We start from the raw sequence: 222885 nt of genomic DNA, 5'->3' as shown, positions 1-222885 counted from the left end.
TCCCCCGAAGGATCCCCGCGGCGACGCTAGTGCCCGCCCGGGTCGCAGAGGTGGTCGATCAACAGGCGCACGTGCCGCGGCACGGCGCTGGCGTCGCGCAATCCGATCAGGAGGCGACGCCTGGCCCATGAATCCTGCAAGGTGATCTGCTTCAGGTTCATCGAGCGCAGATGGGGCTGGACCGCTTCGCGCGGCAGCACCGCGACGCCCAGGCCGGCCGCCACCATCTGGCACATCGCATCGAAGCTGCGGACCTGCAGGCGCATCTTCAGGCTGCGGCCGAGCGCCTTGGTCTCGGCTTGCAGGCGCTTGGCCAGCGAGGTGCCCTTGGGAAGGCTGACGAAGTCGTAGTCGATGGCCTCGGCGAAGTGCACGGAGCGGCGGCGCGCGAGGGGATGGCCCTGCGGCACCACGAGGACCAGGCGGTCTTCGCGGTAGTTCATCTGGTGCAGGCCCAGGGCGGGCGTGCGGTCGGCGAAGATGCCGATATCGGCGCGGCCGTCGAGCACTGCCAGCACCACTTCGCCGCTGTCCTCTTCCTCGAGTTCGATGCGAATGCCGGCGTTCGCACGGACGAAGGACGAGATGTCCGCCGGCAGGAATTGCGTCACTGCCGACGTGTTGGCCCACAGGCGCACGACGCCCACCAGGCCAGTCGCGTAGTCCGACAGATCCGCGGCCAGTTGGTCGACGTCGCTGAGGATGCGTTGTGCGTGCACCTGCAGCGCGTGGCCGGCCACGGTCAGGGTGATGCCGCGCGAATGGCGCTCCAGCAAGGTGGCGCCCACGGCCGCCTCGAGGTCCGTGATGCGCTTGCTGGCGGCGCCCACGGCGAGGTGCGCCAGTTCGGCGCCCTTGCTGATGCTGCCGCTGCGCGCCACCAGGCTGAACAGCGAGAGCGAAAAAAGATCGAGCCGATGGAGATTCACGGCAATTCGAGCAGGCGCTTCAACGCTGCGAGGTCGCGGCGAACATGCGCCACGTCCGCGTCGAAGTTTTCCTGGCTGACGCCTGCCAGCCGGAGCACGACGAAGGTCAGCAGGCTTCCGTCGCCGCAGGGCGTGACGCGGAACGCGTTGTGGACGCTGAGCCCGTTCGGGAGCGTGACGTCGTGGTCGAGCACGCCGAACGAATTGACCGGCGCCATCTCCACCTTGACCTGGCCCATCGGCGAGTCGGCGAACCATGCGCCATCGCGGTGCTCGATGCCTGCCGCCAGGCCGGACGCCCACGACGGCAGGTTTTCCATCTGCCGGGTGAAGTCATAGACAACCTTCGCCGGTACGTCGAGTGTCTCGCTCACGACCCATGCCTCTTGTATTGCGGCCACGCCTTGCCTTTCCCGTCTTGAATGGCCCGCATGCTGCCACAGCCCGGCAGCGGGAGTGCCCCTTGGTGCAATAGACCCGCTGGCGCCCTGCCACTACCCTGCGTGTCCGGATTTCCCTTGAGGGCAGGGGAGAGTTGCAGGTCCTTCTGGAGTGTGCAAACGATGAATCGAACTGCGGAATGGGCGCTTCGTGCATTGTCGGCCGTGGGCCTTTCCGCTTTCCTGCTTTGCGAGCAGGCCCACGCCTTTCTGGAAGGCTTCATCGACTCGCAGGACCATCACCTCGACATTTCGGACTGGCTCATCGATCGCAAGGGCTTCCTACCGGTTCCGATCGTGATCACCGAACCCGCCGTGGGCTATGGCGGCGGCGTGGCCTTGATGTTCGTACGCAACTCGTTGCGCGACAGCGGCGAGAGAGCCAGGGAGACCGGCCACATGACGCCGCCCGACATCTTCGTCCTGGGCGGGGCTGCCACCGAGAACGGCACCAAGGCCGCCTTCGCAGGCGGCATGGTGAGCTTCGACGAGGACCGTTGGCGCTACCGTGGCGGCGTCGGCCGCGCCGACGTCAACCTGTCGTTCTACGGCATCGGCGGCACCGGCCTGGGCGGCGGCGCACACAGCCTCGCCTATTCGCTGGACGGATGGATGTCGAGCCAGCAGGTGCTGCGCCGCCTCGGCGAGAGCGACAACTGGCTGGGCCTTCGCTGGATCTACCTGGACCTCAACAGCAAGCTGGACCTGAGCCAGGACCCGCGTTCCGGCCTCGGTCCCGACCAGACCACGCGGCGCACTTCGGGCCTGGGCCTGACCCTGGAGCACGACACGCGCGACAACATCTTCACGCCGTCGAAGGGCTGGACAGGCGCGCTCGATGCGACCTTCTACAGCCCGGACCTCGGCAGCGACACGCGTTTCGAGAGCTATCGCGGCCACGTGTTCGCCTACTGGCCCATCACCGAAAGCCTGGTGCTCGGCGGCCGGCTGGACGGCCGCGCCGTGAGCGGGCGGACACCGTTCTACATGCTGCCCTTCATCGACATGCGCGGCATACCCGCGGCGCGCTACCAGGACGAGCGAACGGCGGTGGCCGAGACCGAACTGCGCTGGAATTTCACGCCGCGCTGGGCGGTGGTCGGCTTCGTCGGCGCCGGCCGCGCCTGGGGCCAGAACACGAGCTTCAGCGAGGCAGAGAATGTCATCAGCCGGGGCGCGGGCTTTCGCTACCAGATTGCCCGGCGGCTCGGGATGTGGGTCGGACTGGACTATGCCAAGGGCCCGGAGGGCGGGACCTGGTACATCCAGGTGGGCAACGCCTGGCGCTAGTTCAGGGTGATTTCTTCTTCGCCGCGCTTTCGGCTTCGGCACGCAGGCGCTCGTCCTGGGCCCGCAGCTCGGGCGTGAGCTGGGCGCCGAAATCGTCGATCTCGAACAGCGGTCGAATCTCGATCTCGGAGTCGCCGTGCATGGGGTTAGGGCAGCGTCTGACCCATTCGACGGCTTCCTCCACGGACTTGACCTGCCACAGCCAGAACCCGGCGACGAGTTCCTTGGTCTCTGCGAAGGGGCCGTCGATCACCGTCCGATCGTTGCCCGAGAAGCGCACCCGTTTGCCCCGTGCGCTCGGGTGCAGGCCTTCGCCGGCGAGGAGCACGCCTGCCCTGAAGAGTTCCTCGTTGAACTTGCCCATGGCTGCCAGCAGCTCCGTGTCGGGCATCTCGCCGGCTTCCGATTCCCGGGTCGCCTTGACCATCACCATCACACGCATGGGATTCTCCTTAAGACACGCACACTACCCGCCACGCCGGCACCTTGCGCTGGAACCCCTTGAGCTCCAGTTCGCCCGCCTCCTGGATCGACCATCCGCTGTCCGGTGACCCATCCTGCAATGCACCGTGAACGCGCTGCGAGATCAGGATTTCGCCCCCCGCGGCTTCCCCGCACAGCCGGGCGGCCAGGTTGGTGACCGTGCCGATGGCGCCATAGTCGATGCGCGCGTCGAAGCCGATGCCGCCGAGCGTCGCGAAGCCCTGGGCGATGCCGATGCCCATGTGCAGGTCGTAGCCGCGCCGGCGCCATTGCCCGCTGAGCGCCGCCATCTCTCCTTGCATCTGGACGGCCATGCGCAGTGCGCGAGCCGGTGCGTCGGGAACGGGCTGCGGGTCGTTGAAGAAGATCATCATGCCGTCCCCGGAGAAGCGCTCCAGCGTGCCCTCGTGGGCCAGCACCAGCCGCCCCATCGCGGCGTGGTACTGCGCCAGCACGGCCATCACCTCTTCGGGCTCCGCGGTTTCGGTGAAGGCGGTGAAGCCGCGAAGGTCGAGAAAGACGACGGTGATTTCACGACGATGGCTGCGCAGGGGATCGTCGGCGCCGCCCGCAAGAATCGCCTCGGCCAGCTGGGGCGAGAAGAAGCGCTTGAGCTGGCCGATGCGTTCGAGCTGCTGCACGCTCTCCTGCACGCGCTGCTCCAGCGTGGCGTTCCACGCCTGCAGTTCGGCGCGCTGGCGCTGCACTTCGTCGTACAGCGTCTTCACGCGCAGCAGCGAACGCACGCGCGCCATCAGCTCGGCCTGGTTGATGGGCTTGCTCAGGAAGTCGTCCGCGCCGGCGTTCAGGCCCTTCACGCGTTCCTGCTCGGGGTCGAGCGCGGTCACCAGCACCACCGGCAGCACCGCGCAGGCCGGGTCGGCGCGGATGGCGCGGCACACGTCGTAGCCGTTCATGCCCGGCATCATCACGTCGAGCAGCACCAGGTCGGGCGGGTCGGCGGCGATGCTCGTCAGCGCGTCCTCGCCGGACGCCGCGGTGCTCGTGCGGTAGCCGCGCGCACTCAGCAGGTCCGACAGCAGCCGGAGGTTCTGCGCGACGTCGTCGACGACCAGGATGTGGGCGCTCATTTCGAACGCCCCTCTGTGAGCAGCCGATCCACGACTTCGAGAAAGGGCTTGAGCGAAACGGGCTTGGTCAGGAATGCGTCGAAGCCCGAGTTGACGATGTGGTGCTGGGCGTCCGGCATGACGGAGGCCGAGATCGCGATGACGGGCGTGGCATCCAGAGCGGGCTGCTCGCGGATCTGGCCGAGGGCGGCGATGCCGTCGATACCGGGCAGCAGGATGTCCATGAGGATCAGGTCCGGCTGGTGCAGGATCGCGAGGCGCACGCCCTGTTCCCCGGTCTTGGCTTCCAGCGTGACGTGACCCTTGTGCTGGAGGATGTCGCGCGCCAGCTTCATGTTCTTCTCGTTGTCCTCGACGATCAGGATAGTGCTCATACAACAGCCTCCAGGGTCAGCAGCGGCAGCAGGAAGGTGAAGGTCGCGCCTTCGCCGAGGCGGCTGTCGACGCCCAGTGTCCCGCCATGCAGCTCCACGAATCGCTTGGCGAGCGACAGGCCCAGCCCGGTGCCTTCGGCCTTGCGCAGATAGTCGCCGCCGGCCTGGCGGAATTCGTCGAACACCAGCGCCTGGTCCTCCGGTGCGATGCCGACGCCGGTGTCGGCCACGCTCACCTCGGCCATCGGCTTGCCGGCCTTCTCGACGCGCTGCGCACTCAGCCGCACGCGCCCGCCGGCCGGTGTGAACTTCACCGCGTTGGACAGCAGGTTCACCACCACCTGCTTGACCTTGCGCGCGTCCGCCACCCACTCGTTCAACCCTTCGCCGACCTCCAGCGACATCGACAGGCCGTTGCGCTGCGCACGCTCGCGCACGAGGGTGAGGGCGTTGTCGAGCAACAGGCCGAGGTCGAAGCAGCTCAGGTCCAGCTCCATCCGGCCGGCCTCGATCTTCGAGAGGTCCAGTACGTCGTTGATGAGCGTCAGCAGATGCTGGCCGGAGGAGTGGATGTCCTGCAGATATTCCATCTGCTTGGCGTTGACCTCGCCGAACATCCGCTCGGTCAGCACCTCGGAGAAGCCGATGATGGCGTTCAGCGGCGTGCGCAACTCATGCGACATGTTCGCCAGGAACTCCGACTTGTGGTGGTTGGCGACTTCCAGCTGCCGGCTCTTGTCCTCGATTTCCTGGAAGAGCCGCGCATTCTGGATCGCGATCACGGCCTGGTCGGCAAAGGTCTCGACGAGGCGGACTTCGGCGTTCGAGAAGGGCTGAACCTCCGTGCGGAGCACGGCGATGATGCCGACCGACGCGCCCTCACGGACCATGGGCACGGCCAGCACCGTCCGGAATCCCAGACGCGTCTGCGCCTCGCGCGAATCGGGGTAGCGCGAATTGATGAGCTTCGCGATGTCCTCGACGTGCACTGTTCGCCGTTCGACGAAGGCGCGGCCGATCACCGTTGCGCTGTTCAGCGGCAGCTCGTCGCGGCCCAATTCGGCACCGGTCTCCACCTGGTAGCCGGTCATGGCCCGCAGGTGGTCGCCTTCCGGCAGCCAGACACGGCTGCCATGCGCGCGGCACAGGCGCACCGAGCGCTCGGCGACCGCCTGCAGCACGGGTTGCAGATCGGTCGGCGAACGGCTGAGCACCCGAAGAATCTCCGCCGTCGCAGTCTGGAATTCGAGCGCCGCCGTCAGCTCGGCGGTGCGCAGTTCCACCTTGCGCTCCAGACCGCCGTATAGCTCTCGAAGCTGGGCCGACATGCGGTTGAACTGGTTGGCCAGCCCTTCCAGCTCGTCGCCCGTGTTGACGACGATCTGCTGGTTGAGATCGCCTTCGCCGATGCGACGCGCTCCCCGGGCCAGCGTGCGGATCGGCTGCACCATGTTGCGCGCCAGCACCGATGCCGCCAGTGCCGAGATCAGCAGGCCGGCCAGCAGCAGCACCGCGGCGCGCAGGAAGGACGCGTTGAGCTTTGCGTACACCTCGGCAATCGGCTGTTCGACGAAGACCTTCCAGCCCAGCGACTTGATCGGCGCCATCGACGTCAGCACAGTGGCGCCGTGGAGGTCGCGCGACACCATCGCCTGGTCCTCGACGGCGCCATCGGCCGCCGCGGCCTGCACATGCGGCAGCGCGGCCACGCTGGTCTTGCGCAGGACCAGGCCGATGTCCGGGTCCGCCACCAGCAAGCCGTTGCTGTCGACGACATAGGCCTTGCCCTTCTGGCCGATCTGGATGCGCGACACGACCTCCCAGATGAACTTGAGGTTCAGCTCGGCGATGGTGACGGGGCCTTTCTCGCCGCCGGAGCGGATCGCCACCGTCATGTAGGGCTCCGTGTCGCGGTTGAAGTAGACCGGGCCGAACCACGCTGCATCGGGCACGGCGTTGCGGAAGGCTTCTTCAGCCGACCGGTCCTTGCCGGAGCCCATGACATCCATGCCCAGCCGCGACACCGCGATCTGCTCGCGGCCCTTGCGATCGAGCTGTGCGATGTCGGTCACCTCCGGAGCCTGGCGCAGCAGGCGCCAGAACTCCGTGCGCCGCGATTCCAGATCGGAGGCGTCCAGCTGGGCCAGCGACGCATAGGTCAATTGCTGGGACACCTGCTGGACGTACTGCTCGATGCGCAAGGCCGCGCCGACCGCTTTTTCATGCTGGAAGCTGGCGAGCGACGTCTTGTTCTCCTGGTAGGAGAAGTAGAGGCCGATCGCGCTGGAGGCCAGCAACACGGTCGTCACCAGGGAGAGGATGAGCAGCAGGTACTTGCGAAACAGGCGCCCGCGGTGAACCTCCCGCGTCGCCTGCGACAACACCGCGAAGCGTCGGCCACCGGCCGGCGGCGCGAGATCGCCCGAGAGCGAAGCGGGAGACGAGTCCGGGGGCGTCATGAACCATCCATTGGACATCGCCATACGCCGGATGGGAAGACCGGCCGCTTAGGCCTATTGGCCGACCCGATACCGCGCATGCACACGGGCGCCGCACCGGAAGCGGCGCAAAATCCGCTGGTGCGGCTGCTGGCGACAAGGAGGACTTCGATGCGCAGCAAGATCCTGGGCCTTCTATTGGGCGCCTTGCTGGTGGCCGGCTCCCCGGCGCTTGCCCAGCAGGCGAAGAAGGTCCCGCGCCTGGGTTACCTGGCTGCCGTCTCGGCGGCCGCCGATGCACCTCGCCTCGAAGCGTTCAGGAAAGGCCTCCGCGATCTTGGCTATGTCGAAGGACAGAACATCCTCATCGACTACCGCCATGAAAGCCAGGATCTGCAGCGACTCCCCATGCTCGCCGAGGAACTGGTCCGCATGGACATCGACGTGCTCGTTGCGGTGACGACCAACGCGGCGCAGGCGGCCAAGAAGACGACCTCGACGGTGCCCATCGTCTTCATGGGCGTCACCGACCCGATCACCACCGGGTTGGCCGAAAGCCTTGCGCGGCCCGGCGGGAACAGCACGGGCGTCACCAACGTCGCGGCCATCCTCACGGGCAAGCGGCTCGAACTCCTGAAGGAGACGGACCCCAAGGCGGTCCGTGTGGCCGTGCTGTGGGACCCGCATGCGCCCGGCTCCATCCCGCAGTGGGAAGCCAGCCAGGTGCCGGCGGGGAAACTGGGACTCCAGCTTTATTCGATGGAGGCCAGCAGCGCCGAGAGCTATGCGCAAGCATTCAAGGATGCCGTCAAGGCGCGCGCCACGGCGGTGTGGGTGACCTTGAATCCGGTTGCGAATTCCAACCAGAAGCTGATTGCGGACCTGGCCGTCCAGAACGGTTTGCCGACCATCTGCGCCCGGAGCGACTACGCGGAAAACGGGTGCCTGATGGCTTATGGACCCGGCTACGGCAACGAGGGCAAGGATGGCGCACGCTACGTCGACCGGATCCTGAAAGGCGCGAAGCCCGCCGACCTCCCGATCGAACAGCCCACCAAGTTCGAGCTGCTGATCAATCTCAACACCGCCAAGCGGCTCGGCTTCACGATCCCGCGCTCGGTGATGAATCGCGCGGACAAGGTGATCCAGTGATCGGGCATTGAGCGGCCGATAGAATCACGCGATGTCCCGCGTTCGCGTGTTCCTGCTGTGGCTGATGATGCTTGCCGTACCCTTCCAGGGGTATGCAGCGGCGTCGATGGCGCTCTGCGGAACGCCCGAGCCCGTGATGGAGGTGGCGATGGCGGCATCGCATGCCGGTCCTTCCGCGCATGCCGGGTCGCATGAGCACGCCGTCCACCATCACGATGCTGCCTCGCATGCCGATGAAGGCAGCAGCGCGAAAACTTCCCACGCGCATTCCGACACCTCGCACAAGTGCTCCACCTGTGTCTCGTGCCATGCCGTTGCGCTGACGACCGACGCGCAGGTCGCACCGGCCCACGTCTTGCCGCAAGCCGACCTGGCCGAACCGGCCAGCGCGAAGGCAAGGTTCGCGTCCCGCGTTCCCGACAAACCACCTCGCGCCTAGTCGCGTCGTACCACCGGCCGCTTCGGCTGCCGGTGTGCTTCGACGCGCCATGCATCGCTCGCCGTCCGAACCCTTGCGGGTCCGCTGACGTCGCTCCGTTCATGAACATCGCGAGGATTCCATGTTTCCTTCTTTGCCGGCCCGATGGCTGGCTGCATTGCCCGCATTGGCGGTGGGCGCCGCCGTGGCGCAGTCGCCTTCGACTCCCGCTTCGACGGGAGTGGGCGGCACGCCGCCTGCATTGACATATCGCTCGGCGCTGGATGGCTATCGGCCGTTCGCCGACGAGAAACCCATCCCCTGGAAAGTGGCCAACGACACGGCCTACAACCGAGGCGGCTGGCGCGCCTATGCCAGGGAAGCGCAGGGTCCCGGCGACATGGCAGCGCCATCGCACGACGCTGATCCGCACGCAGGGCACGCCATGCCGACGCACGAGGAGCATCGGTGATGCGAGCGACCGGCATGAGCGCGTTGGCCGTGGCGCTGCTGCTCTCCGGCTGTGCCTCCGTCGGCATCGACGAGGTGCTCGACGAGACGAACGCCAGCACATCGCAGTTCACCGCTGGCAAGCTGGAACTCAGCCGCAGCGACGAACAGCGCGAGGCCCGCGCGGCACTGACGGACGATTTGCTGTCGCGGCCTCTTTCTGAAAGCGATGCGGTCCGGGTCGCACTTGCCAACAGTCCGGCCGTTCAGGCGCTGCTGGCGCAGAGCTGGGCCGACGTCGCGGCAGCCAACCAGGGTGGACGGCTCCCGAACCCGATCTTCAGATTCGAGCGCATGCGGCTCGGCGACGAGCTTGAACTGGGGCGCCTGTTGTCCTTCGGACTGGTGGACCTCATCCTGCTGCCGCAACGGATGGCACTGTCGAAGAGCCAGTCGGCGCAGGTCAAGGTGCAGCTCGCCTCCACGGTCGTCGACCAGGTGACGCAGGTGCGCCGGGCCTGGGTTCGCGCGGTGGCGGCGCAGCAATCGCTTCGCTACGCCGTGCAGGTCAACGAGGCCGCGCAGGCCAGTGCGGAATTGGCCCGCCGCATGCAACAGGTCGGAAACTTCAGCAAGCTCCAGCGCGCACGGCAGCAGGTGTTCTATGCGGATGCGACCACGCAACTGGCGTCCGCGCAGCACGCGACGGGGGCTGCCCGCGAAGAGCTTGTCCGCTTGCTCGGCCTGGACGACGCGCAGGCGGCGAAGCTGAAGCTGCCGGAGCGCCTGCCCGACCTGCCGAAGGCACCACGCGATGCCAGCGACGTGGCGGCGGCGGCGAACGACCAGCGGCTCGATGTAAGGCTCGCGCGCGCGCAACTCGACGTGGCCGGAAAGTCGCAGGGCTTGAACCTGCTGCCGACCGTCATCGACATCGAGGCCGGCGCGCGGCACGACACGCTCTTCGCAAACGGCGGCAAGGCCAATCGCAACGGGTACGAACTCGACATCCGCCTGCCGCTCTTCGACTGGGGGTCAGCGCAGCGCGATGCGATGAATGCGCAGGCGCTCGCCGCCGCCCACCGTTACGACGCGACCGTGCGCGGCGCCAGCTCGCAACTGCGCGAAGGCTACTCCGCCTACCGCACCGCCTATGACATTGCGCGGCACTACCGCGACGAGATCGTGCCGCTGCGCCAGACCATGGCCGAGGAAAACATGCTTCGCTACAACGGCATGCTGATCGGCGTGTTCGAACTCCTCGCCGAGACACGCGAGCAGATCACGAGCGTCATGGCTGCCATCGACGCCCAGCAACAGTTCTGGCTTGCCGATGCCGCGTTGGCCGCATCGGTCATCGGCAAGCCCACCGCCCATTGAAGACCATGACGCACAGACGCAATTTCCTGGGCGCTGCCGGCGCCATCACCGGCGCGATCGCAGCCGCGACGGTTTCCAGGGTGGCGATGGCCGCCTTGCCCGAGCCCGTGCTGCAAACCAGGCCCGACACCATGCCCCCGCTGCCGCCATCGAGCGGCCGGCCGTACAACCCCGTCGTCACCTTGAACGGCTGGACGCTGCCGTGCCGCATGAACGGCGGCGTCAAGGAATTCCACCTCGTGGCCGAGCCGGTCGTCCGCGAGATGGCGCCGGGCTTCAAGGCGCACTTGTGGGGCTACAACGGCCAGTCGCCCGGACCGACGATCGAGGTGGTGGAGGGCGACCGCGTGCGCATCTTCGTCACCAACAAGCTGCCCGAGCACACCAGCATCCACTGGCATGGCCAGCGGCTGCCCAACGGCATGGATGGCGTCTCGGGCCTCACGCAGCCGGCCATCGCGCCCGGCAAGACCTTCGTCTATGAATTCAAGGCGCGCCGGCCGGGCACCTTCATGTACCACCCGCACGCGGACGAGATGGCGCAGATGGCGATGGGCATGATGGGCTTCTGGGTGACGCACCCGAAGGTTGCGCATCCGCTGATCGACGAGGTCGACCGCGACTTCGTCTTCCTGCTCAATGCCTACGACATCGAGCCGGGCAGCGCGACGCCGAAGATCATGACGATGCTGGACTTCAACCTCTGGTCGTGGAACAGCCGCATCTTCCCGGGCATCGATTCGCTCAACGTGCGGCACAACGACAAGGTCCGCATCCGTTTCGGCAACCTCACGATGACGAACCATCCGATGCATCTGCACGGCCACGAGTTCGTCGTCACCGGCACCGACGGCGGCCCGAAGCCGAAGGGCGCGCGCTGGCCCGAGGTGACGACCGACGTCGGCGTCGGCCAGATGCGGCAGGTCGAGTTCGTCGCGGACGAGGAGGGCGACTGGGCGTTCCATTGCCACAAGAGCCACCACACGATGAATGCCATGGGCCATGACGTGCCCACCATGATCGGCGTGGACCACCGCGACGTGGTTGGCAAGATCACCCGACTCATCCCCGACTACATGGTGATGGGCGAGCGCGGCATGGGCGACATGAGCGAGATGTCGATGCCCCTGCCCGACAACACCGTGCCGATGATGAGCGGCGAAGGCCCGTTCGGGTCGGTCGAGATGGGCGGCATGTTCAGTGTCGTCAAGGTGCGCAAGGGGCAGAAGGCCGGCGACTACTCGAACCCCGGCTGGTTCAGGCACCCGCCGGGCACGGTCGCTCACGAACTGGCCGAACCCCTTGCCAGGGCGCCGCATGCGCGAGGTGCGGGGCCATCGGCGATGCCGCCGCAGAACATGCCGGACTCCAACGTCGAGGTACAGGTCCGCAAGCCGCGCGGGCATTCAGGTCATTGATCCATTAAAAAAAGGAAATTCAGATGCTCGGTTTTCGAAATGCACTTCTCGCGGGCGTCGTCGCGCTGGCCGGCCTGGCCCATGCGCAGTCCGTCACCGACGAACTCAGCAATGGCGAGGTGCGCAAGGTCGACAAGGAGAACGCCAGGATCACGCTGAAGCATGGGCCCTTGAACAACCTCGACATGCCTGGCATGACCATGGTGTTCAAGGTCGGCGACGACGCGATGCTCGACGCGGTGCAGGCGGGCGACAAGGTCCGGTTCAGGGCCGAGATGGTGGACGGAAAAATCGTCGTGACGAAGATGGAGGCGGTGCGGTGAGCTCACGCGACTAGGAAGCGGTGGCGGCGCCGAGACGGGTAGCGCACCTCACGCCAATGCGTTCGTCTGATGCTGATGTCCGCCAACGCCCAGGCAGCCTAGCGTCGTGGCGCGGCGCAGCAGGGCGAGGCTCTGCCGAAAGGCTGGCCCATCATCAAGACCGCATTGCAGTCCAATCCTCAGGCACTCTCGAACCAGACTCATCTTGTGAACGGACGCGGCACGACGCAGTGCAAGCGTGAGCGCGAAGCTGGACAGTGCTTCGCGTTGCGTGGAATCCAGCCTCGAGAACGCAGCGACCCAGCGAGGCTCTCGAGTTCGAGCGTCAAGCAAGGGAGTGATGCGATCAATCACGCCGCTCACCGCAGCCAGCGGGGCGACCGAGGCCGGCGGACTCCTGCCCAGTTGGAGTGCGGTCGCGCAGAGGAATCCCATGACGATGTTTGCGTGATAGGACGTGCGAAGCATGTATTCCTCATGCAGGAGCGGCGGCAAAAGTTTGCAGTTGGGCACCGAGTATTCCGGTCCCGGAACGAATCCCAGTTCATCCTGCGCCGAAGCCAGGACCCCAAAGCCAAAAGTCGCGACCGGACTCCATGGAAGACCGAGCATGGGCCAAGTCCACAGCAACTCGGCAGTCAGGTCGAGGTTGTCGGCGTCAACGGCCGCGGCAACGGCGGCATCTGCGTCCTCCTCGATCTCCGCTATCGGGCGCGGCAACTGGACGGGATGCCGTCCCATATCACTCGCATGAAGCACAACGTGGGTGAAGGCATAGAGATCAAAGCTTGAGGCCCCCAGGGAATCGATGCGACGGGCCATGCACGTGCGCGCGACGAGATCACGATGTGTTTCGGCGTTCATGCGCCCGCCGGACCAAACCTCCTTGAGCCATTCATGCTCCAGATCCTGTCCGGGCAGGCGCTCCGGCCTTCCTGTGTCTTCTCCGTTGAGAATCTCCTTGAGCAGGCGGTCGATCGCTTCGTTTGAGTAGCCGAGATCGACGAGGTGAATGTGGGCCGCCGCATGGTCGAGCGCGAAAGCCGGCTCTCGGCACAGCGCTACCATGACCGACTCGCTGCGAGCGTAGGGAGCGATCCTGTGAGCCAACTTGTCGACGGCTTGCGCGACGGCCGTGTCGGACTCACGCAAGCAGACAACAGTTCGCAGAAGCATGGATGCCTCGGTAAGCACCTTTTCCGCGATCAAGGGCCTCGACTGGAGCTCCAGATCCTCCCTCGGAATGAGGTTCGGCGATGCTCGTTCTCCAGCTTGCGTTCGCGACTGGCGATTGGTGACAACCTCCACGGCACGCCCCGCGATGTCCAACGCCTGGTAGATTCGTCGAATGAGATCTCGTCGGTCCCAGAACTGTCCCATGGCGTCTCCAGGTTCGCCCTGTCCTGGGATGAATCCCTCTACGGGTGAGGGCGGCTACTGCCCAATATCGCGCGGAACTTGAGCACCAATCCGGCCAATGCCGATCTCGGGGCCAGGCCAACCGCAGCACCAAAAGCAGTTGCGATTGATCAGGGTCACCAGTGGCTCACCACTAACGAGCGCGCGTTCTCCTAGCTTGCTTACCGTTGCACCCACAGCATCCAGATTGATGGCCTTGCTTTCTAAGAGTGTCTCGACGACTTGCTGTTGAAATGCACTTCTTTTGGGCATGAGGGACCTCCGAAGATTGGTTGACTTCGATCACGCAGGACAAGGACGCGTGTTGCTCGCCTAGCAGCACATTCTGTTGTCAGCTTGTACTTCGCGAGTACGACACCCCTTGTTTCACTGCGGAATCGATGGTGTGCGGTTCGCTGCAATCGGTCATCACTAGCTTTGAGGACGAGAGTGAATCCCGCATGACTAGGTCGTTGAGCGATCACCACTGCCCGGTAGCCTGTGCCATCGGAAGTCAACGCCTGCAATTGCTGCTCGAAAAGCGCAATGCGACCCCGCCCGGTCATTGTTGTGGCGAGAAGGGTTCAAGGCAATTGCCGACGACGAACTCAAGGCGTGGCGCCATGGCGAGACCTACTGTGAGTTGCTCAAGTGTGGTGAGCGTCGAATAAGACGTTTCTTATGGTTTGCCGAGTTTTCCCCTCATAGAGTGAGCGCGGCCGCGCAATCCTGCGTTGTTGCCGAAGGGAAGGAATACTCATGGCACCCGGAATCATGGTCGACCGCGCGAACACGGACGACGCCGCAATCAGCATCCAGTCCGCCATCGCGATGACGGGACGCAGCCAGCGCACCTGGTGGCGTCGCATCGAGGAGGGCGTGGTGCGGAAGTCCGACCCCGACGCGCGCGGACGAGCCAGGGTGTCTCTGGAAGACGTTGTGGGACTGCTCGGCATTTCCCTGTCGGCCGAAGACAGGTCCTTGCTTGTTCTTGCCGACGCTGGCGATGCCGATGCCCAGGACGACGTCGGCCAGATGTTCCTTGCGATCGGCAAGCACGAGATCGGTCGCTATTGGCTGGAGCTTGCCGCGGAACAGAACCATCCCAACGCCATGCAGCGCCTCGCTTGCTGCCATCTCTCGGGCGAAGGCGTTGCGAAGGACGAGAACATGGCGATCCGGTGGCTGGCCGAGGCTGCGGCACACGGCCATGTCATTGCGCAGGAGCAGATGCGCGCGCTGCGCACAGGCCTTCTGGCGCGTCGGATGGCCTAGGTCGGGTTGGCACCGCTACCCCGTGCCATGACACACACACCGTGTGCCAGAAGCCACGGCGGCACGGGCGGATGACGACTTTGACACGGTGCTGCGCCCGGCACATTTGCTGCGGACGAGTCCGCACTCAGGGAGGTGCCTGAGTTCTTCAATCAACTGAGGTATGCAAATGAAAAATGCTGTTCGTCGGGCCCAAAGGGGCTTCACGCTGATCGAACTGATGATCGTTGTCGCGATCATCGGCATCCTGGCGGCGGTCGCCTTGCCCGCCTATCAAGACTATGCGATTCGCGCAAAGGTGTCCGAGGTTCTTCTTGCCGCATCGGCGTGTCGGACCGCCGTCTCGGAAGCCGTATCGACGTCTCCGGACAAGGACATGGGGGCCCGTCTCAATGGCTCATGCTCGGTCGGAGGCGAGAGCGCGACCAAATACGTCACGAAGGTCGATACCGATGCCAACGGCGTCATCACCGTGATTGCGAACCACGTCAACCTGGGTGGCGATTCGACCGGCTTGAGGAACGCGGTGTCGATGGTTCCGTTTGTCGGCGCCAGGGCGTTCAAACCGTCGGAGGATGGCGGCAAGGTCATCACGGAGTGGCGGTGCGGCCCGGCGGTAGCGAGCCCCCTGCCGCCAAAGTACCTGCCGGGCTCATGCAAGTCGATTGCAGCACCGGAAGCGACTTCGGAGGCCAGGGATATCTGAAGCCGGCGTCTGACGCCCGTTCCGACGGCCGCCTTTCCTCCGGGGAGGCGGCCGTTTTCCTTGCGGCCCTCCGGGTACAGTGCGTGATCCACTCCCGCAATCGAAGGCCGTTCGCATGCGTCGTGTCGCGTCATTGATCACCGTCGTCGTCCTGATCGCCGCCTGCACCACGATCGCCACTCAGCGCTTTGACGACCTGTTCGGCCCGGCCGACCCGCAGCGCTTCGATCATCCCGTTGCACCGCCAGCGGGGCAGTCGTATGCGCAGACCATCCAGCCCATCCTCGACCGTCGTTGCGTGGTGTGCCACGCCTGCTACGACGGGCCTTGCCAGCTCAAGACCACCAGTTGGGAAGGCCTGGCGCGCGGCGCGAGCAAGACGCCTGTGTACGACGCCAGCCGTCTCATCGCCGCGACGCCGTCCCGTCTTTTCGTCGATGCCGACAAGCCGTCGGAGTGGCGGGCTCGCGACTTCTTCCCGGTGTTCAACGAGCATGCGCCCACCCTGGAGGCGAACCGGACCGCCGGGCTGATGCACCGCTTGCTGGTGCTCAAGCAGCAGCATCCGTTGCCGACGGAAGGCGTCGTGGGCGGTGGGCTGGATTTCTCCATCGGCCGCTCGGCGATGTGCCCGGCCGGCGCGGAGATCGACCACTACGAGCGCGCATCGCCCCAGGGCGGCATGCCCTTCGGATTGCCGGGGCTGAGCGCCGCCGAGCATGGCGTGCTCACGCGATGGCTGGAGCAGGGCTCCCCCTATGAAGGCCCGGTCGCGCCGACGCCGCTGGCGACGCAGCGCATCGCGCAGTGGGAGCGCTTCTTCAATGGCGATTCGCTCAAGGAGCGTCTCTTCAGCCGCTACGCCTACGAGCACCTGTTTCTGGCCCACCTGTACTTCGACGACGATCCGCAGCGCCAGTACTTCAAGCTGGTGCGCTCGTCCACGCCGCCCGGGCTACCGCTGCAGCTGATCGCGACCCGTCGGCCCGTCGACGATCCCGGCGTGGAGCGCGTGTACTACCGGCTCGTGCCGGAGCGCGAGACCATCGTCGCCAAGACGCACATGCCCTATGTGCTGGGCGCGCAGCGGATGGCGCGCTGGCGGGCGCTGTTCCTCGATGCGCCGTATGCGGTGGAGCGCTTGCCCGGCTACAGCGCGGACACGACGGCCAATCCTTTCTCGACCTTTGCGGCCTTGCCGGTCGGCGCGCGCTACCGCTTCATGCTCGACGAGGCCGAGTTCACGATCATGGGCTTCATCAAGGGGCCGGTGTGCCGCGGCCAGATGGCGCTCGATGTCATCGAGGACCGCTTCTGGGTCGTCTTCCTGGCGCCGACCAACGATTTCGACGCGATGCAGTCGAAGCTGCTGGCGAGCGATGCCAACCTGCTGCGCCTGCCGACGGGCAGCAGCAACACCGAAGTCCTGATCCCCTGGCTGCACTACGCGAAGCTCGAGAACGAATACCTGAAGGCCAAGACCGATTTCCTCGCGCAGGCGCTGCAGGGCTCGCGGAGCCTGGACCTGCGCCTGATCTGGGACGGCGAAGGCCGCAACCCCAACGCTGCGCTCACGGTCTTCCGGCATTTCGACAGCGCCAGCGTGGTGAAGGGCATGGTGGGCGACTCGCCCAAGACAGCATGGGTGATCGGCTATCCGCTGCTGGAGCGTATTCACTACCTGCTGGTTGCCAACTACGACGTCTACGGCAACGTCGGGCATCAGCTCAATTCGCGGCTCTACATGGATTTCCTGCGCATGGAGGGCGAGTTCAACTTCATCGCGCTGTTGCCCCAGTCGCAGCGAGTCGCCACGCGGGACCAGTGGTATCGCGGCGACAGCGTCGCCACGCGCGAGCAGGTCTATGGTGGCCCGGCGACGACGCTGGCTGTGGAGAGCGGCATACGCTTCGCAACGGCCGACCCCAAGCGTGAGTTGCTCGGCTTGATGAAGACCAGGCTCGAACCGGTGCTCGCCACGCGCTTCGACATCGATCGTCACGTCACACCGTCGCTCAGCGCACCCCTGCACGAACTGGAGCGTGTCGATGGCGCAGCACTGCAATGGCTGCCAGAAAGTTCGCTCCTGGTGGTCGAGACACCGAAGGGCGACAACTCCACCTTCAGCCTGCTGCGCAATACCGCGCATGCCAGCGTGTCGCACCTGCTCGGAGAACGTCGTGAATTGCGGCCTGACGAGGACACGCTGACCCTGGTGCCCGGCGTGATCGGCAGCTATCCCAATGCCTTCTACCGCGCGACGGTCGCCGAGCTGCCGGAAATGACTGCGGCGCTCCGCCAGCTTCGTTCCGAAGCCGACTACTCGGCCTTCGCCAGGCGTTGGGCCGTGCGCCGCACCAACCCCGACTTCTGGGCTTTCAGCGACGCATTGATCGACCGCTACCTGAAAGATCAGGCGCTCGACGCCGGCATCCTCGACTACAACCGCTTCGAGAACAGATAGCGGTGGAGCTACCTTTCGAGTTCGTCCAGGATGGGGCAATCGGGCCGGTGGTCGCCGTGGCAGCAATGCGCGAGCTGTTCCAGCGTGCGCTTCATTGCGGTCATTTCCTCGATGCGTCGGTGCAAGTCTTCAGCATGCGCCAGGGCAATTCGCTTCACGTCCCCGCTCTCGCGGCGCTTGTTCTGCCACAGCTTCAGCAGCTCGGCGATCTCCGCCATGCTGAAGCCCAGGTCACGCGCACGGCGGATGAAGCGCAGCGTATGCACGTTGCTCTCGGTGTACTGGCGGTAGCCCGCCTCGGTGCGGGCTACGTCCGGCAGCAGGCCGAGGGACTCGTAATGCCGCACCATCTTGGCGGATACGCCGGACCGTGCCGCCGCTTCGCCGATATTGAATGGCTCCATGGCCGACCTGACTTCGCTCATTGCGCGTTTCCCTTCCAGCGCCGCAGCAGCAGCGCATTGCTCACCACGCTCACACTGCTGAACGCCATTGCCGCGCCGGCGATCACCGGACTCAGTAGGCCGAAGGCCGCGAGCGGAATGCCGACCACGTTGTAGGCAAAGGCCCAGAACAGGTTCTGCCGGATCTTCGCGTAGGTACGGCGCGAGATGTCGATGGCGTCGCTCACCAGCGCCGGATCGCCGCGCATGAGCGTGATGCCGGCCGCATGCATTGCGACGTCGGTGCCGGTGGACATCGCGATGCCGACGTCGGCCGCGGCCAGTGCCGGCGCGTCGTTGATGCCGTCACCGACCATGGCGACACGCCCGCCCTCTGACTTGAGCTGGGTGATGATCGTTGCCTTGTCCTCGGGCAGCACCTCGGCGCGGACCGTGTCGATCTTCAAGGCCCGCGCCACCGCCTCGGCGCTACCGCGGTTGTCGCCGGAGATGAGCGCCGTCCGGATGCCTTGCGCGTGCAACTGGCGTATGGCCGCCGCCGCGCTGGTCTTGGGCGTGTCGCCGAATGCCAGCAGGCCGACGAGGGTGGGGCGATCGGTCACGTCCGCCAGCCACGAGACGGTGCGGCCTTCCGACTGCAATTGCGCGGCGAGTGCATCCAGCTTGCCGAGCGGGACCTGGACTTCGCGCATGAAGCGTGAACTGCCCAGCCGCAGCTCGCGGCCGTCGACGACTGCCGACACGCCCCGACCGGCCACGGCGCGCACCGCGCTCGCGCGGGGAATTCCGACGCCAGCCTTCTTCGCCGCCGCGAGGACGGCGCGAGCCAGCGGATGTTCGCTGCCCGCCTGGATCGCGGCGCTGGCGCGCAGCAGCGCGGCGGTGTCGCCGTCCACCGCCTCGAAGGCCACCAGCTCCGGGCGGCCCTCGGTCAGCGTGCCTGTCTTGTCGAACGCCACGATCTTCACGCTGTGCGCCACTTCGAGCGCTTCCGCATCCTTGATCAGCACGCCGTGGCGCGCGGCGACGCCCGTGCCGGCCATGATCGCGGTCGGCGTCGCCAGGCCCAGGGCGCAGGGACAGGCGATCACGAGCACGGCGACGGCGTTCAGGATCGCCGCCTCCCAATGGCCCGTGATGAGGCCCCACGCTAGGAACGTGAGCAGTGCAATGCCGATGACCACCGGCACGAACACGTTGCTCACCTGATCGACCAGGCGCTGGATCGGCGCCTTCCTGGCCTGCGCGGATTCCACCAGCCGCACGATGCGCGCCAGCGTCGATTCCGCGCCCACGGCGATCGTGCGAACCACCAGCAGGCCCTGGCCATTGACCGATCCGCCGGTGACCGCATCAGTCACCTGCTTCGCGACGGGCAGGCTCTCGCCGGTGATGAGCGATTCGTCGACTTCGCTGGCACCCTCGACCACGACGCCGTCGACGGGCAGCCGTTCGCCGGGCCGGACGACGACCAGATCGTCGATCCTGACCTGCGCCAGCGCGACATCCTGGTCGACACCGTTGCGGCGGACGCGCGCGCGCTCGGGCCGCAGCGCGTTCAATGCGCGGATGGCTTCGGTGGTCTGCCGCTTGGCCCGGGTTTCGAGCCACTTGCCCAGCAACACCAGCGTGATGACCACGGCGGAGGCTTCGAAGTACAGGTGCGGCGTGCCGCCGTGATTGCCGTGCGTGAGGAGCAGGTAGACGCTGAGGCCATAGGCGGCGGTCGTTCCGAGGGCGACGAGCAGGTCCATGTTGCCGGCGCGGGCCTTCAGCGCCTTCCAGCCCGAGCGGTAGAAACGCGCACCCAGCCAGAACTGCACGGGCGTGGCCAGTGCGAGTTGCAGCCAGCCGTCGAGCATCCATTCCTGGCCGATGAGAAGGCCCAGCATGGGCAGCACGAGCGGGGCCGAGAGAATCGCAGCCGCGATCACGGGCCAGGCGTCGTTTCGGCTGCGCGGTCGTGCTGCCGCCGATCCGGCCGATGACGCCGCTTCTTCTGCCGGAGCCTCGTCGCCCACGCTGTAGCCAGCCTTCTCGATGGCGGCGCGCAATGTGCCGAGCGAGACCGAGCCGTCGGTTTGCACGCTGGCCGCCTCGGTGGCGAGATTGACGCTGGCTTCCATCACGCCAGGGATGCCGGCCAACGACCGTTCGACCCGCGCCACACACGACGCGCAAGTCATGCCTTCGATCGGAAGCGACCATTCCTTCAGGCCGCTCGCACCGGGCGAGAGCGCCAGGCTGCTGTTCATTCGAAATCTCCTGTCCTTCACGCCGAATCTGCGGCGGATGCAGGAAGTATCAACCTTGACATCATGGGAGGGTCAAGGGCGCTGGCAGTCTCTGACTTTCGACCTATTGCGATTGCAAATAGTAATTTGGTGTTACTTCCGGTATGCTTTTTGCACAACTTCTCTAAAAGCCATAGGAGGAACTATGGGCGCTAGCGAGATCGAGAGAATGGCCATGTTGACGCCGGACTGCCGCCTGTGGGTGGATGATCCGGCGGGCTTCACCACGCACAAGGTGGGCCGGCTTCACCACAACTACCACGAGCACCCGCTGTTCCAGTTGCCGGAGCTCGAGGCCCTGGCCAAGGAACTCGCGCCCATGAAGCAGTGCCGCTTCGTCCGGCCCGGCATCACGCAGGCCTCGGGCTTCGCGCACGACAGCCAGCACCCGGACGGGCGCAGCATCGAGGAGGTGTTCCGGCGCATCGAAGAGCCCGGCTCCTGGCTTGCGCTTTACAACGTCGAAGCCATCCCGCGCTACAGGGACCTGCTCGACAACATCCTGGACAACGTGCGCACGACCATCGAGCGCGAGCAACCCGACATCTTCATGGTGACGGGCTTCATCTTCATTTCCGCGCCACCCTCGGTGACGCCGTTTCACATCGACCGCGAGAACAATTTCTGGCTGCAGTTGCGCGGGCGCAAGGTGATGAACGTCTGGGACCACACCGACCGGGTGGTGGTGCCTGCCGACGCAGTGGAGGACTTCATCGTCACGCACTCGCTGCGCAAGGTGCGCCTGAAGGAGGAGTTCAAGGCGCGCAGCCACGAGTTCGAGACGCAGGCAGGCGACGGCGTGTACTTCCCGAGCACCTCGCCGCACATGACACGGTGCGACCCCGACTGGACGGAGCCCGGGGATCGCGTGGCGATCTCGATCGGCGTGAACTTCTACACCTCCGTCACGCGCAGGGTGGCGCGCGTGTACCAGCTCAACCGGGTGCTGCGGCGCTGCGGCCTGTCTCCGGCGGCCCCGGGCGAATCCCTTTCGGCGGACAGCTTCAAGGCGCCGATCGGCGAATTCATTGGCGCGGCGCGCTCGTCGCTGGCCCGGATGATCGGGCCGATGCGGCGCATGCGGCGCGCCGGAAAGGCGCCTCCGGGGTCTTACTGAAGCTCGCCCCCAGGCTTCGCGCACTTCGTGTCGCTTCGCCTACCCCCTGCCGGGGGCAATACCTCCGGCCCGGCGAAGCCGGTTCCGGGGTATTTCTGGGGTTGGGTGGTTCTTGGATGCGGTCAGCGGCGCAGCATGTCGCGCGGCGTGACCGGCGGCGCGTCGTTGCCCCAGGAGCCCCGCACATAGGTCAGGACGGCGGCGACGTCGCTGTCGTCCAGCACATAGCGGAAGGGCGGCATGCCATAGGGGCGGGGATTGCCTCCGGTGGAAGGGAGGAAGCCGCCGTGCCGCACGATCTGGATCAGATTGACCGCCGAGTCCATGAGCACGGCGCGATTGCCGGCGAGCGGCGGGTAGGCGCCCTCGGCGCCCTGGCCCTTGTCGCCATGGCAATAGGCGCAGCGCTGGTCGAAGATCTTCTCGCCGCGTTCCATCACGCGCGCATCGCGGCGTGACGTCGTGGACGTCGCAGCGGGCGCCGTGGATGCGGTGTTCGGCAAGCTCTTCAGATACACGCCCATCGCGCGCAAGTCGGCTTCGTCGAGGTGCTGCGTGCTGCCGAACACCACGTCCGCCATCGGGCCCATGACCGAGCCGCGCGCGGACCGGCCGTTCTTGAGCAGCTCGGCCACGTCCTTCGGATCCCAGTCGGCGACACCGGCCTCGCGCTTCGAGGTCAGCGAAGGCGCATACCAGTTCTCGACCGCGATGAGCCCGCCCGAAAGCCCCAGTTTTTCCTGCGTGGCGCCGAGCACGTTGCGCGTGCCGTGGCAGGCGATGCAATGGCCGAGGCCGTCGATGAGATAGGCGCCGCGGTTCCACTCGGCGGGCTTGGCTGGATCGGCGACGAAGGTGCCCGGCTTGAACGAGAGCGCCCGCCAGACGGCCAGCGCCGGCTGCGTGTCGTACGGAAAGCGCAGGTTGTGCGCGAGGTTCGGCGTCGGTGCGGGCGGGATGCTTTGCAGGTAGGCAAAGATCGCGTCCGAGTCCTCGCGCGTCACGCGCGTGAAGTTTGGATACGGAAAGGCGGGGTAGAGCAGCCGCCCGTCCTTCGATCGCCCGTTGTGCATCGCGCGCCAGAAATGCGCCGAGGTCCAGCCTCCGATGCCGGCATTCGGGTCCGGCGTGAGGTTGCTGGCGAAGATCGTGCCGAAGGGGGTCTCGATGCCCACGCCGCCCGCGTAGGGCGCGCCACCGCGCGCCGTGTGGCAGCCTGCGCAATTGCCCGCCAGCGCCAGGTAACGGCCGCGTTCGACCTGCGCCGGCGTGGGGTTGAACGCCACGGGCGGGTCGGGCAGTTTGTCTTCGCCGCGCAGATTGAGCGCAACGATGGCCAGGCCCGCCAGAACCGCGAGCGTGGCGAGAAAGGTCAGCAGATAGAGCAGGCGTCGCATGGCGGGATCAACGGGTGTTCAGCGCGCTGCACGCCATCGGCACGGGACTGGGTGCGTTGGCTGCGGGCTTGGGATTCGCGGGCACGGGTTGCATCACCAGCCAGCTCGTCACGGCGTTGATGTCGGCCGTCGTGAGCTTGCGGCCGACCTGCGCCATGCAGTCGGGTTCGAGCGCATGGCGGTCGTTGGTGACCCACGCGCCGAGTTGCGACGAAAGATAGAGGCGAGGCAGGCCGACCAGTCCCGGTATGCCGGGCAACACCCCGGTCAGCGCCTGGCCATGGCACTGCGCGCAGGCGGGTATGCCGCGCGCCGCATCGCCCTCGAACACCAGCGCCTTGCCGTGCGCGAGCATCTGGGGCGTGGCGTCGGTGGTGGTGGCTACGGGCGGGTAGGGCAGGTCGATGCTGGCGAAGTAGTCCGCGATCTCGCGCAGGTAGGCATCCGACAGGTGCTGCACCATGTGCGTCATGTCGGAGTTGAAGCGGCGGCCATCGCGATAGCTCTGCAACTGGTTGAATAGGTAGGCCGCGGGCTTGCCCGACAGCCGCGGAAAGTACGCAGCCTCCGTGCTCGATCCTTCACGGCCGTGGCATGCGATGCAGGCGGCCGCGCGCTGCTCGATGGTGTCGGGGACGCGCGTGGGTTTGGGTGGCGCGGCATAGGCAGGCAGTGCCATGGCGGCGGCCATCAGAAGCGCTGCGACGCCGTGGCGCCCGTTCGCGCGGCGGGCCCGGATGACGCTATGCAGCAGCGGCCGCAGGAAGCGTTGGATGTTCATTCGTGTCTCGTGGTTGGCACGCGGGCTCGACGAAACCTGACGCGCATGCGTAAAGCTGCGACTGTCCACGAATTCGAGGGGAATGAACAGACTCAGTGCGGGAGGAAATCAACGGATCAGATCGCGTTCACGTGGGCAGCCGGTGCCACGGGCAGCCAGCGCCACCACTCGCTGCGATACGCGTCGCGTTGCTCTTCGATCCATCCCAGCAAGAGACCTTCCGGCCCCGCGCCCTGCAATGCCACGCGCGTGAGCAGAGGCAGGTCGCGGCACACCATGAAGCTGGCATCGCCTCGCCACGCCAGCCCCTTGGCAAGCGCTGCGAGCATCAGGGCAGGCTGGCTCTGCATGAAGTCGAAGGGCAGCGGTAGCCCGGCGCGCAGTTGTTCCAGACTGGCACGGGTGGCGGCAGCGGGGCCGCTCAGGCTTGCCACTCGCAGGCGGGCATCTGCCGGCAGCGAAGTTTCGCCCGCGGCGTCCAGGCATTGCCATGCACCGTGCAGCGCCAGTTCGGCCCACACGCCGATCCGCCGCGGTCGCGCGCCGAGCCGCTCAGCGAGTGCGTGGCGCCAATCGGGGGGCGGAGGGTCCGCCACCACGTGCGCCGCAAGTCGCCAGCCCGGAAGGCTCTCAGGACGAGATGGAACGACTCCGCTCATGCCAGGCAGTCTTTCAGCAGCAATGCTGCATGGCCACCGCCAAAGCCGATGGCGTTGAACAGGATGTGCCGCAAGCGCGCCGGAGCCTGCGTGGCGAGTGTCATGCCCAGTTCGGAGTCCAGGGCGTGATTCGCGACGGGCCACACGCCTGACTCGACGCATGCCGTGAGCAGCACCAGTTCCGCGGCGCCCGACGCGCCGAGCGTATGACCGATCAGCGACTTGAGCGAAACCATGGGTGGCAGGCTCGCAGCAAAGATCTCCGTCAGCGCGGCGGCTTCGATGGCGTCGTTGCCGGGGCTGCCGGCCGCTTGCGGCTTGACGAGGTCGATGTCCTGCGGCCGCAGGCCGGCCTGCCGCAACGCAGCCTTGCAGGCCGCGCCGATGGCGTTTGCATCGGCTCCTGTCGACGTGGCGCCTGCCACCACGCTGGCACCGCCCATCAGGCGCCAGCGCGCCGGCGCGGTGCTCAGGTGGATCGCCGCCACCGCTTCGCCAAGGACCAGCCCGTTGCGTTTGGCGCCGAAAGGCAGGGCACGGTCCGGCGACAGCAACTGCATGCCGCCGAAACCCGCCAATGTGAGGCGATTGCTGAACTCGATGCTCAACACCAATGCCTGCGGCACGACGCCGCCTCGAATCAGGTCCGCGGCGGCGAGCATTGCATTGACGGCTGACGTACAGGCTGTCGACACGGTGAACACCGGCCCGCGCCAGCCGATGGCCTCGGCCACTGCATCGGCAAAGGTCTGCACATCGCCGGCCAGACTGGCGGCTTCTTCCTCGTGGCCTACGTCGAGCGAGGAAGAGGCTACGAAGAGAGGCATCTCCACGTCCTGCTCGCCGCATTGCGCGACCACATCGCGCGCAATGCGGCGCAGGCGATCCCACCACTCGCCTTCCTCGGAAGGAAGCTTGTGGACGGGCCACGTGAAGCCCTCCGCGACGGTGGTGGGCGTGAGGGAAGTGCCTCCGCGCTGCACTGCAGCCAGCGCCTCCCGCAAGTCACGGCCCAGCGCGCAGGCCAGCCCGCTGCCCGCCACATGGACCGGAAGCTCGCTCATGCCCGATGGGCGCCGAGGTACTCCGCCAGGTGCGCGATCGATGTGAAGGCACGGCGCGTTTCCTTGCTGTCGGGCATGCGCACGCCATAGTGCTGTTGGATCGTCATCGACAACTGCAGCGCGTCGAGCGAATCGAGGTCGAGCCGGGCATCAGGGCCGAACAAGGGCTCGTCAGGGCTCAGGCCGCCTTCGGGTGCGGGCCGTTCGACGGCTTCGAGCACCAGTGTGGTCAACACGGTGATCAGCTCGGGCTGCAAGGTGCATTGATCCATCAGGCACGTCTTCTGAACAGGAGCGCGGCCAGCGCGAGCATGGCCGCTGAAAAAGCAACGAGGCGCAGGGCTTCGGCCAGAACGCCCGTCACGTCGCCGCCGCGAAGCAGCACCGTGAGCAGCGCTTCGAGCGCCCAGTTCATCGGAGACCACGCGGCCACATGCTGCATGAACAGGGGCATGACGAAGGTCGGCACCATGATGCCGCCGACCGCCGCCATCAATACGTTGGCGACGGGACCGACCGTCGCGGCCTGCGCGTGGGTGCGTACCGCACATGCCAGGGCCAGCGACAGGCTCACCGCGGCGAGGCTGATGGCTGCCAGCGCAACACCCAGCGCTCCCCAGTGAACGCCTGCGAGCGACAAGGCTTCGCCGCCGAGCAATGGCATGAGCCACACGCCTGCGGCCAGCATCAGAGCAGCCTGCACGGCGTTCACGCCAAGGTAGGGCAGCCCCTTGGAGGCCAACAGCATGCCGGTCGAGACACCCAGGCTTTGCAGGCGCCCCAGCGTGCCGGACGCGCGCTCCTGGATGAAGAGGCTGGACATCGATGCGACGACGAAGAACATGCCGAACACCAGCCACGCCGGCACGCTCTGCTGCACGGCGGTTGGCCGGGCTCTTCCTGGAGCAAAGCGCTCGGCGTGCACCAGCGCGGCCATCGAGGCATTGGGCGGAGGAGGGGGCGCGCCTGCCATCGTCAACCCCAGTCGGCCCTTGACCTCACCGGCCGTGCTCATCAACTCGGCCCGCAGCGCATTGAACAGATTGCCGTCGATGCCCGGCTCGCTCAGCAATTGCATGCGCGAGGCAGTGGGAAACGACGGCATGTCCAGCGCATCCGACAGGCCGGGCTGCAGCACGATCACGTACTTGAGCTTGCCGGAGAGCAATTGCGCCTGCCAGTCGCCCGGCAACGACTGCGGTTCCCCGTGGGTGCGTTTCCAGTCGGCGAGAAGCAGTTGCGCGGGCGCACCGCCATCGCGCGCGTCCACAGAGTAATGCAGTGCGGCCAGCGACGGGCTGTAGTAGTCCTTGAGCGCCAGCGACATCAGCACGATGAAGATCAGGGGCATCAGGAACAGCGCAGCCAGCCCGTGCAGGTCGCGGCCGAGGGCGATGAGTTCCTTCTTGATGAGTGCGCAGAGCATCGCGGGTTCTCAGCTGTCTCGCAGGGAGTGATGCGTCAGCGCCATGAAGAGCTGTTCGAGGTTCTGGCGACCGAAATCGGCATGGCGCACCGTCACGCCGGCGGCGTCGAGCGCAGCCAGAACCTCGGCCGGCCGCACGCCGGCGGCCAGTTGCACGCGCCAGAGTCCGGCGTCCTGCTCGACCACGCCGAAGCGTTCGAGCATGCTCGGGCCGACGCCATCGGCGCGCACCGAAAGCACCGTGGCGTCTTCGGACAGCAGCGCCTCCAGCGTGTCCTCCCGCAGCACCCGGCCGTGATCGAGGATGACGACGCGGTCCGCGATGGCCTCGATCTCTTCCATGTAGTGCGATGCATAGATCACTGCCGCTCCCTCGTTCGCCAGCGTCTTGATGGCTTCGAGAACGAAGGCGCGCGACTGGGGATCGACCCCCACGGTCGGCTCATCGAACAAAAGCAGTTCGGGCTCCGCCAGCAAGGCGATGGCCAGGTTCAGCCGTCGTTTGAGTCCGCCCGACAGTCGCTCTGCCCGTGTCCCGGCGAAGGCGCCGAGCTGCGCGAACTCCATGCAGGCCGACACCCGAGCCTGCTTGCGCGAACCGGAAAGCAGGCCCGCGGAAGCAAAGCAGGCCAGGTTCTCGGCAACGGTCAGCATGGGGTAGAACGCGTGCTCCTGCGGCGCCACTGCAATGCGTGTCGGCATGCGTGCCCGCACCGCCTGCAAGGGTTCGCCATCGATCAGCACGCGGCCACTTTGCACGGCCAGCGCGCCCGACAGATGCGAGATCAGCGTGGTCTTGCCCGCACCGTTCGGACCAAGCAGCCCGACCACGCTGCCGCGATGCGCGGACAGCGAGACACCGTCCAGGGCGGCTTGCACCGTGCCCGGGTAGCGATAGCTCACCTGTTCGAGCGCCAGCATGTGCGCTCTACGCCACGGCGCGCTTCAGGTCGCGAAAGAAGGCTTCCTCGTGATCGGCCTGAACGCGCAGCATGTCTGCCAATGCCGCCGGATTGACGGCCTCGCGCCCCTTGACCATGCGCGCAGCCTTGAGTGCGAATCCGCGCCAGCCGTCGCCGATCGCCGTCAGACGGTCGGAAAATCCGACCAGTTGCGGCAGCGCGGCCAGTTGCGCGGCTTCCTCGAGGAAGGCTGCGTAGATGAAGCGGAATCCTGCGCCACCGGTGCCGATCTCTTCCTGCATGCGGACCACGTGGCCGATGTAGTCGAGCGTGCGCGCCTCCCCGGCGGGCAGACGCGCCAGACTGTTCGCCAGCATGCGCATGCCACGAACGCCAACGATGGGCACGGGTGCCAGCATGGCGCGAGCACTCTTTCGAATCGCCTTGCGGATCGCCTGCGGCTCGATGCTTTTGCGGTCGATCGCTTCGATGTGGTACAGGAGGCCTTTGGGCGCCAGCAGGCCTTTCGCGAAGCGCGCACGCGAAAGATCGGCGCTGGCGCAACGCATCGGTGTCTCGAACACCGGGTCGCTGATCAGGTAATCGTCACCTTCCTTGCCGTATACCAACAGGTTGTGCGCGTTGAAGTGAAAGCGCATGTTCGGCGGAAAGTACGGCAGCCAGTAGACCGACGTCTGCAAGCCGACGAGCCGGCCCTTCGCAAGCAGGGCATCGAGCCGCGCCTGACCCGCTTCCGGGCTGCGGAATGTCTCGAAGCGGAAGCGCGCGGCCATCGGGGCCAGCAAGCCCTTGATGATGCTCCTGGGTGGCGTCCGGTACGAGACCAGCGGCATTCCCGAGATCTTGATGAAGGGCAGGTATGCGAACGACAGCGCGGCCGAGAGCCCGAACGCCAGGCTCTCCGTCATGGGCACGCCGTGCTGGCGCAGCATGCTGGAGATGACGCCGCTCTCGCAGTGCGCCGCGTGCTGGTGTTCGAAATTCATGGAAGGCGCTGGAGCTGTGGAATCGAGAGGCCCAACGCATCCGCATAGCGCGCCAGTTGCCCGGAAGAAAGCGCCGCAAAGCCGCGCGGCTTCAGGTGGCGCCGCACGCGCCATTGCCAGAAACCGCTGGTTTGCGATAGCAATGCGACGTCCATGCGGCGTTCATACATCCAGTACTCGAGCGGCGATGCCTGGCCCCCCAGCACACGTGCGCGCGCGCCTTCGGCCTGTGCGACGAGCGCATCCACCGCATGGGCGGTGACGATCTCCTCGACCTCCCAGCCGCGCGAGCCGACCGTGACGGTATGGCCGGAGGCGTCCCGTGCGTACATGAGCTTTCGATGCCCGCCGAGCGTTGCGTTGCCCTCTTGAGGGACCGCGTCGACGTTCATTGCGAGACGGCTTCCAGGTGCACGAAGCCACTGGAGAAGCGGCCGCTCTCGGGGATGAACATCAGGAGCTTCTGCCCCTCGCGGATGCGGCCGGAGCGAAGCAGCTCGTCGAGCATGATGTAGGGAGAAGCCGCGCCGGTATTGCCCTTCTGCGCGAGATTGGTGAACCAGCGTTCGCGGGGGATGGGCAGGCCGACCGCCTCCAGGCATTCATGCATCGGCTGCTCGAAGTAGAACGAAGACAGGTGCGGCAGGAACCAGTCGATCTCGCTCGCCTTCAGGTTGCGCTTCGCAATGAGCTCGCGCAGCGGGTCGCCGAGCGTGGCGCGCGCGATGTTCTCGTTGAGCAGACGCACGTCCTGCTTGATGGCGAAGGTGGAATCCGTGTGCCACTTCGCTGGCGACGATTGCATCCAGCCCTGCAGCGCTCCGTCGGCGTCGCGATCCGTGCCGGCGTACATGCAGGCGGGCAGTTCGTGCGCAGCGGACGACAGGTCGATCCAGTCGACCCGCAGGGACAACGGCCCGCGCGGCGCACGCTCCAGCAACACCGCGCCTGCGCCGTCGGAAAGCATCCAGCGCAGGAAGTCCTTCTCGAAGGCGATTTCCGGACGCCCTTCGAGCGCCTGCACCTTGTGCGCGAACTCGGCCTCGAAGTTCGATGCCATGAGCAAGGGCGAAACCAGTTCGGAGCCGGTGGCCACCGCACGTTGCGCGTCGCCCGCGCGGACCGAGAGCCACGCGTGCTTCAAGGCCGCCGTTCCCGAAAGGCAGATGCCGGCGCACGACACCGCCTCGAGCCGCGGCCAGCCCAGCTCGCCATGCACCATGACGGCGTGATTGGGCAGGAGCTGATCGGGCAGCGAGGTGCCGGTGGCGAGGCAATCCACGGTGCCGATGTCGTCCCCGAGCGCCCGGATGGCCTGCACCGTGAGTTGTGCATTGGTCATTCCCGGCCTGCCGGTGGCGCGGTCGATGGCGTAGTGCCGCGACTGGATGCCGTTGCTTCGCAGGATCAGTCGGCGCGCCCGCGATGCCTGGCCGCCGATGGTGCCAAGGACCTCTTCGATTTCTTCGTTGGTGACGGGGGAATAGGGCAGGAACGCGGCCGAGCGGGTCAGGAAAACATCAACTGTCATAGCGATGGCGTCGGTCGTTGGCCGAGCCGGATGGCAACTCAAAGCGGGCCTTGATTTTAGTCAGCCGTCCCCTGAACAATGGCCGGAGCAGAGCCTGTAATCCCAAGCTGATCGGCAGGACCGTCACGATCAAAGTGGCCAGGAATAGCACGTATGTCACCAGCAAGGGCTTGCGCTGCGCGCTGCCCGGCCGCCCCACGGCCATGATCAACTTGCCCCAGAGGAAGAAGCTGCGGGTGCCCACCTTCTCGCCAAAGTAGAGACGCGGTTCCGCCACCACCGCACCCAGGCCGGCGAGCAGGGGTTGCGTGCCGCGCTCCGCATCGCTGTGCAGGCCGTCGCGCAACGCCCGCCCGAAGCGACGCGCACCTGCGATCTGCGCCGGGTCCAGCCCCGCATCGGGCATACCCCAGAAGCCTCGCTTGCGTCCGAACAGGAGCCACGTCGGCGTCGTGATGAACGTGGCGAACGTGGGTCCGGGGTCAGTGAGCACGACGTTGTCGAGCAGCCGGGCGCCGACGGAATCGAGCATCGACGTGAGCTTTTCGTGCGCCTTCAGCCACATGTTCCGGCAGCCGATCACCGTCACCACCGGCTTGCCTTTCAGCAGCCGCGCCGCCACGGGGTGTTGCAGGAATGCAGTGATGGGCTGCGACGGCGCCAGGTACCAGACCTGATACGGCAGGATGACGAGGTCGAAGTCCTCGTCGCCCGTGAGAGACAGCGGCGCGAGCGGCGGCGGGCGCATGTGGGCGGTTTCGGGGAAGGCGTCGAGGAAGTCCAGGAACGGCCAGGGAAACGGAAATGGCTGCGCCGGCCGCAGCGTTTCGACATGGACGTGGATGGCCGGGTCTGCAAGAAGCGGCTCCAGAATCTGGTCCGACACTGCGTCGAGCTGTCCTGTCTGGGAGAACCGGATGATGAGCACCCGCTTGGGCAGCGAGCTTGCGCCCGAGGAAATTGATGTCACGGCGGGCAAGGAACGGGGGCAAAGTTTTTGAGTATAGAGGGCGTTCCGGGCGGGTCCATCCCCGTGTAGATTCCACGCCATGTCCTATGCCGTCGCCAGTACCGTCGCCTTCATCGTGATCTCCACCGCGCTGCTCATGGTTTCGCGCCGCGCCTTGAGGGATTCGGACTCCCACGGCTTCTATCGCTTCTTTGCGTGGGAATGCATCCTCGGACTGGTATTGCTCAATCTGCCTGTGTGGGGCGACGACCCGCTCGCGCCGCATCAGCTGGCCTCGTGGCTCCTTCTCGTTGCATCCGCGTTGCTGCCGCTGCACGCCGTACGGCTGCTGAAGCGGATGGGCAAGCCCTCCGACGCCCGCAATGACGAAGCCCTGTTCGATTTCGAGAAGACAAGCACGTTGGTGACCGGCGGCGCGTTCCGCTACATCCGCCACCCGATGTATGCGGCGCTGATCTTCCTGGCCTGGGGCGCCTTTCTGAAGCAGTTCTCGTGGTTGGGGCTTGCGCTGGTGCTGGCAGCCACGGTGCTGCTGTTCATGACCGCACTGCGTGACGAGCAGGAGTGCCTGAAGCACTTCGGCGAGGCCTACCGAAGCTACATGCGCGGCACGCGGCGCTTTGTTCCGTTCGTGCTGTAGCCGCTGGAGTCCGCGCATGCACGGTCGGTACTTCATGATGAGCGGTTGGCAACGGCTGCTGTGCGCCGCCGCGATCGGGCTTGCCGCAGGATTCGGCAGCTACTTCCTGCCGTGGCATCTCACCGGCGCTTCGTGTGGACTTCTGGGCTGGTGCATCGGCGCGTCGGCCTATCTCCTGCCCGCATGGTGGCTGGCCGAGACCTCGGATGCCGACCACACGCGCTTGCGGGCCCAGTCGATGGACCCGCCCAGGGCGTGGCTTCTCGTCGTCATGCTGGTCGCGGTCTTCGTGAGCATGGCGGTGATCCTGACGCTGCTCAGAAAGGTGCCGACCTTGCACGGCATGGAGCGCATCGGCCTCATCACGCTCGGGCTGGCTGCGCTGGCGAGCTCGTGGCTGCTCATCCACACGATCTACGCCTTTCACTACGCGCACCGCTACTACCAGGCAGAGCTCGATCCGGCGGAGCAGAGCCCCGGGCTGGACTTCCCCGGCAAGCTGGACCCGGACTATTTCGATTTCCTCTATTACTCCTTCGTGGTCGGCATGACCTCGCAGGTATCGGACGTGCAGGTCACCTCGCGCGACATGCGTCGCATCACGCTCGTGCACGGCGTGGTGTCGTTCACCTTCAACATGCTGGTGCTGGCCCTGTCGATCAACGTGGTGGCCACGCTGATCCAGGATTCGGCCAAGGAAGGCGCGGCCCCTTCAGGCGCTGCGACGGCCCAGCTTGACAAGGCCGGTTGACAGCGCGACGCCGCAGACGATCACCACGGCGCAGATCAGCATCCATTGCGTGATTTCCTCGCCGAGGAACACGACGCCGTAGAACAGCGCGAACACCGGCACCAGGAAGGTCACCGTCAGCGCGCGCGCCGGCCCCGCGGCCTCGATCAGGCGGAAGAACAGGATGTAGGCCAACCCCGTGCAGGCGGTGCCGACGGCGATGAGCGCGAGCCAGGCATGCAGGCTGGGCATCTGCGCTGGCCAGAGCCAGAAGGCCGGTACGGCGAGTGCGAGCGTGGCGCCGATCTGGCTGCCCGTCGCAGTCGCCAATGCGGGAACGCCCACGAGGTGCTTGCGCGTCAGGCTCGCCGAAAACGCATAGCAGATGCACGCGGCGAGGCAGGAGGCGATGGCCCAGCGTGCCGCGCCTTCGTCCGCGCCCGAATGAAAACCCGCGCTGCGCCCGGCGAGCATCGCAACGCCGGCAAAGCCGATCACCAGGCCGAGGGTGCGCGAGCGGTCGGGGCGGTCGCCGAACCACGCCCATGCGACCAGCGCGCCGAACATCGGCACCGTGGCATTGAGCACCGCTGCGAGACCGCTGTTGATGGTCAGCAACGCGAACGCGAAGAAGGCAAAGGGCAGGCCGGAATTGAGCACGCCGATGCCGAGCGCGGGCTTCCAGTGCTGCTTGAAGCTGGACCATTGCCCCCGCAGCAACAGCAAGGGGAACAGGAACAGCATCGCGATCCCCACGCGGACCGCCGCCGTCGGCAGCGCGCCGAATTCCGCGGCGCCGATGCGCATGAACAGGAAGGATGCGCCCCACAGCGCGCCGAGCAGCACGAGGTCGACCAGCCATCGGCGGCTCGTGGGCTGGGCGGTCTTTGCCTTCGGGAGCGGTGCCGCGGGCTTGGGCGCACCGACGCCCACGGTGCATTCGCCTTCGCTCACAGCGCGCCTTCCAGTTCGAGCAGCGCGGTCTTGCGATCGAGCCCGCCCGCGTAGCCGGTGAGGGAACCGTCAGAGCCGAGCACGCGGTGGCAAGGCACGATCACGCTGATCGGATTGCGGCCGACGGCCGCACCGACGGCGCGCACGGCGGCCGGATTGCCGACGCCCGCGCTGAGTGCGCCATAGCTGGTGGTCTGTCCCACGGGGATGGCGAGCAGCGCCTTCCACACCGACTGCTGGAAGGCCGTGCCATGGGAGAGGTCCAGCGGCAGATCGAATTGCTTCCTGCGGCCGGCGAAGTAGTCGACGAGTTGCGCGGCTGCTTCAAGCAGTACGGGATGGTTGGCATCGGCCTGCCACCCGGTCATGTCGGGCCAGTGGCGCTGCTGGTCGAACCACATGCCGGCCAGGCCCTTGTCGGTCGCGGCCAGCGTGACGCCGCCGAGCGGGCTGTCGATGTGGGTGCTGTAGATGGTGGTGTTCTTGAATTTCATGGTCGTCAGGCAGTGACGCTGGAAGATGTCGTGGGGGAAGCAGTCGTTGGATCGACCGAGGGTGCGTTCGGCGGTGCAGGGCTGTGCCAGGCGCGCAGCACGGCGTAGCCGCGCCATGGCCGCCACGCGAGCGAGGCCTCCGCGGCAGCGCGGGCCGTCGTCACGCCGAGCGCTTTTTGCAGCGCGACGTCGCCGGCGGGAAAGGCATCGGGCCATCGGAGGGCGCGCATCGCGATGTATTGCGCGGTCCAGTCGCCGATGCCTGGCAGCGCCTGCAGCGCGGCGAGGGTGGCGGGCACATCCGCACCGGCATGCAGCGTGAGACGGCCGTCGATCACCTCGCGTGCCACCGCGAGCAGGGCGGCCTGCCGCTGGCGCACGATGCCGAGCTGGCCGAGCGCATCACCGCTCGCGCCGGCGATGGCGGCGGGCGTCGGGAACAGCCGATCGAGTCCTTCGATCGGCGTGGCGATCGGCTCGCCGAAGGCCTGCACCAACCGCGTGCCCAGCGTGCGCGCGGCCGCCACGGTGATCTGCTGGCCGAGCACGGCGCGCACCGCAAGCTCGAAGCCGTCGACCGTGCCCGGCACCCGCAGGCCGTCGCCCAGCGGGAAGCTGGCATGCAGCGCGCTGTTGATCGCCATGGGCTCGGCGTCGAGATCGAGCATGGCGCGCACACGGCTGATGACGGTCGGCAGCACGGCGGCGAGCGAATCGCCGACACGCAGGAGGAGCTGTTCGCGTTGTGGATCGAAGCGGAGTTGGAGCCAGCCTTCGAGCGTGCGTCCGGCCTGCGTCACGCGCAGCGTGCGTGCGAACTGCCTTGCACCGCCCGGTCCGCTGTCGCTCAGCACCTCGACGCCGCGCAAGGCGCGCCGGGCGAAGAAGTCCAGCATGGCGTCGCTGTCGTAGGGCGGACGGAAGCCCAGCCGCACGGCCACCGACGCATCTTCGCGATCGCCGGCTGTTGCACCGGCACGGCGCAGTGCGCTGGGGTTGAGGCCGTAGTGCGTGAGGAAGGCGGCGTTGAAACGCCGGACGCTCGCGAATCCGCTGGCCAGCGCCACCTGCGTCATCGGCAGGCGCGTGTCGGCGATGAGTTGCTTGGCGGCCAGCAGGCGGCGCGTCTGCAGGTATTGCAGGGGCGACACGCCGAACTGCGTCTCGAAGATGCGGCGCAGATGCCGGTCGCTGACGCCGAGCCGCGCAGCGATGCGCGCCGCGCCGGGGCCGTCTTCCGCCCAGGCGTCGGGTTCGTCGATCAGGCGCGCGGCTTGCAAGGCAAGGATGCGGGAAGCGTCTTCGGTCGACCAACTGGCTGCGCGGGGCGCCAGTTCGGGGCGGCAGCGCAGGCAAGGGCGAAATCCGGCGGCCTCGGCCTGGGCCGCGTGGCGGAAAAAGCAGCAGTTCTCGCGCCGAGGCAGCTTGACACGGCAGACCGGACGACAGTAGACGCCGGTCGAGGTCACGCCGGTGAAGAACGAGCCGTCGAAGCGTGCGTCATGGGCCTTCATGGCCAGGTAGCAGGCGTCGCTCTCGAGTCCGGCGGAGGAGGCAGGGGCGGGGGACATGGAAAGAATGATACGGCGGCCCACGAGCAAAAGTAGCCATTTCCGGACATCTGGCCCAGGAAGGCCATGCCTACAATGGTCCTCATTTTCTTGAACTTCCAGGGGTAGATTTCATGCAACTCAGCGCATCGATCTTCAAGGCCTACGACATCCGCGGCGTGGTTCCCACCACGCTCGACGCGGAAGTCGCCGAGGCGCTCGGCAAGGCCTTCGGCAGCGCCGCGCGCGCAGCCGGGGAGAAGTCGGTGGCCGTGGGGCGTGACGGACGGCTTTCGGGCCCGGCACTGGTCGAGGCGCTGATCAAGGGGCTGGTTGCGACCGGCATCGAGGTGATCGACGTCGGCGCGGTCACGACGCCGATGCTCTACTTCGCGGCGCACACCCTGGCCACGAGCGGCATCCAGGTCACCGGCAGCCACAACCCGAAGGACTACAACGGCTTCAAGATGGTGCTGGCCGGCCGCGCGATCTACGGCGACGAGATCCAGGGCCTGCGCAAGGTGATGGAAGCCGACAGCGCCAAACTGGCCCCCGGCGGCAGCGTGCGCAAGGTCGACGTGACCGAGGCCTACACGCAGCGCATCGTGGGCGACATCAAGCTGGCGCGCCCGCTCAAGATCGTGGTCGACTCGGGCAACGGCATCGCGGGCGCATCGGCCCCGGCCATCCTGCGCGCCATCGGCTGCGAAGTGACCGAACTCTTCAGCGAGGTGGATGGCGACTTTCCCAACCACCATCCCGACCCGAGCAAGCCCGAGAACCTCAAGGACCTCATCGCCGCACTTCAGGCGGGCGACGCCGAACTGGGCCTGGCCTTTGACGGCGACGGCGACCGGCTCGGCATCGTGACCAAGAACGGCAACAACATCTACCCGGACCGCCAGATGATGCTGTTCGCGCAGGACGTGCTGTCGCGCGCGCCCGGCGGCACCATCGTCTACGACGTGAAATGCTCGCAACGCCTGGGCCCCGCCATCGAGGCGGCCGGCGGCAAGCCGTTGATCTTCAAGACCGGCCATTCGCTGATCAAGGCCAAGATGAAGGAAATCGATTCGCCTTTGGGCGGCGAGATGAGCGGCCACATCTTCTTCAAGGAGCGTTGGTTCGGTTTCGACGACGGCACCTATGCCGGCTGCCGCCTGCTCGAGATCCTGAGCAAGAGCCCGAATGCGAGCGACGTGCTCAACGCCTTGCCGACCAGCTTCTCGACACCCGAACTCAACGTGAAGTGCGTCGAAGGCGAGCCGCATACCGTCGTCGACCAACTCATCAAGACCGCGAAGTTCGAGGCGCCGGCCAAGGTGTCGACCATCGACGGCGTGCGCGTCGACTGGCCCGATGGCTTCGGGCTGATTCGCGCATCGAACACCACGCCGGTGCTGGTGTTGCGTTTCGAGGGCCAGACCGAGGCCGCGCTCCATCGCATCGAAGGCGAGATGCTCGCGCTGCTCAAGAGCGCCAAGCCGGACGCGACCCTCGCCGAAGCCGCCCACTGAATCCCTGAGCGTGCGTTCGTTGCTGCTGCGCCTGTACGGCGCTTTCACCACCCTGGCCCAGCCGCTGGTCCGCCGCAAGCTCCGGCGGCGCGCCGAGGCCGAGCCTGGCTATGCCCATGCGGTCGAGGAGCGCTTCGGCCACTATGACGAAGCGGCCAACGGCACCGGCTGGTGCTGGATCCACGCCGTTTCGCTGGGCGAGGCGCGTGCCGCCGGCATCCTGATCGAAGAGCTGCGCCGCCAATACCCCGACATCCCGATCCTGCTCACGAACGGAACCGCCACGGGCCGCGAAGAGGGCGCCAAGCTGCTCAAGCCCGGCGACCTGCAGGTGTGGCAACCGTGGGATGCGCCTGAACCCGTGGCGCGCTTTCTCGATCGCTTCCGCCCGCGCATCGGCGTGTTGATGGAGACCGAGGTCTGGCCCGAGATGACGGCCGCCTGCGCCGAGCGCGGCATTCCGCTGGTGCTCGCCAACGCGCGGCTCAACGAGAACTCGCTGGCCGGCGCCGAGCGCCTCGCCTGGCTCGCCCGGCCTGCCTACTCGTCGCTCGCTGCAGTGTGGGCGCAAACCGAGGCCGATTCGCACCGGCTGGTCTCTCTCGGCGCCAAGGTCGCCGGTGTCTTCGGCAACCTCAAGTTCGATGCCACGCCCGATGCCCGCCAGCTTGCGACCGCGGCGAAGCTGCGCGCACAGTTGCCACGCCCGGTCGTTGTCTTCGCCAGTTCGCGCGACGGCGAAGAGCAGCAATTGCTCGACGTCCTCAAGCGCTTCGGCGCGCTGGCGCCCGTGCCCCCCGCGCAGGACGCGATCCAGTCGATCGCCAAGCGCGTGCACGACGTGCAATGGATGATCGTCCCCCGTCATCCCCAGCGCTTCGACGAGGTCGCCGCGCTGGTCGAGTCCAACGGCTTCGCCGTCGCGCGCCGCAGCGCCGCCGGCGCGCCGACCGAGGCCGAGATCTGGCTCGGCGATTCGCTGGGCGAGATGGCCCTCTACTACGGCCTGGCCGATGCGGCATTGCTGGGCGGCAGCTTCGAACCCCTGGGCGGCCAGAACCTGATCGAAGCAGCAGCCTGCGGCTGCCCCGTGATCATGGGCCCGTCGACCTTCAACTTCGCCGAAGCCGCAGAACTGTCGCTCGCCGCCGGCGCATCGCTGCGCGTCGCCGACATGGAGCACGCCGTCACCGCCGCCCTCAAGCTCGTCGAAAAGCCCGAACGCCGCGAGGCCATGGCCCAGGCCGCACTCGCCTTTGCGTCCACGAACCGCGGAGCCGCCGAGCGCACAGCCACAGCCTTGCTAGCCATCGCCGAACAGGCCTCGCCCGCGCCCGAAGAACGCCCCGAACCCCACCTCGATTGACACAGAAACAAGCCCCGGGGGGGCGAGTTCAGAAACACCGCGGATCCGGCTCTGCCGGTCCGCCGGTGTTGCCCCCGGTAGGGGGAAGGCGAAGCGACACGCAGTGCGCGCAGCCTGGGGGCGAGCCCCTTCACCACGCGTATTTCATGCCCCCCCGAACTGTCCACGCCTGGTAGGACTGGCTGCCCCATTGCCACCCCAGGTCACCATAGCCCGCCCAGCCCTGCCTGAAATCGACGTTGACGCCGGCTTTCAGCTCATACCGGTTGCTCGGGTACATGTCACGCACGGAAAACTGGTTGATTACAAGTTCTTCGCCCGTGTTGTCGTACCACCAGTTGACCGCCGCATAGGGGCGGATGCGCCAGCCTGAATCGGGCGTGCTCGCACTGCGCAGGCGCAATCCCAGCCTCGACGTGTAGCTGCCCCGATGCGAACCTTCGACGATGAGGCCGCTAGGCTCGATGGCGACATATGAATGGTTGTGCAGATAGATGACCTGGCCCTGGGGCTCGAGCACCCAGTTGCTCGCCTCGCCGAGCCGCAGGGCATACCCGCCTTCGACCGAAAACATGCCGACGTGCGAGTTGTAGCTGGTCCGATCGAAGATCAGCGGCGTATCGACCGTGTTGTTGAACCGCGCGTACTGCCCCCACACATCCGCGTACCAGCCGAGCCGGGTCCGGTCGTTCTGGTACCAGGTGCCGTACACACCGAAGCCGCCGCCGGACGTGTCGCCCCGAGCCTGGATCGGATTGCCCAAGGCATTGGAGTCCGTCCTCCCACTGGCATAGCCCGCCATGGCGCCCAGGTGCAGGCGATCGGCGCCGCCGAAGAGCGACCATTTCGCGACATCGCCACCGCCTTGCAGCATCCACGTCCTGCTGTCCGTATCGATGCGGCCGCCGGCGCTGGTCGAACTCATGCCCTGTCCACCTCCGCGGAGCCAGACATTGCCCGAGCCTTCCTGCAGCAAATCGCCGCGATCCTGGAGGCTGTGCACGAAGGCGAAGCTCGACAGGCGCTGGTTGCCCATGTAGGCACCGGTTTGCGGCCTCGCGAGGGCGGCGATGCTGGCTTCGGAGGAACAGAGGCTCGTCGTGCCGACCGGAGAAGGCGTGCATTGCGCGAAGGCGCCGAAACTGCTTGCGCAGAGGGCAACGACGGCCATCGAGCGCGCATGTGTTCGCCAAACGGGTGCGCCCGGCTTCCTGGCAAGCCGGTGGAGTGATACGCCGGGCGTTTGACGAGACGCACATCGCATGGCCGAACTCTCCTTCGGACAAGCCCGGCGCCCTGAGACACCGGACAACCCGAGCCCATTGTGCTCGGGTCTGCGGAAGTCGTCACTTACCGAAAGGTGGATTGCGGCGATCCGTGAATTGCTTCATGGTTCCACGATGTTGAACATGGGTTCGAACTCGTCCAGCATCGAAAGCAAGGCACGAACCTGTGAAACGTCGCCACCAACGGCCACGTCGCCCGCCTCGATGCCGCTCGCGATGGCCGCGGCAATGCCGTCCTCGTGCGCCAGCAGGCTTGCCAGCCGGTTGCGGCTGACCGCGATGGTGGCGTCTGCCTTGGAGTCCAAGCTCGACCGGCGATAGGTCAGGGCAGCATTGCCGAGCGTCAGGGTCCAGTGCTCGCCAGCGTCGACGATGTGCCAGGCGAGACTCAGCGCGTGTCCGCTGGCGCGCTCGGCCACGAGCCGGATTGCCAGGCAGTCGAGGAACATCTCCATCGGCACCGCCTTGAGAAGGTCGTAGCTCATGCTGCGGCGTTTGGCGGCCGGGACGCCCGAACGCAACTCCCGCGCCGCCAGCAGATAGGCATTGCGCCAGGTGGCCGATTCGGCAGCGAAACCGAGCTGTTCCAGCGCCGCGGCGCACAGCGCACGTGCGGCCAGGTTGCCAGGCTCCGCGAACACGAGGTGGCTCGTGACTTCGGCCACCCAGCGGTGTTCGCCGCGCTCGAAATCCGCCTGCGCCCGTTCGAGCATGGCCGCGGCGCCGCCCATGTAGGCCACGTAGCGCGTCCCGGCCTCCACCGGCGGCAGCGCATGCAGCCGCGAGGGATTGCCGTCGTACCAGCCCAGGTAGTGCTGCACCACGGCCTTCACGTTGTGCACCAGCGTCCCGTAGTAGCCCTGGGCATGCGTGACGTCGACCAGCTCGGGCGGCAGGCGCAGTTCTTCCGCGATCTCCACGGCCGTCTGGCCCTTGTTCATGAGGCGCACGGTCTGGTCATGCACATACTTGTAGAGATCGCGCTGCTGCGCAATGAAGCGCGTGAGCGTCTCCTGGCCCCAAGTGGGCCAGTTGTGCTGCGCGAACACCACGTCCGAATGCGGCGCGAACTCGTGAAGGGCCTCGTCAAGGTAGCGCGACCACAGCCGCGCATCGCGCACCTGCGCGCCGCGCAGTGGACACAGGTTGTGCATCGTGTGCTGGCCGAGCTCGGCCAGGTTCAGAGCCCGCAACTGCGGAAAGAAGAAAAACATCTCCGACGGCGCTTCGCTTTCCGGTGCCAGCGCGAAGACGATCTCGATGCCGTCGATCACGTGGCTCTCGCGCTCCTTCTCGATCGTGCGCGTCGGAGGGATGAGCGTCACGGTGCCGTGCGGGAGGTTCTTGCCCAGTCCGCAATCGACCTGCGCGCACACGCCGCGCTTGAGCGTCTGGCCGAACTGGAATTGCGAGCGGCGCGACATCGCGTTGCCCGCGATCATGTTCTCCGCCACCGTGTGCCAGAGAAAGCCCGCCGGCGCGATGATCGGCACGCCCCGGCGAATCGCCTCCTGCTCGTCGATCACGCCGCGCACACCGCCGAAGTGGTCGACGTGGCTGTGGCTGTAGATGACCGCCGTGACGGGCCTGTCGCCGCGCTGCTCGCGGTACAGCTTGAGCGCTGCCGCCGCAGTTTCCGCACAGGTCAGCGGGTCGATGATGATCACGCCGCGATCGCCTTCGACCAGCGTCATGTTGGCGAGGTCGAAGCCGCGCACCTGATAGATGCGCTGCGTCACCTCGAACAGGCCGTGCGTCATGTTGCGTCGCGCCTGTGCCCACAGGCCGGCGTGGACGGTCGGCGCCGGTCGCTCGTCTTCAAGGAACTCGTAGCCGGCCATGGTCCAGACCATGCGGCCGGTCTCGTCACGGATCTCGGCATTCGGCCAGGTGGCGATGAAGCCGCGGGTCGTGGGGTCGTCGTTCCCGGCTTCGAAGTCGGAAGCCATCAGTGTGTTGCGCATGGTCATGACTCAGTCCAGCTTGGCTCCGGATACCTTGACGAGTTTTTCCCAGACGGGCCAGTCCGCGTTGTAGTTCTGGCGGAACTGATCGGCGGTCGTGCCCATCGGCACCATGCCCAGCACCTCGAATCGCTTGACGACCTCCGGCGAAGCGACCGCCTGTTGCGCCGCTTGCTGCAGACGCGCGACGACAGCCTTCGGCGTGCCCTGCGGCACAGCCAGCGCCAGCCAGCCCGACATCCTGTATTCGGGGTCGGCAAAGCCGGCCTCGGCGAAGGTAGACACGTTGGGCAAGAGCGGCATGCGCTGTTCGCCCGTGATCGCGATGGCGCGCAGCTTGCCGCCGTCGAGGTAGGCCTTGGCGGAAACGACGCTGCCGAAGGTGAAGCTCAACTGTCCACCGACGAGGTCCTGCAGCATCGGCGCCTCGCCCTTGTAGGCAACGTGCGTGATGCTGGCTTTCCACGACTGCGCCATGTGCGCACACGCCAGGTGCGGATACGAGCCCGCGCCCCACGAACCGCAGTTGCCGCCGGCACCCGAGGTGCGCATCTCGCGCTGCAGGTCGGCCACGCTCTGGATGCGCGACGTGGCGGGCACGAGCAGCATCAGCGGCGCGGTGGCGATCTGCGTGACCAGGCCCAGTTCCTTGCGCGGGTCGTAGGGGAGCTTGTCGTAGAGGAACTGGTTGGTCAGCAGCGATTGCGTGAGGCCGATCATGACCGTGTAGCCGTCCGGCGCGGCCTTGGCGACCGCATTCGTGCCGAGGATGCCGCCGGCGCCTGGCTTGTTGTCGATGATGACCGGCTGGCCAAGCTGCCGCGTCATCTGCTCCGCCAGCGACCGTGCGACCACATCGGTGCCGCCGCCGGCCGCGTAGGGCACGACCACGGTCACGGCCTTGCGCGGATAGTCGTCCGCCTGCGCTGGCGCCTGCAAGGCAAGGCCCGCCAGCAGAACGCCGGCCACCTGCCACTGGATTGCCGTCTTCATCGGCCGTCTCCTTCGTTGTTGAATGCTCCGATTCTGGAGAACACCCAAACTGATAGCCAATGCAAAATAGAGCGTTGATTTTTAACTGGAGCGCAAAATTCAACTCCGCCAGCTTCAGCATTTGATTGCGCTGTCCGAGCAGGGCAGCTTCGGGCGGGCCGCGGAGGCTGCACACCTCTCGCAGCCGGCCTTGTCGCGCAGCATCGAGAACCTTGAGGATGATCTGAAGGCGCGCCTGGTCGACCGGGCCTACGGCCAGGTTCGCTTCACCGCAGCCGGCGAGCTGGTGCTGGCGCGGGCGCGCGAACTCATCGCCGATGCGGCGCAGGTGCAGCGCGATGTGCTGCTGCTCCAGGGGCTGTCCACCGGCAGCCTCCAGGTCGGGCTTGGTCCTTTCGCTGCGGGCATGCTGGGTCGGCCGGCCCTGTCGCTGCTGACTCAGCGCTATCCGCAGCTTGCGGTCCGCATCGAGGTGGCCGACCCCAATACGCTGAGCGAACGGTTGCATCGGCGGCAGCTCGATCTGTTCGTGGCGGACACCCGGGACCTCAAGAAGCAGCCGGGGCTGCAGGTCAAGCGCCTCCCCAACGTGTCGGTGTCGTTCTTCGTGAGTGCGGATCACCCGCTGCTGCAACGGAAGGAGGTGACGCTGGACCAGGCCATGGACTACCCGGTCGCCAGCCCGAACCTGCCCGTCGGCGTCGCCGCGCACTTCGACAAGCAGGTGAAGCGCACGGACCGTCCCGTCTTCAACGTCGTCTGCGACGACCTGGGAACGCTGAGGCACCTGGCGCTGACGGCCAATGCGGTGATCCTCGCGCCCGACACCGTGGGCCTGAACCACGGGACTGAATCGCTGCTGCGCCTGCCGATCAAGCGGCTGATGCGCATGCAGACGCACTACAGCATCGTGATGCTCGCGAACCGGACCATGTCGCCGGCCGCGTTGGCCTTTTCAGGCCTTGTCCACGAAATGATGGATCCGGCTAGCGCGAAGGCGGAACGACGATCACCGGCGGAGGGGGCGGCACCGGCATCGTCGGTGGCTGGGGATTGAAAGGCGGCGTCACCACGGGCGGCACCACCGGAATCGTGTTCTGCGGAACCGGCACCGGGCTTTGCGTTGCGGCCGAAGGCTGGTAAGGCGAGGCCTCGCTGGCAACGCTGGCGCGGCCGTTGGTGGCCAGCGTGTTGTTGATGTTCGTGAGGTCGTCAGAAGTCAGCGTGCCGTTGGCCTGGCGCAGCTTGAGGTTGCCCACCAGCACGTTGTAGCGCGCCACCGCGAGATCGCGCTTGGTCTGGAAGAGCTGGCTTTGCGAGTTCAGCACGTCGATGTTGATGCGCACCCCCACCTGGTAGCCCAGCCGGTTGGCATCGAGTGCGCTCTGGCTGGAGGCCTCGGCGGCTTCGAGCGCCTTTACTTGACCCGCGCCCGAGATCAGTCCCAGGTAGGCCGTGCGTGTGGCCTGCGTGACGCTGCGGCGTGTCGATTCGAGGATCTGGCGCTGCTGCTCTTCGAGCGCCAGCGTTTCCTTGATGCGGTTTTCGGTCGCGAAGCCAGCGAAGAGCGGCAGGTTGAACACCACGCCGATGCTCGCGGCCCGAACGTTCACGCGGCCGGTACTGGTGCTCGTGCTGGTGCCCTGCGGGTTGTTCGTGGCGTTGTAGCCGAGTTGCGCGTCGAGCGTCGGCTTGTGGCCTGCCTTGGCCTTGTCCACTTCGAGCTTCGCCACATCGAGCCCCAATTGGGCCTGCTGGATGGCGGGGTGCACGGCCTCGGCTTGCGTCACCCAGGCATTCATGTCGTCGGGAACGACGGCCGGCAGCACCACCGGTGCGGCCAACGGCGTCGGATTGGTGCCCGGGCGGCCGACGAGCTGGTCGAGAGCGATCCTCTTGACCTGCAGGTCGTTCTCGGCCGTGATCTCCTGCGCGACCACGAGGTCGTAGCGGGCCTGTGCTTCGCGCGAATCGGTGATCGTGGAGGTGCCGACCTCGAAATTGCGCTTGGCCGAGGCGAGCTGCTCGGCGACCGCGATCTTCTGGGCGCGGACCAGCGCCAGGCTGTCCTGCGCGGAGAGCACGTCGAAGTAGGCCTGGCTCACGCGCACGACCAGATCCTGCTCGGCGATGGTGAGCGTCGCCTGGGCGATGTCGACCTGCCGCTTGCTTTGCTCGTAGACGGCCCAGTTGGCGGGGCGGTAGAGAGGTTGCGTCGCGTTGATGCCGGCGGACTGCGTCGGAAAGCCGCGGCTGGCGGAGAGGTTGTCGGTCGACAGTTCCTGCTGGGTGGCCGACGCATTGGCCGTCAGCCCCACTGACGGCAGGATGCCCGCCTTGGCCTGCGCCGCCCGCGCCAGGCTCGCGTCGTACTGTGCCCGTGCGCCCTGGTAGGTGGCGTCGTAGCCGCGCGCCGAGTCATAGAGTTCGATCAGGCTCTGGCCGTGAGCCGGCAGTGCGAATGCCGCTGCGAACACGGTCGCGAGCGCTGCCGAAAGAGGAAGAGGCCTGGGAACGGGCATGAAACGTCCTTGAAGAATTCAGTAGCTGGTTGCGAGCGTTGGTCGCGATTCACGCGAGGCGCGGAACACCCCGGAACCGGCTCCGCCGGGGCCGCAGGTGCTGCCCCCTGCAAAAGGGGTTGGCGCTGCGACACGAAGTGCGCGAAGCCTGGGGTGTCATCAATACCGGGGGATCGAAGGATCGTGCTGGGCGGACCAGGCATCGATGCCGCCGGCGATGTTCGCCACCTCGGCGAACCCGTTCTGCGACAGGAAGGCGGCCACGCGCTGGCTGCGTGCGCCGTGATGGCACAGGCAGGCGATGCGCTGATGGGCGTCGAGCTCGGCGACGCGGGCAGGAATCTCGTTCATCGGGATGGTTGCCAGCGTGAAGCCCTGAGGCACCACGCATGCGGTCTGCAGTTCCCAGGGCTCGCGCACGTCCAGGACCACCGGCGCGGCGCCCGGGTTGCGGGCGAACCAGTCGGCAAGCTCGGCTGGACGGATTTGATCGATCATGAAAGGGTCTGGATCAGAAGTTGAAGCGCGAAGGCGCCGGGAAGTTGAGCAAGCGCGGTGCCACGATGTCCCAGGGCTGCACGGTGTCCCACTTGCCCTCGCTGGTGCGGGTGACGAAGTGGGCGCGCATCATCGGTTCGTCGCCGACGATGGCCGCCAGCCGGCCGCCCAGCTTGAGCGAGCCCAGCAGGCCCTGCGGAATGCGCGCGACCGAGCCGCTCAGCACGATGACGTCGAAGGTCGGGCCGCTGGGCAGTGGCTGGGAGCCGTCGGCGTGGCGTACCTCGACGTTCATCACGCCGTTGCGGCGCAGGGTGTCGGCGGCGCCTGCGGCCAGCGCGGGGTCGATTTCCAGCGTCAGCACCTGGGCGGCGCGGTGCGCGAGCAGTGCGGCCATGAAGCCCGAGCCCGTGCCGATCTCGAGCACGGATTCATGCTTCTGGATGTGCAGGTCCTGCAGCATGCGTGCCTCGACCTTGGGCGAGAGCATGCATTGGCCGGGTTCCTTCGGGGTGGACGCGCCTTCCAGCGGGATCTCCATGTCGAAGAAGGCCAGCGCGCGGTGCGCCTGGGGCACGTATTCCTCGCGGCGGATGTTGGAGAGGAGGTCGAGGATCTCGAGGTCGAGCACATCCCAGGGGCGGATCTGCTGTTCGATCATGTTGAAGCGCAGGCGCTCCAGGGTGGGAGTGGGGTTCATGTGATTCTTCCTAGTGGGACTCAGGACAAACCTTCAATTTTAGGCGCGGGCTCCGGATGCTCCCCGCCCGGCACCTGTGCCGGCGCGCGGCTCCAGCGGCGGCGGGCCCAGTTCGCGAGGTCGTCCATGTAGCAATAGACGACCGGCACCACCACCAGCGTCAGCAGCGACGAGGTGATCACGCCGCCGATCACGGCCTGGCCCATGGGCGCGCGCTGCTCCGATCCCTCGGTGATCGCGAAGGCCAGCGGCACCATGCCGAAGATCATCGCCAGCGTCGTCATCAGGATGGGCCGCAGCCGCACCCTTGCGGCCAGCAGGAGCGCCTCGGCGCGCGGCAGGCCCGGCACCGGGGTGCCGTCGGGCGCCACGCCGGGCTCGCGCGAGCGGATGGCGAAATCCACCAGCAGGATGGCGTTCTTGGTGACCAGCCCCATCAGCATGACCACGCCGATGATCGAGAACATCGACAGCGTCGAGCCGAACACCAGCAGCGCCAGCACCACGCCGATCAGCGTCAGCGGCAGCGCCGTCATCAGCGCCAGCGGCTGCAGGAAGCTCTTGAACTGGCTGGCCAGGATCATGTAGATGAAGATGATCGCCAGCGCCAATGCGGACACGGCATAGCCGAAGGACTCCTGCATGTTCTTGGTCGAGCCGCTGAACTGCCAGCCATAGCCCGGCGGAAACGCGATGCCGGCCAGCGCCTTGCGGATGTCGGCCGAGACTTCGCCCGCCGAGCGGCCGTCGACGTTGGCGTTGATGCTGACCTCGCGGGCGAGGGCCCGGCGATTGATCTGGTTGGGCCCCGTCGATTCGCGCACTTCGGCCACCTGCGACAGGCGCACGATGCGGCTCGATCCGTCGGCATTGGCACCCACCGCCGTGCTGACGAAGGGGAGGCGGGCGAGGTCGGCCGGCGAATTGCGCACTTCGGGCGCCAGTCGCACGTTGACGTCGTAGGTCTGGTCGTCGGGCGCGCGCCAGTTGCCGACCGTGGTGCCGGCCACCAGCGTGCGCAGGGCCGTCGCGATGGGCGTCACGCCCAGGCCGAGGTCCGATGCCGCATCGCGCCGCACGACGATGCTCACGGTGGGCTTGTTCGGCTTCTGGCTGGAATCGAGATCGACGAGGCCGGGGATCGGGCGGATCGCCTCCATCACCTTCGATGTGAGCCGTTCGAGTTCCTTCAGGTCAGGGCCTTGCAGCGAGAACTCGATGGGCTTGTTGCCGCCTACGGAGTCGCGCAGGCCCACGTGCGTGACGGTGATGCCCGGCACCGAGCGCAGCCGCTCGCGCAGCACCGTCGACATCTGGTCGACGCTGCGGGCGCGCGCCTTGCGGTCGACCAGCCGCACGTAGATGCTTGCGTAGATCTTGCCCTGTGCATCGCCGGTGTTGATGGTGGTGAGCGTGTAGCGCACCTCCGGCATTTCGCGCAGCACCGCTTCGACCTGGCGGGCCTTGGCTTCGGTGACTTCGAGCGACGAGCCCACCGGCGTGTAGAAGCTGATGGCCGTTTCGGAATAGTCCGCCTTGGGCACGAATTCCGTGCCGAGCAGCGGCACCATGAAGATGCTCCCGACAAAGATGCCCAGAGCCGCGCCCAGCGTCGCGAGCTTGTGCACCAGCGCCCAGCGCAGGATGGACTGGTAGCCCTCGGCCAGCCGCTCCGTCGCGTCATCGAACCAGCCGGTCACGCGGCCGATGGTCTTGTCGTAGAAGGTGACGGGCGCCTCGCGCTTGCCGTGCTTGTCGATGGCAGGGTCGTGCCAGATGCTGGAGAGCATCGGGTCGAGCGTGAAGCTCACGAACATCGAGATCAGCACGGCGGCCACGATCGTGATGCCGAACTCGTGGAAAAACTTGCCGATGATGCCTTCCATGAAGCCGATCGGCAGGAACACCGCCACGATCGACAGGGTGGTCGCCAGCACTGCGAGACCGATCTCCTGCGTGCCGTCGAGCGACGCCTGATAGGGGCCCTTGCCCATCTGCACGTGGCGCACGATGTTCTCCCGCACCACGATCGCGTCGTCGATCAGCAGGCCCACGCACAGCGACAGCGCCATCAGCGTGATCATGTTGATCGTGAAGCCGAACATCGCCATGAACCAGAACGTGCCGATCAGCGCGATCGGCAAGGTGAGGCCGGTGATGACCGTGGAGCGCCAGGAGTTCAGGAACAGGAACACGATCAGCACCGTGAGCACGGCACCTTCGATGAGCGTCCGGCGCACGTTCTCGACCGCGACGCGGATCGGCCGCGAGGCGTCGGCGATGGGTTCGAGCCGCACGCCGGGCGGCAGTTGCGGCTTGATCTCGGCAATGGCCTTCGTGAGGCCGTCGACCACCTGGATGGTGTTTTCGTCCTGCGCCTTCTGCACCGACAGCAGCAGCGTGCGCTGGCCGTTGTAGAGCGCAAGGCTGTCGAGTTCCTGCGCGCCGTCGCTCACGGTCGCGACCTGGTCGATGCGGATCGGGGCGCCGCCCTTGCGGGTGACGATGATCCGGCCGAAGTCCTCGGGCCGCTCCATGCGGGCGTCGATCTGCACCACCCGGTCCTGTTCGAGCGAGCGCACCGAGCCGACCGGCAACGCCTGGTTCTCGCTGCGCACCGCCTCGACCACCTGGCTCGCGCTCACGCCGAAGGCCTCCATGGCCTGCGGATTCAGGTAGATGTTGATCTCGCGCTTGGTGCCGCCGACCAGCGTGACGGAGCCGACGCCGCGCACGTTTTCGAGGCGCTTCTTCAGCACCTGGTCGGCCCAGTTGGTGAGCTCGACGGCGCTGGGCTGCCGGTCCTTCTCGCCATCTGGCAGGACGGCGACCGACCAGACGGCGCGCGAGGCGGGGTCGAAGCGCAGCACGCGTGGCTCTTTCACCTCGTCGCGGAACAGCGGCCGCACGGCCGCGACCTTCTCGCGCACGTCGTCGGCGGCCTTCCGGCCGTCCACGTAGAGCTGGAACTCGATGATGACGACCGACTGCCCCTCGTAGCTGCGCGAGGTGAGGGCGTTGATGCCGGCGATCGAGTTGACGCCTTCCTCGATCTTCTTGGTCACCTCGCTCTCGACGATCTCGGGCGAGGCGCCGGGGTATTCGGTGATGACCACCACGACCGGGAAGTCGATGTTCGGGAACTGGTCGACCTGCAGCCGCTGGTACGAGAACATGCCGAGCACGACCAGCGCGAGCATCAGCATCGTCGCGAAGACGGGATTCTTGAGACTGACGCGCGTGAACCACATGGCGGTGCGTCGCTCAGGGCGCGGTGCGAGCGGCAGTGGCCGCGACCGGCGCCAGGCGCACGGCCGTGCCGTCACGCAGCGGACCGACCGTGCCGGCCACGGCGACGGCACCCTCGTCGAGGCCGCGCACCGCGATCATCGTCTGGCCATCGGCTTGCCCGCGCAGGCCGGTCTCGACCTGGCGGTGGGCGATGCGCCCCTCGATCACCAGCTGGACGTAGGGCAAGGGCTTGTCGGTGCGCACCGCGGACAAGGGCAGCGCGAGGGTCTCGGTGCGGCCCACGTCGATGGTCCCCTGCGCGAACAGGCCCTGGCGGAAGCCCGTGCTGCGATCGAGCTTCAGATAGACGAGCACGCTGCGGCTGCCTGCCTGCGCGCTGGGATTCACGCGAACCACGCTGGCGCCGACGCTTCGCTCGCCGCTTTTCGGGTCGACCGCGCTGCTGCCTTCGATCTGCAGGGTCGCGCGCTGGCCCACGCGAACGGCCACCGAATCGGCCGCGGCGACCGTGGCCTCGACCTCGATGCGGCTCAGGTCGACGACTTCGATCACCTTGGTGTCGATGCCCACGCGCTCTCCGGATTGCGCGAGACGCTGCGACACCTGCCCGGTGATGGGGCTCCTGAGCACCGTGTCGTCGAGCGACTTGCGCGCCATCTCCACTGCGGCCAGTGCGGCGCGGTGGGTGGAGAGGGCCGAGTTGAGGTTCGACTGCGAGGTTTCCAGCGCGGTCCTGGAGATGAAGCCCTGGTCGACCAGCGCCTTGTTGTTGTCGAAGGTGCGCTGCGCCACTTCGGCCTGCGCCCGGGCGGAATCGGCCTGTTCCTGTGCCTGGCGTACGCGCGACTGGTATTCGACCGGATCGATGCGTGCGATGACCTGGCCGGCGGTGACGTTGTCGCCTTCGCGTACCGTGAGGCCGATCAGCTCCCCTGCGACACGGGCCTTGACCTGCGCCGAGTCGACCGCCTTGAGCGTGCCCGATACCGACAGCGTCTCCGCCAGTTCCCGGCGCTTGACGCGCACCACGTCGGCGGGCGAAAGCTCCACCACCGTCTCGGCGACCGTGCCGCCGGCGGCGACTGCGGCCTGCTGCGCCTTCCGCGCACCCACGGCGCGAAGCACCCCGCCGACGACGAGGATCAGGATCAGGGCCGCGATGACCCACTTCAACGTTCTTTTCATTCTGGCGCTCTCGGCGGCACGCAGAGTCCGTGAAGCACGGTCTCAGTCTGGATCGCCAGGTATTTCTCAGGGTCGATGTCGGTTTCGCCATCGACGCAGATGGCCGCCGCATGCTTCGTGAGCATGAGGAAGATCATCGGCGCGATGACGGTGTAGATCGCGTGGTCGACGTCGATCGGCGCGAATTCGCCGCGGTCGACACCGCGTTGCAGGATGCGCCGCAGCAGTTCGTGCCCCGGCCGCACCACCTCGCGCCGATAGAACTCGGCCAGCTCGGGGAAGTTCCGCCCCTCGCTCATCATCAGTTTGGTCAGGCCCGAGGCCTTGGTCGAGCCGACGCGCTCCCACCACACGCGCATGCAATAGCGCAGCATGTCGGCGGTGGTGCCTTCGTACTCGTCGAATTCCTTGTTCCACTCGGTGAAGCGGCCCGCCAGGTTCTCGATGACCACGGCCTTGAACAGCTCTTCCTTGCTCGGAAAATAGAGGAAGAGGGTGCCCTTGGACACGCCGGCCCGCGCGGCCACTTCCTCCGAACGGGTGGCCGCGAAACCCTTGTCGACGAAGAGATCCAGCGCCGCCTCCAGCAATTCGCCGGGACGGGCTTCCTTGCGACGCTCCCGCTTGGTTCGCACGGAGCAAAGCTTGTCGCTGAGGAATCGGGGGGCGGGCATGGGGGTTAATGACTGGCGGGTTAGTAATGTAGTGAGCCGCCCCGGTTGCGTCAAGCCGCGACAATGCGAGCTTCGCCCATTTCAATGACGGAGTTCACATGTCGACGCCATCACCGCAAACCGAAACCATCGTGCTGGGCGGCGGCTGCTTCTGGTGCACCGAGGCGGTGTTCGACCGGGTGCAGGGCGTGGTGGACGTGGAATCCGGCTACAGCAACGGGCAGGTGATGCATCCGAGCTACGAACAGGTCTGCACCGGGCGCACCGGGCATGCCGAAGTCGTCAAGGTGGCTTTCGACCCGTCGCAGATCACGCTGCGCGAGATCCTGGAAATCTTCTTCGTCGTGCATGACCCGACCACGCTCAACCGCCAGGGCAATGACGTCGGCAGCCAGTACCGCAGCGGCATCTACTACTCGAACGACGAGCAGAAAAAGGTCGCCGAAGACGTGATCCGCGAGATCGGCGACAGCAAGACCTACCGCTCGCCGATCGTCACGGAGGTCAAGCCGCTGGACAACTACTCGACGGCCGAGGCCTACCACCAGGACTATTTCCTGAACAACCCCAACCAGGGCTACTGCGCCTTCGTGGTCGGGCCGAAGGTCGAGAAGTTCCAGAAGACCTTCGCGGCACGCGTCAAGTCCTGAGCGGTCCAAGCCCTGGGATCACCGGGTATCCTTCCTCCCCCATGCGTTTCGCCACCTGCCGTACCCGAACCCGCGCCATTGTGTGTGCGCTTGCGTTCGCGTTATGGCTCGCGACGACACTCGGGTTCATGCACCGCACGGTGCATGGTCCGCTGGCTTCGCAGACGCCTGCCGCGTCCGCGAATGCCGGCGACACGGTGAAGCCGGCGGGCTCCGGCCATTCGCAAGGCGGTCTCTTCGAACTGTTCGGCGCCCACACCGACGCCGATTGCCGCCTGTACGACCAGCTGTCCCATGGCTCGGCCGCGCTCTGCGTGCCGCCCATCGTGCTGCCGGTCATGCTGCCGGCCGCCACCTTCGCCTGGCTCGAGGGCGAGGCACTCGCCCGATGGGTCGCGCTCTTCGACGCGCGCGGCCCGCCTTCCACTCGCTGAATCCCCTTGCCTGCCGAGCAGCACCCGCCTTTGCGGGTGGCTGCCGGCTATCCATCGATTCAACGAGTGTTCCCAGATGCCAACCTTTTTCCGTCGCAACGCCGTGGGCGTTGCCGTGCTTTCCCTTGCCTCCTGTGCCGCCTGGGCCCAATCCGATGCGGATGCTTCCGCCGCAACGCTGCGTGAAGTCACCGTCACCGGCAATCCGCTTGGCGCCACCGACCTGATCGCGCCGACCACGTCGCTGTCGAACGACGCGCTGCTCCTGAAATCCCAGTCCACGCTCGGCGAGACCTTGAATGGCGTGCCGGGCGTGAGCAGCACCTACTTCGGGCCGAACGCCAGCCGGCCGACCATCCGCGGCCAGGACGGGGACCGCATCCGCATCCTGCAGAACGGTGGCTCGGCGCCCGACGCCTCGGCGCTGAGCTACGACCACGCCGTGCCGGTCGATGCCCTCGTCACCGATCGCCTCGAAGTGCTGCGCGGGCCATCGGCTCTCCAGTACGGCGGCAGCGCGGTGGGCGGCGTGGTCAATGTGATCGACAACCGGATTCCGACCGAGCCCATCGAAGGCTTCGGCGGTCGGGCCGATCTCGGCTACGCGACCGGCAATCGCGAGAAGGCCGGCGGCGTGGTGCTCGAAGGCGGCAACAGCCGCTATGCGCTGCACGTCGATGCGTTCAGCCGCGATTCGGACGACGTCTCGGTGCCCATCGCCATCCCCTGCGCCAATCCGCAGCGACCCGGCATCGCCTACAGGATGTGCAACTCGGCCAACCAGGCAGACGGCGGCGCGCTCGGCGGCACCATGTTCTTCGACAGGGGCTGGCTGGGCGCATCGGTTAGCACGTACCGGAGCACCTACGGCACCGTGGCCGAGGACGACGTCACCATCCGCATGAAGTCCGACCGCTACGCCCTCGAAGGCGAGTGGCGGCCGGATGGCTTCTTCACCAACCTCCACGCCAAGCTGAGCCGCACCGAATACGGCCACACCGAGTACGAAGGGTTCGAGCCCGGAACGGTCTTCACCAACGACAGCAACGACTTTCGCCTCGAAGCGCGCCATCGCCCTGTCGGGGGCTTCGAAGGTCTGGTTGGCTTCACCAGCGAAAGCGGGCGCTTCTCGGCGGCGGGCGAGGAAGCCTTTGCGCCGAACAGCCGCACGCGCTCGAACGCGCTGTTCCTCCATGAAGAGCTGGGCACCTCGTGGGGCCGGCTGAACTTCGGTGCACGGACCGAACAGGTCAAGGTGCAGTCGCTGGGCTACCCGAGCGATCCGACGGTCACCCGGTTCTTCGTCGGCGAGCGCGACTTCAGTCCGCACAGCGCGGCTTTCGGCGCATTGGTCAACCTGACGCCGCAATGGCAGCTGACTTCGAACCTCGCCTACACCGAGCGCGCGCCCAAGGACTACGAGTTGTTCGCCAACGGCCCGCACGTCGCGACGGCAGCCTGGGAGATCGGCAATCCCGACCTGCAGAAGGAAAAGTCCACCGGCCTCGACCTCGGCGCCCAATGGAAGGACGGCCCCAACACAGCCCGCGTGAATGCCTATGTCACGCGCTTCAGCAACTACATCGGGCTCACGGCAACCGGCCGCGAGCGCAGCGCGGATGGCGAAGTCAACCCGCCGCCTGTCGACACGCCGGAGGGATTGCTGTTCCCGGAGACCTTTGCGGAATACGCCTATCAGGGCGTGCGCGCCCGCTTCACCGGCATCGAAGCGAACGGCAATCTGCGATTGCTCGGCACCGACGGCTTTTCGCGCCTGGACGACGCCGCCACGCTGGATCTCGAATGGCGCGGCGACCTCGTGCGCGCCACGAACACGGACACCAACCAGCCGCTGCCACGCATCTCGCCGGCACGCGTCGGCGCCACGCTGGCCTACGGCAACGGACCCTGGACGGCGCGCTTCGGCTTCGACTACTACGCGGCGCAGAACCGCGTGCCGCCGACCGGCGATCGTGCCACCGACGCGTACACGCTGTGGAATGCCGCGCTCACCTACAAGATGCGGGTGCAGCGCGCCAATCTCACCTGGTATGCGCGCATCGACAACATCACCAACCAGTTGGCCTACAGCGCAACTTCGATCCTGACGACGACCGTGTACCCCAACGCGCCGTTGCCGGGGCGGACGTTGAAGATGGGATTGCGCGCGACCTTCTAGCCGCCGGCCACGATGCGTCCCGCGCGCCGGCCCGAGACGAAGGCCCAGGCCAGGTGGTGTCCGTGGCCCTTCAGCAGCAGGCCGCCCTGGCCCGTGGACCCGGCCGCGTAGAGCCCGGGCACGGGGCGGTTGCCCTGGCCGAGCACGCGGTGCTGCGTGTCGACGCGCAGCCCGCCTTCGCTGTGCACGAAGACCGGACGCACCGGGCCAAGCGCGATGTAGCGAGCCGCCGTGCCGGCCCCTGGCGGCCGCAGGGAAAGACTCTGGCGCAGCGTGCCCGCATCCATTCCCAGCGCCGCCGCGAGGCCTTCGATGGTGGGGTGCTCGGTGTAGATGTCCTTCCGGTTCTGCCGGTAGTCCGGCACATAGGCGTACGCCACGCCGGGTGCGGTCGAGACGAAGTGCGGCCACTTCGAGAACTGCTCGGCCAGCGCGCCATCGAAGACGATCCAGCCTTCCTTGCCCGGTTGGTCCGGCAGGGCGTAGGCCGGCCGCTCGCCCTCGTTGCAGAAGCGCGCACCCTCCCGGTTCACCAGCACGGCGCCCGCCTCGAACAAGGCGGGTGACGGCGCGAGTGCCGTGGTGAGGAACTTCATGACGAACGGGCGGAGGATGGCCGGCGGCATGTGGTCCATCGCCCATTGCATGAAGACGGCCAGCGCCCGCCACGGCGGCAGCCTGCGCACGAAGGTTTCCTTCGCCGGCGCGATGAAGCGCAATTCGGGGCCAAGCGCGAGATCGCCATTGACGATCGTCGCGCCGAGGCGCTCGGCCATGCGCTGGCCGTCGCCGGTCGCGGTCGGGTTCACGGCGTCGACCTTGGCCTCCTGCTCGCCCATGAAGCGGGCCTTGAACTCCGGGCTGTTGGTGAAATCGCCCGCGGCCAGCACCACACCGCGCCTGGCCTCGAAGACACGCGACCGGCCGTCGACCTCGGCACGGACGCCCGACACGCGGTCATCCCGCTTCAGGAGTTCGCGGACGTCGATCCCGGTGCGGATCTGGACGCCCGCCCGGCGCGCCCGCCGGCTCAGGTGGTAGATGAAGGAGCGCGAATTGGGCAACACGTTGTGCATGCGCGGCTGCCGGTGCGGTGGCTCCGGCATCGGACCCATGAAGCGCACGCCCGAATCGAGCAGCCACTGGAAGGTGTCCGGCATCCCTTCGCAGAGGATGCGACGCAACTCGTCGTTGTCGCGGCTGGCGAGATCGCCGGCGAAACCCGGCATGTCGGCCCAATGGTCTGCGGGACTGTCGACGATGCCCTTGGCCCGCTGATGCGGCGTTTGCGTCGCACTGACGGAGCCGATCGACCAGGCGGTCGTTCCGCCGGGTTTTGCGTTCTTCTCCAGCAGCACCACGCTGGCGCCGGTCCCGCGCGCTTCGATGGCGGCCGCGAGCCCGGCGCCGCCCGCGCCGACGATGACGACGTCGAAGGTCTCGGTGGATACGGGCGTGTTCATTCGACCTGCAACCTTGCGCTGTCGATCACAGCCTCCCAGCGGCGCGTCTCGACCTGGTTGCGGCGCACGGCTTCGTCGACGCTGCCACCCAGCGGCAGGACGCCCAGTGCATCCCAGCGCGGCGCGGCCTCGGGCGAGCGCACGACTGTCGTGATGTCGGCATTGAGCTGCGCGAGCACAGCCGGCGGCAGCCCCTTGGGCGCAGAGATCGTGTACCAGGGCACGGCCGCATAGCCCGGCACGAATTCGGCGACTGCCGGCAGGCCCGGGAATTTGGGCGAGCGCGCGGGCGAGGTCACCGCCAGCGCCCGTACGCGGCCACTGTCGATGGCCTGCTGCGCGGTGCTGCCGGTCTCGAAGGTCAGGTCGATCTGGCCGCCGAGCAGCGCCGCCATCGCTGGCGCACCGCCGCTGAAGGGGATCGCGACGATGTCGACGTGGGCAAGGTGCTTGAAGAGTTCGGCCGCCATGTGCGTGGCTGATCCGGTGCCGGCCGAGCCGTAGTTGAGCTTGCCCGGATTCGCCCGCGCATAGTCCAGCAGTTCCGGCACGGTCTTGACCGGGAGCGAATTGCGCACCATCAGCACATTGGGGCTCTCGGCGACCAGCGCCACCGGCACCAGGTCGATGGCGGGGTTGTAGCGCAGCTGCTTGTAGAGCTTGTAGGCGCCGTTGTGCGCGATGGTGGCGAGCACCAGCGTGTAGCCATCGGCCGGCTGGCGAAGCGCGAACTCCGCGCCGCTGTGACCACCGGCGCCGGGGCGGTTGTCCACGGTCATTGGCTGGCCGTAGCGTGCGGCCAGTCCTTCGGCCACGATGCGGCCAATGAGGTCGCCGGAGCCGCCGGCCGGATAGGGCACGACCAGCTTGATGGCCTTCGTGGGAAAGCCTGCAGTCTGCGCCCACGCTGTATTGGCAAGGAACGGGACCATGCCCGCTGCCGCAGCGCGGCGCAAGAAACGACGTCGATGCATGCGATCTCCTGATTCCTGGGGATGAAGCCGGCTCAGTCGAGCTGGAGGCGGGTGGCCTGGATCACGCGGTTCCACTTCGCGGTCTCGGTCCGGAAGAATTGCTGCGCCTGCTCGGGAGAACCCAGCACCAGCGTCGCCCCGAGCTTGTCGAGTTGCGCGACCACCTCGGGGCCGGCCATCACCTGCTTCAGGTCGCGCGCGAGTTTGTCGATCAGCGGCTGCGGCGTGCCGCGCGGCGCGGCCACCGTGAACCAGGAGAAGGCGGCGTAGTCGGGCAAGCCGGACTCGGCGATAGTCGGCACGGCGGGCAGGCGCGGATCGCGCCGGTCGCCGGTCACTGCGAGCGCGCGCACGCGACCCGACTGGATGTGCGGGATGGCGCTCGGCAGGTTCTCGAACATCACCTGCACCTGGCCGCCGATCAGATCGACCATGGCCGGGCCGCTGCCCTTGTAGGGCACGTAGTTGACCTTCGCGCCGCTGGTGGTTTCGAACAGCGCGGTCACCATGTGCACCGACGAACCGGGGCCGGCGGTCGCGTAGTTCAGGCTGGCGGGGTCGGTCCTGGCGCGGGCCAGCAAATCGGCGAAGCTGCGCAGCGGCGACGCTTCGGGCACAAGCACCACGTTCGGCGATTGCGCGAGGATGGTCACCGGCACGAGTTCGGCAGCCGGGTCATAGCCCAGTTTTCGGTAGCTCGCGTGAGCCGCGTGGATACCGATCGTGCCGAGCAGGAGCGTGTAGCCGTCTGCTGGCGACTTCGCGACCTGCTGCGCGCCGAGGTGGCCGCTGGCCCCGGCGCGGTTGTCGACCACCACCGGCTGTCCATAGAGTGCGGCCAGCCGCTCGGAGACGATGCGCCCGAGCAGGTCGGTCACGCCGCCGGGCGGATTGGGGACGATCAGCTTGATGGGCTTCGACGGATAGTCGAGCGTCTGCGCCTGAGTGGGCAGAGCAAGAGCCGCGCAGCACGCGGCCAGCAGGCAGGCGCGGCGGCGCAGGCCAGCGTGAAGGCGTGAAGAGGTCATGCGAGGATCTCGGAAAGTGTCTTGACGGGACGGGCCTCGTAGGGCCGGTCCCAGTGCTGGAAGTTGGTCGCGTCCACCAGATCCACCGGCAACTCCACGTGCGCCGGGACGGTTTCGCCGCGCAGGTGCCGGGCGGCGCACTCTGTGACCGTGAACGCCATCTGCATCGCATTGAAGTCCGCGGTGGCGAGCATGCGGCCCTCGCGTATGGCCGCGATGGCTTCGGGGATCGCGTTGACGCCGACCACCAGTGCGCGCAGTCCTGCGGCCTGCAGCGCCTCGATCACGCCGACGGCCATGATGTCGTTGGCAACGAGAAAAGCATCGGGAGCCTCGCAGTGCTCGGCGAGCCAGCGCGACACCGCCTCGCGAGCGACGCCGCGCTGGTAGTCGCCGACGCAATGGCCCACGACCCGAATGTCCGGCCGCTCGCGCGCGACCCGCTCGAAGGCCGAGACGCGCGCCATGCTGGTGACCGACTCGACGTGCCCGCCGACGATCAGCACGCGGCCCTGGCCGTTCATGCGCCCGAACAGGTAGCGCGCGACATCGGCCGCGAGCCGCGCATCGTCCGCGCCCACGTAGCCGACCGTCGGCACTGCCTCGACCGGGTTGACGAAGGCAAACAGCGGGATGCCCATCGCTCGAATGCGCAGGATCGCCGGATCGACCCGGCTCGCGTGCACCGGCGAGAGCACGATCGCATCCGGCGCCGTGGCCAGCGCCTGGTCGATCAGCGCGATCTGCTGGTCGGGATCGTCCGGCCTGTCGGGCACGTAGTGGACGACCTCGTCACCGAAGAGGGCGGCCGCGCGGTCGGCACCGAGGCGCGCCGCCATGTAGGCCGGATTGCTCCGGTTCTTGGTGAAGACGGCGATCCTCATGGCGATCGGCTCTTGCGGGCCCGTGCCGTCAATCCGCGTACTCGGCCGCTGCCTTGATGATCGGCGCCCAGCGCGCGGCCTCGGCTTGTTGCAGGTTCATCAGCGGCGCGGGCTGGCCTTCCTCGGGCGCTGCGATCACGGCGCCGATCTCCGCGTAGCGCTTCTGCACGGCGGGATCGCGCAGTGCTTCGCCCAGCGCCGCCGACAGGCGATCGACCACTTCCTTCGACGTGCCCTTGGGTGCATAGACGCCGTGCCAGACGCCGATGTCCAGCGCCGCCAGGCCGCTCTCCGCCGTGGTGGGCACGTCGGGCAATTGCGCGAGCCGCTTCTTCGACGTGACGGCCATGGCCTTGACCTTGCCGCTCTCGACGAAAGGCACGGTACTGGAGGTCTGCTCGCACATGAAGTCGAACTGGCCGCTCATGATGTCGGTCATCGCCGGTGCGGCGCCCTTGTAGGCGATGGTGGTCACGCGCGTCTTGATCGCCGACTGGTACAGCAGCCCGCAGAGATGCGCCGCGGAGCCGATGCCCGAGTGGCCATAGTTGACCTTGGTCGGGTCCTTCTTGATGTAGGCCAGCAGTTCATCGAGGTTGTTGGCCGGCAGGTCCTTGCGCGCGATGATCACCGTGGGCATGGTCGCCACCAGGCCGATCGGCGTGAAGTCGTCCGGCTTGTAGGGCAGCGAGCGGTACAGCGACGGTGTGGTCGCCATGCCGATGTTGTTGAGCAGCAGCCAGTAGCCGTCGTTCGGAGAGCGCGCCACCTTGGCGCTGCCGACGGTGCCGCCCGCGCCGCTGGTGTTGTCGACCACCACCGGCTGTTTGAGCGTCCGCTCCATCGAATTGGCAAGCGTGCGCGCCACGATATCGGTTGGCCCCCCGGGCGGGTAGGGCACGACGATCGTGATCGTCTTGGTCGGATAGTCCGCCGCATGCAGCGACGCGGACAGGGTGGCGCACAGGGCTACGCCTGCCATGACGGCAATGGCTTTCAACCTCATGGTTTGTCTCCGGTTTTTTTCTGACTAGCGTTCTGCGAAGGTCGGTCTCAGACCAGGCCGCCGTTGGGTTGCACGATCTGCCCGTGCACCCATGAGGCCTTGTCGGACACCAGGAACCGCACGACCTCGGCAATCTCCGCAGGCTTGCCGACGCGGTTGAAGGGACTCATTGCCGCCGAGCGTTGCTTGGCTTCCTCGGTCTTGCCGGCATTGAAGAGGTCGGTGTCGACCGGGCCGGGCGCTACCGCATTGACGCGCACCTTGCGGCCGGCGAGTTCCTTGGCCAGCGAGCGCACCAGGCTTTCGACCGCAGCCTTGCTCGCGCTGTAGGCGCCGACACCGGGCACCGCGTGACGCACCAGCGAGGTGGTGAGCGCCACGATGGCGCCGCCGTCCTGCACCTGGCGAGCCGCTTCGGCGAGGATGTTGAAGGCCCCGACGATGTTGACTTCGACGAGCTTGCGGAAGTCCTCGGGGTTGAACTGCGCGAGCGGTCCCGGCGGCACGTTGATGCCCGCATTGGCGACGACCACCTTCGGCTTCGCGCCGAAGTCGCGCTCTGCGTCGGCGAAGACCCGGGCGACCGACGCCGGATCCTGGATGTCCGCGGCATAGGCCCTGCCCGCCGATGACTCGGGCGCCTTCGAGATGTAGGTGAACGCGACGTCGTACCCGTCGGCTGCCAGTGCCTCGACGCAGGCCGCGCCGATGCCGCGCGAGCCGCCGAAGACGATGGCGAGGGGTTTGTTGCTCATGGTTTTCCTTGTGTTGAATCGGGGGGCGTTCATGCAATCCACGGCTTGCCGAACAGCGGTTCCTTGTAGGGAATCGGTGGCAGTTGCCAGGTGCCCGTGGAGGGTGGGCGGACTTCGGAATCGACGTGCACGTCGATGACGCAGGGCCGGCGATTGCGCACGGCCTGCTCGACGGCGCCGCGCAGGTCTTCGCTGCGTGTCACGGTCACGCCGTCCGCGCCGCAGGCGCGCGCCCAGGCTGCGAAGTCGGGGTTGTAGCGTTCGCCGCCCGGGCCCTGCTTGCCCTTGTAGAAGGCAGTGCCGAGTTCGCGGCCTTCGAAGAGCCCGTACTGCAGGTCGCGGATCGCGCCCCAGGCGAAGTTGTTCCACACGATCCACACGCAAGGCAGGTCGTACTCGACCGCAGTGGCGACGACGTAGGGCGCCATCATGAAGCCGCCGTCGCCGACCACGGCCACGCACGGCCGGTCGGGTGCGGCCAGCTGCGCGCCGAGGACGCCGCAGACGCCGAAGCCCATCGACGAGTAGCCCCAGCTGTTCAGCATGCTCTGCGTGCGCTTCGGCTTCCAGAACTGCATGAACCAGTTGTGGTGCACGCCGGAATCGAGCGAGAGGATCACGTCGTCGGGCAGCACGTCCTGCAGCGAATCGACCACGTACTCGGGCCGGATGGGCGTCGTGATGGCGCTGAAGTTCGGCCGCACGAAGGCTTCCCACTCGGCCTGCCATTCGGCGACCTGCGCGCGCCAGCCGCCGTAGCGCGTGGCCTCGATCTCGCGGCGCTGGCCCAGCCCGGCCAGCAGTTGCGCGCTGAAGACCTTGGCGTCGGCAATCACGCCGAGCGTGGGCGGATAGTTGCGGCCCAGTTCCAAGGGGTCAATGTCGACGTGCAGCAGCTTCGTGCTCGGGAAGTTCCACGAATAGCCCGGGTGCCAGCTCGATGACGAGCGGTCGTCGAAGCGCGTGCCGATGCACAGGACCAGGTCCGCATGGCGCCCCGCCTGGTTGGCGGGATAGGCGCCGTTGCGGCCGATGAAGCCGAGCGTCAGCGGGTCGTCCGCCGGCACGCAACCCATGCCGTTCGGCGACGTGATGACGGGAATGCCGAGCTGCTTCGACAGCGCCGTGATCTCCGGTCCCGCCTCCGCGAGCGTCGCACCGTGGCCGATGAAGAACACGGGCTTCTTCGAAGTGGCCAGCAGGTCGAGAGCGGATGAGATGTCGGCATCGCTCGCGCCTGGCCGGTGCGAGCCGTGCCGATGCGACACCGGCGGCACTTCGACCTCGGCTTCCTCCTGGAAGACGTTGTACGGAATATCCATGTTCACTGGCCCCGGCCGGCCCGTGACCATGGTGTCGAAGGACTGGCGCAGCGCGAGCGGCAGCATGTCGACGCGCGTCGGCTGGAAGGTGCGCTTGACCACCGGGCGCAGCACCTGCGCGAAGTCGGCCTGGTTGTGCGCGTACAGCTCCTGGAAGGGCGCGCGGTTGGCCTGCGAAGTGGGCACGTTGGCGGTGATCGCCAGGAAGGCCGACGAGTCCGACAGGGCCGTCGCGAGCGACATCACCATGTTGGCCGAACCGGGCCCGGTGGAAGTCAGCGTGGCGACCGGCTCGTGCTTGACGCGGAAGTAGGCGTCGGCCATGTGGCCCGCGCACTGTTCGTGGCGCGGCGACACCATCTTCACCTTGTCGCGCACCTGGTGCAGCGCATCGAGGATGCCGACGTTGCCGTGCCCGCAGATGCCGAACACGTACGGCACCTTCTGCTTGACGAGGTATTCGGCGATGAGTTCGCCGCCCTTCATGGTTGCCATGGGAATGTCTCTTTCTTTCTGTGATCAGGCCAGCAGGGTGACCATGCGTTCTTCGCTCATCTCGCGGATTGCGTAGTGCGGGCCTTCGCGGCCGAAGCCGCTGTCCTTGGAGCCGCCATAGGGCATGAGGTCCACGCGCGAGCTGGAGGTCTCGTTGATGTGCACGCCGCCGACTTCGAGCCGCCGTGCGGCGCGGATCGCGTCGTCGAGGCGGTTGGTGAACACGCCGGTGGCCAGGCCGTAGGGCGTGGAATTGACACGATCGATCGCGTCCTCGAGCTTGTCGAAGGGCACGATGCACATGACGGGGCCGAACACCTCCTGGCAGCCCAGGGGCGTGGCCGGGTCGATGTTCGCGAGCAAGGTGGGCGGCACGACGGCGCCGCGGCGTTCGCCGCCCGCGAGCCTGCGCGCGCCGGATGCCATGGCCTGTCCGATCCAGCTCTCGATGCGCTGGGCCGACGCTTCGGTGATGACGGGACCGACGACCGTGCTCGCATCCGTCGGGTCGCCGTAGGGCAGCGAGGCGACCATCGTGCTCAGCCGCGTTTCCACTTCGTGCGCGATGGCGCTGTGCACCAGCAGCACCTGGACCGAGGTGCACACCTGGCCTGCCTTGCGGTAGCCCGCGTTGACGATCTTCGGCAGCGCTGCGTCGAGGTCGGCATCGTCGCAGACCACGCAGTGCGCGATCGAGCCCAGTTCCATCTGCGTGCGGCGCAGTCCCGCGCGCTGCTGGATCGCACGGCCTGCCTCGGTGCTGCCCGTGAATGCGTAGAAGCGGACCTCCGGCTCGTCCAGCAGCCACTGCGCGACTTCGGGTCCGCCATGCAGCACCGACACCAGTCCGGCAGGAAGTCCGGCAGCCTGCAGCACTTCGGCCATGACGCACGCCGTCATCGGCGTGTGCAGTGAAGGCTTCAGCACCACGGCGTTGCCCGCGGCGAGGGCCGGCGCCACCTTGTGCGCAACCGTGTTGAGCGGCGCGTTGAAAGGCGTGATGGCGCACACGACGCCGAGCGGCACGCGCAAGGTGAACCCGATGCGACCCGCCTGGCCGGGTGCGCCTTCCATCGGCACGAGCTCGCCGCTGAAGCGCCGCGCCTCCTCGGCCGACAGGCGGAAGGTGATGACGCAACGCCGCAGCTCGCCGGCAGCGTCGTGGCGCGTGAAGCCGGCCTCGGCCTGCATGATCGCGATGAGTTCGTCGCCGCGTTGCTCCAGCAACGTTGCGGCGCGCTCGAGGATGGCGCCACGCGTGTTGCCATCGAGCGTACTGCCCTTGAATGCCGCTTGCGCCGCTGCGACGCATTCGGCGACCTGCGTGCGCGACGGCACGTGCGCCGCCCCCCAAGGCTGCATGCGGTACTTGTCCAGCACCGGCGCCGTGTCCGTGCCCTCGACCCATCGGCCGCCAATGAACAGGCGGCACTGGCGCAGGGCTGCTTCATCTGCCGCGCCGAGCGCGGCTCTGGCCGTCGCGCTCACAGTGGCGCCTCGTTGTCTTCGACCGGCGTGGTGACCACGAGGAAGACCAGAGGGGTGAGACCCGTGTTGGTGAAGCTGTGGCGCACGCCGGGCGGCACGAACACATAGTCGTGCCGCCGCATCACGCGACGCTCGTCATCGAGCGTGAGAAGGCCTTCACCTTCGAGCACGTGATAGACCTGCTCCTGCACCTTGTGCACGTGCTCGGCCACATGGGCCATCGGCTGATAGCAGGAGATGCGGTGATCGATGTGGCGCGAACCGCAGGTCTCGGGGCGGACCAGCGCCTTGGACAGCGCACCACCGAAATGGCCGGGAAATTCTTGCCAGGGAATGTCCGCGATGTTGCGAACGAAGGAGGTCGTCATGCTTGTCTCTCGTAGGTGTGCGGCGGATTCTAGGAACGACGCCTCCAGAGGGAAAATACCGTTTTCGGAGAGGAGCTATATGCGGAACATATAGCCCTTTCACCGCCTTTCGGCCTCTGCATGGACCTTCGTCAACTCCGCTACTTCGCCTGCATCGTCGAGAGCGGCAGCTTCGCCAAGGCGTCGCGGCAACTCTTCATCGCGCAGCCCGCGCTCAGCCAGCAGCTCGCCAAGCTCGAGGACGAGGTGGGCAAGCCGCTGCTGAATCGTTCATCCAAGGGCGTCACGCCGACCGACAACGGGCTGGCGCTGTACCACCATGCGCGATTCATGCTGCGGCAGCTCGACCAGGCGCTGTCGATCGCGCGGCAGGAGTCCGGTGAAGTGCGCGGCATGGTCTCGGTCGGTCTGCCGGCGACGACCGTCTCGGCCATCGGCCTTCCGCTGGTGCGCCGCATCCGCGAGCGCTACCCGAGCATCCTGCTCAACGTGGTGGAGGGCATGAGCGGCCACCTCGGCCAGATGATGCGGCTCGGCCAGCTCGATCTGGCCGTGCTCTTCAGCAGCGACGTGGTGCCGGACCTCAGCGCCATCGCCTTGCTGGAGGAGGAACTCTTCGTCATGCTGCCGCGCGAAAGTCCGCTCGTGCCAAAGCGACGCACGAGCCTCACGATCGCCGAGACAGCGCGGCTGCCGATGATTCTTCCCACTGGCACGCATGGTTTGCGGCGGCGCATTGCCGCAGAGTTCGAACAGCGGAATCTCATCGCGCAGGTGGTCGCGGAGATCGATTCGCTGTCCCTGCTGATGAGCTGCGTGCATGACGGAATGGGTGCGACGATCAAGCCGATGTCGGCGTTGCAGCTCGAAGGCGAGCGGGGGAGGGACTGGCGTGCGCTGTCGATTTCCGATGCCCGCATCACGCGCCGCAACTACCTCTACTCGATCGAGCCCGGCATGCTGTCGCCCGCAGCCGCCGCCGTGGCAGGCGAACTGCGCGACACGGCACGACGGCTGGTCGAATCCGGCGAATGGCGGGGTGTGGAGCTCCTGGAGGTCGCCCATGCGTCCTGATGAGAACGACGGGTCGATGGAAAGCCGCCTGGCGCGGCTCCGCGGCATCGTGCAAGGGGTCGGTTTCCGGGAAGCCTGCGTTCGCCAGGCGCGTGCGCTGGGGATCACGGGCTGGGTTCGCAACCGGTCGGACGGTTCGGTCGAAGTGATGGTGCAGGGGTCGCCGGAGCAACTCGCGGAAATGTGTGCCTGGCTGCGCAACGGTGTGCCGTCGGCGGTGGTCGACAGCCTCGAGGTGAACTCGCTGCGGTCGCCGGTCGATCGCCTCGACCAGTTCGAACGCCTGCCCACCGTGTAGGCGTGGCGGCGCCGCGGTCGAGGGGCGCGCCATGTATCCTCGCCGCGGTGAATTCATCCGTACTTTCTTCGCTCCTGCCTGTCGTCCTGCTCATTGCCGCGGGTTATGTTGCAGGGCGGCGCGGATGGGTCGGCGGCAAGGCGGTAAGGGACCTGTCGAACCTGATCTTCCTGCTGCTCGCACCTGCTCTCCTGTTCCGGTCGATGAGCACGGTGCATGTCGAGCAACTGAGCCTCCGGCCGGTCGCGGCCTACTTCATCGGTGCGGGGCTGATCTTTGCGGCCACGCTGCTGTGGCGCGGCTTCAACCGGACGGCGGCAGTGCTCGCGCTGGCCAACACTTACAGCAATACCGTGATGATCGGTATCGCGCTGATAGGTCTGGCCTACGGGCCCGAAGGCACGATCGTGCTGCTCACGCTGATCTCGCTGCATTCGCTGGTGCTCCTGACCAGCGCGACCGTCATCCTTGAGCTGGCGGTGGCGCACGAGCACGCGTCGACGAGCGGGGAGGAGCGCCGGTCGATGCTGCGCACCGTGGGCAGGGCGCTCTACAACGCCATCATTCATCCGGTGCCGCTGCCGATCATCGCGGGCCTTCTGTTCGCGCAGACCGGCCTGCAGATGCCGGAGGCCATCGACAAGCCGATCGCCTTGCTCGGCGGCGCCTTCAGTCCGGTGGCGCTGGTCATGGTCGGCATCACGCTCGCGTTGACGCCGGTCGGTGCCCATTGGCGCGGTGCGCTGGTGCAGGCGCTGGTCAAGAACGTCGTGCATCCGCTGCTGGTGGCAGGCATCGGCCTCGCCCTGGGCTTGCGCGGGCTGCCGCTCACGGTGATGGTCGTGGCCGCGGCGCTGCCGATCGGCGCCAATGTGTTCCTGTTCTCGCAGCGTTACCGCACGGCGGAAGAACTGGTGACTGCGAGCGTGGTGGTGTCGACCGGGCTGGCGCTTGTCACCCTGTCTGCGGTGATGGCGCTCGCCAATCGATTCCTGTAGTCAGGGCGCGAGCCGTTCGCGGACCCATGCGCCGTCTTCCTGGCGATAGCGAAGGCGGTCGTGCAACCGGCTCTTGCGGCCCTGCCAGAATTCCCAGCGATCGGGTACGAGCCGGAAGCCGCCCCAATGCGGCGGACGCGGCGGCGAGAGCAGATGCCGCGCGGCCTGCACGGCAGCGTTCTTCACCAGCACGTCGCGGCCGCTGATCACTTCGCTCTGCGGACTGGCCCAGGCGCCGATGCGCGAGTCGAGCGGCCGGCTGGCGAAGTAGGCGTCGCTTTCGGCGTCGCTGACCTTCTCGACGCGGCCCTCGATGCGCACCACACGCTCCAGCTCGACCCAGTGGAACTGGAGCGCGGCCCACGGATTGCCCGCCAGGTCCTGGCCCTTGCGGCTTTGGTAGTTGGTGTACCAGACGATGCCGCGGGCGTCGTAGCCCTTGATCAGCACGATGCGGGTGGAAGGGCGAAGGTCGCCACCGACGGTGGCCAGCGTCATCGCGTTGGGCTCGGGGACCTGCGCGTCGATGGCCTCGGCGAGCCAGCGCTCGAATTGCTGCATCGGGTCGCCTGCGCTGCTGGTTTCGTCAAGCTCGGCTCGCTCGTAGCTCTTGCGGAGGGCGGCCAGCGATTCGTTGGGGGAACTCGTCATGGCGCCATTGTTGCGCAAGCGAAGCGGGGATACTGCGCGCCATGAGCACCGCGTCCAAGTCTTCGTCGCCCATCGTCATCGTGCTCGCCTCGGGTCGGGGCGAGCGTTTCACGGCCGCAGGGGGTATCGGCCACAAGCTGCAAGCGCCGTTGGCAGGCTCCACGGTGCTGGCGCACACGCTGGCTGCGGTTCGCGCAAGCGGCTTGCCGTGGCATCTGGAGGATGTGGGCCATCCGGGCATGGGCGATTCCATCGCCGCTGCCGTGCGTGCCACCGCCAATGCCGGGGGCTGGCTCATTCTTCCGGCGGATCTGCCTCTGGTGCAGCCGGCCACCTTGCAGGCCGTTGCGCGGGTGCTGGCGGGCCCGGCGCAAGCGGCGCAGCCGCACTATCGCGGCGGGCGGGGCCATCCCGTCGGCTTTGCGGCCAACTGCGGGCCGCAACTGGCCGCGCTGTCCGGCAATCAGGGGGCGGCGCCGATCCTGCGGGCGCTGAGGGATGCGCAGCAGGTGGTCGAAGTCGAGGTCGACGATGTCGGCATCGTGACCGACATCGACACCCCCGAGGAACTCGCGCGCGCCGAAGCGCTGATGCTGGAGCGCCTCAGCCGCGCGTGATCACCGCGCAAGCGATGCGCGGGCCGGAGTTGCCGGCGGGCTGCGTGGTGAAGTCGTCGCGGTCACGGTGCACCACCAGCGCCCGGCCGACGACGTTGTTGTTGGCGCCCTCGGTCAACGAGATGGAATGCACGTCGACGCTGAAGCGCGCGACGCCGCTCGAGTCGGCGACCAGGCTGGGCAGTTCGCCCGCATGGCTGCCCGGCGCGGCGAACTTGCCGTGCGTGCCGCCGCCAGGATTGAAGTGGCCGCCCGAGGCGTTGCCGTTGTCGCCGCAATCACCCTTTTCGTGGATGTGGAAGCCGTGTTCCGTGCCCGGCGCAAAGCCGCGTACCTCGCCCTCGACGCGCACGCCGTGGTCCAGTGGCCTGAAGGTCACCTTGCCCATGGTCGGGTTCGGCGAAATCGCAGCAGTCGGCGCCAGATTGGCCGTGGCGCCCGCGCCGGTTCCCATGGTGCCGCAGGCGGCGAGAACGCTGGCCGCGAAGAGGACTGCCGCAGTGGCAACGAAGCGACGGGACATGGCTACTCCTTGGATGTGGATTCGGGGTTGGATGGGAATGAAGAAGGGTATACCGAAGCGTGGGGCATTTCGCTGTCGGCCTGCGCCGACACCCGCGCTTCCACGAGCTTGACGAGCCGTGAGAGCGCCGCGTCGTGGATGGCGTGGCGCCGGAGTTCGAGCAAGGTCTGCTGCGCGTAGTCCAGCGAACTGCCGTAGCGGCCGACCGCGCTCTCGAAGATCTGGCGATAGCGCTCGTCGCTCAGTTCGCCGGTGAAATTCGGGCTTCTCCGTGACAGCGTGAAGGCCAGCGCACGCACGGTCGAATGCGGGGTCATGCATTCGAGCCACTTGGGGTCGTAGACGCCGGTGGGCATTTCGCGCAGCCAGAGGCGGCCGAGGGTTTCGAGACCGTCCGCCGCGGGCACGCGAAAGACCATGCCCCGGCAGCTGCCCCCCGACAGCAGCCCGAACACCAGCCCGGGGTTCTCGACCGTGCCGCGGTTGACCCGGCTCCACATCTTGAGCGCGCGGTGCCAGCCATGCACGCGGGCCGGATGCCGTTCGACGAAACCGAAGTCCGGCCGCCAGATCAGGGAGCCGTAGCCGAAAAGCCAGAGATCCTCGTGCCCGCCCCACTCGTCGATCACCCGGTCGAGCATCGGCTTGGGATCTCGCAGGGGCTTGGGCAGCGGGTCCAGGCCCGGCGGGCCGGGGTCGCCCGTGGCCGAAGGGGCGACGCCTACAATTTGGCGGTCATGGTTCACCGCACCATTATTTACCGACCCCTCAACTACGGAGACCCCCCCATGTCCGCCACCGTCGATGACGAGAGTCAACAGAACTTCATCCTCGCCTTCCTCCTCGGCTTGATCGCTCTGGTGATCTTCTTCGTGATCGGAATCGTGCTGTATCACAAGAATCACGTCGCGGGCACGCCAGCCCAGCCGGTGGTTGCGGCAGCCGCGCCGATCACCGTGGCGGTCGTGACGGAAACCGTCACGGTCGTGATTCCCGACGGCGCGAGCATCCGCGTCGTGGGCGGTGTCGTCAATTTCTACTTCGCCACCGCGAGCGCCGACCTGGCGCCTGGCGCTGCCGAGGCGCTGGCTGCAGTGATCAAGGGGGTCGAGAGCGGTCGCAAGGCGGTGGTGTCGGGCTACCATGACACGACCGGCGATGCCGCCGCCAACGAACAACTCGCCAAGAAGCGCGCCGAAACGGTGCGCGACGTGTTGAACGGACTCGGCGTTCCGGCTGACAAGGTCGAGTTGCAGAAGCCGGCCGTGGCCACCGGTACGGGCACCAACGCCGAAGCCCGCCGGGTCGAAGTCAAGCTGGTGGACTGATTCCACATTGCGCGCGAGAGTGAAAAAGCCCGGTCTGACCGGGCTTTTTCATTTCGACTTGCTACCATGCACTTCCGAGCCGCCGCCGCATGGTGGCTTTCCGGCCGAGCGACCCATCCCATGACTACACACCCCACAGTCCGCGATGTCACCGAGCGCATCCGCGAGCGCAGCCGTTCGCTGCGCAGCGCCTATCTCCAGCGCCTGACCGAAACCCGCAACCGCGACCGCGGCTCCGACCGCATGGGCTGCGCCAACGTGGCGCACGCGGTGGCGGGCATCCCGGCGAACGACAAATTCAGGGTGGTGAGCGAGCGCGCCCCCAATATCGGCGTCGTCACCGCCTACAACGACATGCTCTCGGCCCACGCGCCGTACCAGGGCTATCCGGACATCGTCAAGCACGAGGCTCGCCGCCTCGGCGCCACCGCGCAGGTGGCCGGCGGCGTGCCTGCCATGTGCGACGGCGTCACGCAGGGCACGCCGGGCATGGAACTGAGCCTCTTCAGCCGCGACGTGATCGCGATGAGCACTGCTGTGGCGCTCACGCACGACATGTTCGACGCTGCCTTGCTGCTCGGCGTGTGCGACAAGATCGTGCCGGGCTTGCTCATCGGCGCGCTGCACTTTGGTCATTTGCCGACCGTCTTCGTGCCCGCCGGGCCGATGCCTTCGGGCTTGTCGAACAGCGCCAAATCCAAGGTGCGCGAGCAGGCGGCGCAGGGCCTCGTGGGCCGCCAGGGCCTGCTCGATGCGGAAATGCAGGCCTACCACGGGCAGGGCACCTGCACCTTCTACGGCACGGCGAACAGCAATCAGATGCTGCTCGAGGCCATGGGCCTGCACGTGCCGGGCACGGCATTCATCCAGCCTGGCGATTCGATGCGCGAGGCGCTCACGCGCGAAGCGGTGCGTACCGTGCTGGGTCGCGCCGCCGACAAGGACTTTCCGGTGCCGCCGATCGGCGAAATGGTCGACGAGCGCGTCATCGTCAATGCCATGGCCGCGCTGCTGGCGACGGGCGGGTCGACGAATCACCTGATCCACTGGGTCGCCGTCGCACGCGCCGCAGGCATCCTGATCGACTGGAATGATTTTTCCGAGTTGTCGGAGGTGGTGCCGCTGCTGACACGCGTCTATCCGAACGGCAGCGCCGACGTCAACGAATTCCAGGCCGCGGGCGGACCGGGCTTCGTGATCGGCGAACTGCTCGGCGCCGGGCTGATGCATGGCGACGTGCTCACTGTGCGCGCCGGCGGCATTCGCGAATTCGCAAACATCCCCAGCTTGACGGGAGCCCCCTCCGACGAACACGTGCTCAAGTGGCATGCCGCCGCGCCGTCGAAGAACGATGCCGTTGCGCGGCCGGTGTCGACGCCTTTCAGCGCCACTGGTGGCCTGAAGCTGCTGAGCGGAAACCTCGGGCGCAGCGTGATCAAGGTGTCCTCGGTGCCGGACGACCGGCATGTGATCGAGGCACCGGCCCGCGTGTTCGAGTCGCAGGCGGCGTTGCAGCAGGCTTTCAACGCCGGCGAACTGGAGCGCGACGTGGTCTGCGTCGTGCGATGGCAAGGCCCGCAGGCCAATGGCATGCCCGAACTGCACAAGCTCACGCCGCCGCTTTCCGTGCTGCAAGGCAAGGGCTTCCGCGTGGCACTGGTCACCGATGGCCGCATGAGCGGCGCCTCGGGCAAGGTGCCGGCCGCGATCCATGTCTCACCCGAAGCCGCCGCTGGCGGACCACTCGCCAAAGTGCGCGACGGCGACCTGATCCGTCTCGACTCCATCGCCGGCACACTCACCGTGCTGCTGCCGGACGACGAATGGGCCGCTCGCGAGACCGCGACGCTGCCCGACGAACTGCGTACCGCCAACGGTCACGGCCTTGGCCGCGACCTGTTTGCCGGCATGCGCCGAAATGCATTGACCGCCGAAGAAGGAGCCTGCACATGGCTGTGACAAATTCAATCTCCGCGCTCGACGTGATGCGCGACGCCCCGGTCATTCCGGTCATCGTGCTGCACGACGTCAAGGATGCGGTGCCACTGGCGCGCGCCTTGGTCGCGGGCGGCATCCGCATGCTCGAAGTCACGCTGCGTACGCGCGAGGCGCTCGAATGCATCGAAGCCATTGCCAAGGAAGTGCCGGAAGCCGTGGCAGGCGCGGGCACGATCCGGAGCGCCGCCGATGCGCAGGCCTCGGCGCTGGCCGGTGCGAAGTTCGGTGTCAGTCCGGGCTACACGCGCGCCGTCGGCAAGGCATGCCATGACCTCGGCTTGCCTCTGTTGCCGGGTGTGGCGACGGGCAGCGAAATCATGATGGCCCAGGAAGACGGTCTGACCGAACTCAAGTTCTTTCCGGCCGTGCAGGCTGGCGGCCTCGCGATGCTCAAGGCATGGCAAGGGCCGTTCGGCGACGTGAAGTTCTGTCCGACGGGCGGCATCCATGCTGGCAATGCGCACGAGTTCCTGGCGCTGTCCAACGTCGCCTGCGTGGGCGGCTCGTGGATCGTTCCCACTGACGCCATCGCCGCGGGCGATTGGGCGCGCATCGAGGCGCTCGCGCGAGAGGCGAGCCAGCTTGCACGATGAGCGAGGTACTTGACGGCAGCGACCTCAAGGTCATTGCCTTCGACATCTTCGGTACAAAAGTCGAAATCGGGCGGCAAGCCGCGCCGCGCCTACCTTTCGCCATTTTCCCTTGTGTCGTTCCCGGACCGTTTCCCCGGTTTTGCGCTAGCTGAAGGTAGCACTTGCTAGCTCAAGCTGCAGGCCGCCGATGAAGACTGCTGCTGCGGCAGCGGCAACATACGGGCCTGCCCGCGCCCTCGGTATCCGGCCCTGGCATCAGCCTAACGCGACGGCAGTCCGGCGCCGGTGTGGTTTATTCGGCAGATTGCCAACAAATCGTACGAAATGAGTGAGCCAATGGCCTTCGTCTTGTAACAACTGTCTACGATTGCCCGATCTATAGCAAGACGGAGACGAGGAATGGCAATCGAGAAGGCGACCACATACCCAAAAATTAGTAAGCGAATCTGGGTGCTCTTGCGCGCACGGTTCGCCAAGGCGATGCCGACCGCCGTTGGGCCCGACTACGTCACTTCGACAAGCGATATGACTGACGCGTCAGCTCGTTCAAACGTCCTCAGCCCACTTCGTGACCTCGGCATCCTCGACAAAGACAACAAGCCGACGGACCTTGCTGAGCGCTGGCGACACGACGATGAGTATGCAGCCGTGTGCAAAGAGATTCGCGCGGCCACCTATCCGCAGGCTTTGATTGAAGCCTATCCGGAAGGCGATGCTTCTCAGAAAGAAGGAATCAAGAAGTGGTTCATGAAGAACAGCAAGGTTGGCGAAACGGCAGGAAAGATGTTTGCCGACACCTACATGCTGCTGAGTCAAGGCGATCTCTCGACGCCTGAAGGAGACGCGAAGGCCGCGCCAGCCGCGAGAAGCACAAAGGCGTCAACGCCGTCTGCTAAGAAGGCTTCAGCAAAAGCCAGCGCTGCCGTGCAACCGGCACCAACTGCGCCGGCACAGGAACACGGACCTGCTACAGCCCAGCACGGCTTTCGCAAGCTGCCGTCTGTCCATATAGACGTGCAAGTGCACATTAGCCCAGACACAACCCCTGAGCAGATCGATCGCATTTTTGCGAGCATGTCCAAGCACTTAGGTTCATACATCGGCTGAAGTGATGGAACGCCACACAGCAGCGGAGACGCTCGGTCTGGCCGCTGAGTTGCAGCGGCTCGTGCACGAGGAGATCAAGCCGCCGTCTGCCACTGCGCCCTCGTACGAAGAGCCCGTAATCTATATGGCCTTGGTGAAAGGTACGCGCGGCTACATTGAACGCGTCGCCCACCAGATAAACGGTTGCTATCAGAGCGGCTGGTACGACGCGTCCTCGGTGATGATCCGGCGCCTCATCGAGACACTCATCATTGAGTGCTACGAGACCTACAAGATCGAGAACAGCATCAAAGACAAGGATGGCAACTACCTTTTCTTGAAGGACCTGATCGACAAGGCTCTGACTGAGCAAGCTTGGACCATCGGGCGCAGCGCCAGACTGGTTTTGCCGAAGCTCAAGGAGGTTGGCGATAAGGCAGCCCACAACCGGCGATACAACGCGTTCCGGCAGGACATCGACAAGATCAGTCCTGCCCTACGCGACGTGGTGCAGGAGTTGTTGTCTATAGCGCGCCTCAACTAGAGCGGCATCGGCTAGCTCTCTGGCTGCTTAAAGCTGATACGCACAACAAAAATTCGAATGACCCCCGCCCAATTCATCGCCCGCTGGCAATCAAACAAGCTCACCGAACGCGCCGGGGCTCAAGCCCACTTTGATGATTTATGCGAACTGCTTGGCGTCGAAAAGCCGCGCGACGCCGACAACTACTGCTTCGAGCGCGGTGCCAAGAAGTCCGGGGGCGGCGATGGTTGGGCCGATGTGTGGAAGCGCGGCCACTTCGCGTGGGAGAACAAGAAGCCAGGCCGCGACCTCGACAAAGCGCTCAAACAACTGACCGACTACTCGCTGCAACTTGAAAGCCCGCCGCTGTTGGTGGTGTGCGACCGCGAGCACATCATCATCCACACCGCCTTTACTGGCTACCCGGACGAACCGCGCGAGATCCGCATCGAAGATCTGGTGGATGACGGCAACCGACAAATGCTCAAGTGGGTGTTCACCGACCCGTTGAAGCTTCGACCCGAAAAATCCACCGCTGCCGTCACCGAAGAAGCCGCCCAGCGTTATGCCGGCCTGGCCGAAGCCATGCGCCAACGTGGGCAAGACAGCAATCAGGTGGCGCACTTCCTGGTTCAGTGCTTGTTCAGCATGTTCGCCGAAGACGAGGGGCTATTGCCTGAGAAGATTTTTACCCGCCTGCTCACCGCCGCCAAAAGCGACGTAGCGAAGGCCACCGATCGCATCACGAAGCTGTTCAAGGCCATGCGGGAACCAAAAGGTGAGTATGGCGACGACGACATCGAATGGTTCAACGGCGGCCTGTTCAAGCAGATTGCCGTTCCTACGCTGACCGCCACCGACCTAGAAAGGCTACGCGCCGCTTCCGCCGACATGGATTGGCGCGCGATTGACCCCACCATCTTTGGCACGCTGTTCGAGCGCGGTCTGGGCACCAAGCGCGCCGCCCTTGGCGCGCATTACACCGACACGGGCACGATAGCAAAGCTGGTGGAGCCGCTGGTGCGTGACCCGTTGCTGCTTGAGTGGCAAGCCGTCCGCGAAAAGATCGCCAAGGTCGCGCCGAAGTTCGGCATGGTGAAAACGCGCGGCAACAAGTTCCGCGCAAACGAACCACTGCAACAGGGCCAAGCGCTTTATCAAGGCTTTCTGCTGCGCCTCGCCGACTTTCGCGTGCTCGACCCCGCATGCGGCAGCGGCAACTTTCTATATCTGGCGCTCAAGGCGCTGCGCGACGTAGAAAAGCGCGCGCAAATCGAGGCGCAGGAACTGGGCCTGCAAGCCGAGGTCAGCTTGCAAACCGGGCCGCACAACATCTTGGGTCTGGAGATCAACGGGTTCGCGGCGGAACTGGCGCGAGTCACGGTGTGGATTGGCGACATCCAGTGGTGCCGGCAGAACGGCTGGGCGCACAGCCTGAACCCGATTCTGAAGCCGCTGGACGGCATCGAACACCGAGACGCGTTGTTGGATGGGGACGGAACCGAAGCCGCATGGCCGCGGGCCGATGCAGTTGTGGGCAACCCGCCGTTCATTGGCGATAAGAGGATGCGCGGCGAGTTGGGCGGTGACTATGTGGAAACGCTGCGGAAGGCCTATGCGGACCGCGTGCCCGGTGGAGCCGATTTTGTCTGCTATTGGTTCGAGAAAGCGCGAGCGCAGATAGAAGCGGGCCAGTTGCAAGCGGCGGGCCTGGTTTCTACGAACTCTATACGAGGCGGTGCGAACCGCACGGTGCTAGAACGAATTGTGGAAACCTCACGCATCTTTCTTGCGTGGAGCGACGAGCCATGGGTGAACGATGGCGCGGCAGTTAGGGTTTCGATGGTGGGCTTCGGCGAGGGGCAGGCCGCGAAGCTCGACAACGTTGTAGTTCCCGCTATCCATGCAGACCTGACGGCGGACATCGACATCACGATGGCGGGAAGCATCGCGGACAACCTCAACAGGTCATTTCAAGGCGTCACGCCGCGTGCTGAAATCAAGAAGAAGCGCCGTCTGGAACTTGGGCTGCCCTGCGCCTCGTTCAATCTCGATGGGGACGAAGCCAGAATAATCCTGCGCGAACCAGCCAACGCCAACAGCGAGCCGATGTCCGCTGTGGTGCGCCCATACTGTGTTGCGGACGAGATTACGACGCGACCACTTGACCGCTTCATCGTCAATTTTGGCGTTCGGGAAAAACTTGATGCCTCCCTTTTCGAGCGGCCGTTTGCGGCCTTAGAAAATGTGCGACTGAACCGCGCTCGAATGGAAGATGCGCAGGGCTATCCTTGGTGGCAGTTGTGGCGGCCTCGACCTGACATGTTCGCGGCGCTCAAGGGACTTTCGCGGTACATCTCGATTCCGCGCCACGCCAAGCACTACCTCTGTGCCTGGACAAACATGGCGGTCGTTCCCGGTGATGCGCTGGTCGTCGTGGCGCGAGATGACGACACTTCTATCGGGATTCTTCAGTCGCGCATTCACGAAGTTTGGGCATTGCGTTCGGGTTCGTCACTGGAAGACCGACCCCGCTACACGCCCACCACCTGCTTTGAGACCTTTCCGTTTCCCGAAGGCTTGTCGCCCAACATCCCTGCGGCGGAATACGCAGCCGACCAAAACGCGAGGGCGATCGCAACAGCAGCGCAAGGGCTCATCAAGCTGCGCGACCACTACCTCAGCCCGCCCGAGTGGACCGATTGGGCAATCACTCCCGAAGAGCAATCAGCCGGGTTCCCCAAGCGTCCTGTTGCCAAGCCGGGCCATGAAGCCGATCTGAAAAGGCGCACTCTCACCAACCTCTACAACGCGCGCCCAGCGTGGTTGACGTTGGCGCACGAAGAGTTGGACAAAGCTGTCGCCGCTGCCTACGGCTGGAACGACTACACCCCGCAATGGTCGGACGAGGACATCCTGCGCCGCCTGCTGGCGCTGAACCAGCAGCGCAGTAACCCTTAGCGCGCACCGCCTATCAGCGAATGACGCCGAAGCAATCTCGCACGATTCAGCACGCGCTCGATCGTCTGTATGGAACTAAGTCTTGGATGTCGATGGACGTGGAGACCGTCCGACGACTCGATTTCCAGAAAATCCTTGCGAGGGAGTTTCAGGTTCGACCCGATAACGGCCGGATGCTGCTGACCGACTCAGGACTATCTCATTTCAAGAGCCTTGTCTCTACTATTGACGCTGCGAATCTGTTTGGCGCGAGGGCAGATTATTCGGACGTGTGGACAGCATGCAAGAACGTGCTTCAGGAGCTTATCCAACACGACCAGCAGCCAGAGACAGCGGATGAGTTCGTTCAGCTCGTTCGAGAGCAAGTTCAGGGCAGCATTCGCCAAAGAGGTTTCGTAGTCTCCATGTATGGTGTTCAACTCACCGGCCTGGATACGTTCGAGGTCGGTCGATTTAGTTTGGTGCGGCCTAGCGAAAAGGTACTGGAAGACCAAGGCATCCTCGACCGGCGCGGGAGTCTTCCAACGCTCATGGACCAAATGGGCCGCCAACAATTGTGGTTCTTGGGCACGGTAGAGGGCACTGAGCGAGTCGCCCGCAGAGAGTTCTTTGACCATGCTCGTCTCACTGCCGGTCTATTTGCCATCTTGGCAGCATCGTCCTACGAGGGCGGTGCCGAAGCCTTCAGGATAGGCGCGGTCGTATCGCCGGAGGAAGCAAGGACCCCGGTGAGTGTCTATCTTTCATGGGCCTCCGGAGAGGATGGCCTAGGCTTCGGAAGGCAGATGAGGAAGGGACAAGACTACGAAGTCACTTCGTCCTTCGCCACCGAAAGTGAGCCTGTTGCCGGCTACTGCCGGCTTCGCGACATTCTTCAAAAGAAACATAGAACTCCCCTTGAGGCAGCAGTCGTTCGTGCCGTATTTTGGTTCGCTGACGCGCATAGGGACTCATCTGAAGTCATGCGGTTGGTCAAATACTGGAGTTGCATCGAAGGATTCTTCTCTGCCGGCGAGGACATTACTCGATCAGTTTCGATCGGAACGGCCGCTGTGCTCACATTCGGCCCACTGGGCATGATCTCCAAGGATGAGTATTTGGAAACCCGCGCACGCCTAGTGGCCTTGTACGGGAAGCGATCCCGGGCAGTCCACCGGGCGATGCATGACCACGTGGATTCAACAGACTTGCAAAACCTCAGTCAGTGGGTCGCGTGGCTTCTTCTGAGCATGGCGGAGATGACCGAGTCGTACACGGATTCCAAGCATATCCTGGCACATAGCTTTTCACTTGACCAGGAGTTGGACCGGGATTCGCACGGGAACTCTTGACTGGACATCACCGCTGCGCAGCCAGCCGCCGATAGGTGCGTGGCGGCTTGCGCGTCTTCGGTAGTGCCCAGCGGACCAGGACCAATTCGATGAGCTTGCGGCGGTTGTCAGAGTTGTCGGGCCATCCAGCCCGCCGCAACAGGTCTGGCAGCTTCTCAGCTATCTCCGTGGCGATGGCGTCCAGCTCCGGCCAATCTTCAACGTAGCGGCCCGTCATGATCGCATCGACCATGATTTCGCGCTCCTCTTTGCTGAAGGGCTTGCGCAGGAGGGTGATGGTCATGTTCTGCGCCTGCCCTCAACGATCAAAAGAACGCGGGTTCGTCGGCGTCAGGTCTTTGTCTTTCCAGCCGAGCCGAGCCATAGCGGACTCCGTCTCCTCTTTCACCATCGTATCGTTGCGCATGCCGATGCCGTCTCCTGCCGCCGCGATGTGTGCCAGTGCGAAGCCGTCCACCTCAGCGCGCTTGCGGAATGCCGCGCGGGCGTCTTCTGTCCAGACATTGCTGTCCCAAGGCGGGATCAAGGGCGTCCGCGCGACTGCCGCTTCGGCGGCGTCCATGCCAGCCGTCTTCGCGATCCGCGCGGCGGCGGCATTCTGCGTTGCGAGGTCGCGAAGCATCATGTCCTTCGTGTAGGTGCTGAAGGTGCCAAGGACATCGGTGCCTGGAAGGCCGGAGCCTTGGATTGGCTGATGGTTGGGACTGAGGCTTTCGGGATAGTCAGCGCCATGCGGCGCGGCCTTGCGGTTGGCGATGGAGGCTTTCACCTCATCCCGGACCATTTCGAGGGATGCGAGCATGGCCCTCAGAAATTCCTTGTTCGCTAGAAGCCGATTGGCGATTTCCTGCGCTGCAGGATCGTTGCCGGTGTGGGCGTCGAGGAGGTCGCCAATCATCGTCGCCGCATCCATGCCGCGACGCACAGCACGGGAGATGCGCCGGGCGTCAATGCGGCGGCTGGCGATGCCTGCGGTTGAGGGCTTGATGCCCAACGCTTGCGTCTTGCCGACGATAGATGGCGTCACCTGGTCTCTTACGAACTTGGGCATGAGAATTTCCCTTTCGGTGTAGTCGGGAAATTTTGCGAGCGCGCGAATGTACGCGAGTGTTCGAAATTGGACCTTCCACTTTCGGACGAGAGACGTACACCGGCCGTCGTCGGAAACCAACGCTTTCGGCACCAGGCTTTTGCGCCGGCAAGGCCCAACCCGATCCGGATACATAGCGGCAACACAGCAGATCAATGATCGGGGCTGTTCTCTTAGCGAGTCCACCCGACCCTACAGTCGTCCTGTGATCACGCCGCATCCGGCTTTTCACGCAATCCGTCGATCAACTTCCAGCGCCCGCCGAACGTTGCGCCGCCCCGTGCTGGCGCGCGACGAGACGCTCGAGGCGGCTAAGCTCGCCTCAAGCGCCGCGAACTAAAGAAGCGGTGCACCGAATTAGCGCAACGGATGCGCTCGAACTGAACGCGTGGTTTCCGAACTACAGCCTTCTCCCAACAAAGCTACAGTTGGCGGATGCCAAGCCGGCATGGAGCGAGGACAAACCCATGATTCCAATCTTTGAGCAGGTCTCGGGCAAAGGCCAGGGACTCGGTCACGAAGACTTCAAGAGGCGATTCAAAGAAATCTGCGAAGAGCACTTGCGGGAGAAGCGCGCTCGCATTTTCGCGTTCGTGTTTTACGACATGACTCACGACACCGTTCGTGAGGCGCTGAAAGGGGCAGAGGGGTTTCGCCGCCTTGATGAGACGTCGGGCAAGGACGTCTCGCTTTTCTATTTGCATGACCGCGCAGTTGAGAAGTATTGGAACGACTTCAACGAGAGGTTCCTCAAAGCGCTCAAGATCAAAGGTCAAGCGGAACCGCCGTGCATGGTGGTCTTCAAGTTCGAGGGCGGCAATTTTGCGGATGGCATGATCTTCCCGCTCGACTACGAGAACAAGGATGCGGTCACTGTCGCGAACGACATGGTGCACTTCCTGAGGTCGGCTATTGAGGTCATTAACAAGGAAGGCGATGTGTCGGCACTGGCTGCGCTGCCGGGAGCAGCGATGAAGCTCATTGGCCTCTCCAAGTTCGCAGACTACCTGGCTCGGATGTAGCTGTGGCTGAACTCGATGTCGAACCCGCTGAGGCATCAGGTGCCGCGGGGGCCAAGCACCGCCTCGCGCTGCAGCGGCGGCGGCGTTGACGCCTCGCCGCATGGCATGGCGGCTTGGTCCGCGTAGAACCCTGCCACGCCGCGAGACGCTCTGGCCTTGAACGCCTCTTGCGTCATCTGCGTCGGCCGCGAACCCGGTACGCCGTAGAAGGAATTGAGCGAATGCACGCGGACGAGTCTGTCGCTGCGATCCGCCTCCAGGACATTGAGCCGTGCCAGCAGGTTTGTCCTCATGCTTCAGCCTCGCCGCTCTGGCGGTATGGGGTTGGCGCGGCGGTGTCCGGTGGAGGCGCAGCATCCACGCTCACCGGCGCTCGCTTCTCGAACGCCTGTCGGACCTCCGCGACGGTTTCCACGGCCTCCCCGCGTGCCGCGCGTTCCAAGGCCCCTAGGCGGTTTTCGAACTCGGTGAACTCGATGATCTTCGCAATGTTGGAGAGGGCGCCAATCATCGTCGCGCCCTGAGCCGGGGTGATCTCGCCGCCCGCAATGGCCGCGAACACTGCCGTCCCCTTCTCACCTAGCGGCGCGTCCTTTGGGACATCGACGTTGACTAACGGGTCTTCGCTCTTGAGCGGCGGCAACCAGCGGTCCATGATGATGCGCAAAAGCGCAGGCTCTTTCGTGTCGATCGCTAGGCGAACGAGGCGCTTGAGAAACTCTTTGGGGTCGTCACCTGTCTCTGCCTTGATGGCTTCGAGCATCAGGCTCTGGGTGGTCCTGCCGCGAGTTTTCGCTGGCTGGTTTTCTGATGAGAAGGATGTGCGCGTTAGGCCGCCCATGTTTCCGTGCCAATGCCGAGTGTGTGCCGAGATGCGGCAAATCTACGGCAGAACACTAGGACAGTCCGTTCACTTGCGATTTGGCAATCAGATCATTGGCGCGGCCCGGCTCGCTGACCGTCCCCCTCCGGAGGAATCGACCCCCTGGGCGCGCCGATGAAATCCATAATCGACGAAGCCTCAACACGATAGCCATGAAAACTCCCAAACAAGCCTTGGTTGCAAACGAAATGCCGCACTACAAGCTCAGACGGCTGGAGATCCAAGGCGCGCGAGACGCACAGAAGAAGGCAGGGAAGGAAGACGCCGACCGCGCCAGCGTCAACGCGATGCTCAATGCGCTTCCCACAACCATGTCCTTCCTTCCAAAGGATGTTCTCCCAGGGTCCGCCATCCTCATACATATCGAGTCGCACCGCGACGGCAGGCTAGTGGTCTATCAAACGAATGTGGAAGACGGAATGAATTTCAACCGGACTCCCTGTGCCAGCATGCCCGAAGCCCTGGCGTTGGCTGCTTCCCTTATGGACCCCGAAATCACGTACATCGGTTGCTAGGCACGCCAAGTTGGGCGCGCGAACCGCCATTGATCAGCGCGACCGGACGCGAACCAGCTACGGGGTGATTTCTCCGTCAGCCAGCCTACCCCTTGGCCGATCGCATTCGACATGTCCTAGGTGTGTTCTCACGTGTCCTCGACACCTGCTCGTACGCTGCCTGCATTCAGGGCCGCACTTCGCATCGATCCGGCCAACACTCGCCACACCAATCAACGTCTCTGCCTAAGAGGTCGATCAGGACCGCACCTCATTTGGGAAAGTCATCGCGAGCTAGCGGGCGTTGGCCTGTTTCCCCTGCGGCGTTACGGGTTGCAATGCCGCGCTTTGCCGCCCCCGCAGCTTGCCGCCCCAGCCGGGAGGGCGGGAGCATTGGCGGTATCAGCAAACCCCAGCCGTTATTGGCCACTCCCGGCACTCCCGGCACTCCCGGCACAAAAGAAGGAAACGGGGAGGAGGCGAAAAAAAGAAACGGCGCGCGGCAGGAGTTTTATTTTTTCGTGCGCGCCCGCGCGATTTTGATCCGGCGGCGGGAGGCGGCGGGAGGAGGCGCGAAACCCACTGACTGCTGGGGCTCCCGCCTGCTCCCGCCAGCCTCCCGCCTCCCGCCTCGATGGTTCGGGCGTGTGTGTTTTAGTGTCCGAAACCAGCATCATCACGCCCCTACTACAGCCCCTGCGATTTTTTCGCGGCGGCATCGTCGGGAAATTCCTCCCGCTCAATGTGCGGCGGCGCGCGGTCGGTCGCCTCGCCTTCAGCCTCCTCCACGCGAACTTTCATCACCCTCTCGAATGAAGAACGAGACTCGCTCCACGCTGTTACCAGCCACCGGCGCGGCTTACCCTCCGGCTTGTCCTCGCCCCAGCCGAGTGTTTCCCTGATGAACTTGGTGAAGTCGTTTATGGCGACTGGTCGCTTTCGGTTCGTGTTGCACCATGCCACGAAACCCCGGTGTAGATCGCCCTTGTTAGCTGTCGCGCCGTCCTCGGTCCACGTCAAGGTCTGTCGGTCTACGGAGACTAGACCATCATTGATGGGCAACTCACCAATCATCAAGCATTCATAGATGAACTGTGCCTCTGGCTTCAGGCTACCAAGGCGCTGTTGCTTCAGGCCTTCGGTTTCTGGAGGCTTGCGAACGTTGAAGCCCGCCAAGTTGATCATCGTCAGGTATGTGAAGAAGTGCCTAAGCCCAAGCGACTCCTGCCCCGGCTCATGCATCTTCTTGCCCTCACCATAGAGCTGGTCACCGATAGCTTTGAAGTAGTCGGTGTTCTGCATCTTGGCATCGCCACAAATCAGCGCGAACAGGCGGCGAACGTCTTTGGAGGCAGGGAAATTCCACGTCTTGTTGCTGGTCGAGATCAACCGCAGGTATGACCTGATGAACAACAGCCCCAGGCCCTTCGGTTCGATGGTCAGGGTGTCTGAAGTTATCAAGTCTTGCAATGCCCCCTCTGCCTGTGGATCTCCAGCCCAAAATGCTTCCTCGGATGCTGCCAGCAACGAATAGCCCAAGTGTTCGTTGAACTTCCCCAACAGTTGCGACCCCTGGGCCAGCTTGACTGCGTGATTGCCAAGTAGGGATTGCAGGGCCACCGACAGTGTGCTCTTGCCAACGCCTTGTTTTCCACTTATGGACACAGCTACGCCCGGTTTGTCTTCTGGCTTCTGCACCATGTGAGCGCACCATCGAATGAGATACTTGAACTGCGCTCTGTTTCGCTGGCAGACGTTCTCCCAGATGTGGATTAGCAGACGCCTGCAACCGCTTCGTGCCTGGTGGAAGGTGCATTTCTCAATCGGCTCTACTGCCCACCCGGACCAAAGATTCAACACGCCTCCGCTGGTGCTGCCCTTCTTGGTTGGGCTGAATTCGACGCCCCTGAACCTGTTTCGCTCTGGGTGCGAAGCCCACACATGGGACAGGGGAGCCATCTTGACGGTCCCACCTTGCTCTACCGGCACGACATCGCCTGCCAAATAGGCATGGAAGGCATCCGGCAACCAGAACTCATATCCCTTCTTGGACTTGACCGAGATGCGTGACTTACCGCCATAGACCACGGTCGCGAACTCCTTGTTGAGCCTGCCGATGCCGGGGCCAGCAGGCTTCTTGACCTTCAGCTCTGACCTTTTGTGTTCCTTCGCCCACTGCTTCGCGTGATTCTTGGCGGCTGCCTTGAGGGCGGTAAGGCTCTTGGTCTCGCTCTTCACGCGAGCCCAAATTCTGGCGTGCGTTTCGGAATCGCCAATCAACAATCTGAACTGCTCAAGGACGTACTCGGTAAACAGCGCACCAGTATCGCCATCAACCGTCTTGCTCAGTGCCTCCTCGATGGCCTGAATGTCTGCTGTGTTCGCCCTGTCGGCCTTGCGGAGTGCGAGGATGGAGTCCACCCCGGCCCTGACCTCATTGACGGGTTGCTCCAGCGCCTTCGCGGCGTTCTCAATCTCTTGGGCGCGCTCATCTTCTGGGAGATCAGCGATTGATTCGTAGACCTCCGTGTCGTCGCGCGTACTCATGCTGCAACCTCCGGGCGCGCGGCCCGTGCCCGCTCCTTCAGGCCTGCCAAATAGGTCGCTCGCGCCTCCTCTTGCTCGCGCTCGATGGCTGCGGCGTAGGCGAGTTCATCGAGCGTCAGCGGGTTGGCGTTGGCCTCCTCCAGCTTTCCCAAGATCGCAGGCAGGACAACGAAGTCGACGAAGGTCGCCCAAGTGCGCTTGTTGACCTTGCGGCAGGTGTCGTGAGAACAGCCGAACACGAACTCATGCTCAGCGCCTGGGATCGGCCCACGGAAGTAGGCCCCATACGTGTCGCCGTTACCGTGCTCATCGCCCCAGGAGCATTGGATTCGGTACTTGCCACTACCATTCATCAAGACTTGGCCGCCTGCGCCTTCACCGCACTTGGCATTGGAGAGGACGATCGTGGCGACTTCAAGTTGGCGCTGCTCAATGCTTCGTTCGCCAAGCTCCGCTGCTGTTGGCGTTCGCGGCGGCGCAGGCTCCGGGATGGCGAACCCGAACGCCGAAGCTATCGAGTCCATCGAATAGCGGCGGCTGTAGTCCGCAGTCACCAACGCAACTTCGTGCCCATACTTGCCTGGGTACTTCAGCCCGCCGCCGTCCTCAGGCTTATGGCGCTTGTTGTTGATGCCTGCTGGCATGCGCCCATACCGCGAGACATCCCGGATCGTCCAGTCACCTCCACGCTCAGACAGGACTTGATGGACGAAGGCCACCAGGAAGTTTTTGAACCGTCGCATGTTCGGTTCTGGGGCGTCGAAGAAATACCAAAGCTGGTGATTGCCTGGGGAGGTTTCGACAACGACTGTCGGCGGCAGGATGCGCGACAAGTAATCGACGCTCAGCCCACCCTTCGATCCTGACCCGTCGCCAATATCGTCCACCATCAAGGCCAGGCCGTGCCCAAAGGAAGCCTCTCCACGCCAGTAGCGCATCTGATCTTCCTTGCCTGGGCGCGGGTCTTGCGTCTTGATGGACGATGAGATGCAGGCATAGCAGTTGTTGGAGGTCTGGATTGAGTCGCGTCCTGGCCGATGGGGCCTCGGCCACCATCCGCTGTGCAGCTTCTTACCCTCCGTGTCCTGTTGGGTAGTGGCCTCTGATGCATAGCCGACCATGACGCGTTCGTGGTCGGGAATCCCACGGCCAAGCTCGGCCAGGAATTGCTCAGCGTTCTTGACGCCGTCTTTGTTCGAAGACATCTGATGCTCCTGTTTGGTTGAGGAGCATCGAAGGCCGCGACACTTTCTAAATCGCGAGGTGTACCTGTGTAGTTCAAGGTACGCTTTCTGTTCTTCGATGCTATTGGGGTCGTTGGTCCGGTCCCTAGCTCTTCAGGGCCGCGCTGCTAGACAGGCTGCGCGGCCCTTTTCTTTGCTCGCCCATCACGTGACCTCCTCCAGCGCTGACCCCAGAGGCCGGCCAACCTTCATGACCGCACGCCTGCCCTTGAACTCCTCAGGGATGGACTTGTGCTCAACGAGGTATTCAAGTGCGATGCGCATGTACTCGGCGGCGCAAGTCAGGCCCGCTTCATAAGCCGCTGCATTGGCGGCGCGCTTCGCCTCTTGAGAGGTCGCAAAGTGGAAATGGGTCTTGCCCATGTTCGTGTCCTTTCGAAACAATCGCTTCCTAAATCCTCGCCCCGGACCCATGTCGACACCAAGCGCCGGACACTTCCTACCGCCCGGTAGGACACCACCGGAACACTGCATCCGGCGAGCGCGCGACCTGCGGCCCGCACCTATGCGACCGCGACACTGCCACTCGCCGCGAATCGAGGGAAACGCGGAGGGATCAACGTCCAGGCTCGCCAGACGACACAACGTACATTGGGCAGAGGGCCAACATTCGACGCCTTCACGCAAAACGTCGAACAGCCTCACCGTCGCGGCGGCAGCGCTCGCGGAAAGGCCAATAGCTCAGGCGCGATCTGCGCGGCCCACTTGCCATTCAAATACGCTTCGATGTCCTCGGAGCGATAGATGTAGAGCCTGGCGGAGGACGCTGCCGCAACGGGCCGGGGGAACTTGCCGGCCGCCATCATCCTTTGCAGCGTGTTGGGAGCGAAAGGGATGAGGTGCCGGAACTGGGCGCGGCGGATCAGGCCGGGTGGAAGGTTGTTGTTCATTGGTGGCGCGTGGTAGCCAGTCGCGCGCGGGCAAAGAAAAGCCCAGACGGACTGACCTCTTTCAAAAATGAAAAAGGACAATCGGTCTGGGCTCTGGGGTGCGTCCCATTGGCCTCCACCGGCCAACCGTGCTCCACCTGCTGCCTGCATCAAATGTGCATGTCGGCGAATCTGCTTGGTGTTGCTTGAAGTCTCACAAGGGCCAATGAACTAAGCAAGATGCTGGAGCGAATTTTTTCTCTGGCCTTGTTCACTCGGGTGTGCTATGCCGCCTTGCGCTCCAACATCACTACGTTATCGCCACGCGCCGCAGCGGCCAGCGAATCAATAAGGTCAGCATAGAACTGCAACGCCAGCCGTCGCGCCGGTAACTGTTCGGCCCGGTTGTAGGAAGCGTGTACGCCGCGCTCCGCATGCGCCAGCAGTAGTTCCACGAGGTCGCGCGAGTAGCCGCGCTCACGCAGGATCGTGGTGGCCGTCGAGCGCAGGCCGTGGGGTGAAAAGTCGCTCTTGCCGTCAGCATTGCGGATGAACTCGCATTCCTCGGAGGCGGCCACACGGTTAAACAGCGCGTTGAGCGTCGATATGTTGGTGGGCTTCTGGGGAGACAGCCGCCCAGTGAAGATGTACTCGCCGCCGCCCAGCTTCTTTTGCTCGCGCAGGATCGCGATGGCCTGCTTGGGCAATGGGATGACGTGGTCGCGTTTCATCTTCATGCGCGCGGCAGGGATGACGAAGTTAACTGGCCCATCGCCTTCATCCTCTAGCCCTTCAATCTCTTGCCAAGTCGCTCCCAACACCTCCGACTTGCGACACATCGTCAGCGCGATGAATTGGGCGGCCTTGACGGTGGTTGCCTGCGTGGGGCCTTCGCACGCCGCAAGCGCATTGATCCAGACGCCAAGCTCACGTTCAGTTAGGTGACGATGGTGCGTGATGGGCGGAACAACAATCGCCTTGCGCAGCGGCGCGGCAGGGTTCGTCTCTGCATCCAGTTGGCTGATGGCGGTGTCGAAGATGTCCGAAATGATGGAGCGGATTACTGTCGCTGCGGTGGGGTGCTTGGCGGCTTTGGCCTTGATGATCGCCAGGACGTTGGCAGGCTTGATCGAGGTCAGTTGCATGCCACCAAGCTCAGGCCAGATATCGCGCTTCAGCGTGTCCTCGATGCGCTTTGCAGTCCCGGCCGCCAGCGTGACCCGTTTGGCCTTCAACCATCGCTGCGAAACCGATTTGAAGGTCATGTCGCCGTCGCGATCCTTGCGCTTCTTGTCGCGCTTCTCAGCCGCAGGGTCGCGCCCTTCGGCCAAAGCCTCGCGGGCTTTGAAGTGCTTGTCGCGTGCGGCCTTGATCCCGACTTCTGGGAAGGTGCCAAAGCCAACCTCTCGCGCCTTGCCTTGGAAGGTATAGGCGTAGGCCCATGCCTTCGTGCCGCTCGCGGCGATCCGGACGAATAGCCCGCCGCCATCGGCGACCTTGAACGGAGCGTCGGCCTTTGGCATCGTTCCGTCTGCCTTCGGCTGCTGTGGCGGCTTGTCGGAGAACTTGAGCGCCTTGAGTTTGGCGTCTGTGAGGGTGTAGTTGATTGAGCGCACTTCGGTCCTTTCAGGTTTCGGGGAATATCAAAAATCCCCGATATTTTCCCCGAAAGTGAGCAAGTACTCACTATCACAAGTTAGCTCACACTAGCGCTAATCTCAACACATTCGATGAGCTAAGATGTTGATATAAAAGGGAATGTTCAAAGATCATGAGCACAAACGAGCATGCCCTTGACCTCAAAGTCATAGCCTTCGACGTATTCGGCACGGTGGTCGACTGGTATTCCGGTATCGCCGCCGAGGCAGAACGCATCCTGCCCGGCGTCGACGGTGGCGCATTCGCGCTGGCCTGGCGCGCAGGCTACCAACCGGCGATGAGGGGCGTGATGGAGCGCCTCGCGGCGGGCGAGGGCGGCTTCACGCTGCTCGACGAGCTGCACATGGGCATCCTCGAGGGTGTGCTGCGCGACTTCGGGGTGAGCGACCTGGACGCTGCGCGCAAGCGAGAGCTCAACAAGGCGTGGCACCGTCTGCCCGCTTGGCCGGATGCGGTCGCGGGGCTGGCAAGGCTGAAGAGCAAGTACATCATCTGCACGCTGTCGAACGGCAACATCGGCTTGCTGACTGAAATGGCGAAGCGAGCCGGTCTGCCGTGGGATTGCGTGCTTTCTGCGGAAGTGTTCAAGGCTTACAAGCCCGATCCGCGCACCTATCTCGGAGTCGCCGCGGTGTTCGACGTGACGCCGAACCAGGTGATGCTGGCAGCGGCCCACCACGAGGATCTGGCTGCGGCGCGCACGTGCGGATTGCGCACCGGGTACATCGAGCGCCCGAACGAATTCGGAACTGCACAACCGAAGGATGTGTCGCCGCATCCGGACAACACGCTGCATGCACGCGACATCGGCGCGCTGGCCGATTTGCTGGGTTGCTGAGAAGCGGCTGTGTTCCCGTTTCTCAACGAAGGCGGGCAAGAGAATTTTCCGCCGTTGATCTGTTGATTTCTCTCGTTGGATAGGCCTCGTCTCGTAGACGATCTTGCCCAGTGTTTCTAAAGTTACCGTTGCAGATCATTAATCTCAAGGGACGGCAAATTGAAGCACACCAGACGATCATTTTTGACGCCGACTCCTGACGCTGCCGCCGGCTAGGTCAGTCGGTGGCGATCTCAAGACGAGCGCTCTTCGGCAAACTCAATCTCACGCTTTTCCGGGCCATTGAATCGGCCACGGCATTTGCCAAGCTGCGCGGTAATCCGTATGTCGAACTGACGCACTGGCTGCATCAGCTCTGGCAACTCAACGACAGTGACCTGCATCGCATCTGTCGACACTACCGAATCGAGCCGCAGTCCGTCGAGCGCGACCTGACATCGGCACTCGCTTCGCTGCCGACGGGGGCTTCGTCCCTCAGCGACTTTTCGCATCACATCGGCACTGCTATCGAGCGTGCATGGGTGTTGTCCAGCCTCGAATTTGGCGGTCGTTCCATCCGCAGCGCCTGGCTTCTGGCTGCTTTGCTGCAAGCGCCTGAGTTGCGGAGCGTGCTGCTGGGGATCTCGCCCGCCTTCAGAGCGATACCGGCCGACCAACTGGCCGAGCAGCTGCCGTGGATCGTCTCTGGTTCGTCGGAAGAGCATGAAGGGCCTCACGATGGCTCAGGGCTGGCATCGGCCATGCCGGGCGAAGCCAGCGGCGCCGTTGCTGACGAGGCGGACGGAACGTCCGCGCTGGCCAGATACAGCGTCGACCTCACGCATCGCGCACGGGTTGGCGAGATCGATCCAGTGATTGGCCGCGAGCACGAGATCCGGACTATGGTCGACATCCTCTTGCGCCGGCGGCAAAACAACCCCTTGCTGACCGGTGAGGCGGGCGTCGGCAAGACGGCCGTGGTCGAGGGGCTGGCGCTTGCCATCGCTCGCGCCGAAGTGCCGGCATCTCTGCGCGAGGTCCGCCTGTTGAGTCTCGACGTCGGCGCGTTGCTCGCGGGTGCCAGCATGCGCGGCGAGTTCGAGTCGCGCCTCAAGAACCTGCTCGAAGACGCCGCTCGCTCGCCACAGCCCGTCATCCTGTTTGTCGACGAGGTGCACACCTTGATCGGCGCGGGAGGGCAGGCCGGCACCGGCGATGCGGCCAACCTGCTCAAGCCCGCCTTGGCACGGGGCACCTTGCGCACCATCGGTGCGACCACATGGAGCGAATACAAGCGCCACATCGAAAAAGACCCCGCGCTCACGCGGCGCTTTCAGGTGTTGCAAGTTGCGGAGCCTGAAGAGGCCTCCGCCATCGAGATGGTGCGGGGTCTGGTCGCGACCTTCACTGCGCATCACGGCGTCGCCGTGCTCGATGAAGCCGTGCGTTCGGCCGTGCTGCTGTCGCATCGCTATATTCCTGCCCGGCAGTTGCCAGACAAGGCCATCAGCCTGCTCGACACGGCCTGCGCCCGCGTCGCCATGTCGTTGGAGACACCACCCGCGGCCGTGGAGCATCAACGTCAGCGCATCGCGGCGCTGCGGACTGAGCTTGACCTGCTCGAGAAGGAAGGCGTGATCGCGCAGGGCTGGGAAGGCCGGTCGGCGCGCATCGGAGCGATCCGGTCAACACTTGAGTCGGTGGCGGATGAGTTGACGGTACAGGAGCGGCGCTGGCAGGACGAGTTGGCCATGGTCCGGAAGATTCAGGTATTGCGCGCCGAGCATGCCGCTGATGCGGTACCGACACCGTCCGCAAAGCTGGCGGCGCTCGAATCCGAGCTGGTGGCCTGCCAGCAGGACGCGCCGCTTGTCTTTCCGCAAGTCAATGAAGACGTTGTGGCAGCCATCGTTGCCGACTGGACCGGCATTCCCGTCGGACGGATGATGAAGGACGACGTCGCTGCCGTGTTTCAGCTACATGCGACGCTCGATCAGCGCGTCATCGGCCAGAGCGATGCGCTCAAGGTGATCACCGAGCGCGTGCAGACGGCACGTGCACAACTCACCGACCCCAACAAGCCGGTAGGCGTGTTCCTCCTCGTGGGCCCGTCGGGCGTTGGCAAGACCGAAACGGCATTGGCCTTGGCCGAGGCGATGTATGGCGGTGAGCAGAACCTCATCACCATCAACATGAGCGAATTCCAGGAGTCGCACACCGTCTCGACGCTCAAGGGCGCGCCGCCGGGCTACGTGGGCTATGGCGAGGGTGGCGTGCTGACCGAAGCCGTGCGCCGCAAACCGTACAGCGTGGTTCTGCTCGACGAGGTCGAGAAGGCGCATCCCGACGTGCATGAGATCTTCTTTCAGGTTTTCGACAAGGGCTGGATGGAAGACGGGGAAGGGCGGCGCATCGACTTCCGCAACTGCACCATCCTCCTGACCAGCAACACCGGTTCCGATCTCATCGCGAGCCTGTGCGAAGACCCTGCGTTGATTCCCGATGCCGCTGCATTGCGCGAGGCGCTGCTGCCGCAACTGCGGCAAGCGTTCCCGGCTGCCTTCATCGGGCGGCTCTCAGTCGTGCCCTATCTGCCGTTGGGCGAGAGCGCGCTCGGCGACATCGTCACGCTGCACCTCGACCGCGTCGTCGATCGAATGCAGACGCAGCACGGCATCGCCTTGAGCTATTCGCAGGCACTGATCAGCCACGTCATCGATCAGTGCGGCACGCACGAAACAGGCGCCCGTCGTCTCATCGGATTCATCGAGCAGAACCTGCTGCCTGTCCTGTCTCGCCATTGGCTTGGCGCAGTACAGGACAAACGGACGATCGCCCGGATCTTCGCGGACGTGTCCGATCCGTCTTCCCATCAGGACGCCCAAGGAGAACGCGCCATCGCGTGCCAGGTCGAGTTCGCGTGATTCGCGAACTCGATGTCAGGCCACAGCGTCGTTTTCGAACTTCTTGTTTTCTCGTTACCCCAGTCAGGAGACTCATGAACAACAGCAGTCAGAAATTCATCGCCCGCAATAGGGCGCCGCGCGTGCAGATCGAGTACGACGTGGAAATCTACGGTTCGGAGAAAAAGATCGAACTGCCATTCGTGATGGGTGTGCTTGCCGACCTTTCGGGAAAGCCCGTGGAGGCGCTGCCTCCCGTTGGCGAACGCAAGTTCCTCGACATCGATATCGACAACTTCGACGAGCGCATGAAGGCCATTCAGCCGCGCGTCGCATTCGCGGTGCAAAACACGCTGTCGGCCGAAGGCCAACTCATGGTCGACATCACCTTCGAGAGCATCGACGACTTCTCGCCGGCGGCTGTGGCGCGCAAGGTCGAGCCGCTCAGGCAACTGCTGGAGGCGCGCACGCAGCTTTCCAATCTGCAGACCTACATGGACGGCAAGGCCGGCGCCGAGAGCCTCGTCAACCAACTCATGCAGGACCCGGCCCTCATGAAGTCGCTTGCTGCGGAGCCCAAGCCCAGGACAGCCGACGAGAGCGGCGCCGAAGCAACGACCACCGCCTGATCCACGCGCTGACCGCACCGCCAGATTTTCCAGGGAAGGACATTCATGAAGCCCAACAAACAGGCCCCCACCATCGCGCCGACGAAGCTCGCAGACGCATCCGACTTCTCCTCCTTGCTCGACAAGGAATTCAAGCCCAAGACAGAGGAAGCACGCGATGCAGTTGAAGCGGCTGTTCGTACGCTGGCCGAGCAGGCGCTTGTCAACGCGACCACCATGCCGGCGGGCGAGCAGACGCCGTGCGAGTTTCGCTCCAGCCAGGACGTCACGCTGTGGCCCATTGAGATCGTCGACGCCAAGCTGACCGGTGCTCCGCCCGACATTCCGGCACTTGCACGCTACGTGCCGCCGCACGTGCAGGTGACGGGCGCATTGCGCCTGCGGCTGCGCATGGTGGGGGAGCTGAACTTCAATGCGTTGGTGGGGCTCGACCGGCTGCCGGTGTACCTGCGCGGCAATGAGCAGGTGGCCTCGCACCTGTTCGAACTGCTGCACACCTCGGCAGTCGCCACCTTTACGGGCGAGCCGGGCAAGCTGATGCAGAGACCCCATGTGGTGACCGAGGGAGCGCTCGTTCATGAAGGGCTGGAGCCGGGCCAGGGATTGTTGCCGATGGAATGGAACACCTTTCATGGCCACAACTTGCTGCACGAGTATTTCGCATGTCCGGAGCGCTTCTACTTCTTCACCTTGACGCAGCTTTCGCCGGGCCTGTCGCGCGTGGAGGGCAAGGAGGCCGAGGTGTTGATCCTGCTGACCCGGCCACCGGGCACGCTCGGCGGCCTGTTGGATGCGCAGCAGTTCGCGCTGTTTTGCACGCCGGTGATCAACCTGTTCGAGAAGCGCACGGACCGCATCGAGCTCGACACCGCTCAGCCGGAGTTTCACCTCGTGCCGGATCGATCGCGGCCGCTCGACTTCGAGGTCTACGCCGTCAAGCGCATCGCCGGGCAGGAGTTGCGCACCACGGCGCAGATGGATTTCCGGCCGCTCTACCAGACGCTCAACGAAGACGAGGGCAACTACGGCCGCTACTTCTCGGTGCGGCGCGAGCCGCGCCTGGCGTCGGATACCTCACGCAAGTACGGCACGCGCACGCCCTATGTCGGCACGGAGGTCTTCGTGTCGCTCGTGGACCAGAACGATGCGCCTTATTCCGACCTCATCCGCTACCTGTCGGTCGGCGCGCTGCTGACCAATCGCGATCTGCCTTGCCTGGTGCCGCGCAACGGCAAGACCGACCTGGCCGTAGCCGATTCGATTCCCGTGAACGGCGTCGGCCTCATCCGGCCGCCGAGCACGCCCAAGTCCCCCTTTGCGCAACGCGAGGTGGCGTGGCGGCTGATTCGCCAACTGGGCTTCAATCACCTGCCGCTCGCCGACATGCCGCACCGCGAAGGCGCCCAGGCGTTGCGCGACATGCTGCGTCTTTTCGTGACGAGCGACAACGATGCGCAACGCCGCCAGATCGACAGCCTGGTGGGCTCGCGCATCGAACCCGTCACGCGCCGCCTGCCGGGTGCGGGGCCGTTGATCTACGGACGTGGCGTGCGCTGTACCCTGAGCGTGGACGAGGAGGGATTCTCGGGCACCAGTCCGTACCTCTTCGGCCTGGTGCTGGAACACTACCTCGCGCGGCACGTGAGTATCAACGTCTTCACGCAGACGGCCCTCGAATCCATGCAACGCGGCACTGTCGCTCGCTGGCCCGTGCGCATGGGCGGCCGGGGCATCGTCTGATGGAGAGCGATCGCGATCCGCCGGTTCTCGCCTTGCAGGAAATGCTGGTGCAATTGCAGCGCGAGCCATGGAAGTTCAGCTTCACCGGGTTGATGCGCCGTTTCGGCGCAAAGCGTGCGGACCTGCCGCGCATCGGACTGGCGAGCCGGCCGCAGCAGGAGCCCTTCAGGCTCGGGCAGACGGCTGCGCTGACATTCGCGCCCCGCGAGATCGCCGAGGTGGCGCTGCCGGGCCAGACCGGGGCGAAGGGCGGGGGCACCTCGCCCGCGCGCGCGGGCAACAATCCCGCGGTGCCGACCGTGCGGCTCTACGGGCTCGGCCTGCTGGGCCCCAATGGTCCCTTGCCGCTGCACTACACGGAACTGGTGCGCGACCGCGCCGAGAACTACAACGACGGCACGCTCGCCGACTTCCTCGACATCTTCCATCACCGCTATCTCACGCACATGCATCGCGCGTGGGCGCAGAGCCAGTCGGCGGCGGGCCTCGATCGCGCGGATGACGAGACCTTCAGCCGCTACGTTGCCCGACTCACGGGCCACGATCCGCTGGAGATCCGGGATTCGGTGCTGCCGTCTCATGCGAGGCTGTCCGCCTCGACGCACCTGAGCCGCGAGGCACGCAACCCCGATGGGCTCGCCGCCACGCTAGCGCGCTTCTTCGCGGTGCCGGTGCAGTTGCAGGAATTCGTGATGCACTGGATCCGGATCGATGAGGAAGACCAGACCCATCTGGGCAGACCCCGCACCGCCAGCATCATGGGCGTGGGTGCCATCGCCGGCGAAGTGGTCGCCGATCGGCAGAACAAGTTCCGCCTCGTGATCGGCCCTTTGAGCCTCGACCAGTACCTGCGCTTCACCCCGCAGGGCCAGGACCTGCCGCTGCTCGTGGAGTGGGTGCGGGGATTCGTAGGCTTCGAGTTCGTCTGGGAGGTCGAGCTGCGCGTGCGTGTCGACAGCACGCCACCGGCCCGGCTCGAAGACAACGAGCGTCTCGGCTGGTCGACCTGGTTGGGTGGCTCGGAAGGCGCAGGCCTGGGCCTCGCGTCCGGCCAGTCGCCACAGGTTGCTCCCGACTTTTCGGTGGGCCTGGTGTTCGAGCCCGAGCAGTACATCGGCAGGCGTGCCACTGCTGCCGTTCATTGAGTTGTTCTTTTCCATTTCCCTTCATGCCCCAGGTCGATTCTTCCGTTCACTCCCCGATGCCTGACTGGCTCTTGCCGATCAGCACCGATGCACCATGCGGCGCGAGCCTCGAATACGACGCCGAATACGCAATCCTGTTGTCGCGCATGACGCCGCGCGGCGAGGCGCAGTACGGCGATTTCGTCGGAACGTCCGAAGCGCCCAACTGGGCGGAAATCGAGCGCGACTGCCGTCGGCTTCTGCTGCGCACCAGGGACATCAGCCTGTACGTATGGATTTGTCGCGCCCGAGCGCGACTGGGCCAGGCCGCGGGATTGGCAGATGGGCTTGCCATGCTTGCGGCCGCGCTGCAGGCATGGCCCGAGCACATTCATCCTCAGCTGCTCATCGAGGGCCAGAGCGATCCGGATGTGCGCGCGAACGCGTTGGCTGCGTTGGCCGATCCCGAGGGCCTGATGAGCGACGTGCGGGACATCGTCGTGGCGTCCAGCACCGCCTTGCGACTGGCCGTGCGCGACGTGGAGCGCGCGTTTGCGATGCCGCGGCCCACTGACGCGCCAAGCCCCGAATCCGTGCGCCGGCAACTCGATGCATTGCGCGCAAGCGCGGACGCCATGGCGCCCGTGAATCTGCTCGCGCAGGCCGCATTGCACGCGCGTGCAATCGATGACTGGAGCAAGAGCCAGTTGGGCAGCGAAGCGCCGTCCTTGCAGGGGCTGACCCGTGTGCTCGACCTGTTCGTCGTGCCTGGGTCGCCACGTGGGCTCGATTCGGAAGTCTCTTCAATGCCGGAGGCGTCGCAAGCAGGTCCCCCAACGATGTCCAGGAACGCTCTTCAAGCGCCCATCCAGTGGGTGCCGTCGCTATCTTTAACTGGCGCCAACGCTACGCGCGGTGACGTCCTGAACAGCATTCGTGTCGCGCGCGATTGGTTCGAGGTCCATGAGCCCAGCAGCCCCGTGGCAGTGTTGCTCAAGCAGGCCGAGCGCATGGTGGGCAAGCGATTCTCCCAAGTCGCTCACTCGATTCCGCTCGATCTTCTGCAGAAGTGGGAGTCCGAAGGCGAGGGCGCGGTCCAGGAGGTCGCTCGATGAGCGCGCCTGTCGTGCTTCTGTTCGGCAGCGGCTTTGCCATTGGCCTGTTGGGGGCGGCGCTGGGTGCGTGGGTCGTGTGGGGATATGTTCGCGCGCAATGGGCGGTGCAGATCCAAGGGCTGGAAGAGGCACTGGCTTCTCGGGAATCCTTGCAGCCGCAGCCGCAGCCGCAGCCGCAGCCGCAGCCGCCATCCGACACGGCACGCGTACCGCAACTGGTGCAACAGGCCATTCAGGTCGAGCTCGAGTTCCTGGCCCAGCGACAGGCCGAGCGCGATCAAGCCCGAATGCAGGAGCAACAGCGATGGCAAGTGCAGCAGGATCAACGCCGCGCGGAGGAGTTTCGTGTGCTCGTTCAGGCCATTGGCATGCCGTCGGGCAGGGGTGCGAAACCCGCCGCCATCAAGCCATCGCCGCCGCCGGAGCAACCGTTGGCGGCTCAGACGCCTGGTTGGTCTGCCGCGTCGGCTCGCCCGCCCGAGTTGATGCATACGCCGCTGCCACGCCCGCGACCTGCGTTCGAGCCTGAGCCTGCGCAGCCCGAGGTCGAACTCAGCGACGAGGAACTCGATGCCTTGCCGCCGGAGTTGCCCGTACCCGCCAAATCGCGAAAGCGACTGCAGTCTGCGCCGACCAAGCCGCCGTTGCGCAGCATCTGAGCGCTGGCGAATCGGGGGCTCGAAGGCGCCCCCGGGATACCTGGCGTCAGCGCAACCCTCCGCCCGCTGCGCCTTCAGCGCGCTGAATCAGTTCGATCTTGTACCCATCCGGATCCGTCACGAAAGCAATCACAGTGGTGCCGCCCTTCACCGGCCCCGCCTCGCGCGTGACGTTGCCGCCTGCCGCCTTGATCTTCTCGCAGGCGGCATAGGCGTCGGGCACACCCAACGCGATGTGGCCGTAGGCCGTGCCCAATTCGTAGCTCTCGGTGCCCCAGTTGTAGGTCAGCTCGATCTCGGCCTGCGCCGGATTGCCTTCGTAGCCGACGAAGGCCAGGCTGTACTTGTATTCGGGGTTTTCGGAAGTGCGCAGCAGTTGCATGCCCAGCACCTGGGTGTAGAAGTCGATCGAGCGCTGGAGATTGCCAACGCGCAGCATGGTGTGAAGAAGTCGCATGTCGTGGGGTCTTGAAAGTTGTTGCCGCTGCCGATTGTCGGCTCACGCCCTGGCGGCGAGTGTCAGCAAGTGCGCATCATGCTTCCGAAGGAAATCCCGCAGGTGTTGCGGGTACTCCGGCACCACGGCCTTTCGCACGCTGGGTCGCTCGGCCAGGGCCTGCCGCCACGCGCGGACCTTCGGCGTGGCATCGAAGATGTGCGAGTCGGTGATCTGGTCGAATACGTCGAAGTAGCGAAAGATCGGCGCGAAGACCGCATCGACCAGGCTGAAGCGCTCTCCGCCGAAGTAGGGGCCTTCGCCCAGCGCGGTCTCGACGCGGTCGAATTTCGCGATCAGTGCCTGTCGCTTCTGCTCGAAGACTTCGGCGTCGCGCGTGGTTTCGTAGCCCCACAGGTCCGCAAGAATCGCGGAGCCGAACTCCATCCAGGCGCGATGCTCGGCGCGCGAGAGCGGGTTTTCGGGATGCAGGCGGACGCCGGCCTGCGTTTCCTCGAGGTATTCGCAGATCACGTTGCTTTCGAAGAGGATCGCCTCCTTGCCGCTGAACTGCGGCACGCGCAAAAGAGGCACCTTGCCGAGCGGCGAGATCGCGACGAACCAATCCGGCTTCTGCGAGAGGTCGATCACGACGCGCTCGAAGGGTACGTTCTTCTCGAGCAACGCGATCGCGGCGCGTTGCACGTACGGGCACAACAAGTGGCTGACGAGAGTGAGCTGGGACATGCGCGCTTCCTTTTCTCTGGATTGACATCGGGGAAGGCGGAATTCTTGCGAACCTTGAAGACCTTATCCAGAAAAGCCCTCTCGGGCCCAGGACCCGCGCCTAGGTGCGCGCGCTCGCTGCCCAGCGCGTGAGGCGCCCGTTGTGCATGAATCCGATCCGGTCGGCCATGGCGTGCGCCTCCGCCTCGTTGTGCGTGACCAGCACGGCGGTCTGCCCGGCGGTCTTGAGGATGTCCCGCACTTCGGCCGTCAACCGCTCGCGCGTGGCTGCGTCGAGATTCGAAAAGGGCTCGTCGAGCAGCAGCAGCGCAGGTTCGGGCGCGAGGGCGCGGGCCAGGGCGATGCGCTGCTGCTGGCCGCCCGAGAGTTCGTGCGGATGGCGTTCGCCCGCATCGGCCAGTCCCACGAGCGCGAGCATGGAGGCCACGCGCTCCCTTTGCGCCGTGCCTCCCCAGCGCCTCAAGCCGAAGGCGACGTTCTGCGCCGCGGTGAGATGCGGGAACAGCGCGTATTCCTGGAACATCATTCCGACGCGGCGCCGCTCGGGCTGCACATGCGTCGCGACCGAAGACAGTACGCTGTCGCCCAGCCGGATCGTGCCGGAGCGAACCGGCTCGAACCCCGCGATGGCGCGCAGCACGGTGGTCTTGCCGCAGCCGGAAGGGCCGAGCAGGCAGCCGATCGCACCGGCTTCGAGCGACAGCGAAAAGCCGTCGACGACCGTGTGCAGGCCTCGCGCACCTTCGTAGGCCAGGCGCACGTCGTCGAGTTGAAGTGCGGCGCTCATCGGGCCGCCTCCGCTTGCACGGTCAGGCCATTGCGTGCAAGCAGCGTGACCGGCAGCAGTCCGACAACGACGATCGCAAGCGCCGCGATCGCGCCTTCTTCATACGTGCCACGCGCGGCCTCCGCGTACAGCAGGGTCGCCAGCGTGTCGAAGTTTGCCGGTCGCAAGAGCAGGGTGGCGGGCAGCTCCTTCATCGCGTCGACGAAGACGAGCAATGCCGCGGCAGCGATGGCCGGCCGCAATAGCGGCAGGTGAACGCGGCGCAGGGTGCCGCTCGCGGTTTCGCCCAGCAGGCGAGAGGCTTGTTCGAGCGCGGGCGGAATGCGCGCCAGCCCCGCCTCGAGGCCGCCGACCGGCATCGCAAGGAAGCGGATCGCGCAGGCCACGACGAGCACGATGCCCGCGCCCATCAGCGGCAGGCCGGGGTGGCCGATCAACGAGCCCAGCGCGCCGTCGAAGGCCAGCGCCGGCGTCAGCAGACCGATGGCGAGCACGGTGCCCGGCAGTGCGTAGCCCAGCACAGCAGCGCGTGCCTGCCAGCGAGCACCGTTGCCCATCGAGCCCTGGGTGCGGACCGCCCAGGCCACCACGAGCCCGGCCGCGACCGTGACCACCGTCACGCCTGCCGCCAGCCCGATGGTGTTGCCGAGGCTGGCGACCAGCCCCGAAGAGACACCGGCGCCCAGGCGCAGCCGCTTGGTCGTTTCCCAGACCAGGTAGAGCGCTGGCGCGACAAAGCCCAGCATGACGGGCAGCGACGCCGCGACGGTCGCCAGCCAGGCCGCGACGCCGTGCAAGCGGCGAGGCTGGATTGCGCGCATGCGCTGCGCCGAACCGAAGCGCTGGTGCCGCCGGCCATTGCGTTCGAGCAGCACCAGCGCGACCACCACGAAGAGCATCGCGCAGGCGATCTGCGCTGCACCGGCCAGATCGGAGCGCGTGATCCAGGTCGTGTAGACCGCGACGGTGAGTGTCTGGATGCCGAGGAATTCCGAGGCGCCGATGTCGTTGAGCGTCTCGAGCAACGCGAGGCTCAGGCCCACGGCCAGCGCGGGTCGGGCCAGCGGCAGCGCGACGCGGAAGAAGGCGCCGGTACGGGTCGCGCCAAGCGTGCGGGCCGCTTCCATCAGGTGGGCGGGTTGGGTCATGAACATGGCGCGCGCCGTCATGTAGACGTAGGGGTAGAGAACGAAGCCCAGCACGAAGATCGCGCCAGGCATCGAGCGCAGGTCGGGCAACCGGAACTGGCGCGGACTGTCGAAGCCCAGCAACCAGCGAATCGCGCCTTGCACCGGGCCGATCGGGTGAAGCAGATCGAGGTAGGCGAAGGCGACGATGTAAGTCGGCATCGCCAGCGGAAGCAGCAAGGCCCAGTGCAGCACCTTGCGACCCGGAAAGTCGCAGGTCGTGACCAGCCACGCACAGCCCGTGCCGATGACCAGAACCAGCGCGCCGACGCCCGCCAGCAGCAAGGCCGTGTTGAGCGTCGCCTGCGGAAGCACGTGCCGGGCGAGATGCGACCAATGCGCCAGTCCCGAACCGACGGCCAGCCATGCAAGGCTCAGGACGGGCGCGAGCACGCCCAGCGCAATGGCAACCGACGCGATCCGCCAGGCGGCGCCGACAGATCGCAAGTGCGTCACTGGTCGAACGCGACCTTGTCCACCAGAGCGCTGGCCTGCTTGCGGTATTTGGCGATCTCGGCCACTGGCAATGGGTCCACCTTCAGTTCACCGATGCTGGAGGAGATGATCGAATCGAGTGCCACGCCCTTGCGGACGGGGTATTCGTAGTTGGTCTCGGCGTACAGCGCCTGCGCTGGCTCCGACACCAGGAATTCGAGCAACTTGACCGCATTGGCCCGCTGCGGCGCGTTCTTCGCGACTGCAGCGCCGCTGATGTTGACGTGGGTGCCGCCACTTTTCGCATTGGCGAAGGTCGGCTTGATCACCTTGATGGCGTCGCCCCATTTGCGCGCGTCACTGCCTTCCTTGGAGCTTTTCATCTGGCCCACGTAATAGGAATTCGCGAGGCCGACGTCGCAGATGCCGCCGAGGATGTCGCGTGCCACGTCGCGGTCGCCGCCCGTGGCCTTGCGTGCCAGGTTGGACTTGACGCCGCGCAGCCATTGCTCGGTCTTGGCCTCGCCGTCGTGCGCAATCATCGCGGAGACCAGTGCCGTGTTGTAAGGGTGCTGGCCTGCGCGGATGCAGACCTTGCCCTTGTACTTGGGGTTCGCGAGGTCTTCGTAGCGAAACGAAGTGATCGGCATGTTCTTGTCTGCATACAGCACGCGTGCGCGCATCGACAGCGCGTACCACTGGCCGTCGGCACCGCGCAGGTTGGACGGAACGGCCGACTCCAGCGCCGCTGATTTCACGGGCTGCGTGACACCGCCGTCGACGAGATCCATCAGATTGCCGATGTCGACCGTCATCAGCACGTCGGCCGGGGACCGCGCGCCCTCGGCCTTGACTCTTTCGAGAAGGCCGTCCTTCACGAACACGGTGTTGACCTTGACGCCGCTCTGCGCGCTGAACGCCGAAATCAGGGGCTGGATCAGGCCGGGCTCGCGTGTCGTGTAGAGGGTGAGTTCTTCGGCTGCGTAGGCGGGCGTGGCGATGGCCAGCAAGGCGGCGGCCATGCCGCTCAGCGCGCTGATCACATGGAATGGCGCGCGAAGGTTCTGGGTCATGAGGTTCTCCCGGGACAGTGAGGCACAGAGCACCGGCACGGATGGCGTGCCGATGCGAATAATTATCACTGCCGCGGGTGCCCGGCCGACCTATGCACCTACAAGGTCGGGGCGATTGATCGCGTGCCAGCCTCAGCGGTTCGGCATCTCGAACACCAGGCACGTCGTCGTGGCATGGGCATACAAGGTCCCGTCCGCGCCGACCAGCCGTGCCTCGGCGGTCGCCAGTTGACGCCCGCAATGGATTACCTTTCCTTCGGCGCGCACGCGCTGCACCTTGGGGGAGAGGCCCTTGACTAGGTTCACGCCGAGTTCGGCCGTGGTGTAGCCGCGGCCGACCGGCATCATGGTGTGGACCGCGCACCCCAGCGCGGAATCGAGCAGCGTGGCGAACCAGCCACCGTGGATGCCGCCCATCGGATTCAGATGCTCGGCGCGCGGCGTGCCCTGGAATACCGCCTTGCCGAGGCCGACGTCGATCAGCTGGAAGTGCAGCGTCTTGGCAATGGCCGCGTAGGGGATTTCGGCGCGCAACATCGCCTGCATCATTTCCAGGCCGGTCTTGCCGGCGATCTGCTCGGGGCGGGCGACGCCAGGACCGGGCCCTGCGTTGAGGCGCTCGTTGATGGCGTCTTCCTCGGCGATCCAGGCGGCCAGTTGATCCGTCGATGTCATTCAATTCCTCAAAAGAGTTGCATATGCAATGATTGTAGCTACAATCATCGGCATGGATGCTATCGCAAGGCCGCAAGGCTGTACCAATTTCCGGCTGCGGCGCCTGATGCGCCAGGTCGCCCGCCACTACGACGCGGAAGTCGCCAAGAGCGGGCTCAAGACCACGCAGTACTCGCTGCTGTCGCACGTCCTTCACCTGGGGCCGCTGCGCCCGGTGGACCTGGCGCAGGCCATGGGGATCGAGGCCTCGACGCTGACGCGCAACCTCAAGCCCATGGTCGCCGCGGGCTGGCTGACGCAAGGCGACGGCCCCGATGCGCGCAGCCGGCTCATCGCCATCACGGACGAGGGCCGGAAGAAGCGCACGGAGGCGCAGCGTCATTGGCGCACAGCGCAGGAAAAGCTCAACGAAGTGCTCGGTGTCGAGCGGGTCATGGCGCTGCACACGCTGATCGACGAAAGCATCGTGCTGCTGCAAGCCACTGGCGAGGCGGAACCGGGAGAGATCGATGAATGACAAGACCAACCTGGGCACGACGCCCGTCGCGCGCTATGCCGTGTGGCTGGTGCTGCTGGCTGCGGCCGGCACCTTCGCGCTGACCATGGGCGTGCGCCAGACGATGGGACTTTTCCTTTCGTCGCTCAACACGTCGACGGGGCTCGGCATCGGCAGCATCAGCCTGGCATTCGCCTTCGGGCAGTTGTGGTGGGGGCTGACGCAGCCTTTCGCCGGTGCTGTGGCCGATCGCATCGGAACCGGCCGCGTGATCTTTATCGGTGTGCTGCTGGTGGCCCTTGGAACCTTCATCACGCCGCTGATGACTTCGACGGCCGGGCTGATCTTTGCCATTGGCGTGCTGGCCGCCGGAGGGGCCGGCATGGCAGGCCCCTCCGTTCTGATGGCCGCGACCACGCGCCTCGTGCCCGCCAACAAGCGTGGCCTGGCCACCGGCGTGGTGAACGCGGGCGGCTCTTTCGGGCAGTTCGCCATGGCGCCGATCGCGATCGGGCTGATGGCTGCCGTCGGCTGGGCGAGCGCGATGCAGTGGCTGGCCGTGCTGATCCTGCTCGCGCTGCCGGCGGTGTTCGTGTTGAAAGGCAATTCGAACCAACTGGCCGCACAGTCCGCGGCGGCCAGCGGCGTGAAGCCACTCACGGCGCGCCAGGCCATCAGCCAGGCCATCGGTACGCCGAGCTATCGCTACCTGAGTCTCGGGTTTCTCGTGTGCGGCTTCCACGTCGCCTTTCTCGCAACGCACCTTCCCGGTGTGGTCGCGGCCTGCGGGTTGCCCCCGGAGATTGGTGGCTGGGCGCTGGGGATGATCGGCCTCTTCAACATCGTGGGCAGCTTGCTGATGGGCTGGGCCGTCGGCCGCTGGCGCATGAAGTCGCTGCTGGCGCTGGTGTATGCGACGCGCGGCATCGCGGTGCTGATCTTCCTGCTCGCACCGAAGACGCCGGCCGTCATGCTGGTCTTTGCCGCGGTGATGGGCGTGACCTTTCTTTCGACGGTGCCCCCGACCGCGGGCCTGGTCGCCAAGATGTTCGGACCCGCCAACATGGCCATGCTGTTCGGCATCGTGATGCTGGCGCACCAGATCGGCGGATTCCTCGGCGCCTTCCTCGGGGGCTATGTGTTCCAGGCAACGGGCAGCTACGACATCGTCTGGTACATCGACATCGCACTGGCCGCTGGTGCCGCCCTGATCAACCTGCCGATTCGCGAAGCGCGACCGGTGCTGATGGCAAAGGCTGCAGCATGAGCCGCCGGGCCGCCCCCAAGGCGAACATCGCAGTGCGCAGCACGGAGATCGTCAAATGACCGGCGCCGTCGATCCGCGTACAAGGCGCCTGCTCGAGGCACCGATCGTCCCGACGCTGCTGCGCCTGGCTGCGCCCAATGTGCTGGTGATGGTCGCGCAGGCTTCGGTCGGCCTGATCGAAACCTACTTCGTCGGCAAGCTGGGCACCGACGCATTGGCAGGCATGGCGCTGGTGTTCCCGATCGTCATGCTCATGCAGATGACGTCGGCGGGCGCCATGGGCGGCGGCATCGCGTCGTCGATCGCCCGTGCGCTCGGCGCACGCCGTCGCGACGACGCGGACTCGCTGGTGTTCCATGCCATCGCGATCGCCATCGGATTCGGGCTGCTCTTCATGTTTGCGCTGCTCCTCGGCGGGCGCTGGCTCTATGCGCTCATGGGTGGCAGCGGCGCTTCGCTCGATGCAGCGTTGACGTACTCGCATGTGGTCTTCGCGGGCGCGGTGCTGGTGTGGATCTTCAACTCGCTGGCCGCAGTGATTCGCGGCACGGGCAACATGGCTGTGCCGGCCAACGTGACCGTGGCGGGGGTGATCGTCCTCATTCCGCTGTCCCCGCTGCTGATCTTCGGCTGGGGCCCCATTCCGGGCCTCGGCATCGCGGGCGGTGCCGTCGCGTTGTTGGTCTACTACCTGGGCGGTGCGATTGCGCTGTGGATCTATCTCCGGTCGGACCGCAGCCTGCTGAAGCCGTCGTGGGCCAAGGCACGTTTTCGCTGGCCGCTGTTCAGCGACATCCTGCGCATCGGGCTCGTCGGCTCCGTGTCCACCGTGGCGACCAATCTGTCGATCGGCATCGCGACGGCGTTGTCGGGCCATTTCGGACCGGGCGCCATTGCAGGCTACGGCACCGCGTCGCGACTCGAATACCTGCTTGTGCCGCTGGTGTTCGGCTTGGGCGCGCCGCTTGTCGCGATGGTCGGCACCTGCATCGGCGCAGGTCAGCGGGAGCGCGCGTTGCGTGCGACCTGGGCCGGCGCGGCCATCGCGTTCGCGCTCTCGGGGTCGATCGGTCTTGTGGCGGCCCTGTTTCCGCGTCCGTGGCTGATGCTGTTCGGAAGCGATCCCGCGATGCTCGAAGCGGGGTCGCAGTATCTGCGCGCCGTGGGGCCGTTCTATGGCTTCTTCGGGCTCGGGCTGGTGCTGTACTTCGCGTCGCAGGGCGCCGGCCGATTGCTGTGGCCGGTGATGGGCAACATCGCCCGCCTGATCGTCGCAGGGGTCGGCGGCTGGCTCGCCTTGCGCTGGGGCGGCGCGCTGGCGCATGTGTTCGTCATGCAAGGCGTGGCGCTGGTGGTGTATGGCGTGGTCATTGCATCGGCCATCGCCGGCGGCGCGTGGTTCGGACGGGTGGGCTGGCCCCGCACGACGGCCAGCTTGCTGCGCCGTTTTCAACCCTCCTGATTCAGCTTCGAAACATCCGAAAGGTGAGCATGAAAGTCAAAGACTCTGTCGTTTTCATCACGGGCGCCAACCGTGGATTGGGCCTGGCATTTGCGAAGGCCGCGGTCGCCGCTGGCGCCAGGAAGGTCTACGCGGCCGCGCGTGATCTGAAGAGCATCACGCTGGCCGGCGTCCACCCGATTGCGCTGGACGTGACGCGGCCCGAGCAGGCGGAGGCCGCGGCCCGGGAGTGTGGCGACGTGACCCTGCTGATCAACAACGCCGGCATCTCGCGCGGCGTCAATCTGCTCGACACGCCGGATGCGTTCGATCTGGCGCGGGCCGAATTCGAAACCAATTTCTTCGGGCCGTGGGCTGTCAGCCGGGCCTTCGCTCCAGTGCTGAAAGCGAACGGCGGCGGTGCGATCGTGAATGTGCTGTCGATCCTGAGCTGGCTCAGCCTGCCAGGCGCTGCCAGCTACAGCGCGTCGAAATCGGCAGCGTGGTCCTTGAGCAATGGCTTGCGCAATGCGCTGGGTGAGCAGGGCACGCAAGTGCTCAGCTTGCACGTCGCGTTCATGGACACGGACATGACGAGCAAGGTGCCGGGTCCGAAGGCGTCGCCGGACGATGTGGTGGCCCAGACTCTCGCCGCGCTGGAAGCAGGACAGTTCGAAGTATTGGCCGATGCGTTGACGCGGCAGGTAAAGCAGGGACTTTCGACTGACACGCCGCCTTACGCGGCGAGATAGAGCGCATCTTCCGGGGCATTTCGGGGGTTTCCACGGATAGGGCTTGGGCTGAGCTTGTTTACAAATCGGAACACTTTTTCCCGGGTGTTCCCAACGCCCTTCCTCGAAAGGTTCCTGATGAAAAACGTGCGCGTGTTCTGCGCCGCGGGTCTGTTGGCGCTCGGCGCGGCCGAGGCGTCTGCACAGATCCTGATCGGCCAGACCGCCGGAATGACCGGCTCGGTCGCTGCCAGCGTGAACGAGACCATCGGCGGCGCGAAGCTGGTCATCGATGCGGTCAATGCCCAAGGCGGCGTCAACGGCGAGAAGATCGAGATCCTGCGCATGGATGACGCCTTCGACGTCAAGCGCGCGGGCGAGAACGCAAGGGTGCTGATCGAGGAAAAGAAGGTGGTCGCGCTGTTCATGAGCCGCGGCACACCGCATTCGCAGGCCATCATTCCCTGGCTCGACAAGTACGACGTGGCGCTCATCGGACCTTCGACGGGCGCGATGGTGTTGCACAAGCCGGTGCAGAAGAACGTGTTCAACGTGCGGTCCACGTACCAGCGGGAAGCCGAGAAGGCGGTGCAGCACCTGCTGACCATCGGCATGTCGCGGATCGCCGTGGTCTACGTGACCGATTCCTTCGGTCAGGATGCCCTGGAAGGAGCCATGACAGGCTTCAAGAAGGCGGGCGCCACGCCGGCGGTGCTGGCGCCGGCCGATCGCGAAAAGCCCGACTACGCCTCAATCGTGCCGAAGCTCATCGCTGCCAATTCGCAGGCCGTGGTGTGGATCGGTTCAGGCCTCGCGGTGGTCGACGGCGTGAAGTCGCTGCGTGCGGCCGGTTCCGCGGCGCAGGTCGTCACCTTGTCGAACAACGCCTCGTCGGGCTTCATCAAGCAACTGGGCGAAGCCAGCAGCAGCGTGATCGTGACGCAGGTGTTCCCCAACGAACGCTCGATCGGGCAGCCGATGGTCAAGGAGGCGTTGAGCCTGGCGCGTGCCAAGGGCCAGAACGACCTCTCGCCCGCTGCACTGGAAGGATTCGCCTCGGCCAAGGTGCTGGTCGAGGCCTTGCGCCGAGCGGGACCGAAGCCGACTCGGCCCAGGGTCGTGGCGGCACTGGACACCCTCCGCAACTATGACCTCGGCGGGCTCGAGGTCAGCTACTCGCCCACGGACCACTCGGGCATCGACTTCGCCGATCTGTCGATCATCAGCGACGGCAAGTTCAAGCGCTGAGGCCTACCGTTTCGCCGGTGCGGGCAGCAAGCGCCGCAACGCTGCAAAGAACAGGTCGGACTGCTCCCGCTCTCCCTGGATCTGCGCCGCCACATGCGCAGCAAGGGCTGCATCGACCGGCACCAGCGGCCGGCCGGTCGACTGCGCAATCACCTGGTGAAGGCACGCGCGTTCGAGGTAGTAGAGATCGTCGTACGCGTGCGCGATGCGCGATCCCGCCACGATCACGCCATGGTTCGCGAGGAAAGCCACGTCCTTGCCTGCCATGGCATTCGCGATGCGCTCGCCTTCGCGATCGTCGAGCGCCAGGCCGTTGTAGCGGGCGTCGATCGCGATGCGGTTCATGAAGCGCATCGCGTTCTGGCTCAGGGTGGGGTCGAGCGCGCGATCGGCCGTCAGCGTGAGCGCCGTGGCATAGGGCATGTGGCAATGCAGCACCACCGCATGGCCGGTGATGCGATGCACGGCGCCATGGATGAAGAGGGCCGTGGGCTCGACCCGGTGCCGTCCCGCGAGCACTTCCCCGTGCACATCGATCAGCACGATGTCGTCGGGGCCGACCTCGCTCCAGTGCAGGCCGCGCGGGTTGATCAGGTAGCGGTCCTGCGCGCCCGGCAATGCCACGCTGAAATGGTTGCACACGCCTTCGGACAAGCCGTGATGTGCGGCTGCGCGCAGCGCGAGCGCAAGGTCCTCGCGCAGGGTGCGGACGGCGGGGCTGGCGTAGTCGGAATCTGCGGGCATGGCGAGTCGATCAAAAAGTCAGCGTGGACGAACCGTCGTCAGGCGCGCAGCGCGCCGGCGAAGGCGGCGACGAAACGCAGCGCATCTTCCCGCACCGCGGCGGCAGTCTTGCCGGGCTTGTACAGCGCCGATCCGATGCCGAATCCCGCGGAACCGGCTGCGCGCCATTCGTCCATGTTGTCTGGCGTGATGCCGCCGACTGGCATCAGGGGCGTGCCCTTGGGCAGCACGGCGAGCAGCGCTTTCACGACGGCGGGCGAAGCCAGCTCGGCCGGGAACAGCTTGAGCCCCGTGGCACCCGCAGCCAGTGCGCCGAAGGCCTCGGTCGGCGTCATCACGCCCGGCAGGCTCACGAGGCCGAGGCGCGCCGCTTCCGCGATCACCTCGGCATTGAAGTTCGGCGCGACGATCAGCTCGCCGCCGGCCGCATGCACCTCGCGCACCTGCTGCGCGCTGAGCACCGTGCCCGCGCCGACGAGCGCGTCCGGAAAGCGCTGGCGCAACAGGGCGATGCTGTCGAGCGGTTGCGGCGAATTGAGCGGCACTTCGAGCAGCCGGAAGCCGGCTTCGACGATCGCGTCGCCCACCGCGGGTGCCTCGGCCGGCGTCAGTCCGCGCAGGATCGCGACGAGCGGCAGTTGGCGCATCGCGCCGGAGAATTTGTCGACGGGCGTGGTCATTGTTTTCTGTGGCTCTGTGAATGAAGCGCGTGCAGGCCGGCCCAGGTGGCCTCGGCGCCAAGCGACCGGGCCTGGGTGCCGGAGGCCTGCAGGGCCAGCATGTAGCGTTGGGTGAGGGCGGGTGTGCCGATCAGGACCACCTCCGCGGCGGCGTGGACCGATTGCGTGCGCAGTTCCTCGCCGATCAGGATGCCGGAGAGATAGCTCGACAATTCGCGCGCCGGCATGCGGTCGAAGAGCGAAAGCGTTCGTGCGCCGAAGGCGTTGTGCAGAAGGCCCTGGCCGTTGTCGGCCTGTGTCACGCCTTGCAGGAAGGCGGCCTCGTCCAGCGGCGCCGAGGTGTCGATCGTGCGCGAGAGGATCGAGTGCTGGCTCAGCACTGCGTAGAACTCGCCGGTCATGAAGGTGCGAAAGCTCGTCACCATCCCCTTCTTCACGCGGGCCCACTTGTTGTGCGTGCCGGGCAGTACGAACAGGCCGTCGTGGATGCCGGTCAGCGCCATCGCGCCAAAGATCTGGACTTCCTCGCCCCGCATCACGTCGGGCACGCCGTCGTGCGTGTCGCTCAGGCCCGGCACGATCGAGATGCGGCCGGGCTCGATCTCCAGGATCTTGTTGCGGACTTCGACCAGACCGGCAGGGCACGCGCAATACGGCGCCTCGACCCAGCCCTGCTTGCTGCCGGCCATGCCCGAGATCAGGCAGCGTGTGCCCTGAGGACGCATCCATTCGCCGAAGAGCGTTTCGAACACCTCGGTGAAGCCGCCGTGCTTCACGGTGAGGATGCCGCGCGAATGGCTCTGTTCTTCCAGCACCCGCCCATCGGCGTCGAGCAGCGCGCCGCGCAGCGAGCTCGTGCCCCAATCGACGGCAACCAGGCGGGCGTGGCTCATGTCAGCTGGCTCTCGGCTTGTATGCGGTCACGTCGATCTCGACCTTCGCGTCGATCATGAGGCGCGACTCGACGGTCGAGCGTGCAGGACGGTGGTCGCCCAGGCATTCCATGTAGACGCGGTTGAAGCTGCCGAAGTCGCGTGCGTCGTTCAGCCACACGCTCACCTTGGCGATGTCGGCCAGCGTGCAGTCGGCCAATGCAAGCGCCTGCTCGATGCGCTTGAACACCTGGCGCGTCTGCGCCTCGATGCCGCCGACGATGACCTGGCCCTGGTCGTCGGTCGGGACTTGTCCGGAGACGAAAACAAAATCGCCCGCGCGGGTGGCGGGCGACAGGGGACGTGCCTGCCGATCGGAGGCAATCGGCGACTGGCCGAGCATTTCAACTTTGGACATGGTGATGTGTGTGTAATGAAATTACATTGAAAAGGCAGGGTAAACCCCTGTTTGACGTGGCAAATCGCGAGAAATACGATCGGCGATGTAATGTTATTACTCATGGAGCCGCGATGCAAACAACCGCCATCACTGTACCGACATCTGGTTTTCTTCAACTGAACCCGGTGCGCGCATCGCGATGGCGAACCGTCGCTGGTGCGTTTGCCGCCACCGTCGCATTCGGCTTGCTGCCTGCCGCCGCCTTCGCCGAACCTGCCAAGGGCGGCGCCGCCAACCTGGCGATGGTCGGCGAGCCGCAGGGCCTGGACCCGATGATCAGCACCGCGGACCTGGTCGGCACGATCATGCAGCACGTCTACGAACCGCTCTACACCTTCGATGCCAACTGGAACGTGGCACCGATGCTGGCGGAGGGCATGCCGGTGGTCTCCAAGGACGGCCTGACCTACACCATCGCGATCCGCAAGGGCGTCAAGCTCCACAACGGCCGCGACCTGAATGCCGATGACGTCGTGGCTTCGCTTCAGCGCTGGATGGAACTCTCGCCGCGCGGCAAGTCCGTGGGCAAGGAAGTCGCGTCGCTCGCGGCCAAGGGCCCGCAGAGCATCGAGCTCAAGCTCAAGAACCCCTATGCGCCGCTTCTCGCCCAACTGGCGCTGCCCAGCGGCATGGCCGCGATCATGGCCAAGGAGAGCATCGCACCGCAACTGAAGGAATTCATCGGCACCGGCCCCTACAAGTTCAAGGAACGCCGTCCCGACCAGTTCACCGTGCTCGTGCGCCATGACGGCTACACCGCGCGCAAGGAGGCACCGAGCGGCTATGCCGGGCGCCGCGAAGCCTTGCTCGACGAATTGCGTTTCGTGCCCGTGCCCAATGCGAACACACGCGTCGAAGGTTCGCTCTCGGGCCAGTTCCAGTACGCGGACCTGCTCCCGGTCGAGGCCGTGGGCCGCATCGAGAAGGGCGCGCCGGCCGTGGTGCCGATCGTGACCAAGAACTTCGGCTTCCCCTACATCGTGTTCAACACCAAGGAAGGCGTGCTGGCATCGCAGCCGCTGCGCCGCGCGGTACAGACCGCGGTGGGGCAGGGCGAGCTGATGGCCGCCGGCTTCGGCGACAACCGCTTCTTCGTGGTCGAGCCCAACTTCTTCCCGAAGGGCACGCCTTATTACTCGGCCGCCGGCACCAACGCCTACAACACCCGCAATCCGCAGACGGCGAAGGATCTCGCGGCCAAGGCCGGCTACAACGGCCAGCCGGTGCGCATCATGGCGAGCCGCCAGTACGAGTTCCACTACAACATGGCGCTCGTGATGTCCGAGCAACTCAAGAAGGCCGGCTTCAAGACCGACCTGCAGGTGGTCGACTGGGCCACGCTGGTGCAGCGCCGCAACGACGCCAAGCTGTGGGACGTCTACTTCACGCATTCGGGCCTCTTCCCCGAGCCGATGCTTTCGCCGCCGCAGTTGGGCGACGGCGCGCCGGGCTGGTGGGAAACGCCCGCCAAGAAGGCGACGCTGACCGCGTTCAACCAGGAAACCGACAGCGCCAAGCGCGGCGCACTGTGGGGCCAGGTGCAGCAGACCGTGTATGACGAAGTGCCCTTCATCGAGGTCGGCAAGTTCAACAGCCTGTCCGCGCGCTCGGCCAAGCTGGAGGGCTACACGCCCGCGATCTGGCCGTTCTTCTGGAACACCGGCCTTGCCAAGTAGACCCGGCGAACCCTCATGTTGCGTTTCTTGCTCACCCGCCTGGCGGGGGCGGTGGTGGTGCTCGCCATCGTCGCCGTACTGGTCTTCGCGCTGACGCGCCTGGCGTCGGGTGACCCGGTCGCGCTGCTCCTCGGCGACCAGGCGACCACCGAGGACATTGCCCAGGCCCGCATCCAGTACGGGCTCGACAAGCCCTTGCCGACGCAGTTCGTGCTGTGGGTGGGCGAACTGCTTCAGGGAAACCTCGGGCAGTCGCTGTTCCTCCAGCGCCCGGTGGCGCAGGCGCTGATGGAGCGCGCCGAGCCGACGATGTTCCTCGCGCTGTTCGCCGTCGGCATCGCTGCGCTGATCGGCATCCCGGCCGGCATGGCGGCCGCCATCTGGCGCGGCAGCGCGGCCGACCAGGCCGTGAGCGGCGTGGCGATGCTGGGCGCCAGCATCCCGAGCTTCTGGCTCGGGCTGATCCTGATCCAGTTCTTCGCGGTCAAGCTCGGGTGGTTTCCGACATCGGGCTACGGGGACCCCAGCGCTTCGCTGCATGAGCGCCTGCACCACCTGCTGTTGCCCGCCCTGGTGCTGGGCCTGCTGAACTCAGCGCTGATCATCCGCTTCACGCGTGCCTCGATGCTCGACATCCTCGGCGAGGACTACGTGCGCACCGCGCGCGCCAAGGGCCTGCCGGAGTACGTGATCATGGTCAAGCACGTGCTGCGCAACGCACTGGTGCCCATCGTCACCGTGCTGGGCCTCACGCTCGCACTGATGATCGGCGGCACGGTGGTGACGGAAACCGTCTTCAACCTGCCCGGCGTCGGCAACCTTGTCGTGCGCGCGGTGCTGCGGCGCGACTACCCGGTGATCCAGGGCACGCTGCTGGTGATCGCCGCGATCTACGTGTTCATCAACCTCGGCGTCGACTTCATCTACACGCTGGTCGATCCGCGCATCCGGCTGGAGTCGAAATGAAAGCGGCCGTCTTTTCCTTATTCGGTGGCGCAATGCCGGTCGCGCGTCGCCTTTTCTCGCGCAAGGTCGTGCTGGCCGCGGCGCTGGTGTTGCTGCTGGTGGTGGGCGTGGCGGTGATCTATCCGTGGATCTCGGATGCCGACCCGGGTGCCATCGAGATCAGCAACCGCCTGCACGCGCCATCCTGGACCCATTGGGCCGGCACCGACGAACTCGGCCGCGACGTCATGCTGCGCATCGTGCACGGTGCGCGCTACTCGCTGCTGATCGGCTTTGTCACCGCCGCCGGCGCCGTGCTCTTCGGCACGCTGATGGGCATGCTGGCCGGCTTCTTCCGCCGACTCGATGCGCCGATGATGCGCGTGGTCGACGCGATGATGTCCTTCCCAGACATCCTGCTCGGCATCGCGCTGGTGTCGATCCTCGGCGTGTCGCTGTGGAACGTGATGCTCGCGCTGGTCATCGTGTACACGCCGCGCGTGGCACGCGTGGTGCGCGCCACCACGCTGGTGTTGCGAGAGCTGCTCTTCGTCGATGCGGCGCGCGCGCTCGGCGTGCGCACGCCGCGCATCCTGCGCAAGCACATCCTGCCGAACCTGATGTCGCCGATCCTCGTGCAGGTGACCTTCATCTTCGCGTACGCGATCCTGGCCGAAGCGGGGTTGTCGTTCCTCGGCGTGGGGGTGCCGCCGGATATTCCGACCTGGGGCACCATGATCGCCGGCAGCCTCGAATACGCCGACAAGGCTTTCTGGACGATCTTCTGTCCGGGCCTCGCCATCGTGCTGACCGCGCTCTCGCTGCAGATGCTGGGTGACGGCGTGCGCGACCTGCTCGATCCCAAGCTCAGGAAGGCCGCATGAACACTCACACCCTCACGATCCCGCGCCTGGAAGTGCAAGGGCTGTCGACGTCTTTCGCCACCGAGGCGGGCCGCATCCAGAGCGTGGCCGATGTGTCCTTCGCGATCCGGCCCGGCGAAACGCTGGCGCTGGTGGGCGAATCGGGGTCGGGCAAATCCGTCACCAGCCTGACGCTGATGGGGCTGCATGCGAAGACCTCGCACGCACAGGTGCAGGGAGAAGCGTGGTTCGTGCGGCGCGACGGCCGCCGGGTGAACCTGCTCGAGATGCCCGAGGCCGAGAAGCGCGCACTGCGCGGCAACGAATTGGGCATGATCTTCCAGGAGCCCATGACCAGCCTCAACCCGGTGCTGACCATCGGCGAGCAGATTGCGGAGTCGGTGCGGCTGCATCTCAGGATGGATCGCAAGGCGGCCCTCGCGCACGCGCAGCGCATGCTGGAACTGGTGGAGATCCCGGCCGCCGCGCAGCGGGTCCACGAATATCCGCATCAACTGTCCGGCGGCATGCGGCAGCGCGTGATGATCGCCCTCGCGATGGCCTGCAATCCGACATTGCTGATCGCCGACGAGCCGACCACCGCGCTCGACGTCACCATCCAGGCGCAGATCCTTGCGCTGATGGGCCGCTTGCAGAAGGAAACCGGCATGAGCATGCTGTTCGTCACGCACAACCTCGGGGTGGTGGCGCAGTACGCGGATGCGGTCGCCGTGATGTATGCGGGCCGCATCGTTGAATCGGCGCCCGTGCACGATCTCTTTGCGCGTCCGGACCATCCCTACACGCGCGGCCTGCTGGCCTGCCTGCCAGGCGTGGCGCGGCGCCGTGGTGCACCCGCCGCCATGGCGGGCAAGCGGCCGCGGCTGGTGGCGATTCCAGGCCAGGTGTCGAGCCCATTCGCCCCGCCTCCGGGCTGCGCTTTCGCGCCGCGTTGTTCTTATCGCCGCGAGGCCTGCGATTCGCAAATGCCTCTGCTCGAATCCGCAGGCGGCCAGCGCAAGGTGCGCTGCATCGGTTTCATCGAGGAGCAGGCGGCATGACGACTGCATCATTGGCGAGCGACAACCTGCTCGAGATCCGCAACCTGCGCAAGTATTTCGGCAAGGGCAGCCACCCGGTGCGCGCGGTGGACGACGTGAGCTTCACCATTCGCAAGGGCGAGACGCTGGGCCTGGTCGGCGAATCCGGCTCGGGCAAGAGCACCATCGGCCGCCTGCTCACGCGGCTCGTCGACCCGACCGACGGGCAGATGCTGTACCAGCCGCAGGGGTCCGATGCCGCGCCTCAGGACCTGGCGGGGCTGTCGCAATCGCAGTTCCGGCCGCTGCGCTCCAAGGTGCAGATCATTTTCCAGGACCCCTACGCCAGCCTCAATCCACGCATGCGGATTCGCGACGTGCTGGCGGAAGCGCTGGACACGCACGGGCTTGCCAAGGGCGCGGCGCGCAAGCCGCGCATCGAGCAGTTGCTGCAGCAGGTCGGCCTGCGCCCTGAACATGCCGATCGCTTTCCGCACGAGTTCTCCGGCGGGCAGCGCCAGCGCATCGGCATCGCTCGCGCGCTGGCCGTGGAGCCGCAGTTCATCGTGGCCGACGAGCCCTTGTCGGCACTGGACGTGTCGATTCAGGCGCAGGTGGTCAACCTGCTGGGCGAACTGAAGGAGCAGTTGGGACTCACGCTGCTCTTCATCTCGCACGATCTCGATGTGGTGGAGTACCTGTGCGATCGCGTGGTGGTGCTCTACCTTGGCCGCGTGATGGAGATCGCCCCGACCGAGTCGCTCTACGCCCATCCCCAGCATCCGTACACTCGCGCGCTGCTGGCGGCGGCACCCATCCCCGACCCGGCGCAGCGGCGCGTGGTGCCGCTGCTGCAGGGCGACCTGCCGAGCCCGGCGAACCCGCCTTCGGGTTGCGTCTTTCGCACGCGCTGCCCGCTCGCGGAGGAGCGATGCGCCGGCGCCGACATGCAACTGCGCGAAGTCCGGCCCGGACACTGGCATGCGTGCTGGCGCAACGATCTTTGATCTTTGCGCGGCCCTGGCCCATCATCAAGAACATCCAACAGAGGGACACATATGACAGAAGAGTTCATCCTGGACCACCGCAGCAAGAGCTACCCGCTCGAGGCCGCGCCGTGCCGCGGAGCCGAGATCGGCCGGAAGGGGTGGAATGTGCTGGCCGATGACCTGTCCTACCCATTGGCCGTCATCCGCCGCTCGGCGCTCGCTCACAACATCGCGTGGATGCAGGCCTACGCGCACCGCAAGGGCGTGACGCTGGCACCGCACGGCAAGACCACCATGTCGCCCGAACTCTTCGCGCAGCAGTTGGCCGGCGGTGCCTGGGGACTGACCTTCGCGACCATCTACCAACTTTCCGTCGGCGTGGAGGCGGGCGCCCGCCGCGCCATCATCGCCAACCAGGTCATGTGCGATGCCGACCTCGACGGGCTGGACATGCTGCTGGCCGGGCACAACGACCTGCGCGTCTGGTTCCTGGTCGATTCGCTCGCCCAACTGGCGCTGATCGAGGACTGGGCGCGGCGCCGGGAATGCAAGCGCTGCTTCGACGTGCTGATCGAGATCGGCATACCCGGGCAGCGTACCGGCTGCCGCACGCTGGATGAGGCGCTGGATCTGGCAGCCGCCATCTCGCGTTCGACGGTCGTGCAACTCGGCGGCATCGAGTGCTATGAAGGCGGCCTGGCCCGGTGCGACAGCGAGCACGACGCACGCGAGGTCACGGCGCTGGTGGGCCGCGTGCTCGAGGTCGCTCGCTCTTGCGATGCCGGGAACTACTTCTGTGACGACACCGTGATGCTGACGGCCGGCGGGTCGGCGGTGTTCGACCTCGTCGTGCCGCTGCTGCGCGCTCAAGGTCTCTCGCGGCCCGTGCAGGGCGTGTTGCGCTCGGGCTGCTACATCACGCATGACAACGGCAACTACGCACGTTTCCTGGCGCAGGTGGAGAAGCGCGAAGGACTGGATGAATCCCTTCGCGCCGCGCTCGAAGTCTGGGCGATGGTGCAGTCGGTGCCCGAGCCGGGCCTGGCGCTGCTGACCTGCGGCCGACGGGACATTTCCTACGATCTCGAAATGCCGATCCCGGTGTGCCATGCGCCGCGTGGCGATCGCAGCGCCGTCGACGTGCCTGCGGGCTGGACGATCAGTGCGCTGAACGACCAGCACGCCTATCTGCGCTTCGACCCGACGGGCCCGGTGCCCCAGGTCGGCGACCGCGTCGCGCTGGGCATCTCGCACCCTTGCACCACCTTCGACAAGTGGCGCTGGCTGGCGCTCGTCGAGGACGACTGGGCCGTGACCGGCGCCATCAGCACGCGTTTCTAGGTGTCCGGGATGAACGACTCCGCAGCCCATCTCCTGCAGCGCCTGCGCGAGCGCATGGCCGGATTGCCAGCCGCGCAGCGCAGCGTCGTGCAATGCGTGCTCGAAGACCCGCGCGCCGCCGTCGCCGCCACGGTGGAGCAACTCGCGCAACAAGCCGGTGTCTCGATGCCGACCATCGTGCGGACCTGCCGCAGCTTCGGCTTCGAGTCGGTACGCGAATTCATGCTGGCGCTGGCGCAGGATCTGGCGGTCACGGGCTCGTACCTTCACCGCAGCGTGCTGGCGGAAGACAGCGCGGGCGACGTGACCAGCAAGATCATCCATGCGGCCGTGTCCTCGTTGACCGAACTCGGCCGGCGCATCGACGTCGCCGTGCTGGACGAAGTCGCGACACGGCTGGCCGCCGCGCGGCGCATCGATTGCTATTCGGTGGGTGCGGCATCCACCTTCATGGCAAGCGAGCTGCAGAGCCGCTTGTTCAGGCTCGGATGCACGTCCAACGCGATCTTCGACGCGCACCAGCAGCTGGTGTCGGCCAGCACCTTGGGGCCCGATGGCGTGGCTTTCGTCATCTCGCACGTGGGGCGCATGCCCTACACGCTGGAGGCGGCGCGCTTCGCACGATCGCAGGGTGCCACGGTGGTGGCGTTGACGCAGCCCGATACGCAACTGGCCGAGATCGCGGACCTCGTGCTCGCCGTGTCGGTGCCGCAGGATGCGGTGATGCGCGTCGGCACCGAGGCCTACCTCGCGCACCTCGTGGTGATCGAGATCCTGATGGTGCGGCTTGCGCAAAAGCTCGGCCCCGTCGCAACGCGCGGGCTGCAGCAGTTCAAGCAACTGCTGCACAAGCACGGCTTCGACAGCGCCGAGTATTCGGGCGCCACAGAGACCAACGACGAGAGGCCATGACCATGCAAGACACTCAGCCCACGCTCCTCAAGGGCGGCCAGATCGTCGACGGCAGCGACAGGCCGGGCTGGCTCGGCGACGTGCTGCTGGTCGGCGAACGCATCGCCTCCGTCGCCGCGCCCGGCGGTACGCCTCCTGAAATGCTGGCGGGCCTCCGCGAACGCGGCACGGTGCAGGAGATCGATTGCACGGACCTTGTCATCGCGCCCGGCTTCATCGACGTGCACACGCACGACGATGCTGCGGCCATCGAGAAGGCCGACATGCTGCCCAAGCTGTCGCAGGGCGTGACCACGGTGATCGTCGGCAACTGCGGCATCTCGCTCGCGCCCGTGGTGACCGATGCGCCGCTCGCGCCGCTTTCGCTGCTGGGCCGCGGGCAGTTTCGCCACGCGACGATGCGCGCCTATGCCGACGCGGTGAATGCAGCCCGGCCCGGCGTCAATGTCGCAGCGCTCCTCGGACACACTGCACTGCGCATGCGTCACATGCCCGCACTGGACCGTGCGGCCAACGAGGCCGAGCGCGCCGCGATGGCAGCCGACATGCAGGAGGCCATGGATGCAGGCGCGCTGGGCTTGTCTTCGGGCGTGTTCTACGAGGAAGCCTATGCGGCCGACGTCGATGAACTCGTCGCGGTGGCCAGCGTGGCCGCACGCAATGGGGGCGTCTATGCAACCCACATTCGAGACGAACTGGCCGGCATTCTTCCAGCCCTGCAGGAAGCCGCGTTGACCGCTCGCCAGTCCGGCCTGCCGCTCGTCGTCTCGCACCACAAGTGCGCCGGCCCCGACAACTGGGGCCGCACGCGCGAGACCTTGCCGCTCATCGAGGAACTGGCACGCGGCCAGGAGATCGGCATGGACGTCTACCCGTACACCGCGGGCTCCACCGTGCTGCGCGAGGATCTGGTCGACGGCGTCATCGACATCCTCATCACCGGCAGCCATCCGCATCCCGAGGTGGGCGGGCGCTACCTCGCAGATATCGCCGCGGAATGGGGCGTATCGCAAAAGGAAGCTGCCGTGCGTTTGAAGCCTGGCAACGCCTGTTACTTCCAGATGCGTGAAGACGACGTGCAGCGCGTGATCACGCATCCGCTGTCGATGATCGGCTCCGATGGCCTGCCGCACGACGAGCGGCCGCACCCGCGCCTGTGGGGCGCCTTTCCTCGCGTGCTTGCAAGCTACTGGCGCGAGAAGGGCCTGCTGCGGCTCGAACAGGCGATCCACAAGATGACGGGCATGTCTGCCGCGCGCTTCCGCATCGGCGAGCGTGGGCTGATCAAGGCGGGCTACATGGCCGACGTCGTGCTGTTCGATCCGCTGCGCGTGAAGGACGGCGCGACCTTCGAGCAGCCGCGCCAGTTGAGCGAAGGCATCGAGCGCGTGTGGGTCAATGGTGTGCTGAGCTACACCGCCGGCGGGCGCGCCACCGGTGCGCGTGCGGGTCGGTTCGTGGTGCGCGCGAAAGCGCCTCCTTTTGCTGCGCCCTGACCATCAGGGTTTGTCCTGCCGGGCATCGAATTCAATCATCATATGATTTGAATCGACAGCGCTGCAGACCGGCGTTGTCGAGTGGTGATTCGACCTCGAAGCCGGTTTAGCAGGAGACATTCCATGCCCCATTCGATGAACGCAAGGCGCCGGCGCATGCTGCAGGGCCTGGGTGCCGCGGCAATGCTGCCAGTGGCTTTCTCGGTGAGAGCCAACGACTTCCCGACCAAGCCCGTGGAGCTCGTGGTGCCTGCGTCCGCCGGTGGCGGCACGGATGCGCTGGCCCGCGCCTTCTCGGAAGCCGTCAAGAAGCACTTCCCGCAGCCCATGGTCGTGAACGACAAACCGGGCGCGAGCGGCGTGGTCGGCATGAGCGATGTGCTCAATGGCAAGCCTGACGGCTACAAGGTGAGCGTGGTGATCGCGGAGCTCGTGATCCTTCCGCACCTCGGTCTCTCGAAGTTCACCTACGCGGACTTCCAGCCTGTTGCGCGCCTCAACGCCGACCCGTCGGCCATCACCGTGCGCACTGAGGCACCGTGGAACACGATCGAGGAATTCCTCGCCGCCGCGAAGGCGAAGCCCGGCGAGATGAAGGTCGGCAACTCCGGCAACGGTTCGATCTGGCATCTTGCTGCCGCGGGCCTCGAAGACAAGACCGGGGTCAAGTTCAACCATGTGCCCTACCAGGGGGCGGCGCCGGGTGTGGTGGCACTGCTGGGTGGCCACATCGACGCGGTCGCAGTGAGTCCCGGTGAGGTGGCGGCGCACGTGCAGGGCGGCAAGCTGAAGATGCTCGCCGTCATGGCCGACCAGCGATTGAAGGCCTTCGACAAGGTGCCGACCTTGAAGGAACGCAACATCGACCTGTCGATCGGAACGTGGCGCGGCCTCGCCGTGCACAAGGCCACGCCGCCCGACATCGTGACGACGCTGCGCACGGCCGCACGCAAGGCGGCCGAGGAGCCCATGCTTCGCGAACAGCTCGAGAAGCTCAACCTCGGCTTCGCGTACCTCGATGCCGAAGCCTTCGGACAGGCAATGCAGCGCGACCACGAATACTTCAAGCAGCTCGTGCAGAAGCTGGGAATCAAGGCATGAGCGAGATCAACGCCGGCGCACGGCCGGAACTGCTGGTCGTCGCGCCTCTGATGCCATTCCTCATGGAAGCGCTGCGTCGTGAATACACCGTTCATGACCGCATCCATGTGAGCGACCCTGCCGCATTCGCCGGCGTCGCGCCGCGCATCCGTGGCGTGGTTGCCAACGGTGAAGCCAAGGTGCCGCGCGAGTTGATCGCCCAGTTGCCGGCGCTCGAAGTGATATCGGTGTTCGGCGTCGGCTACGACGGCGTCGACGTTGCCGCTGCGCACGAGCGCGGTGTGCCGGTGACGAACACGCCTGAAGTGCTCAATGACGACGTGGCGGATCTCGCCATCGGGCTGATGATCGCAATGGCACGCCGCATTCCGCAGGCGGACCGGTTCGTGCGAGCGAACGAATGGCCCAACGGTCCGATCGCGCTGAGCCGCAAGGTCACGGGCGGCAGGCTCGGTGTGGTGGGCATGGGCCGCATCGGCCAGGCGATCGCGCATCGCGCTGCCGCTTTCAAGATGGAGATCGCCTACACGGCACGCTCCCCGCGCCCAAACCTCAACTACACGTACTACCCCGACGCGGCATCGCTGGCGGCGGTGGTTGACTTCCTGATCGTGATTACGCCCGGCGGCGCCGGCACGCGCGGGATGATCGATGCGCGCGTGCTCCAGGCCCTTGGGCCCGATGGCTACCTCATCAACGTGGCGCGCGGCAGCGTCGTCGATCAACCGGCGCTGATCGATGCGCTGCGCGACGGCGTCATCGCCGGTGCTGCACTCGACGTGTTCGTGAACGAGCCCAACGTGCCCGAGGAATTGCGCGCGATGCCGAACGTGGTGCTGACGCCGCACATCGGCAGCGGCACGAAGCAGACGCGCGAAGCCATGGGGCAATTGACCTTCGACAACCTGCGCGCGCACTTCGCAGGCGCACCGCTGCTCACGCCAGTGGACGCCTGAAGGCGTTGCTCCCCAGTGACCAAGAACACCCACGGCCGAACACTCGACCTGCTGGGCGAAGCGATCGTGTCGCGCCGCTATGCCATCGGAGCGCCGATGCCGGCGGAACCATTGCTCTGCGAGGAGTTCGGCGTCAGCCGGACGGTCGTGCGTGAGGCCGTGAAGTCGCTGGTGGCCAAGGGCCTGATCATCACCGGACCCAAGGTCGGCACCCGTGTATTGCCCGAGGACCGGTGGAACTGGTTCGACCCCGATGTCATCACCTGGCAGGCCCGTGCCGGCCTGACACCCGAGTTCCTGCGCGATCTGCAGGACTTGCGCCGAGTGGTAGAGCCCGCCGCCGTCAGGCTGGCCGCTGAACGCGCGACAGCGGATGACATCGACGAGATCGAGGCCGCCTATGCCGGCATGAAGCACGCGGTGGAATTCGGCGGCGACTACGTGACCTTCGACCTGCGTTTTCACAATGGCTTGCTGCGCGCCGCGCGCAACCGCATGCTGGCGCAGATGAGCAAGGCGCTGCACGCCTTGCTGCGAACGAGCTTCGAGATTTCCACCACAAAGAAAGACGGTCCCGCGCAGTCGCTGCCCATGCACCGCGCGGTGCTCGACGCTGTGATCGCCCACAACCCGGCGCGGGCCGAGCGGGCAATCATCAAGCTCATCGATGGCGCCCGCGAGGACATCGAGGAGGTGATCGGTTCGCGCCGTCGCCTGCCGCGCCTCAGCCGGCCGCCGCCGCGGCTGAAGGCGGCCTGAGATCCGCGCCGAAGCCCCCCGCATTCAAGTTCCCAACCCTTGCTCGTCCATCGAGCCACCCCGTCGCAGAAAAAAGGAGACAGAAGCATGAAACTCAAAGCACTCGTGATACCGACGTTGATGGCCCTCGGCCTCGCCGTCGCCGGCCAGGCATCGGCACAGGAGAAGCTCACCGTCTGGTGGGTCAAGGGCTTCTACAAGGCGGAGGACGATGCCTTGTTTGCTGCCATCAAGAAGTTCGAGGAGAAGCACAAGGGCGTCAAGGTCGAACTGTCGCAGTACCCCGTGCAGGACATGATCCCGAAGACTGTCTCCGCGCTCGATTCGGGCAGCCCGCCCGATGTCGCCTATGCCGACGTCTACGACTTCCAGGTCACGGGCAAGTGGGCCTTCGACGGCAAGCTGGAAGACATCAGCAGCGTCATCGCGCCGATGCAGGCACGCTTTGCGCCGAACACGGTCGAGACCACCTTTCTCTACAACGACCAGACGAAGTCGAAGGCCTATTACGCCTTCCCGATCAAGCAGCAGACGATGCACATCAACTACTGGATCGACATGCTGGCCGAGGCAGGCTTCAAGGAATCGGACATCCCGACCACCTGGAAGGACTACTGGTCGTTCTGGTGCGAGAAGGTGCAGCCCGCCAGCCGCCAGAAGAGCGGCAAGCGCACCTTCGGTATGGGTATGCCGATGGGTGTGGATTCGAGCGATTCGTTCTATTCCTTCCTGACCTTCGCGGATGCCTACAACGTGAAGATGGTCAGCGACAGCGGCAAGCTGCTGGTCGATGACCCGACCGTGCGCGCTGGGCTGATCGGCGCCATGACCGACTACGTGACGCCCTACCAGAAGGGCTGCACGCCGCCGTCGTCCACGAGCTGGAAGGACCCGGACAACAACGTCGCCTTCCACAACAAGACGACCGTGATGACGCACAACGCGACCATCTCGCTGCCCGCCAAGTGGCTCGACGACTCGAACAACGCATCCCTCACGCCGGAACAGCGCGAGGAAGCCAAGAAGAACTACTTCGAGCGCATCCGCACGGCGGGCTTCCCGTCCAAGCCCGACGGCAGCAAGATGGTCTATCGCACGGCCGTGAAGACGGGCGTGGTGTTCAAGGATGGCAAGAACAAGCAGCGCGCCAAGGAGTTCGTGACCTTCCTGATGCAGGAGGAGAACCTCACGCCCTACGTCGAGGGTTCGCTCGGTCGCTGGTTCCCGGTGACCAAGGCAGGGCAGGCGAGTCCGTTCTGGCAGGCCGATGCGCATCGCAAGTCGGTCTACAACCAGTATGCCGCCGGCACGGTGACCTTCGAGTTCACGAAGAACTACCGATTCACGATCCTCAACAACGAGAACGTCTGGGCCAAGGCGATGAATCGCATCGTGAGCGACAAGGTGCCGGTGGACAAGGCGGTCGACGAGATGATCGAGCGCATCAAGACGGTCGCACGTTGACCTGACGCGGCTGCCGACCATGAGTTCCACCGCAAGCGCCGTGACCGCGGCCGGCACCGCCGCGACACCTGCCATCAAGCTCGGACGCTGGCAGTTCTGGGGTCGACTGATGGTCGTTCCCTACCTGCTGGTCTTCGTGATCTTCGTGCTCTACCCGGTGTGCTATGGCCTCTGGCTGGCGCGCCATCCGCAGAGCTATGTGCACCTGGTGGCCGACCCGATCTTCTTCAGGTCGGTCATCAACACCATCATCTTTCTTGTCGTTGCCATCAACGTCAAGATGCTGGTGGCCCTCGTGCTGTCGGGCTTCTTCGTGCAGTCGCGCTGGTGGATCAAGATCCTCGCGGGGATCTTCATCCTGCCGTGGGCGGTGCCGTCGATTCCAACGATCCTGTCGGTGCGCTTCATGCTCAACCCGGAATGGGGCGTGATCAACAGCACCATTTTTCACCTGACCGGGCTCGACGGCCCGAACTGGCTCAATGACCCGACGCTGGCGCTGAGCTTCGCGATGCTCATGCACATCTGGAAGTCGCTGCCGTTCTGGACGCTGATCCTGGTGGCCGGCCGGCTTTCGATCCCGACCGAGCAGTACGAGGCCGCATCGGTCGATGGCGCGAGCTCGTGGCAGAAGTTCAAGTTCATCAGCTGGCCGGCGCTGCGCACGCTGTACGTGACGTCGCTGATCCTGTCGATGATCTGGACGCTCGGCGACTTCAACAGCGTCTACCTGCTGACCGGCGGCGGCCCGGCAGACCTGACGCACGTGCTCGCGACGCTGGGCATCCGGTACCTGCGGCTCGATCAGGTCGATTTGTCGATGGCTTCGATCGTGGTGGCGCTACCGCTCATCCTGCCCCTCGTCTATTTCATGATGAAGAGGCTCTCGAAATGAACCCCCACGCTCGTCGGAGGGCGATATGAAGCGCTGGACCCTCAAGTCTGTCGGCACAGAGGCCAAGCTGCTGCTGATCGGCATTCCCGTGCTGCTGTGGACGATCATTCCCGTCTATCACATGGTGCTGTTCGCGATCTCGCCACGGGGCGAGGCGACGAGCGGCCGCCTGTGGCCCAAGTCGCCGACGCTGGACAACTTCAGTACTGTCTTCCATCAGAGGCACTTCTACCTCGACCATTTCTGGGTGCAACTCGGCAATTCCGTGCTGATCGCGGTCGCGGTCGGTGCGATCACGCTGTTCGTCGCGACCACCGCCGCCTTCGCGATCAGCCGCCTGCGCGTGCGGGGAGGGCGCACGGTGATGAACATGGCGCTTTTCACCTACTTCATCCCCGCGGCCTTCCTGGCGGTGCCGATGTACAAGACCATGGGCAACTATGGGCTGCTCAACAGCCAGTGGTCGCTGATCCTCGCGATGGTGACCATCGCGTCGCCGTACTGCATCTGGGTGCTCAAGCAGGCTTCGGACAAGCTCCCGTACGAGCTTGACGAAGCGGCGCGCATGGACGGCGCGTCGCCGCTGCAACTGTTCCGGCTGGTGTACCTGCCGCTCATGGTGCCCTCGCTGGTCGCGGTCGGCACCTATGCGCTGCTGCTGGCATGGAACGAATACCTCTATGCCTTCCTGCTGCTGTCGAACGACCGCAGCGTGACGCTGGCGGTCGCGCTCGGCAACTTCCTCGCGGCGGACGATTCGCCGTGGGAACTGCTGATGGCGACCGGTCTGATCTATGCGCTGCCACCCGCAGCGATCTACTACACCTTCAAGCGCTACATGGTCGGTGGCATCACGGCCGGAGCGGTCAAGAGCTAAGGGAAAGACAACGATATGGCTTCCGTCACTTTTCAGAACGTCCAGAAGTCCTACGGCAAGACGCAGATCATCGAGCGGCTCGGCTTCGAGATCGAGGATGGCGAGTTCGTCGTGCTGGTCGGGCCGTCGGGCTGCGGCAAGTCCACCTTGCTGCGCATGCTGGCGGGCCTGGAGGACATCACCGGCGGCGAGATCATGATCGACGGCCGCGTCGTCAACGAGCTCGAATCGAAGGACCGCGACATCGCGATGGTGTTCCAGAGCTACGCGCTTTATCCGCACATGACGGTCGGCGAGAACATGGGCTTCAGCCTGCGCTTGCGAAACGCCGACAAGGGCGTGACCGAGAAGCGGGTGGCCGATGCCGCGAAGATCCTCAACCTCGACAAGTTGCTCGGACGCTATCCGCGCGAACTGTCAGGCGGGCAGCGGCAACGCGTTGCGATGGGTCGGGCCATCGTGCGCGATCCCAAGGTGTTTCTCTTCGACGAGCCCTTGTCCAACCTCGATGCAAAGCTGCGCGTCGCGATGCGTGCCGAGATCAAGGCGTTGCACCAGCGCCTGAAGACCACGACGGTGTATGTCACGCACGACCAGATCGAGGCCATGACCATGGCTGACCGCATCGTGGTCATGCACGACGGCGCGGTCGAGCAGATCGGCACGCCGCTCGAACTCTATGACCGGCCCGACAACTTGTTCGTCGCGCAGTTCATCGGCTCACCGGCGATGAACGTCATCGAAGGGGCCGTGAGGCGAAGCAACGGGCGCTGCACCGTCGAAGCGCATGGCGCGATGTGGCCCGTGCCGGCCGGCACGGGTGCGGAAGAGGGGAAGGCCGTGCACTACGGCGTTCGGCCGGGCGACATCACGTTGTCGGACGTCGCCAATGGCGTGCCGGCCAAGGTCATCGTGGTCGAGCCCACCGGCGCGGAGACCGAGCTGCTGGTGGAAGTCGGAGAAGCCAAGATCACGCTCGCCGTGCACGGGCGGGTCGACGCGCAACCTGACCAGATGGTGGGCCTGGTGATCGCCAGCGAGAGCGTGCATCTGTTCGACCGGCAAAGCGGGCAGCGGCTGAGCTGAAACGCAAAAGGGCGCCGAGGCGCCCTTTTTTGCAGGTTGGTCGTGATCTCAGCGACCGAACGAACGGCCACCGCCGCCGTATCCACCGCCGCCACCACCGCCGTAGCCGCCGCCGGAGCGACCGCCACCCGAGCGGCCACCGCCGCCACCGGAACGGTTGCCGCCATAGCCGCCACCGCCGCCGCCGCGACGACCGCGGCCACCGCCGAGGCTGTCCACGCTGGTGCGCAACGGATCGGGCTGGCCTGCGCCGCCTGCCACCGCTTCAGCGCGCAGGTGCGCCACTGCATCGGCTTGCGTCGGGCTGTGGCTGTTGCCGTGATGGCGCGGCTGGCGCTCTTCGTGCGGCAGATGGTCATGACCGTGATGGTGATGGACCGGTGCATGGTGCGGCGCGCGCGCCGGGCCTTGCGATCCACGCGCCGGGCCTTGTCCGCGACCACCCTGGCCGCGTGGACCCTGGCCGCCGCCATTGGCGTTGCGGCCTGCAGGTGCGCCCTGGCCCTGTCCATTGCCGCCGCGACGCTGGCCACCGCCGTTGCCGCCGCCACCATTGCCGCCGCTGCGTTCGCCCTGGCCGGCCTTGTTCTCGCGGATGCGCTGCATCATTTCCTGGCGCGCTGCCTTCGCGGCTGCCTGCATGACTTCACGGCTCGGCGGCCGGCCTGCGCCGCCCCAGATGGTCTGGCGGCCCATGGCGATGGGTTCGGCGCGTTCGCCTTCCTCGGGGCCGAAGCCGTCGATGGTCTTGACCGGGATCTGCTGCTTGGTGAAGCGCTCGATCTCCTGCATGAAGCCTTCCTCGTCCAGGCAGACCAGGCTCACGGCTTCGCCGCTCGCGCCCGCGCGGCCGGTGCGGCCGATGCGGTGCACGTAGTCTTCGCTGACGTTGGGGATCTCGTAGTTCACGACGTGCGGCAGTTCGTCGATGTCGATGCCGCGTGCGGCGATGTCGGTCGCGACCAGCGCACGGATGTCCCCGCTCTTGAAGCCGGCCAGCGCCTGCGTGCGGGCGCTCTGGCTCTTGTTGCCGTGCAGAGCCATCGCTTCGATGCCGTTCTTGGTCAGGAACTCGGCCACGCTGTTGGCGCCGAACTTGGTGCGGGTGAACACCAGCACCTGGCTCCAGTTGTGCTCGTTGATGATGTGCGCGAGCAGGGCCTTCTTCTTGCCGCGGCCGACCGGGTGGATCACCTGCGTGATGCGCTGCACGGTGGTGTTGCGCGGCGTGACCTGGATGCTTTGCGGGTTCTTCAGCAGCGTGGCCGCGAGATCGCGGATCTCGTCGCTGAACGTGGCCGAGAACAGCAGGCTCTGCTTTTCCTTGGGCACCAGCGCGAGGATCTTCTTCACGTCGTGGATGAAGCCCATGTCGAGCATGCGGTCGGCCTCGTCGAGCACCAGCATCTGCACGGTCGACAGGTCGAGCATGCCTTGCTGCTGCAGGTCGAGCAGGCGGCCGGGCGTGGCCACCAGGATGTCGACGCCGCTCTTGAGCTTGCTGATCTGCGGGTTCATGCCGACGCCGCCGAAGATCACGGTCGAGCTGAGTTGCAGGTATTTACCGTACGTGCGGACCGATTCCTCGACCTGTGCCGCGAGTTCACGCGTGGGGGTCAGCACCAGGGCGCGAACGCCGGTACCGCCGAACTTGTTGGTGGCGCTGCGGCTCATCGTGAGCTTGTGCAGCAGGGGGAGGGTGAAGGCAGCGGTCTTGCCGGTGCCGGTCTGGGCGCCGCCCAGGAGATCGTGCCCGTCGAGCACCGCCGGAATGGCCTGGGCCTGGATCGGCGTGGGAGTTTCGTAGCCCTGCTCATGCACGGCCTTCAAGATGGCCGGGGCCAGCTTCAGTTCATCAAAGTTCATTGAGTTCAACAAGCGCCCTACACGGCGCAGTGGTATCCACCCGCTCGGGCGCCAAGTCGGACGTCGAGCCAGTAAGGGCGGATGAAGGTCAGGAGTGGGAGCCGGAAAACCTGCTCATGAAGATGAAAAGGCCTTCTTTGTCCCCGGCAGAGAGCCGGCGCTGCGGGCAACTGGACCCGACAGCAAACCGTATTGTCGCATGAGTCGGCACAAATCCCGAGTCGGCCTCTCGCCGGGCGTCGATGGGCTAAACTCTTGCCTCGCTCGACCTGTCGAGCCGGCGAGTGGCTGGAGATGCCGCTTGGCGGACGCTGAGCCGGCGGAACTCTTCCTGATCGACAGCGACGACGTCCTCATCGATGTCATCCATCAGGACCCCAAATGGATGGACTGGTCGGCGGCGGCCATCGGTGATTGCCTAAACCTACACGGCAGCACCCAGTGCCGCGGCGGCATTCCATAAGTACCGCAAGGCGGGCGGAACGTGGCCCTCGTTGCTGCCGGATCTGTATATCGGCGCACATGCCCAATGGATGGGCTGTACCCTCGTGTCCCGCGACAGCGCACGCTACAAGACCAATTTTCCAAAGCTCAAACTCATCTCACCGAAGCAAAGACAAACATGGCCCAGTACGTCTACACCATGAACAAGGTCAGCAAGACCGTGCCGCCCAAGCGGCAGATCTTGAAGGACATCTCGCTTTCCTTTTTCCCGGGCGCCAAGATTGGCGTGCTGGGCCTGAACGGCTCCGGCAAGTCGTCGCTGCTGAAGATCATGGCCGGCATCGACAAGGAAATCGAAGGCGAGGCGCTGCCGATGCCCGGCCTCACGATCGGCTACCTGGAGCAGGAGCCCAAGCTCAATGCCGCACACACCGTGCGCGAATCGGTCGAGGAAGCGATGGGTGCGGTCTACGCCGCCAAGGCGCGTCTTGAAGAGGTGTACGTGGCCTACGGCGCCGAAGACGCCGACTTCGATGCGCTCGCCGCCGAGCAGGCCGAGCTGGAGGCCATCATCGCCACCGCGGGCACCGATTCGGAGCATCAGCTCGAGATCGCCGCCGACGCGCTGCGCCTGCCGCCTTGGGACGCCAACATCGGCGTGTTGTCGGGCGGTGAAAAGCGCCGTGTCGCGCTGTGCCGCCTGCTGTTGAGCAAGCCGGACATGCTGCTGCTCGACGAACCGACCAACCACCTGGACGCCGAATCGGTCGAGTGGCTCGAAGTGTTCCTGCAGCGCTTTCCGGGCACCGTGGTGGCCATCACCCATGATCGCTACTTCCTCGACAACGCCGCCGAGTGGATTCTCGAACTGGACCGCGGCCGCGGCATTCCATGGAAGGGCAACTACAGCACCTGGCTCGAGCAGAAGGGCGAACGCCTGGCGCAAGAGCAGAAGAGCGAGGAAGCCCACGCCAAGGCCCTGAAGAAGGAACTCGAATGGTCGCGCCAGAACCCCAAGGCGCGTCAGGCCAAGAGCAAGTCGCGTCTGGCCCGCTTCGAGGAACTGAGCGATTTCGAATACCAAAGGCGCAACGAAACGCAGGAAATCTTCATTCCTGTGGCGGAGCGCCTGGGCAACCAGGTGATCGAGTTCAAGAACGTCACCAAGTCCTTCGGCGATCGCGTGCTGATCGACAACCTGAGCTTCGAGATCCCCGCGGGCGCGATCGTCGGCATCATCGGCCCCAACGGCGCCGGCAAGTCGACGCTGTTCAAGCTCATCGCGGGCAAGGAAACGCCGGATACCGGCGAAGTGGTGATCGGCCAGACGGTCAAGATGGCCTTCGTCGACCAGAACCGCGATGCGCTCGGCAACGAGAAGACCGTGTGGGAAGACATCTCGAACGGCCTCGACATCATCAATGTCGGCAAGTTCCAGATGGCGAGCCGGGCCTATGCCGGTCGCTTCAACTTCAACGGTGCGGACCAGCAGAAGAAGGTCGGCACGTTGTCCGGCGGTGAACGCGGCCGGCTGCACCTGGCCAAGACCCTGATCGCGGGCGGCAACGTGCTGATGCTGGACGAACCGTCGAACGACCTGGACGTCGAAACGCTGCGTGCGCTCGAAGACGCGCTGCTCGAGTTCGCGGGCTCCGTGCTGGTGATCAGCCATGACCGCTGGTTCCTCGACCGTATCGCGACGCACATCCTGGCCGCCGAAGGCGACAGCCAGTGGACCTTCTTCAACGGCAACTACCAGGAGTACGAAGCCGACAAGAAGAAGCGCCTGGGCGAAGAAGGTGCCAAGCCGCACCGGATGCGCTTCAAGGCGCTGAAGTAGCAAGGGCTTATCCGGGCGCCGCAAGGCGCCTGCGCGGGGCAAACTCCGGTTCATTCCAGTTCGGCGCGGCGAGCGCCAGAAGGAGTGGGCATGAAAGTGACGACCCGATGCATTGCGGTGGCTCTGGCGCTTCTCTCAGGCTGCGGAGGGGGTGGCGGCGGCGCCAACGTGTCGGTTGCCGCCTTTGGAGTCGGCGCCACCGCGACCCCGACGCCTGCGGTGACCCCGGCCCAGCCCAACATCAGCGTGGCCGTGCAGCCTGCCGGCGGCGCTCCCGGCACCGCGGCGCCCATGACCTTCAAGGTGACCGAGGTGGCGACGGGCCTTGACACTCCGTGGGGCCTCGCTTTTCTTCCCGACGGCCGGATGCTCATCACGCAGCGTGGCGGCCAATTGAGACTGCGCAATGCCGACGGCTCTCCGGTCAACGCCGGCGCGGACCAGATCAGCGGCGTGCCCGCTGTCTTCGCGATCGGGCAGGGCGGCCTGCTCGACGTCGCCGTCGATCCCGGCTTCGCAAACAACCGCCGCATCTATTTCAGCTATTCCGAGCGGGACGCATCGAATCCCAACCTCAACGGCACCGCCGTTGCGCGTGCCGAACTCGACACGATCAACCGGAGCCTCGCCAATCTCGTCGTCATCTACCGGCAATCGCCCAAGGTGGACAGCACGGCGCATTTCGGTTCGCGCCTGGTGTTCGACCGCAGCGGCTTTCTCTTCGTCACGCTGGGCGAACGGCTGCTGGACACGCAGCGCGGATTTGCGCAGGACCTCACGCGCGGTAACGGCAAGGTCGTGCGCATCAGCACCGACGGCTCACCGGCATCGGGCAATCCGTTCACGGCCACGGCGGGCGCGCAGCCGCACATATGGAGCTATGGCCATCGCAACCCGCAGGGCGCGGCGCTGCATCCGGTGACGGGCGATCTCTGGATCAGCGAGCACGGTCCACAAGGCGGCGACGAAGTCAATCTGGTGCTTCCGGGCAGGAACTACGGCTGGCCGGTCATCAGCTATGGGCAGGAATACGGCACGCTCACCCAGGTCGGCGAGGGCACGGCCAAGGCGGGCATGGAGCAGCCGTTGACGTTCTGGGAAAAGATCGATGGCTCCGCTTGGACGCCCGGCACGGCCAAGTCGTCGATCGCGCCGAGCGGCATGGCCTTCTATACCGGCGACCTGCTGCCGGCCTGGAAAGGCAATCTCTTCATCGGCGCACTCGCCGGCACGGCGCTCTGGCGGCTTACCCTCAACGGCAACACGGTGACGTCGCGCGAACGGCTTCTCGCCGATCGTGGCGAGCGCATCCGCGATGTGCGGCAGGGGCCGGATGGATGGTTGTACCTGCTGACCGACAGCAGCAACGGCAAGCTGCTGCGACTGGAGCAGTAAGGCTCGCCCCCAGGCTTGCTCACTTCGTGTAGCCGCCTACCCCCTGCCGGGGGCAACACCGGCGGCCCGGCGGAGCCGGTTCCGCGGTGTTTCTGGACTTGGTGCTAGGCGGGGCGGGGGGCGATGGGGGGTGATGCGTCGTCGCTTGGGGATCTCGCGAGGATGCGCTTGCGGACTGCGTAGATGTTGTTGCGCAGCGCATAGAGTTCGTCCGCGTAGGACAGCGGCACCGCCACCTTGTTGACCACCCGGTCCAGGTCGTCGAGCTCCTTGAGCAGCGTGTCGGTGGTGCCCTTGCCGGATTCGAGGCGGGCCTCGACATCGCGCAGGCGTGCATACCAGCGGAACACGCGGCGGCGCACACGGAACTGATAGAGCGGCGGCACCACGCGGCTCAAGGGCAGCATCAACACCACCAAGCCGCCCAGCACCAGCCACATCCGCTCGACCAGGTTGCTCGCCCAGAAGGGGAGATAGCGCTGCCAGAACGGTGGGGTTCCGTTGATCGCGCGATCGCCCTCGGGGCTCACCGGCAGCTCGCTGGTGCGGGTGTTGGGAAAGTCGCGGGCGCGGTTGAACCAGCCCGCGCCGCCGTGCAGGGTCTGCGCGCTTTGCGCGAACAGCTGCCGCAGGGCGGGATGCGTCTCCTCGCGCGCCAGCAGCGAGGTCGTCGCGGCAAGCAGCGACACGTCGTGCGATGGCACATCGGCCGCCAGGTCGACCACGCCGCGCGGCAGGGTCACGGGCTGCAGGAAGGCGAAGCGCCGCGAATAGGCATCGCTCTGCGCGAAATCCATCAACTGGATGTCCGGCGCGCGCAACAGGCGCTGCACGAGCGGCGACTGCGGCGCCGAGGCCAGCACGATCACATCGAGCAGGCCGGCCTGCAGCGCCTCGGTGGCGGGCGTCTGTTCGAGGTTCGACAGGTCCAGCGCCGCCGGATCCATGTGGTTGGCATGGAACATCCGCTCCATGATGTCGGGCACGCCGCTGCCGGGCTTGTCGACGTTGATGCGCAACCCCTTGAACTGCGTGAGCGACGTGAGCGTCGCGGTCTTGCGGTCGACCTTGCGCGCCGCATCCGTGCGGTAGAAGAACCAGAGCGGCTCGAAGAACAGGCTGCCGAGCGACGTGAGGCCGGCCTCTTCGTCCTTCACCGGGTCAGCGCTGCCGCCGCGCACGAAGGCCACATCGGCGCCGCCGTCGCGCAGCAGGTGCAGGTTGTCCGACGAGCCGTCGGTCGGCTTGAGCACGACCTCGATGCCGTTGGCTTTCAGCGCCGCCGCATAGCGCTTGCCGAATTCCGCATTCGCGCTGCCCGCGGGGCCGGTGGCCAGCGTCACTTGCCGAGGCGGTTGGGGCTGGAGCCACCAGTAGGCTGCAACCAGCAGTCCGATGACGAGGAAGATCACCGGCCCGGCAGAAGCAATCAAGTCACGGATGGAGAGAAGGAAAAGGCGTATGGCTTGAGGCATGCGGTGGCGTGGAACAGGCTCTTGGTCTTGTTGGCGGGTGGGGCGGCAGCGGCATTTTCATTTGCTTTTGAGCCGGTCCTCGTTACAAAGCGCTCGCGAATGAGGTGTGAGCAATTGCCCTAGCAAGGCTTTGCGCAGCCGTCAATACACCCGCCCGGTTATTGATGAAGGCCTTCGGGGCGCGCCCAATGACGACAACGGCCTCAGCTCATTCCTCACCCGACTCTCGCCAGACCCTTGCCCGACCATGACGAACCTCAAGACCCGACTGGCCTTCCTGGGAAAGCTCTTCATGGCACTGCTCGCCCTGGCAGTGCTGCTGCTCATTGCCGGCCACCACCTGTTCTCGATCATCTCGCCGCTGAAGCTGCTTCTGTATGCGGGCGTCGGCACCTTGCTGCTGATCGCCGTCGTTGCCGTCTCGGCGATGCTGGGCGCCCGGTGGGACCAACGGGCCATGCCTCGCGGCAGGGGCCTTCAGCCCACGTCCGCGGCGGAGGGGAAATAGCTCTCGCCGATGCGGACTGAAGTCGCTGCACGCACGGCGCGCAGCGTCGCAATTGCCACGACTTCGGCCGCCATCGTGCCCAGCACCGTCATGCCCGGTGCATTGCCTTCGAGCGGTACGCGGCCGGTCGCCAGTGCAAAGAGCGTGTCGCCGTCACTCATCGTGTGAACCGGGTTGATGGCGCGTGCGAGCCCATCGTGCGCGACGCTGGCCAGCCGGTTGGCCTGCACCTTGGTGAGCACGGCATCGGTTGCGACCACGCCCAGCGTGGTGTTGGTCCCTGCCAGCAGCGGCTGGGGCAGCTCGCCACGCAGCAGGGCGCGGCGCGTGTCGAGCAGGGCCCTGCCGTCCTCGGTGCGGGCACCCGCGACGACCTGCGCGGTATCGGCGTCCATCACATCACCCAGCGCATTGCACGCGATCAGCGCGCCAACCGTGACGCCGTTGACGGTGACGGAGGCGGTGCCGATCCCGCCCTTCATCGCACGATGTACGCCGAACAGCTTGCCCACCAGCGCGCCGCTGCCGGCGCCCACGTTGCCTTCGGCCGGCGCCGCGGAAGAGGCCGCTTCGCAGGCCGCATAGCCGGCGGCGGCGTCGGGCCGGATGCGGGCGTCGCCCAGAGGCAGATCGAACAGAACGGCGGCCGGCACGATCGGCAGCGTGCCGTAGCGAACGTCGAGGCCGATGCCGCGTTCCTCCAGCCAGCGCGTCGCGCCATCGGCTGCCGCCAGACCCCAGGCGCTGCCGCCGGAGAGCATCACCGCATGCACTTCCTGCACGAGGTTGCCCGGCGCGAGCAGATCGGTCTCTCGCGTTCCCGGCGCCGCGCCGCGCACATCGACGCCTCCGACCGCACCGTCGCGCGCAAGGATCACGGTGCAGCCGGTGGGGCGGCGAGGATCGTTGTAGTGGCCGACTTCGATTCCGGCGACATCGGTGATGGAACCGGCGCGAGCGCGGCCGGATATGGGCTGATCGGACATCGAACGATTATGGCGGGGCCCTGCCTTTAGGATCGACCGGATGACAGTTGTGAATGACAGGGCGCCGGCCGCCCCGCGACACGTGGTCGTGATCGGAGCCGGCGCGGTCGGCAGCGTCTGCGCCATCGAGGCGCTGCGTGCCGGCCACAAGGTGACGCTGGTGGATTCCTCGGAGCCCGGCGCCGAACATGCGACCAGCTATGGCAATGCAGGGTGGCTCTCGTCCCATTCGGTTGTGCCGCCCGCGCTGCCGGGCGCCTGGCGAAAGGTGCCCGGCTACCTTCTCGATCCCCTCGGTCCACTGGCGGTGCGATGGCGCTATCTGCCTCGCGCGGCGACGTGGCTGATGCGCTATCTCGCCTCCGGATGGACCGAGAGGCGCGTGCAGCGCATCGCCAATGCATTGCGCACGCTGCTGGCCGATGCGCCGGCGCTTCACTCGCAACTCGCGCGGGAAGCCGGCGTGCCGCAATGGATCGAGCAACGCGGCCTGCTGCACGTCTATCGCTCGCGCGCCGAGTTCGAAGGCGATGCCTTGGCATGGCGGGTGCGACAGCGCACCGGCGTGCAATGGACCGAGTGGGACGCGGAAGCGCTTCGAGAGCGCGAGCCCGACCTGGATGCGCGCTACACGCTCGGGATCTTCGTGCCCGAGGCCGGGCATTGCCGCAATCCGGGCGCGTACGTCGCGGCGCTGGCAAGGCACGCCGTGGATCGGGGCGCGGTGCCTGTGCAAGGCCGCGCAACGGGCTTCCGCATCGAAGGCGGTCATCTGCGCGCCGTGCAGACCGAGTCGGGCGAGATCGCCTGCGACGCCGCTGTCATCAGCGCCGGCGCGCGCTCGAAAGCACTGGCGATTGCGGCCAGCAGCCCGGTGCCCCTCGAATCGGAGCGTGGCTACCACGTGATGCTCGACGCGCCGGAAGGTGGGCCGCGCACGCCGATGATGGCCGCCGACGGCAAGCTGATCGCGCACTGGATGGAAGGCGGCCTGCGCGTGGCGGGCCAGGTCGAGATCGCAGGACTCGATGCAGAGCCTGACTGGCGTCGCGCCGACATCCTGCGCGATCACATGCGTTCCATGTTCCCTGCGCTGCCGGCGCCGTTGCCGAGGGCCCGCCTGCACCGGTGGATGGGACATCGGCCGAGCCTGCCGGACGGATTGCCCTGTATCGGCCGCTCGCGTGCGACGGGTGATGTGGTGCTGGCCTTCGGCCACGGTCATGTGGGACTCGGTGCTTCGGCGCGCACCGGGCGGCTCGTGGCGCAACTGCTGTCGGGGGTGCCGCCGGAGATCGATCTCGCGCCCTTCGATCCGTTGCGCTTCGATCGCTGAGATGCCACCATCGACCAACCTTGAAGTCACGTGAAGATCCGACCATGGCCAACGACCACGGCTACCGTATCGGCGACGCCGCCGCCCGCAGTGGCGTGAGCGCTGCCAACATCCGCTACTACGAGAAGGAAGGCCTCATCGCGCCCCAGGCGCGTAGCGACAACAGCTACCGCATCTACAGCGATGCCGACGTCCACCGCCTGCGCTTCATCCGCCTGTGCCGCGCGATGGATATGTCGCTCGACGAGGTGCGCACGCTGCTGGCGCTCGACCTTCGCAGCAAGGCCGATTGCGATGCGGCCTGCGTCGCGCTCGATGCGCACCTCGGCCACGTGCGCGAGCGCCTGCGCGAGCTGCGTTCGCTGGAAAAGGATCTGATCGCGCTGCGCGACTGCTGCGACGGCACCGATGCGCAATGCCACATCATCGAGACGCTGCACGCCCGTGCCGACCGCCAGCCTCTTGCGAACCCGAGGCCCACGCGGGCCGCGCGCCACGTCTGAGCCGGCCGGTGCGGCTCAGCGCCCGCGCGGAGGCAGCGGCACGCCGCGCTCCGACATGACGTCACGCAGGATGGCCGGATCGTCCGTGATGAGGCCGTCCACGCCCCAGTCCATCAGCCGCGCCATGTCGGCACGCTCGTTCACGGTCCATGGCAGCACGAGAAGGCCGAGCGCCTGTGCCTCCTTCACCAGGGCGGGCGTGAGATCGTTGAAGGCCGGGGACCAGATCACCGGACCCTTGCCGTTGCCCGCGGCGGCCTTCACGAGCCGTGGCGCCGAGCCGAAGTCCTCGACGCGCAGGCCCGATGTCCAGCGGCTGTCCTTCAGCGTGCGCGGGCTCGTGAGGTAGGCGCGCGGCAGTTGGGGGTTCTGTTCCCCGACCAGCGCGAGGGAGCGCCAGTCGAAGCTCTGGATGGTCACGCGTTGCGCCATGCCGGCCTTGTCTATCTCCGCCAGCAGCGCGCGGACCATCTGTTCGGGCGAAGCGGTTTCGTCCGGGCGCGCCGGCTCCAGCTTGGTCTCGATGTTGAAGCGAACCTGGTCCGCGCCCATCTCGCGCACCCTTTCGAACAGCGCGGCCAAGGTCGGGATGCGTTCTCCGTCATGGGTCAATTGCTTCGGGAAAGCCTTGCCGTAGTTGCTCGCGGGATCGAGGCGGCCGACGTCGTAGGCCTGCAATTGCGGAAGCTTCAGCGATCGTATCGCCGGCCCCTTCGATGCGAGGAAGGCGCCGCGCGCGTCGCGCGTGTGATCGGGATTCAACATCGTGTCGTGGGAAATGACGACGACGTCGTCGGCCGTGAGACCGATGTCGAGTTCGAGCGTGGTGACGCCGAGGCCGACCGCCTTGGAGAATGCGGCCAAGGTGTTTTCGGGCGCAAGCGCGCGGCCGCCGCGATGCGCCTGGAGGTCGATGGTCGGCTTGGCGTCGCGCACGGGCGATGCACAGCCCGCGATCATGGACAGGCAAAGTAGCGAAGGCGCGAGGCCGCCGTGTTTCATCCTCATTTGAGTTCCACCGTGATGCCGTCATCTTGCACCGTGATCGCGCCGATCTCGTAGGTCTTGCGGCCCACGGTCAGCTCTTCCGCAGTGAAGGTGCGCAGGGCCTGGTCTCGCAGAAGCTCCTGGGCCACCACTGCGCCGATGTTCTGGAGGCGCTCCGCGTCGCGGCCGGTCACGCCCTGCAGTTCGAGCCGGTCCGCCTGCGGCCGGTCGAGCCGCAGCGCGCGCGCGGGCGCGTCGTACCGGAGCGCGCTGCTGACCGAGACGACGCCTTCGACTGTCTGGGGCTGCAGCAACGGGCTCGAGATCGAGAGCAGCGCGGTGATCGCGGCACGGTTGCTGCGCGCGTCCAGCGCCAGCCGCGGATCGCGCAGGCTGACCGTGAAAATGTCCGCGTAGCGCCGCTGCACCGGAAAGCGCTTGGCGATCTGCGCCTGCAACTCCTCGCGGCTCGCGGTGTACTCGCTGGTGAAGAAATTGAATCCGGCCAGCGCCGCGAACGGCGCCGGTATCGCGCAGGCGCCCAGCAGCGCGCGCAGCAGGAAACGGCGGGATCGAAGAGGGGAGCGGTTTCGCATACCGCTCGGAGCTTGCCACAGGCCGGGGGTTCCCCGGCCGCCGCCCGATCAGTCGTGCAAGGACGAAAGGAACTGTTTCAGTTCCGCGGTCTGTGGATTGCCGAACAGTTCGGCCGGCGGACCCATCTCGTGCACGCGGCCCTGGTGCATGAAGATCACGCGGTCGCTGACCTTGCGCGCGAAGCTCATTTCGTGCGTCACCATGAGCAGCGTCATGCCCTCGTCGGCGAGCGATTCCACCACCCGCAGCACCTCGCCTACGAGCTCGGGGTCGAGCGCGGAGGTGATCTCGTCGCACAGCAGCACCGCGGGCTCCATCGCCAGCGCTCGGGCGATCGCCACGCGCTGCTGCTGGCCGCCGGAGAGCTGGTCGGGCATGGCGTCGAACTTCTCGGCCAGGCCGACGCGCGTGAGCAGCTTGCGCGCCTGCGATGCCGCCTCCATGCTGCTGCGCTTCTTCACCAGCGTGGGCGCGAGCATCACGTTGCGCCCGACCGTCAGGTGCGGGAACAGGTTGAAGCTCTGGAAGATCATGCCCACGCGCTGGCGCAACTCGCGCATTGCCATCGCGCTCTCGTGCAGCAGCGGCTTGCCGTCCACCGTGAGGGAGCCTTCCTGGAAGACTTCGAGCCCGTTGATGCAACGCAGCAGCGTGCTCTTGCCCGAGCCGCTCTTGCCGATGATCGCGATGACCTCGCCGCGCCTGACTTCGAGGTCGATGCCCTTGAGCACCTCGTTGCTGCCATAGGACTTGCGCAGCGCCGTGATGCGCACGATCGGCGCTGCGGACGGTGCCTGGGCGATGGGGACGGGGGCTTCAGCGACGAGCGCCATGGATCTTCCTCTCGAGGTTCTTGGCGTACAGGCTCACGGGAAAGCACAGCACGAAATACAGCAGGGCGACGCAGCTGAACACGACAAAGGGCTTGAAGGTCGCGTTCGAGATCATGCTGCCGGCCTTGGTCAGCTCGACGAAGCCGATCACCGAGGCGAGCGCCGTGCCCTTGATGACCTGCACCAGGAAGCCCACCGTCGGCGCCACGGCGATGCGCAGGGCCTGCGGCAGGATCACGTGGCGCATCTGCTCGCCGAAGCTCAGCGCGAGGCTGCCGGAAGCCTCCCACTGGCCCTTGGGAATGGAGGCCACGCAGCCGCGCCAGATCTCGGTGAGAAAGGCGCTGGTGTAGAGCGTGAGCGCCACCGAGGCGGCAGTCCACGCCGAGACGTCGATGCCGAACAACGCAATGCCGAAGTAGGCCAGGAACAGCTGCATCAGCAGCGGCGTTCCCTGGAAGACCTGCACGTACAGGCCGATCAACCGGTCCGCCACCCGGCCGCCGGACAGGCGCAGGAAGAGCAGCAGGCCGCCCACCACGCCACCGCCGACAAAGGCGATCAGCGACAGCACGACCGTCCAGCGCAACGCCATCAGCAGGTTGCGCAGGATGTCCCAGAGCGAGAAGTCGGTCATGCGCGCCTCAGCGTCCGAAGAAGTACTTGGGGCCGGCCCAGTTGAGCAGCCGGCGTGCGCCCATCGACAGCGCCAGGTAGATCACCGTTGCGATGATGAAGGCCTCGAACGCGCGGAAGTTGCGGCTCTGGATCAGGTTCGCGGCGTAGCTCAGTTCCTCGGTCGAGATCTGGCTGCACACGGCGGAGCCCAGCATCACGATGATGATCTGGCTCACCATCGCGGGCCAGACCTTCTTCATCGCGGGGGGCAGCACCACGCGCATGAAGACCTGCACCTTGTTGAGCGCCAGGCTCACGGCCGCCTCGATCTGGCCGCGCGGCGTGGCCTCGATGCCGGCGCGGATGATCTCGGTCGCGTAGGCGCCGAGGTTCATCACCATCGCGATGATGGACGCCACCTCCGGCGAGAGTTTGAAGCCCGCCGCCGGCAGCCCGAAGAAGATGAAGAACAGCTGCACGATGAAGGGCGTGTTGCGGATCAGCTCGACGTAGCTGCCCACGATCCAGCGCAGCCACGCGGGACCGCTCGCGCGCGCCCAGGCGCAGGCCACGCCGACCACCATGCCGATCGCGGTCGCGATGGCGGTCAGGCCCAGCGTCCACAGCACGCCCTTGACGAGCAGGGGCCATTGGCCGAGGACGGCGCCGAAGTCGAATTCGATACCCATGGCGGTCGGATCAGACCGGCAGGTCGCCGGCCGGCCGGCCGAGCCACTTCTTCGCCATGGTGTCCAACGTGCCGTCCTTCTTGGCGCCGGCGATGATGTCGTTGACCTTGGTCTTCAGCGCGTCCTCGCCCTTGGCGATGCCGATGAAGCAGGGGCTGTCCTTGAGCAGCAGCTTGTATTCGGCGCCGAGCTGCGGGTTCTTCTGCATCATGTCGCCGGCGACGGCCGCGCTCGTGGCGATGGTCTGCGTCTGGCCCGCAACGAAGGCCGCGATGGTGGCGTTGTTGTCCTCGAAGCGCTTGTAGTCGACGTTGGACGGTGCCACCTTGGCGAGTTCCTGGTCTTCCATCGCGCCGCGCGTCACGGCCACGCTCTTGCCGCCCATGTCGGCAAAGCTCTTGATGTTGAGGTTCTTGGAGGCGTACACAGCCTGGAAGAAGGGCGCGTAGGCCGCGGAGAAATCGATCACCTTCTCGCGCTCGGCGTTCTTGCCGAGCGTGGAGATCACGAGATCTGCCTTGCGCGTCTGCAGGTAAGGAATGCGATTGGCGCTGGTGACGGGCACCAGCTCGACCTTCACGCCCAGCTTGCTCGCGATGAGCTGGGCCATCTCGACGTCGAGGCCCTGCGGCGCCATGTTCTTGTCGACCGAGCCGTAGGGCGGGTAGTCCGTCGGCACGGCGATCTTGATGGTCTTGGCCTTCAGGACGTTGTCGAGCGCATTCTGGGCGTTCGCGGCACCGACGCTGAACAGCGCGGCCGCGGCGAGGATCGACGCGAACTGGCGCTTGGAATACTTCATGGCAGGGCTCCTGGGTAAGTCGATGAATCCATCGACCGTACGCAAGAGCTGTGCCGGTTCAGTCCATCCGGGCGCCGGAGGCCTTGACCGCCTTTTCCCAACGGGGCGTTTCAGTGACCAGGAACTTCGCGAAATCCTCGGAGCCGAGGAAGGCTGGGTCGGCCCCCTGGCTCACCATGCGGTCGCGCACTTCGGGGCTGGTCAGCACTTGCTTGAACGCGTCACTGAGCCTGGCGACCACGTCCTTCGGCGTGCCGGCAGGGGCGAGGAAGCCGTAGAACCCGACCACCTCGAAGCCCTTGACGCCGGATTCGATCACCGTCGGCACGTCGGGGAGGGCAGGGTTGCGCGTGGCGCTGGTGACGGCCAGCGCGCGGACCTTGCCCTGCTTGTGATAGTTGGCCGCCTGCGGAATCGATTCGGCCATGAACTGCACCTGCCCGCCCATCAGGTCGGTGAAGGCCGGCGCGCTGCCGCGATAGGGGATGTGGACCATGAAGATGCCGGTCGCGTTCTTGAACATCTCCGGCACGAGATGGCTGATGCCGCCGTTGCCGGCCGAGCCGTAGTTGATCTGGCCTGGCCGGGCGCGGGCGTAGTCGATGAACTGCCTGATATTCGTCACGGGCAGCTTCGGCGTCACCAGCAGCGCGAGCGGCTGCATGGCCGTGCGCGCAATCGGCGTGAAGTCCTTGAGCGTGTTGTAGGGCAGCTTGTTGTAAAGCGCGCCGTTGATCACCGCCACGCCCGTGTTGGCCAGCATCAGCGTGTAGCCGTCCGGCGGGCTCTTGGCGACGGCCTCCGCGCCGACCGAGCCGCCGGCGCCTGGCTTGTAGTCGACGATCACGGGCTGGCCCAGCACGGCCTGCAGCTTGTCGGTGAGCAGGCGCGCGTGCTGGTCGAGCGGGCCGCCGGCCGGAAAGCCGATCACGATCTTGATCGGCTTTTCGGGAAAGGCGGCCATGGCGGCGGCCGAAGCGGCCATCCACAGGACCGCCGCGATGCCTTTGCGGGCGATGTTCATGTTTGTCTCCTCGTTGAGCGAGGGATCATAAACAGCGCCTTCGAGGAGGCGGCCAGCGCTCGATTCAGCTCTTGAGCGTGGCCTTCAGCGTGATCTCGGGCACGCTGGCGAGCGCCTTCGACAGCGGGCAGCCGGCCTTGGCGCCGGCGGCCAGTTCCTGGAACTTGGCTTCGTCGATGCCCGGGATGCTGGCTTCGAGTTCGAGTTGGATGCGGTCGATCTTGAAACCCGGGCCGTCCTTGGCGAGGCGCACCGCGGCCTTGGTGTCGATCGAGTTGGCGGTGAAGCCCGCGCCTTCGAGCGCGAAGGCGAAGGCCATGGTCAGGCAGCCGGCATGCGCCGCGCCCAGGATCTCTTCCGGGTTGGTCCCGCGCTTGTCGTCCTCGAAGCGGCTTGCGAAGCCGTAGGGGTAGTCCTTGAGGGCGCCGGTCTCGGTGCTGATCTGGCCCTTGCCGGTCTTGCCGGCACCTTCCCAGTGAACGCTTGCGTGCTTGTCTGCTGCCATGTGAACTCCTCGGTGGGTGGTTGGAACGGAGCCTGCCGTTGTACGGCATATCGCGGGCTCCGTCTGTCGGTCATTGGTGCAAGAAGAGAGTCGCCCATGTGACGGTTTCGGGGCTTCCCCGATGCAGGCACCTCGTCGGGCGTCGTAGGCTCTCACGCTGTTTGGAGACTGTATGGATCGCCCGCACTACAAATTCTGGCCGCAGCGCCTTCCCCGTTCGATCACCGTTCCCGCCACCTCCCTGTGGCACAACCTCGCCACCGCCGCCGCCCGTTTCCCCGACAAGGCGGCACTCGTCTTCTTCGGCAGCGAGATCACCTACCGCGAATTCGCGGCGCAGGCCGAGCGCCTCGCCGGCACGCTGCACGCGCTGGGCGTGAAGCGCGGCGACCGGGTGCTGCTCGACATGCAAAACTGCCCGCAACTCGTGATCGCGCACTTCGCGATCCTGCGCGCGAATGCCGTCGTGGTGCCGGTCAATCCCATGAACCGTGCCGAGGAGCTGAAGCACTACATCACCGACCCGGACGCGAGGGTCGCGATCACCACCGGCGACCTCGCGCCCGAACTCGCCAAGGCCAGCAACGCGCTGGAGCCCAAGGACCGGCTCGCGCACATGATCGTCACGCAGTTCACCGACACCTTCGATGCCGAGGTGACCGGCGACGAATCGCCCGCTGCGGCCTGGCGCGGCTGGCTGCTGACACGCCACCCCCTGCCTGCGCTCGAAGGCGGCGCCGTCATGGCCTGGACCGATGCGATGAACGCAGGCCATGCGGCCCCCGAGCACGTGGTCGGCGCCAACGACATGGCGCTGCTGCCCTACACCAGCGGTACCACCGGGCTGCCCAAGGGCTGCATCCACCACCATTCGAGCCTGATGCACAACGCCTTCTCCGGCCAGCTGTGGGGCCTGGGCTCGTCTGAGGCCGTGGTGCTGGCCGTGGTGCCGATGTTCCACATCACCGGCGTGGTGAGCATGATGCACACCACGATCCTGATGGCGGGCACGCTGGTCATCATGCCGCGCTGGGACCGCGACGTCGCCGGGCGGCTGATCTCGCGCCGCAAGGTCACGAGCTGGACCAACATCCCCACCATGGTCATCGACCTGATGGCCAGCCCGAACTTCGCGAACTACGACCTGAGCAGCCTGGTCTACATCGGCGGTGGCGGCGCGGCGATGCCGCAGGCCGTTGCGCAGCGCCTGCTCGAGCAGTTCGGCCTGAAGTACCAGGAGGGCTATGGCCTCACCGAAACCGCTGCGCCCTCGCACGCCAATCCCTTCGAGAACCCGAAGCAGCAATGCCTGGGCATCCCGTACATGAGCACCGATGCGCGGGTGGTCGACCCCGACACGCTGACTGAAATGCCCATCGGCGAATCGGGCGAGATCATCATCCACGGCCCCGAAGTCTTCCAGGGCTACTGGAAGCGACCCGATGCGACGGCCGCGGCCTTCATCGAGTTCGAGGGCAAGCGCTTCTTCCGCTCGGGCGACATGGGCCGCATGGACGAGGACGGCTATTTCTTCATGACCGACCGCCTCAAGCGCATGATCAATGCGAGCGGCTTCAAGGTCTGGCCGGCCGAGGTCGAACTGCTGATGTTCCGTCACCCCGCGATCCAGGAAGCCTGCGTCATCGCGATGAAGGACGCCTACCGTGGCGAGTCGGTCAAGGCGGTGGTCGTGCTGCGCGCGACGCACAAGGACACGACCGAACAGCAGATCATCGACTGGTGCCGCGAAAACATGGCGGTCTACAAGATCCCGCGCGCGGTGCAGTTCGTCGATGCGTTGCCGAAGAGCGGCAGCGGCAAGGTGATGTGGCGCCTGCTGCAGGAGGCGGAGAGCAAGTCCTGACGGGACCGGCGCGAGCGCATCGCGCCGTCACTCAGTTTCCTGGCCGCGGGGCCGCGTAGCCCAGTTTGGCGCTGGTGGCTTGCGCCTCGCGCCGAACCGCCGTTGCGATCGGGCCGTTCGCAGACGGATCGAAGCCCCCGCTGGCGCCCAGGGCCGTGAGGACCGCGCACACCCGCCCCGTGAAGTCGAACACGGGGGCAGCCACGGCGCTGATGCCGCGCAGATAGACGTCCCTGACGACAGCACAGCCGGCGGCCCGGACTTCGCTCTGCAGGCTGTCGATCGGATTCGGCATGGGCAGGAGGGCGAGCATGTCCGGAGTCGCCGCCGCCAGTTCTTCTTCCGCCAGGGTCCGCACGCGGGCCTCGTCCAGCAGCCCCAGGAAGACGCGCCCGGTGGCCGACCAGACCAGCGACATCACCGAGCCGGCACGCACATTGACCGTCACGGGCAGGCCGGGCTCCTCGAACCGCATGATGGTGGGCCCCTTGTTGCCCATGAGCGCCACGAAGCAGGTGATCTCCAGGCTCTCCCGCAGCCGGACCAGCGCCGGCTCGGCGAGGCGGATCGGCTCGGCCTGCCGCATGGCCGTCAGCCCGATCTGGATCAGTTCGGGCCCGAGGAAATAGCGCTGGGAACTTGTGTCCTGGTCCACCAGGCCCTCCTGGATCAGGCTCGCCAGGTAGCGATGCACCTTGGCCGGGCTTTCCCCCACCTGCGCAGCCAGTGCGGACAGGCCGGCGCTGCCGCCCATCGCCGACAAGGTTTTCAGCACGGCCATGCCGGTTTCGGCCGACTGCACGCGTTGCCGGCGCTCCAGCACTCGCGGGGCGGCGGCGTCCGAAGCTGCGTCGGGACTCTGGGTCTTGCTCATGGCGCTTGATCCTACTCAGGGGGCTGGGGCGGTAGAAACCCCATGTTTTGATTACGCATAGCGTATAACAATTACGCAAATCACTCATGAGGATCGACCCGATGAAGAAGCTTCTTGTTGCGACGCTGCTGGCGTTGCCCGTCCTGCATCTGCCCGCGCTCGCGCAGCAGGCTCCGTCGACGTATCCGGCCAAGCCGGTCCGATGGGTCGTTCCGTATGCGGCGGGTGGCGGCTCCGACTTTCTCGCGCGCACCATCGGCCAGACCTGGTCGACGCAAGCGGGCCAGCCGGTCGTCGTCGACAACAAGCCGGGCGGCAACACGGCGCTCGGCGCCGCCGAGGTCGCGCGGGCCGCGGCAGATGGCTACACGGTGCTGTCGGCCGACAACGGCACGCTGGTCTTCAATCCGGTGCTCTACAAGTCGCTCAGCTACAGCCCCACCAAGGACCTCGCTCCCGTCACGCTGATGGGGCGCTTCCCGATGATCCTGGTCGTCGGCCCCGGCATCGAGGTCAAGGACGCCAGGGACTTCATCGCCCAGGCCAAGGCGAAGCGCGGCGGCATCAACTACGGCTCGGCCGGCGCCGGCAGTCCGCACCACCTGGCGATGGAACTGCTGAAGTCCGAAGCCGGACTGGAGATGGTCCATGCGCCGTATCGCGGCGCCGCCCCGGCCCTGGCCGACGTGGCCGGCGGTCAGATCCCGGCCATGATGGTCGATCTGGCCGCAGGCGCCGGCTTCATCAAGGGCGGCAAGGTCAGGGCGCTGGCCGTGGCCAACGCGACACGGCTGCCGCAATTGCCGGACGTGCCGACCTTCGCTGAACTGGGCTACAAGAACGTCGAGGCCGCGGCGCTGGTCGGCATGGTCGTGCCTGCGGGCACGCCCCCCGCGACGATCGCCGCGATCAACAAGCAGGTCGTCGCGGCGATCCACGACCCGGCGGTCACCAAGCGGCTGGTCGACTTCGGCGTCGAGCCGGTCGGCAACACGCCGGCGCAGTTTGCGGAGTTGCTGAAGGCCGAAACCATCAAGTGGCAGAAGCTGATCCGCGATCTGAACATCTCGCTCGACTGAGGAGGCGCGCGCCATGAAGAGTGTTGAAGTCGCGCTTCGAACGGCCGGTTGTCCCGTCGCGCATGGCGCGTTGTCCGGCGAGCGAACGCCGACCGGCTGTCCGGTCAGCCAGCGCGCCGCGGACTTCGATCCATTCGAGGACGGCTACCAGCAGGACCCGCCCGAATACGTGCGCTGGGCGCGCGAGAAGGAGCCGATCTTCTGGAGCCCGAAGCTCGGCTACTGGGTGGTCACGCGCTACGACGACATCAAGGCGATCTTTCGCGACAACATCACCTTCAGCCCCGCCATCGCGCTCGAGAAGATCACGCCGACCGGCGACGAGGCGAACGCGGTGCTCGCGTCCTACGGCTTTGCGCTGAACCGCACGCTGGTCAATGAGGACGAGCCGGCGCACATGCCGCGCCGCCGCGCGCTGATGGACCCGTTCACGCCGGAGGAACTCAAGCACCACGAGCCGATGGTGCGGCAACTCGCCCGCGAGTATGTCGACCGCTTCATCGACGACGGCCGCGCCGACCTCGTGGACCAGATGCTCTGGGAAGTCCCCCTGACCGTGGCGTTGCATTTCCTCGGCGTGCCCGAGGAAGACATGGACACGCTGCGCCAGTATTCGATCGCGCACACGGTCAACACCTGGGGCCGGCCGAAGCCGGAGGAACAGGTCGCCGTGGCGCATGCGGTCGGCAACTTCTGGCAGTTCGCCGGCAAGGTGCTCGACAAGATGCGGCAGGACCCGGAGGGCGGCGGCTGGATGCAGTACGGGCTGCGCAAGCAGCGCGAGCTGCCCGACGTCGTCACCGACTCGTACTTGCACTCGATGATGATGGCCGGCATCGTCGCGGCCCATGAGACCACCGCCAACGCGACCGCCAATGCGATGAAGCTGCTGCTGCAGCACCCCGACGTGTGGCGCGACATCTGCGAAGACCCGAGCCTGATCCCCAACGCCGTCGAGGAGTGCCTGCGTCACAACGGCTCGGTCGCGGCATGGCGCCGCATCGTCACGGCCGATGCGCAGGTGGGTGGCCTAGACCTGCCCGCCGGATCGAAGCTGTTGATCGTCACGTCGTCGGCCAATCACGACCAGGCCCACTTCGCGGATGCCGACCTGTTCGACATCCGGCGCGACAACGCGAGCGACCATCTGACCTTCGGCTACGGCTCGCACCAGTGCATGGGCAAGAACCTGGCGCGCATGGAGATGCAGATCTTCCTGGAGGAGTTCACGCGGCGGCTGCCCCACATGCGTTTGTCGGCGCAAGCGTTCTCGTACGTGCCCAACACCTCGTTTCGAGGGCCGGAGCATCTGTGGGTGGAATGGGATCCCGCACACAACCCGGAGCGCTCGCTGCCTGCGCTGCGCCGGCCGGAGGTTTCGGTGCCGGTGCGCCTTGGCGAGCCGTCGAAGGGCGCGATCACGCGGCCGGTGGTGGTCGAGAGAGTCGCCCGGGTGGCGGACGGCATCGTGAAGCTGCGCCTCGTCGCGCCGGACGGCCGGCCGATGCCACGCTGGACGCCGGGTTCGCACATCGACATCGAATGCGGCCATCCGGAACTCTCGCGGCAGTACTCGCTGTGCGGCGACCCCGATGACGCGAAGGCGCTCGAGATCGCCGTGCTGCGCGAGGCCGACGGCCGCGGCGGCTCGGCCTGGGTGCATGCGAACGTGAAGGCCGGCGACAAGCTGAAGATCCGCGGCCCGCGCAATCACTTCCATCTCGACGAATCGGCGAAGAAGGTGATCTTCATCGCCGGGGGCATCGGCATCACGCCCGTGAGCGCGATGGCGCGCCGCGCGAAGGCGCTGGGCCTCGACTACTCCCTGCACTACAGCGGTCGCTCCCGGGCCAGCATGGCGTTGGTCGACGAACTGGCCGCGCTGCACGGCGGGCGACTGGTCGTCTACGCAGGCGACGAAGGCCGGCGCAACGACCTGGCAGCCTTGCTCGCCACGCCCGAACCCGGCACCCAGATCTACGCCTGTGGTCCGGTGCGCATGCTGTCGGCGCTGGAGGCGCATTGCGCCGCCTGGCCCGAGGACGCGCTGCATGTCGAGCATTTCGAGTCGACCCTGCGAACCCTGGACCCGTCGCGCGAACACGCCTTCGACGTCGAGCTGAAGGACTCCGGCATCGTCGTGCACGTGCCGGCCGACCAGACCGTGCTGAGCGCTCTGCGCGCGGCCAACATCGATGTGCAGAGCGATTGCGAGGAGGGCCTCTGCGGCTCCTGCGAAGTGCGCGTGCTCGCCGGCAAGGTCGACCACCGCGATGTCGTGCTCACGCGCGCCGAACGCGAGGCCGACACGAAGATGATGACGTGTTGCTCACGCGCCTGCATGGGCGGCGGCAGGCTGGTGCTCGAACTGTGATCGGACCTGGGCGCTGCTTCAGCCCTTGATCCAGTCCTTCAGCTGCTTCGTGCGCTGCTCGGTATGCTCGATCTTGCAACTCAGCGCCGCGACGTCGCGGATGGTGCCGGCGGCATTGAGCGTGTACTTGGCATTGCAGTCGCTGTCGCGGAACTGCACCCATGCGCGCTGCGCCTGCTGGAGCAGCTTTTTCGTGCCTGCGTAGTCGGTGGTGTCGGTCTTGCCGTCGCTCGCGAGCGACTTCACGAGCGACTGGTAGGCGGCGTTGAGTTCCTTGTCCTTGCGCGCCAGCGTCTGTTGCGCGCACTCGTTGATCTCGACGGTGTTCTTCTGGGTCTTGCACGGGTCTGGCGCTTGCGCGAGGGCCGCGCAGGAGGCGAGCAGGACCACGGCACCGAGGCAGAACTGGAGTTTTTTCATCGGCGACCTTCGCGAGGGATTGGAATCTATCCGCTGAACTCGACCTCGGCCTCGATCTCGACCGGAATGTCGAAGGGCAGCTCTGCCAGCCCGACCGCGCTGCGTGCATGGGCGCCGATCTCAGGGCCGTACAGCTGGATGATCAGGTCCGAGAACCCGTTGATCACGGCCGGCATCCGATGGAAGCCCGGCGCCGCGTTGACCATGCCGAACACGCGCACCCACGCGGTCACGCGGTCCAGGTCGCCGATGGCACGTTGCAGGCTCGCGAGCATGCCAAGTGCGGTGAGCCTCGCGGCCTGGTAGCCCTGCTCGATCGTGAGCTCGCGTCCGACCTTGCCCAGCGGTGCGGACAGGGTGCCGTCGCTGTTCTGCGGGCCATGGCCCGAGATGAATGCACGCTCGCCTGAGAGCCGTACCCATGGGAAGGGCAGCGACACACCGGGCGGCACCGCGACGGGCGGCGGCAGCACCAGGCCGAGCGACTGAAGCTTGCTTTCGATGCGGGCCATGTTTACCCCTTCGCGTAGAGCACCATCTGGGTGCAGCGGAAGAGGGCGATGGTCTTGCCCGTCTCCCGATGCCTGACCACCGAATCCCAGACCTGCGTCGTCTTGCCGAGATGCACCGCCGTGGCCGTGCATTCGATCGTGCCGTCGCGCGCCGTTCCGAGATGGTTGGACTTGAGTTCGATGGTGGTGAAGCCCGTCGCGCCTTCGGGAAGACTGGCGACGCAGCCATAGCCTGCGGAGGTGTCGGCCAGCGTGACCACGCTCCCCGCATGCAGGAAGCCGTTGGGCGCCATGAGCGCCTTGCGCACGGGCAGCTCCGAGCGCACCTCGGACGGGCCGACGTGGGTGATCACGATGCCGAGATAGCCGGGCAGGTTCTCGGCGCCGCGCTGGTTCAGTTCATCGGCGGTGGGTGCTCGCCTTGCGGAGTTCGTGCTCATGATTCACCTCGTCCCCTGACATCCGCGACCACGCGCGCATGCCGCTGAAAACTCCAGTACGCGCTCGCCCAATCCATCAGCACCACGGTGCGATTGCGGAAACCGATCAGGAAGTAGGCGTGCGCGAACAGCCAGAAAAGCCACGCCATGCGGCCCGAGAAGCGCAGGGGGCCGAAGGGTGTGCCCAGGTCGACCACGGCCGAGTTGCGGCCGATCGTGGCCAGGTTGCCGTAGTCTCGGTAGCGGAAGGGCTCGGTCGGCTGGCCCGCGATGCGGCGCAGGATGTTGGCCGCGGCGGCGCGTCCCATCTGCTTGGCACCGGGCGACACGCCGGGCACGGGCTTGGGCTCCTTGCCGGGCCGATGGCTCAGCGCGGCCGCGAGATCGCCGACGACGCTGATGTCCGGATGGCCCGGCACGCTCAAGTCCGCCAGCACCTTGACGCGGCCGGCACGGTCCGTCTCCACGCCGGTCGCCGCGGCGAGCAAGCGGCCCAGCGGCGACGCGGCGACGCCTGCCGCCCAGATCACGCAGTTGCATTCGATCCGGTGGCTGCCCACGCCCGCCCCGCCGTCGCTGAAAGGCGATTCGACGTGCAGGCCGGTGGCATCGACGGACGTCACCTTGGCGTTGAGGCGCACCTGGACGCCGAGCTTCTGCAACTGGTCCTGCGCGCGCTGGCTCAGCGACTCGGGCATGGCTTGCAGCACGCGCGGTCCGCCTTCGATCAGCAGCACCTCGGCGCTTCCCGGATCGATGTGGCGGAACTCGCCTTCGAGCGTGTGGCGCGCGATCTCCGCGAGCGTGCCGGCCATCTCCACGCCGGTGGGGCCGGCGCCGATCACGGCGAAGGTCAGCAACGCGCGCCGGCGAGCCGGGTCGGACTCGACCTCGGCCGCCTCGAAGCTCATGAGGATGCGGCGGCGGATTTCGAAGGCATCGGCCAGCGTCTTGAGGCCGGGCGCCATCCGCGCCCAGTCGTCGTGGCCGAAATAGCTGTGCGTTGCGCCGGCGGCCAGGACCAGATGGTCCCAGGCGAGGCGGGTGCCTCCGGCGAGGTGGACTTCGCGGCCCACCGGGTCGATCTGCGTGACCTCGCCCAGCAAGGTTGTGACATTGGGTTGCCGTCGGAACAGGAGCCGCACCGGCGCCGCGATCGAAGGCGCGGCCAGCCCCGCCGTGGCGACCTGATAGAGGAGGGGCTGGAACAGGTGGTGATTGGTTTTGTCCACCACCGTGATGTCGACGTCGGCGCGCTGGAGCTTGCGCGCCGCCTCCAGCCCGCCGAACCCGCAGCCGACGATGACGATGTGGGGGCGGCCGGTTTTGCTCATCCGGCGGATGATACGCAGGCCATGGCACGTCACGGCGACTTGTGCCAAAGTGTCGCGTTCCGCTGCGCCGGCGTTGCGGCACCCCCCGCTGCGCGATCTTGTCCTACGGCGTTTGCCTGTGTGCATGGGCTAAAAAACCGTTCAAGTCAAAACTGGAGTTCCCATGAACCTGATCCGGCCGGCTTTGCCAGCAGCGGACGACCTGCGCGATCGTTTTCGAACGGTACGCGCACACAGCCTGGCGCTGGCGGCTCCGCTGTCGGCCGAAGACCAGTGCATCCAATCCATGCCCGATGCCAGCCCCACGAAGTGGCACCTGGCGCACACCACGTGGTTCTTCGAGACCGTGCTACTGCAGCTGCATGCGGACGGCTATCGCGTGTTCGACCCGCGTTTTCACTATCTCTTCAATTCCTACTACGAGGCGCTGGGGCCGCGTCATCCCCGGCCGCAGCGGGGGCTACTGACGCGGCCGTCGCTCGACGAGGTGCACGCGTACCGCCGCCATGTGGACGAGGCGGTGGATGTGCTGCTGGGCAGCGCGCGTGAGGACGCCTGGACGACCATCGAAGGCATCGTCACCCTCGGCCTGCATCACGAGCAGCAGCACCAAGAGCTGATCGTCACCGACATCCTGCACGCGCTGTCGTGCAATCCCTTGCTGCCGGCGTACCGCACAGCGACGGTGCCGACCTTGCGGCTGGCTTCCGTCGCACCCGCGATGCGCTGGTTGTCGCAGCCCGGCGGAGTGGTGCAGGTCGGCCATGGCGACGCGGGGTTCGCGTTCGACAACGAGACGCCGCGCCACGCTGCGCTGCTGCAGCCCTACGCCATTGCGGACCGGCTCGTGAACTGCGGCGACTTTGCGCAGTTCATCGCCGACGGGGGCTACCAGCGGCCCGAGCTATGGCTATCGGACGGCTGGGCTGCGGTCCAGGCGCAAGGGTGGCGTTGCCCGGCCTACTGGCTGGCGCCGGACGATCCGCGCCTCGTGCACCAGGGCGTGACGGCCGGGTGGCAGGTCTTCGGCCTGCACGGCGTGCGGCCGCTGGAGGCGAGCGCACCTGTCGCGCAGCTCAGTTTTTACGAGGCTGCCGCGTATGCCGAGTGGGCCGGCGGGCGGCTGCCGACGGAATTCGAATGGGAGGCTGCGCACGATGCGCCGGGCATCTCGCAGATGAGCGGCCACGTGTGGCAGTGGACGCGTTCGTCCTATGACCCGTACCCGGGTTTTCGCCCGCTCGCGGGCATCGCGGCGGAATACAACGGCAAGTTCATGGTCGGCCAACTCGTGTTGCGCGGCGGCAGTATCGCCACGCCGGACGGGCACACGCGGCCGAGCTATCGCAACTTCTTCCCGCCGGCGGCGCGCTGGCAGTTCTCGGGGCTGCGGCTCGCGAAGGACCTCTGATGGGCACTCCTGCATTCAATCTCCATGCGTTCCGGGCTGCGCAACGGGCCGCGCCGCTGTCCGATTTCGCCCGCGAACTGTTCGCGGGCCTCAGCCTGGGTTCGCGGAGCATCTCGCCGAAGTTCTTCTACGACGTCGCGGGTTCGGCGCTGTTCGATCGCATCTGCGAGTTGCCCGAGTACTACCCGACCCGCACCGAGGTGCGCATCCTCACCGAGTGCGCGGACGAGATCGCCGCGCAGATCGGCCCCAACGCCGAGATCGTCGAATTCGGCGCAGGGTCGCTCACCAAGGTCCGGCTGCTGCTCGATGCGCTCGAGGCGCCGAAGCGCTATGTGCCGATCGATATTTCCGGTGAGCACCTCGAGGCGGCGGCGGAGCGCTTGCGCGCGGACTATCCCCGGCTCATCGTGCAGCCCGTGGTGGCCGACTACACGATGCCGCTGGTGCTGCCCTCGCGGGACAAGGGCGCCGGCCAGCGGGTCGGCTTCTTCCCCGGATCGACCCTGGGCAATTTCAGTCCTGACGAGGCGCTGGCTTTCCTGCAACTGGCGCACCGGCTGTTGCGTGGCGGCGGGCTGCTGCTCGGCGTCGACCTCGTGAAGGACCCGGCGCTGCTGCACGCGGCCTACAACGATGCGCAGGGCGTGACGGCGGCGTTCAACCTGAATCTGCTGCGGCGCGCCAACGCCGAGCTGGACACCGACTTCGATCTCGACGGCTTCACGCATGCCGCCTTCTACAACTCGCCGATGCGGCGCATCGAAATGCACCTGGTGAGCCGCCGGGCGCAGTCCGTCACACTCGACGGCCAGCGCTTTGCCTTCGAGGAAGGCGAGACGATCCACACCGAGAACTCGCACAAGTTCACCGTGGAGGGGTTGCGTGCGCTCGCCGTGAGGGCCGGCTTCCGTCCCGCCGCGGTATGGACGGACCCGGAGCGCCTGTTCAGCGTGCACTGGCTTCAGGCGGCCTAGCTCGACCCGCGAAAGGAATGTGCTACTTTCGTGGATTGAGCGGCGCATCGCGCCACGGAGTCAACAAATGAAAGCAACCTGGAACGGCGCCACCATCGCCGAGAGCGACGACACCGTGCTCGTCGAAGGCAATCACTACTTCCCGATGGATTCGCTCAACCGCGACCATGTGACCTTCAGCAATCACAAGACCACGTGCGCGTGGAAGGGTACGGCGAGCTATTACTCGCTGCTGGTCAACGGCGAACTCAACACCGACGCCGCGTGGTACTACGCAGACCCCAAGCCTGAAGCGGAGATGGTCAAGGACCGCGTCGCGTTCTGGAAGGGCGTGAAGGTGACGGAGTGAGCACTGCGTTCAGCCCACCATTCACACCACCCGACCGACTCGTTCCCACCTTGCGCCAGGATGGCTATGCCGTCCTGAGCCCACAGGGCGTGGCCGATTGGCTGGGCGCGCCGCTGGCGCAGCTCGATGCCTTGCATGGCGATTGGGCCCATCTGCCGCCCGACGAATACCTGAAGGACGGCGGGCGCTACCGCACGCGTCGTCATGCCTGTTTCACGGTCGAGGAATCCGGTGTCGAGCAGGTGCCGCATCGCGCGCACTGGCAGCCGGTCGAATACAACGCGCTGCATGGCGGCATGCAGCGCTGGTTCGCGCCGATGGAGCCAGCGACGGTCGCCCAACCGGTCTGGCAGCGGCTCATGAGCGGACTCGGCGACGTGACGAGCGGCTTGCGCGGCACCCAGCGCTGGTATGCCGAGGCGCACCAGTTCCGCATCGACACCACCGACGGCATCGGCCGGCCGACGCCGGAAGGCGCGCACCGTGATGGCGTCGATCTGGTCGCTGTCGCGCTGGTCGGCCGCCACAACATCAAGGGCGGCGAGACGCGCGTGTTCGAAGCCAGCGGACGGCGCGGCGAGCGCTTCACGATGACCGAGCCGTGGACCCTACTGCTGCTGGACGACGCCCGCGTGATCCACGAATCGACCCCGATCCAGCCGCTGGTGGAAGGCGAGCCGGGCTGGCGCGACACGCTGGTCGTGACCTGCCGCGCCGGTGGTTTCCAGGGCGATTGAGGTCGCGGCGCGGACCGTAGACGTCCTACATCCGCAGCCGTGGGCTTGGATGTAAATTCGAGGCCCGATTCGCCCGCGAATCCTGTGCATGAAAGAGGTCAGCCATGTTCAATCACATCCTGGTCCCGATTGACGGGTCCGAAACGTCGATGCTGGCGGTCAGCAAGGCCAGCGGGCTGGCCCTGGCCTTCGGCAGTCGCATCACGCTCATCCACGTGGTGGACAACTATCCCTTCATCGGCGTGGGCGCTGACTACGCGCTCGGCCAGAACGAATACCTTGCCGCCGCCACCAGCAGCGCGAATGCCGCGCTGGCGCGAGGCGTCGCGGCGCTCGCCGCCGAAGGCCTGCACAGCGACCAGCGCGTGATCGACGGACACGTCGTGCATGAAGGCATCGTCGATACCGCCATCGCGATCGGGGCCGACCTGATCGTGATGGGTTCGCATGGTCGAACGGGCATCGAGAAGCTCCTGCTCGGCAGCGTGACGCAGCGCGTGCTGCAGGACGCCAAGGTGCCGGTGCTCGTGGTCAAAGGCGATCTCAGCTAGCAAGCGCCAGGCTGGCGTCCCATCACGCAAAAGGCGGCGGGCTCTCGAAGCGGCAAAGTCTCCCATCGGCAGGGTGCTCGAATTCGAGCACGGTCGCGTGCAGCAGCAATCTCGGCGCGCGACGTTGAATGTCTTCATCTCCATAGAGCGCGTCGCCGAGGATCGGGTGGCCGATCGACAGCAGATGCACACGCAATTGATGGCTGCGACCCGTCAGCGGCTCCAGCCACAGGTGGCTGGCCCGGCGCTCGGGCAATGGCTGTTTCACGCGCCATCGCGTCTGGCTGGGCTTGCCGGCCGCGTCGATTTTCTGCAGGGGCCTGCGCGGCCAGTCCGCCATCAGTGGCGCATCGATCAATGACCATTCGTCGGACGTCGGCAGCAGGCCGTCGACGATGGCTTCGTAGCGCTTGCTCACTTGCCGGCTGGCGAAGGCGTCGCCGAGCGCGCGCTGCATCACCGGGTTGCGCGCCATCAGGACCAGGCCGCTGGTTGCCATGTCGAGCCGGTGCACCACCAACGCCTCGGGCCATCGCCGCATGGCACGGGCGCTGAGGCAGTCCTGCTTGTCCTCGCCGCGGCCGGGCACGCAGAGCAGGCCGGCGGGCTTGTCGAGCACCAGCAGGTGCGGGTCTTCATGGATCAGGTGCAGGTCGGTCATCGCAGGCCGAGTCTAGAAGCTGCGGGCGGCTCGGCTATCCTCGTCGCGATGTCCGCTGCTGCCGCTTCCTCCCGTTCCTCCAAGTTTTCCGATCTCACGCGCGAGCGGCCCTTCATGCAACTGTGGGTTGCACGGCTGTTCGGCACCGCTGCGAGCCAGATGCTGCTGGTCGCGATCGGCTGGCACATGTACGACCTGACCCACAGCGCGTGGGACCTGGGCCTCGTCGGCCTCTACCAGTTCGTGCCGGCATTGCTGCTGGCCCTGCTGGCGGGCCATGTGGTCGACCGGCATCACCGGGGGCGCATCGTCGCGGCCTGTTTCGCGGTGCAGGGCGCCGTGGCGATGGCGCTGCTGCTGGCCGTGCACGTCGCGCACGATTCGCGCGGGCTGCTGCTCGGACTGTCTCTCGTGCTCGGCGCGGTTCGCGCATTCCAGATGCCGGCGCAACAGGCGCTCACGCCCCTGCTGGTGCCGCCGATGCTGCTGCCGCGCGCGATGGCGTTCAGCTCTGCCGGCATGCAGGGCGCCATCATCGGTGGCCCGGCATTGGGCGGATTGCTGTTCGTGGCGGGCATGGGGGTGGTGTACGGCGCCGCCTTCGTCTTCTTCGTGGCGGCCGCCGTGCTGGTGATGCGCCTGCACTACGTCTTCACGCCGGCTGCGCGGGAGCCGGTGACGCTCAAGACCGTGCTGGCCGGCGTCGACTTCATCTGGAAGCGAAAGCCCGTGCTGGGGGCGGTATCGCTCGACCTTTTCGCGGTGCTGCTGGGCGGCGCGGTCGCGCTGCTGCCGATCTACGCGAAGGACATCCTTCATACCGGCCCCTGGGGCCTGGGGCTGCTGCGTGGCGCGCCGGCGATCGGGGCGTTGGTCATGTCGATCATGCTCACGCGCCGGCCCATCGAACGGCACGTGGGCCGCGCGCTGCTGATCGCGGTGGCGATGTTCGGCGTGTGCATGATCGTCTTCGGCATCTCGCGCAGCTTCATCGTGTCGCTCATCGCGCTCGCAGTCTCGGGCGGTGCGGACATGGTCAACGTGGTGATCCGGCAGACGCTGGTGCAACTCGAAACGCCGGATGCCATGCGCGGGCGGGTGAGTGCGGTCAACTCGATCTTCATCGGCGCGAGCAATCAGCTCGGGGAATTCGAGTCGGGTGCCACGGCGGCGCTGCTGGGACCCGTGGGGTCCGTGGTGGCGGGCGGTGTCGGCACCGTGCTGGTGGCTGCGGCTTGGTTCCGGTTGTTTCCCTCGCTCGCGCAGCGGGACCGGCTCGTCAAGCTAGAACACTGAGAACGCGTAAGGCACGTCGAGGGTTACGTCGCCGAGCGGCTCGGCCACGCAGGGGAGGATCCAGCCTTCGGCCTTCTCGTCGACACTCACGCCCGGCCATTCGATGCGGTAGCGGATCTCGCCGGCCACGAGCTTGCAGAGGCAGGTGCGGCAGGTCCCGTTGCGGCACGAACTCGGCAACTCGATGCCGCCGGCGTCGGCGGATTGGAGAAGGGTACGGTCGGACTCGATGTCGAAGGTGAATCCGCCCGGTTCGACGTGCGCCTTCATCAAGGCTGCTGCGAGGGCGGTTGCTGGCGCCGTTGTTCGCGCAGCATGAAGAGGTAGAGGCTCTCGACCTTCTCGCGCGCCCAGGGCGTCTTGCGGAGGAACTTGAGGCTCGACGCGACGCTGGGGTCGCTGGTGAAGCAGCGCAGCGGAATCCGCTCGCCCAGCCCCTGCCACCCGTAATACGCCTCGAGGGCGGTCACGATGGCTTCCAGCGTGAGGCCGTGCAAGGGGTTGCGCGGCTGCTTCTGTGCTGGCGTGGGCTGTGCGGGCGCGTTCACGGTTACTTGTTCTTGAGCTTGCCGCGCGGAATGACCGCCGTCGTGATCGTACGGACCGGTTCGATGCCCGCGCCCGGCGGCTTGGGCGGCGAAGTGTCCTTCTTCGGTTTCTTGGCTTCCTTGTTCGTGCGCTGTTGACCTTTGGCCATGTGAATCTCCGGATAGATGCGAATGCGACGGTCAGTTTAGCCTCGGCGTTCGGGACTTTTTGGCGGCGCGGCGACAATACGGCCCTTTACGTTCGTTCCCCCGCATTCATGTCCGATTACGAAGTCCGCCCCGCCACCCTGCGCGATGCCAAAGCCGTCGCCGAAGTCCATGCCGCAGCCGCCCAGGCCGCCTACGCTGACATCCTGCCCGAGGATCAACTGCGCGCGCTGGCGCCCACCACGCGCGAGGCCAAGTGGCGCGAAGCGATCGAGTTCAGCGAACCCCAGGTCCAGGTCGCGGAGATCGACGGCGAAGTGGTGGGTTTCGTCGGCTTCGACCGGTCGCGCGATCCCAAGACGCCGTCGACCACCGGCGAGATCTGGGCCATCTACGTGAAGCCCGAGCATTGGGGCAAGGGCGTCGGCGTCGCGCTGTGGGACGCCGCGCGCGACGGTCTCGAGGAAGAGGGCTGTACCGTGGTCACCGTCTGGGTGCCGCTTCGCAACGACCGCGCGATGCGCTTCCATGAACTCGCCGGCTTCAAGCGCGAAATGAAGACCGCCAAGACCACGGCCCTCGGCGCCGTGAAGATCGAGGAAATCCGCCTCAAGCGAGCCGTCTGATCGGGCGCGCGGTCGATGGCCACCAGTCTCCTGCTGCTGCTCGACGACATCGCGACGGTGCTCGACGATGTTTCCGTTCTCACCAAGGTCGCGGCCAAGAAGACGGCAGGTGTTCTGGGCGATGACCTGGCGCTGAACGCGCAACAGGTGTCGGGGGTCAAGGCCAACCGCGAGTTGCCGGTCGTCTGGGCGGTGTGCAAGGGCTCCTTCGTGAACAAGGCGATCCTGGTGCCGGCCGCGCTGGTGATCGGGACCTGGCTGCCCTGGCTGGTGACACCGCTCCTGATGATCGGCGGCGCGTTCCTTTGCTTCGAAGGCTTCGAAAAGCTGGCGCACAAGTTCCTCCACAAGGACGAGCACGCTGCCAGCACCACGGCCCATGAGCAGGCGGTGGCGAGCGAGCAGGTCGACGTCGTCGCCACCGAGAAGGCCAAGATCAAGGGCGCGGTGCGCACCGACTTCATCCTCTCTGCCGAAATCATCGCGATCACGCTGGGCACGGTTCAGGGCCAGCCCTTCGTCACGCAACTGGCCGTGCTGGCGGGAATCGCCCTGGTGATGACTGTCGGCGTCTACGGCCTCGTGGCCGGCATCGTGAAGCTCGACGACGCCGGGCTCTACCTGAGCGAGCGCGAAGGCGCCGGTTCGCGCGCCCTGGGCCGCGGCATTCTGGCGGCGGCGCCCTGGCTCATGAAGGGGCTGTCCATCGCCGGAACGGCCGCCATGTTCCTGGTGGGCGGCGGGATCCTGGTGCACGGCGTGCCGGCCGTCGGCCATGCGATCGAGGCCTGGACCTCGGGGGTCGGCGGTTTCGCCGGCGGCCTGGCTTCCATGGGCGCCAGCGCCGTCGTCGGCATCATTGCCGGCGCCCTCGTGCTGGCCGTCGTCGAAGTCGTGAAGAAGCTTCGCGCCAAGCGCTGAACCCGGCGGCGGCCACGTCCCGCCGCGGGGCCTCAGCGCCCCTTGGCCTTCGCCCGCTGGAGCAGGTCGACCACCACGAGCGCAATGCCGAGCACCAGCGCAAACCATCCGACGATGTAGGCCCCGCCGACCATTTCGCGCCAGGTGGGCGACTGCAGGAAGCTCGGCGCGATCAGCACGGCCGCGCCGATGAGGATGCATAGGATGCCGCGCTCGAGCATGCGCGGCGCTCTGGAAGGTCTGGATGCCATCCCGGGAGTTTACGGGCCTGCCGGGGACGCCTGCCGCCCCAGAGTGCCCTGTTCAGGTGCGCCGGAGACTGTCACTTTCTTGTGACACAGGCGCAGAGCCAACCCGCGCCGTGCTTTTCTGCTATCGAAAGCGTAGCGAATTCACACGGAGGCGTGGATTTGCACCAGATTCGTGAACTTTTCCCGACACAATGAGTACCGAAGAATTACATTCGTAAGTATTCATTTCACGCGTGGCGTGGATTTCAAACTTCGGAAAAAGCTTCATGAACCGCGTTTTCAGCATCGTCTGGAACCCATCGCAACGCGCCTGGACCGTTGCGTCCGAACTCGCCGCCAACGCCGGCAAGTCCAGCACCCGGGTGCGCTCCGGTACAGCGCAGGTGGCTGTCGCCGCAGCGCTGCTCGGTCTGGCCGGTATCGCCTCGGCCGCCTGCTCGACCAGCGCCAACGTCATCACCTGCAACACGACCGGCACGGCAACCGACACTGCGGGCCGGGGCGACAGCACGCCGGCCGGCGCCTCGGTGATCGTGCAGCCGGCAGCGGTCATCAGTTCCGGGGGACTTCCGGGCATCAGCGTCGGCACCAATTCGACCATCCTGATCCAGGCCGGCGCCACGGTCAAAAACAACGCTCCGGGCAGCACCAACGGCTACTTCGGCACCGGCGCCAACACCATTGAATTTCGCTCCGGCAGCACGCTGACGATCGAGAAGGACGCCAAAGTGCTGTCCACCGGGTCGGCGAGCAATGCGGAGGCGATCAACCCGATCGGCACGGGCAATCGCATCGTCAACAACGGTGAAATCCGGTCTCAGGCGGGCGGCGCGGCCATCTGGTTCGAGTCGTCGAGCGGCTCGAACACCATCGAAAACGGCGCGACCGGCATCATCGAATACAAGAACGGCGCGGGCAACATCATGGGCGTGTCCGGCACCATGGCCCTGGATTTCACCAACAAGGGCCAGCTGATCGGATCGCTGAATTTCGCCAATGGCGACGACGCTCTGAGGATCTACACCGGATCGTCGATCTCCGGCTCGATCAACGGCGGCGGGGGCGTGAACCTGCTGACCTTGAACGGCACGGGAACGGGCGTCGTCAGCCAGACCATCTCGAACTTCCAGACGCTGGTGAAGAACGACAGTGGCACATGGACGTTCAACAAGTCGCTGGCGGGCGTGGGCATCACGAGCACCCGAGTGGCCGGTGGCACGCTGATCCTCGGTTCGGACGCCAGCGGCTACACCGGCAGCATGACGGTCGATGCGGCCGGCACGCTGCAAACGAGCGCCGTGTTCATGCCGAAGACGATCACCGACCACGGCGTGGTGCGCTTCGAACAACTCCTGGTGGACGCGACCTACACGGGCTTGCTCACGGGAACGGGCGGCATCGAGAAGACCGGCGACCGCATGCTGACGCTCACGACCGACCAGGCGATCACCGGGACCACGACGATCACCGCCGGCGTCCTGAGATTGGGCAATGGCGGCACTGCCGGCAAGGTGGATGGCCCCATCGTCAACAACGCGGCGCTCACCATCCATCGGCGGGACGGCGTCGCGTTCGCGAACCCCATCAGCGGCACCGGCAGCGTGACTCAGCTCGGGACCGGGACGACGCTGTTCACCGCTGACAACACCTACAGCGGCGGCACGACGATCACGGCTGGCACCTTGCAGCTCGGCGATGGCGGCGCCACCGGCAGCGTGGTGGGCAACATCGTGAACAACGCCATGCTGGTGGTGAACCGTTCGAACACCCTGACGCTTGCGGGCGCCATCAGCGGCAGCGGCGCGCTCCGGCAAACGGGCAGCGGCACCACCGTGCTCTCGGGCACCAACAGCTACGGCGGAACGACCACCGTCGCAGCGGGCACGCTGGAGGCGGGTGCGGCCGGCAGCTTCAGCGCCCTGTCGGCGCACACCGTGGCGACGGGCGCAACGCTTGACACCGCGGGCTTCAACCAGACGGTGGCCTCGCTTCAGAACGCTGGCACCGTCAGCCTCCTGAGCAAGGCGGCCGGCAGCACGCTCACCGTGAACGGCGCCTACGCCGGCCACAACGGCGTGCTGAGCCTGGGCACCGTGCTGGGCGGCAACGCCAGCCTGAGCGACCGCCTGGTGCTCAACGGCCCCGGTGCCAGCGCGAGCGGCAGGACCACCGTGCGCATCACCAATCTCGGCGGCCTCGGCGCGCAGACCACTGGCAACGGCATCGAGGTGGTGAGCGCGCGCAATGGCGCCACCACCACCGCCCAGACGACGCGGGATGCCTTCACCCTCGCCAACGGTCACGTGGATGCGGGCGCTTTCGAATACCGCCTGCATGCGGCCGATGCCCAGGGCGCGGGCGAGAGTTGGTATCTGCGCTCGGAAACCACGATTCCGCCGCAGGACCTCTCCGTCAAGCCGGTGCCGCCTGCAACGTCGGACGCCAGCGGCGCCGCACCGCCGACCGCCGCAGTGACGACGGTGCCGACCTACCGCGCCGAGGTGCCGCTCTTTGCCGCCTTGCCCGCGCAGCTGCGCCAGGCCGATCTCGCGATGCTCGGCAACCTGCATCGCCGCGTCGGCGACGAAGGCCCTGCCGTGGGCGGCCGGCAAGCGTGGGCTCGCGCCATCTACAGCGATCTCGACATCCACCAGGACGGCATTGCCTCGGCACAGAGCAAGGGGCACGTGAGCGGCCTCCAGGCGGGCACCGATCTGCTGGCCGGCGGCAACTGGCGCGCCGGCATCTACGTGGGCTACCTCGACGGCAGCGCGGACGTCAGCGGCAACGCGCGCGGCGCGGTCGGACGGGTCGGCTACAACGACCTGCAATCGCGCTACCTTGCCGGCTACGCGACCTGGATGGATGCCAGCGGCCTGTACGCCGATGCCGTTCTCCAGGGCGGCAGCCACCGCTACACCGTGCGCCCCGACGGCAACCCGAGCGCGTCGGGCAAGTCGAATAGCACGACGGCTTCGATCGAAACCGGCAAGGCCTTCGCGTTGGCGGAGGGCTGGAGCATCGAGCCGCAGGCGCAACTCGCCTACCAGCGCAGCAGCTTCGACGACGTGTTGATCGGCGGCGCCCGCGTGCAGCAGGACGCCGACGGCGGCTGGATCGGCCGCCTTGGCGTGCGCATCAAGGGCGACATCGCCACCCGTGCGGGGCGCCTCGAGCCCTATGGCCGCTTCAACGTGTACTACGCGGGCTCGGGCACCGATGTCGCCACCTTCGTCGGCCCGGCGGCCAGCACCCGGATCGCCAGCGCGACCGGCCACACCTCGACCGAAGTCGCGGCCGGCATGACGCTGGCGCTGACGCGCGTCGTCACGCTGTACGGCGAATTGGGGCGGCTCTTCAACGCGGGCGGTGAGGTGAAGGTGAAATCCTCGGTGCAGGGGTCGCTCGGCATGCGCGTGAGCTGGTAGGCGCCCGGGAGGCACGCGGCTTTCGGTTCAAATACGGGTTTCAGCGGCCGCCCCGAATCCGGGCGGCCTTCGAAGCCATCGCCTGACCGAACACCATGGAATTTTCTCGCCCTCGAATCCTCGCCATTTCCGCGCGCATCGTCGTGCCGCTGCTGCTCGCGGTCGCCGTCTCGGGTGCGACGGCCCAGAAGGCCACCCCGCAGGACGCGAACCGCTTTCCTGCCGCGGCGATGGGCTTCCTGGGTGGCGAGCTTCCGGCAATGGAGGCCGCGATCACGGCGCGCGACCGCGACTACTTCGAGGACGCCATGGGCCGCATGCTCGACTTTTCCGACAGTTGGGGCTTCAAGTCGGGCGCCAACCCTGCGCTGGCACGCTTCCCGATGTGCACCGAGGCGGTGTCGGACTTCCTGGTGGTCGGCATGTGCCGCATCATGACCACGAGCTCGGCCTGCGAGCCGGGTATGGCGACGCGCTTCAACACGAACCTCCAGCAGTGCCGCGAGTTGGCGGCGCGGCTCTGAAGGTCCGATCCTTCTAGGCGCCCTTGAGGCCCTGGAGGGTCTGCAGGAGCACCACGCGGGCCTGGCCGAGCACCATGCCCTTCCACTCGTCGTTGTCGCAGTAGAAGGCGTCGCGCAGGTCCTTCCGGATTGCGCGCTGTTGTTCGGCAGGCGCTTCCGGGTGGCGGCGCAGCCACGTATCGGCGCGCAGGCGCGTCATGACTTCCATGTCGGGCAGGGTGCCGAACTCCAGCCCCATCAGCGCTGCGCTGGCCTGCGGGCACTCGTCGTAGATCGCCGAGACCACCGGGCCCGAGACGTCCGCCGAGGCCGACTGGCCGTCGAAGGGCGCGAACACGTCGGCGCCCCACCATGCGCGCGCCTGTGCCAGGTCGGCCGGCGCGTTGCGGCCCGGATAGATCTTCTCGCCGTGTCCGTAAGGCCCCAGGCCGGTGTGGATGTCGATCCAGCCGATGTGCGTGGCGGCCGTGCCGTACTTGCGCAGGATGCCGCGCATGGTGCGGTTGCTCCATGACGGCGCCTTGCCGCCGTAGAACACGCCCTCGGGCGAGGTGTACTGGCCTGCCGTGACCGCGGCGCGATAGGCCCGCATGCCGTGCTTCTCGATGTATGCGGCCATTGCCGCCTCGTCGGCGGCGGCGGGCGGCCAGGTGCCCGGCAGCACGAAGGGCTCGACGACGGCGTATGCGGCGTTCACGGGCAGCGGCGCATCGAAGTCGATGTGGTTGCGGTTCAGGTCGATGTTGTCTTCGTTGGTGCGGTGCAGATGCGAGAAGCCGTGCGGGTTGACGGCGTGCACCAGCAACAGCGCGACGCCGGCCTGTTCGAGGCGCGACATCAGGTCGGCATCGTTCAGCGTGGCGACCTGGCAGCCCGAGCCGCAGAAGCCCTCGGGGCCGTGCGTGCCGGAACTCACGATCATCAGCTTGGCGGCGTTCGGCTTGCCCAGCAGGGCCACGTCGGTGGCCAGCGTTTCGCCCAGTGCGCCGCGATGCGCTTCGAGCACGAAAGATTCGACGGCTGCGCCGCGCTGGGCGGCGGCCTCGAGGAATTTGCGCCGGGCCTCGGCGTAGGTGCCCGAGAAGTGGCGGGTGGCTGCGGTGCTGTACATATGCGGTGTCCTTGAAAGTCGGTGATCAGGCGGGCTGGTGCGCACCGGCCGCGTCGATGTCCTTGCCCGTGAAATCCTTGAGCCAGAGCAGGCCCAGCAGCGAGACCGTCGTCATCGCCAACAGGTACCAGGCCGGCGCGAGCTTGTTGCCGGTGGCGTTCAGCAGCCAGGTGCTGATGAAGGGCGAGAAGCCGCCGAACAGCGCCACGCCCACGCTGTAGACCAGCGACATGCCGCTTGCGCGCACATGCTTGGGAAACATCTCCGGCAGCATCGTGATGCCCGGCACCGTCTGCACCACCAGGGTGAGGCTCAGCACGCCAACCACGGTGAAGAGCACAGCGGGCGTGGGGGACATGTTGAGCCACAGGAAGCCAGGGTAGATCAGCAGCACCAGCGCGATGCGGCTCCAGACGATCAGCGGCTTGCGACCCACCCGGTCGGACCAGCGGCCCACGAAGGGCGCCAGCCCGAACGACAGCAGCCCCGTGAGCGCCGCGCCGAAGAGCGCCACCGGCGGCGGCATGCCCAGCTCGCGGATGGCGTAGGTCGGCATGTAGAAGGTCACGACATAGGCCGCAGCTGTGCCGCCGACGATGCTCAGGATGGCCGCGAGCACCGTCTTGCCGTGTTCGCCGCACACTTCCGACAGGCTGCTGCGGCGTGGTGCCGCATTGGCCGGCTCGGGCCGGATCTCCAGCGATTCCTCGAGATGGCGGCGGATGTACATGCCGACCGGGGCGATCAGCATGCCGAGGAAGAAGGGCACGCGCCAGCCCCAGCTTTCCATGGCCTGCGGCGTGAGCGCCGTCGACAGTCCGCCCACGACCACGGCGCCGAGCAGGATGCCGAGTCCCTGGCTCGCGAACTGCCAGCTCGCCATGTAGCCGCGATTCTTCGGCGTGGCGTGCTCGACCAGCAGGGTGGTGGACGCGCCCACCTCGCCGCCCGCCGAAAAGCCCTGAATGAGCCGCGCCAGCACGATCAGCAGCGGCGCCGCGACGCCGATCTGCGCGTAGGTGGGCGCGAGGGCGATCAAGGCGCAGCCCAGCGCCATCAGGAAGATCGTGAGCGTCATCGCCTTCTTGCGGCCGGCGCGGTCGGCATACGCGCCGATCACGATGCCGCCCAGCGGGCGCATGACGAAGCCGACGCCGAAGCTCGCCACCGTCAGCAGCAGCTGCCCGTAGGAATTGAAGGTCGGGAAGAAAAGCTTGCCGATCACCAGCGCGAGAAATCCGTACACGGTGAAGTCGAAGAATTCGAGCGCATTGCCAATGGTGGTCGCAACGATCGTCTGGCGCCGGCTGATCGGCGTGCGGCTGGGCGGGTGGGTCATTGGTTGTGGTTGAGTGATGTCGTTGGGTTGTCGCGCCGGGATGCTAGAGAAAGGTCTTGATCGTGAAAAGACAATAATTGATCCTTGAAGATAACTTTTTGTTTTCAATGAAGCCGAACCAGCTCCTTGCCTTCGTGGCCGTGGTCGAACAGAAGAGCATTCGCGGTGCCGCCCGCGCCGTCGGTATTTCGCAGCCGGCGGTGACGAAGATCGTGCGCGAACTGGAGCGCGAAGTCGGTGCGCCGCTGGTCGAGCGCAGCGTGAAGGGCGTGCGGCTCACGCCCTACGGCGAGGCCTTTGCGCCCCGCGCGCGCCTGCTGCTGGCCGATATGCGCCGCGCGCGCGACGAGATCGCCCAGATCCGCGATGGCGCGACCGGCAAGGTGGCGGTGGCTGTGAGCACGTCGGTCGCCCTGACCCTGCTGCCGGAAGCCTTCCGCGAGTTCCACACGCGCCTGCCGGCCGTCGACGTGCATTTCAGCGAAGCCGTGCTGCCGTGGATGCTGGCGCGACTGCGAGATGGCCATCTCGACTTTGCCGTCGCACACGTCGGGCCGGGCACGCTGCCCGCCGAGTTCGAAAGCGTCGATCTGTTCCCCGTGCAGCTGGCCGTGGGCGTGCGCGAGGGTCACCCCTTGCGCCACTGCCGTTCGTTGCGCGAACTGCACACGGCGGAATGGCTGCTTCCCGGGGATGGCGAGCTGGGCCGCGAATTCGTGGCGCCCATCTTCTCGCCCATGGGCCTCACACCTCCGGCGCGCATGATCCTCGGCGAGTCCGTGACAGTCGCGCTGGGCCTGGTCGGGCACATGGACCTCGTCGGCATGTTCGTCGAGCCGCTGGCCGAACTGGCCTTCAGGCATCACGGCATCGTGCGCGTCGAGGTGGACGAGACGCTGCCGACCCTGCAGGTGTGCGTGATCCGGCGCAAGGGCCTCCGGCTCACGCCGGCGGCGCGGCACCTCGTCGAATGCATCCAGCAAGCGGCGACATGCCGATGAAGTAACGCGCCTAGGAGAGAGCGCGCGCGAATGCGGCGGCAGCCGCGCGTGCCTCGTCTTCCGAACGAAGCTCGGCCGCCAGCACTTGCCCGGCAGCCACAGCCGAGACGGCCAGCGCTTTCCTGGGGCAGATGCCCAGGCAGCTGCACTGGACGATGCGCAGCCGCACCGGCTGGTTGTGCAGTTCTTTCTTCAACAGCTTGCGGACGTCCTTGGCCTTCAGCTTCGACGGGCCGTTGCTGCGCTTCTGGCAATCGCCGCACACCAGCGCCACGCCACCGAACTTGGGTCGGACAAGCAGGGCGCCGGCGGTTTCGGCGTCGCGGGAGGTGTTCAACGTGGATTTCATTGCTTTGGGCGCTCCATCCTAGGGCCGGCCGGTTTCCGGCCAAGTCAGCCAACCCGCCGTCCTTGCGGGCTTTGCCGACCGTTCTGCGGTAACTTCGGAGCCATGTCACTTCCTCCCATCGAAATCGAAACCGGCCCGAACCCGACGGCGACCGTCCTCGTCATGCACGGCCTGGGCGCCGACGGCAATGACTTCGTGCCCATTGCCAACGAACTCGAACTCTCGGCCGTCGGCCCGGTCCGCTTCGTGTTCCCCAATGCGCCGGTCATGCCGGTCACCATCAATGGCGGCTACCGGATGCCCGCCTGGTACGACATCCTGGGCCCCGGCCAGCCCGAGGACGAAACCGGCCTGCGCAGCTCGCAGGTCGAGATCGAGGCTCTGCTCGCGAAGGAAAAGGCACGTGGCATCCCGGCCAGCCGCATCGTCGTCGCCGGCTTCTCGCAGGGCTGCGCCATGTCCTTCATGACCGGCCTGCGCCACCCCGAACGCCTGGCGGGCATCGTCGGCCTCTCCGGCTACCTCCCGCTGGCCGAAACCATCGCCACGGAGCGAAGCCCCGCCAACCAGTCCACCCCCATCTTCCAGGCACACGGCCAGCGCGACGGCGTGGTCCCCCTGGCGCGCGCCGTCTACGGCCGCGATGCCCTCAAGGCCCTCGGCTACGACATCGAGTGGCATGAATACCCCATGGAACACTCCGTCTGCATGGAGGAAATCGCCGATCTCAACGCCTTCCTCCTGCGCGTCCTGTCCTGACGTTTTCCCCGCGAAGGCCGGCGCAGCCCGGCCGGCTGGTGGAACGCCGCGGACCGGCTCCGTGGGGGCGAGCAAGGTCCTTCGAGCAGCATTATTTTCATCGTGCTACCTTCCAGCCCCACGAAGAATGACAGGCCATATCAACATGACCAAATTGAAGGAGCGCCTCGACGCGCTCTCGCCTGCAAGGCTGAGGGGAGTCCGGCGCGGGATCGAGAAGGAAAGCCTGCGCGCGCAGCCCGATGGCAAGCTGGCATTGACGCCGCACCCCGTGGCCCTGGGCTCGGCGCTCACGCATCCGCACATCACCACCGATTTCAGCGAATCACAGCTCGAACTCATCACCGGCGCCCATGCCGACGTGGAGGTCGCGCTCGAGGAACTGGTGCGCGTGCACCAGTTCACCTACCGCGTCCTGAACGAGGCCGGCGACGAGCGCCTCTGGGCCTCGAGCATGCCGTGCGGCCTGCCGCCCGATGAAACCATCCCGATCGGGCGCTATGGCTCGTCCAATGTCGGGCGCGCCAAGAGCGTCTACCGCATGGGCCTCAGCCACCGCTACGGGCGGCGCATGCAGACCATCTCGGGCATTCACTACAACTGGTCGCTGCCGGAGGTGTCGAGCGAGCAGTATTTCGGGCTGATCCGCAACTTCCGCCGGCACGCTTTCCTGTTGCTCTACCTCTTCGGTGCATCGCCTGCGCTGTGTGCGACCTTTGTCGACGGCCGGCCGCACGAGTTGCAGCCGCTGGGCGAGGGCAGCATGCACATGCCCCACGGCACCTCGCTGCGCATGGGCCGGCTGGGCTACCAGAGCGAGGCCCAGGCCTCGCTGGCCGTGAGCTACAACAGCCTCGACGGCTACGGCGCCTCGCTGCAGGACGCGCTCACCCGGCCCTGGCCCGCCTACGAGGCCATCGGCATCCGCAGTCTCGGCGGCGACTACAACCAACTCGCCACCAGCCTGCTGCAGATCGAGAACGAGTTCTACGGCACCATCCGCCCCAAGCGCGTGATCTACCCCGGCGAGCGTCCGCTGCACGCGCTGCGCGAGCGTGGCGTCGAGTACGTCGAAGTGCGCCTGATGGATCTGGATCCTTTCGAGCCCGTCGGCATCAGCGCGCAGACCATGCGCTTCCTGGACGTCTTCCTGCTGCACTGCCTGCTGACGGACAGCCCACCCGACACCCGCGAGGAAATCGTCGACCTGGCGCACAACCAGCACCTGACGGCTGCGCGCGGCCGGGAACCCGGCCTGCAACTGCAGCGCGACGGCCGGCAAGTGGTGCTCACGGAATGGGGTGCGGAGTTGCTCGAAGAATTCGCGCCCATCGCCGATGCGCTGGATGCGGCACACGGCGGTACGAAGCACGCCGAAGCCGTGCAGGCCGCCCGCGCCGCCCTCGGCGATCCGGCCGTGCTGCCGTCGGCACGGGTGCTCGAAGCCATGAGGGCGCACAACAATTCCTTCGTCGGCTTTGTTCGCGCCCAGTCCGAGCTCACGCGCGAAACGCTGCTGGCGCTGCCGTTCCCGGCCGAACAGCAGGCGCAGTTCGAGCACATGACGCAGACCTCTATCGAGGCCCAGGAGCGCATCGAGGCCAGCGACACCATGCCCTTCGAGATCTACCGCGAGCAGTACGTGTCCCCGGCGCGGCTCGGCTTCAAGAACCACTGGGCCGAGACGCCGCAGGCCCCCGTCAGTCAGCGCGCCGAGCTCTGACCCGCATGCACTCGGTAGGTGCATGCCTACCTGCATTGCCCGCTATGGCCCACCGTGGTGTCATGAACGGCGGGGATGATGGCATCAGAGACGAAAGCCGTGTGTCAACTCTGATTTGCCCTGCCTCAAAATGACTTTCAAGACCTACCTGGTCGAAGACAACCCCGTGATCCGGGACAACCTCGTCGGTTTTCTCGAAGACATTGCGGATGCCACCGTGGTGGCCCATGCGAGCGGCGAAGCCGAAGCCGTGTCGTGGCTGCGAAGGCATCGGGACAGCTGGGACGTCGCCATCGTCGACCTGTTCCTGGACCAGGGCAATGGCCTGGGTGTGGTCGATGCCTGCCGGAAGCGGGCGGCCCACCAGAAGGTCGTGGTGCTCAGCAACTATGCGACGCCCGACATGCGGGCACGATCCAAGGCGATGGGCGCGGACGCCTTCTTCGACAAGTCGGCCGAGATCGATCTGCTGCTGGACTACTGCGAGAAGCTGAGCCGGGCGAACTAGCACACCCCCAGGCTTCGCGCACTTCGTGTCGCTTCGCCTACCCCCTTGCAGGGGGCAGCGCTGGCGGACCGGCGGGGCCGGTTCCGCGGCGCTCTATGCATCTGGGGAGTACCGGGTCGCAGCGGAGACGAGGAGGGCGGGTTGTTTGGGGTAAAACGCGACGCGTCAACGACTCCAACGAAAGCATTCCGGCATGAGCAATCTCGATTTCAAGGGCCGCGTGGCCATCGTCACCGGCGCGGGCAATGGCCTGGGTCGCCAGCACGCACTGGCGTTGGCGGCGCGCGGCGCCAAGGTTCTGGTCAACGACCTCGGCGGTGCGCGCGACGGGTCCGGCGGCTCCGTGAGCGCGGCGCAGGCGGTAGCGGACGAGATCAAGGCGGCCGGTGGCGAGGCCATTGCCAATGGCGCTTCGGTCACCGATTTCGAGGCCGTGCAGGCCATGGTGCGGCAGGCCGTCGACGCATGGGGCCGCGTCGACATCCTCATCAACAACGCCGGCATCCTGCGCGACAAGAGCTTCGCGAAGATGGAGATCGCCGATTTCCGCCTGGTGATGGATGTCCACCTGATGGGTGCCGTGCATTGCACCAAGGCCGTGTGGCCGATCATGAATGAGCAGAAGTACGGCCGCATCGTGATGACGACCTCGTCGTCCGGCCTCTACGGCAACTTCGGCCAGAGCAACTACGGTGCCGCCAAGCTCGCACTGGTGGGCCTCATGCAGACGCTGAGCATCGAGGGCGCGAAGAACGACATCCGCGTCAATTGCCTGGCGCCCACGGCGGCCACCCGCATGACCGAGGACCTGATGCCCGAGGAAGTGCTCAATGCGCTCAAGCCCGAGGCCGTGGTGCCGGCGATGCTGGTGCTGGCCGCGCAGGACGCTCCCACCCGCGCCATCCTCTGCGCGGGCGCCGGCACCTTCGAGGCGGCGCACATCACGCTGACCCAGGGCGCCTGGATCGGCCTCGGCGCCGATGCGCCCGAGCAACTCGCGGCGCGGCTGGCCGAAGTGACCGAGCGCAGCGGCGAGATCGTTCCGCAGAGCGGTGCGGCTCAAGGCACCAACGAAGTGGGCAAGGCCATGGCGAACGCCCGTCGGCACTGACACACTGTCATTGCCGCAACGGCCGGCCCTCCAGGAGGACGTCATGACCATGGGTCCCGCACTCGATCCCTTGCCTCTGCCTCCGGGCATCCGGTCGCGATCCGTCGACAACAGCAACGGCCTGCAGATGCACATCCTGGAGGCCGGCTTCGAAACGGCCGACAGGCCTTGCCTGTTGTTGCTGCACGGCTTTCCGGAACTGGCCTACAGCTGGCGCAAGGTCATGCTGCCGCTTGCCGCGGCCGGCTATCACGTGGTGGCGCCCGACCAGCGCGGCTACGGGCGCACCACTGGCTGGCAGGAAGGCTTCGACGCCGATCTCGACGCGTTCCGCATGCTGAATCTCGTGCGCGATGCGCTCGGCCTGGTCGCTGCCCTGGGTCATCGCACCGTGGCCGCGGTCGTGGGGCATGACTTCGGCTCGCCGGTCGCCGCGTGGTGCGCACTGGTGCGGCCCGACGTGTTCCGATCGGTCGTGCTGATGAGCGCGCCCTTCGGTGGCGTGCCTCCCATACCTTTCGGCACGGCCGCGTCCGCGCCCGCGCCCGCGGCCACCGGCCCGAGCGCCATCGCCGCGCTGCTGGAGGCATTGCCCGGGCTGTCGCCGCCGCGCAAGCACTACCAGTGGTACTACTCGACGCGAGAAGCCGATGGCCACATGCGCCAGGCGCCGCAGGGCCTGCATGCCTTCCTGCGTGCCTACTACCACTGCAAGAGCGCGGATTGGCCTGCCAACAAGCCCTTTCGCCTGCAGGCGCTCACGGCCGAAGAGCTGGGAAAGCTGCCCACCTACTACGTGATGGAAGCCGACAAGACCATGGCCGAAACCGTCGCCGCCGAGATGCCGACCCCGGAGCAGATTGCCGCCTGCCGCTGGCTGCCGGAGGACGAGCTTGCGGTGTACGCCGCCGAGTACGCCCGCACCGGCTTCCAGGGCGGCCTGCAGTGGTATCGCTGCGGGACCGGCGGGCAGTACACGGCGGAACTGCAGACATGGGCGGGCCGGACGATCGACGTGCCCTCGTGCTTCATCGCCGGCCGGAGCGACTGGGGCATCTACCAGAAGCCCGGCGATTTCGAGGCCATGCAGGACAGTGCGTGCACGCAGATGACGGGCGTCCATATCGTCGGCGGCGCCGGCCATTGGGTGCAGCAGGAGCAGCCGGACGAAGTGAGCCGGCTTCTTCTTCAGTTCGTGCAGCGCTAGCCGCGAGCCTTCAATGCGTCGGCGCTTTCATGCCGCGCACGCTGAAGCAGTCGACGGGGCGCTGAAACCCCTTCAGGCTGAGTGCTTGTGGAGGCTCCACGTCGAGCATTGACTCCAATTGCGCATAGACAGGGCGTGAGATCAGGATCTGGTTGCCCGACGCTTCGCCGCACAACCGCGCCGCCAGGTTCGTGACCGTGCCGATCGCCCCATAGTCCCAGCGCCCATCGAAACCGATGGCGCCGATGGTGGCGAAGCCCTGCGCGATACCGATGCCCAGCCCCAGCGAATAGCCGCGTCGGACCCAGGCCTCGGCGATCGAGCCGATGCGTTCGCGGATCGCGAGCGACATCCGCACCGCGCGCTCTGCAGCGTCGGGGATGGGGATCGGGTCGTTGAAGAAAATCATCATCCCGTCCCCGCTGAAATGCTCCAGTGTTCCTTCGTGCGCGAGGATCAGCTCACCGGTCGCGGCGTGGTACTGGCGAAGTACGCCCATCACCTCCTCGGGTTCGGAGCGCTCGGCAAAGGAGGTGAAGCCGCGCAGGTCGAGAAAGACCACGGTGATCTCCCGCCGATGGCTTTGCAGCGGGTCCTCGGCACCGCCGCTGACGATCAGCTCGGCGAGCTGCGGCGAGAAGAAGCGCCGCAGCCGGCCGACCCGTTCGAGTTCGGAGACCTGTGTCGCGACGCGGCGTTCGAGCGACGCGTTCCACTGCTTCATCTCGTCGACCAGCGACTCGACGCGGTCGTGCAGGTCCTTGATGCGCAGCATCGAACGCACGCGCGCGGCGAGCGCGGCATGGTCCACCGGCTTGGTCAGGTACTCGTCGGCACCGGCTTCGAGGCCCGCGATGACGTCCTTCAGGTCCGCCATGGCCGTGACCATGATGATGGGCGTGAAGGGGAAGGCAGGGTCGGCGCGCAGGCGCCGGCACACCTCGATGCCGCCGAGCTTGGGCATCATCAGGTCGAGCAGGATCAGGTCCGGCGTGAGCTGCCGCGCAGCGGAAAGGCCTTCTTCGCCGTCGGCCGCCGACACCACCTCGTAACCCTCGCTGGCCAGCCTGGCCTGCAGAATCTTGACGTTGGTCGCGTTGTCGTCGACGATGAGGATGCGTGGTGGGGTTCTCATCGTCGTTCTCCCGGGACAAAAAATGTAGCGGCTTCGTGGGGGTTCCACAAGGCTGCAACGCCAATGGCGAGTGGTGCGGGAGCACTCTCCCTGGCCCCTGATGGAGCCTGGCCATCAAACTCGAACAGCTTGTAACGCGGGCGTTGAAGCGGTCACCCTTCGCTGGGCTGGTGCTTGGCGTGGCGCGTGTTCGTGCCTCGGTGCACACCAAGCTGCTGTTCGCCTTTCTCATCATCACGCTGCTGTTCATCGCGATGGCGGTCGCGAGCCTGCTGATCCTCGTGAACACCACCGGGCAGAGCCGCCTGCTCGATGAGGCACACGAGCGGGTCAGCTGGGCGCAGCAAAGCCAGCATGCGCTGGATCGGCAGATGCACTTCACCGCACTGGCGCTGCTGTCGAAGGACGAAGCCGCCATCGAACGCATCTTGCGCGAGAACAACCGCTTCAATGAAACGCTGGCCAAGCTGGACACCGCCGCGACTGCCGGGCAGAAGGGCCTGATCGGCCAGGTTCGTGCCTCGCAGGACGATGCCATGGGCGTGGTGGCCGACATCGCCAACGCGATTCGCGACGGCAAGCTCGAGAACATCACGACCGAATTGCTCCAGCGCGAGGAGAAGCTCGACGAGCAGATCGCACTGCGCATGGGACAGCTCGTCAATGTCGAGCAGGACCGCATGGCCCGGCTGCGCGAGAGCGTCGGCGCCGCCAACCGGCGGTCGCTGATCCTGACTTCCGTCTTCGCCGTGAGCGCGGTGCTGCTGGCGTGGCTGTGCGGATTCGTGATCTCCTGGTCGTTCATCCTGCCGGTGCGGGAGGCGCAAGTTTTCCTCGGCGATGTCGCGGCGGGAAACTTCGGGCGCAAAATTGCGGTTCCCAACCGTGACGAATTCGGAGCGCTCGCCGACCGGATGAACCACATGAGCCTGCAACTGCATCGTCTCGACGAATCACAGCGGCAAGCGGCCGCGAAGCTCGTGGACCTGAATGAGCAGCTCTCGCGTGCGAGCCAGGCCAAGTCGGAATTCCTGGCCAACATGAGCCACGAGTTGCGCACGCCGATGAACGCGATCCTCGGATTCAGTGAAATGATGATCGACGGGATCTACGGCACGGTGCCCGAGGAACTGAAGGAGCCGCTCACCGACATCCAGGTAAACGGCCGCAACCTGCTGCGGCTGATCAACGATGTGCTCGACCTCTCCAAGATCGAAGCCGGTCGGATGGAGCTGGCGCTGGGCGAGTATTCCGTCAGCGACGTCGTCAACACGGTTCGGACCTCGCTGCGTTCCATCGCGGCCGAGAAGGGCCTCGAGTTCACGGCCCATGTGCCGGACGATCTGCCGGTGGCCTATGGCGACAGTGGCCGCCTCACGCAGTGCCTGACCAATCTTGCCGGCAACGCCTTGAAGTTCACGCGGCAGGGTCGGGTCGACATCTCGGTCGAGCTGTGCGGCAGCGAACTCATCTACCGCGTGGCGGACACCGGCATCGGCATCGCGCAGCAGGAGCTCGACAACATCTTCACGGAGTTCCGCCAGGTCGATACGACCATCACGCGCGAGTTCGGCGGAACGGGTCTGGGGCTCAGCATCTCGAAGAAGTTCGTGGAGAGGCTCGGCGGCCGCATCTGGGTGGAGAGCGAACTGGGGCAGGGCTCCACTTTCATGTTTTCCGTGCCATTGCGCGCGGGCGAGGGGAGCGAATGAGCGAGCACACGATTCTTTACGTCGAGGACAACGAGTACAACCGCAAGATCGTGCGGCAACTGCTCAGCCGCTCGGCGTGCAAGCTGCTCGAAGCGGCCGATGGCGAGACCGGCGTCGCGCTGGCCCAGCAGCACCTGCCCGACCTCATCCTGATGGACGTGCAGCTGCCCAAGATGTCCGGCCTGGATGCCACGAAGCTGCTGACCACCGAAGAACCGACGCGTCACATCCCGATCATCGTGATCACCTCGTACGCGCTGAGCGGGGACCGCGAGAAGGCGATTCAGGCGGGCGCCTCCAGCTACCTCGCCAAGCCCTACAGCCCGAGCGAACTGCTGGCGATGGTGAAGCAGTTTCTCCCCGGCCTCTGACTTCACAGCGAGGAGCTCGCATGACGATGTCCTTTCGATACGCTGCCCGCCCGGCCGTCGTGATGCTGCTGGGACTCATGGCGGCCTGTTGCGCCGTCACGGCGCAGGCGCAGGACGACCAGGCCCAGCAGTTCACGCCCGAGTTCCGGGAGGTCCACAAGGGCTTCGATCCGAAGCACACGCCCAAGATCGTGGCGCCGGACAGCGTGAAGCGGGGTGCGTGGTTCAACGTCACCGTGAGCGTGGGCGCCGAGTCGCAGCACCCGTCGCTGCAGGAGCATTTCGTGCGCTACATCGCGCTCTACAAGGACTCGGTGGAGATTGCGCGCGCCTACCTGCACCCTGTGTATTCGTCACCGACGGTGACCTTCACCGTGGCGCTGGACGAAGGCGGCGCCTTGCGCGCGGTGGCCGAGCCGACGCATTCCTCCGCATGGGAGTCCTCCAGGAAGATCACTGTCGTTCCCTGAAGTCTCAGCGGCCCTTCATCTCTACAGTGACTTGCGCGGGCTGCTGGTCGCTGACGGCGACTGTTGCCTGCATCGTGCCAAGCCGCTCTTGCCAGATCTGCAACTGATACTGGCCCGGCGGCAGGTTGTCGAAGGCAAAACGTCCATCCGCACCGGTGACCGCGTAGAACGGGTGCGCAGAAACCACCACCCACGCCGTCATCCACGAATGCAGGTCGCAGTTGATGCGCACGATCTCCGGCTCGGCGAAGGTGACCGGAATCGTCCGGCCCATCGGCTGCGTGCGGTTGAACGAGACGTTGCGCTTGGGCGTGGCGTGAATGTTGTGAAGCAGGCGATCGCTGTTGAGGAAATCCACCGTGCCGCCCGTCGGGACGACCACGATACGGGGCACGAATGAGCAGCCCTTCTGATCGACTTCGACCTTTTCCGTCCGCGCCGGCCATACCGCACCGGCTGGCGGGTTCTCGATCCACACCACCGCGTTGCGGATCTCGCGCGTCGCGGAAACCTGGAGGTCGTCGGCGAGCTTCTCGTTGCCGCACAGGTACTGGTCGATGGTGATCGGCACCTTGGCCTGCGCGGGCGCCGCGCCGCCGAAGACGACCTTGCCCCGCATGCTGCCCGCCAGGCTAGGGCCCAGCAGGCCGCACGTCAGGAGCAGCAGGGCCAGGACCCGCGGAAACCGAGTTCCATTCAAGGAAACTCCCTTCATGTGCGACTGCATCGGCGTCGTGCAAAAAGAGTAGTCGACACGCGCCGAGGCCGTCAATACACCGATCAGTGGAGGAAGGCGCTATTCGACGACCGCGTCGCCGTCCTTGCGAATGGAATCGCGGTTGCGGTGGCCGTAGAGCCGTCCCAGAGTGCTGTCGAGTGCGCGCTTGAGCTTGTCGGATGCGCCGCGGAAAGCCTCGTCCATGTTGGGTGCGTGCTGCGTGACGGCCAGCGGCTGGTGATGGGCGAGTCGCGCTTCCATCACGCAGCGCTTGTCGGCCGCGCCGCTGGCGCCGTGGTTCTCGTCGCTGAGGTGGACCTCCACCCGGGTGACCTCGGCCACGAAGCGGCTCAGGCATTGCCTCAATTCGCCGTCGGCCCAGCGCTCCAGCGTGTCCTTGTTCTCGATGCCGTTGCTCGTGTTGACCTGAATCTGCATGCTGTGTCCCCTTTCACTTGCCTGATGGCCAAGGCCCTACTTTGCGCCCATAACGGTCCGGCGTACGTAAGCATTTGGGCAACGGCGCCGAGGTTCGAATGCCCACACGGCCGACTGGCTTGAGTCCGAAGAGCGGGCGCAGCCAGCGGAGCCGGCGGATGAGGCCATCCGTCAGTGCCCAGCATCCGAACAGGGTGATCGCGACCAGCAGGGCGGGTTCCAGCACGGGGCCGAGCCGCAGCGATGCAAGGGCGACGGCACCGGCAATGATCAGCGTCTGGTGCAGCATGTACCACGGGTAGACCGACTCGTTGGCCCATCCCAACCATGGCCAGGGGCGATTCAGGTGACGGTGCGCAAAGCCCAGGATGGCCGCGATGGCCGTCCACAGATAGGCCGCGCGCAGCACCCGCGTGGCCCAGGCGGCGACCTGGACGTCGGCGCCGCTCAGGCGCAACAGGACGAAGGCGGCAATGCAGGCGACCGCCAGCGCGAGCGACCAGCGGCGCAGCCGCGCCAGTTCGCGCCAGATTCCCTCGTCGACGCCCATCCAGTAGCCGTAGAGAAATACCGTGAAGTACAGCGCGTGCAAGTACCAGTCGTGGATCAGGTCGTGCGTGGCGGGAAAACGCGGCGACAGCACAAGCGTGAACACCAGCAACGGCAGGGCAGGGAGCACGAGCAGCCGCCAGCGACGAAGCCCCGTGAAGGCGCCGCGAAGACGCAGGATGGGCGCGGATCGCATCACCGGCGCCAGCAACGCCAGCACGGCGGTGTAGGCAAAAAGATAGGGCAGGTACCAGAGATGGTTCCACGTCATGGGAAAGTCCGACCCGTCGAATGCCCCTTTGGGCCACGGTCCGCCCATCAGATAGCGCGCCATGAAGGCCGCGAAGCCTGGCGCGACCAGCCCGTTGGCCACGCCCTGCGCGTAGGCCTGGTAGGGCACGATCACTGCCATGCCGAACACAAGCGGCAGCAGCAGCCGCACCGCCCGCTGCCGGATCAGGGTCAGCGGCGTCATGCCCCGGCTCAGGAAGCCGAAGGCCACGCCCGAGACCAGGAACACCAGGTCCATCCGCCAGATATTGACGATCACCATCGGCCACCGCAGCCATTCGGCCGCATGCGGGCTCTTGATATGCCAGGGCCAGCCGGCCACGTAGTACATCCCCACGTGATAGAGGATCAGCAGCAGGAACGCCAGTGCCCGCAGCGCGTCGATGTCGTGTCGTCGATTCGTCGTCATGCCATGCTCCTTGTGAACGCCGGTGCCATGGTCGGGCGCCCGGCCCGGCAGTAGGGCCGCCGAGTGACGATGCGTGGCCGGTTTGTGACGAACGGCGCCCGTGAGGGACGAAAAATCAGCCCTTTCGCCGGATTTCGTGAGAATCCGCGCATGAGCGAGCCCCGGATGAACCTGTTCGAGCGCTATCGGCCCTTCCGGCGATGGGTGGAGGCGGGCCTGTGGGTCCTGATCCTTTCGGTGCAGGCCGCCTTCGCCACGGTGGTCGCGGTGATCGACGCGCGAGACGCAGGGCACGGCACGGCGACCTGGCAGCCGGTGACCTGGGAGATTTCCAGCCACCTGGCCCTGCTGGCGCTGGTGCCGGTCCTCGTCGCTTTCGAGCGGCGTTTTCCGCTGAACCGGTCGACCTGGCGGCGCAATGCGGCGTGGCATGTGCTGGGCAGCGTGGTCTTCAGCCTGGCCCATGTGGCGCTGATGGTCGGCATGCGGCAGGTCGTCTATGCCTGGGCCGGTAGTCGCTACGACTTCGGCGACTGGCTGGCCCAATGGCCCTACGAGTACCTGAAGGACGCGCGGACCTACGCGCTGTTCCTGCTGGCGATCATGAGCTACCGGCTTTTCATGCTTCGCCTGCAGGGTGAGGCGCGCGTGCTCGATCCGCCCGAAGGCGGCGCGGAACCGGTGTTGCCGGGGAACCCCGGGACCGCCGATGTGTCCGAATCGCCGCCAAGGCCCGATCGTTTCCTCGTTCGCAAGCTGCGCCGCGAATTCCTCATCGCGGCCAGCGACATCGATTGGCTGCAGGCCCAGGGCAACTACGTCGGGCTGCGCGTCAACGGCCACGACTACCTGTTGCGCGCCACGCTGACGGACTTCCTGGCGCAGCTCGACCCGGCGCGCTACGCCCGCGTGCACCGCAGCTACGCGGCCAATCTGGACCGCATCGCCGAGATCGAGCCGCTCGACGGCGGCGATGCGCGCCTGCACATGCGCGACGGCACGCACATCCCTTGCAGCCGCCGCTACCGGCCGGCATTGCGCGCCTGAGGCGCTGCTCCGGCCCGGCGACAATCCACGGTCGTCCCCCGCAGAAAGAGAAAGACATCCCGATGGCCATCCAGTGGTTCCCCGGTCACATGCATCTGACCCAGAAGGCCATCGCCGAGCGCATCAAGGACATCGACGTCGTGATCGAGCTGCTCGATGCGCGTCTGCCCGGCTCCAGCGCCAATCCGATGCTGGCCGACCTCACCGGCCACAAGCCCGGGCTCAAGGTGCTCAACAAGCAGGATCTGGCCGATCCGGAACGTACCGGACTCTGGCTGGCGCACTACAACGCGCAGCCGGCCACGCGCGCCATCGGGCTCGATGCGAGCCAGACCACGCCGGCGCGGCAGCTCATCGACGCCTGCCACGAGCTCTCGCCACTGCGCGGCGGCATGGCCAAGCCGATGCGGGTGCTGATCTGCGGCATCCCGAACGTGGGCAAGTCCACGCTGATCAATACGCTCACCGGCAGCCGCAAGGCCAAGACCGGCGACGAAGCCGGCATCACCAAGCTGGAACAGCGCATCACGCTGGCCGACGACTTCTACCTGTGGGACACGCCCGGCATGCTGTGGCCGCGCATCATCGTCGCCAAGAGCGGCTACAACCTGGCCGCGAGCGGTGCCATCGGCCGCAATGCCTTCGACGACGAGGAGGTTGCGCTCGAACTGCTCGACTACCTGAAGCGGCACTACGCGGGGCTGGTGGAGGCGCGCTTCAAGATCGACCCCATCGAGGGCCTGAGCGACGAGCAGGTGCTGGAAGCCATCGGCCGCAAGCGCGGCGCGCTGCTGGGCAAGGGCCGGGTCAACCTGCAGAAGGCCGCCGAGATCGTGATGCACGAGTTCCGCAGCGGCAACATGGGCCGCATCACGCTGGAGACGCCGGACGAGTTCGCGGAGTGGCTCGCGGTCGGGCAGCGCGTGGATGCGGAGCGCAAGGCGAAGAAGGAAGCGCGTGCGCGCAAGAAGGGCACGGGGCGGCGCGAGGACGATCCGCCCGCCGAAGCACCGTAGCGGCCCGCCTCAGCGAAGGCCTGCCGACTGCACTGCATCGGCCTGGCCGGCCCCGCGCGCGATCTCGATCGCGGTGAGGCCGCGGTCGTCGCGCATGTCGGGCTTCGCCCCGCGCGTGAGCAGCAGCCGGACGGCATCGGCGTGTCCTTGCCCCGCGGCCCACATCAGCAGCGTCAGCTTGTGTTCGTAGGTGGCGTTGACGTCGATGCCGGCCGCAAGCAGGGCATCCAGCGCCGCCGCGTTCCCCTGGCCTGCCGCATACACCGGTGCCGACTTGTTCATGCGGTCGGTCGCGTCAGTGCGCGCGCCCGCGGCGAGCAGGCGCTTCACGAGTTCGGCGTTGCCGCTGTAGCTCGCTGCCATCAGCGGCGTGACTTGCTCGACCGAGGGAAGGTTCACATCGGCTTTCGCGTCGATCAATGCGATGCCGAGGGCTGCATTTCCCTTTTCGCAGGCAATCAACAGCGGCGTCTTGCCCAGGCGGTTGCGCGAATCGACCACCGCGCCGCGTGCGAGCAGTTCCTTCACCCGTTCGATCTGGCCCTGTCTCGCGGCGACGAGCAACTGGGCATTGGGGCTCGGATCGGTCTCCGGCTGTGCGCCGGCATGGATCGGAAGCATCGACATCATGAGCGCGCAACGCCATGACATGCGCGCGAAAAAGCGCATCGGGGCCGGTCTTTTCATGGCTCGGTTCTCCATCGATAAATGCTGCGGTGCACCGAAAGAATCTTCTATTCAGTGGACCTGATTGTGGCTACGCTAGCAAGCGAGGCATGACAGCTGAGCCGTCTCCGGACGGTCGGGTGCTGTTGCGGGCGCTTCCACCGCGCGCTGCACCTGCCTTGCGGGACCGGCTCCGGTTTCGCCGCGGTGGGCAATAAAAAGGCAAAAAGGCCTGAGGAGACCCGCGATGCTCAAGAAGTTCAAGACCACCCGCGACTGGAGCCGTGCGCTCGTTGCGATACCGGCCCTCGGGCTGCTGTCGACGGCGGCATTCGGCCAGGCCGAAGTGACGGGACAGGCCGCTGCCACGGGCACGCCGGTGCCGAAAACCATCTCGGTGTCTCAGAGCCAGCTCGACGCCGCCGACAAGGAAGCCGCCAACTTCCTGCACTCGAACATGAACTATGCGCAGACGCGCTTCTACCCGGCGACGCAGATCAACACGGGCAACGTCGGAAAGCTTCGGCCGGCGTTCACCTTCCAGACCGAGGTGCTGGAATCGATGGAGACCGCGCCCATCGTCGTCGACGGCGTAATGTTCATCACCACTTCCTACAACCATGTGTATGCGCTCGATGCCGCGACGGGCAAGGAGTTCTGGCACTACAAGCACAAGATGGGTCCGGTCACCACCTTCTGCTGCGGCCCGAACAATCGCGGCGTCGCGGTCATGGGCGACCGGCTCTACATGGGCACGCTGGACGCCAAGCTGCTTGCGCTCGATGCGAAGAGCGGCAAGGTGCTGTGGTCGACGCAGATCGCCGATCCCGAGTTGGGCTATTCCGAAACCATGGCGCCGGTGGCCGTGAACGGCAAGATCCTCATCGGCACCAATGGCGGCGAGTACGGCGTGCGGGGCTTCGTGAAGGCCTTCGACGCGAACGACGGCAAACTGCTCTGGACCTTCGACACCGTGCCTGAAAAAGGGCACGAAGGGGTGTGGGCCGCCAAGGACGCGACCCAGCGCGATCTGCACCGCGACATCGACGCCGAGAAGGCGCAGTTTGCCAAGGGCGGTGACTTCTACAAGACGCTGGGTGGCGGCGTCTGGATGGCGCCCGCCATCGACAAGGAAACCAGCACGGTGTTCTTCGTGGTCGGCAATCCGAGCCCTGACCTTTATGGCGCGGAACGCCCCGGCGACAACCTCTACACCGACTCGATCGTCGCGATCGACCTCAACACCGGCAAGTACAAGTGGCACTACCAGTACGTGCCTCACGACGTGTGGGACCTGGACGCCGTCTCGCCGGTGATCCTGACGGAGGCGAAGGGCAAGGACGGGAAGATGCGCAAGGTGGCGATCCACGGCGGCAAGACCGGCCACATCTACGTGCACGATCGCGCCACCGGCGAACTGATCCGCTTCAGCGAGGCGATGGTCCCGCAGGAGAACATGTGGGTGCTGCCGACCAAGGACGGTGCGCGCATGCTGCCCGGTGCCAACGGCGGCGTCGAATGGAGCCCGATGGCGGTCAATCCGAAACTGCGCCTGGCGTACGCGGCCAACCTGCACCAGCCGATGACCTATCACGTCGAAGAGGCCAAGTATCCGGGCGGCAAGCTGTGGCTGGGCGGTGCCTTCAAGGTGATTCCCTCCGAGCAGCAATCGGGACGGCTCGTGGCGGTCAACGTCGACAGCGGCAAGGTCGCATGGAAATTCGACACCGCGCAGCCCCTGATCGGTGGCGTCCTGGCCACGGGCGGCAACCTCGTCTTCAACGGCGAGGGCAACGGACTGTTCCGCGCGTTCGACGCCAAGAGCGGCAAGAAGCTCTGGGAATACCAATGCGGTGCCGGCGTGAACGCACCCCCGGTGTCCTACGCCGTCGGCGGCAAGCAGTACGTCGCCGTTGCAGCGGGTGGCAATACGCAGCTCGACTTCAAGCGGGGCAATTCGGTCGTGGTGTTCGCGTTGCCGTGACGCTCGCCCGGGCTGTTGTTTTCCGAACGCGTCTTGCTGTGCTGGCGGTTGCCGCGGGCGCCGTGTGGACGTGTTCAGGTGCGCATGCGCAGCAGGCGGCGGCAGTGCCGGCGAAAGCGGCCGCGTGCGCTGCATGCCATGGCGTCGATGGGCAACCCATCCTGCCCATCTACCCGATCCTCGCGGGCCAGACTTCGCGCTACATGTACCTGCAGCTGAGGGACTTCCAGGAAGGCCGTCGGACCAACGAACTCATGACGCCGATGGTCGCCGGCATGACGCGCGACGAGATGCGCGAGTTGTCGGACTACTTCGCCGCGCAGAAGCCGCCGCGCCAGCGCTTCGCCCCGAGCGCGGAGAAGGCGAAGCTGGGCAAGCTCAAGGCGGAGGAGACGCTCTGCACCATGTGCCATCTCGGCGGCTTTGCGGGCCAGAACGAAGTGCCGCGCGTGTCGGGGCAGAACTACGACTACATCGTCAAGCAGCTTTCCGACTTCAAGGCGCGCAAGCGCACCAACGATGCCGGGACCATGACCAGCGTGGCGAACACGCTGAGCGCGCAGGACATCGAGAACCTCGCGCACTTCCTCACGGGTCTCTGACCCCTGCACGCTGCCGCAGTATTCACGGTGCAAGCTCGAAGGTCGCCTCCTGCGCGATGTAGGGCACGTGCCTGAAATCGCGGATGTTGCTCACCTGGCCATCGCATCATGCGTTTCATGATCGGACCTTTCTCCGGTCGGCAGGCGCCGGAATGATTGTGTGACAAAGACGATCCGGTAGCCCGAAAGGATGCGGTCCGGCCGCCGCCTGCACGAATTTCCGGGGACGCCTATGCTCGCGGGCTCGCCCGAGCCCAGGCGCTGCGTCCTCGTCTGGCCCGGATCTACGTTTCGCTCAAGGAGTCTTCTTTCATGCGTCACCATCCACTCGGCCGTACCGGCCTTTTCGTGTCCGAACTTTGCCTGGGCACCATGACTTTCGGCGGCGGCGAAGGCATGTGGTCGCAGATCGGCGACGTGCAACAGGCCGATGCCGAACGCCTTGTCGGCGCCGCGCTCGACGCGGGCATCAACTTCATCGATACCGCCGACATGTACTCGGGCGGGCTGTCCGAGCAGATCACGGGGCAGGCGCTGAAGAACCTCAAGGTTCCGCGCGACAACGTGATCGTCGCGACCAAGGTGTTCAGCGAGACCGGCCCGGGCCCGAACGCGCGGGGCGCCTCGCGCGGCCACATCATGGACGGCGTCAAGGCCAGCCTGAAGCGGCTGCAACTCGATCACATCGACCTGTACCAGATCCACGGCTTCGACCCGGCCACGCCGATCGAGGAGACGGTCCGCGCGCTAGACCAGCTCGTGCGGCAAGGCCATGTGCGCTATGTCGGCGTCTCCAACTGGGCTGCGTGGCAGATCGTCAAGGCGCTCGGCATCGCCGAGCGCTGGGGGCTGTCGCGCTTCGAGTCGCTCCAAGCCTACTACACCATCGCCGGGCGCGATCTCGAGCGCGAGCTGGTCCCGATGCTGCGCAGCGAAGGCGTCGGCCTGATGGTGTGGAGCCCGCTCGCGGGCGGCCTGCTCAGCGGCAAGTACGGACGCGACCAGCAGGGCGAGCAGGGCAGCCGCCGCACGACCTTCGATTTCCCGCCCGTCCACAAGGATCGCGCCTATGACTGCATCGACGCGATGCGCCCCATCGCGGCGGCGCACGGTGTCTCGGTGGCGCAGATTGCGCTCGCCTGGCTGCTGCACCAGCCGCAGGTGACGAGCGTCATCGTCGGCGCGAAGCGGCCCGAGCAGCTTGCCGACAACATGGCCGCCACGCAGGTGGAGTTGAGTGCAGCCGAACTGGCGCAGCTCGACGAGGTAAGCCGCCTGCCTGCCGAATACCCCGGCTGGATGTTCGTGCGGCAGGGCGAATACCGCCGCAGGCAACTCGCCGATTCGGCGCGTTGAGCATCAGCCGGCAGGCCATAGCTTCTTGCAATGAGAACTTTGTACTAAATCGAGATTAAATTCTTGCAATGAGATTTTTGTCTCACTAAAGTACAGAGGCGCACCAAGCAAGAACCTGCCGGAGGACCTGACATGGCACTGACCCGCACGGAGATGGACCGCAAGATCGACGAGCACTTCAACTTCGAAGCGAACGACGATGTCGAGGGCGTCCTGGCCACGCTTTCGCCCGACGTGGAGCACGACATCGTCGGTTCGCCGTCAGGGCCGACGCGCGGCCATGCCGGCGCGCGGCCGTTCTACGAAAGCCTGTTCAACGACCTGTCGGACAGCAAAGTCGAGTGTCTGCGCCGCCTGTACGGCGATGGCTTCCTGGTCGACGAATCGCTGTGGCGGGGCAAGGCGCCGGGCAGGCCTTTCGGCCTCGAAGGCAAGGGACGTCCGCTCGAGTTTCGCCTGCTGCACGTGGTCGAGTTCGCCGAGAGCGGCGACATCCAGCGCGAGAACGTGTGGCTGGATCTCGCGGCCATCATCAGGCAACTTCCCCAGGATTGAGGCCGGGCACGATGCGCATGCAGACCGGCCAGACTTCCATCGACACCACCACCGGGCGCCCCAACCAGCGCCGACGCACGCGCAAGGATCTCCTGCAAGCTGCGTCGCGCCTGCTGAAGCAGGGGCGCAAGCCCACGCTGGAGGAAATCGCCGAGGAGGCGGCCGTGTCGCGCGCGACGGCCTACCGCTATTTCCCGAACGTGGATGCGCTGCACCGCGAGGCGTCGCTCGACATGGCCGTCCCCGAGGCCGGGGACGTCCTGCACGACGTGAAGACGCTGGACCCCGTATCGCGCCTGGAGCGCGTCGACAGCGCGCTGCACGACATGATCGCCGCCAACGAGGCGCCGCTGCGGATGATGCTGGCGCATTCGATCGAGCGGGTCGTGCGGGGAGACCACGACGGCGACCTGCCCGCACGCCAGAACCGCCGCACGCCGCTCATCGAGGCCGCGCTGGAGCCGGCCCGCAGCCAGTTCAAGCCCACGGCGCTCAAGAACCTGACCCACGCGCTCGCCCTGGTCATCGGCACCGAGGCGATGGTGGTTTTCAAGGACGTCTTGCAGCTCGACGATGCCGAAGCGCTGAAAGTCAGGCGCTGGGCGATCCGGGCGCTGGTGGAGGCGGCGCGGAAAACGACGTGAGACTCGGCTCGGCTCGGGAAACGAGCCGCGTACGCCGAATTGCGTCTCAGCCGAAGGTCCGCGTCAGCAGGGACTCCATCGTCGTCTCGATCCCTTTCAATGCCCGCGCCTCGTTGGCGAAATTCACCATCGTGGCCTCCACATAGCGCGCGAATCGCTCCTGCTTTTCCATCGGCGGGAGCATCACCGTCAGCGATTTCAGGTCCTGCTGGTTGAGGCTCGCCTGGTTGATGGCGCGCTTGGCGTTGAGCTGGAAGTGCCGTCGCGTCCGGTTCGTCTGCAGCGCGGCAAAGATGTAGCGGGGCAGCGCGCGTTCGCGGTCCATCACGAGCCGCATCATGTTCGACTCGAACACCGTCGGCTCCGCCAGCGCCGGGATCAGCACGCTCTTGCCCAGGTGGTCGGGGCTGTTGACCCGGTTGACCAGGATGTCGCCCTCGTCCAGCCCATAGCGCCGTACTTCATCGTCGTCGAGCTTCAGGCGCTTGAGCGAGGCCGGATCGTCCATCTCGCCGTCGCGAAAGGTGTCGATGCGCACGATGGGCGTGCCTGCGCCGTAGGCCGACTTGTGCTTGTACAGGCCGTTCTGCGGATTGAGCTTCAACAGGCTTTCGAGCTGCACGATCGGCCAGCCCTTCGTGTTGGCGGTGGAGTCGCCGAAGATGTCGAAGAACAGGGCCGGCACGACCTGGGTCATCTTCTCGCGGATCTCGTGCCGCTGCCGGATGATGCCTTGCGCGCAGAGCAGCACGTCGACGAGCCGCCGCTGCTGCTTCAGGTCCGGCAGCGGCAATCTCTGGTCGAGGATGCTCGAATCGGACACCGCCGGGTACAACGCCCCCTTCGCGAGCTTGCTCACGCTGCGAACGAAACGGTTGGAGCGCACGAAGAAATACAGGTACTCGGGCAGCACGCGCGGCGTCGCGCGCAGGACACAGAAGGCGGTGCTGGCGACCTCGTTGTCGAGCGACTCGGGCACCAGCGCGACGGCGTTGAGGTTCGGGCGCACGGTGGAGACCAGCACGTCCCCGGTGCGCATCAGCTTCCGTGCGCGGCTCGGAGCCTCGGCGCCCGCGATGGTGCGCGCGCCTGTGATGGTCTTCTTCTTGTTGTCGACGGCGGCAACGTCGACGTAGGTGAATGGGTCATTGGGCCAGGCAGACGGGTTCATCGTGCCCGTTTTCGCCTCGACCACCTCCCGCAGCGCCACCCATGGCGCAGTCATCCATGCAGCTCCGCAACCATTGTCCGAAGTGTTTCCATGTCCTTGGCGGCCTCCGTTTGCCGGGCGATGACGTCGTCGATCACTTCCAGCGGCTTCTGATGTTCGGCCTGCGCTTCGCTCAAGGGGCGATAGCGGCTGGCCGACAGGTTGTAGTCATTGGCTCGCAGCGTGGGAGCGTCGGCGAACCACCATTTCTCGTCCCACTCGGCCTCGGGCTCTCGCACCTGCCAACGCGCCAGCGATTCGTCGCGACGTGCGTAGGCATTTGCGAGCTGGGGCAGGTCATCCTGGTCGACTGGCCTGTCGTGATTGGCGTCGAGGGCGTAGCCGTCCTGCTCGACATGCAGGAACAGCACATGCTCCGTCTGCCCGCTCTTGCGAAAGAAGAGCACCGAGGTCTTCACGCCCGAGTAGGGGTGGAACACCCCGCCCGGCAGGCTCATCACCGCATCGACCCGGTTGCTTTCCACGAGCTGACGGCGCAGCGCCTGGTGCGCCGCCGAGGAGCCGAACAGCACGCCCTCTGGCACCACGACGGCGGCACGTCCCTCGGCCCGCAGGCTGTCGAGCATGTACTTGAGAAAGAGCAGCTCGGTGCTGCTGGTGCTGCCGACCCGAACCTCCTCGGCAATGCGATCCTTGTCGATGCGGCCGGAGAAGGGCGGATTGGCTAGCACCATCTGGAATCCATCGCGAGGAAGACCCAGCCTGGCCTTCTGCTCGTCGTCGAGCACGCTGGTCAGTACGTTGCGCTGCAGGATTCGAACATTGGCGAGCCCGCGCAGCGTGAGGTTCATGGTTGCGAGCCGCACCATCTTCGGATCGACGTCGTTGCCGAAGAAGGTCTGGTCTCGCAGGACGGCAAGGTCCTCCGGCGTGAGCTGGTCGCCCAGGCCGCGCCGCTGGTGCTTTCCTTCGACTTCGGCGTCCACGATGGCGTCGGGCGACGAATGAGCGAGGCGGATGTGGTTGTAGGCCGCGACCAGGAAGCCCGCGGTGCCGGCGGCAGGGTCGTAGATGGTCTCGCCGATGGTCGGATCCACCATCTCGACGATCGCCCGGATGATGTGGCGCGGCGTGCGGAACTGGCCCAGCTCGCCCGCCTGCCTGATCTGCCGCAGCACGTGCTCGAACAGGTCGCCCTTGGTGTCTGAATCGGCCTCGGCCAGCCCGAGTCCGTCCACCAGCTGGACGACTTGCGAGAGCACGGTGGGTTCGTCGATGTTGAGGCGCGCTCCACGCATGAAGTCATGCACGCCTGCGGCACCTATCTCCGCAAAGAAAGGAAACACCTCGTCGCGCACGAAGCTCACCAGCTCCGCACCGGACAGTTCCCGGGCCCAGACCGACCAGCGGAAGCGGCTGCGCGGGATCGTCGACGTGCCTGTCCGGACGCCGGGTGTCACGAACAGATTGCCGTCACGGGCGGAGGGAGGGGGAGCGTTCGTCGAATTCCTCAGTGTCCATTCGCCGTTGAAGACGCTGGTGTACGGCTCGTCGAGAGCCTCCGCGCGCATCCGGTTTTCGTCGTCGATGCTCTCGTGGAGACAGAAGAAGAAAAGGAATGACAGTTGCTCCGCATTGCTGACGGGATCGGGGTAGCCGCCGCCGAACAGGTAGTCGCGAATCTGGTCGATCGACCGTCGCATTTCAGCGGTCAGGGGCATGGGAAACGGGGTCGGGAAGTGCGCATGGGTGAGCCCACGAGTCTACGAGGCAAATGGCTGGCCGACGCCCTGTCGCGACCTGCGGCAAACTCGGCGGGTTCGGCTTGGCCGTCCTTCACGGAGAAAAATCCCCCCATGACGCAGAATCCGCCCGATCTCGAAGTGCTCCCCCGCGACCTCTCCGCCTACCGCCAAGGCAACACCGGCATCGACTACGTGCACCGGTTCGAATCCGGCAAGCCGGGTCCCCACTTGCTGATCAATGCATTGACCCATGGCAACGAGATCTGCGGCATGGTCGCGGCAACCCATCTGCTGGACACCGGCGTGCGCCCGCAGATCGGGACGCTGACGGTGAGCTTTGCCCACGTGGAGGCCTACAACGCCTTCGATCCCGAGCGCCCGCACGAGAACCGCCAGATCGTGCACAACCTCAATCGCGTGTGGTCAGACGAATGGCTGGACGGCCCGGACGACAGCCCCGAATTGCGCCGGGCGCGCCAACTGCGCCCGGTGGTGGCCGCAGCACAGCACATCCTCGACATCCACTCGACGAGCCAGGACGTCGTGCCGTTCTGGGTCTACCCCGCCTTCGATCGCAATGCCAAGGTGGCGATGGCGATCGGCCTGCCGCCGGTCCATCTGGTGATGCCCAGCGGGCTCGGCTCGGGCACGCCGCTGATCCAGCATGGCTTGCATGCCGGTCCCGACGCGCCGGGTGCCGCGATGGTGGTCGAGTGCGGCCAACACTTCAAGCAGGCTGCCGCCGATCTCGCCACCGAGGTGACGATGCGCTTCCTGGCGCATTTCGGCCTCGTCGACAAGGATCCGGCGACGCCCGCGCCCGAAGCGCAACGCCGCTTCGAGTTGCTGCAGACGCATGTGATCCAGTCAGAGGACTTCCGCTTCGTGCGCCCGCTGGTCGGCTTCGAGACCTTCGCGAAGGGCGAACTGATCGCCAACAACGGGCCGGACGAGATTCGCGCACCGTGTGACGAGTGCACGATCTTCATGCCGGCGCAGCGGGCGATCGTGGGGCGCGAGGCGGTCTATCTGACGAAGCCCCTGTAGGCGCCCGACCGGGTTGGCCGGGGGGAACTACTTCCCCCAGCTATCCCTCATCCCCGCGGCACGGTTGAAGACGCGCTGGCCTTCGCTGCCGGCACGGGCGTCCAGCACGAAGTAGCCATGCCGCTCGAACTGGAAGGAGGCGCCTTCCGTGGCTGCGGCCAATGCGGGCTCGACGTAGGCCACGGTGGTGAGCAGGCTCTCGCCATTCAATTCTTCGAGCAGTTCGCCGCTGCCGGGCTGAGGCGCCGCAAACAGCCGCTCGTACAGGCGGACCTCGGCCTGCAGCGCATCGGCCGCTGCGACCCAGGTGATGTTGCCTTTGACCTTGATGGCATCGGCGCCCGGCGTGCCGCTCTTGGTGTCGGGCACCAGCCTGGCCTGCACTTCGACGAGCTTGCCGTCCGCATCCTTGGTGCCCCCGGTGCACTCGATGACGTGCCCGTACTTGAGCCGCACCTTGTTGCCCGGGAACAGGCGGAAGAAGCCCTTGGGCTGCACTTCCTCGTAGTCGGTGCGCTCGATCCAGACCTCGCGGCCCAGCTTGAAGCTGCGGCGGCCCATTTCGGGGTGATGCGGGTGGACGGGCGCCGAGCAGTCGTCCAGCGCATCGTCGCCGCCCATGAGTTCGCCCCAGTTCGTGATGACGAGCTTCACCGGGTCCAGCACTGCCATGGCGCGCGGGGCGATGGGGTCCAGCGTGTCGCGCAGGGCGGCTTCGAGGCTCGCGTAGTCGATCCAGCCGCCGGACTTGGTCACGCCCGAGCGTTCGCAGAACAGCTTGAGCGCGTCGGGCGTGTAGCCGCGGCGGCGCAGGCCGGCGAGGGTGGGCATGCGGGGGTCGTCCCAGCCGTCGACGTGGCCTTCCTCGACCAGTTGGCGCAGCTTGCGCTTGCTGGTGATGACGTGGGTGACGTTGAGACGCGCGAATTCGTACTGGCGCGGATGCGGCGTGGCGATCAGGCCGCCCTCGGCAAGGCGGTCGAGCAACCAGTCGTAGAAGGGGCGCTGGTCTTCGAACTCCAGCGTGCAGAAGCTGTGGGTGATCTGCTCCAGCGCGTCCTCGATGGGGTGCGCGAAGGTGTACATCGGGTAGATGCACCACTTGTCGCCCGTGTTGTGATGCGTCGCACGGCGAATGCGGTAGAGCGCCGGATCGCGCATGTTGATGTTGGGGCTCGCCATGTCGATCTTTGCGCGCAGCACGGCGGCGCCGTCTTCGAGCTGGCCGTCGCGCATGGCACGGAAGCGCGCCAGGTTCTCGTCGGGCGTCCGGCTGCGGAAGGGGCTGTCCGTGCCGGGCGTGTTGAAGTCGCCGCGGGTGGCGCGGATCTCCTCGGCGCTTTGCTCATCGACGTAGGCCAGGCCGGCGCTGATCAGGTACTCCGCCGCGCGGTACATGAAGTCGAAGTAGTTGCTCGCGAAGTACACGTGCTCGTCGGGTTCGCCGGGCTTCGACGGGTTGTCCGCCAGCACAGTGTTGTATCCCAGCCACTTCACGGCATCGCGGATGGCGTCGACGTATTCCTGCTCTTCCTTCTCGGGATTGGTGTCGTCGAAGCGCAGGTGGCACACGCCGCCGTATTCCTTGGCCAGCTCGAAGTTGAGCCAGATGCTCTTGGCGTGGCCGATGTGCAGGTAGCCGTTGGGCTCGGGCGGAAAACGCATGCGCACTTTGGCCGGGTCCTGCATGCCCTGTGCGTGGTGGGCGGCATCGCCTGGGGAGCCGCCCCACTTGCGGCTGGAATAATTGCCCTGTTCGAGGTCGTTTTCGATCACATGGCGCAGGAAATTGCTTGGCTTGGCGGTGTCGTTGTCTGCAGGGGAAGTCATCCGCTCATTCTAGGTGGCGCCTCGGAGGCGTTACTTTTGGCAACCTTCTTCACAGAGCGGCGTACACCGGGTTGACACTTGCCGCGTTCAATACAGACATGGGCGGCCAACACCCGCCCCTACAGGAGTTCACATCATGAGCGTCACTCGTTCCACTCTCTTCAAATGGGCCGCCGCCGGAGCGGTCGCAGCGGGCGCACTGTTTGCCACGGCTTCGGCGAGCGCCGCCAACGTGGCCTGGTCGGTCGGGGTCAATGTTCCTGGCGTCGCGGTCGGCGTGGGTGCGCCGTACTACGCGCCGGCACCGGTCTACTATCCGCCGGCCCCGGTGTATTACGCCCCGCCGCCTCCGGTGTACTACCGTCCGGCGCCCGTGTACTACGGCCCGCCGCGCGGCTACTACGGTCCTCCGCGCGGGTATTACCGTCCGGCACCGGGCTACTACCGCTCGCACGGCTATCGTCGCGACTGGCGCTGAGCCGAATCCATCATCTGCTGTCACATGACGAAGCCGGCCTCCGAAAAGGGGCCGGTTTTTTCTTGGGTGTCGACTTTGTGATTACATGGCGCGAAAGAGGTGCGCATAGAGCCTGCTGACCGGGATCTTTTCCGTGCGGCCGCGCAGGTTCAGGTGCTGCTTGCCGGTTTCGTCGCGATGCACGGAGTCGATCGCATCGCTGCGTACGACCACGGCGCGGTGCACCTGCCAGAAGAGGTTGGGGTCGAGTTGCGGCAGCAGTTGCTTCAGAGGCGTGCGGATCAGGTATTCGTGCGTGGCGGTCAGCACGCGGACGTACTTGTCGGCGGCTTCGAAATACTGCACTTCATCGATGGGCACCATCCGCACGCTGCTGCCGGATGAGCCGGCCTCGCTGGCAGCAATGAGCTTGAGCGGCCCTCCGTTGCCCGCCGATGGCGCGCCTTCGCCGGCGGCGGCGAGCACCTTGCGCCATTGGGCGAGGGTGCTGGCGAGCACATCGTCGGCCGGCAACGAGGCCGAGGGACGCGATTCCAGCGCCTGCCGCAACCGGCCCACGGTGCGGCGCAGGCGATCGGGCTGCACGGGCTTCAGCACGTAGTCGATGGCCTGGGCATCGAAGGCGCGGGCGGCGTACTCGTCGTAGGCAGTCACGAAGACCAGTTGCGGCATCGGCGCCTCGTCGGTCGGCCAGGCGTCGGCGAGTTCGGCGGCAACGCCCAAGCCATCGAGCCCCGGCATGCGGATGTCGAGGAAGAGCACCTGCGGCAGCTGTTCCAGCGCCTCGCGCACGGCGCTGCGCCCATCGCCGACGGAGGCGAGGATCTGAAGCTCCGGCCAGGCGGCGGCGAGTTCGGCACGCAATGCCTGGGCCAGCAGCGGTTCGTCTTCGGCGATGAGGGCGGTAGGTGTCATGTCGGCAAGGGGAAGGTGATGGTGGCGCATGTGCCACCGGTCGCGAGCGCGCTCATGGTCATCGAACTCTGCGCGCCGTAGACCGTGGTCAGTCGTTCGCGCACCTGGGCGACGCCGAATCCGCCGGCTTCGGCGCTCGAAGGCGCGGGTGCGTGGCCGATGCCTACGCCGGTGTCGCTCACCTCGATGACGAGCTGGCCGCCCTCGCGGCGTGCGCGCACCGTGATCTCGCCGCCTTCCACCTGCGGTTCCAGCCCGTGGCGGATGCTGTTCTCGACCAGCGGCTGCAGCATCAGCGGCGGCACGAGCACATCGCGCAGGTTGTCTGGCAGATCCAGCGTGTAGCGCAGCCGGTCGCCCATGCGCACGGACATCAGTTCAAGGTAGTCGCCCAGCCGGTCGAACTCGGCGGCGAGCGGATGGGCCAAGGCACGCGAGCCGCCGAGGGTCACGCGCAGATAGCTGTTCAGGCGGTCGAGCATGGCCACGGCGCGCTGCGGGTCGGTCGTGATGAGCACCCGCAGGTTGGCCAGGGTGTTGAAGAGCATGTGCGGCTCGAGCTGGGTTTCGAGCAACTTGAGACGGGCGTCGGCGGCGTCTCGCTGGGCGAGGGCGATCTCGCCCTCGAGGTACTTGCTCTTGCCGCGGCTGTAATAGAAATAGCAGATCGCGATCCCGGCGACCGCGGTGATGACCAGGGTCGAGGCGAACTTGTGCGGCGCGAAGGTCCAGAACTCGAGCAGGGGCGCGCCGGTCCAGGCGTCGCCGATGGCGTTGCCGCCCAGAAATCCGGCCGTGATCCCGACCAGCACCAGCAGCACCCCCTTGAAGCCGTTCGGCCAGAGTTTCCGGGGATCGGGACTCATCATCAGCCGCCCAACGTCGATGACGACCCAGCTGATCATGCCGATCGAGAGCGAATAGACGAACTGGGCACCCCACGCGCCGCGCCCGGAAATGGCGAGCGCGATGGCAATGAGGGAAGAAAAGAGCGCGGTCGTCAGCGCGTGGCGCAGCAGGTCCACGCCGTTCTCGCGCGTCATGTTGCGTCGGAGGGTGGCGATCAAGGGATGTCTCCGGCGCCGGGCGCACCGCGCAGGTTGGGCAACAGCGCTCTCATGGCAGGAGATTCTGGACGAAGAAATCCCGCATGGCGGCGTACACGCCGTCGAGCGTGCGCCGGTCGAAGCCGGGCGGATCGTTCAGCAGCCGTGCGGCGCGTGGCGGGAGATCGGGCGGCGTGGGCGAAAGGATCGAGCCGTGGCCGGCTTCGGTCATGTCCGCGACCAGCACGCAGCCGGCGCAGGTGGCGCGCACGGCGTCGATGTGCCAGCGCGGCGCGAGCCAGGCGTCCTGGCCGGCGCGTACCAGGCCGAGGGGGATGCCGGGCGCGGACAGCGTCGGCATGTCGATCGGCGCCGCCATCGGCACCGCGGCCACGGCGGCGGCGATGCGCGGATCGGTCCATCCCTCCAGCGCGGTCTCGCTCTCGAACTTCCATCGGATTACCCGGCGGGCCATGCCCATGCGAAGCGCGTCGAGCGGACCGCCCGTGAGTTCGGTGCTGAGGCCGACGCAGGTCGGAAAGTCCTCCGCGAGATGGGCTTCGCAATGTCGGGCGAGCAGGGCCGGGGACCAGCGGGCACCAGCCAGCGTCAGGGCCGTGAGCCCGCCGGCCGACATGCCGTAGACGCCCACGCGTTTCAGGTCGAGCAGCGGCGAAAAGCGCGGGTCGGCCGCCATCGCATCGATGGCCTGGGTCACCTCGTGCGGCCTGTGCCTCCACGACGCCGGGCCGACCGCGCTGTGGTCGTGCCAGTTGTCCCCGGCGTGCTCCGGCACGGCGACGGTGAAGCCCGCGGCCACCAGCACCTGCGTCAGGTCGGTGTGCTCCCAGGGCGATCCGCCGGAGCCGTGCGAGATGACGATCAGGCGGCGGTTGCCGGCGACAGGTGCCGCGTCGACGGCGACGTTCAGGGTGAAGGGGCCGCGCCGCACCGGCGTGGCGGGCGCGGCGGTCGGGTAGAAGACCGTGACCGGCCCGGAGTCCGCGGGTGCTGCCAGCACGGTGAGCCCGGTGGCGGCGTGCGCGGCCGAAGCCAGCGCGCAGGCCGCTGCCAGCGCCAGTCGGCACCAGGTCGAGGCCCTCACCATGGGTCTCCCTTGGCGCCGGCGAGGCGGGCGCGTTCGCGCTCCACCATCCGCTCCAGCATGCGGCCGCCGGGCGCGAACAGCCATACGGCCGCCCCATGCAATGCGAGGCCCAGTCCCCAGCCCAGCGCCGGATAGATAGCCCAGCCATGGCCGCTGAGCAGCGAGATGGCGACCAGCAACAGGTTGACCGTGACGTACGCCGTGGCGTGGATGAACCAGCCGATCTTGGCCTTGGCGCGGCGGCGCGCCAGTCGGTCGATGTCGTTCGAGGGCATGGTGTGGCTCCTTTGGATGTCAGACGGCGAGGGTGGCGCGGTCGGCCTGGATCGCCAGGCGCCACAGCCGGATCGCACGGCCCATGAAGATACCGGTGAACACGCCATACAGCGCACTGATTCCGATGGCGAACGACGCCTGGTGCGCGAGTTCCGGATGCATCGCCAGCAGCACGCCCACGACGTACTTGGTGAAGAAGATGCCCATCATCAGCATCATCGGGACCGCGCTGCCGGCAACGTGGAACTGGCGCGTTGCCGCGTCGTAGCGCGTGCTGGCCGGCAGGGCGCGCTGCATCACGAGCCCGGGCAGCGAAAAGGCCGTGGCGGCCCACGCCAGCAAGGCCATCGGCGAGTCGCCGAAGGCGGAAGCGACGCCGTAGACCGACAGGCCCGTCATCACGATGGGCAGGAGCGTCACCCGCACGAGGCTCACGCTGCCGGCCAGCAGTTGCTTGGCGCCGAGCCAGAGCAGGGTGGCGAAGAGCACGAACACCCACTTGGGGGTGTGGAAGAGGATCTGGGTCAGCATGAGCATGGTGGTTCTCCGTGCGGGATCGGGACAATCGAGCGGAATCGGCGAGAGGATCAGACAAGGCCCAGCCACTGGCCCCACAGGATCTGGCCGAGATAGCGGCTGGGTAGCAGCGTGAAGCCGCCGGCCACGATGCAGGCGCTGATGTAGGTCACCTGCATCGAGATGCGATGGCTGCGGATGTCGCCCTTGGCAAGCTTCCAGAAGGCGCGCGCCAGGCCGAAGAAGACCGCCGGGACCAGCAGGTGGATCGGCGTGTAGCCCCCAAGGTTCGGCAGCCTGAAGTCGCGGATGAACAGAGCTGACACCGCGGTCATCACCATCAGGGTGACCCACGCGTAGCCGAGCGCACGGTGAAGCCGGGGGCGCTGGGTGCGGCCGCGGCGCGCCCACAGAACGACGGGGCCGAGAACGAGCGCGCTCACGGCGGCGGTGAGGTGAACGGCGATGATCGGGGACATTTGCATGACGGGCTCCTGGATCGATGGGCGGACTGTGCCGATCGCTCCCCCAGGCCGCCACGCCGATGCGACGAATCGCCTTTTGGCGGCGCCAGTTGCATTCCGATGTCGCCAGACGCAGTGCGCAACGCCGGCTTTACCGAGGCTTTACGGTTGGGAGGGGCTGGGCGCTACGATTCGGCGCTCCACTACGGGCCTGCAGCCGATCGGCCCATTCACACGCCCAACTCTCCGATGTCGTCTCCCATCCCCGAGCCCACCCCGACCGCCCATCCCGCCCCCCGGGCTCCCTCACGCCGGCGTCGCTGGCTGGGCAGCCTGCTGGCGCTCCTGGTGGTGCTGGGGCTGGCGTGGGGCGCCTGGTACCTGATCAAGCGCTCCGGCGAGCCGACGGGCGCCCGCGGCTTCGGCGGTGCGAGTTCCACGGTCGGCCATGCCGCCGCGCGCCGGGCCGAACTGCCGATCGTCATCGATGCCCTGGGCACCGTGACGCCATTGGCGACCATCACGCTGCGCCCCCAGGTCGGCGGCGTGCTGACCGAGGTGCTCTACCAGGAGGGCCAGTCCGTGACCAAGGGCCAGCTGCTGGCTCGCATCGACCCGCGCCCGTACGAGCAGGCACTGATGCAGGCCCAGGGCACCCGCGTGCGCGATGAGGCGTCGCTCGAGGCGGCGAGAGTCACGCTGGCGCGCTACCGCACGCTGCTGACCCAGGACTCGATCGCCCGGCAGGACGTCGATACGCAGGCCGCACTGGTCAAGCAGCTCGAAGGCACGGTGATCACCGACCGCGCCGCCGAGGCTGCCGCCAAGCTGAACCTCGACTACACGCGCATCACCGCGCCCGTGGCCGGCCGCATCGGCCTGCGCACGGTCGACCCCGGCAACATCGTCACGGCCAATGCGACGACCGGCATCGCCGTCATCACGCAGATGAACCCCATCGACGTGCAGTTCGCCGTGCCGCAGGACCGCGTGCCCGACATCCAGGCCCAGCTCGCCAAGGGCGAGCCGCTGCCCGTCAAGGCGCTGGACCGCGTGCGCAGCGCGACGCCGCTGGACACCGGCGTGTTCTCCACGCTCGACAACATCGTCGACACCAGCACCGGCACCGTGCGTGCCAAGGCCCGCTTCGCGAACGCCGGCACGCCGCTGTTCCCGAACCAGTTCGTCAACGTGCAGATGACCTTGCGCACGGTCGACGCGATCGTCGTGCCGGTGACGGCCGTGCGCACCGGCCCCAATGGCAACTTCGTGTACGTCGTCAATGAAGACCGCACGGTGTCGATGCGCACCGTGAAGCGGGGCGAGTCGACGGTCGACGTGGTCGCGATCGTCGACGGCCTGAAGGTCGGCGAGGACGTGGTGACCGAAGGCGGCGACCGCCTGAAGGACGGCGCCCGCGTGCTGCTGCAAGGCGACAACCCCGCCGCGCAGCGCCCGGCGAACGGCCCGCGCACGGCGCGCGGCGAAGGCAGCAGACGCCAGCGTCCCCCGCAGTGAGGGTGAGCGGATGAGCCCGTCGAAGCCATTTATCGAGCGGCCCGTCGCGACGGCGCTGCTCATGCTCGCGATCGTGCTTGCGGGCCTGGTCGGATTCCGCTTCCTGCCGCTGGCCGCCCTGCCGCAGGTCGACTACCCGACCATCCAGGTGCAGACGCTCTACCCGGGCGCGAGCCCGGAGGTGATGAGCCGCACCGTGACCGCGCCGCTGGAGCGTCAGTTCGGCCAGATGGCCGGTCTCGACCGCATGAGTTCGACCAGCGCCACCGGCGTGTCGATCGTCACGCTGCAATTCGCGCTCGACCAGACGCTCGACGTCGCCGAGCAGCAGGTGCAGGCCGCCATCAACGCCGGCGGCTCGCTGCTGCCGGCCGACCTGCCGGCGCCGCCCGTCTACGCCAAGGTCAACCCCGCGGACGCGCCCATCCTGACGCTGGCCGTGAGCTCCGAAACCATGCCGCTCACCGAGGTGCAGAACCTCGTGAACACGCGGCTCGCGCAGAAGATCAGCCAGGTCGGCGGCGTGGGCCTCGTGTCGCTTTCGGGCGGCCAGCGGCCGGCGGTGCGCATCCAGGCCAACACCAACGCGCTGGCGTCGGTCGGCATCGGGCTCGATACCTTGCGCACGGCGATCGCCGCGGCCAATGCCAACAGTGCCAAGGGCAGCTTCGACGGCCCGAAGCGGGCGTACACCATCAACGCCAACGACCAGCTCGTCACGGCGGCCGACTACAAGAATCTGATCGTCGCGTGGAAGAACGGCGCTCCCGTGCGCATGACGGATGTGGCGCGCGTCATCGACGGTGCCGAGAACACCCAACTCGGTGCCTGGGCCGCCGTGCATTCGAGCGCGAAGACCGGCGAGCAGGACGGCAAGCTGTACCCGGCGATCATCCTGAACGTGCAGCGCCAGCCCGGCGCCAACGTGATCGGCACGGTCGACGCCATCAAGAAGCAGCTGCCCGATCTGCAGGCTTCGCTGCCCGGCTCGCTGAAAGTCGAGGTGCTGAGCGACCGCACGACCGGCATTCGCGCATCGGTGAGCCACGTCCAGCTCGAACTGGCCCTCGCCGTGGTGCTGGTGGTGCTGGTGATCTTCTTCTTCCTGCACAGCCTGCGCGCGACCGTCATCGCCAGCATCGCGGTGCCCATCTCGCTGATCGGCACCTTCGGGCTGATGTACCTACTGGGCTACAGCCTCAACAACCTGAGCCTGATGGCGCTGACCATCGCGACCGGCTTCGTGGTGGACGACGCCATCGTGATGATCGAGAACATCGCCCGCTATCTGGAGAAGGGCGAGCCGCCGTTCCAGGCCGCGCTCAAGGGCGCAACGCAGATCGGCTTCACCATCATTTCGCTGACGGTCTCGCTCATCGCCGTGCTGATACCGCTGCTGTTCATGGGCGACGTCGTGGGGCGGCTGTTCCGCGAATTCGCGGTCACGCTGGCAATCACCATCCTGATTTCCGCGGTGGTCTCGCTCACGCTGGTGCCGATGATGTCGGCGCGCTGGCTCAAGCCGGAGGCCGAGGAGGGTGGCCGCTTCGGGGCGAGCGTGCAACGCTTCTTCGACCGGGTGATCGCGCGCTACGACATCTGGCTGCAATGGGTGTTCCGCCACCAGTCGCTGACGATGGTGGTGGCGCTGCTGACGCTGGCGCTGACGGTGCTGCTGTATGTCTTCATACCCAAGGGGCTGTTTCCGACGCAGGACACGGGGCAGCTCAAGGCGCGGATCGAGGCGGCGCAGGAAGTGTCGTATGTGCGAATGGCCGAACTGCAGCAGTCGGCCGCCAACGCGATCCTCGCCGACCCGGATGTGCAGAGCCTGAGCTCGGTGGTCGGTGTGGATGCGGCGAACAACACGGCGCTGAATACCGGCAGCATGCTCATCAACCTGCGCCGCGACCACGATGCGCAGAGCGCGGTGATGCAGCGGCTGCGCGAGCGGGTGCGCAGCAATGTGGCTGGCGTCACGCTCTACCTGCAGCCGACACAGGACTTGACGATCGACGCAGAAACCGGCCCGACGGAGTTCCGCGTGTCGCTCGAAGGCGTGGACACCGCGACGGTGAACGAGTGGGCGCGCAAGCTCGTCGAGCGTCTGCGCAGCGTGCCGCAGGTGCGCAATCCGACGACGGATGCCGGCGCGCAGGGGCTGGCTGCCTATGTGGACATCGACCGCAACACGGCGTCGCGCCTGTCGGTCACGGCGAGTTCGGTGGACGACGCGCTCTACAGCGCGTTCGGGCAACGGATCGTGTCGACGATCTTCACCGAGACCAATCAGTACCGCGTGATCCTGGAGGCGCAGCGCGAGTCGCTGGCATCGCCGGAAGGTCTGGGCAATCTCCAGTTGCGCACGGGAGCGGGCACGGCAACGCCGCTGTCGTCCCTGGCGACGGTGCGGGAGCAGTTCGCGCCCTTGCAGGTCACGCGGGTGGCGCAGTACCCGGCGGCGACGGTGGGCTTCGATACGGCACCGGACGTGGCGTTGGGCAAGTCGGTTGCGGCGATCCGCGCGGCAGCGAAGGACATCGCCATGCCGGCGAGCGTGAGCATGACGTTCCTCGGCGCTGCGGGGGCCTACGAGAAGTCGCTGACGAACCAGCTGTGGCTGATTCTGGCAGCGGTGGTGTGCGTGTACATCGTGCTGGGCGTGCTGTACGAGAGCTACATCCACCCGTTGACGATTCTTTCCACGCTGCCATCGGCGGGGGTAGGGGCATTGCTGGCCCTGATGGTGACGGGCAATGACCTCGGCGTGATCGGGATCATCGGGATCATCCTGCTGATCGGCATCGTGAAGAAGAACGCGATCATGATGATCGACTTCGCGATCGATGCCGAACGCAATCAGGGCAAGGCGCCGCTGGAGGCGATCCATCAGGCCGCGTTGCTGCGGTTCCGGCCCATCTTGATGACGACGCTCGCGGCCCTGTTTGCCGCGCTGCCACTGATGTTCGGATGGGGCGAGGGGGCTGAACTGCGGCGTCCTCTTGGCTTGGCGATCTTTGGCGGACTGGTCGTGAGCCAGGTGCTGACGCTGTTCACCACGCCTGTGATCTATCTGGCGTTTGACCGGATGGGGCAGCGGTTCGGACGCAAGGAGGGGGCACTGCAGTGAACCTTTCCAAGCCCTTCGTCGAACGCCCCATCGCCACGGTGTTGCTGACCATCGGCATCGCCTTGGCCGGCATCGTCGCGTTCTTCGTCCTGCCGGTTTCTCCGCTCCCGCAAGTCGATTTTCCGACCATCTCGGTGCAGGCCAGCCTTGCGGGCGCGAGCCCGAGCACGATGGCTTCGAGCGTTGCGACGCCCTTGGAGCGCAGGCTGGGGATCATCCCGGGCGTCAATGAACTGACATCGACAAGCTCCAACGGCTCGGCGCGCGTCACGCTCCAGTTCGACCTGAGCCGCAACATCGACAGTGCGGCACGGGAGGTGCAGGCCGCGATCAACGCCGCCCGCGTCGATCTGCCGGCCACGCTGCGCAGCAATCCGACCTACCGCAAGCGCAATCCCACGGCGGCGCCGGTCATCATCCTGGCGCTCACCTCCAAGACGCGCACGCCGGGGCAGATCTACGAGGCGGTGTCCAACATCGTGAGCCAGCGGCTGTCGCAGGTCGAGGGCGTGGGCGAGGTCGAGATCGGCGGCGGGTCGCTGCCGGCGGTGCGCGTGGAGCTGGAGCCGTTCGCGCTCAACAAGCTCGGCATCAGCACCGAGGACGTGCGTGCGGCCATCCAGGCCAACAACGCCAACCGGCCCAAGGGTGCGATCGAAAGCGGCGATCGCAAGCTGCAGATCTACACGCCCGCGCCGGGTCGACGTGCGGCCGACTACCGCGATCTCGTCATCGCATGGCGCAACGACGCGGCCGTGCGTCTGGGCGATGTGGCGCGGGTGATCGACAGCGTCGAGAACACGCGCACGCTGGGCCTCTTCAACGGCGAGCCGTCGGTCGTGGTGCTCGTCACCCAATCGCCGGGCGCCAACATCATCGAGACCGTCGACGGCGTGCGCAAGCTGCTGCCCGAACTGCGCGAGCAGCTGCCGCAGGACATCAATATCCAGGTCGCCTCCGACCGTACCAACTCGATCCGCGCCTCGCTGCGCGAGATCGAGTTCACGCTGATGATTTCGGTCGTGCTCGTGGTGCTGGTGGTCGGCCTGTTCCTGCGCAAGGCGCGCGCCACCATCGTGCCGGCGGTGGCGACGATCGTCTCGCTGCTCGGCACCTTCGGCGTGATGCACTTGCTGGGCTACAGCCTCAACAACCTGAGCCTCATGGCGCTCACGGTCGCCACGGGCTTCGTCGTGGACGACGCGATCGTCGTGCTCGAGAACACCACCCGCCATGTCGAAGCAGGCATGAACCGCGTCGAGGCCGCCCTGCGCGGCGCGCGCGAGGTCGGTTTCACGGTGCTGTCGATCAGCCTGTCGCTGGTGGCGGTGTTCATCCCGCTGCTGTTCATGGGCGGGCAGGTGGGTCGGCTGTTCCGCGAGTTCGCGGTCACGTTGTCGGCTTCGGTGCTGATTTCGCTCGTGATCTCGCTGACCACCACGCCAATGCTTTGCGCCATGTTGCTTCGCAGCGAGGCGGAAGAGGGCGGCAAGAAGCCCGGGCGCGTGCGTGGCTGGCTCATCCGGCAGTCGGAGCGCGCATGGGACGGCACGCTGCGCGCCTATGCCTACAGCCTCGACTGGGCGCTGGCGAGCAAGGGCGTGGTGGTGGTCGTGCTGCTGGCGGTGATCGGGCTCAACGTCTATTTGTTCAATGCCATTCCCAAGGGCTATTTCCCCCAGCAGGACAACGGCCAGCTCAATGCCGGCCTGCGCGCCGACCAGAGCATCTCGTCGGCGGCGGTGGCCGAGAAGCTGCGCCAGGCCGTGGACATCATCCGCAAGGACCCCGCCGTCGATACGGTGGTGGGATTCTCGGGCGGCGGGCGCGCGGGCGGCGGGTTCATGTTCGTCAACCTCAAGCCGGTGTCCGAGCGCACGGTCAAGACGCAGGCCGTCATCGACCGTTTGCGGCCCCAGCTCAACCAGCTCACCGGGCTGCGCGTGTTCCTGAGTCCGGTGCAGGACCTGCGCATGGGCGGGCGCTCCAGCAACTCCAGCTACCAGTACACGCTCAAGAGCGACAACCTCTCCGACCTGCGTGCCTGGTCGACCAAGCTGGCCGATCGCCTGCGCCAGGAAACCGCGCTGACCGACGTGGACAGCGACGATGCCGACAACGGCGTCGAGACCTTCGTCGAGGTCGACCGCAACGCCGCCGCGCGGCTCGGCGTGACATCGGCCGCGGTGGACAACGCGCTCTACAACGCCTACGGCCAGCGTTCGGTGGCAACCATCTACGACGAGCTCAACCAGTACTCGGTGATCATGGAGTGGTCGCCGCGCTTCCAGCGCTCGCCGCTTGCACTGAAGGACCTGTACGTGCCCTCGACGCTGAGCACGACGACGACAGCGACCGGTGAATCGATCACCAGCTCGCTCGAAGTCAACAAGGACGCCACCACGGGCACATCGACCACGACCTCCGCCAACCCGGGGTCGCGCACGTCTTCGGCCGGCCAGCAGATCGCCACCGACACCACGCTCATGGTTCCGCTGTCGACCTTCGCGAAGTTCACCGAGCGTGCGGTCCCGACCTCCATCGACCACCAGGACACCGAACTCGCCAGCACCGTCTCGTTCAGCCTGGCCGATGGCGTGAGCCTGTCGGATGCGAAGCGCATCGTCGCGCAGGCCGAGGCCGACATCGCGATGCCGGTCAACGTGCGCGGCAGCTTCCAGGGCACGGCACTGGCGGCGCAGCAGTCGCAAGGTCAGCAGTGGTTCCTGATCGTCGCGGCGCTGGTCGTGATCTACATCGTGCTGGGCGTGCTCTACGAGAGCCTCATCCATCCGATCACCGTGCTGACCACGCTGCCTTCGGCCGGCGTGGGCGCGGTACTGGCGCTGCTGCTGTTCCGCATGGAGTTCTCGATCATTGCGTTGATCGGGGTGTTCCTGCTGATCGGCATCGTCAAGAAGAACGCCATCCTGATCATCGACTTCGCGCTGGAGGCCGAGCGCGCGCGCGGACTCACCGCCGTCGAGGCCGTGCGCGAGGCCTGCCTGCTGCGTTTCCGGCCGATCCTGATGACCACGCTGGCCGCGGCGCTCGGCGCGTTGCCGCTGGCGATCGGCTTCGGCCTTGGCGCGGAACTGCGCCAGCCGCTGGGCGTCGCAATCATCGGCGGCCTGATCGCCAGCCAGTTGCTGACGCTGCTGACCACGCCGGTCGTCTACGTGCTGCTCGACAAGCTGCGCCGGCGGCCCGCCAACGAGAAATTCCTGAGCCGCGCAGCCGACGCCCCTGCATGAAGGCCGCGACAGAGCACCCGACACCATGACTGCACCGAACCGATTCTTCTCCCGCCGCCCCGCAGGCTGTCTTGAGCGCACTGCCCTGGTGATGGCACTGGCTTTCACGTTGACGGGGTGCGCCATCGGGCCGGCATATGTCCAGCCCGAGACCACGGCGCCGGCCGCATGGAAATCCGCGCCCGCTGCCGAAGGCTGGCTCCCTGCCGCGCCCGCCGACGCGCTGGACCGCGGCGAGTGGTGGAAGCTCTTCGGCGATCCGGTGCTGGACGACCTCGCAGCACGCGTGCAGGTCTCCAACCAGAACATCGCAGTCGCGGTCGCCAACTACTCGCAGGCGCAGGCCCTGGTGCGCGGGCAGCGCGCGGCCTTGTTCCCCACCGTCTCGCTCGACGGCAGCGCGCGCCGGACGGGCGCCCGCAACACCTCGCCTTCCAACGCCGCCGGTGCTTCGCTCAACGCAGACTGGGCGCCGGACGTGTGGGGCCGGCTGCGCAAGGCCGTGGACAGCGCGCAGGCCGGGGCCCAGGCGAGCGAGGCCGATCTGGCCCTGGCCCGCCTCTCCGCCATCGGCAGCCTCGCCAGCAGCTACTTTTCACTGCGCGAGGCGGACGCCGAATTGCGCATCCTGAAGGAAACGCTCGAAGGCTACGAGCGCAGCCTGCAGATCACGCGCAACCGCTACGCGGCGAGCATCGCGGCGCAAAGCGACGTGCTCCAGGCGGAAACCCTGTTCGTCAACACACAGGCCGACAGCGTGGAACTGAAGCGCACCCGCGACACGCTGGAACATGCGATCGCGGTGCTGGTCGGGGCCGCGCCTGCGGACTTCTCCTTGCCCGTGGCCGAGTGGAACCCCGTCGTGCCGGGCATCCCGGCCGGCGTGCCCACGACGCTGCTGCAGCGCCGTCCCGACATCGCCGCCGCGGAGCGCGACGTGGCCGCGGCCAACGCGCAGATCGGCATCGCGCGTGCGGCCTACTACCCCAACTTCACCCTGAGCGGCGGCATCAGCAGCACGTCGAGCCGCGTCGGCGATCTGTTCAACGTGTCGAACACGCTCTGGTCGCTGGGGCTGTCGGTCGCGCAGGTCGTGTTCGACGCGGGCGCCATCGGCGCGAGCGTGGATGCGGCCAAGGCGGGCCACGAGGCGTCCGTGGCGCGCTACCGCCAGACGGTGCTGACCGCCTTCCAGAGCGTCGAAGACCAGCTCACCGCGGGTGCCAGCCTTGCAGAACAGGAAGGGCTGCGCCGTCAGGCATCCGCCGCGGCGGACCGTACCGAGCAGCAGTTCCTCAACCGCTACCGCGCCGGCACCATCGACTACACGAGCGTGGTGGTGGCGCAGGTCTCGGCGCTCAATGCGCGGCGCAACCTGCTGCAATTGCAGGTCAACCGCCAGACGTCGGCAGTGGCGCTGATCCAGTCGCTGGGCGGTGGCTGGCAGGCCGAATGGATGGAGCCCGGCGCCCAGCCACCCGTGGCGCGCGCCGGCTCCTGAGTCAGCCGCCCCGAAGGCGCGGCGCCTGGAGGTAGGCGCCCGACTCGAACAACTGTGCTTCGGCCTGGTCGATGCGCTTGACCACGCCCTTGCCCGAGCGGCTCGCGAGCAGTTCCAGCAATGCCTCCGTGAGAGCGGTGCCTGCCGCGATGGAGGGGAAGAACGACGGGCTGTGGATGGCGAACAGCAGCGTCTCGTCCGCCAGCAGCGACAGCGGCGACGCCTCGCTGTCGGTCAGTGCCAGCACCTTGCACCCCGCAGCCTTGGCAACCTGCGCCACCTGCAGCGCCTCGCGCGAGTAGGGTGCAAAGCTGGCGATGACCAGGGCGTCGCCCCTCTGCATCGCGCGCTGCTGCATCTCGAGGGAGCCGCCCTGGCCGTCGATCAGCTGCACGCTGGTGCGGAACATCCGGTACACGTAGACGAAGGAAAACGCGATCGGAAAGCTGGCCCGGAAGCCCGCCGCGTGCACGGTGTTCGCCTTTTCCAGCAGCGCGCACGCCTTCTGCAAGGAAGCCGCGCTCTGGCGCTCGGTGGCCTCCAGGTTGAGCCGGTGCACCTTGAACATTTCGCCGGCCAGCGACTGGTCGCTTGCGCGCCCGATCAGCGTGCGCGCCCGCTCGCCGTAGGCCTCCGGACCCAGGCCCATCTCCGCCGTCATGGCCTCCTTGAGCTGCGGCCAGCCGGCGAAGCCCAGGTGCTGCGCGAAGCGAACCAGCGTGGCGGGCGTGCCGCCAGCGCGCGTACCGACGGCGCGCATCGAGCTCGTTACCACGTCGTTCGGATGGTCGAGCACATATTTCGCAATCTGCTGGAGGGCAGGGCTCAGGCTCTCGTAGCGCTGGCGCAGGTCTTCCTTGACGCCCATGGCGGTTTCCTTTCCTGGTTGGAACGAATGTACCGGATGAAACAACGTTGTTCCAGAAAGCCGTTGACGGAACAAATGTTCCAAACAATAATTCGCTCAATACATTGGTTCCAAGCCGGGAAGTCCTCATGACGCATGTCTTTCACCGCCATCTCCGCCACACGCCGCCGGTCGCCGCATCGGCGAACGGCATGACGATCCGCGACGCGGACGGGCGGGAATACCTCGACGCCTCGGGCGGTGCGGCCGTGTCGTCGCTGGGCCATGGCCATCCCGACGTGATCGCCGCGATGCACGCGCAGATCGACGGGATCGCCTACGCCCACACCAGCTTCTTCACGACTGATGTGGCGGAAGCGTTGGCCGACGAACTGATCCGCACCGCGCCCGAAGGCATGAGCCACGTCTATCTCGTGAGCGGCGGTTCGGAGGCGGTCGAATCCGCGCTCAAGATGGCGCGGCAGTACTTCGTGGAGATCGGCCAGCCGCAACGCACGCACTTCATCGCGCGGCGCCAGAGCTACCACGGCAACACGCTCGGCGCGCTCGCCGTCGGCGGCAATGCATGGCGCCGGGAGCCTTTCGCGCCCATCCTCGTTCCGGCGACGCATGTATCGCCTTGCTATCCCTATCGCGAACAGCGCGAGGGCGAGACGGCTGCGCAATACGGGCTGCGCCTCGCGGCCGAACTGGAAGCGGCGATCCTCGCGCAGGGTGCCGACCGCGTGATCGCCTTCGTCGCCGAAACCGTGGGCGGCGCGACTGCCGGCGTGCTCACGCCTGTGCCGGGCTACTTCAAGGCCGTGCGCGAGGTCTGCGACCGCTACGGCGTGCTGCTCATACTCGACGAGGTGATGTGCGGCATGGGCCGCACCGGCACCCTGTACGCCAGCGAGCAGGAGGGCGTCGTGCCCGACCTGGTCACCGTCGCCAAGGGCCTGGGCGGCGGCTACCAGCCGGTCGGCGCGGTGCTCGCGCAGAGGAAGATCGTCGATGCGATGTCGCAAGGCAGCGGCTTCTTCCAGCACGGACATACCTACCTCGGCCACCCGGTGGCCTGCGCCGCGGCGCTGGCGGTGCAGCGGGTGATTCACCGTGACGGCCTGCTGGCCAAGGTGCGCGACGACGGCGAGGCTTTCGGCGGCATGCTGCGCGACGCGCTGGGCGGTCATGCGAACGTGGGGGACATTCGCGGTCGCGGCTTCTTCTGGGGCATCGAACTCGTGGCCGATCGCGACAGCAAGGCGCCCTTTGCGCCGGCGCTGAAACTGCATGCCCTCGTCAAGAAGGAAGCGATGGCGCAGGGCCTGCTGTGCTACCCCTTCGGCGGCACCGTCGACGGAAAGCAGGGCGATCACGTGCTGCTCGCGCCGCCATTCATCGCATCGCGCCAGGACCTCCAGGACATCGCGGGCCGGCTGGCCTCGTCCATCGATGCCGTCACGCGCGCGGTCGCTGCACCGCTCTCGCGCTGAAGCGCCACCCGGATTTCGCGTTCCCGTTTTTCAACCTGTACCGAGGAGTCTTCTCGTGGCATCTGCTCGTCTGTCCATTCTTGCCGGTGCGGCCTGCTTGGCCGTCTGTTCCCTGATGCCGCTCGCGGCCGCCCATGCGCAGGACAGTGGCACGCTCGCCAAGATCAAGTCCAGTGGCTCGATCACCTTCGGCTACCGGGAGTCGTCTTTCGGCTTCTCGTACCTGGACGCCAACCTCAAGCCGGTGGGCTACAGCATCGACATCTGCAACCGCATCGTCGACGCGGTGAAGACCGAACTGAAGATGCCGGGCATCGAGACTCGCTACCAGGCCGTCACTTCGGCCAACCGCATCCCGCTGGTTGCCAACGGCACGGTCGATATCGAGTGCGGCTCCACCACCAACCTGGTCGAGCGGCAGAAGCAAGTGGCGTTTTCGCCGGACATCTTCCGCTACAACGTGCGCATGCTGGTGAAGGCCGATTCGGGCATCCGGAGCATTGCGGACCTGCAAGGCAGGACGGTGGTCACGACCACGGGCACGACCTCGTTCCGCCTGCTGCGCGAGGCCGACAAGGGCAAGAACCTGGAGGTGACCAACCTGGCGGGCAAGGACCACACGGAGTCCTTCCTGCTGGTGGAAAACGGCCGCGCCCAGGCCTTCGTGCTCGATGACATCCTGCTCGCGGGCCAGGTCGCGAACGCGCGCAGTCCGAAGGACTTCGTCATCACCGGCGAGAGCCTGCGCACCGAGAACCAGTCGCTGATGTTCCGCAAGGACGATCCGGAGTTCAAGGCGCTGGTGGACCGCGTGGTCGGCGGGATGATGAAATCGGGCGAGATGGAAAGGCTTTACAACCGATGGTTCATGTCGCCGATTCCGCCGAAGAACATCAACATCAACTACCCGCTCAACGCCGAGACGAAGGACGCGTTCGCGAATCCGTCGTCGAAGGGGATCTGAGCCTTTCCCATGACCCGCATCGCCCTGATCCATGCGCTGACCCATTCGGTCGCTCCCATCAATGAAGCGCTCGAGCGCGACTGGCCCGCGGCCACGCGCATGAACCTGATCGACGACAGCCTGAGCGCCGATCTCGCGCGTGGCGAACGTGGGCTCGACGATGCAATGCACGAGCGCTTCCAGCGGCTGGCGCAGTACGCCGTCGACACCGGTGCGCAGGGCCTCCTCTTCACCTGCTCGGCCTTCGGGCCGTGCATCGAGGCGGTGGCGCGTCGGCATGCGGGCATTCCGGTGCTGAAGCCGAACGAGGCGATGGTGGCCGAGGCCGCGTCCGGTGCAGGCAAGCTGGGGCTTCTCGCGACCTTCGGGCCGACGCTGGAGTCGATGCCGCCGGAGTTTCCGCCGGGCGTGGAGCTCGAACTGGCCCTGGCCGAAGGAGCGCTCGAATCACTGAACGCCGGCGACACGCAGCGTCACGACGATCTGATCGTTGCGCAGGCCCGGCGGTTGCGCGATCGTGGCTGTACGCGCATCGCCCTGGCGCAATTCAGCATGGCGCGTGCGCGATCGGCATGCGAAGAGGCCACGGGGTTGCCGATACTGACCACGGTCGACAGCGCCGTGCGTGCGCTGCGCGAGCGCGTCTGAGCTCTCAGCCCTGGGCGTACCAGAGCGCCGCGAAGAAGTGGCACGCGCTCCCGCCCAGCACGAACAGGTGCCAGGCGAAATGCGCGAAGCGCACCCTGGAGTCCAGAAGAAAGACCGCGGCGCCTACCGTATAGAACAGTCCACCGAGGACCAGCCACGTCAGCCCGGCTGCCGACATGCGCTCATAGAGGGGAACGGCCGCGATCACGACCATCCATCCCATGGCCACGTACAGCCCGGTGGACCACAGGGGATGCCGCAGCCGGTTGAACAGCTTGGCGACGACACCGACTGCCGCGGCGGCCCACACGCCGCCGAACAGCGTCCAGCCCCAGGGGCCGCGCAGCACACCCAGCAGGAAGGGCATGTAGCTGCCGGCGATGAACAGATAGATCGCCGCATGGTCGAGCTGGTTGAACCACGCCTTGGCCTTGCCCGCAGGCAGGGCGTGATACAGCGTCGAAACGAGGTACAGCAGGATCATCGTGCCTGCAAAAAGACTGACGCCAACCACCGCGGCGGCGCCGCCATTCTGAGAAGCGCTGTAGACCAGGACGGGCAGCGAGGCGATGGCGAGCAGCAATCCCGCGCCATGGCTGAGCGCGTTGGCCAGCTCTTCCATGCCCGTCTGCTCGCGGGCCGCGGTGGTGGGCTCAGGCCCTTGCCTGCATTGATGTTCATTCATTGAGAGAACTCCTGATCGACGGAAGAAACTACCTGAAAGCGACGGCCCCAAGGCAGCGCACACGCGCTGTCAGAGAAATCCACCGCCAAGAGGGATGCTTCTCGAATCCGCGCGGGCTCGCCACCGCGTCTCCAGGCGCCTGTAGCATGGACGCCCGTTCACAGTTCCCGCGCTCCCATGAAGGATCTCCTCGACAACATCGCCTGGCACACCCTGGCGGGCCCGCATTCGAAGTTCGCCATCGGCGACGGTCATGCCCGCAGGTATGCACCGGGCTTCTCGCCGATCGTCGGGTTCGCGGATGTCCGGAGCCCGGATTTCGATGCGCTTGCGCGCTGTTGCGGCGCCGGCGATCGCTTCTATTGCATGGACTGGTCGGGTGCCGCACCGGATGGCTGGCAGATCGAGCTGGATTCGACCATGTTCAGGATGGTGTGGGATGGCTCCATGCCCGAGGCAGAGGTAGAGGAGTGGGGCGACGCCATTTCGCTGCGGCCGGAGCATGCCGCGCAGGCCGTCGAACTCGCCACGCTGACCCGGCCCGGTCCGTTCGGCCCGCGCACGCCCGAGTTGGGCGAGTATTTCGGCTGCTTCGAAGGGGACCGCCTGATCGCCATGGCCGGTGAACGCATGTGTGCCGGTTCGCTGCGCGAGATCAGCGGCGTGTGCACGCATCCCGACTTCCAGGGCCAGGGGCTTGCGCGCCGCCTGGTCGCGAAACTGATCCGCCGCCAGTTGCTGCGCGGCGAAACGCCGTTCCTCCACGTCATGCGGGACAACGAGAGCGCCCACCGGCTCTATGGCCGCATGGGTTTTCGTGACCACTGCGAGGCGATCGTGCGTGTGATCTCGCAGCGCTGAACCGTGGCCGGCCCGATAGGGCGCCTGAACGGTTCCTGACTTGCGTCATCGCGATAATCGACGCTCTTTCAAGGAGCGTGTGTGGATATCGTTTTGCTGGTCAAGGCTGCCGTCATGGGCATCGTCGAAGGTCTGACCGAATTCCTTCCGATCTCGTCAACCGGCCATCTGATCCTTGCGGGCTCGCTGCTGGGGTTCGACGACGACAAGGCCAAGGTGTTCGACATCGCGATCCAGACCGGCGCGATCTTCGCGGTCATCCTGGTCTACTGGCAGAAGATCCATTCCACCATCGTCGCACTGCCGCGCCAGCCCAAGGCGCGGCGTTTCGCGCTCAACGTGCTGATCGGCTTCCTGCCGGCCGTGGTGCTGGGGCTGCTGTTCGGCAAGATGATCAAGGCGCACCTGTTCACGCCGGTGGTGGTGGCCAGCACCTTCATCATCGGCGGCTTCATCATCCTCTGGGCCGAGAAGCGGCCACCCGGCTCGGTGCGCATCGAGCACGTCGACGACATGACGCCCTGGGATGCGCTGAAGGTCGGCATCGTGCAGTGCTTCGCGATGATCCCCGGCACCAGCCGCAGCGGCGCGACCATCATCGGCGGCATGCTGCTCGGGCTGTCGCGCAAGGCGGCGACCGATTTCTCGTTCTTCCTCGCCATCCCGACGCTGATCGGTGCCGGGGTCTACAGCCTCTACAAGGAGCGCGCGCTGCTGTCGGTGGCCGACATTCCGCTGTTCGCGGTCGGGCTGGTGTTCTCGTTCGTCAGTGCTTGGTTCTGCGTGCGCTGGCTGCTGCGCTACATCAGCACGCACGACTTCATTCCCTTCGCGTGGTATCGCATCGCCTTCGGCATCGTGGTGCTGGCGACGGCCTGGAGCGGCGTGGTGGTCTGGGCTGAATAGCCCGGAGCGCTCAGGCGGGCCGCAGGCCCGCGTCTTCCTGCATCTTGAGTTGAAGCGTCACCCGGGTATCACCGGGTCGTGATTGCATGTGCAGCTCGGCCCCCAGCCGGCGAGCGCGCATGTGCATGCTGCGCATCCCGGCGCCGCCGGACCGGGCCGCCTCGTCGATCACGAATCCCCGGCCATCGTCGCCAACGGTGATCCGCAGCGCGCCGCCGTCGTGCTGCAGGCTCACGTCGACGTTCCGGGCGCCGCTGTGCTTGAGCGCATTGGTCACCGCTTCCTGCAGGAAGCGCATCACGTCGAGGTTCTGCGACGGCGTGAGTTCGAGCGCATCGACGCCGGCGAGCTGCCAGCGGCATTCGATGCCGTTGGCATCCAGCAGTTGCGTGACGCGGTGGCGAAGCGGTGCCAGCATCTCGGCCAGCGAGCGTGCATCGTCGTGACGCACGGTGGCATCGATGATGAGGCGCAAGTCCTCCTGCAGGCTCTTGAGCATGCGCAGCAGTTGCGGCGCGGACAGTCGGTCCGGCGTCTGTTCCAGCGTCGCGATGCTGCCCACCAGCATGCCGCCCAGCCCGTCGTGCAGGTCGCTGACGAGGTTGACCCTTTCGCCGATGCGCGCGTGCGCGACCTGCAGCCGGTGCTGCGCTTCGAGCGTGGCCGCCGCCTCGGCCTTGGCAGCCTCGATTTCCATGACGAGTTCGGAGTTGAAGGTCTCGATGCGCTGCAGGCTGCCCACGAAGCGCCACGCCAGGATCAGCGCCAGGCCCAGCAGCGGCACGTAGGAAGACATCACCGCGTAGTAGATGTTGCTCTTCAGGATCTTGGTGAACACCAGCAGGTCGTGGCCGGTGGCGATCACGACCACCGCCATGAAGGGCGCCAGCACCCGGTGCTCGGCCCGGCCGTGCCGCAGCGCAAAGCCCAGGAACGCAAAGCACACGAAGAAGAGCGTCAGCGCCGATGCCAGTGTCCAGCCGAGACGCGGCGCGGCCATGCTGCCGGGCGGCGTCAGCCACAGATGCAGGCAACCGGCCGCCGCCACCAGCACGACCAGGGCCTCGAAGCGCGGAAGCCGCTGCTGGCAGAAACGAAGGGTGAACAAGGTGAACGCCACCGTGAACGCCAGCAGCAGCGAGGTGCTGAAGGCCTGCCAGCCGTCCGTGCTCCTGAACGGCCAGGGCGTGGTGACCACCTGGTTCAACCCGAACAGCAGCCAGAGAAACGCGACCACGGCGAACCAGCCGTAGGCCGTCTCGCGGCGGCGCATGACCCACAGCGTGCCGAACAGGACGACGAGCGTGGAACTCACGGCCAGGCCCAGCATCTGCAAATCGCGGCGAACGAGTCGCTCGCCGTCGTACAGCGCCTGCACGGCCGCCGGCGAGCCCAGCGTGAACGGCCCCAGCCCCGGCTGGTAGGCCGCGATGCCGGAGACACGCACGAGCAGCGTGTTGCGGCCCTCCTGCAGCAGCGGGGGCGCCAGCAGCCAGTAGCGCGGCGTGTTCCATGAGCGGGTGAGCGGCTCGACCAGGTGAGGGTCGCGGCTGATGGGTGTGCCGTTGAGATAGACCGCTCCCGCCATCGCGAGGTAGCGCAGCATCAGGCCGGTGGGTTGCAGCGGCGCGGGCTGGTCCCAGGTCAGGCGGTACCACACGGTGCCGTCGAAGTCCGGCCAGCGGGCGTCCCAGTTGTCGGGCAAGGCCACGGGCGTCCAGCCGGACTTGGGCGGCGTGGCGTCATTCCATCCGCCGCGCACCGCTTCGGCCTCGACCAGCCGCATGAGCGGCGGCCGGGCTTCCTGCGCGAAGCCCGGCGCCAGCGGCGAGAGCCACAGCCACAGGCCGATCAGTGCGGCAAGCCAAGTCCGGGAGATCGGAAGATGGCTCACGGCGCCGGATCAGCCGATCAGGTTGCGCAGCGACGCCTCGACGGCAGCGGCCGTGGCGATCGGCTTTTCCATGGGGAACAGGTGCGTGCCGTCGAGCATCATGATGCGGCCCTTGCTGACCTGCTGCGTCATCGTCATGCCCACGCGCCGCATTTCGACGGACTGGCGCCCGCCGATGAAGGCCACGGGGCACTTGAGGGGGTGCGCGCGCAGCAGCGAACTCAGGTTGTGCGGGATCGTGTCGTAGATTGCAGTCTCCACGTCGCGGTCGAAGCTCAGCGCCCGTGCGTCGTCGACGTCGAAAGTGCCGTGCTCGATGTAGTCGCGCAGCACGCGCTCGTCCCACTTCGCGAAAGTCTTCTTGCTGCGGAAGTGCTCGAAGACCGCTTCGCGGTGCTCCCAGAGGTTCTTGCGCTTGCGGCTGATCATGCCGGGCGACACGCTCTTCATCAGCGGCGTGCGCTTCATGAGGTTGATGGTGCCGGCGCGCCAGCCGCCGATGATCGGCGAGTCGATCAGCACCACGCCCTTGGCGAGCGTGGGATGGCGCGCGGCGCACATCAGGCTCAGGAATCCGCCGAGCGAATGGCCGATGAGGAACACCGGCGCGCCCGCCCCCCTGGCGCGTTCGCTGGCGAAATCCGCGAGTTGCTGCACCAGATGCGGCCAGTTGTCGGTGACCGGGTACTTCGGGTCGTGCCCGAATTTCTCGATCGCATCGATGTCGAAGCCTCGGTTGCGCAGACTGTCGAGCATCACGCGGTAGGTACTCGCGGGAAAGCTGTTGCCGTGGGAGAAGATGACGGGAGGGAGCATGGAAATGCGCGATATGAACAAGCCGGCCAGCGAAGCGAAGCCCGTTCGCAAAACCCCGCGGAACCGGCTTGGCCGGGCCGCCGGGGTTGCCCCCGGCAGGGGGTGGGCGGCCACACGAAGTGGGCGAGCCTGGGGGCGAGCCTTATCTAAATCAGCTTTTCGTCGGGAGTGGAGATCTTGCGCAGCGGGCTGTGCCGCGTGGCAGGCATCTTGAGCGGATGCTCGGTGTAGGCGTCGTCCCAGACCGGGTCCTCGATGCTGTCGAACACCTCGCGCAGCTTCTGGCCCCAGCTGTTGTGCATCATGCGGTAGTAGGGGTTGTCGGCGTCGATGCAGACCACCTTGTCGGTCTGCAGGCGGTTGGCCTCGTAGACCACCAGGTCCAGCGGCAGGCCGACGGAGAGGTTCGACTTCATCGTCGAATCCATCGAGACCAGCGCGCACTTGGCGGCTTCGTCCAGCGGGGTGTCGGGCGTGAGCACCCGGTCGAGCACAGGCTTGCCGTATTTCGATTCGCCCACCTGGAAATAGGGCGTCTCGCTGGTCGCCTCGATGAAATTGCCGGCGGCGTACACCAGGAAGAGGCGCATGCCTTCGCCCTTGACCTGGCCGCCGAAGACGAAGGAGACGTTGAAGTCCAGCCCGGCATGCTTGAGTGCTTCCGCGTCGCGGTCATACACGTGGCGCACGGCGGAGCCGAGCACGCGGGCGGCGTCGAACATGCTCTTGGCGTTCCAGATCGTGATCGGCGGGCCGTCTTCGCCGTCTTCCCGCGTTTCGCGCAGTTCCTCGATCTGGAGGATCTCGCGCACCGACTGCGAAATGCTCAGGTTGCCGGCCGACAGCAGCACCATGACGCGGTCGCCCGGCTGCTCGTAGACGATCATCTTGCGGAAGGTGCTGATGTGATCCACGCCCGCATTGGTGCGTGAATCGGAGAGAAACACCAGTCCGGCGTTGAGTTTGATGCCGACGCAGTAAGTCATGAGTTCTTCTCGCACGAATCGGACCATCAGCCCTGGTCGCGCAGTTGGAGTTTCTTCAGCGAGTAGAGCGCTTCCAGCGCCTCGCGCGGGCTCATCGCGTCGGGGTCGAGCGCGGTCAGCGCGGATTCTACGGCGCTCGCCATCGGCGCCTCGGCCACCGGCGGCGGTGCGAAGAGGTCGACTTGCGCGCGGGTCTGCGTCTGCTGGGCTTCCAGTGCTTCGAGCGCCTGGCGCGCATGGTTGACCACGGCAGCCGGCATGCCGGCCAGCCGCGCGACCTGGATGCCGTAGCTCTTGCTCGCCGGGCCGGGCTGCATTTCGTGCAGGAACACGATGTCGCGGCCTGCCTCCGTCGCGCTTACGTGCATGTTGACCGCGCCGTGGTGCGTGGCCGGGAACTCGGTGAGTTCGAAATAGTGCGTCGCGAAGAGCGTGAAGGCGCGGGTGCGGTCGTGCAACTGCGCCGCGATGCCCGCGGCCAGTGCAAGGCCGTCGAAGGTGCTGGTGCCGCGGCCGATCTCGTCCATCAGCACCAGCGAATGGGCGGTGGCGCCGTGCAGGATCTGCGCGGCCTCGGTCATTTCCAGCATGAAGGTCGATTGCGCATTGGCCAGGTCGTCCGCCGCGCCGATGCGCGTGTGGATCGCGTCGATGGGCCCGAGCCGGCAGCGGTCGGCCGGAACGTGCGAGCCGATCGAGGCCAGCAGCACGATGATCGCGACCTGCCGCATGTAGGTCGACTTGCCGCCCATGTTGGGGCCGGTGATGACCTGCATCCGTTGCTGCGGACCGAGGCCGGTGTCGTTCGCAATGAACGCGCCCGATGATTTTTCGGCGAGGCGGGCCTCGACCACCGGATGGCGGCCCTTGTCGATCTCGATGCACGGATGCGCGACAAAGCCCGGCGCGCGCCAGTGCAGGGTGTGCGAGCGCTCGGCCAGCGCGCACAACGCGTCGAGCGTCGCCAGCGCGCCGGCGAGCCGCGTCAGCGAGGCAACGAAGGGCTGGAGGCTGTCGAGCAGTTGCTCGTAGAGCCATTTTTCGCGCGCCAGCGCGCGGTCCTGTGCCGACAGGGCCTTGTCCTCGAAGGCCTTGAGCTCGGGGGTGATGAAGCGCTCGGCGTTCTTCAGCGTCTGGCGCCGGCGGTAGTTGTCGGGCACCTTGGCGAGCGCGCTTTGCGTGACTTCGATGTAGAAGCCATGCACGCGATTGAACTGCACGCGCAGGTTCGTGATGCCGGTGCGCTCGCGCTCGCTGGCTTCGAGCTGCAGCAGGAAGTCGTCGCAGTTCTCGCTGATGGCGCGCAACTCGTCAAGTTCGGCGTCGTGCCCGGTGGCGATGACACCGCCGTCGCGCACCAACGCGGCGGGCTCGGGGCTGATCGCGGCCAGCAACAGTTCGACACAGCCGGCGGGCGGCGCGAGCTGGGTGGCGATCTGCGACAGCAGCGATGCCGATGCGGGCAGGGCGGGCGACAGTTGTTCCGCCTTGGCGAGCGCAAGCCGGAGCGCGACCAGCTCGCGCGGGCGCACTTGCCGCAGGGCGATGCGTGCCGCGATGCGCTCGACGTCGCTGGTGTTCTTGAGTTGCTCCCGCAAGGCACGCCAGGGCGCGGAGGTGCCGCCCGGCGCCGTGGCCTGCAGCGCGTCGATGGCTTCGAGCCGGGCCTGCGCATCGCTGCGATCGCGCCGCGGCGCCAGCAGCCAGCGCTTGAGCAGCCGGCTGCCCATGCCCGTCATGCAGGAGTCGAGCAGCGAGAAGAGCGTCGGCGAATCCTCGCCGCGCAGCGTCTGCACCAGTTCGAGGTTGCGCCGCGTGGTGGGAGGCAGTTCGATCAGATCGCCATCGCGCTCGACCGACAGCCGCTGCACGTGAGACAGCGCGCGGCCCTGGGTGTGCTCCGCATAGCCCAGCAGCGCGGCGGCGGCGGCATGCGCGTTGGTCAGCGACTCGGCGCCCCAGGCCGACAGGCTGTTGCTGCCCATCTGCTCGCAGAGCTTGCGCTCGCCGAGACCACCGTCGAACTGCCATGCGGGCCGCAGCGACAAGGTGAAGGGCGTCGCGCTGCGCGCAGCCTTCAGGCGCTGTTCGAAGGCAGGTGTTACTTCGGCGCTGTAGAGCAGTTCGCTGGGCGCGATGCGGGCGATCCAGGCTTCGAGCGCGTCGGCGGGGCATTCCGCCAGGCGGAGTTCGGCGCCGGTGACGCTGAGCCACGCGAGCCCGCAGAAGTTGCGCGTGCCGGCGTGCACGGCGAGCAGCAGCGATTCGCTCTTGTCGTTGAGCAGTTCGGCATCGGTCAGCGTGCCGGGCGTGACCACGCGCACCACCTTGCGCTCCACGGGCCCCTTGCTCGCGCCGACCTCGCCGACTTGCTCGCAGATCGCGACGGATTCGCCGAGCTTGATCAGGCGGGCGAGATAGGTGTCGACGGCATGGAAAGGCACGCCGCACATCGTCACCGGCTGTCCGGCCGACTGGCCGCGCTGGGTCAGGGTGATGTCGAGCAGGCGCGCGGCCTTTTCAGCATCGGCGTAGAAAAGTTCGTAGAAATCACCCATCCGGTAGAACAGCAGGGTGTCCGGATGGTCCGCTTTGAGGCCCAGGTACTGGGCCATCATGGGCGTGTGGGATGCGGTAGCGGGGAGAGTCATCGGAAATGGATCGGTGCGCGGCCGACGGCCGGCAGGCCCGCATCATAAGGAACGGGGCCGATCCCTCAGCGACGACGGCAGAGGGCAGGGAGAAAGCGCTGGACGAAGCCGCTCAGACCTGGCCGCGGCGCCTGCGCGCGACGCGCACGGCGTCCACCCAGGTATCGACGTTGAATCGCTGGCCCGAATCCGCAATGCGCGCGGACACGATCCGGTGCAGGGGGACGCGCCGGATGTCACCCGGCAATTCGCCGTGGCCCGTGATCGTCTTCTTCTGCAGATCGAGGTGGTCGACCTGCAGCGTGCATTCGATCTTCCGGTCGTGGGCGTCCATGTAGCGAACCCGGATGCGGGGCGTTTCGTCGACCACCGCATGCTCGCCCTTGCCCTGGATGAACCATTCGGGGAGGGTGTCGGGCACCGAGTCGCCGGAAGAAGTCAGATTGCCGCGTACGGTGGGAATCTCCAGCGGCACATGGCCCGATCGCACCCTGGCGGCCTCGATGCGCCGCTCCGCCTCGCGGCGCAGTGCTGCCCGCCGCCACGCCCATGTCACGCCCCACAGCAGCAGGACGCCCGTCAGCAATGCCACGAAGAATTGCCACTGCATCAGCCCGATGCCCATCTTTCGGCCCCCTTGGATTCCTAATGCCTAAGTACTCAGCCGCGGAATTTTCGACCCCTCACTGGGGATAGTCAAACCACCGCGTGGCATAGCGCGTTTGGGGGATGCGCGGGATTCAGTCCTCGTGGGTGTCGTGCGTGGCGACCGCGCCAAGACGCCAGTAGCCGGCCGCCTTGATCCATTTGGGGTTGGCGCCGCGCTCGCCGACCAGATGCGCCCGAAGCGCCTTCGCTGCGGTCGACTCGCACGCCACCCAGGCGTGGAAGTCGCCATCCGGCAGGTCCAGCTTGCGCAGTGCGTCGAGCAGAGGGGTGCCCACGCCCGGCTCGATGCCGCGGCGATGCACCCATTGCAGGTCCAGCGCGGCCTGCGTGTCGAAGGTGATTTCGTCCGCTTCGTCGTCGACTTCCGCCAGCACCACGGCGCGCGCGCCGGCCGGCAACTCGGCCAGCCGGCGCGAGATCGCGGGCAGCGCCGTGTCGTCACCGATCAGCAGATGCCAGTCGAAAGCGGTCGGAATGATGAAGGAGCCGCGTGGGCCGCCGACGCCGAGGGTGTCGCCCGGCTTGGCGGTTTCTGCCCATTGCGTGGCGGGGCCGGCGTCGTGCAGCGCGAAATCGATCTCGAGCGTGCCGGCCGCGGCGTCATGGCGGCGCGGCGTGTAGTCGCGCATGGCAGGCTTCTGGCCACCTGGCCAGACGGGGCCCTCCAGGCCGACGCTCGGCACGACCAGCGCACCGGTCTTCGGGTCGGGGAAGAAGATCTTGGCGTGATCGTCGAAGCCCGGGCTGGTGAAGCCTGCGAGCTCGTCGCCGCCGAGCGTGACGCGGATCAGGTGCGGCGTGACGCGCTGCAACTTCTGCACCTGCAGTTTGCGAAAACGCAACTCATGGCGGACTCGCCGCGGCAGGCGGTCGGGGGTGGAGGAGGGTGTCGAGGTTTCGGTCATGCGGGAGCTTTCTAGATGCGTTCCAGTTGCTGGGCGGCGCTGTCGAGCACCGCGGCGAATTCGTGGGCCTGTTGTTCGGTGAGCGGTTCACGCGCGAGGCGCATGCGCATCGCGAGCTTGAGGTTCTCGATGGCACGGATGACCTGCGGCGGCCGCCCGGCCCGGGGGCCGGCGCCGTCGACGCCGCCGTCCATGCGGGCCATCATTTCGTCGGTCGTCTCGCGGTTGGCGGCGAGGAAGTCCTTGCCGCCATCGGTGGCGGTGTAGCGCTTGCGCCCGCCGCCATCGGCGGTATCGACGCTCACATAGCCCAGTTCCTCCAGAAGCGTGAGCGTGGGGTAGACGATG

General features: G+C 66.3%; 215 protein-coding genes and 1 pseudogene (1 of these 216 only partly in view). 105 read left to right on the top strand and 111 right to left on the bottom strand.

Features of this window, described 5'->3' with window-relative positions; genetic code table 11:
- Window positions 1-26: 26 nt before the first annotated feature.
- Both QTH90_RS08915 and QTH90_RS08910 read right to left on the bottom strand, forming a co-directional pair.
- Window positions 27-929 carry a LysR family transcriptional regulator gene (locus QTH90_RS08915; RefSeq protein ID WP_286664105.1) on the bottom strand — a complete coding sequence of 301 codons (903 nt, stop codon included), beginning with the start codon at window positions 927-929 and terminating at the stop codon, window positions 27-29.
- Window positions 926-1303 (bottom strand): SRPBCC family protein, encoded by a 378-nt coding sequence (locus QTH90_RS08910; protein WP_286664104.1) that lies wholly within the window; start codon window positions 1301-1303, stop codon window positions 926-928. The genes QTH90_RS08915 and QTH90_RS08910 overlap by 4 nt, the downstream gene beginning before the upstream one ends.
- A 189-nt stretch (window positions 1304-1492) precedes the next feature.
- On the opposite strand from QTH90_RS08910, the gene QTH90_RS08905 reads away from it, so the two are divergent.
- A complete protein-coding gene (locus QTH90_RS08905; RefSeq protein WP_286664103.1) occupies window positions 1493-2659 on the top strand; it encodes a BamA/TamA family outer membrane protein in 1167 nt (388 codons plus the stop codon).
- 1 nt (window position 2660) lies between these two features.
- Here QTH90_RS08905 and QTH90_RS08900 read toward each other — a convergent pair whose 3' ends face one another.
- From QTH90_RS08900 to QTH90_RS08885, 4 genes are read right to left on the bottom strand one after another with little or no spacing between them, the layout of a single operon-like run.
- Window positions 2661-3101 carry a YciI family protein gene (locus QTH90_RS08900; RefSeq protein ID WP_286664102.1) on the bottom strand — a complete coding sequence of 147 codons (441 nt, stop codon included), beginning with the start codon at window positions 3099-3101 and terminating at the stop codon, window positions 2661-2663.
- A 10-nt stretch (window positions 3102-3111) separates the two neighbouring features.
- Complete coding sequence (locus tag QTH90_RS08895; RefSeq protein ID WP_286664101.1) at window positions 3112-4233, bottom strand: adenylate/guanylate cyclase domain-containing protein; 1122 nt, start codon at window positions 4231-4233, stop codon at window positions 3112-3114.
- Window positions 4230-4607, bottom strand: coding sequence for a response regulator (locus tag QTH90_RS08890; RefSeq protein WP_286664100.1), 378 nt, complete (start codon window positions 4605-4607; stop codon window positions 4230-4232). Before QTH90_RS08890 ends, QTH90_RS08895 begins: the two co-directional genes overlap by 4 nt.
- Complete coding sequence (locus QTH90_RS08885; protein WP_286664099.1) at window positions 4604-7066, bottom strand: sensor histidine kinase; 2463 nt, start codon at window positions 7064-7066, stop codon at window positions 4604-4606. Before QTH90_RS08885 ends, QTH90_RS08890 begins: the two co-directional genes overlap by 4 nt.
- Before the next feature lie 150 nt (window positions 7067-7216).
- Between QTH90_RS08885 and QTH90_RS08880 the strand changes: the two genes are divergently transcribed.
- The 6 genes from QTH90_RS08880 (at window position 7217) to QTH90_RS08855 (ending at window position 12186) form a co-directional block, all read left to right on the top strand.
- Window positions 7217-8197 (top strand): ABC transporter substrate-binding protein, encoded by a 981-nt coding sequence (locus QTH90_RS08880; RefSeq protein WP_286664098.1) that lies wholly within the window; start codon window positions 7217-7219, stop codon window positions 8195-8197.
- 31 nt (window positions 8198-8228) lie between these two features.
- Window positions 8229-8636 carry a hypothetical protein gene (locus tag QTH90_RS08875; protein ID WP_286664097.1) on the top strand — a complete coding sequence of 136 codons (408 nt, stop codon included), beginning with the start codon at window positions 8229-8231 and terminating at the stop codon, window positions 8634-8636.
- Between the two features lie 121 nt (window positions 8637-8757).
- On the top strand, window positions 8758-9087 hold the full coding sequence (locus tag QTH90_RS08870) for a hypothetical protein (protein WP_286664096.1): 330 nt from the start codon (window positions 8758-8760) through the stop codon (window positions 9085-9087).
- Entirely contained in the window at window positions 9087-10445 is a 1359-nt protein-coding gene (locus QTH90_RS08865; protein WP_286664095.1) for a TolC family protein, read from the top strand. Before QTH90_RS08870 ends, QTH90_RS08865 begins: the two co-directional genes overlap by 1 nt.
- 5 nt (window positions 10446-10450) lie before the next feature.
- On the top strand, window positions 10451-11863 hold the full coding sequence (locus QTH90_RS08860) for a multicopper oxidase family protein (protein WP_286664094.1): 1413 nt from the start codon (window positions 10451-10453) through the stop codon (window positions 11861-11863).
- A gap of 23 nt (window positions 11864-11886) precedes the next feature.
- The gene (locus QTH90_RS08855; RefSeq protein WP_286664093.1) at window positions 11887-12186 is read left to right on the top strand and encodes a copper-binding protein; all 300 of its coding nucleotides are present in this window, start codon (window positions 11887-11889) and stop codon (window positions 12184-12186) included.
- A 48-nt stretch (window positions 12187-12234) separates the two neighbouring features.
- Here the strand turns inward: QTH90_RS08855 and QTH90_RS08850 are convergent, their stop codons facing one another.
- Together QTH90_RS08850 and QTH90_RS08845 are read right to left on the bottom strand one after the other, a co-directional pair.
- Window positions 12235-13566, bottom strand: a complete 1332-nt coding sequence (locus tag QTH90_RS08850) for a DUF6895 family protein (protein WP_286664092.1) — start codon at window positions 13564-13566, stop codon at window positions 12235-12237.
- A 54-nt stretch (window positions 13567-13620) separates the two neighbouring features.
- Window positions 13621-13857, bottom strand: a complete 237-nt coding sequence (locus tag QTH90_RS08845) for a hypothetical protein (RefSeq protein WP_286664091.1) — start codon at window positions 13855-13857, stop codon at window positions 13621-13623.
- Window positions 13858-14343: 486 nt separating this feature from the next.
- On the opposite strand from QTH90_RS08845, the gene QTH90_RS08840 reads away from it, so the two are divergent.
- From QTH90_RS08840 to QTH90_RS08830, 3 genes are all read left to right on the top strand, one after another.
- The gene (locus tag QTH90_RS08840) at window positions 14344-14859 is read left to right on the top strand and encodes a tetratricopeptide repeat protein (RefSeq protein WP_286664090.1); all 516 of its coding nucleotides are present in this window, start codon (window positions 14344-14346) and stop codon (window positions 14857-14859) included.
- A 169-nt stretch (window positions 14860-15028) separates the two neighbouring features.
- Window positions 15029-15565 (top strand): pilin, encoded by a 537-nt coding sequence (locus QTH90_RS08835; protein WP_286664089.1) that lies wholly within the window; start codon window positions 15029-15031, stop codon window positions 15563-15565.
- A gap of 115 nt (window positions 15566-15680) precedes the next feature.
- A complete protein-coding gene (locus QTH90_RS08830) occupies window positions 15681-18029 on the top strand; it encodes a fatty acid cis/trans isomerase (protein WP_286664088.1) in 2349 nt (782 codons plus the stop codon).
- Window positions 18030-18037: 8 nt separating this feature from the next.
- Here the strand turns inward: QTH90_RS08830 and cueR are convergent, their stop codons facing one another.
- Window positions 18038-18454, bottom strand: a complete 417-nt coding sequence (cueR, locus tag QTH90_RS08825) for a Cu(I)-responsive transcriptional regulator (protein ID WP_286664087.1) — start codon at window positions 18452-18454, stop codon at window positions 18038-18040.
- Window positions 18451-20688: a heavy metal translocating P-type ATPase gene (locus QTH90_RS08820; protein ID WP_286664086.1), complete on the bottom strand. Its 2238-nt coding sequence runs from the start codon at window positions 20686-20688 to the stop codon at window positions 18451-18453. Before QTH90_RS08820 ends, cueR begins: the two co-directional genes overlap by 4 nt.
- A gap of 214 nt (window positions 20689-20902) precedes the next feature.
- On the opposite strand from QTH90_RS08820, the gene QTH90_RS08815 reads away from it, so the two are divergent.
- Window positions 20903-21844, top strand: a complete 942-nt coding sequence (locus QTH90_RS08815; protein WP_286664085.1) for a JmjC domain-containing protein — start codon at window positions 20903-20905, stop codon at window positions 21842-21844.
- 122 nt (window positions 21845-21966) lie between these two features.
- Here the strand turns inward: QTH90_RS08815 and QTH90_RS08810 are convergent, their stop codons facing one another.
- From QTH90_RS08810 to QTH90_RS08760, 11 genes are all read right to left on the bottom strand, one after another.
- Window positions 21967-23241 carry a c-type cytochrome gene (locus QTH90_RS08810; protein ID WP_286664084.1) on the bottom strand — a complete coding sequence of 425 codons (1275 nt, stop codon included), beginning with the start codon at window positions 23239-23241 and terminating at the stop codon, window positions 21967-21969.
- 7 nt (window positions 23242-23248) lie between these two features.
- Complete coding sequence (locus QTH90_RS08805; protein WP_286664083.1) at window positions 23249-24022, bottom strand: c-type cytochrome; 774 nt, start codon at window positions 24020-24022, stop codon at window positions 23249-23251.
- Window positions 24023-24138: 116 nt separating this feature from the next.
- A complete protein-coding gene (locus tag QTH90_RS08800; protein ID WP_286664082.1) occupies window positions 24139-24681 on the bottom strand; it encodes a hypothetical protein in 543 nt (180 codons plus the stop codon).
- Window positions 24678-25745 carry a beta-ketoacyl synthase N-terminal-like domain-containing protein gene (locus QTH90_RS08795; protein ID WP_286664081.1) on the bottom strand — a complete coding sequence of 356 codons (1068 nt, stop codon included), beginning with the start codon at window positions 25743-25745 and terminating at the stop codon, window positions 24678-24680. The genes QTH90_RS08800 and QTH90_RS08795 overlap by 4 nt, the downstream gene beginning before the upstream one ends.
- A complete protein-coding gene (locus QTH90_RS08790) occupies window positions 25742-26017 on the bottom strand; it encodes a phosphopantetheine-binding protein (protein ID WP_286664080.1) in 276 nt (91 codons plus the stop codon). Before QTH90_RS08790 ends, QTH90_RS08795 begins: the two co-directional genes overlap by 4 nt.
- Complete coding sequence (locus QTH90_RS08785; RefSeq protein WP_286664079.1) at window positions 26017-27171, bottom strand: ABC transporter permease; 1155 nt, start codon at window positions 27169-27171, stop codon at window positions 26017-26019. Before QTH90_RS08785 ends, QTH90_RS08790 begins: the two co-directional genes overlap by 1 nt.
- A 9-nt stretch (window positions 27172-27180) precedes the next feature.
- Window positions 27181-28092 (bottom strand): ABC transporter ATP-binding protein, encoded by a 912-nt coding sequence (locus QTH90_RS08780; RefSeq protein ID WP_286664078.1) that lies wholly within the window; start codon window positions 28090-28092, stop codon window positions 27181-27183.
- Between the two features lie 7 nt (window positions 28093-28099).
- Complete coding sequence (gene darH / locus QTH90_RS08775; RefSeq protein WP_286664077.1) at window positions 28100-29080, bottom strand: BtrH-related acyltransferase DarH; 981 nt, start codon at window positions 29078-29080, stop codon at window positions 28100-28102.
- The gene (locus tag QTH90_RS08770; protein ID WP_286664076.1) at window positions 29077-29472 is read right to left on the bottom strand and encodes a DarG family dialkylresorcinol biosynthesis protein; all 396 of its coding nucleotides are present in this window, start codon (window positions 29470-29472) and stop codon (window positions 29077-29079) included. The genes darH and QTH90_RS08770 overlap by 4 nt, the downstream gene beginning before the upstream one ends.
- Window positions 29469-30611 (bottom strand): beta-ketoacyl-ACP synthase III, encoded by a 1143-nt coding sequence (locus tag QTH90_RS08765; protein WP_286664075.1) that lies wholly within the window; start codon window positions 30609-30611, stop codon window positions 29469-29471. Before QTH90_RS08765 ends, QTH90_RS08770 begins: the two co-directional genes overlap by 4 nt.
- Entirely contained in the window at window positions 30601-31581 is a 981-nt protein-coding gene (locus QTH90_RS08760) for a dialkylrecorsinol condensing enzyme (RefSeq protein WP_286664509.1), read from the bottom strand. Before QTH90_RS08760 ends, QTH90_RS08765 begins: the two co-directional genes overlap by 11 nt.
- A 79-nt stretch (window positions 31582-31660) precedes the next feature.
- Here QTH90_RS08760 and QTH90_RS08755 point away from each other — a divergent pair, with 79 nt between their 5' ends.
- Together QTH90_RS08755 and QTH90_RS08750 are read left to right on the top strand one after the other, a co-directional pair.
- The gene (locus tag QTH90_RS08755) at window positions 31661-32221 is read left to right on the top strand and encodes a methyltransferase family protein (RefSeq protein ID WP_286664074.1); all 561 of its coding nucleotides are present in this window, start codon (window positions 31661-31663) and stop codon (window positions 32219-32221) included.
- 16 nt (window positions 32222-32237) lie between these two features.
- On the top strand, window positions 32238-32972 hold the full coding sequence (locus QTH90_RS08750) for a DUF1345 domain-containing protein (RefSeq protein WP_286664073.1): 735 nt from the start codon (window positions 32238-32240) through the stop codon (window positions 32970-32972).
- On the opposite strand, the gene QTH90_RS08745 is transcribed toward QTH90_RS08750, so the two are convergent.
- Genes QTH90_RS08745 through QTH90_RS08735 form a run of 3 tightly spaced genes read right to left on the bottom strand, consistent with a single transcriptional unit; the run spans window position 32934 to window position 35970 of the window.
- Complete coding sequence (locus QTH90_RS08745) at window positions 32934-33905, bottom strand: DMT family transporter (protein WP_444814696.1); 972 nt, start codon at window positions 33903-33905, stop codon at window positions 32934-32936. The genes QTH90_RS08750 and QTH90_RS08745 overlap by 39 nt on opposite strands.
- Entirely contained in the window at window positions 33902-34399 is a 498-nt protein-coding gene (locus QTH90_RS08740) for a methylated-DNA--[protein]-cysteine S-methyltransferase (RefSeq protein ID WP_286664072.1), read from the bottom strand. Before QTH90_RS08740 ends, QTH90_RS08745 begins: the two co-directional genes overlap by 4 nt.
- A gap of 5 nt (window positions 34400-34404) precedes the next feature.
- The gene (locus QTH90_RS08735; RefSeq protein ID WP_286664071.1) at window positions 34405-35970 is read right to left on the bottom strand and encodes a DNA-3-methyladenine glycosylase 2 family protein; all 1566 of its coding nucleotides are present in this window, start codon (window positions 35968-35970) and stop codon (window positions 34405-34407) included.
- Window positions 35971-36083: 113 nt separating this feature from the next.
- On the opposite strand from QTH90_RS08735, the gene QTH90_RS08730 reads away from it, so the two are divergent.
- Together QTH90_RS08730 and QTH90_RS08725 are read left to right on the top strand one after the other, a co-directional pair.
- Complete coding sequence (locus QTH90_RS08730; RefSeq protein WP_286664070.1) at window positions 36084-37466, top strand: phosphomannomutase/phosphoglucomutase; 1383 nt, start codon at window positions 36084-36086, stop codon at window positions 37464-37466.
- Between the two features lie 10 nt (window positions 37467-37476).
- The gene (locus QTH90_RS08725) at window positions 37477-38832 is read left to right on the top strand and encodes a 3-deoxy-D-manno-octulosonic acid transferase (protein WP_286664069.1); all 1356 of its coding nucleotides are present in this window, start codon (window positions 37477-37479) and stop codon (window positions 38830-38832) included.
- A gap of 130 nt (window positions 38833-38962) precedes the next feature.
- On the opposite strand, the gene QTH90_RS08720 is transcribed toward QTH90_RS08725, so the two are convergent.
- From QTH90_RS08720 to QTH90_RS08710, 3 genes are all read right to left on the bottom strand, one after another.
- Window positions 38963-40003, bottom strand: coding sequence for an autotransporter family protein (locus QTH90_RS08720; RefSeq protein ID WP_286664068.1), 1041 nt, complete (start codon window positions 40001-40003; stop codon window positions 38963-38965).
- 216 nt (window positions 40004-40219) lie between these two features.
- Window positions 40220-42088 carry an alkyl/aryl-sulfatase gene (locus tag QTH90_RS08715; RefSeq protein ID WP_286664067.1) on the bottom strand — a complete coding sequence of 623 codons (1869 nt, stop codon included), beginning with the start codon at window positions 42086-42088 and terminating at the stop codon, window positions 40220-40222.
- A 3-nt stretch (window positions 42089-42091) separates the two neighbouring features.
- Entirely contained in the window at window positions 42092-43075 is a 984-nt protein-coding gene (locus tag QTH90_RS08710) for a Bug family tripartite tricarboxylate transporter substrate binding protein (RefSeq protein ID WP_286664066.1), read from the bottom strand.
- A gap of 85 nt (window positions 43076-43160) precedes the next feature.
- Between QTH90_RS08710 and QTH90_RS08705 the strand changes: the two genes are divergently transcribed.
- A complete protein-coding gene (locus QTH90_RS08705) occupies window positions 43161-44132 on the top strand; it encodes a LysR family transcriptional regulator (protein ID WP_353506612.1) in 972 nt (323 codons plus the stop codon).
- On the opposite strand, the gene QTH90_RS08700 is transcribed toward QTH90_RS08705, so the two are convergent.
- From QTH90_RS08700 to QTH90_RS08675, 6 genes are all read right to left on the bottom strand, one after another.
- On the bottom strand, window positions 44062-45597 hold the full coding sequence (locus QTH90_RS08700) for a TolC family outer membrane protein (protein ID WP_286664065.1): 1536 nt from the start codon (window positions 45595-45597) through the stop codon (window positions 44062-44064). The two genes, QTH90_RS08705 and QTH90_RS08700, sit on opposite strands and share 71 nt — an antisense overlap.
- A gap of 159 nt (window positions 45598-45756) precedes the next feature.
- Entirely contained in the window at window positions 45757-46095 is a 339-nt protein-coding gene (locus tag QTH90_RS08695; protein ID WP_286664064.1) for a rhodanese-like domain-containing protein, read from the bottom strand.
- 13 nt (window positions 46096-46108) lie between these two features.
- A complete protein-coding gene (locus QTH90_RS08690; protein ID WP_286664063.1) occupies window positions 46109-46795 on the bottom strand; it encodes a protein-L-isoaspartate O-methyltransferase family protein in 687 nt (228 codons plus the stop codon).
- Window positions 46796-46815: 20 nt separating this feature from the next.
- Window positions 46816-50046, bottom strand: coding sequence for an efflux RND transporter permease subunit (locus QTH90_RS08685; RefSeq protein ID WP_286664062.1), 3231 nt, complete (start codon window positions 50044-50046; stop codon window positions 46816-46818).
- A gap of 13 nt (window positions 50047-50059) precedes the next feature.
- Complete coding sequence (locus QTH90_RS08680) at window positions 50060-51232, bottom strand: efflux RND transporter periplasmic adaptor subunit (protein ID WP_286664061.1); 1173 nt, start codon at window positions 51230-51232, stop codon at window positions 50060-50062.
- Window positions 51229-51906: a TetR/AcrR family transcriptional regulator gene (locus tag QTH90_RS08675; RefSeq protein WP_286664060.1), complete on the bottom strand. Its 678-nt coding sequence runs from the start codon at window positions 51904-51906 to the stop codon at window positions 51229-51231. Before QTH90_RS08675 ends, QTH90_RS08680 begins: the two co-directional genes overlap by 4 nt.
- A gap of 98 nt (window positions 51907-52004) precedes the next feature.
- On the opposite strand from QTH90_RS08675, the gene msrA reads away from it, so the two are divergent.
- The 3 genes from msrA (at window position 52005) to QTH90_RS08660 (ending at window position 55169) form a co-directional block, all read left to right on the top strand.
- Window positions 52005-52556, top strand: coding sequence for a peptide-methionine (S)-S-oxide reductase MsrA (gene msrA, locus QTH90_RS08670; protein ID WP_286664059.1), 552 nt, complete (start codon window positions 52005-52007; stop codon window positions 52554-52556).
- 128 nt (window positions 52557-52684) lie between these two features.
- A complete protein-coding gene (locus tag QTH90_RS08665) occupies window positions 52685-52990 on the top strand; it encodes a hypothetical protein (protein WP_286664058.1) in 306 nt (101 codons plus the stop codon).
- 76 nt (window positions 52991-53066) lie between these two features.
- The gene (locus QTH90_RS08660) at window positions 53067-55169 is read left to right on the top strand and encodes a TonB-dependent receptor (RefSeq protein ID WP_286664057.1); all 2103 of its coding nucleotides are present in this window, start codon (window positions 53067-53069) and stop codon (window positions 55167-55169) included.
- Here the strand turns inward: QTH90_RS08660 and QTH90_RS08655 are convergent.
- Genes QTH90_RS08655 through QTH90_RS08615 form a run of 9 tightly spaced genes read right to left on the bottom strand, consistent with a single transcriptional unit; the run spans window position 55166 to window position 64952 of the window.
- Window positions 55166-56632: an FAD-dependent oxidoreductase gene (locus QTH90_RS08655; protein WP_286664056.1), complete on the bottom strand. Its 1467-nt coding sequence runs from the start codon at window positions 56630-56632 to the stop codon at window positions 55166-55168. The two genes, QTH90_RS08660 and QTH90_RS08655, sit on opposite strands and share 4 nt — an antisense overlap.
- Window positions 56629-57606 (bottom strand): Bug family tripartite tricarboxylate transporter substrate binding protein, encoded by a 978-nt coding sequence (locus tag QTH90_RS08650; RefSeq protein ID WP_286664055.1) that lies wholly within the window; start codon window positions 57604-57606, stop codon window positions 56629-56631. Before QTH90_RS08650 ends, QTH90_RS08655 begins: the two co-directional genes overlap by 4 nt.
- 32 nt (window positions 57607-57638) lie before the next feature.
- Window positions 57639-58634, bottom strand: coding sequence for a Bug family tripartite tricarboxylate transporter substrate binding protein (locus QTH90_RS08645; protein WP_286664054.1), 996 nt, complete (start codon window positions 58632-58634; stop codon window positions 57639-57641).
- Window positions 58631-59518: a sugar ABC transporter substrate-binding protein gene (locus QTH90_RS08640; protein ID WP_286664053.1), complete on the bottom strand. Its 888-nt coding sequence runs from the start codon at window positions 59516-59518 to the stop codon at window positions 58631-58633. The genes QTH90_RS08645 and QTH90_RS08640 overlap by 4 nt, the downstream gene beginning before the upstream one ends.
- Before the next feature lie 28 nt (window positions 59519-59546).
- Entirely contained in the window at window positions 59547-60524 is a 978-nt protein-coding gene (locus QTH90_RS08635) for a Bug family tripartite tricarboxylate transporter substrate binding protein (protein WP_286664052.1), read from the bottom strand.
- A 47-nt stretch (window positions 60525-60571) separates the two neighbouring features.
- Window positions 60572-61279, bottom strand: coding sequence for an SDR family oxidoreductase (locus QTH90_RS08630; RefSeq protein ID WP_286664051.1), 708 nt, complete (start codon window positions 61277-61279; stop codon window positions 60572-60574).
- Window positions 61280-61308: 29 nt separating this feature from the next.
- Window positions 61309-63096: a thiamine pyrophosphate-binding protein gene (locus QTH90_RS08625; protein ID WP_286664050.1), complete on the bottom strand. Its 1788-nt coding sequence runs from the start codon at window positions 63094-63096 to the stop codon at window positions 61309-61311.
- Between the two features lie 24 nt (window positions 63097-63120).
- On the bottom strand, window positions 63121-64584 hold the full coding sequence (locus tag QTH90_RS08620) for an aldehyde dehydrogenase family protein (RefSeq protein ID WP_286664049.1): 1464 nt from the start codon (window positions 64582-64584) through the stop codon (window positions 63121-63123).
- The gene (locus tag QTH90_RS08615) at window positions 64581-64952 is read right to left on the bottom strand and encodes a cupin domain-containing protein (RefSeq protein ID WP_286664048.1); all 372 of its coding nucleotides are present in this window, start codon (window positions 64950-64952) and stop codon (window positions 64581-64583) included. The genes QTH90_RS08620 and QTH90_RS08615 overlap by 4 nt, the downstream gene beginning before the upstream one ends.
- Before the next feature lie 120 nt (window positions 64953-65072).
- Here QTH90_RS08615 and QTH90_RS08610 point away from each other — a divergent pair, with 120 nt between their 5' ends.
- The 3 genes from QTH90_RS08610 to QTH90_RS08600 are packed head-to-tail and all read left to right on the top strand — an operon-like array spanning window position 65073 to window position 67322.
- On the top strand, window positions 65073-66026 hold the full coding sequence (locus QTH90_RS08610; RefSeq protein ID WP_286664047.1) for a LysR substrate-binding domain-containing protein: 954 nt from the start codon (window positions 65073-65075) through the stop codon (window positions 66024-66026).
- A complete protein-coding gene (locus tag QTH90_RS08605) occupies window positions 66016-66324 on the top strand; it encodes an acylphosphatase (RefSeq protein ID WP_286664046.1) in 309 nt (102 codons plus the stop codon). The genes QTH90_RS08610 and QTH90_RS08605 overlap by 11 nt, the downstream gene beginning before the upstream one ends.
- Window positions 66325-66371: 47 nt before the next feature.
- A complete protein-coding gene (locus QTH90_RS08600; protein WP_286664045.1) occupies window positions 66372-67322 on the top strand; it encodes an AEC family transporter in 951 nt (316 codons plus the stop codon).
- Here the strand turns inward: QTH90_RS08600 and pdxH are convergent, their stop codons facing one another.
- Window positions 67323-67973 (bottom strand): pyridoxamine 5'-phosphate oxidase, encoded by a 651-nt coding sequence (gene pdxH / locus QTH90_RS08595; RefSeq protein ID WP_286664044.1) that lies wholly within the window; start codon window positions 67971-67973, stop codon window positions 67323-67325.
- A gap of 41 nt (window positions 67974-68014) precedes the next feature.
- On the opposite strand from pdxH, the gene QTH90_RS08590 reads away from it, so the two are divergent.
- Window positions 68015-68590: a nucleotidyltransferase family protein gene (locus tag QTH90_RS08590; RefSeq protein WP_286664043.1), complete on the top strand. Its 576-nt coding sequence runs from the start codon at window positions 68015-68017 to the stop codon at window positions 68588-68590.
- Here the strand turns inward: QTH90_RS08590 and QTH90_RS08585 are convergent.
- Window positions 68577-69113, bottom strand: a complete 537-nt coding sequence (locus tag QTH90_RS08585) for a superoxide dismutase family protein (RefSeq protein ID WP_286664042.1) — start codon at window positions 69111-69113, stop codon at window positions 68577-68579. The two genes, QTH90_RS08590 and QTH90_RS08585, sit on opposite strands and share 14 nt — an antisense overlap.
- 2 nt (window positions 69114-69115) lie before the next feature.
- Window positions 69116-69784, bottom strand: coding sequence for a gamma-glutamylcyclotransferase (locus QTH90_RS08580; RefSeq protein ID WP_286664506.1), 669 nt, complete (start codon window positions 69782-69784; stop codon window positions 69116-69118).
- 117 nt (window positions 69785-69901) lie between these two features.
- Between QTH90_RS08580 and QTH90_RS08575 the strand changes: the two genes are divergently transcribed.
- The 7 genes from QTH90_RS08575 to QTH90_RS08545 all read left to right on the top strand — a co-directional run bounded on the left by QTH90_RS08575 (window position 69902) and on the right by QTH90_RS08545 (window position 78933).
- A complete protein-coding gene (locus QTH90_RS08575) occupies window positions 69902-70441 on the top strand; it encodes an OmpA family protein (RefSeq protein ID WP_286664041.1) in 540 nt (179 codons plus the stop codon).
- A gap of 120 nt (window positions 70442-70561) precedes the next feature.
- On the top strand, window positions 70562-72400 hold the full coding sequence (gene edd / locus QTH90_RS08570) for a phosphogluconate dehydratase (RefSeq protein WP_286664040.1): 1839 nt from the start codon (window positions 70562-70564) through the stop codon (window positions 72398-72400).
- Window positions 72391-73032, top strand: coding sequence for a bifunctional 4-hydroxy-2-oxoglutarate aldolase/2-dehydro-3-deoxy-phosphogluconate aldolase (gene eda / locus QTH90_RS08565; protein ID WP_286664039.1), 642 nt, complete (start codon window positions 72391-72393; stop codon window positions 73030-73032). The genes edd and eda overlap by 10 nt, the downstream gene beginning before the upstream one ends.
- 399 nt (window positions 73033-73431) lie before the next feature.
- Window positions 73432-74139: a DUF5343 domain-containing protein gene (locus QTH90_RS08560; protein WP_286664038.1), complete on the top strand. Its 708-nt coding sequence runs from the start codon at window positions 73432-73434 to the stop codon at window positions 74137-74139.
- Window positions 74140-74143: 4 nt separating this feature from the next.
- Window positions 74144-74662: a hypothetical protein gene (locus QTH90_RS08555; protein WP_286664037.1), complete on the top strand. Its 519-nt coding sequence runs from the start codon at window positions 74144-74146 to the stop codon at window positions 74660-74662.
- Between the two features lie 57 nt (window positions 74663-74719).
- Window positions 74720-77602: a class I SAM-dependent DNA methyltransferase gene (locus tag QTH90_RS08550; RefSeq protein WP_286664036.1), complete on the top strand. Its 2883-nt coding sequence runs from the start codon at window positions 74720-74722 to the stop codon at window positions 77600-77602.
- 20 nt (window positions 77603-77622) lie between these two features.
- The gene (locus QTH90_RS08545) at window positions 77623-78933 is read left to right on the top strand and encodes a HEPN domain-containing protein (RefSeq protein ID WP_286664035.1); all 1311 of its coding nucleotides are present in this window, start codon (window positions 77623-77625) and stop codon (window positions 78931-78933) included.
- 7 nt (window positions 78934-78940) lie between these two features.
- Here the strand turns inward: QTH90_RS08545 and QTH90_RS08540 are convergent, their stop codons facing one another.
- Together QTH90_RS08540 and QTH90_RS08535 are read right to left on the bottom strand one after the other, a co-directional pair.
- Window positions 78941-79216 carry a hypothetical protein gene (locus QTH90_RS08540; RefSeq protein ID WP_286664034.1) on the bottom strand — a complete coding sequence of 92 codons (276 nt, stop codon included), beginning with the start codon at window positions 79214-79216 and terminating at the stop codon, window positions 78941-78943.
- A 15-nt stretch (window positions 79217-79231) separates the two neighbouring features.
- Window positions 79232-79984 (bottom strand): hypothetical protein, encoded by a 753-nt coding sequence (locus tag QTH90_RS08535; RefSeq protein WP_286664033.1) that lies wholly within the window; start codon window positions 79982-79984, stop codon window positions 79232-79234.
- A gap of 506 nt (window positions 79985-80490) precedes the next feature.
- On the opposite strand from QTH90_RS08535, the gene QTH90_RS08530 reads away from it, so the two are divergent.
- Entirely contained in the window at window positions 80491-81045 is a 555-nt protein-coding gene (locus QTH90_RS08530; RefSeq protein WP_286664032.1) for a hypothetical protein, read from the top strand.
- A gap of 35 nt (window positions 81046-81080) precedes the next feature.
- Here the strand turns inward: QTH90_RS08530 and QTH90_RS08525 are convergent, their stop codons facing one another.
- Together QTH90_RS08525 and QTH90_RS08520 are read right to left on the bottom strand one after the other, a co-directional pair.
- A complete protein-coding gene (locus QTH90_RS08525) occupies window positions 81081-81338 on the bottom strand; it encodes a hypothetical protein (RefSeq protein ID WP_286664031.1) in 258 nt (85 codons plus the stop codon).
- The gene (locus QTH90_RS08520) at window positions 81335-81808 is read right to left on the bottom strand and encodes a hypothetical protein (RefSeq protein ID WP_286664030.1); all 474 of its coding nucleotides are present in this window, start codon (window positions 81806-81808) and stop codon (window positions 81335-81337) included. Before QTH90_RS08520 ends, QTH90_RS08525 begins: the two co-directional genes overlap by 4 nt.
- A 272-nt stretch (window positions 81809-82080) precedes the next feature.
- On the opposite strand from QTH90_RS08520, the gene QTH90_RS08515 reads away from it, so the two are divergent.
- Window positions 82081-82443, top strand: a complete 363-nt coding sequence (locus QTH90_RS08515) for a hypothetical protein (RefSeq protein WP_286664029.1) — start codon at window positions 82081-82083, stop codon at window positions 82441-82443.
- A 666-nt stretch (window positions 82444-83109) separates the two neighbouring features.
- Here QTH90_RS08515 and QTH90_RS08510 read toward each other — a convergent pair.
- The 5 genes from QTH90_RS08510 to QTH90_RS08490 all read right to left on the bottom strand — a co-directional run bounded on the left by QTH90_RS08510 (window position 83110) and on the right by QTH90_RS08490 (window position 88698).
- Window positions 83110-84969, bottom strand: coding sequence for a primase-helicase family protein (locus QTH90_RS08510; RefSeq protein WP_286664028.1), 1860 nt, complete (start codon window positions 84967-84969; stop codon window positions 83110-83112).
- Window positions 84966-86174, bottom strand: a complete 1209-nt coding sequence (locus tag QTH90_RS08505; protein ID WP_286664027.1) for a DNA-primase RepB domain-containing protein — start codon at window positions 86172-86174, stop codon at window positions 84966-84968. The genes QTH90_RS08510 and QTH90_RS08505 overlap by 4 nt, the downstream gene beginning before the upstream one ends.
- Before the next feature lie 183 nt (window positions 86175-86357).
- Window positions 86358-86576 carry a hypothetical protein gene (locus QTH90_RS08500; RefSeq protein WP_286664026.1) on the bottom strand — a complete coding sequence of 73 codons (219 nt, stop codon included), beginning with the start codon at window positions 86574-86576 and terminating at the stop codon, window positions 86358-86360.
- Window positions 86577-86854: 278 nt separating this feature from the next.
- Window positions 86855-87103, bottom strand: a complete 249-nt coding sequence (locus QTH90_RS08495) for a helix-turn-helix transcriptional regulator (protein ID WP_286664025.1) — start codon at window positions 87101-87103, stop codon at window positions 86855-86857.
- Between the two features lie 263 nt (window positions 87104-87366).
- On the bottom strand, window positions 87367-88698 hold the full coding sequence (locus QTH90_RS08490; RefSeq protein ID WP_286664024.1) for a tyrosine-type recombinase/integrase: 1332 nt from the start codon (window positions 88696-88698) through the stop codon (window positions 87367-87369).
- Window positions 88699-88853: 155 nt separating this feature from the next.
- Between QTH90_RS08490 and QTH90_RS08485 the strand changes: the two genes are divergently transcribed.
- The 7 genes and pseudogenes from QTH90_RS08485 to QTH90_RS08455 all read left to right on the top strand — a co-directional run bounded on the left by QTH90_RS08485 (window position 88854) and on the right by QTH90_RS08455 (window position 97728).
- Window positions 88854-89579, top strand: coding sequence for a haloacid dehalogenase type II (locus tag QTH90_RS08485; protein ID WP_286664023.1), 726 nt, complete (start codon window positions 88854-88856; stop codon window positions 89577-89579).
- 224 nt (window positions 89580-89803) lie between these two features.
- Window positions 89804-92482 carry a type VI secretion system ATPase TssH gene (gene tssH / locus QTH90_RS08480; RefSeq protein ID WP_286664021.1) on the top strand — a complete coding sequence of 893 codons (2679 nt, stop codon included), beginning with the start codon at window positions 89804-89806 and terminating at the stop codon, window positions 92480-92482.
- A 74-nt stretch (window positions 92483-92556) separates the two neighbouring features.
- Entirely contained in the window at window positions 92557-93090 is a 534-nt protein-coding gene (tssB, locus tag QTH90_RS08475; RefSeq protein ID WP_286664020.1) for a type VI secretion system contractile sheath small subunit, read from the top strand.
- Between the two features lie 210 nt (window positions 93091-93300).
- Window positions 93301-94830 (top strand): annotated as a pseudogene (gene tssF / locus QTH90_RS08470) (type VI secretion system baseplate subunit TssF); the annotation flags it as partial.
- Window positions 94830-95975, top strand: coding sequence for a type VI secretion system baseplate subunit TssG (gene tssG, locus QTH90_RS08465; protein ID WP_286664018.1), 1146 nt, complete (start codon window positions 94830-94832; stop codon window positions 95973-95975). The pseudogene tssF and the gene tssG, both read left to right, overlap by 1 nt.
- Window positions 95976-96031: 56 nt before the next feature.
- Window positions 96032-97069: a type VI secretion system protein TssA gene (locus QTH90_RS08460; protein WP_286664017.1), complete on the top strand. Its 1038-nt coding sequence runs from the start codon at window positions 96032-96034 to the stop codon at window positions 97067-97069.
- Complete coding sequence (locus QTH90_RS08455; protein ID WP_286664016.1) at window positions 97066-97728, top strand: hypothetical protein; 663 nt, start codon at window positions 97066-97068, stop codon at window positions 97726-97728. Before QTH90_RS08460 ends, QTH90_RS08455 begins: the two co-directional genes overlap by 4 nt.
- A gap of 46 nt (window positions 97729-97774) precedes the next feature.
- Here QTH90_RS08455 and gloA read toward each other — a convergent pair whose 3' ends face one another.
- The 6 genes from gloA to QTH90_RS08425 form a co-directional block, all read right to left on the bottom strand.
- Window positions 97775-98185, bottom strand: a complete 411-nt coding sequence (gene gloA, locus QTH90_RS08450) for a lactoylglutathione lyase (protein WP_286664015.1) — start codon at window positions 98183-98185, stop codon at window positions 97775-97777.
- A 42-nt stretch (window positions 98186-98227) separates the two neighbouring features.
- Window positions 98228-98911, bottom strand: a complete 684-nt coding sequence (locus QTH90_RS08445; protein WP_286664014.1) for a glutathione S-transferase family protein — start codon at window positions 98909-98911, stop codon at window positions 98228-98230.
- A 100-nt stretch (window positions 98912-99011) separates the two neighbouring features.
- Window positions 99012-99698, bottom strand: a complete 687-nt coding sequence (locus QTH90_RS08440; RefSeq protein WP_286664013.1) for an ABC transporter ATP-binding protein — start codon at window positions 99696-99698, stop codon at window positions 99012-99014.
- Window positions 99695-101341: an ABC transporter permease gene (locus tag QTH90_RS08435; protein ID WP_444814695.1), complete on the bottom strand. Its 1647-nt coding sequence runs from the start codon at window positions 101339-101341 to the stop codon at window positions 99695-99697. The genes QTH90_RS08440 and QTH90_RS08435 overlap by 4 nt, the downstream gene beginning before the upstream one ends.
- Window positions 101338-102393, bottom strand: a complete 1056-nt coding sequence (locus QTH90_RS08430) for a Fe(3+) ABC transporter substrate-binding protein (RefSeq protein WP_444814694.1) — start codon at window positions 102391-102393, stop codon at window positions 101338-101340. Before QTH90_RS08430 ends, QTH90_RS08435 begins: the two co-directional genes overlap by 4 nt.
- A 132-nt stretch (window positions 102394-102525) precedes the next feature.
- A complete protein-coding gene (locus QTH90_RS08425) occupies window positions 102526-103068 on the bottom strand; it encodes a PaaI family thioesterase (protein WP_286664012.1) in 543 nt (180 codons plus the stop codon).
- Window positions 103069-103120: 52 nt separating this feature from the next.
- Here QTH90_RS08425 and QTH90_RS08420 point away from each other — a divergent pair, with 52 nt between their 5' ends.
- The 5 genes from QTH90_RS08420 to QTH90_RS08400 all read left to right on the top strand — a co-directional run bounded on the left by QTH90_RS08420 (window position 103121) and on the right by QTH90_RS08400 (window position 108251).
- On the top strand, window positions 103121-103585 hold the full coding sequence (locus QTH90_RS08420) for a MarR family winged helix-turn-helix transcriptional regulator (RefSeq protein ID WP_286664011.1): 465 nt from the start codon (window positions 103121-103123) through the stop codon (window positions 103583-103585).
- Window positions 103578-104831: an MFS transporter gene (locus QTH90_RS08415; RefSeq protein WP_286664010.1), complete on the top strand. Its 1254-nt coding sequence runs from the start codon at window positions 103578-103580 to the stop codon at window positions 104829-104831. The genes QTH90_RS08420 and QTH90_RS08415 overlap by 8 nt, the downstream gene beginning before the upstream one ends.
- A gap of 55 nt (window positions 104832-104886) precedes the next feature.
- Window positions 104887-106293, top strand: a complete 1407-nt coding sequence (locus QTH90_RS08410) for an MATE family efflux transporter (protein WP_286664009.1) — start codon at window positions 104887-104889, stop codon at window positions 106291-106293.
- Between the two features lie 29 nt (window positions 106294-106322).
- The gene (locus QTH90_RS08405; protein ID WP_286664008.1) at window positions 106323-107024 is read left to right on the top strand and encodes an SDR family oxidoreductase; all 702 of its coding nucleotides are present in this window, start codon (window positions 106323-106325) and stop codon (window positions 107022-107024) included.
- Window positions 107025-107141: 117 nt separating this feature from the next.
- Window positions 107142-108251, top strand: a complete 1110-nt coding sequence (locus QTH90_RS08400; protein WP_286664007.1) for an ABC transporter substrate-binding protein — start codon at window positions 107142-107144, stop codon at window positions 108249-108251.
- Between the two features lie 3 nt (window positions 108252-108254).
- Here QTH90_RS08400 and QTH90_RS08395 read toward each other — a convergent pair whose 3' ends face one another.
- From QTH90_RS08395 to QTH90_RS08380, 4 genes are read right to left on the bottom strand one after another with little or no spacing between them, the layout of a single operon-like run.
- The gene (locus QTH90_RS08395; RefSeq protein ID WP_286664006.1) at window positions 108255-108995 is read right to left on the bottom strand and encodes an aldolase; all 741 of its coding nucleotides are present in this window, start codon (window positions 108993-108995) and stop codon (window positions 108255-108257) included.
- Between the two features lie 38 nt (window positions 108996-109033).
- Window positions 109034-109675, bottom strand: coding sequence for a 2-dehydro-3-deoxy-6-phosphogalactonate aldolase (locus tag QTH90_RS08390; RefSeq protein ID WP_286664005.1), 642 nt, complete (start codon window positions 109673-109675; stop codon window positions 109034-109036).
- The gene (locus tag QTH90_RS08385; protein WP_286664004.1) at window positions 109672-110568 is read right to left on the bottom strand and encodes a 2-dehydro-3-deoxygalactonokinase; all 897 of its coding nucleotides are present in this window, start codon (window positions 110566-110568) and stop codon (window positions 109672-109674) included. Before QTH90_RS08385 ends, QTH90_RS08390 begins: the two co-directional genes overlap by 4 nt.
- Before the next feature lies 1 nt (window position 110569).
- Entirely contained in the window at window positions 110570-110965 is a 396-nt protein-coding gene (locus QTH90_RS08380) for a RidA family protein (RefSeq protein ID WP_286566876.1), read from the bottom strand.
- A 113-nt stretch (window positions 110966-111078) separates the two neighbouring features.
- On the opposite strand from QTH90_RS08380, the gene QTH90_RS08375 reads away from it, so the two are divergent.
- The 15 genes from QTH90_RS08375 to QTH90_RS08305 all read left to right on the top strand — a co-directional run bounded on the left by QTH90_RS08375 (window position 111079) and on the right by QTH90_RS08305 (window position 127407).
- A complete protein-coding gene (locus QTH90_RS08375) occupies window positions 111079-112683 on the top strand; it encodes an ABC transporter substrate-binding protein (protein WP_286664003.1) in 1605 nt (534 codons plus the stop codon).
- 15 nt (window positions 112684-112698) lie between these two features.
- On the top strand, window positions 112699-113649 hold the full coding sequence (locus QTH90_RS08370) for an ABC transporter permease (RefSeq protein WP_286664002.1): 951 nt from the start codon (window positions 112699-112701) through the stop codon (window positions 113647-113649).
- Window positions 113646-114512 (top strand): ABC transporter permease, encoded by an 867-nt coding sequence (locus QTH90_RS08365; RefSeq protein ID WP_286664001.1) that lies wholly within the window; start codon window positions 113646-113648, stop codon window positions 114510-114512. Before QTH90_RS08370 ends, QTH90_RS08365 begins: the two co-directional genes overlap by 4 nt.
- Complete coding sequence (locus QTH90_RS08360; protein ID WP_286664000.1) at window positions 114509-115552, top strand: ABC transporter ATP-binding protein; 1044 nt, start codon at window positions 114509-114511, stop codon at window positions 115550-115552. The genes QTH90_RS08365 and QTH90_RS08360 overlap by 4 nt, the downstream gene beginning before the upstream one ends.
- Complete coding sequence (locus tag QTH90_RS08355) at window positions 115549-116538, top strand: ABC transporter ATP-binding protein (protein WP_286663999.1); 990 nt, start codon at window positions 115549-115551, stop codon at window positions 116536-116538. The genes QTH90_RS08360 and QTH90_RS08355 overlap by 4 nt, the downstream gene beginning before the upstream one ends.
- A 51-nt stretch (window positions 116539-116589) precedes the next feature.
- Complete coding sequence (locus QTH90_RS08350) at window positions 116590-117861, top strand: amino acid deaminase (RefSeq protein WP_286663998.1); 1272 nt, start codon at window positions 116590-116592, stop codon at window positions 117859-117861.
- Window positions 117862-117870: 9 nt separating this feature from the next.
- Window positions 117871-118773: a MurR/RpiR family transcriptional regulator gene (locus QTH90_RS08345; RefSeq protein ID WP_286663997.1), complete on the top strand. Its 903-nt coding sequence runs from the start codon at window positions 117871-117873 to the stop codon at window positions 118771-118773.
- Between the two features lie 2 nt (window positions 118774-118775).
- Entirely contained in the window at window positions 118776-120269 is a 1494-nt protein-coding gene (locus QTH90_RS08340) for an N-acyl-D-amino-acid deacylase family protein (protein ID WP_286664503.1), read from the top strand.
- A gap of 123 nt (window positions 120270-120392) precedes the next feature.
- Window positions 120393-121370: a Bug family tripartite tricarboxylate transporter substrate binding protein gene (locus tag QTH90_RS08335; protein WP_444814693.1), complete on the top strand. Its 978-nt coding sequence runs from the start codon at window positions 120393-120395 to the stop codon at window positions 121368-121370.
- Window positions 121367-122326: a 2-hydroxyacid dehydrogenase gene (locus QTH90_RS08330; RefSeq protein WP_286663996.1), complete on the top strand. Its 960-nt coding sequence runs from the start codon at window positions 121367-121369 to the stop codon at window positions 122324-122326. Before QTH90_RS08335 ends, QTH90_RS08330 begins: the two co-directional genes overlap by 4 nt.
- A gap of 15 nt (window positions 122327-122341) precedes the next feature.
- Window positions 122342-123085 (top strand): FadR/GntR family transcriptional regulator, encoded by a 744-nt coding sequence (locus QTH90_RS08325; RefSeq protein WP_286663995.1) that lies wholly within the window; start codon window positions 122342-122344, stop codon window positions 123083-123085.
- 87 nt (window positions 123086-123172) lie between these two features.
- The gene (locus QTH90_RS08320) at window positions 123173-124549 is read left to right on the top strand and encodes an ABC transporter substrate-binding protein (protein WP_286663994.1); all 1377 of its coding nucleotides are present in this window, start codon (window positions 123173-123175) and stop codon (window positions 124547-124549) included.
- Window positions 124550-124568: 19 nt separating this feature from the next.
- On the top strand, window positions 124569-125444 hold the full coding sequence (locus QTH90_RS08315; protein ID WP_286663993.1) for a carbohydrate ABC transporter permease: 876 nt from the start codon (window positions 124569-124571) through the stop codon (window positions 125442-125444).
- Between the two features lie 25 nt (window positions 125445-125469).
- Window positions 125470-126321 carry a carbohydrate ABC transporter permease gene (locus QTH90_RS08310; protein ID WP_286663992.1) on the top strand — a complete coding sequence of 284 codons (852 nt, stop codon included), beginning with the start codon at window positions 125470-125472 and terminating at the stop codon, window positions 126319-126321.
- 15 nt (window positions 126322-126336) lie between these two features.
- Entirely contained in the window at window positions 126337-127407 is a 1071-nt protein-coding gene (locus QTH90_RS08305) for an ABC transporter ATP-binding protein (RefSeq protein ID WP_286663991.1), read from the top strand.
- Between the two features lie 48 nt (window positions 127408-127455).
- Here QTH90_RS08305 and QTH90_RS08300 read toward each other — a convergent pair whose 3' ends face one another.
- Entirely contained in the window at window positions 127456-129273 is a 1818-nt protein-coding gene (locus tag QTH90_RS08300; RefSeq protein WP_286663990.1) for a DEAD/DEAH box helicase, read from the bottom strand.
- A 301-nt stretch (window positions 129274-129574) separates the two neighbouring features.
- On the opposite strand from QTH90_RS08300, the gene QTH90_RS08295 reads away from it, so the two are divergent.
- The 3 genes from QTH90_RS08295 to QTH90_RS08285 all read left to right on the top strand — a co-directional run bounded on the left by QTH90_RS08295 (window position 129575) and on the right by QTH90_RS08285 (window position 132952).
- Window positions 129575-129736: a hypothetical protein gene (locus QTH90_RS08295; RefSeq protein WP_286663989.1), complete on the top strand. Its 162-nt coding sequence runs from the start codon at window positions 129575-129577 to the stop codon at window positions 129734-129736.
- A gap of 159 nt (window positions 129737-129895) precedes the next feature.
- A complete protein-coding gene (gene ettA / locus QTH90_RS08290; RefSeq protein WP_286663988.1) occupies window positions 129896-131557 on the top strand; it encodes an energy-dependent translational throttle protein EttA in 1662 nt (553 codons plus the stop codon).
- A 90-nt stretch (window positions 131558-131647) separates the two neighbouring features.
- Window positions 131648-132952, top strand: coding sequence for a PQQ-dependent sugar dehydrogenase (locus QTH90_RS08285; protein WP_286663987.1), 1305 nt, complete (start codon window positions 131648-131650; stop codon window positions 132950-132952).
- 104 nt (window positions 132953-133056) lie between these two features.
- Here the strand turns inward: QTH90_RS08285 and QTH90_RS08280 are convergent, their stop codons facing one another.
- Window positions 133057-134427, bottom strand: coding sequence for a TAXI family TRAP transporter solute-binding subunit (locus tag QTH90_RS08280; RefSeq protein ID WP_286663986.1), 1371 nt, complete (start codon window positions 134425-134427; stop codon window positions 133057-133059).
- A 247-nt stretch (window positions 134428-134674) separates the two neighbouring features.
- Between QTH90_RS08280 and QTH90_RS08275 the strand changes: the two genes are divergently transcribed.
- Complete coding sequence (locus QTH90_RS08275) at window positions 134675-134935, top strand: hypothetical protein (RefSeq protein ID WP_286663985.1); 261 nt, start codon at window positions 134675-134677, stop codon at window positions 134933-134935.
- Here the strand turns inward: QTH90_RS08275 and QTH90_RS08270 are convergent.
- Window positions 134905-135921 carry a P1 family peptidase gene (locus tag QTH90_RS08270; RefSeq protein WP_286663984.1) on the bottom strand — a complete coding sequence of 339 codons (1017 nt, stop codon included), beginning with the start codon at window positions 135919-135921 and terminating at the stop codon, window positions 134905-134907. The two genes, QTH90_RS08275 and QTH90_RS08270, sit on opposite strands and share 31 nt — an antisense overlap.
- A gap of 40 nt (window positions 135922-135961) precedes the next feature.
- Here QTH90_RS08270 and QTH90_RS08265 point away from each other — a divergent pair, with 40 nt between their 5' ends.
- Window positions 135962-137257, top strand: a complete 1296-nt coding sequence (locus tag QTH90_RS08265) for an NAD(P)/FAD-dependent oxidoreductase (protein ID WP_286663983.1) — start codon at window positions 135962-135964, stop codon at window positions 137255-137257.
- Window positions 137258-137301: 44 nt separating this feature from the next.
- On the top strand, window positions 137302-137760 hold the full coding sequence (locus QTH90_RS08260) for a Cd(II)/Pb(II)-responsive transcriptional regulator (RefSeq protein WP_286663982.1): 459 nt from the start codon (window positions 137302-137304) through the stop codon (window positions 137758-137760).
- A gap of 15 nt (window positions 137761-137775) precedes the next feature.
- On the opposite strand, the gene QTH90_RS08255 is transcribed toward QTH90_RS08260, so the two are convergent.
- From QTH90_RS08255 to QTH90_RS08220, 8 genes are all read right to left on the bottom strand, one after another.
- Window positions 137776-138768: a glycerophosphodiester phosphodiesterase gene (locus QTH90_RS08255; protein WP_286663981.1), complete on the bottom strand. Its 993-nt coding sequence runs from the start codon at window positions 138766-138768 to the stop codon at window positions 137776-137778.
- Entirely contained in the window at window positions 138765-139343 is a 579-nt protein-coding gene (locus tag QTH90_RS08250) for a YceB family lipoprotein (RefSeq protein WP_286663980.1), read from the bottom strand. The genes QTH90_RS08255 and QTH90_RS08250 overlap by 4 nt, the downstream gene beginning before the upstream one ends.
- A 48-nt stretch (window positions 139344-139391) precedes the next feature.
- Window positions 139392-140177 (bottom strand): amino acid ABC transporter ATP-binding protein, encoded by a 786-nt coding sequence (locus tag QTH90_RS08245; RefSeq protein WP_286663979.1) that lies wholly within the window; start codon window positions 140175-140177, stop codon window positions 139392-139394.
- A complete protein-coding gene (locus QTH90_RS08240; protein WP_286663978.1) occupies window positions 140161-140814 on the bottom strand; it encodes an amino acid ABC transporter permease in 654 nt (217 codons plus the stop codon). Before QTH90_RS08240 ends, QTH90_RS08245 begins: the two co-directional genes overlap by 17 nt.
- 7 nt (window positions 140815-140821) lie before the next feature.
- Complete coding sequence (locus QTH90_RS08235) at window positions 140822-141484, bottom strand: amino acid ABC transporter permease (protein WP_286663977.1); 663 nt, start codon at window positions 141482-141484, stop codon at window positions 140822-140824.
- 10 nt (window positions 141485-141494) lie between these two features.
- Window positions 141495-142286 (bottom strand): transporter substrate-binding domain-containing protein, encoded by a 792-nt coding sequence (locus QTH90_RS08230; protein WP_286663976.1) that lies wholly within the window; start codon window positions 142284-142286, stop codon window positions 141495-141497.
- 58 nt (window positions 142287-142344) lie between these two features.
- A complete protein-coding gene (locus QTH90_RS08225) occupies window positions 142345-143310 on the bottom strand; it encodes a Bug family tripartite tricarboxylate transporter substrate binding protein (protein WP_444814692.1) in 966 nt (321 codons plus the stop codon).
- Between the two features lie 64 nt (window positions 143311-143374).
- Window positions 143375-143815, bottom strand: coding sequence for an OsmC family protein (locus QTH90_RS08220; protein WP_286604302.1), 441 nt, complete (start codon window positions 143813-143815; stop codon window positions 143375-143377).
- 172 nt (window positions 143816-143987) lie between these two features.
- Here QTH90_RS08220 and QTH90_RS08215 point away from each other — a divergent pair, with 172 nt between their 5' ends.
- A complete protein-coding gene (locus QTH90_RS08215) occupies window positions 143988-145679 on the top strand; it encodes a long-chain fatty acid--CoA ligase (RefSeq protein ID WP_286663975.1) in 1692 nt (563 codons plus the stop codon).
- 31 nt (window positions 145680-145710) lie between these two features.
- Here QTH90_RS08215 and QTH90_RS08210 read toward each other — a convergent pair whose 3' ends face one another.
- Window positions 145711-146553, bottom strand: a complete 843-nt coding sequence (locus tag QTH90_RS08210; RefSeq protein ID WP_286663974.1) for an IclR family transcriptional regulator — start codon at window positions 146551-146553, stop codon at window positions 145711-145713.
- Window positions 146554-146654: 101 nt separating this feature from the next.
- Between QTH90_RS08210 and QTH90_RS08205 the strand changes: the two genes are divergently transcribed.
- Window positions 146655-147632 carry a Bug family tripartite tricarboxylate transporter substrate binding protein gene (locus QTH90_RS08205; protein WP_286663973.1) on the top strand — a complete coding sequence of 326 codons (978 nt, stop codon included), beginning with the start codon at window positions 146655-146657 and terminating at the stop codon, window positions 147630-147632.
- Window positions 147633-147645: 13 nt separating this feature from the next.
- Complete coding sequence (locus QTH90_RS08200) at window positions 147646-150006, top strand: cytochrome P450/oxidoreductase (RefSeq protein ID WP_286663972.1); 2361 nt, start codon at window positions 147646-147648, stop codon at window positions 150004-150006.
- Window positions 150007-150024: 18 nt separating this feature from the next.
- Here the strand turns inward: QTH90_RS08200 and QTH90_RS08195 are convergent, their stop codons facing one another.
- The 4 genes from QTH90_RS08195 to QTH90_RS08180 are packed head-to-tail and all read right to left on the bottom strand — an operon-like array spanning window position 150025 to window position 152712.
- Entirely contained in the window at window positions 150025-150426 is a 402-nt protein-coding gene (locus QTH90_RS08195) for a lysozyme inhibitor LprI family protein (RefSeq protein WP_286663971.1), read from the bottom strand.
- Window positions 150427-150452: 26 nt separating this feature from the next.
- The gene (locus QTH90_RS08190; RefSeq protein WP_286663970.1) at window positions 150453-150938 is read right to left on the bottom strand and encodes a RidA family protein; all 486 of its coding nucleotides are present in this window, start codon (window positions 150936-150938) and stop codon (window positions 150453-150455) included.
- Window positions 150939-150940: 2 nt separating this feature from the next.
- The gene (locus QTH90_RS08185; protein WP_286663969.1) at window positions 150941-151378 is read right to left on the bottom strand and encodes a PaaI family thioesterase; all 438 of its coding nucleotides are present in this window, start codon (window positions 151376-151378) and stop codon (window positions 150941-150943) included.
- Window positions 151375-152712 carry an NAD(P)/FAD-dependent oxidoreductase gene (locus tag QTH90_RS08180; RefSeq protein ID WP_444814691.1) on the bottom strand — a complete coding sequence of 446 codons (1338 nt, stop codon included), beginning with the start codon at window positions 152710-152712 and terminating at the stop codon, window positions 151375-151377. The genes QTH90_RS08185 and QTH90_RS08180 overlap by 4 nt, the downstream gene beginning before the upstream one ends.
- A 163-nt stretch (window positions 152713-152875) precedes the next feature.
- Between QTH90_RS08180 and egtB the strand changes: the two genes are divergently transcribed.
- The 5 genes from egtB to QTH90_RS08155 all read left to right on the top strand — a co-directional run bounded on the left by egtB (window position 152876) and on the right by QTH90_RS08155 (window position 156737).
- Window positions 152876-154123, top strand: coding sequence for an ergothioneine biosynthesis protein EgtB (gene egtB, locus QTH90_RS08175; protein WP_286663968.1), 1248 nt, complete (start codon window positions 152876-152878; stop codon window positions 154121-154123).
- Window positions 154123-155100, top strand: coding sequence for an L-histidine N(alpha)-methyltransferase (gene egtD / locus QTH90_RS08170; protein WP_286663967.1), 978 nt, complete (start codon window positions 154123-154125; stop codon window positions 155098-155100). The genes egtB and egtD overlap by 1 nt, the downstream gene beginning before the upstream one ends.
- A gap of 46 nt (window positions 155101-155146) precedes the next feature.
- Window positions 155147-155449 carry a DUF427 domain-containing protein gene (locus QTH90_RS08165; protein ID WP_506555367.1) on the top strand — a complete coding sequence of 101 codons (303 nt, stop codon included), beginning with the start codon at window positions 155147-155149 and terminating at the stop codon, window positions 155447-155449.
- Entirely contained in the window at window positions 155446-156186 is a 741-nt protein-coding gene (locus QTH90_RS08160; RefSeq protein WP_286663965.1) for a 2OG-Fe dioxygenase family protein, read from the top strand. Before QTH90_RS08165 ends, QTH90_RS08160 begins: the two co-directional genes overlap by 4 nt.
- Before the next feature lie 104 nt (window positions 156187-156290).
- Window positions 156291-156737: a universal stress protein gene (locus tag QTH90_RS08155; protein WP_286566834.1), complete on the top strand. Its 447-nt coding sequence runs from the start codon at window positions 156291-156293 to the stop codon at window positions 156735-156737.
- Window positions 156738-156759: 22 nt separating this feature from the next.
- Here the strand turns inward: QTH90_RS08155 and QTH90_RS08150 are convergent, their stop codons facing one another.
- Window positions 156760-157398, bottom strand: a complete 639-nt coding sequence (locus tag QTH90_RS08150; RefSeq protein WP_286663964.1) for an RluA family pseudouridine synthase — start codon at window positions 157396-157398, stop codon at window positions 156760-156762.
- Between the two features lie 114 nt (window positions 157399-157512).
- Here QTH90_RS08150 and QTH90_RS08145 point away from each other — a divergent pair, with 114 nt between their 5' ends.
- The gene (locus QTH90_RS08145; protein ID WP_444814690.1) at window positions 157513-158694 is read left to right on the top strand and encodes an MFS transporter; all 1182 of its coding nucleotides are present in this window, start codon (window positions 157513-157515) and stop codon (window positions 158692-158694) included.
- Here QTH90_RS08145 and QTH90_RS08140 read toward each other — a convergent pair.
- The 3 genes from QTH90_RS08140 to QTH90_RS08130 are packed head-to-tail and all read right to left on the bottom strand — an operon-like array spanning window position 158683 to window position 159391.
- Window positions 158683-158964 carry a 2Fe-2S iron-sulfur cluster-binding protein gene (locus QTH90_RS08140; RefSeq protein WP_286663962.1) on the bottom strand — a complete coding sequence of 94 codons (282 nt, stop codon included), beginning with the start codon at window positions 158962-158964 and terminating at the stop codon, window positions 158683-158685. The two genes, QTH90_RS08145 and QTH90_RS08140, sit on opposite strands and share 12 nt — an antisense overlap.
- Window positions 158964-159242, bottom strand: a complete 279-nt coding sequence (locus QTH90_RS08135; RefSeq protein WP_286663961.1) for a VF530 family protein — start codon at window positions 159240-159242, stop codon at window positions 158964-158966. The genes QTH90_RS08140 and QTH90_RS08135 overlap by 1 nt, the downstream gene beginning before the upstream one ends.
- 2 nt (window positions 159243-159244) lie before the next feature.
- On the bottom strand, window positions 159245-159391 hold the full coding sequence (locus QTH90_RS08130; RefSeq protein WP_286566829.1) for a hypothetical protein: 147 nt from the start codon (window positions 159389-159391) through the stop codon (window positions 159245-159247).
- A 108-nt stretch (window positions 159392-159499) separates the two neighbouring features.
- Here QTH90_RS08130 and QTH90_RS08125 point away from each other — a divergent pair, with 108 nt between their 5' ends.
- Both QTH90_RS08125 and QTH90_RS08120 read left to right on the top strand, forming a co-directional pair.
- Window positions 159500-160015 (top strand): GNAT family N-acetyltransferase, encoded by a 516-nt coding sequence (locus QTH90_RS08125; RefSeq protein WP_286663960.1) that lies wholly within the window; start codon window positions 159500-159502, stop codon window positions 160013-160015.
- A 15-nt stretch (window positions 160016-160030) separates the two neighbouring features.
- A complete protein-coding gene (locus QTH90_RS08120; RefSeq protein ID WP_286663959.1) occupies window positions 160031-160936 on the top strand; it encodes a DUF808 domain-containing protein in 906 nt (301 codons plus the stop codon).
- A gap of 32 nt (window positions 160937-160968) precedes the next feature.
- Here the strand turns inward: QTH90_RS08120 and QTH90_RS08115 are convergent, their stop codons facing one another.
- Window positions 160969-161157 carry a hypothetical protein gene (locus tag QTH90_RS08115; RefSeq protein WP_286663958.1) on the bottom strand — a complete coding sequence of 63 codons (189 nt, stop codon included), beginning with the start codon at window positions 161155-161157 and terminating at the stop codon, window positions 160969-160971.
- Window positions 161158-161453: 296 nt separating this feature from the next.
- On the opposite strand from QTH90_RS08115, the gene QTH90_RS08110 reads away from it, so the two are divergent.
- Window positions 161454-164615 (top strand): autotransporter outer membrane beta-barrel domain-containing protein, encoded by a 3162-nt coding sequence (locus tag QTH90_RS08110; protein WP_286663957.1) that lies wholly within the window; start codon window positions 161454-161456, stop codon window positions 164613-164615.
- A gap of 95 nt (window positions 164616-164710) precedes the next feature.
- Entirely contained in the window at window positions 164711-165139 is a 429-nt protein-coding gene (locus tag QTH90_RS08105) for a hypothetical protein (RefSeq protein ID WP_286663956.1), read from the top strand.
- Between the two features lie 13 nt (window positions 165140-165152).
- Here QTH90_RS08105 and QTH90_RS08100 read toward each other — a convergent pair whose 3' ends face one another.
- Both QTH90_RS08100 and QTH90_RS08095 read right to left on the bottom strand, forming a co-directional pair.
- On the bottom strand, window positions 165153-166250 hold the full coding sequence (locus tag QTH90_RS08100) for a M14 family metallopeptidase (protein WP_286663955.1): 1098 nt from the start codon (window positions 166248-166250) through the stop codon (window positions 165153-165155).
- A gap of 25 nt (window positions 166251-166275) precedes the next feature.
- Window positions 166276-167589, bottom strand: coding sequence for an MFS transporter (locus QTH90_RS08095; protein WP_286663954.1), 1314 nt, complete (start codon window positions 167587-167589; stop codon window positions 166276-166278).
- Between the two features lie 107 nt (window positions 167590-167696).
- Between QTH90_RS08095 and QTH90_RS08090 the strand changes: the two genes are divergently transcribed.
- Complete coding sequence (locus QTH90_RS08090; protein ID WP_286663953.1) at window positions 167697-168590, top strand: LysR substrate-binding domain-containing protein; 894 nt, start codon at window positions 167697-167699, stop codon at window positions 168588-168590.
- 10 nt (window positions 168591-168600) lie between these two features.
- On the opposite strand, the gene QTH90_RS08085 is transcribed toward QTH90_RS08090, so the two are convergent.
- Window positions 168601-168939, bottom strand: a complete 339-nt coding sequence (locus tag QTH90_RS08085; RefSeq protein ID WP_286663952.1) for a hypothetical protein — start codon at window positions 168937-168939, stop codon at window positions 168601-168603.
- 102 nt (window positions 168940-169041) lie between these two features.
- Between QTH90_RS08085 and QTH90_RS08080 the strand changes: the two genes are divergently transcribed.
- The 5 genes from QTH90_RS08080 to QTH90_RS08060 all read left to right on the top strand — a co-directional run bounded on the left by QTH90_RS08080 (window position 169042) and on the right by QTH90_RS08060 (window position 174247).
- Window positions 169042-169698, top strand: coding sequence for an alpha/beta hydrolase (locus QTH90_RS08080; protein ID WP_286663951.1), 657 nt, complete (start codon window positions 169042-169044; stop codon window positions 169696-169698).
- Window positions 169699-169843: 145 nt separating this feature from the next.
- The gene (gene gshA, locus QTH90_RS08075; RefSeq protein ID WP_286663950.1) at window positions 169844-171421 is read left to right on the top strand and encodes a glutamate--cysteine ligase; all 1578 of its coding nucleotides are present in this window, start codon (window positions 169844-169846) and stop codon (window positions 171419-171421) included.
- 130 nt (window positions 171422-171551) lie between these two features.
- Complete coding sequence (locus QTH90_RS08070; RefSeq protein WP_286663949.1) at window positions 171552-171929, top strand: response regulator; 378 nt, start codon at window positions 171552-171554, stop codon at window positions 171927-171929.
- A gap of 193 nt (window positions 171930-172122) precedes the next feature.
- Window positions 172123-173040, top strand: a complete 918-nt coding sequence (locus QTH90_RS08065) for an SDR family NAD(P)-dependent oxidoreductase (protein ID WP_286663948.1) — start codon at window positions 172123-172125, stop codon at window positions 173038-173040.
- A 49-nt stretch (window positions 173041-173089) separates the two neighbouring features.
- On the top strand, window positions 173090-174247 hold the full coding sequence (locus QTH90_RS08060) for an alpha/beta hydrolase (protein WP_444814713.1): 1158 nt from the start codon (window positions 173090-173092) through the stop codon (window positions 174245-174247).
- Between the two features lie 10 nt (window positions 174248-174257).
- On the opposite strand, the gene QTH90_RS08055 is transcribed toward QTH90_RS08060, so the two are convergent.
- Window positions 174258-175382 carry an adenylate/guanylate cyclase domain-containing protein gene (locus tag QTH90_RS08055; RefSeq protein ID WP_286663946.1) on the bottom strand — a complete coding sequence of 375 codons (1125 nt, stop codon included), beginning with the start codon at window positions 175380-175382 and terminating at the stop codon, window positions 174258-174260.
- 179 nt (window positions 175383-175561) lie between these two features.
- Between QTH90_RS08055 and QTH90_RS08050 the strand changes: the two genes are divergently transcribed.
- Genes QTH90_RS08050 through QTH90_RS08040 form a run of 3 tightly spaced genes read left to right on the top strand, consistent with a single transcriptional unit; the run spans window position 175562 to window position 177935 of the window.
- Window positions 175562-177094 carry a sensor histidine kinase gene (locus tag QTH90_RS08050; RefSeq protein WP_286663945.1) on the top strand — a complete coding sequence of 511 codons (1533 nt, stop codon included), beginning with the start codon at window positions 175562-175564 and terminating at the stop codon, window positions 177092-177094.
- Window positions 177091-177465: a response regulator gene (locus QTH90_RS08045; RefSeq protein ID WP_286663944.1), complete on the top strand. Its 375-nt coding sequence runs from the start codon at window positions 177091-177093 to the stop codon at window positions 177463-177465. The genes QTH90_RS08050 and QTH90_RS08045 overlap by 4 nt, the downstream gene beginning before the upstream one ends.
- 20 nt (window positions 177466-177485) lie before the next feature.
- Entirely contained in the window at window positions 177486-177935 is a 450-nt protein-coding gene (locus tag QTH90_RS08040; RefSeq protein ID WP_286663943.1) for a desulfoferrodoxin family protein, read from the top strand.
- A 4-nt stretch (window positions 177936-177939) separates the two neighbouring features.
- Here the strand turns inward: QTH90_RS08040 and QTH90_RS08035 are convergent, their stop codons facing one another.
- The 3 genes from QTH90_RS08035 to QTH90_RS08025 form a co-directional block, all read right to left on the bottom strand.
- Window positions 177940-178650 carry a carboxypeptidase regulatory-like domain-containing protein gene (locus tag QTH90_RS08035; RefSeq protein WP_286663942.1) on the bottom strand — a complete coding sequence of 237 codons (711 nt, stop codon included), beginning with the start codon at window positions 178648-178650 and terminating at the stop codon, window positions 177940-177942.
- An 81-nt stretch (window positions 178651-178731) separates the two neighbouring features.
- Window positions 178732-179091, bottom strand: coding sequence for an HPF/RaiA family ribosome-associated protein (locus QTH90_RS08030; RefSeq protein WP_286663941.1), 360 nt, complete (start codon window positions 179089-179091; stop codon window positions 178732-178734).
- 13 nt (window positions 179092-179104) lie between these two features.
- Window positions 179105-180340: an acyltransferase family protein gene (locus QTH90_RS08025; RefSeq protein WP_286663940.1), complete on the bottom strand. Its 1236-nt coding sequence runs from the start codon at window positions 180338-180340 to the stop codon at window positions 179105-179107.
- A 150-nt stretch (window positions 180341-180490) separates the two neighbouring features.
- Between QTH90_RS08025 and QTH90_RS08020 the strand changes: the two genes are divergently transcribed.
- Window positions 180491-181387 carry a LytTR family DNA-binding domain-containing protein gene (locus tag QTH90_RS08020; protein WP_286663939.1) on the top strand — a complete coding sequence of 299 codons (897 nt, stop codon included), beginning with the start codon at window positions 180491-180493 and terminating at the stop codon, window positions 181385-181387.
- Window positions 181388-181449: 62 nt separating this feature from the next.
- Window positions 181450-182403 carry a ribosome biogenesis GTPase YlqF gene (gene ylqF / locus QTH90_RS08015; RefSeq protein ID WP_286663938.1) on the top strand — a complete coding sequence of 318 codons (954 nt, stop codon included), beginning with the start codon at window positions 181450-181452 and terminating at the stop codon, window positions 182401-182403.
- 9 nt (window positions 182404-182412) lie between these two features.
- Here ylqF and QTH90_RS08010 read toward each other — a convergent pair whose 3' ends face one another.
- Window positions 182413-183090 (bottom strand): ankyrin repeat domain-containing protein, encoded by a 678-nt coding sequence (locus QTH90_RS08010; protein WP_286663937.1) that lies wholly within the window; start codon window positions 183088-183090, stop codon window positions 182413-182415.
- Between the two features lie 226 nt (window positions 183091-183316).
- On the opposite strand from QTH90_RS08010, the gene QTH90_RS08005 reads away from it, so the two are divergent.
- The 5 genes from QTH90_RS08005 (at window position 183317) to QTH90_RS07985 (ending at window position 188210) form a co-directional block, all read left to right on the top strand.
- Window positions 183317-185053 (top strand): pyrroloquinoline quinone-dependent dehydrogenase, encoded by a 1737-nt coding sequence (locus tag QTH90_RS08005; protein WP_286663936.1) that lies wholly within the window; start codon window positions 183317-183319, stop codon window positions 185051-185053.
- 104 nt (window positions 185054-185157) lie between these two features.
- The gene (locus QTH90_RS08000; protein WP_286663935.1) at window positions 185158-185655 is read left to right on the top strand and encodes a c-type cytochrome; all 498 of its coding nucleotides are present in this window, start codon (window positions 185158-185160) and stop codon (window positions 185653-185655) included.
- A 312-nt stretch (window positions 185656-185967) separates the two neighbouring features.
- Window positions 185968-187011 (top strand): aldo/keto reductase, encoded by a 1044-nt coding sequence (locus QTH90_RS07995; RefSeq protein WP_286663934.1) that lies wholly within the window; start codon window positions 185968-185970, stop codon window positions 187009-187011.
- A 132-nt stretch (window positions 187012-187143) separates the two neighbouring features.
- Window positions 187144-187566, top strand: coding sequence for an ester cyclase (locus QTH90_RS07990; protein WP_286663933.1), 423 nt, complete (start codon window positions 187144-187146; stop codon window positions 187564-187566).
- An 11-nt stretch (window positions 187567-187577) separates the two neighbouring features.
- Complete coding sequence (locus QTH90_RS07985) at window positions 187578-188210, top strand: TetR/AcrR family transcriptional regulator (protein WP_286663932.1); 633 nt, start codon at window positions 187578-187580, stop codon at window positions 188208-188210.
- Window positions 188211-188256: 46 nt separating this feature from the next.
- Here the strand turns inward: QTH90_RS07985 and QTH90_RS07980 are convergent, their stop codons facing one another.
- Complete coding sequence (locus QTH90_RS07980; RefSeq protein ID WP_286663931.1) at window positions 188257-189435, bottom strand: restriction endonuclease subunit S; 1179 nt, start codon at window positions 189433-189435, stop codon at window positions 188257-188259.
- Window positions 189432-191102 (bottom strand): class I SAM-dependent DNA methyltransferase, encoded by a 1671-nt coding sequence (locus QTH90_RS07975; protein ID WP_286663930.1) that lies wholly within the window; start codon window positions 191100-191102, stop codon window positions 189432-189434. Before QTH90_RS07975 ends, QTH90_RS07980 begins: the two co-directional genes overlap by 4 nt.
- A gap of 135 nt (window positions 191103-191237) precedes the next feature.
- On the opposite strand from QTH90_RS07975, the gene QTH90_RS07970 reads away from it, so the two are divergent.
- Window positions 191238-192173, top strand: coding sequence for a M14 family metallopeptidase (locus QTH90_RS07970; RefSeq protein ID WP_286663929.1), 936 nt, complete (start codon window positions 191238-191240; stop codon window positions 192171-192173).
- A gap of 27 nt (window positions 192174-192200) precedes the next feature.
- Here the strand turns inward: QTH90_RS07970 and QTH90_RS07965 are convergent, their stop codons facing one another.
- Complete coding sequence (locus QTH90_RS07965; RefSeq protein ID WP_286663928.1) at window positions 192201-194003, bottom strand: glutamine--tRNA ligase/YqeY domain fusion protein; 1803 nt, start codon at window positions 194001-194003, stop codon at window positions 192201-192203.
- A 136-nt stretch (window positions 194004-194139) separates the two neighbouring features.
- Between QTH90_RS07965 and QTH90_RS07960 the strand changes: the two genes are divergently transcribed.
- A complete protein-coding gene (locus QTH90_RS07960; protein ID WP_286663927.1) occupies window positions 194140-194481 on the top strand; it encodes a hypothetical protein in 342 nt (113 codons plus the stop codon).
- A gap of 81 nt (window positions 194482-194562) precedes the next feature.
- On the opposite strand, the gene QTH90_RS07955 is transcribed toward QTH90_RS07960, so the two are convergent.
- The 6 genes from QTH90_RS07955 to QTH90_RS07930 are packed head-to-tail and all read right to left on the bottom strand — an operon-like array spanning window position 194563 to window position 198827.
- Entirely contained in the window at window positions 194563-195396 is an 834-nt protein-coding gene (locus QTH90_RS07955; protein WP_286663926.1) for a LytR/AlgR family response regulator transcription factor, read from the bottom strand.
- On the bottom strand, window positions 195393-196463 hold the full coding sequence (locus QTH90_RS07950; protein ID WP_444814689.1) for a sensor histidine kinase: 1071 nt from the start codon (window positions 196461-196463) through the stop codon (window positions 195393-195395). The genes QTH90_RS07955 and QTH90_RS07950 overlap by 4 nt, the downstream gene beginning before the upstream one ends.
- Before the next feature lie 49 nt (window positions 196464-196512).
- Entirely contained in the window at window positions 196513-197550 is a 1038-nt protein-coding gene (locus QTH90_RS07945) for an alpha/beta hydrolase family protein (protein WP_286663925.1), read from the bottom strand.
- Complete coding sequence (locus QTH90_RS07940) at window positions 197544-197825, bottom strand: 2TM domain-containing protein (RefSeq protein ID WP_286663924.1); 282 nt, start codon at window positions 197823-197825, stop codon at window positions 197544-197546. The genes QTH90_RS07945 and QTH90_RS07940 overlap by 7 nt, the downstream gene beginning before the upstream one ends.
- Window positions 197826-197844: 19 nt before the next feature.
- Window positions 197845-198363, bottom strand: a complete 519-nt coding sequence (locus QTH90_RS07935) for a DUF6622 family protein (RefSeq protein ID WP_444814688.1) — start codon at window positions 198361-198363, stop codon at window positions 197845-197847.
- Between the two features lie 50 nt (window positions 198364-198413).
- Entirely contained in the window at window positions 198414-198827 is a 414-nt protein-coding gene (locus QTH90_RS07930; protein ID WP_286663923.1) for a DUF2306 domain-containing protein, read from the bottom strand.
- Between the two features lie 228 nt (window positions 198828-199055).
- Here QTH90_RS07930 and QTH90_RS07925 point away from each other — a divergent pair, with 228 nt between their 5' ends.
- The 4 genes from QTH90_RS07925 to QTH90_RS07910 all read left to right on the top strand — a co-directional run bounded on the left by QTH90_RS07925 (window position 199056) and on the right by QTH90_RS07910 (window position 208209).
- Window positions 199056-200324 (top strand): efflux RND transporter periplasmic adaptor subunit, encoded by a 1269-nt coding sequence (locus QTH90_RS07925; RefSeq protein ID WP_286663922.1) that lies wholly within the window; start codon window positions 199056-199058, stop codon window positions 200322-200324.
- 10 nt (window positions 200325-200334) lie between these two features.
- On the top strand, window positions 200335-203454 hold the full coding sequence (locus tag QTH90_RS07920; protein WP_286663921.1) for an efflux RND transporter permease subunit: 3120 nt from the start codon (window positions 200335-200337) through the stop codon (window positions 203452-203454).
- Window positions 203451-206708 (top strand): efflux RND transporter permease subunit, encoded by a 3258-nt coding sequence (locus tag QTH90_RS07915; RefSeq protein ID WP_286663920.1) that lies wholly within the window; start codon window positions 203451-203453, stop codon window positions 206706-206708. The genes QTH90_RS07920 and QTH90_RS07915 overlap by 4 nt, the downstream gene beginning before the upstream one ends.
- 91 nt (window positions 206709-206799) lie before the next feature.
- The gene (locus QTH90_RS07910; RefSeq protein WP_286664497.1) at window positions 206800-208209 is read left to right on the top strand and encodes an efflux transporter outer membrane subunit; all 1410 of its coding nucleotides are present in this window, start codon (window positions 206800-206802) and stop codon (window positions 208207-208209) included.
- A 1-nt stretch (window position 208210) separates the two neighbouring features.
- On the opposite strand, the gene QTH90_RS07905 is transcribed toward QTH90_RS07910, so the two are convergent.
- Window positions 208211-209077, bottom strand: a complete 867-nt coding sequence (locus QTH90_RS07905; RefSeq protein WP_286663919.1) for a MurR/RpiR family transcriptional regulator — start codon at window positions 209075-209077, stop codon at window positions 208211-208213.
- A 128-nt stretch (window positions 209078-209205) separates the two neighbouring features.
- Between QTH90_RS07905 and QTH90_RS07900 the strand changes: the two genes are divergently transcribed.
- The 3 genes from QTH90_RS07900 (at window position 209206) to QTH90_RS07890 (ending at window position 212164) form a co-directional block, all read left to right on the top strand.
- Window positions 209206-210552, top strand: a complete 1347-nt coding sequence (locus QTH90_RS07900) for an aspartate aminotransferase family protein (RefSeq protein ID WP_286663918.1) — start codon at window positions 209206-209208, stop codon at window positions 210550-210552.
- A 115-nt stretch (window positions 210553-210667) separates the two neighbouring features.
- Window positions 210668-211516: a transporter substrate-binding domain-containing protein gene (locus QTH90_RS07895; protein ID WP_444814712.1), complete on the top strand. Its 849-nt coding sequence runs from the start codon at window positions 210668-210670 to the stop codon at window positions 211514-211516.
- Between the two features lie 9 nt (window positions 211517-211525).
- Window positions 211526-212164, top strand: a complete 639-nt coding sequence (locus tag QTH90_RS07890; RefSeq protein ID WP_286663916.1) for an aspartate/glutamate racemase family protein — start codon at window positions 211526-211528, stop codon at window positions 212162-212164.
- A 4-nt stretch (window positions 212165-212168) separates the two neighbouring features.
- Here the strand turns inward: QTH90_RS07890 and trhA are convergent, their stop codons facing one another.
- Window positions 212169-212849 carry a PAQR family membrane homeostasis protein TrhA gene (trhA, locus tag QTH90_RS07885; protein WP_286663915.1) on the bottom strand — a complete coding sequence of 227 codons (681 nt, stop codon included), beginning with the start codon at window positions 212847-212849 and terminating at the stop codon, window positions 212169-212171.
- 177 nt (window positions 212850-213026) lie between these two features.
- On the opposite strand from trhA, the gene QTH90_RS07880 reads away from it, so the two are divergent.
- Both QTH90_RS07880 and QTH90_RS07875 read left to right on the top strand, forming a co-directional pair.
- Window positions 213027-213710, top strand: coding sequence for a GNAT family N-acetyltransferase (locus QTH90_RS07880; RefSeq protein WP_286663914.1), 684 nt, complete (start codon window positions 213027-213029; stop codon window positions 213708-213710).
- A gap of 81 nt (window positions 213711-213791) precedes the next feature.
- Window positions 213792-214616 carry an undecaprenyl-diphosphate phosphatase gene (locus QTH90_RS07875; protein WP_286663913.1) on the top strand — a complete coding sequence of 275 codons (825 nt, stop codon included), beginning with the start codon at window positions 213792-213794 and terminating at the stop codon, window positions 214614-214616.
- A gap of 10 nt (window positions 214617-214626) precedes the next feature.
- Here the strand turns inward: QTH90_RS07875 and QTH90_RS07870 are convergent, their stop codons facing one another.
- The 7 genes from QTH90_RS07870 to QTH90_RS07840 all read right to left on the bottom strand — a co-directional run.
- Window positions 214627-216510: a sensor histidine kinase gene (locus tag QTH90_RS07870; protein WP_286663912.1), complete on the bottom strand. Its 1884-nt coding sequence runs from the start codon at window positions 216508-216510 to the stop codon at window positions 214627-214629.
- Window positions 216511-216519: 9 nt separating this feature from the next.
- Window positions 216520-217326: an alpha/beta fold hydrolase gene (locus tag QTH90_RS07865; RefSeq protein WP_286663911.1), complete on the bottom strand. Its 807-nt coding sequence runs from the start codon at window positions 217324-217326 to the stop codon at window positions 216520-216522.
- Between the two features lie 146 nt (window positions 217327-217472).
- A complete protein-coding gene (locus QTH90_RS07860; RefSeq protein WP_286663910.1) occupies window positions 217473-218312 on the bottom strand; it encodes a proteasome-type protease in 840 nt (279 codons plus the stop codon).
- Between the two features lie 26 nt (window positions 218313-218338).
- The gene (gene mutS / locus QTH90_RS07855; RefSeq protein WP_286663909.1) at window positions 218339-220963 is read right to left on the bottom strand and encodes a DNA mismatch repair protein MutS; all 2625 of its coding nucleotides are present in this window, start codon (window positions 220961-220963) and stop codon (window positions 218339-218341) included.
- 112 nt (window positions 220964-221075) lie between these two features.
- Window positions 221076-221588, bottom strand: coding sequence for a hypothetical protein (locus tag QTH90_RS07850; RefSeq protein WP_286663908.1), 513 nt, complete (start codon window positions 221586-221588; stop codon window positions 221076-221078).
- A gap of 115 nt (window positions 221589-221703) precedes the next feature.
- On the bottom strand, window positions 221704-222537 hold the full coding sequence (locus QTH90_RS07845; protein WP_286663907.1) for a siderophore-interacting protein: 834 nt from the start codon (window positions 222535-222537) through the stop codon (window positions 221704-221706).
- Between the two features lie 11 nt (window positions 222538-222548).
- Window positions 222549-222885 carry the 3' portion of a PadR family transcriptional regulator gene (locus QTH90_RS07840; protein WP_286663906.1) on the bottom strand. Its footprint extends 242 nt past the window's final position, so only the last 337 of its 579 coding nucleotides appear in the window; its start codon lies beyond the right edge, outside the window; it ends in the stop codon at window positions 222549-222551.

The organism is Variovorax flavidus, from assembly GCF_030317145.1.
Lineage (GTDB): Bacteria > Pseudomonadota > Gammaproteobacteria > Burkholderiales > Burkholderiaceae_C > Variovorax > Variovorax flavidus.
Note: the sequence above shows the minus strand (reverse complement) of the source record. Positions and strands in the feature narration are given on the sequence as shown.

What these genes read in the sequence shown, in the direction of transcription:
- QTH90_RS08905 (WP_286664103.1), top strand. Translation starts at nt 1,493, where the DNA reads ATGAATCGAACTGCGGAATGGGCGCTTCGTGCATTGTCGGCCGTGGGC.
- QTH90_RS08900 (WP_286664102.1), bottom strand. Translation starts at nt 3,101, where the DNA reads ATGCGTGTGATGGTGATGGTCAAGGCGACCCGGGAATCGGAAGCCGGC.
- QTH90_RS08895 (WP_286664101.1), bottom strand. Translation starts at nt 4,233, where the DNA reads ATGAGCGCCCACATCCTGGTCGTCGACGACGTCGCGCAGAACCTCCGG.
- QTH90_RS08890 (WP_286664100.1), bottom strand. Translation starts at nt 4,607, where the DNA reads ATGAGCACTATCCTGATCGTCGAGGACAACGAGAAGAACATGAAGCTG.
- QTH90_RS08885 (WP_286664099.1), bottom strand. Translation starts at nt 7,066, where the DNA reads ATGACGCCCCCGGACTCGTCTCCCGCTTCGCTCTCGGGCGATCTCGCG.
- QTH90_RS08880 (WP_286664098.1), top strand. Translation starts at nt 7,217, where the DNA reads ATGCGCAGCAAGATCCTGGGCCTTCTATTGGGCGCCTTGCTGGTGGCC.
- QTH90_RS08875 (WP_286664097.1), top strand. Translation starts at nt 8,229, where the DNA reads ATGTCCCGCGTTCGCGTGTTCCTGCTGTGGCTGATGATGCTTGCCGTA.
- QTH90_RS08870 (WP_286664096.1), top strand. Translation starts at nt 8,758, where the DNA reads ATGTTTCCTTCTTTGCCGGCCCGATGGCTGGCTGCATTGCCCGCATTG.
- QTH90_RS08865 (WP_286664095.1), top strand. Translation starts at nt 9,087, where the DNA reads ATGCGAGCGACCGGCATGAGCGCGTTGGCCGTGGCGCTGCTGCTCTCC.
- QTH90_RS08860 (WP_286664094.1), top strand. Translation starts at nt 10,451, where the DNA reads ATGACGCACAGACGCAATTTCCTGGGCGCTGCCGGCGCCATCACCGGC.
- QTH90_RS08855 (WP_286664093.1), top strand. Translation starts at nt 11,887, where the DNA reads ATGCTCGGTTTTCGAAATGCACTTCTCGCGGGCGTCGTCGCGCTGGCC.
- QTH90_RS08850 (WP_286664092.1), bottom strand. Translation starts at nt 13,566, where the DNA reads ATGGGACAGTTCTGGGACCGACGAGATCTCATTCGACGAATCTACCAG.
- QTH90_RS08845 (WP_286664091.1), bottom strand. Translation starts at nt 13,857, where the DNA reads ATGCCCAAAAGAAGTGCATTTCAACAGCAAGTCGTCGAGACACTCTTA.
- QTH90_RS08840 (WP_286664090.1), top strand. Translation starts at nt 14,344, where the DNA reads ATGGCACCCGGAATCATGGTCGACCGCGCGAACACGGACGACGCCGCA.
- QTH90_RS08835 (WP_286664089.1), top strand. Translation starts at nt 15,029, where the DNA reads ATGAAAAATGCTGTTCGTCGGGCCCAAAGGGGCTTCACGCTGATCGAA.
- QTH90_RS08830 (WP_286664088.1), top strand. Translation starts at nt 15,681, where the DNA reads ATGCGTCGTGTCGCGTCATTGATCACCGTCGTCGTCCTGATCGCCGCC.
- cueR (WP_286664087.1), bottom strand. Translation starts at nt 18,454, where the DNA reads ATGAGCGAAGTCAGGTCGGCCATGGAGCCATTCAATATCGGCGAAGCG.
- QTH90_RS08820 (WP_286664086.1), bottom strand. Translation starts at nt 20,688, where the DNA reads ATGAACAGCAGCCTGGCGCTCTCGCCCGGTGCGAGCGGCCTGAAGGAA.
- QTH90_RS08815 (WP_286664085.1), top strand. Translation starts at nt 20,903, where the DNA reads ATGTTGACGCCGGACTGCCGCCTGTGGGTGGATGATCCGGCGGGCTTC.
- QTH90_RS08810 (WP_286664084.1), bottom strand. Translation starts at nt 23,241, where the DNA reads ATGCGACGCCTGCTCTATCTGCTGACCTTTCTCGCCACGCTCGCGGTT.
- QTH90_RS08805 (WP_286664083.1), bottom strand. Translation starts at nt 24,022, where the DNA reads ATGAACATCCAACGCTTCCTGCGGCCGCTGCTGCATAGCGTCATCCGG.
- QTH90_RS08800 (WP_286664082.1), bottom strand. Translation starts at nt 24,681, where the DNA reads ATGAGCGGAGTCGTTCCATCTCGTCCTGAGAGCCTTCCGGGCTGGCGA.
- QTH90_RS08795 (WP_286664081.1), bottom strand. Translation starts at nt 25,745, where the DNA reads ATGAGCGAGCTTCCGGTCCATGTGGCGGGCAGCGGGCTGGCCTGCGCG.
- QTH90_RS08790 (WP_286664080.1), bottom strand. Translation starts at nt 26,017, where the DNA reads ATGGATCAATGCACCTTGCAGCCCGAGCTGATCACCGTGTTGACCACA.
- QTH90_RS08785 (WP_286664079.1), bottom strand. Translation starts at nt 27,171, where the DNA reads ATGCTCTGCGCACTCATCAAGAAGGAACTCATCGCCCTCGGCCGCGAC.
- QTH90_RS08780 (WP_286664078.1), bottom strand. Translation starts at nt 28,092, where the DNA reads ATGCTGGCGCTCGAACAGGTGAGCTATCGCTACCCGGGCACGGTGCAA.
- darH (WP_286664077.1), bottom strand. Translation starts at nt 29,080, where the DNA reads ATGAATTTCGAACACCAGCACGCGGCGCACTGCGAGAGCGGCGTCATC.
- QTH90_RS08770 (WP_286664076.1), bottom strand. Translation starts at nt 29,472, where the DNA reads ATGAACGTCGACGCGGTCCCTCAAGAGGGCAACGCAACGCTCGGCGGG.
- QTH90_RS08765 (WP_286664075.1), bottom strand. Translation starts at nt 30,611, where the DNA reads ATGACAGTTGATGTTTTCCTGACCCGCTCGGCCGCGTTCCTGCCCTAT.
- QTH90_RS08755 (WP_286664074.1), top strand. Translation starts at nt 31,661, where the DNA reads ATGTCCTATGCCGTCGCCAGTACCGTCGCCTTCATCGTGATCTCCACC.
- QTH90_RS08750 (WP_286664073.1), top strand. Translation starts at nt 32,238, where the DNA reads ATGCACGGTCGGTACTTCATGATGAGCGGTTGGCAACGGCTGCTGTGC.
- QTH90_RS08740 (WP_286664072.1), bottom strand. Translation starts at nt 34,399, where the DNA reads ATGAAATTCAAGAACACCACCATCTACAGCACCCACATCGACAGCCCG.
- QTH90_RS08735 (WP_286664071.1), bottom strand. Translation starts at nt 35,970, where the DNA reads ATGTCCCCCGCCCCTGCCTCCTCCGCCGGACTCGAGAGCGACGCCTGC.
- QTH90_RS08730 (WP_286664070.1), top strand. Translation starts at nt 36,084, where the DNA reads ATGCAACTCAGCGCATCGATCTTCAAGGCCTACGACATCCGCGGCGTG.
- QTH90_RS08720 (WP_286664068.1), bottom strand. Translation starts at nt 40,003, where the DNA reads ATGGCCGTCGTTGCCCTCTGCGCAAGCAGTTTCGGCGCCTTCGCGCAA.
- QTH90_RS08715 (WP_286664067.1), bottom strand. Translation starts at nt 42,088, where the DNA reads ATGACCATGCGCAACACACTGATGGCTTCCGACTTCGAAGCCGGGAAC.
- QTH90_RS08710 (WP_286664066.1), bottom strand. Translation starts at nt 43,075, where the DNA reads ATGAAGACGGCAATCCAGTGGCAGGTGGCCGGCGTTCTGCTGGCGGGC.
- QTH90_RS08700 (WP_286664065.1), bottom strand. Translation starts at nt 45,597, where the DNA reads ATGCCCGTTCCCAGGCCTCTTCCTCTTTCGGCAGCGCTCGCGACCGTG.
- QTH90_RS08695 (WP_286664064.1), bottom strand. Translation starts at nt 46,095, where the DNA reads ATGATCGATCAAATCCGTCCAGCCGAGCTTGCCGACTGGTTCGCCCGC.
- QTH90_RS08690 (WP_286664063.1), bottom strand. Translation starts at nt 46,795, where the DNA reads ATGAACCCCACTCCCACCCTGGAGCGCCTGCGCTTCAACATGATCGAA.
- QTH90_RS08685 (WP_286664062.1), bottom strand. Translation starts at nt 50,046, where the DNA reads ATGTGGTTCACGCGCGTCAGTCTCAAGAATCCCGTCTTCGCGACGATG.
- QTH90_RS08680 (WP_286664061.1), bottom strand. Translation starts at nt 51,232, where the DNA reads ATGAAAAGAACGTTGAAGTGGGTCATCGCGGCCCTGATCCTGATCCTC.
- QTH90_RS08675 (WP_286664060.1), bottom strand. Translation starts at nt 51,906, where the DNA reads ATGCCCGCCCCCCGATTCCTCAGCGACAAGCTTTGCTCCGTGCGAACC.
- msrA (WP_286664059.1), top strand. Translation starts at nt 52,005, where the DNA reads ATGTCGACGCCATCACCGCAAACCGAAACCATCGTGCTGGGCGGCGGC.
- QTH90_RS08665 (WP_286664058.1), top strand. Translation starts at nt 52,685, where the DNA reads ATGCACCGCACGGTGCATGGTCCGCTGGCTTCGCAGACGCCTGCCGCG.
- QTH90_RS08660 (WP_286664057.1), top strand. Translation starts at nt 53,067, where the DNA reads ATGCCAACCTTTTTCCGTCGCAACGCCGTGGGCGTTGCCGTGCTTTCC.
- QTH90_RS08655 (WP_286664056.1), bottom strand. Translation starts at nt 56,632, where the DNA reads ATGAACACGCCCGTATCCACCGAGACCTTCGACGTCGTCATCGTCGGC.
- QTH90_RS08650 (WP_286664055.1), bottom strand. Translation starts at nt 57,606, where the DNA reads ATGCATCGACGTCGTTTCTTGCGCCGCGCTGCGGCAGCGGGCATGGTC.
- QTH90_RS08645 (WP_286664054.1), bottom strand. Translation starts at nt 58,634, where the DNA reads ATGACCTCTTCACGCCTTCACGCTGGCCTGCGCCGCCGCGCCTGCCTG.
- QTH90_RS08640 (WP_286664053.1), bottom strand. Translation starts at nt 59,518, where the DNA reads ATGAGGATCGCCGTCTTCACCAAGAACCGGAGCAATCCGGCCTACATG.
- QTH90_RS08635 (WP_286664052.1), bottom strand. Translation starts at nt 60,524, where the DNA reads ATGAGGTTGAAAGCCATTGCCGTCATGGCAGGCGTAGCCCTGTGCGCC.
- QTH90_RS08630 (WP_286664051.1), bottom strand. Translation starts at nt 61,279, where the DNA reads ATGAGCAACAAACCCCTCGCCATCGTCTTCGGCGGCTCGCGCGGCATC.
- QTH90_RS08625 (WP_286664050.1), bottom strand. Translation starts at nt 63,096, where the DNA reads ATGGCAACCATGAAGGGCGGCGAACTCATCGCCGAATACCTCGTCAAG.
- QTH90_RS08615 (WP_286664048.1), bottom strand. Translation starts at nt 64,952, where the DNA reads ATGACGACCTCCTTCGTTCGCAACATCGCGGACATTCCCTGGCAAGAA.
- QTH90_RS08610 (WP_286664047.1), top strand. Translation starts at nt 65,073, where the DNA reads ATGGACCTTCGTCAACTCCGCTACTTCGCCTGCATCGTCGAGAGCGGC.
- QTH90_RS08605 (WP_286664046.1), top strand. Translation starts at nt 66,016, where the DNA reads ATGCGTCCTGATGAGAACGACGGGTCGATGGAAAGCCGCCTGGCGCGG.
- pdxH (WP_286664044.1), bottom strand. Translation starts at nt 67,973, where the DNA reads ATGACGAGTTCCCCCAACGAATCGCTGGCCGCCCTCCGCAAGAGCTAC.
- QTH90_RS08590 (WP_286664043.1), top strand. Translation starts at nt 68,015, where the DNA reads ATGAGCACCGCGTCCAAGTCTTCGTCGCCCATCGTCATCGTGCTCGCC.
- QTH90_RS08585 (WP_286664042.1), bottom strand. Translation starts at nt 69,113, where the DNA reads ATGTCCCGTCGCTTCGTTGCCACTGCGGCAGTCCTCTTCGCGGCCAGC.
- QTH90_RS08575 (WP_286664041.1), top strand. Translation starts at nt 69,902, where the DNA reads ATGTCCGCCACCGTCGATGACGAGAGTCAACAGAACTTCATCCTCGCC.
- edd (WP_286664040.1), top strand. Translation starts at nt 70,562, where the DNA reads ATGACTACACACCCCACAGTCCGCGATGTCACCGAGCGCATCCGCGAG.
- eda (WP_286664039.1), top strand. Translation starts at nt 72,391, where the DNA reads ATGGCTGTGACAAATTCAATCTCCGCGCTCGACGTGATGCGCGACGCC.
- QTH90_RS08560 (WP_286664038.1), top strand. Translation starts at nt 73,432, where the DNA reads ATGGCAATCGAGAAGGCGACCACATACCCAAAAATTAGTAAGCGAATC.
- QTH90_RS08555 (WP_286664037.1), top strand. Translation starts at nt 74,144, where the DNA reads ATGGAACGCCACACAGCAGCGGAGACGCTCGGTCTGGCCGCTGAGTTG.
- QTH90_RS08550 (WP_286664036.1), top strand. Translation starts at nt 74,720, where the DNA reads ATGACCCCCGCCCAATTCATCGCCCGCTGGCAATCAAACAAGCTCACC.
- QTH90_RS08545 (WP_286664035.1), top strand. Translation starts at nt 77,623, where the DNA reads ATGACGCCGAAGCAATCTCGCACGATTCAGCACGCGCTCGATCGTCTG.
- QTH90_RS08540 (WP_286664034.1), bottom strand. Translation starts at nt 79,216, where the DNA reads ATGACCATCACCCTCCTGCGCAAGCCCTTCAGCAAAGAGGAGCGCGAA.
- QTH90_RS08535 (WP_286664033.1), bottom strand. Translation starts at nt 79,984, where the DNA reads ATGCCCAAGTTCGTAAGAGACCAGGTGACGCCATCTATCGTCGGCAAG.
- QTH90_RS08530 (WP_286664032.1), top strand. Translation starts at nt 80,491, where the DNA reads ATGATTCCAATCTTTGAGCAGGTCTCGGGCAAAGGCCAGGGACTCGGT.
- QTH90_RS08525 (WP_286664031.1), bottom strand. Translation starts at nt 81,338, where the DNA reads ATGAGGACAAACCTGCTGGCACGGCTCAATGTCCTGGAGGCGGATCGC.
- QTH90_RS08520 (WP_286664030.1), bottom strand. Translation starts at nt 81,808, where the DNA reads ATGCTCGAAGCCATCAAGGCAGAGACAGGTGACGACCCCAAAGAGTTT.
- QTH90_RS08515 (WP_286664029.1), top strand. Translation starts at nt 82,081, where the DNA reads ATGAAAACTCCCAAACAAGCCTTGGTTGCAAACGAAATGCCGCACTAC.
- QTH90_RS08510 (WP_286664028.1), bottom strand. Translation starts at nt 84,969, where the DNA reads ATGAGTACGCGCGACGACACGGAGGTCTACGAATCAATCGCTGATCTC.
- QTH90_RS08505 (WP_286664027.1), bottom strand. Translation starts at nt 86,174, where the DNA reads ATGTCTTCGAACAAAGACGGCGTCAAGAACGCTGAGCAATTCCTGGCC.
- QTH90_RS08500 (WP_286664026.1), bottom strand. Translation starts at nt 86,576, where the DNA reads ATGGGCAAGACCCATTTCCACTTTGCGACCTCTCAAGAGGCGAAGCGC.
- QTH90_RS08495 (WP_286664025.1), bottom strand. Translation starts at nt 87,103, where the DNA reads ATGAACAACAACCTTCCACCCGGCCTGATCCGCCGCGCCCAGTTCCGG.
- QTH90_RS08485 (WP_286664023.1), top strand. Translation starts at nt 88,854, where the DNA reads ATGAGCACAAACGAGCATGCCCTTGACCTCAAAGTCATAGCCTTCGAC.
- tssB (WP_286664020.1), top strand. Translation starts at nt 92,557, where the DNA reads ATGAACAACAGCAGTCAGAAATTCATCGCCCGCAATAGGGCGCCGCGC.
- tssG (WP_286664018.1), top strand. Translation starts at nt 94,830, where the DNA reads ATGGAGAGCGATCGCGATCCGCCGGTTCTCGCCTTGCAGGAAATGCTG.
- QTH90_RS08460 (WP_286664017.1), top strand. Translation starts at nt 96,032, where the DNA reads ATGCCTGACTGGCTCTTGCCGATCAGCACCGATGCACCATGCGGCGCG.
- QTH90_RS08455 (WP_286664016.1), top strand. Translation starts at nt 97,066, where the DNA reads ATGAGCGCGCCTGTCGTGCTTCTGTTCGGCAGCGGCTTTGCCATTGGC.
- gloA (WP_286664015.1), bottom strand. Translation starts at nt 98,185, where the DNA reads ATGCGACTTCTTCACACCATGCTGCGCGTTGGCAATCTCCAGCGCTCG.
- QTH90_RS08445 (WP_286664014.1), bottom strand. Translation starts at nt 98,911, where the DNA reads ATGTCCCAGCTCACTCTCGTCAGCCACTTGTTGTGCCCGTACGTGCAA.
- QTH90_RS08440 (WP_286664013.1), bottom strand. Translation starts at nt 99,698, where the DNA reads ATGAGCGCCGCACTTCAACTCGACGACGTGCGCCTGGCCTACGAAGGT.
- QTH90_RS08430 (WP_444814694.1), bottom strand. Translation starts at nt 102,393, where the DNA reads ATGACCCAGAACCTTCGCGCGCCATTCCATGTGATCAGCGCGCTGAGC.
- QTH90_RS08425 (WP_286664012.1), bottom strand. Translation starts at nt 103,068, where the DNA reads ATGACATCGACGGATCAACTGGCCGCCTGGATCGCCGAGGAAGACGCC.
- QTH90_RS08420 (WP_286664011.1), top strand. Translation starts at nt 103,121, where the DNA reads ATGGATGCTATCGCAAGGCCGCAAGGCTGTACCAATTTCCGGCTGCGG.
- QTH90_RS08415 (WP_286664010.1), top strand. Translation starts at nt 103,578, where the DNA reads ATGAATGACAAGACCAACCTGGGCACGACGCCCGTCGCGCGCTATGCC.
- QTH90_RS08410 (WP_286664009.1), top strand. Translation starts at nt 104,887, where the DNA reads ATGACCGGCGCCGTCGATCCGCGTACAAGGCGCCTGCTCGAGGCACCG.
- QTH90_RS08405 (WP_286664008.1), top strand. Translation starts at nt 106,323, where the DNA reads ATGAAAGTCAAAGACTCTGTCGTTTTCATCACGGGCGCCAACCGTGGA.
- QTH90_RS08400 (WP_286664007.1), top strand. Translation starts at nt 107,142, where the DNA reads ATGAAAAACGTGCGCGTGTTCTGCGCCGCGGGTCTGTTGGCGCTCGGC.
- QTH90_RS08395 (WP_286664006.1), bottom strand. Translation starts at nt 108,995, where the DNA reads ATGCCCGCAGATTCCGACTACGCCAGCCCCGCCGTCCGCACCCTGCGC.
- QTH90_RS08390 (WP_286664005.1), bottom strand. Translation starts at nt 109,675, where the DNA reads ATGACCACGCCCGTCGACAAATTCTCCGGCGCGATGCGCCAACTGCCG.
- QTH90_RS08385 (WP_286664004.1), bottom strand. Translation starts at nt 110,568, where the DNA reads ATGAGCCACGCCCGCCTGGTTGCCGTCGATTGGGGCACGAGCTCGCTG.
- QTH90_RS08380 (WP_286566876.1), bottom strand. Translation starts at nt 110,965, where the DNA reads ATGTCCAAAGTTGAAATGCTCGGCCAGTCGCCGATTGCCTCCGATCGG.
- QTH90_RS08375 (WP_286664003.1), top strand. Translation starts at nt 111,079, where the DNA reads ATGCAAACAACCGCCATCACTGTACCGACATCTGGTTTTCTTCAACTG.
- QTH90_RS08370 (WP_286664002.1), top strand. Translation starts at nt 112,699, where the DNA reads ATGTTGCGTTTCTTGCTCACCCGCCTGGCGGGGGCGGTGGTGGTGCTC.
- QTH90_RS08365 (WP_286664001.1), top strand. Translation starts at nt 113,646, where the DNA reads ATGAAAGCGGCCGTCTTTTCCTTATTCGGTGGCGCAATGCCGGTCGCG.
- QTH90_RS08360 (WP_286664000.1), top strand. Translation starts at nt 114,509, where the DNA reads ATGAACACTCACACCCTCACGATCCCGCGCCTGGAAGTGCAAGGGCTG.
- QTH90_RS08355 (WP_286663999.1), top strand. Translation starts at nt 115,549, where the DNA reads ATGACGACTGCATCATTGGCGAGCGACAACCTGCTCGAGATCCGCAAC.
- QTH90_RS08350 (WP_286663998.1), top strand. Translation starts at nt 116,590, where the DNA reads ATGACAGAAGAGTTCATCCTGGACCACCGCAGCAAGAGCTACCCGCTC.
- QTH90_RS08345 (WP_286663997.1), top strand. Translation starts at nt 117,871, where the DNA reads ATGAACGACTCCGCAGCCCATCTCCTGCAGCGCCTGCGCGAGCGCATG.
- QTH90_RS08340 (WP_286664503.1), top strand. Translation starts at nt 118,776, where the DNA reads ATGCAAGACACTCAGCCCACGCTCCTCAAGGGCGGCCAGATCGTCGAC.
- QTH90_RS08335 (WP_444814693.1), top strand. Translation starts at nt 120,393, where the DNA reads ATGCCCCATTCGATGAACGCAAGGCGCCGGCGCATGCTGCAGGGCCTG.
- QTH90_RS08330 (WP_286663996.1), top strand. Translation starts at nt 121,367, where the DNA reads ATGAGCGAGATCAACGCCGGCGCACGGCCGGAACTGCTGGTCGTCGCG.
- QTH90_RS08320 (WP_286663994.1), top strand. Translation starts at nt 123,173, where the DNA reads ATGAAACTCAAAGCACTCGTGATACCGACGTTGATGGCCCTCGGCCTC.
- QTH90_RS08315 (WP_286663993.1), top strand. Translation starts at nt 124,569, where the DNA reads ATGAGTTCCACCGCAAGCGCCGTGACCGCGGCCGGCACCGCCGCGACA.
- QTH90_RS08310 (WP_286663992.1), top strand. Translation starts at nt 125,470, where the DNA reads ATGAAGCGCTGGACCCTCAAGTCTGTCGGCACAGAGGCCAAGCTGCTG.
- QTH90_RS08305 (WP_286663991.1), top strand. Translation starts at nt 126,337, where the DNA reads ATGGCTTCCGTCACTTTTCAGAACGTCCAGAAGTCCTACGGCAAGACG.
- QTH90_RS08300 (WP_286663990.1), bottom strand. Translation starts at nt 129,273, where the DNA reads ATGAACTTTGATGAACTGAAGCTGGCCCCGGCCATCTTGAAGGCCGTG.
- ettA (WP_286663988.1), top strand. Translation starts at nt 129,896, where the DNA reads ATGGCCCAGTACGTCTACACCATGAACAAGGTCAGCAAGACCGTGCCG.
- QTH90_RS08285 (WP_286663987.1), top strand. Translation starts at nt 131,648, where the DNA reads ATGAAAGTGACGACCCGATGCATTGCGGTGGCTCTGGCGCTTCTCTCA.
- QTH90_RS08280 (WP_286663986.1), bottom strand. Translation starts at nt 134,427, where the DNA reads ATGCCTCAAGCCATACGCCTTTTCCTTCTCTCCATCCGTGACTTGATT.
- QTH90_RS08275 (WP_286663985.1), top strand. Translation starts at nt 134,675, where the DNA reads ATGACGAACCTCAAGACCCGACTGGCCTTCCTGGGAAAGCTCTTCATG.
- QTH90_RS08270 (WP_286663984.1), bottom strand. Translation starts at nt 135,921, where the DNA reads ATGTCCGATCAGCCCATATCCGGCCGCGCTCGCGCCGGTTCCATCACC.
- QTH90_RS08265 (WP_286663983.1), top strand. Translation starts at nt 135,962, where the DNA reads ATGACAGTTGTGAATGACAGGGCGCCGGCCGCCCCGCGACACGTGGTC.
- QTH90_RS08260 (WP_286663982.1), top strand. Translation starts at nt 137,302, where the DNA reads ATGGCCAACGACCACGGCTACCGTATCGGCGACGCCGCCGCCCGCAGT.
- QTH90_RS08255 (WP_286663981.1), bottom strand. Translation starts at nt 138,768, where the DNA reads ATGAGGATGAAACACGGCGGCCTCGCGCCTTCGCTACTTTGCCTGTCC.
- QTH90_RS08250 (WP_286663980.1), bottom strand. Translation starts at nt 139,343, where the DNA reads ATGCGAAACCGCTCCCCTCTTCGATCCCGCCGTTTCCTGCTGCGCGCG.
- QTH90_RS08245 (WP_286663979.1), bottom strand. Translation starts at nt 140,177, where the DNA reads ATGGCGCTCGTCGCTGAAGCCCCCGTCCCCATCGCCCAGGCACCGTCC.
- QTH90_RS08240 (WP_286663978.1), bottom strand. Translation starts at nt 140,814, where the DNA reads ATGACCGACTTCTCGCTCTGGGACATCCTGCGCAACCTGCTGATGGCG.
- QTH90_RS08235 (WP_286663977.1), bottom strand. Translation starts at nt 141,484, where the DNA reads ATGGGTATCGAATTCGACTTCGGCGCCGTCCTCGGCCAATGGCCCCTG.
- QTH90_RS08230 (WP_286663976.1), bottom strand. Translation starts at nt 142,286, where the DNA reads ATGAAGTATTCCAAGCGCCAGTTCGCGTCGATCCTCGCCGCGGCCGCG.
- QTH90_RS08225 (WP_444814692.1), bottom strand. Translation starts at nt 143,310, where the DNA reads ATGAACATCGCCCGCAAAGGCATCGCGGCGGTCCTGTGGATGGCCGCT.
- QTH90_RS08220 (WP_286604302.1), bottom strand. Translation starts at nt 143,815, where the DNA reads ATGGCAGCAGACAAGCACGCAAGCGTTCACTGGGAAGGTGCCGGCAAG.
- QTH90_RS08215 (WP_286663975.1), top strand. Translation starts at nt 143,988, where the DNA reads ATGGATCGCCCGCACTACAAATTCTGGCCGCAGCGCCTTCCCCGTTCG.
- QTH90_RS08210 (WP_286663974.1), bottom strand. Translation starts at nt 146,553, where the DNA reads ATGAGCAAGACCCAGAGTCCCGACGCAGCTTCGGACGCCGCCGCCCCG.
- QTH90_RS08205 (WP_286663973.1), top strand. Translation starts at nt 146,655, where the DNA reads ATGAAGAAGCTTCTTGTTGCGACGCTGCTGGCGTTGCCCGTCCTGCAT.
- QTH90_RS08200 (WP_286663972.1), top strand. Translation starts at nt 147,646, where the DNA reads ATGAAGAGTGTTGAAGTCGCGCTTCGAACGGCCGGTTGTCCCGTCGCG.
- QTH90_RS08195 (WP_286663971.1), bottom strand. Translation starts at nt 150,426, where the DNA reads ATGAAAAAACTCCAGTTCTGCCTCGGTGCCGTGGTCCTGCTCGCCTCC.
- QTH90_RS08190 (WP_286663970.1), bottom strand. Translation starts at nt 150,938, where the DNA reads ATGGCCCGCATCGAAAGCAAGCTTCAGTCGCTCGGCCTGGTGCTGCCG.
- QTH90_RS08185 (WP_286663969.1), bottom strand. Translation starts at nt 151,378, where the DNA reads ATGAGCACGAACTCCGCAAGGCGAGCACCCACCGCCGATGAACTGAAC.
- QTH90_RS08180 (WP_444814691.1), bottom strand. Translation starts at nt 152,712, where the DNA reads ATGAGCAAAACCGGCCGCCCCCACATCGTCATCGTCGGCTGCGGGTTC.
- egtB (WP_286663968.1), top strand. Translation starts at nt 152,876, where the DNA reads ATGAACCTGATCCGGCCGGCTTTGCCAGCAGCGGACGACCTGCGCGAT.
- egtD (WP_286663967.1), top strand. Translation starts at nt 154,123, where the DNA reads ATGGGCACTCCTGCATTCAATCTCCATGCGTTCCGGGCTGCGCAACGG.
- QTH90_RS08155 (WP_286566834.1), top strand. Translation starts at nt 156,291, where the DNA reads ATGTTCAATCACATCCTGGTCCCGATTGACGGGTCCGAAACGTCGATG.
- QTH90_RS08150 (WP_286663964.1), bottom strand. Translation starts at nt 157,398, where the DNA reads ATGACCGACCTGCACCTGATCCATGAAGACCCGCACCTGCTGGTGCTC.
- QTH90_RS08145 (WP_444814690.1), top strand. Translation starts at nt 157,513, where the DNA reads ATGCAACTGTGGGTTGCACGGCTGTTCGGCACCGCTGCGAGCCAGATG.
- QTH90_RS08140 (WP_286663962.1), bottom strand. Translation starts at nt 158,964, where the DNA reads ATGAAGGCGCACGTCGAACCGGGCGGATTCACCTTCGACATCGAGTCC.
- QTH90_RS08130 (WP_286566829.1), bottom strand. Translation starts at nt 159,391, where the DNA reads ATGGCCAAAGGTCAACAGCGCACGAACAAGGAAGCCAAGAAACCGAAG.
- QTH90_RS08125 (WP_286663960.1), top strand. Translation starts at nt 159,500, where the DNA reads ATGTCCGATTACGAAGTCCGCCCCGCCACCCTGCGCGATGCCAAAGCC.
- QTH90_RS08120 (WP_286663959.1), top strand. Translation starts at nt 160,031, where the DNA reads ATGGCCACCAGTCTCCTGCTGCTGCTCGACGACATCGCGACGGTGCTC.
- QTH90_RS08115 (WP_286663958.1), bottom strand. Translation starts at nt 161,157, where the DNA reads ATGCTCGAGCGCGGCATCCTATGCATCCTCATCGGCGCGGCCGTGCTG.
- QTH90_RS08110 (WP_286663957.1), top strand. Translation starts at nt 161,454, where the DNA reads ATGAACCGCGTTTTCAGCATCGTCTGGAACCCATCGCAACGCGCCTGG.
- QTH90_RS08105 (WP_286663956.1), top strand. Translation starts at nt 164,711, where the DNA reads ATGGAATTTTCTCGCCCTCGAATCCTCGCCATTTCCGCGCGCATCGTC.
- QTH90_RS08100 (WP_286663955.1), bottom strand. Translation starts at nt 166,250, where the DNA reads ATGTACAGCACCGCAGCCACCCGCCACTTCTCGGGCACCTACGCCGAG.
- QTH90_RS08095 (WP_286663954.1), bottom strand. Translation starts at nt 167,589, where the DNA reads ATGACCCACCCGCCCAGCCGCACGCCGATCAGCCGGCGCCAGACGATC.
- QTH90_RS08090 (WP_286663953.1), top strand. Translation starts at nt 167,697, where the DNA reads ATGAAGCCGAACCAGCTCCTTGCCTTCGTGGCCGTGGTCGAACAGAAG.
- QTH90_RS08085 (WP_286663952.1), bottom strand. Translation starts at nt 168,939, where the DNA reads ATGAAATCCACGTTGAACACCTCCCGCGACGCCGAAACCGCCGGCGCC.
- QTH90_RS08080 (WP_286663951.1), top strand. Translation starts at nt 169,042, where the DNA reads ATGTCACTTCCTCCCATCGAAATCGAAACCGGCCCGAACCCGACGGCG.
- gshA (WP_286663950.1), top strand. Translation starts at nt 169,844, where the DNA reads ATGACCAAATTGAAGGAGCGCCTCGACGCGCTCTCGCCTGCAAGGCTG.
- QTH90_RS08070 (WP_286663949.1), top strand. Translation starts at nt 171,552, where the DNA reads ATGACTTTCAAGACCTACCTGGTCGAAGACAACCCCGTGATCCGGGAC.
- QTH90_RS08065 (WP_286663948.1), top strand. Translation starts at nt 172,123, where the DNA reads ATGAGCAATCTCGATTTCAAGGGCCGCGTGGCCATCGTCACCGGCGCG.
- QTH90_RS08060 (WP_444814713.1), top strand. Translation starts at nt 173,090, where the DNA reads ATGGGTCCCGCACTCGATCCCTTGCCTCTGCCTCCGGGCATCCGGTCG.
- QTH90_RS08055 (WP_286663946.1), bottom strand. Translation starts at nt 175,382, where the DNA reads ATGAGAACCCCACCACGCATCCTCATCGTCGACGACAACGCGACCAAC.
- QTH90_RS08045 (WP_286663944.1), top strand. Translation starts at nt 177,091, where the DNA reads ATGAGCGAGCACACGATTCTTTACGTCGAGGACAACGAGTACAACCGC.
- QTH90_RS08040 (WP_286663943.1), top strand. Translation starts at nt 177,486, where the DNA reads ATGACGATGTCCTTTCGATACGCTGCCCGCCCGGCCGTCGTGATGCTG.
- QTH90_RS08035 (WP_286663942.1), bottom strand. Translation starts at nt 178,650, where the DNA reads ATGAAGGGAGTTTCCTTGAATGGAACTCGGTTTCCGCGGGTCCTGGCC.
- QTH90_RS08030 (WP_286663941.1), bottom strand. Translation starts at nt 179,091, where the DNA reads ATGCAGATTCAGGTCAACACGAGCAACGGCATCGAGAACAAGGACACG.
- QTH90_RS08025 (WP_286663940.1), bottom strand. Translation starts at nt 180,340, where the DNA reads ATGACGACGAATCGACGACACGACATCGACGCGCTGCGGGCACTGGCG.
- QTH90_RS08020 (WP_286663939.1), top strand. Translation starts at nt 180,491, where the DNA reads ATGAGCGAGCCCCGGATGAACCTGTTCGAGCGCTATCGGCCCTTCCGG.
- ylqF (WP_286663938.1), top strand. Translation starts at nt 181,450, where the DNA reads ATGGCCATCCAGTGGTTCCCCGGTCACATGCATCTGACCCAGAAGGCC.
- QTH90_RS08010 (WP_286663937.1), bottom strand. Translation starts at nt 183,090, where the DNA reads ATGAAAAGACCGGCCCCGATGCGCTTTTTCGCGCGCATGTCATGGCGT.
- QTH90_RS08005 (WP_286663936.1), top strand. Translation starts at nt 183,317, where the DNA reads ATGCTCAAGAAGTTCAAGACCACCCGCGACTGGAGCCGTGCGCTCGTT.
- QTH90_RS07995 (WP_286663934.1), top strand. Translation starts at nt 185,968, where the DNA reads ATGCGTCACCATCCACTCGGCCGTACCGGCCTTTTCGTGTCCGAACTT.
- QTH90_RS07990 (WP_286663933.1), top strand. Translation starts at nt 187,144, where the DNA reads ATGGCACTGACCCGCACGGAGATGGACCGCAAGATCGACGAGCACTTC.
- QTH90_RS07985 (WP_286663932.1), top strand. Translation starts at nt 187,578, where the DNA reads ATGCGCATGCAGACCGGCCAGACTTCCATCGACACCACCACCGGGCGC.
- QTH90_RS07980 (WP_286663931.1), bottom strand. Translation starts at nt 189,435, where the DNA reads ATGACTGCGCCATGGGTGGCGCTGCGGGAGGTGGTCGAGGCGAAAACG.
- QTH90_RS07975 (WP_286663930.1), bottom strand. Translation starts at nt 191,102, where the DNA reads ATGCCCCTGACCGCTGAAATGCGACGGTCGATCGACCAGATTCGCGAC.
- QTH90_RS07970 (WP_286663929.1), top strand. Translation starts at nt 191,238, where the DNA reads ATGACGCAGAATCCGCCCGATCTCGAAGTGCTCCCCCGCGACCTCTCC.
- QTH90_RS07965 (WP_286663928.1), bottom strand. Translation starts at nt 194,003, where the DNA reads ATGACTTCCCCTGCAGACAACGACACCGCCAAGCCAAGCAATTTCCTG.
- QTH90_RS07960 (WP_286663927.1), top strand. Translation starts at nt 194,140, where the DNA reads ATGAGCGTCACTCGTTCCACTCTCTTCAAATGGGCCGCCGCCGGAGCG.
- QTH90_RS07955 (WP_286663926.1), bottom strand. Translation starts at nt 195,396, where the DNA reads ATGACACCTACCGCCCTCATCGCCGAAGACGAACCGCTGCTGGCCCAG.
- QTH90_RS07945 (WP_286663925.1), bottom strand. Translation starts at nt 197,550, where the DNA reads ATGGTGAGGGCCTCGACCTGGTGCCGACTGGCGCTGGCAGCGGCCTGC.
- QTH90_RS07940 (WP_286663924.1), bottom strand. Translation starts at nt 197,825, where the DNA reads ATGCCCTCGAACGACATCGACCGACTGGCGCGCCGCCGCGCCAAGGCC.
- QTH90_RS07935 (WP_444814688.1), bottom strand. Translation starts at nt 198,363, where the DNA reads ATGCTCATGCTGACCCAGATCCTCTTCCACACCCCCAAGTGGGTGTTC.
- QTH90_RS07930 (WP_286663923.1), bottom strand. Translation starts at nt 198,827, where the DNA reads ATGCAAATGTCCCCGATCATCGCCGTTCACCTCACCGCCGCCGTGAGC.
- QTH90_RS07925 (WP_286663922.1), top strand. Translation starts at nt 199,056, where the DNA reads ATGTCGTCTCCCATCCCCGAGCCCACCCCGACCGCCCATCCCGCCCCC.
- QTH90_RS07920 (WP_286663921.1), top strand. Translation starts at nt 200,335, where the DNA reads ATGAGCCCGTCGAAGCCATTTATCGAGCGGCCCGTCGCGACGGCGCTG.
- QTH90_RS07910 (WP_286664497.1), top strand. Translation starts at nt 206,800, where the DNA reads ATGGCACTGGCTTTCACGTTGACGGGGTGCGCCATCGGGCCGGCATAT.
- QTH90_RS07905 (WP_286663919.1), bottom strand. Translation starts at nt 209,077, where the DNA reads ATGGGCGTCAAGGAAGACCTGCGCCAGCGCTACGAGAGCCTGAGCCCT.
- QTH90_RS07900 (WP_286663918.1), top strand. Translation starts at nt 209,206, where the DNA reads ATGACGCATGTCTTTCACCGCCATCTCCGCCACACGCCGCCGGTCGCC.
- QTH90_RS07895 (WP_444814712.1), top strand. Translation starts at nt 210,668, where the DNA reads ATGCCGCTCGCGGCCGCCCATGCGCAGGACAGTGGCACGCTCGCCAAG.
- QTH90_RS07890 (WP_286663916.1), top strand. Translation starts at nt 211,526, where the DNA reads ATGACCCGCATCGCCCTGATCCATGCGCTGACCCATTCGGTCGCTCCC.
- trhA (WP_286663915.1), bottom strand. Translation starts at nt 212,849, where the DNA reads ATGAATGAACATCAATGCAGGCAAGGGCCTGAGCCCACCACCGCGGCC.
- QTH90_RS07880 (WP_286663914.1), top strand. Translation starts at nt 213,027, where the DNA reads ATGAAGGATCTCCTCGACAACATCGCCTGGCACACCCTGGCGGGCCCG.
- QTH90_RS07865 (WP_286663911.1), bottom strand. Translation starts at nt 217,326, where the DNA reads ATGCTCCCTCCCGTCATCTTCTCCCACGGCAACAGCTTTCCCGCGAGT.
- QTH90_RS07860 (WP_286663910.1), bottom strand. Translation starts at nt 218,312, where the DNA reads ATGACTTACTGCGTCGGCATCAAACTCAACGCCGGACTGGTGTTTCTC.
- mutS (WP_286663909.1), bottom strand. Translation starts at nt 220,963, where the DNA reads ATGACTCTCCCCGCTACCGCATCCCACACGCCCATGATGGCCCAGTAC.
- QTH90_RS07850 (WP_286663908.1), bottom strand. Translation starts at nt 221,588, where the DNA reads ATGGGCATCGGGCTGATGCAGTGGCAATTCTTCGTGGCATTGCTGACG.
- QTH90_RS07845 (WP_286663907.1), bottom strand. Translation starts at nt 222,537, where the DNA reads ATGACCGAAACCTCGACACCCTCCTCCACCCCCGACCGCCTGCCGCGG.